A 230,686-nucleotide genomic window follows, 5' to 3' on the forward strand; every position below is an offset into this window, starting at 1 on the left:
ACCCGGATGATGTCCAGGTCCGCGAAGTCCTCCCACAACACCGGGTTGGTGAACGACCCGGACGAGGAGGTGGTCGTCGGCGCGGACGTGGGCGGCCCGGAGGTCGGCGTGCCGGAGACGGTGCCGACGGCGACGAGCTGCCACTGCTGGTTGTTGCCGCCCCAGTCGTCGTACTGCACGATGTTGGCCCCGTCGGCGGTGGAGGCGTTCTGCACCTCGAGGGCCTTGTTGCTGTGCCGGCTGATGAACCGGACGTACCCGTCGGACGAGTCGGCGAGCCGCCACTGCTGGTTGGTGCCGTTGCCGTCGGTCCACTGGACGATCGAGCCGCCGTTGGCGGTCGAGAAGTTGTAGACGTCCAGCACCTTGCCGGAGTGGCGCGACATGATGCGGTAGTAGCCGCCGCCGGAGTCGACGAAGCGCCATTGCTGGTTGTTGCCGTTGTTGCGGGCCCACTGCGTGATCCGCCCGCCGTCGTTGGTGGCGAGGTTGTACACGTCCAGTGCCTTGCCGCTGTTGCGGTTCACCAGGACGTACCAGGTGTTGGTGTCCACGGTGGCCGCTGATGCCGGCAGCGCGGTGGCCACCGCGGTGATGCCCGCGGCCACCGCCAGCACGACGGCGGGTATGACCTTCCATCGCCATCCGCGCCGACGCGGCGCGGCCGGGGAGTCGCTCGACACTGCGTCCTCCTGAGCAGAGAGGTTGTTGATGACCGGCCGTGTCCCGGCGGGCCCGGTATTGCACCGGGCCCGCCGGGGTCACGTCCCTAGCGCTGCAGGGTCAGCAGACCCGGGCGGTAGGGCAGCAGGCCGTAGTCGCCACCGGAGCTGGGCGAGCGGCCCTGGTAGAGCAGCTGCAGGTTGCAGGCGTTGACCGTCATGGTCTGGTCGGCGCTGGTACGGATCAGCTCACCGTGGCTGATGTCGTTGGTCCACGTCGCGCCGCTGTTGGCCTTGCCGGCGAACGGGTTGCTCTCGCTCGCGGCGTTCGGGGTCCACGAACCGCTCAGGCTGGTGGCCGTGAACGAGCGGAAGTAGCGGCCCTGCGAGCCGATCGCCTCGACCAGCATGAGGTACCGGTTCTCACCCTGGAGCTTGTAGACCTGAACCGCCTCGAACAGGTTGTTCGTCGAGTCACTCATGATCGTCGTGTACGACGAGCCGAAGTTGCCGGGGAAGTTGCCGATCGGCATGCTCGCGCGGTAGATCTTGCCGTTGTCACCGGCGAAGAACAGGTACATGTTCTGGCTGTCACCGATGATCGCCTGGTCGATCGGGCCGGTACCGGAGCCGGAGATGCTGCCCGTGAACAGCGTCTGCGCCGACGACCACCCGTTCGGGTTGGTGGGGTCGCTGGAGGTCCGGTAGGAGAACGCGGGGCCGCCCCACTGGTAGGTCAGCACCCAGATGTTCTTCGGCGCGAAGTAGAACAGCGACGGCGCGACGGCCGAGAAGTTCATGCTGTTCTGGCTGGCCGAACCCATCTGCGACCAGTTGGAGAACAGGCCGAAGTTCATCGAACCCCAGCTCGTACCCGTGTCGTGCGTGGTCGCGTAGACCAGGTGCTGGCCGTTGTACGGGGCGTAGGTGAAGTCCTTGAGCGACACCCAGCCCGAGCGCGGCTGCGCCAGGGCGCCCGTCGACGACCACCGGTACGACGACGGCAGGGAGCACTGGCCACCGCCACCGCTGCCCGTGGTGGTCGCGGCGGTGGTCGGCGTGGTGCCCGAACCGACCCGCACGAGCTGCCACTGCTGGTTGTTGCCGCCCCAGTCGTCGTACTGCACGATGTTGGCCCCGTCGGCGGTCGAGGCGCCCTGCACCTCCAGCGCCTTGTTGCTGTGCCGGCTGATGAACCGGACGTACCCGCCGGACGAGTCGGCCAGTCGCCACTGCTGGTTGGTGCCGTTCGTGTCCGACCACTGCACGATCGCGCCGCCGTTGGCGGTCGACCAGTTGTAGACGTCGAGCATCTTGCCCGAGTGGCGCGACTTGATGCGGTAGTAACCGCCGCCGGAGTCGACGAACTGCCACTGCTGCTGGTTCTGGTCGTTGCGCGACCACTGCGTGATCCGCGCCCCGTCGTTGGTCGCCAGGTTGTAGACGTCCAGCGCCTTGCCGCTGTTGCGGTTCACCAGGACGTACCAGGCGCTGGTGTCCACGGTGGCGGCCTCGGCCGACGTGACGCTGACCGCCACCGCAACCCCCGCGCCGGTGATGAGCGCCAGGCCCCCGGCGAGCGCTGACCGCCAGCCACGTCGCCGGCGACGAGCCGGCTGTTCCTCACTCGTGATCGACACGAGCGTCTCCTTTCAGATTGTTCTGTGCCGGCTCAGCCGACGCGGACGAGTTGCCACTGCTGGTTGTTGCCGCCCCAGTCGTCGTACTGCACGATGTTGGCCCCGTCGGCGGTCGAGGCGCCCTGCACCTCGAGGGCCTTGTTGCTGTGCCGGCTGATCAGTCGGAAGTAGCCACCGGAGGAGGTGACGGGCCGCCACTGCTGGTTGTTGCCGTTCGTGTCCGACCACTGCACGATCGCGGCGCCGTTGGCGGTCGACCAGTTGTAGACGTCGAGCACCTTGCCGGACAGCCGGGACTTGATGCGGTAGTAGCCGCCGCCGGAGTCGACGAACTGCCACTGCTGCTGGTTCTGGCTGTTGCGCGACCACTGCGTGATCCGCGCCCCGTCGTTGGTCGCCAGGTTGTAGACGTCCAGCGCCTTGCCGCTGTTGCGGTTGACCAGGACGTACCAGGCGTTGGTGTCGATCGTGGTCGACCCGCCCGTCTGCGGCGCGGATGAGGTCGGCACGGACGTACCGGCGTTCAGCGCGTTGAGGGTGGAGGTGTAGGCGGCCTTCTTGTTGCCACTCGCGTCGAACAGCAGGGCGTTGTCGCCGCCGCGCCACGAGTCGCTGTCGCGGATGCCCCACACCGTGATGCCGGTGCACCGGGAGACCGCCAGGCAGGCCCGCACGACCTGCGCGTACGCGTTGGCCTGGTTGGAGCCCTGCGTGATGTCGAGCTCGGTGATCTGGACGTCGACGCCCAGGTCGGCGAAACGCTGGATGTTGGCCTGGTAGTCACTGGGAATCGTGGTCCCGAAGTGGGACTGCAACCCGACGCAGTCGATCGGCACGCCACGGGACTTGAAGTCCCGGACCATGTTGTAGACGGCGGTCGACTTCGGGTTGATGCTGTCGGTGTTGTAGTCGTTGTAGCAGAGCTTGGCACCCGGGTCGGCGGCCCGCGCGGCGCGGAACGCCGCCTCGATCCAATCGTTGCCGGTGCGCTGCAGGTTCGAGTCACGCCGCGCACCGCTGGTGCCGTCGGCGAACGCCTCGTTCACCACATCCCAGGAGTGAATCTTGCCCCGGTAGTACGAGGCCACCCGGGTGACGTGGTTGATCGCCGCGTTCCGCAGGGCGCTGCCGGACATGTTCTGTGCCCAGGGCGGCTGCTGGGCGTGCCACAGCAGCGCGTGCCCGCGGATCTTCATGCCCCGGCTGATCGCGTGGTTGGCGATCCGGTCACCGTTGGAGAAATTGAAACTGCCCTGCGAGGGCTCGGTGGCGTCCCACTTCATCTCGTTCTCGGCCGTCACCGAGTTGAACTCCCGGTTGAGGATCGAGACATACGTGGAGTCCGACAACCTGCCGGCAGCGATCGCCGCACCGAAGTAGCGGCCCTTCTCGGCCGCCGACGCGCCGAGCGTCGTGCCGGCCTGGGCGGTGCCCGACAGCGCGAACACCGCGCCGCCGGTGGCGAGGCTCAACGCCAGGACCGGAACGGTGACGCGGAGCCAACGCCGGCGAGAGCGTCTACCCGTGGGGGACGGATGGTTCATGAGCGTCAGTCCTTTCGAAGACCTGTGGTGTTAGCGTTAACATCGCGCGTCGTCGAACCAGGCCCGAGAGGATGGTGGAGTCTTCAGGAGCCATAACGCGCCTGTAACAGCGCGCTAACATCACGGTTTCCAGAGACTGCCAGACGCTTTCCACGTGCGCAATATATCGACATAAAAAACATCGTGAGCTGCTGAAACGTCTATGAAAACTATCGCCGCAAATGCACACTGGTCGATCCGACCAACGACGACCGGGCGACGTAACAGTTTTTAGTCGGAGCGCTTACCCGGCGCATCGCGACAACTTTGCGGATTTTCGTTATGGCCGGCGGACCGACGGGGTCGCTAGCCGGCGAGGGGCCTGCGTAGCCGGAAGGAACCGCTGGCGCGGAAGCCGGCCGTGCCGTCCGATGGGTCGACCCACAGCGCTTCGTCGATGTGACGCACGAACCGGCCCGGGTAGTTGAAAGATTCCAGCGCCACCGTGCCGGAGCCTGCGCCGGCGCGCGGGCAGAACGTCGAGTCCTCGCGGAACAGCACGGTCCCGTCATCGCTGGCCGGCCGCAGGCGCCAGGAGACGTGCCGCAGGTACCGGCCGTCCGACAGGCGCAAGGAGACGCAGCGGGTGTCCGCCAGGCCCCCGACGACCTCGAAGGTGGCCCGCTGGCGGGCGGCCGGATCCGCGCCGACATTCACGAGCGTGCCGAGGTCCTCGACCAGCGTGACGTACTGCCCGGCCTGGTCGGCCGACTCCAGCGACACGGGCCCGCGGTCCACCGCCACGATGGCGGGCGCGGTCGGGCTGCGTCGCGCGGCCGACGTCGGTGCCGGCCTCGTCCGCGGCGGCCTCGATGTCGGCGGGGCCGCCGAGGTACGCATGACCGTGGCGGTGGTCGTGGGCGCGGCGGCCGCCGCCGGCGGCGGCGCGGGAGGGGTGGGCGTCTCCGCCGGCATGAGGAGGAAAGCGGCCGAGCCGGCCACGAGCACCCCGCCGGCCACCGCGGTCGTGACCGGGTGGGCGCTGAGCGCGTGGACGACCTGACCCAGGATGCCGGTTTTCGCGCCCGCCACCTCGGCGCCCGCGGTGGACGCGGCCAACGCCACCGCCGGTGCCGACGCGGTGGCCTTCGCAAAGAGGCCGGCCGTGAGCGCGAGCGGCACCGGGACCAGCGCGAGTCCCACCAGCAGGCGGGGCGTCGGCACCAGGCCGTCGGCGGCATGGCGACAGATCGGACAGTCCCGCACGTGCCGCGCCAGGCGCTTGCGCCACAGCGGGCTCGGGCTGCCGTCCCAGCCGGACGCGGCCGTGCCGAGTCCCCGGCAGCCGGGTCGCGCGGCCAGCGCCGCGACAATGGTCCGGCTGAGTTCGAGCTGTTCCAGCATCCGCTGCACGCGCACCCCGGCGTGCCCGACGGAAAGTCCCAGCGCCGCCGCCAACTGGGCGCGCGTCAGCTGGCCGGCCGTCTCCAGCCACCACAGCGACAGCAGCGCCCGGTCGTCGCGGTCCAGCCAGCGACTCGCCATCACGGCCTGCCGGCGCTGGCCGGACAGGCCGAGCCGCAGGATCGTCAGGTCCTCGAAGTCGGCGCCCGCGTCCGGTACGCCGGCGGCCTCCTCCAGCCCGGCGGTCCGGCTGGCGGCGACCTCGTCGCGGTGGGCGAACGTGCCGACCTGGTTGATCGCGATCGTGGCGACCCACGTGCGGAAGTCGCGCGGCGAGCGCAGGCTCGCCAGGTTGCGCAGGACGCGGACCATCGTGTCCTGCACGATGTCGTCCACGTCGGGGTGGCCGCTCAGGGCCCGACCGACGATGTTGTAGACCAACGGCAGCGCGACCGTGGCCAGCTCGTCGAGCGCCTGCCGGTCTCCGGCACGTGCGGCCAGGACCAGGCTTTCCTCGTCCGTACTCACGGCGCGCATCTGCCCACCTCGCTGTCCCGGCGCCCCTCCCATGTCGTGGTCGTTGACTGTGTACGACGCGGCGTCGCCAGTCAAGGCGGTCGACTTTCGGTGGCAGGACCGGGGCTCGAACCCGGGACCTCTGGATCATGACTCCAGCGCGCTGCCAACTGCGCCATCCCGCGGCGCGCATTGATCGTCAATGCGGAAGAGACCGAAGCCGGAATCGAACCGGCGTGCACCGTTTTGTAGACGGTTCCCTGGCCACTCGGGCATCCGGTCAAAGGTGTTACGTACCCGGTGAGGTTGTCGCGTGCCCTCGGCGCGAGTCGAACGCGCACGTGACCAGCTCCTCGGGCTGGCGCCTCTGCCAGTTGGGCCACGAGGGCGAGAAGGGCGGCCCGGCGGGGACCTGCACTCAACCCGCCGGGCCGCGCGGTCAGCGCCGGCCACGGTGATGAGACGCGACGGGAGGCTGACGAGCATCAGAGCGGACGACGGGACTCGAACCCGCGACCCTCACCTTGGCAAGGTGATGCGCTACCAACTGCGCTACGTCCGCGTGAATTTCCGCTATGGAATTGTCAACAAAAAACCGCCCGTCCGGTGATCCGGGGGCGGCAGTCGCGCGTCGCGAAACGCTAATCTCGCCATCCGCCCCTCAGCGGCAGGTCACCACCGCCGCACAGCGAGAGCCGCTGCGCTCCGGCGAAACACCGCCCTGCCATCTGACTCTCCAACCGTTCGATCACTCGGGTGTCTACAAAGATAGATACGACTGTCCACCTCGACAACGCAATTTACAAGGAGGCGATCAGAATAGCGATGAGCCACAGTGGCGCACGTGGATACAGCTCGCCGGTGCTGGCCGCATCCACGTCCTTGACTCCTTAGTTATCAGCCACTAACTTGAGTCGCGTGAGGATGAGCGCCGATGAGCGACGCGAGGCCGTGCTGCGCGCGGCCCGCGTGGAGTTCGGGCAGCTCGGCTACGCGGCGGCCACCACCGAGGCCATCGCGCGCCGGGTCGGCGTCTCCCAGCCGTACCTGTTCCGGCTCTTCCCCTCGAAAAAGGCGATCTTCCTCGCCTCCATCGACTACTGCTTCGACCGGCTGGAGCTGCGGTTCGAGGCCGCGGCCGAAGGGCTGACCGGCGAGGACGCCCTCACCGCCATGGGCACGTCCTACAGCGGCCTGCTGGATGACCGGCCCACCCTGCAGATGCAGCTGCAGATGTGGTCAGCCGCGTGCCACGACGACGAGGTGCGCACGCTGGCCCGGCGCCGGATGGCCGGCCTGTGGCAGCAGATCGCGCGCCTGTCCGGCGCCGACGAGAAGCGGATCATGCAGTTCATGGCGAGCGGGATGCTGCTCAACGTCTTCGCCTCCCTGGATCTGCCCCGCATCACCGAGCAGCTGGGCGAGACCCTCATGGGCCTCGTCGACCGTCCCACCACCTGACATCCGCCGTTCCGGGTGCCCGACGACGCGCGCCCACCGAAGTTAGTGGCCAATCACTAATGATCGAGGAGCAGTCATGACGCGTCTCTGGACGTTCATCGTCACCGGCGTGGCCGTCTTCATGGTCACGATGGACAACCTCGTGGTCACCAACGCGCTACCGGTCATCCGCCTCGAACTGGACACCGGGCTCGAGGGTCTGGAGTGGACGGTGAACGCGTACACCTTGGCGTTCGCGGTGTTCCTGCTGACCGCCGCCGCGCTGGGCGACCGGTTCGGTCGACGCCGGATCCTCGCGATCGGCCTGGCCGTGTTCACCCTCGCCTCGGCGGCCGCCGCCCTGGCCGGCGACATCGAGACACTCATCGCGGCCCGGGCCGTGCAGGGCCTGGGCGGCGCGATGATCGCGCCGCTGACCCTGACGATCCTCGCGGACGCCGTCCCGCCGCAGCGGCGCGGCGCCGCGCTCGGCGTCTGGGGCGCCATGTCCGGACTCGGCGTCGGCCTCGGCCCGGTCATCGGCGGGGCGGTCGTCGACCAGGGCTCCTGGCAGTGGATCTTCTGGATCAACGTGCCGGTCGGGCTCGTGCTGCTGCCGCTCGTGGCCCTGCTGCGGGAGAGCCGTGGCGGCGCCGGACGGCTCGACCCGCTCGGGGTGGTCCTGGCAACGGTCGCGCTGTTCGGCCTCGTGTTCGGCCTCGTGCGCGGCGGGGAGCACGGGTGGACCAGCGGACCGGTGCTCGGCGCGCTCCTCGGCGGCGGCCTGCTCCTCCTGGTCTTCCTGGTCTGGCAGGCCGTGGCGCCGTACCCGATGATGCCGCTACGGCTGTTCACCAGCCGGGGGTTCTCGATCGCGAACGGGGTCGCCTTCGTCATGGCGTTCGGCATGTTCGGGGCGGTGTTCATCGGGGCGCAGTTCCTGCAGACCGTGCAGGGCTACTCGCCCCTGGAGGCGGGCGTGCGCACCCTGCCCTGGACGGCCGTACCGGCGCTGGCGGCGCCCGTCTCCGGCATCCTCGCCGACCGCGTCGGGGCGCGCTGGGTGCTCTCGCTCGCCCTCGCCCTGCAGGCCGCCGGCATCGGGGCCCTCGGCCTGATCTCGCGTCCCGACGTGCCGTACGGGCACCTCGTCGCGCCGTTCGTGCTCGCCGGTCTGGGCATGGGCCTGTTCTTCGCCCCGATCGCGCGGGTCACCCTCGGCTTCGCGCCGCGCGGCTTCGAGGGCGTCGCGTCGGGTACGTCGAACACGCTGCGCCAACTCGGCACCGTGCTCGGCATCGCGGTGCTCGGCGCGGTGTTCTCCGCGACGGGCGGCTTCGCCAGCGGGCAGGAGTTCACCGACGGCATGCGGGTGGCTCAGCTCGTCGGCGCGGTCGTACTCGCGGTGGGGGCGGTGGTCGTGGCCTTCCTGCCCGCGCTGCCCGCCGCGGGCGACCCGCCGCCGACGACCGGGCAGGGCACGTCCGCGCCGGACGCGACCCGGTCCGCCGTCACGGCGAAGGCCCTGGCGCCGACGGCGTGACGGTCGCCGTCGGCCCCGCCGACCACGGGGGCGGCGGGGCCGACGGCCCCTCGTCGGTCGCCGTCGCGTCGACCGACACCAGCAGCACGATCAGGCTCGGCCGAGCGCCTTGGCGATCAGCTCGAACGAGCGGATCCGGTCGTCGATGTCGTACACCATCGTGGTCAGCATGAGCTCGTCCGCGGCCGTTCGGTCGCGCAGCTCGGTGAGCTGCCTGACGACCGTCTCCGGCGAGCCGAGGGCCTGATCCTCGAAGCGCTGCTCCGCGAACTGCCGCTCCAGCTCGGAGTACGGGTGGGCGGCGGCGTCGGCCGGGGTCGCCAGCGGCTCGGGCCGGCCCTGACGCAGCTTGAGGAACGACAGGATCGCGGGCCCGGCGAGCCAGCGGGCGCGCTCGTCGGTCTCGGCGCAGATCGCGCTCACCGCGACCATCGCGTACGGCTGGGAGAGGTAGGCCGACGGCCGGAAGTTCTCGCGGTAGAGGGCGAGCGCCGCCAGGGTGTTCTGACCCGAGAAGTGGTGCGCGAAGCTGAAGGGCAGCCCCAGCAGGCCGGCGAGCTGGGCGCTGAACCCGCTCGAACCCAGCAGCCAGATGTCGGGCATGTCGCCCCGGCCGGGCGAGGCGATGATGCGCGAGCGGGTCCGCTCGCCCGTGAAGTAGCCCATGAGATCCGTCAGCTCGCGCGGGAAGTCCTCGGCCGACAGGCCCTCCACGGTCCGTCGCAGCGCGAGGGCGGTCGCCTGGTCGGTGCCCGGCGCGCGGCCGATGCCGAGGTCGATGCGGCCGGGGTGCAGCGCCTCCAGGGTGCCGAACTGCTCGGCCACCACGAGCGGCGCGTGGTTGGGCAGCATCACCCCACCGGAGCCCACCTTGATCGTTGTCGTGGCGGCCGCGAGGTGCGCGATGAGCACGGCCGGCGACGAGCTGGCGATGGCCGGCATGTTGTGGTGTTCGGCCACCCAGAAGCGCCGGTAGCCCAGCTCCTCGGCCCGTACGGCCAGCCGCGTGGTGTGCCGCAGCGCCTCCCCCGCGGAGGCACCCGCCTGCACGGGGGCAAGATCAAGAACAGACATGGGTACGTTGATCACACGGTCCACCAACCCGCGGGCCGGCCGATTTAGTCCCCGGTGTGGGCAACGTCGCGTCGGGCGTGATCCCAGCGCTCGACGACCGCGGCGAACCGGTCGACGGCCTCACGGGCCTCGGACACCGTGACGCCGAGGTCGACCGCCGGCAGGCGCCCGGGTCGCGGATGGGACACCCGCCGCGCACTGACCGAACTGGAGCCGCGCACGGCCGCGCGGAACGCCTCCGCGGTGTGCCGCAGGGCGGCGTCGGCCAGGTCGTACCCCCGCGAGGGCGCGCCGAACAGGTCGAGCAGGTGCGTCCGGTTCAGCTCGGCCGCGACGAGGCGCTCGTCGGCGACCACCACGGCCGGGATGGTGACCTCCTGCGGCGTGTTGAGGGGCCAGGACCGGCGCGTCTTCGTCACGTCGTCCAGCGAGACGCCGGCCGCCTCCGCCTCCAGGTAGGTGAGCACCGCCCGCAGGTCCGCCACGACTTTGGCGGGGACGGCGGCCAGCGCCTCGCCGGTGCGCGGGTGGCCGGCGGTCAGCCGCGCCCACAGCACGACCGTCCGCAGGATCGGCAGGCCCGCGAAGATCAGCACGGCCGCGACGGCCAGGATGACCACCAGGCCCGCCCACGGGCCGGACAGGTCGGCCGTCAGCCGCCAGTCCAGGACCTCCGGCACGTCCGGGCCGGGCAGCGAGTCGAGCACATGCCAGGTCGCGACGGTCAGTGCCCGGGAGGCCTCCGTCCACGCGTCATCCGGGCCGCGCGTCACTCCGGCCGAACGCAGCAGGACCAGCGCCGCGCCGGCCGCGATCACGATCTGCACCGCCACCAGAGCGTACGCGCGCAGGTCCTGGCGCAGGCCGCTGGCCGTGTCGAGGTGGTCGGTGTGACCCAGGATGGGCGGGCGACGGGCCGCGAGCCACAGGTTGCGCAGCAGGTAGGCCACCGTGAACCAGGCGCACGCGCCTACGGCCACGCGGCTGAGCGGCAGGTCCCACGGCTGCCAGGTCAGGTGGGCGTCCAGCCAGCGCGCGGCGGGCGCGTCCGGGCCGAGGAAGCCCACCACCAGCGCCAGCGACACGGCCGCGTCCGTGAACTCCGGCGTCGCCCACAGCAGCGCGATCGCCAGCAGCAGCACGACCAACCACACACCGAACGTCGCCCAGACCCTGCCCCAGGCGCCCCAGCCGGCGGCCCCCGGCAGCAGCGCGCGCCGCGCCGGGCTGTCGAACCACACGAGCGCGGCAGCGAGAATCGCGGTGACGGCCCAGGCCTGCTCGGCCAGTTCGGCCAGGACCGCGCCGGCGAAGCGGGCGAGCACCGCCCCCAGCGCCACCGCGGCCAGGAACGCCAGCGTGGCCAGCGACCACACCCGCACGGCGCCGTCGAGGTACCGGCCGCCCAGCGACCACACCGCGCCCGCGGTTGCGCCCACGACCAGGACGAAGGGCGCCTCCCGGTCGGCGGCGAACAGGCGCAGCGTGCTCACCTGCCGGGAGATGGCCCGGGTGTAGCGGCGTTGTTGCGCCTGCCCCTCCACGTACCCGTACGCGGCGACGCCGACGCGTACGAGGGAAGGGATGACGATCAGGGCGAACCCGAGCACGAGCACCCGTCCCGCGAGGCCGGGCAGGATGGCCGGCTCGGTCCAGCCGAGCCGGTCGGGAATGTCGAGCAGCGGCACGGCATCCACGAGGTGCCAGAGGTAGAACCGTTCCGCCGTCCACAGTGGCGGGACGCGCTCAGCCAACGCCACGCTGGTGGCCGCGAACGCCTCGACGCCGACGAGCACCGCGGCCGTCGAGGTGAGCAGGGCGACCAGCAGCAGGCGCCGCTGGTGGGGCTCGATGAGCGAGATGACCACGTTGCGGATCACGACGACGAGCAGGACGAGCGCCAGCACACCCGCGACGAACGCGCCGATCCACCGGGACACCGGCCCGCCGGCGGTCAGGCCCGTGAGCAGCAGCCGCAGAAGTGCCACCAGGCCGATCGTGATGGCGACCGCCAGCATGATCGGGCGCAGCCAGGCGCGCAGCGGCCTGCCGGCGGTCGCGTCGAGCCGGTCGCGGGCGCGCTCGATGAGCGCGTCGTAGTGCTCCGAGAGCGGGGTCAGCCACCTCCCCGGATCCATCGACACGCCCATACGGCACACCTTGGCGGGATCGACGCCGATGCGCAGTCGGCTATCCGGCCACCGTGGCGGGCGCGCCCGCCGGTGGCACCTAGATCATCGTCTGGCTTCGATGCGGTGTTCGGCGAGCTTGGCGAGGATCGCCTGGTTGGCCTCCCAGCCGTCCGGGAACTTGACCGGCACGTCCAGGTGTACGGGCTCGGCGGACGGGTGGGCGTCGAGCAGCTCGGCGATGCCGGCCCGGCCCACCACCACGCACGCCTGGCGGTGGCGCGACGCGAGCACGCACAGCCGCCCGGACTCGAGGTGGAAGGCGGTCGCGTCGCGGCGGCCGGAGAGCGGGTGCAGGACGATCGTCACGTCGTACTCGCGGCCCTGGAGCCTGTTGGCCGTGTCCACGGTGACCTCACCCGCGGCGGGGCCGAGCATCGCACGGACCGCCGCGGCCTGGTCGCGGTGCGCGGTGCCGATCGCGATGCGCGCCGCGGTGACGGGCGCGCCGTCGCGCTCGCGTTCCGATACCGCGACCGCGCCGCGCTGCAACAGGCGCGTGGCCAGGGCCGCGCACGCGGCGGCCGCCTCGGCGTCCGTACGCAGGGTGTGCCGCGCGGGCAGTTCGTAGTGGGCCCAACCGGTCTGCGCGGCCATGGCCAGCACGTCGTCGAGCGGACCGGCGCCCAGCGCGCGGGTGCTGAACGACAGCGACCGGTCGGCCGCCGTCGAGCCGGCCTCGAAGCCCGTGAAGGGATAGAAGGCCTCCGCGACGACCGGCGCGGCCGTCACCGGCAGCCGCCACGACACGGGCAGCCGGTGTACGGGCAGGTCAGGGTTGTGACGCAACATCACGGCGACGGCGCTCTGCAACGGATCCCACGTCAGGCCGGTCCACCTGTCGATATCGACAGTCGAGAACGGGTCGAGCTGGCCGGGGTCGCCGACGAACAGGGCCCGCTCGAACCGCGGGGCAACGCGCAGCAGCATGTCGGAGCGCATCTGGTACGCCTCGTCGACAATCGCCCACGGCCACGACCCCTCGCGGATGGTGGCCCACTTCGCCGCCGTGGCGATCGTGATCGTGGCGCCGGCCAGGTCGGCGACCTTCTGACCGACCGTGACCGTGGGGTGTGCGACCCGGGCGGTCGGCTGGTAGCCGCCGGCCGACAGCCGACCGATCGTAACCGCGGGCGCGTGCCGGGCGATGCGGTCGACCAGGTCGTCGACCTGCTCGTTGGTCTGCGCCACGATCATGACGCGCTCGCGGTCGGCGGCGAGCCGGCCGGCGGCCTGGGTGACCAGTGTGGACTTGCCCGCGCCGGGCGGCGAGTCGACGACCACGCCGCGCCGGCCGGCCAGGTCGGCGAGGACGGCATCCAGGATCACGACCACTCCTCCGCGGCGTCCTCGTCGGTCGGCACGTACTCGGGCGGCGGGCCGCCGTGCGTCCACGGGGTGTCCTCGCGGGCCGGGAACTCCGGGGCCTGCTGGTAGTCGTCGGCCAGCGACGAGTAGACGACCTGCTCCCCCACCTCGGGCACGGTGCCGGGCGGGGCCTGCAACGAGCTGCCCATGCCGCCGGACAGCTCCAGCACCACCTCGGACGTGTCACCGGCGCCGACCGCGACCACGGTCGCCTTCTGCGCCGGGCGGGCCGGTGAGGTCAGCGCGGCGCCCGGGGTGAACCGCACCGGGTCGTCCGTGAGGACGGTGACGTGCGGGCGCAGCACCCGTCGCCGGCCGCTGGCGTCGACCCGGTCGGGCTGCGCGGCCGTGACCACGCCGGCGAACGCCTCGCCGCTGAGCCGGTACTCCGCGAGCACCAGCGGGTCGTCGAACGCCCGCTGCACGTCGTAGCTGGCCTGGTCGCGCTCCAGCCGGTTGAGCCGCCCGGCGGCGGCCACGGCGCCGTCGCGCCGGGGCTGCGGCGGTCGCCCGTCGACGATCGACATGACCATGGCGGAGTACGCGTCGCGGTCGGCCGCCCAGCGCTGCGCCACCCGCTCCCCGGGCGGCAGGGCGCGCAGCAGCTCGACGGCCCGCCACACGAGCCGCCACGTCGGCTCGATCTGCCCCCTGATGGCGGTCGTCAGGGTGGCCAGGGTCCGCTCGCCGGGCGCGTTCGCGTACGCCTCCATGAGCGCGGCCAGCACCTCGTTGTCGAACGTCGGGTCGGTGATCGGGCCGGCGGGCGGCCAGGTCAGCGGGTCCTCGGCGGCGGCCGCCGCCTGCGCCCCGGTCAGCCCGGCGGGTGGGTCGATCCAGCCCATGAGCGCGGCGAGGTTGGCGTCCTCCAACGCGGACTGCCCGGTCGCCCAGTGCGCGGTCAGCGCGCTCGTCACCGCCACGAGCGCGGCGGACCCCGGATGCTCGTAGCGCTCCGCGAAGAACGTCAACCACCGGCCCGCCAACGGTACGGTCGGCGCGACCGCCCACGGCCCGTCCGTACGCCGCAGGCGCGTCGAGCGGCCGAACAGCTTCACGAAGCCCGCCCCGGCCGGGTTGGGCACGATCAGCTGCGGGCCGTCCGTGTAGCGCGACCGGATGTCGCGACCCCGGTTGGTGACGACCGCCTCGACCTGTCCGGTGAACGAATCGACATAGGACACCAGGATCGCGGCCAGCTCGGCGGCGAAGCCGAACCGCTCGTCGCGGTTGCGCGGCTGGGCCACGACGAGCAGGCGCGCGTCGTCGGGCGCGGTGCCCACCATGGCCGCGAGCGGCGCGTTCGCCTCGCCGGCGAGGGTCAGCGGCACGAGGACGAGCGGACGCTCGTGCACGTGAACGTGGCGCACGGTGGTGATCGGCTGGGCCACCCCGCGCTCGACCGCCAGGGCGCGCGCCAGCGAGACCAGGGTGCTCACGCCCGTGCCCCCAGGTGCTCGGCCCGCAGGCGGGCAGCGGCGCGCAGCAGCGCGGCGGCCTCCTCCTGTTCGACCGAGGGCCGCAGCTCCTCGCGGGCCAGGCCGAGTGCCGTGTCGACCGACTCCACCCCGCCCAGCTCCTCGCGGACCGTACGGCCCAGGGCGGCCGTGTCGCCGCGCGCCTCGTGCCGGCAGAAGTACGCGATCTCGCAGGCCGACAGGCATTCCGGCGCGTACCGCGCGTCCACCCGGCCCAGCGAGGCGCCCAGCTCGTCGGCCGTCGCGGTCGGCACGCCGTCGGCATCCGGGCGCAGGTCCAGCGTCAGGTCGGCCGGCAGCGCGTCGAGCAGTTCCTCGATGCGGGTCAGCCGTGCCAGCTGCCGGCGCAGGACGAGCAACTGCTTGCGGACGTCCACGAGCGTCGCGACCGGCTGGTTGGCGAAGTCCCTGGGGCACACGAGCACGATCTCGTGGGACACGGTCTCCGGGTCGAGGCCCTGTTCGGCCAGCATGGCGCGCATGGCCAGCACGTACACGGCCGACTGGATGGCGGCGGCGGCCACCTTGGTCGGATCGGCCTGGCCGTCGATGACCGGGAACGACTTGATCTCCACGACGTGGAACCGGCCCCGCAGGCGGAACGCGATGAGGTCCGGCTCCAGGTAGACGGCGCGCCCGCCGACATCCAGCCGCAGCAGCGGGTGGTCGAACAGGGTGCCCGGGTCGTCGGCGGCCCGGGCCGCCCGTGTGATCAGGGTGCGCGCGCGGGCGTGGCGGACCTCGTTGGACTCGTTGCCGCCCACGCTCTCCAGGTCGTGGTAACCGACCTCGTCGACCGGCAGGCCCAGCTTCTCGCGCAGGAGACTGAGCAGCTCAGCGCAACCGTTCGCCTTGACCTGCGACTCGAACGCGTTGCCCCGGGTGATCGCGAAGCGGGACTGGCCGAACCGGGCGGGGAAGCCGACGTGCGCGGCGAGGCGCTCCTTGTCGACGCCGGCGGCGTCGAGGACGGCCCGCCGCGCGCAGCCGGGGTTGGTGGTCAGGGCCGCGATGGTGCGCGCGGTGTGCCGCCGGGGCGGGGCGCTGCCGCGCAGCCGGGCAAGCCGAGCATCAAGGTCGGTCATGCTGTCGCCTCCCTGCGGTCGCCACCAGCATGACTAACGCGAAGCCGTCCGATGCCCTCGCTACGCTCGGTCATAACAGTCCTTCTGCGGGTCGGGGAAGAACGCGCAGACGAGGGCCGCCGAAGAGCCGCCCGGCGTCGTCGAGCTGGTGGACCGCGCGGTCCGCGGCGGCGGCCCGGGTGGCGCGGTCGGCCTCCTCGTGGATCTCCAGCTCGGCCCGCGCCGCCGCGACGACGGCCGCGGGCGCGACGTCGTCGAGTTCGGCGGCCAGGCCGGGCAGGTTGGTGGCGAACCGCCACAGCAGCCGGGTCGCCCGCGGACCCACCTCCGGCAGCCGTTCGACGTGCTCGGCGACCCGGATGGCGCTGGTGAGGAAATCGACCCGGGGGCTCAACGGCCCGATCATCCGTTGCTGGACCGGCCAGGTGGACACCGCCAACAGGCCGCGGGCCGGTGACAGCAGGTCGGCGCTCAGCACCGCGCACAGATAGTACGGCCGGGCGAAGGGCGCGAGGCGGAACGAGCGCTCCTCGTCGCGGCGCAGGCTGGTCAGCCGCGCTCCCGGGATCTCCCCCGCGAAGAAGGCCCGGTGCACCTCGATGATCAGCCTGGGCGCGGCCGGGACGGACAGCAGCGTCAGCGCGTGGTGGACCTGCTCGCGCACGGGAAGCAGGGCCGCCTCGGCGCGCGGCGCCGGCACGGGCGCGACGGCCTCGGCCAGTCCTGCGACGACGTCGTCCCACTCCCGTTCGGCCTGGCGCAGGTCGCGGCGCAGCGCGGCGGCGCGGGTGCGGTCGCCCGCCATGAGTGCCTGGCGCACGGCGGTGCGCAGCCCGTCGATGCGCCGCTCGAGTTCCTCTGCCGACTCCGCCACGGCGGCGACCCTAGCATCCTCCAGCCTTTTCCAGTAACTACCGCTTCGGCCGATGTGGACGGCTGTCAGCGGCCCTGATGAGCGTTGGCGCCGGTAGCGGCCGTTACGGTCGGTCTCGTAGACTCCCGCCTCGTGTCGAGCACCTACGGGGGGCAGGGCGGCGACGGCGTCTACCACGTCGGGCCGTATGGCGGGCTGCGGGACTGGTTGTCGCTGCACCGCGTGGTCGCGGGCCTGGTGGCCCTCGCCGCCGTGGCGACGATCCCCTTCGGCGGGTTGAACAAGGCGGACGCCGGCCGGTACGGCGGCCTCGCGCGCGTCGAGGTGGGCCAGGCGTACGACGCGGGGCCGTGGCGGGTCACGGTGACCGGCGGGCGGCTGCTCAAGGACCAGCCGCCGCTGCGCGCCAAGAAGAAGACCAACCGGTGGGTCATCGTGCTGGCCACCGTGGAGGTCACGGCCGACGAGACCCGCAACGACACACTGGACATTCTGCGGATCTCCGGCGCCGAGAAGCTGGCCGGCGACGAGCCCGACACCATCATGCTGCGCAGCGACTACAGCCTGTTGCCGGCTCTGCATCCCGGCCTGCCGGAACAGTTGATCTTCGGATGGGAGCAGGACGCCACGGCTGCCGTCCCGGCGAGCATCGACGTCATCATCTGGGGCAAGACGCTGCGGATGAACTCGCTCACGGAGTCCGAGGAGTGGCTCGACCACGGCGAGCGAGCGGTCCTGACCGTGCCCGTCCAGGACCGGAGAAACGCGTGAATCCCGGGATCCGCGTGTTGCGCCGGGTCGGCTCCTGGGTCGCGGCGGCCGTGGCGCTGCTGCTGATCATCAACCTCGGCAATCGGATCCTCGAGTTCCAGCGGGACACCAGGTACTTCCAGCGGCCCTTCGAAGTGAGCGTGGCCATGGGCGAGACGAAGCTGACCCGCACCTTCGGCGTGGCCGTCGTCTCGGTGCGCGGGGCCGGCGCGATCACCGACCCGACCGGCGGTGTCCCGCACGGAACCAATGGAATCTGGATCATCGTCACGCTGCGGGCCACCGCGCTCGACGGACCCAGGGAGATCGGACACTACTCGCTACGCGACGCCCGGGACCGGGTCTTCTGGGCGAGCGACCGCGTCAAGCAGGGCATCCATGGCGGCCGGACGCTGCAGCCGGGCGTGTGGATCGAGGGTGAGGTGGCGTTCGAGGTGCCCCGTGACGTGGCCACCGGAAAGCTCACCGTACTGCTCGCGGAGCACAGGTTCGACACGCGCGTCGACAGCATGATCGCGGTCGAGCTGGACGGCGTCACCACGTCCGCTGTCGACACGTGGGCCTCGGACAGGACCGCCACCCTCGCCGCGACGACGGTGATCGAATGAGTGCGCCCCAGCCGCCGTACCGGCCCGCCGCATGGCAGGCGCCGCCACCCGCCTACCCGCCGCGGCTCGGCCGGCCGCCGCACCAGCTCCACGGGGCACCGACGGACCACACGCAGCCGCTTCCCACCCATGCGCCGCAGCCGCCCGGCTACGGCGCCGCACCGGCCGGATACCCACCGTCGCCCCGGCCGGCCGAACGTGCCCGGCCCGGGTGGTGGCGGCGCAACTGGTGGGGGCTGCTCCTCGTCGTGCCGCTCTTCGTGGCGACGATCGCCCCGGATCTGGGCGACGCGTACGACAGGTGGTTCCCGACCGGGCCCACCGAGCGGGTCAGCGGCGCGAACGGCCAGTGGGTGTCCTTCGGCGGCGGCCGGCTGCGGCTCGTGTCCCTCCAGCGCGCGGTGGCGCTCAGGACCCACTCCGGCCGGCCCGTCACGCTGCCCGCCACGGTGCAGGTATGGCAGGCCACGCTGGAGATCGACGCGGGCAGGGACGCGCCGCTGGAAGGCTGCACCCTGTTCCTGGAGGACGCGCGCGGCCGTACCTTCAGCGCGAACCCGAACGAGCTCAGCGACGTCGATGTCGATCGCGTCTACGGCTGCTCGCGCCCCTACGGCGGGCCGGAATCCGGTCCGTTCACCATCGTGGCGGCGTTCGTGGCGTCGTCCGCCCCCAGCGCGGTACGGGTGACCCTCGCCAGCGAACTGCCCCGCTACGCGTGGCTGACCGCCCCGGACTGAACGACCTGCGGCACCGGCGCGGACGCCACCGGCGCCGGTCCGGCGGGTTCCGCCCCGACGCCACGCCTGCCGACGAGCAGGATCCGGTCGATGCTCGCGGCGAGCACGCACGTCACCGTGACCATGCCGGCGGCCTCGTTGAGGGCGCTCAGCGGCAGGGACAAGGGCGTCCACCGGCTGGCAAGGTCCTGCGGTCCGATGATCAGGCGCTCGAGCTCCCACGCGACGTTGCCGACGGCGAGGGCGGCGGTGAACAGCAGGCAGAAGAACAGCGTCGGGACGAACCCCACGCGACTCATGATCCGTACGCCGTTGACCAGCGCGCCGAACCGGTTGCGCAGGTCCGCGTAGATGCCGGTGCCCAGCCAACGCATCGGGCCGGGCAGCTCGCCCAGCCACACCGGCGGCGGCTTGTCCTCGTCGACCTCCAGCGACAGCTGGATCTCGCGGCGGTACACGACAGCGCCGAGCAGCAGCAGGCTCAGGGGCGCCACCAGCACGACGTCCGCCCTGCCGAGCTGCTCGCCCACCCACGTCACGAGACCGCCGGCCGGCCCGGACGCGCCTGCCAACCGTTCCCAGCCCGCCTCCAGCCAGGCGAACATCTGCCGCTCGCGCAACCACTCGTTCTCCGGGCTGACATAGCGTGCGAGCTGACTCATCCAGAGCAGTTCCACATAGCCCATCACCAGGCCGAAGAGGACCCAGCTGCGCAGCCGGTCCCACCGGGGCAGGCCCCACCGGAGGAACACCACGATGAGGATGGCCACCACGATCGCCAGCCGCGTGGTGAACGGAAACCTGTCGCTCATGTCCCACGCGTCGGGCGGAGCCGAACTCTTGAGCACCTCGTCCTCGAAGAGGGCGTAGGAGTAGGCGCTGCCGTCGTCGCGGAGCATGCCCAGGCTGGCGTAGATCGCCAGAAAGGGCACCAGCAGGGCGGCCAGGTGGCGCACGAGGTCGCCGGCGCTGCCCCGGCCACCGTCGCGCAGGCGCGGCAGCGACGGGCGCACCAGCAGCAGCATGACCGCGAGGCTGGTCATGGTGGCGAGCGGCGCCAGGAAGAAGACGAGCAACCCCGCCGTACCGCTGGTGCGGCTCACGACGACGGCGAGGCGGATGAGCCACGCGGAGGCCGCGGCGCCAGCGAGGTAGACGGCGATCAGTGCCGGCCAGTGCCGCCACCACAGCCGCGCCGCGCCGCCGATCACGGCTATTCCGTCCACAAACGACATACCGACGCCGCTGCGCCCACGGCGCCGCCCGACGTACCCGGCCGTCTCCCCCGCCTCCGGCATCACCGGCCACACCTTAGTGCAGCGCACCGCGCCGGAACGCGAGGCTCACCCCGTCCCGCTACCGGCACCGTCGGGAGGTGGGTGGTTTCTCATCCTGCGCGACGCCGCCGCGTTCGCCGCGCTGGCCGACCGCGTCGACCGCGACCGGCTCGCCGCGTCCCGGGTGTTCGTGGAGAGCAACGACAACATCGTGTTCCTGGAACTGACGAGGGCGTGAGGACCTCGACCTGACCCGACGGGAGGCCACCCGGCGTGGGCGGCCTCCCGGTGGCGTCTGTCAGGCCTCGCCGTTGGCCTTGCGCACCTGCGACGGGATGGTGAACAGGTCGATGAGCAGACCGATGCCCAGCCAGCCGAGGGTGAAGATGTACGTGACGGCACGGATCGTGTTACCCAGGTAGAACTGGTGCACGCCAATGACGCCGAGGAAGAACCACAGGGCGTACGCGACGCCGACCGACTTGGTCTTGACGGGTGCCGAGGTGATGGTCTCAGCCATGGCTGATTACTCCCCTATAAGTGGTGATCAATACTGCGAATCCGCACGGTACGCAGGTGTGACCGGGAGCACATCGGCCGATCGGACACGTCGCGGCGATGGAGCGGGCCAGGATCCGTTCGCGCGCGTACGGCGCGCCGCGGGCCGCCCGCGGGCACGCGACGCCGTAGGGTCGGGCGCATGGTGCGGCGGGTGTGGGGCATCGCACGGTCACTGGTCATGTACCGCGGCATCCCTGGCCGCCACCGGCGGCTGCGCCGCTTCTACGCCCAGTTCCTCGGCCCCGGCGACGTGGGCTTCGACATCGGCGCCCACGTGGGCAGCCGGGTACGCGTCTGGCGGTCGCTGGGCGCCCGCGTGATCGCGGTCGAACCGCAGCCCGACTGCCTGCGCGTCCTGCGGCTCCTGCACGGCCGCGACGACGGCGTGCGGATCCTTCCCGTGGCCGTGGGCAGGGAGCCCGGGCGGGCGCGGCTCGCGCTCTCGTCCGCCACGCCGACGGTCTCGTCGCTGTCACCGGAGTGGATCGGCACGGTCACCACGGAGCGGAGCTTCGCCCGCGTGCGCTGGGACAGCTCCGTGGAGGTCGGGGTCGTCACCCTGGACGACCTCATCGCGGCCCACGGCGAGCCGGCCTTCTGCAAGATCGACGTGGAGGGGTTCGAAGTCGACGTCCTCCGTGGCCTGACCCGCCCGCTCAGGGCGCTGTCCTTCGAGTACCTGCCGCCCGCCCACGACGCGGCCCTCGCCGCGCTCGGGCTCGTGGACAGCCTCGGCGACTACGCGTACAACTACTCCCCCGTCGAGACGATGAGGCTGGCCAGCGACACCTGGCTCGACGCCGACGCCCTTTCCCGCCTGCTGGCCGAGCGCTTCCGCCCCCTGGGCCGCTCGGGCGACGTCTACGCCCGCCTGCGGCGCTGACCGGCGTCGGTCATGACCCACCGAACGCCGCCAGGAAGCGGTCGCGGACCGTGTCCATGCGCCATACCGGGGCCGACGGCCCCGGCCGCAGGCCGTCCGTCCAGTTCCAGCCGGTGATCCGGTCGAGCACCGCCGGGTCGCGGGCCACGATCGTGATCGGGGCCTCGCGGGGCGCGCCGTCGCCGGCCACGACCGGCGCCGGCTGGTGGTCGCCGAGAAAGACCATGACGAGGTTCTCGCCGCTGTACCGCGCCGCGTAGTCGGTCAGGGAATGCACGGAGTACGCGATGGAGCGCGCGTAGTCGGCTCGCACCCGCCCGGTGTCGCGGCTGAGCACGGACTCGGGGATGTCGCGCGACCCGGACACGGACGCGTACGCCGCGCCGTCGCCCAGTGTGGACCAGTCCAGCATGGGCGGCACGGGCGACCACGGGGCGTGGCTGGAGATCAGGTCCAGTTCGGCCATGACGGGCGGCCGGCCGATCGCGACCCGTTCGGCGCGGTGGAACGCCGACAGCGTGAACTGGTCCGGAACCGAGTCGAAGGTGAACCTGGGCCCCTCATAGCCCAGGTCGCCGGCGTTGTAGACCCGGTCGAAGCCGTAGAATCCGGCCTCCGGCCAGTCCCCGTGGTTGGCGGGCGCGACCGCCACCGTGCGCCACCCGGCGCGGCGGAACGCGCCCGACAGGGTCAGCCGGTCAGTCCGCACCAGGTCCGTGTACCGGCGCTGGCTGTCGACCCACAGGCCGGACTGCAGCGTCGCGTGGGCCAGCCAGCTCGCGCCCCCGGCGGTGGGCGAGCCGACGTACGCGCTGCGCGCGACCAGCCCGGCCGCCCGTAGCCGCGCCGCGCCCGCGTCCAGGGCCGCCGTGACCACCGGGTCGTCGAGCGCCACCCGCCCGTAGCTCTCCACGAACGCCAGCACCACGTCCTTGCCCCGCAGCGCGGTGAGCAGATCGGATCCGGCCGCGTACCGGTAGGCGTCCACCCGGGACTGCGCGGCGAACGCGTCCCGGTCGGCCAGCCCCGCCCGTACCCGTCCGGCCTGGTTGCTGACCACTCCGGCCGCCTCGGTCGCCGCGACCGGCAGGTCCGGGCCCACCCGCGCGTCCACGACAGCCGCCGCGACCCACACCACCCCCAGGACCGCGACCGTACGCGCGAGGCGCGCCCGGTGCGCCGAGCCGACGCGGGCCAGGCGCGCCGCGGCCCAGGCGAGCCCGACCGGCACGGCCGCGGCGAGCGCGACGGCGACGATCGCGGCGGCCACGGCGCCCGGCCGACCCACCGACCGGGCGACGAACTCCACGGCCGGGCCCAGGAAGTACCAGTCGGCGAGCGGATCGAACGGCCGGTCGAACGCGACGAGGAACCCGGTGTCCAGGCACCGCACGACGACGAGCAGGCCGAGCAGCGCGCCCGCGACGGTCGCGGACGCCCGCGTGGCACGCGGCGGGATGATCAGCAGGACGGCGGCGGCGAGCAGCCCTTCGACCGGCACGCGCGCCAGCGCGAGCGGCGACAGGTCGCGCAGGTCGTCGGGTGCCACGAGGGCGACCAGAACGAGCAGCCCCGCCGCCACGGTGGCGGCCCTGCGGGCGACCCGCCGGCCCGAGCGGCCCGGCGCACCCGGCGGCTCCGCGCCCCGCCCGGCGGACCCGCCGCGCGCGGTCGGCGCGGCAGCCGGGACCGGTTCGGCGGGCGCGGTCGGCAGAGCTTCGGACATGTCAGCGGGTCGCCGGGAGGTGCAGGGTGTGCGCGAAGCGCCGCACCTTCGCGGCCAGGTACGGGCCGTTGGCCGGCGACAGGTGCACCCCGGTCGGCACGCTCTCGGTGACCGTCACGCCGAGCCGCAGCAGCTGTTGGGCCTTGTCGGGATTGTTGGTCAGCAGCGCCACGCGGTCGACGCCCAGCGCCCGCAGCATCTGCGCCGCGACCGTGTAGTCGCGCTCGTCCTCCCGGTGCCCGAGCGCCACGTTGGCCTCGTAGGTGTCCAGGCCCGTGTCCTGCAGCGCGTACGCGTCGAGCTTGGCGTACAGGCCGATGCCCCGGCCCTCCTGGCGCAGGTACAGGACGAAGCCGCCCACGGCGGTGATCCGTTCGACGGCCTCGCGCAGCTGGGGGCCGCAGTCGCAGCGCTGACTGCCGAACGCGTCGCCGGTCAGGCACTCGCTGTGGGGGCGCACGAGCGGGGCCGCGCCGCCGCCGGCCGCCCGGGCGAGCGCGCCGACCCAGTCGCCGAGGCCGAGCGCCACGTGCTCCCCGGTGTCGGCCAGGCCGGCGAAGGAGAACACGTCGGCCACGGCCACGTGGCCGTCGGGCAGGCGCAGCGGCATCCGGACCCGGGTACGCACGGTGGCCTCGTCCATGGGGCTCCTCTCCTCAGTCCTCGCCGAAGCGCGCGGACAGTGCGTACCGCAGCAGCACCACGTCGCCGATCTGGCGCACGTCGGCCAGCCGGGCGCGGCGCCCCGCGTGCCAGGGGAAGGCGCCGTCGTCGACGAACCGGCGGGCCCGCGAGTCCCCCACGAAGAACGGCGCCACGACCAGGTGCAGCTCGTCGGCCAGACCCTCGAGCAGGAACTGGGTGTGCACCGTCCCGCCGCCCTCGACCATGAGCCGGCAGACGCCGCGCCTGTGGAGGTCCTCGACCATCCGGCGCAGGTCGACGGGCTCGCCGCCGTCCACGATGGTCGCCACAAGGCCGAGCCGCTCGCGCGCCAACGCCACCGCGCCGCTCGCGCAGTACACGATCTTCTCGGCCTCGCCGGTGGCGAAGAAGCTCGCGCACGGGTCCAGTTGCGCGCCGCCGGTCACGGTGACCTTGACGGGCGAGGGTGGCAGGCCCCGCTGCGCGCGGGCGCGCCGGCGGGCCGGCGACCGCACGAGCAGGCGCGGGTTGTCCTTGCGGACGGTACGGGCACCGACGAGGATCGCGTCGCACCCGGCGCGTTCGCCGTCGACGCGGTCGAAGTCGGCGTCGTTGGACAGCAGCAGCCGTTCGTCGCTCGCGTCGTCGAGGTACCCGTCGAGGGACATGCCGCAGCTGAGCAGCACGTACGGCCGTTCACCCACGCGTGCCTCCCCACCTGGCCGACCAGGCCACCAGCACGACGGCCCCGGGCAGGCACGCCACCAACGCCAGTACCCCGTAGGTGACCGCGACAGCCACGCCCTGCGCGGCCGTGAGCCCGGCCGCGCCGAACGCCCACGCGGCCACGCCCTCGCGCGGGCCCCATCCGGCGAGGTTGAGCGGCAGCGCCATGGCGAGCAACGCGAGCAGGGTCAGCGGGATCAGCCGGGTCAGCGGCGCGGTCGCGCCGACGGCCCGCGCCGCGACCAGGAACGTCGCCAGGTGCCCGAGCAGCACGACGACGGTCGCGGCCGTCACGCCGGCCCAGGCCCGCCGGTCGAGCCTCGATGAACCCGTACGCCGGCGCGTCACCAGGAACGTGACGAGCCCGACCGCCGCGACGGCGAGCACGACGGCCGGCATGTACGGCCGCAACGGCGACGGGAACGCGCACAGCACGACGACGGCGACGCCCAGGTGGACCGGCTGGGCGGCCAGGCGTTCGATGATCACGGCCCGTACGCCGAGGCGGACGTCGCCGATCTCGCGGCCGTGACGCACCGCCCGGTGCACGTCGCCGATCACCCCGCCGGGCAGGGTCGCGTTGAGGAACTGCGACCGGTAGTAGGCGGCGACGGCCCCGCCGAGCGGCAACGTCACGCCGAGGCTGGCCGCGATGGCCCGCCACCGCCAGGCGCAGCAGAGCGTCGTGAGGGCCCCGATGCCGAGCGCGGCGGCGAGCGCCGGCCCGTCGACGGCGCGGGTGGCGGCCACGAACGGGCCGGCGCCGAGCCGCCACACCACCACGGCGAGGATCGCCGCGCCGGCGGCGGCGCGTACCCCCGCCCACCCGCGCCGCGCGGGCCGGTCGGTCATCGGCCCGCGCCCGCGGTCGAGGGCAGTCCGGTCAGCGCGCGCGAGAGGACCCTCGCGGCCTCGGCCCAGCCGGTCTGTGCCGCTCGACGCGCACGGGCCGACTCGCGCAGCCCGCCCCGCAGCACCGGATCGGTGAGCCACCGCCGCAGCGCCCCGGCCAGGGCGTCCGGGTCGTCGGGGGGCACGAGCAGCCCGGGCGCGCGGCCCGGCACCCCGCCCAGCGCCTCGGGCACCCCGCCCACGTCGCTGGCCAGGACGGGAATGCCGCGCGCGAGCGCCTCGGCGACCACCATCCCGTACGTCTCGCCGCGCGAGGGCAGCACGAGCAGGTCGGCCGCCGCGTACCGCGCGGCGAGCGCGGGTCCGGTGGCCGGACCGGCGAAGGTCAACCGTTCGGCGATCCCGTTCACCCAGGCCTCGCCCCGGACGCGGGCCGCGAAGTCCGGGTCCCGGTGGGTCGCCCCGACGCACACGCACCGCCAGGCCAGCCCGCCCAGCCGGGCGAGCGCGGCCACGAGCACGTCGTGGCCCTTGTGCGGGGCGACCACGGCCACACACAGCAGGTTGGCGCCGGACGGGGACCCGGTGGCCACGGGCGCGGGGTCCACGCCCGGCGGTACGACGTGGATCCGGTCGCGCGGCAGGGCATAGTCGGCGACGAGCCGCGCCCGGCTCCACCCGCTCGTCGTCACCACGGCGTCTACCGTGGACAGCGCCGTACGCTCGGCGGCCCGCAGGTCGTCGGCGTCCGCGCCGAACAGCATGTGGACCAGGGCGACGAGTCGCAGGCGCCCGGCGTGCGCGGCGAGTTGAGCCGGCGCGGCCGAGGCGACGATCCCGTCGATCAGCGCGAGCGAGCCGGCCGGCAGCCCCGCGAGCACGTCCGCGAGGCCGGCCCGCGCCGCGTCGTCGGAGCGCGGCCACCCGCCCGCCACCCGGTGCTCGCGCACCGACCAGCCCTGCTCGGCGAGCGCGACCGCGACCCGCCGGTCGTAGACGCTGCCGCCGGTCGGGGCCGCCGGGTCGGCGACGGACCCCGGCACGACCAGGTGCAGGTTCATAGCGGCCGCTCGTAGCTGGCCCAGGCGATGTGCGACTCGTGCAGGGTGACGCTGATGCCGGCCAGCCCGCGCGCGCCCTCCCCGAGCGCCCCGGCGCGCACCCGCTCGGCGAGCCGGTCGGCGATCACCTTGGCCAGCGCCTCCGTGGTCGTGTTGATGCCGGCCAGGTCCGGGTCCTCGTCGAGGTTGCGCAGGTTGAACGCGCTCACCACGAGGCTCAGCTCCTCGGCGGCGCGGGCGATGTCGACGACGATGTTGTCCTCGTCCAGTTCCCGCCGGCGGAACGTGGCGTCGACGATGAATGTCGCGCCGTGCAGCCGCTGTGCCGGGCCGAAGACCTCGCCCCGGAAGCTGTGGGCGACCATCATGTGGTCGCGGACCGTCACGCTGAACATCGCGCTCACTCTCCGCCGTAGGTGATGACGTGGCACAGGTCGTCGAGCGTGCCGTCCGCGAGGCCGGCCAGCACGTCGGGCAGTCGCGCCAGCGGTGACTGCCCCGTGAGCAGCGCGTCAAACGCCGGATCGCGCAACAGGCGCAGGGCGAGGGCGAGCCGGTCGCCGAAGGTACGGTCGCGCCGCGCTGGCGAGACCGTGCCGACCTGGCTCGCCCGGATGCCCAGCCGCCGGGAGTGAAAGGCCGCGCCGAGCGGCACCGTCACGGCGCGGTCGCCGTACCAGCTCAGTTCCGTGACCGTGCCCTCGGCGCGCAGCAGGTCCAGCGACAGGGCGAGCCCCGCGGCGCTCGCGCTCGCGTGGAACACCAGGTCCCGCTCGCGGGCGGCCCGCTCGGGCGCGGCGAACACGGCGCCCACCGCGGCCGCCACGGCCGCCCGGGCCGGGTTGAGGTCGACCAGTTCGACCGACACGCCGGGCACGCGGGCGGCGAGCGCGGCGACGCAGCAACCCACCATGCCGGCGCCGACGACCGTGACCCGGTCGCCGAGCAGCGGTGGGCTGTCCCACAGGGCGTTCACGGCCGTCTCGACCGTGCCGGCGAGCACCGCGCGCCGCGCCGGCACGCCGTCGGGCACGACCGTCACCGCGCTCGCCGGCACGACGTAGGCACTCTGATGGGGATAGAGGCAGAACACGGTGCGTCCGAGCAGCGCGGCTGGCCCTCGCTCGACGACGCCGACGCTAAGGTAGCCGTATTTCACCGGGCCCGGGAAGTCGCCCTCCTGGTGCGGCGCGCGCATCGCCGTGTGCTGGCTCGCGGGCACCTCACCGCGGAAGACCAGCGTCTCGGTGCCCCGGCTCACCCCGGAGTACATGGCGCGCACGAGCACGTCGTCCGGGCCCGGCTCGGGCAGGGTCGCCGGCCGCAACTCGCCGGCGCCGGGCGAACGGAGCCAGAAGGCCGCTACGGTCACGTGTCCCCCCTTTCCGGCGCCACACAACGGTGCCATTCGAGTTAACGGAGGCGCGGTGCGCGCGGTTCGACGAGGACCGATGGTAGGCCTATTGGCGCAGGTGGCGGTGCTCGCCGCGCTGGCGGCGACCGTCGGCTTGGGCGGCGCGGGGTGGGCCGTGGGGCTCGCCTGCGGCCTCATCATGCGCGCCGCGCTCACGCGCGGCCTCACCACCACGGGGGTACGCGCGCTCGGCCCGGCCGACGCGGTGACGGTGACCCGCGCGACCCTGGCCGGCGGCGTGGCGGCCCTGGTCGCGGACGCGTACGTGCGCCCCGTGCCGCTGGCCACCCTCGTCGGGATCACCGTCGTGGCACTCGTGCTGGACGCGGTCGACGGGCAGGTGGCCCGGCGCTCGGGCACCGCCTCCGAGCTGGGCGCCCGCTTCGACATGGAGGTCGACGCGTTCCTCATCCTCGTGCTGAGCGTGCTCGTCGCCCGGTCGGCCGGCTGGTGGGTGCTCGCCCTGGGCGCGATGCGGTACGCCTACGTGGCGGCGGGGTGGGCGCTGCCGTGGCTACGGCTGCGGCTGCCCGTGCGGTACTGGCGAAAGGTCGTCGCCGCGACGGTCGGGATCGTGCTGGTCACCGCCGCGGCCCTCCCCGGACCGGTGACCACGGCGGCGCTGGTGGTGGCGCTCGCGCTGCTCGTCGAGTCGTTCGGCCGCGACGTGATCTGGCAGTGGCAGCACCGCAGGACCGTGCTGCGCGCCGACCGCGCCACGCCGTGACACCGACGGGCCGGGCGGTACGGCCCTGGCCGGAGGTTATGGATTCTTCGGCCGACATAGCGGCCCGTTTAATCCATAACCTCCGGCGGTCATGTCGTCGCGTTCATCGGGGCGCCGTGCCGTAAGCGGGTGGTCAGGAGGGCGGTCAGGCGGGGTACGTCGTCCGCCTGGCCCGTGGCGAAGACGAACCGGTCCGGTCGCAGCAGGGCCACCTCGGCCTTGTCGCGCGCGTACCACGCCGCGAGTCCGCCCTCGATGTCACCGACGTCCGCCGCGCCGAGCAGGGTCGTGCCGGCCGGGCGCACCCGCAGGAACGTGACCGGCAGCCCTTGCCAGCGCGGATCGGCGGCCAGCTGCGGATCGACGCCAGGCCCGATCACCGCGAAGCCCGCACCCAGCACGTCGTCGAGCGGGCGCGGCGACGGCGATCCGGCCGCGAGCACCAGGGGCTGCGGGAACATGCGACCCTCGACGCCGCGCCGGCGCCCGCTGGCCATCAGCCCGGCATCGTGGGCGGGCAGCGGCTTGAACTCGAAGTGCCGCAGGAACCGCCGCACCCGCGGCACGGTCTGGATCGCGCGCAGCGCCGTATCCCGCGCCCACGCGCCGGCGCGGCTGCGCGCCAGGAAGACCTTGCCCAGCCGCACGGACGTGCGGGCCATCGCCGCCGCGTGCGGGCGGCGCTCCTGCTCGTACGTGTCGAGAAGGTCCTCGTCCGCGGCCCGCGACAGCACGAGCGCGAGCTTCCACGCCAGGTTCGCCGCGTCGCGCAGGCCGCTGCACAGGCCCTGCCCCATGAACGGCGGCATCTGGTGTGCCGCGTCGCCGAGCAGGAACACCCGCCCGACCCGCCACCGGTCGGCGATGAGGTTGTGGAACCCGTAGACGACCGCCCGGCTCACGGCGAACCGTTCCGGGTCGACGTACGGTTCGACGAGCGCGGCGATCGTGGCGGGTCGCTCCATCTGGTGGGCGAGCTCGCCCGGCATGAGCATGAACTCCATGCGGTAGCTGCCGTGGGTGCCCGGCGAGACGAACGCGGGCCGCCGCCAGTCGCAGACGAACCGGGTGCGGTCGACCCGGACGCCGTTGGCCGGGATGTCGCCGGACACGGCCAGCCACGGCTCCTCGTAGCTGGACCCGATCAGGTTGATGCCGGCGAACGTGCGCACGGTGCTGCGCGCCCCGTCGCAGCCCAGCACGTACCGGGCCCGCACGGTCTGCGTGGTCCCGTCCGTGCCGCGCACGGTCAGCATGACCGCGTCCGGCCCGGGCGCCATCGCCACCACGTCGGCGCCCAGTCGCAGCGTGACATGGTCGAAGCGGTCCAGTCCGGCCCGCAGGGTGTGCTCCAGGCGCGGCTGGTCGAAGAAGTACAGCGGCCTGTACCCGAGCCCGAAGTCCACCTCGGACAGCGCCAGCTCGGCGAACAGTTCGCCCTTGGCGTTGACGTACTCGGCGACCGGCGACGGGTACATGTCGGCCATGAGTTGCCCGGCCAGTCCGGCCTGCTGGTAGATCCGCAGCGCCTCGTCGTCGGCGGAGAACGCGCGCGGCTGCCCGTGCGGCTCGACGCTGCGCTCCAGTACGAGCGTGCTCACGCCGTGGACGCCGAGCAGGTTGGCGGTCAGCGCGCCGACCGGTCCGCAGCCGACCACCACCACATCGACTTCGGTGTGCATGGGTGACTCCTTCATGGCGTTACCGGCCGGCGGCGATCGCCGGCCCGCCACCATGACACCGGGGCGGCGTCGAGTCCGTGTGGAGTCGCGCCTCCACACGGATTCCACGGTGCTATCCGGACAGGCGCGCGACGAACAGGCGGGCGTCCTGCTCGGCGGCGAGCCGGGCCGCCTCCCGCAGGTCGGCGGGCGTGCCGCGCAGGCGCAGCAGCTCGGCGACGAACACCCGCTCCCCCGTCTCGTCGGCGATGGCGAGCGCCTCGTCGACCAGGCGCGCGGCGCCCCCGGCGTCGCCGGCCGACAGGTGTGCCGTGGCCATGCCGGACAGGGTGATGGTGCGGGTGGCACGCAGGCCCGGCCGGTAGATCGCCTCGTAGCCCTCGCGCAGCGCGTCGAGCCGCGACGGGTCGCCGGCCTGGACGGCGGCCCACTCGAGGAGGTAGCCGCCGGTGGCCACGCAGTGCGGCAGCCGGTGTTCGCGGCCCAGGTCGCGGCACCGGCGCGCGGCCACGCTCGTGGCCGGCGCGTCGAGTTCCTGCATGCCCAGCCACGCGGCGAAGAGCTGCGCGTTGGCCCGCGCGTACGGGTCGTCGAGGCGCTCGGCCAGCGCCACGGCCGCCGCGATGTCGTCGCGCGCCGCGGCCCGCTGCCCGCGCAGCGACCGCACCAACGCGCGGAAGTGGTACGCCGCGAGCGCCGGCAGGCCGAGGGCCTGGGGTGCGACGGCGTTGAGCCGGTCCACGGCCAGGCTGAGGTGCTCCTCGGCAGCGGCGAGCCGGCCGGTGAAGAACGCGGCCACGCCCAGCTCGTACTGCCCGGCGGCCCAGGTGATGTCGTCGGGCGGGCCGGGGGCGTCGGCGATGCGGCCGGCGAGGTCGGCGCAGATGTCGAACTCGCCCCGGTTGGCGGCCAGTTCCGCCAGCGCCCATAGCGCCGGCCGGGTGTCGGTCTCCGGGCCGACGAACGCGAGCAGTTCCCGGGCCCGCGCGCACGCCGCGCCCACCGCCCCGCTGCCGATGCCGACCGTGCTCTGCAGCAGCGCGGCCCGGCGCAGTTGCACGGTCAGTTCCGCGCCGGCCCGGGCGGGTGAGGTCGCCAGCTGGGCGGCGGCCCGGTCGAGGTGGGCGGAGGCGTCCTCGTAGGCCAGGCGTCGGATCGCCTCGTCAGCCGCGCGCAGCGACCAGGTCACGTGGTCGTCGCCGTGCCCCAGGCCGACCGCCAGCCCGTAGTGGCGCGCGATCTCCGCCACCGCGAAGGTGCCCAGCCGCTCGTACGCCCCGGCCAGGCGGGCGTGCAGGGCCGCGCGCCGGGGTGCCGCGAGGTCCGCGTACGCCACTTCGGCGAACAGCGGATGCCGGAACCCGACCAGCCCCGGCCCGACGGACCCGGCCAGCTGCGCGACGGGCCCGTCGCTGAGCAGCGCGACCAGCCGCTCTGTGGGGATGTCGAGGACGGTCGCGACGGTGTGCAGGTCCAGTTCGTGGCCGGCGACGCTGAGCAGTTCCAGGCAGTCGCGGGCGGCCGGCGCGAGCGCCGCGAGCCGGGCCCGTACGGCGTCGATGACCGTGGGTGGCAGGTCCCCGGCGTCCGGATCGTGGCGCAGCAGCTCGGTGAGGAAGAACGGATTGCCATGGGTACGCGTGTGCAGCTCCGCGACGTAGGCGTCGGCCGGGTTGGCGCCCCGTTCGCGGCGCACGAGCCGGCGCACCGCGTCGGGCCGCAGCCCGCGCAGGCGCACCCGGGTGGCGTGCGCGGCCCGGTCCAGGTCGCCCATCGCGGCGACCAGGTCGGGCAGGTGGTCGTAGGGCCGGGTGGTCACCACGACCAGTGCCCGGGTGGCGGCGAGCGTGGTGGCGAGGAAACGCAGCAGCAGCAGGGAGTCCGGGTCGGCGGCGTGCAGGTCGTCGAGCACGATGAGCAGGCCGCGCTCGCGGGTGGCGGCCGCGATGAGGTCGGCGACCGCTTCGTAGAGCCGGAACCGCGCGGCGGGGTCCCACTCCGCGTGGCCCGGCTCGACCGCCGCGCCGGAGACGGCCGCAAGCGCCGGGTCGGCCGCCGCGCCGTCCGGGCCGGCCACGGTGATCAAACCTCGTACCACGCGGGACCAGACCCAGAACGGCGGCGCCTGGCCCACCTCGGGGCAACGTCCCCACACCACCGGGATGCCGCGGGCCGTGGCGCGCTGCTCGACGGCGCGCACCAGGCTGGTCTTGCCGATGCCCGGCTCGCCGGAGACGACCGCGATCCGGCCCCGCCCGGCCGTGGCCAGCTCGAGCTGGTCGTTGAGCTGGTTGACCTCGTCACCGCGGCCGATCAGGTCGTCGTCGGGCTCGTCGGGCAGCGCCACGGCCGGCCCGGCGGCGGTGGTCCGGGTGAGGATCTGACGGTGCAGCTCGCGCAGCGGCTCGCCGGGGTCCAGGCCGTACTCGTGGGCGAGGACCCGGCGGCCCTCCTCGTAGGTCTCCAACGCCTCCGGCTGGCGGCCGTCCCGGTAGAGGGCGAGCATGAGCTGCGCGCGGGCCGCCTCGCGGGTGGGGTGCTCGGCCACGAACCGGCGCAGTGTGGCCAGGACACTGGCGTGCCGGCCGCCGGCGACCGCGGCCGCGAAGCGTCCCTCCTCAGCGGCCAGGCGCAGCTCGGTCAGCCGCGCCACCTCCGGTTTCACGGCGGTCAGGTCGGCCGCGCCGGCCAGCGCGCGACCGCGCCACAGCGCCAGCGCCTCGGCGAAGCCGCGTTCGGCGGTCTCGGTGTCGCCCGCGTCGAGCGCTGCCCGCGCCGCGTCCACCGACATGGTGAACCGGGTGGCGTCGATCGTGGCGGGTGCGACACGCAGCTCGTACCCGCCGGGTCGGCCGGGCAGGACCTTGCTCGGCAGCCGGGCCGGGCGGCCGGGCTCCAACGCCCGGCGCAGCCCCGCCACGTACGTGCGCAGGGTGGTCTCGGCGCTTGCCGGCGGCCGGCCGTCCCACAGGGCGTCGACCAGCCAGCCGGTGGTGAGCAGACGGTTGGGACGCACGAGGAGCAGCACGAGCAGCGCCTGCTGCTTGGGGCCACCGACGTCGACGGGGTGCCCGTCCCGCACCACGAGCAGCGGGCCCAGCACCCCAAACTCCATGGCGACCAGTATGAACGAGTGGATCATCGCATCGGATTGGGCTGGATTGCCCGGCCGGTGGGGCATCACGCGCCGCGCGTCGATGTGTACGGTGTGGCGATGTTCGACCTCCTCGACCGGATTCTCGCGGTGCAGCCCGCGCCGCCGATGAGCACCGTGATCGCCACCGCCGTCATCGCGTTCGTGCTCGTCGCGTGGCGCCGGTCGTGGCGGTGGGTGCGCAACGCCATCACGATCGCCCACGAGGGCGGGCACGCCCTGGTCGCCGTGTTGTGCGGCCGGCGCCTGGAGGGCATCCGCCTGCACTCGGACACGTCCGGGCTGACCTTCACGCGCGGGCGCGACCGGGGACCCGGCATGGTGCTCAGCCTCGCCGCCGGTTACACGGCGCCGTCGCTGCTGGGCGCCGGCGGGGCCGCGCTGCTCGCGACGGGACGGCTCACGCTGCTGCTCTGGCTCGGCATCCTGTTGGCCGTGCTCATGCTCGTGATGATCCGCAATGTCTACGGGGTGCTGTCCGTCCTCGTCACGGGCGGCATCCTGTTCGCCGTGTCCTGGTACGCCGACGCGACGTGGCAGGCGGCCTTCGCGTACACCGGGGTGTGGTTCCTGGTTTTCGGCGGGGTCCGGCCGGTCTTCGAGGTGCAGTCGCAGCGGCGCCGCGGCCGCGCGCACTGGTCGGACCCCGATCAGCTCGCGCGGCTGACGCCGCTGTCGGGCGGGGTGTGGGTGACCATCTTCCTCCTCGTCGGGCTGGGCGCGATCGCCTTGACCGCCCTGCTTTTCGGCCTCATCGCCGCCACCCGCGACTCGTCTTTGTTCACCTGAGCCTGCCGCTACCCCGAACGCAGCGTCCGGCGGACGACACCGACGACGTCCTCGACGCCCACATAGCCGTACTGACGGGAGTCGCCGCTGGCGTCCGCGTTGTCCCCGAGCAGCACCAGACAGCCCGGGGGCACGACCGGCCCGGAGCCCTCGACCGCGAATGGCACCGGATCGCCCGCGACAGCGGCCACCCGCTTGATGACCCGCCGGGCGAGCATCGCCTCCTCGGGCGTGGCGCCATCCGGGACCGGTCGCAGCCGCGCGGGCAGGTCCACGACGACGACCTGCCCGGCGACGAGCCCGGCGCCGCCGCGCCGGCGCACCAGGACCCGCTCTCCATGCTGGTACGAGGGGGCCATGCTGGGCCCTTGCACCGACACCACCAGATGGCTGGCGCGCAGCCACACCAGTGCCGCGATCAGGATCAGGATCAGGCCGAGCCCTACCGCCAACCAGATCACGGTGATGTTGTACCGGCGTAGCCGCGCGCCTGCAACCCGAACAGCCGCGCGTAGATCCCGTTCGCCGCGATCAGGGACTCGTGGTCGCCCCGCTCGGCGATCACCCCGTCCGCGAGCACCACGATCTCGTCCGCGTCGCGCACGGTGTTGAGCCGGTGGGAGATGAGCAGGCTGGTGCGGCCGGCCCGGTGTGCCCGGAGCCTGGCGTGGATCTCGGCTTCGGCCTCGGCGTCCAGGCCGGAACTCGGCTCGTCGAGGATCAGCAGGTCGGGATCGTCACGCAGCATGGCCCGGGCCAGCGCCAGCCGCTGTCCCTGCCCGCCGGAGAGCAGCATGCCGATGTCAGGGTCCTCGGTGTCGATGCCGGGCAGAAACATCCGGGTCAGCATGGTGTCGTAGCCCTTCGGCAGTGCCACCAGCGCGTCGTGCACGCCCGCCCGCCGCGCGGCGGTCTCGATCGCGTCCCTGTCGCGCAGCCTCGCCAGGTTGCCCACGCCGATGTTCTCGGCGGCGGACAGCTCGTACTCGATGTAGTCCTGGAACACGGCGCCGACGCGCTCGCGCAGCTCCACCGGGTCCGTGTCGCGCAGATCCACACCGTTCCAGCGGACCTCTCCCCGGGTCGGGTCGTAGAGCCGGCACAGCAGCTTCACCACCGTGCTCTTGCCGGCGCCGTTCAGGCCGACCAGCGCGACCGCGCGACCGGCGGAAATGGTGAGGTTCAGCCCGCGTAGGACCCACGGCCCGTCCGGCCCGTAGCGGAACCAGACATCGCGGAACTCGATGCTGTCGGCGAGCGCCGGGACCCGCGCCGGAGCCGGCGGCACGGGCAGATCGGGCTCCACAGTGGTCACCGCGTGATAGTGGTCGAGCACCAGCAGGGCGTGGTAGGCGGCCGCGAGGTGGCCGACGCTGCCCGACAGCGCGCCCTGGACACCGGCGACCGCCGCCACGAACACGGTGACCTCGCCCACGGAGATCTGGCCGGACCGGGCGGCCAGCACCGCCCAGATCAGGCCGCCGCCCGCCACGACCGCCCCGAGCACGCTGAGTACGGCCTGCACGCGCAGGTTCCTGCGGTCCAGCGTGCGGTTCTCGGCGTTGGCCGCCCGCAGTTCGGTCAGCATCCGGTCCCGGAAGAAGGCGCCGAGTCCGAACAGGCGGATCTCCTTCGCCTCCCGGGGCGAGGTGAGCAGGTTGGCGTAGAAGTACTGCCGGCGCCCCGCGTGCCCGATCCGCCACATCGCGGCGGCCCGCAGCCGGCTCAGCACGATCTCCATGCGCAGTGCCGGAATCGCGGCGACCACGACCGCGACCACCAGCCAATGGTTGATCACCAGAAGTGCGGTGACGAAGCCAGCCGTGGTCAGTCCGCTTCGGGCCACGCCGATCGCGTTGTTCACGAGGTCGCTCGGCCCGGCGCTGCCTCCCTGCTGTGCCAGGCGGAGCCGGTCGTGGAAGCGCGGGTCCTCGACTCCGGACAGCCCGCGCATCCGCTCGTTGACCGCCAGGAACAGCCGGTCCAGGGCGATCACCTGTACGCGCCGGGCGAACTCGGCCTCCAGGTACTGGGACAGACGAGGCAGCAGGACGGTCGCGATGCCGACCACCGCCGTGGTCACCGAGAGCGCGACCAACGGCGCGACCGGGGTGTCACCGATGACGGCGTCGAGCACCAGTCCGGTGAACCACGCGGTCAGCACCGGCGCCGACCCGGCGGCGATCGCCAGCAGGACCAGGCCGCCCAGGTGCGTGGGGGCCGCTCGGAACCCGAGGCCCAACGCGGTGCGCAGGTGCCCCCACGCCACCCGGAAGCCGAGCCGGTCGCCCGTGGCGTCTCGCATCACACGGCGGCCGGCACGGGCGGGATCGCCTGGGAAGGCCAGTTCGCGACGACCACCCCGTCCCGGTCCAACCGGGCGGCCGCCGGGTAACCGGCGATGCGGAACCGGGTCGCCAGCGGCCCCTTGTCGCCCTCGACGACCACGGTCGCGACGTCACGGAGTCGCTCGACGAGGTCAGCCGCCCCGTCCGGGGTCTCCGCCACCACGACCGCGAGCGCCTGACCCCGGCCGCCGGGCAGCTCAGCGGCGGCCACGCGGAACCGGGGAATCCACTCCTCACAGGCCGAACACGTCGGGGAGAAGAACGCCACCAGGCCACCCTTGGCGAGGTTGGCCTCGGTGACCGGCTGTCCGTCCACCGTGGTCGCGGTGAAGGGGTGCGGGCGGGTACCGACGGCGATCATGGGGTCGCGCTCACCCCCGGCGGCGAGGTCGGTTATCTGGCTGGCGTGATCTCGCAGCCGCCGGACAACTCCCAGGGTCAGGATCAGATTCAGGGCGGTCAGAGCGATGCACAGGACGACGACTGCAACCAACATGGCGTCTCTCTCCTCAGGTTCTTCCGTCGTGGGAGTCCGTTACGGGAGTGCGATGGCTGACGGGAGCGGACAGCGGCCGGTCGCCGCCACCCGACTCATCCGGGTGGCGGCGACCGGCCGGCGCTACGAACTCGTCATAGCCGGTGCCGGGGGAATCTCAGTAGTGCCAGTCGGAGCAGATGATGATCGCCGCGCTCTGGGCGCAGTAGCAGTCCTTGTGCTTGTACTGCACGTCGGATCCGCCCTGGACGGTGTAGTAGCACGGGCCGGTGTACGGGTACGAACCACACGGGCAGCTGGCCGCGGCGGTCGACTTGGGCACGAACCAGCTGAGCATGCGCTCGCCGAGCTCCTCGAGCTTCTTCATCAGTTCGGGTTCCCCTTCCCCATTGGTCGCTGGTCCACACGTGACAGTGCACGCCAAAGGGGGATCCGCTCCCCCGTAGAGCGACATCCGTCGAAGTTACGTCTTGTCACGCGGCGTGTACAGATCGGTGAAGTCACCAATCTTCTCCACAGCCGCCCAAGAAAGCCCTTTCCCTCTGGTGCAGCCCGTCGCCCAAAAAACTTGGTTCGGCAGTTTCGATTCCCAACAGCTGGCCCTGCGCCCGGCGCGCCGCAACCGGACCATGGTCAACGCCCGCGATGTAACCATCCGCGTAACCCGGGATGAACTCGCGTCGCGTACCTGCTGCTCAGGCCGGCTGGACTCGATCAGGTTCCCGAACATGGCCAACCTCACGATGCCTGGTTATCGATCTATGGACATGCCTAGCGTGGATGCGTCCAGGGAGACGGGGACCCGGGCAGAACGACACTTCTATAGCTAGGCCCACGCGTGCCCCGGCTCCTGCTCGATCGCAGAAGGGAAGGGCATTGCGCCAAGGAATTCCGAGCTCACTGCGTTCCATCGCCGGACGCGTCACCGTAGCGGCCGCCCTGGCCGCCTCCGTGTCGCTCATCTCGCTCGCCGCGCCCGCGACGGCCTCGCCGGCGGCGGCGCCGGAGGCCACCGCCGCACCGCGCCCGGACGCACCCGCGAGCAACCGTCAGGTGCCCGGCCGGGTGCACAAGGTCGAGGGCAAGGCGCGCACGGGTGCGACCAGGCCGGGATCGGCCAGGAAGAGCAGCACCAGCGAGTACCCGCTGCCCATGCCGAGCTGGTCCAACGACATGCACCGCAACTTCGGGGTGGCGTTCACGGGGACGAACACGGGCGTCGTCGCCACCCACAGCGTCAACATCGACGGCGACCCGCACCCGGACGACTTCGTCTACGCGCCGACCACCTACCCGGGCAGCGGCTCCTGCATCGAGATGGTCACCGTGTACCGGTCCGGCCTGTTCATCTCGCCGTTCGACTGGTGCGGCGGCGGCTGGCAGACCGGCACGGAGGTGACCCCGAGCTTCCAAACGAACTACATCCGCAGCTCCGCGTACTCGGTCAAGATCGAGAAGACGAACGCGACCACGAACCAGTGGACCGCGTACCTGTACAACTACACCACCTCGGCGTGGGACACCTTCTACGTCAGCTCGGGCACCAACACGAGCGCCGAGGGCTGGGACATCTTCGAGGTGTACACGTGGTGGGACCCCGCGACCACGGAGGGCTACTACTGCGACAACACCGACGGGTACGAGTTCACCGCCAGCGACATCGACCTCAAGGTGGGCGGGGTGTGGGTCGACGCCAGCTCGAGCAACACCGACCAGAACCTGTTCAGCTGGGGCACCGACGGCGCCACCTACGGCTGTCCTGACCTTCAGTTCCAATGGAACAGCGCGGCCTCCTACACGGTGACCAACCCGGTCACGGCGCCGGCGACGTGTACGGTCGACTACGTCCCCAGCAGCTGGGGCAACGGGTTCACCGCGAACCTCTCGCTCACCAACTCGGTCGCCCTGAGCGGGTGGAGCCTCGCGTTCACCTTCGCGGGCAACCAGGCGATCACCAACGCCTGGAACGCCAACTACCAGCAGACCGGGCAGAACGTGACGCTGACCAACCAGACACACAACGGCACGGTCGCGGCCAACACGCCGGTCCAGTTCGGCTTCCAGGGCACGTACTCGGGCACGAACACCGACCCGACCACGGCCACCCTCACCAGCGGCGGATCGCAGTACACCTGCTCCGTCGTCTGACGATCGACGCCGGGCGCGGCGCTCACGTGAGCGCCGCGCCCGGCCGCGGTCACAGCGCGGACTCGCCGCCGGGGTACACGAACGAGGAACGCGGGGTGTAGAAGCCCCAGGTGACCTGCAGCGGGTCGGCCGGACGCAGCGCGTACACGGAATGGTTCGGGTCGAGGAACTCCAGCGAGACGACCTCGAAGTCGTCCACGGGCTCGGCGATGAACGGGTAGTTGCCGGCCACGAACGACCCGTCGACCTGCGTGACGTACCGCAGCTGGCCGCGGCTCGTCGTGGAGCTCTTCGGGCCGACCCGGGCCGTCGTGCGGATCACCGGCACGCCGTCGGACTCGGTCGTCGCGACCAGCGTCCGGCCGCGGACCTCGATGGTGGTCGAGCCGGGCGTGGCCGGCACGCCCCGCTCGCTGGCGTAGGCGCGCACGACCGGACTCGAGTTGAAGTAGTGGGTCCACCAGCGGGCCGGCGTCACCCCGTCCGGGGCGAAGAAATCAAGATCAGGACCGATGTACGTCAGGGAGTACGCCCCGAAGCCCGACGTCTGCTCGGGCTGATCCACGACGTACTGGTTCATGAAGATCTGCCGGTTCTCGATCGGCGCGAGCCCGTCCGGGATCAGCTTCGCGACCGCCTCCGGATCGGCGGGAACCCAACCGAAGTAGATCATCCTGCTGTTCACGACGAGTTGCGGGGCGACCAGGTCCGTCATGCAGGCCCTCCATCATGCGAGCGGTGAGTGAGACGGACCCTACGAAACGTGATGTTGCGGAGGCAATAACGGAACGTCGACACGTGAATGAATCAGCGACCCCCTTGCACCGGGCCGCTAGATCAGCTCATCGGCGAGCAGGTCCATGAGGAGCCCGTCGCGCCACACGCCGGCCGGGTCGCGCCAGTACTGCCGCATCACGCCGACGCCACGGAACCCCACCTTCTCGTAGCAGCGGATCGCCGCCGCGTTGGCCGCGGCCGGGTCGATCACGAGGCGGTGGAACGACTTGGTGGTCACCAGGTGCCGGGCCATTGTCCGGACCGCGTCGGCGCCCAGGCCCTGCCCGTGCACGGCCGGATCGAGGTAGATGTCGATGCCCGCGTGCCGGTACTCGGGGTCCGACTCCTCGTACCACTGGATCGCGCCGACGATCCGCCCGTCGAGCAGGACGGCGAAGACCTCCTTGCCGGGGTCCTGGAGTTCCTCGGCAGTGGGGCTGTCGTCGCCCCACTGCGCCGCCACCTGCGGCGTGGCGCGGATGCGGACCAGCTCCGGCAGGTCCGCCGCCCCGGCCGGCCGCAACGTCACCCGCTGCCCGAACAACATGCCAACGATCGTATGCGCCGCTGTCCCCCAAGCGCTGGCTTGACTACGCGACCATCCACCGAACGAACGGCGACGGTGACTACTCAGGCCCACGCCGAATGATGATCGTCGCCGACCGGCGACCGAGGTGACTCGGTGCGGCCGGAAGGACGGATGCCCGGCGCGGCGACGCACCGTAGCGTTTCGTCGACGAATAGCGACGACGTGTGCGGAGGTACGGCCAGGTGGCGGACGGGGCTAACGAGCGCATCAACGGACAGGCGTGGACCATCAGGCAGGTGTTCAGCGGCCGCCGGTACGGGCTGGACAACTACCAGCGGGAGTTCGCGTGGGAGTCCAGCCACCTCAAGGAACTGCTGACCGACCTGTCCGAACGGTTCCTCGACCGCTGGCAGCCCGATCACGACCCATCCGAGGTACCTCACTACCAGCCGTACTTCCTGGGGCCGATCGTCACGCACGTACGCCAGACGAACTCGCTCATCGTCGACGGACAGCAACGGCTCACCGTTCTCATGCTGCTACTGATCTGGCTCGAGCGGACGCAGGCCGACCGGGATGACGCCGTGTCGGGTCTCGGTCCGCTCATCGTCTTCGACCTGTTTGGTCACCGACGCTTCGCCGTCGAACCGGAGCACGACTACGACGAGCGTCGCCGGTGCCTGACGGCGCTCATGGCCGGCGAGGAGGTCGACCCCAGCCAGCTGACCTCTCGGTCGAACCGCACGCTGGTCAGGCGCTACAACGATTTCGAGGACCTCTTCCCGGAGGCCCTGCGCGGCGACGCGCTGCCCGCGTTCATCTACTGGCTGCTCGACCGCGTCTACCTCGTCGAGATCTCCACCGGCAGCGGGTCGTTGGCGCTGGAAACCTTCGAGACGATGAACGACCGGGGGCTGCGGCTCAATTCTCTCGACCTGCTCAAAAGCTTCGTCCTCAGCAAGATCGGGGTAGCCGACCAGCCGGGTGCCAACCGGACCTGGCGGGCCCGCATCGCGGCCCTGACCGACGCGGACAGCAACGCGCACGTCGGCTTCATGCGCAACTGGATGCGCGCCAAGTATTCGCGCGGCCCCATCGACGACGCCGGCATCAGCAGGTCGTTCGACAAGTGGGTGCGGCGCGAGCACGACAACCTCGGCCTGCGCTACCCCGGCGACTTCCTGACGTTCGTCAACGAGATGGACGGGCTGTCGCGCCGGTACGTCGAGCTGATCGCCGCCACGAAGGAGCCGTGCCCGGGCCTGGACGTGCTCTACGCCAACGGCCGCAACACTGTCACGCTGCAACTGCCGCTGATCCTGGCGGCGCTCTCCCTCGACGACGACCGCGCCATGTTCGAACGCAAGGCGCGCATGATCGGCGGCTACCTCGACATCGTCGTCGCCCGGCGCATGGTCAACTGGCGCGATTACGGCTACGACGCCCTGTCGAACGGGGTCTTCTCGCTGGCCCGGGAGATCCGCGGGCTGGACGTCGACACGCTCGCCAAGCGGCTGGGCGAGGAGATCGCCACCCTGCCGGAGACCTTCGACGCCGTCGGCACCTACGGGCTGCGGGCCCGCAACCGTACCCGGGTGCGCTACCTGCTCGCGCGCCTGACGGCCTGGCTGGAACTGCAGCACGAGGAGCTGACCACCACCCCGGCGTACGGGCCGCTGCTGAGGAAGCTGATGTCCTACGACATCGAGCACATCTGGGCCGACAAGCCCGAACTCCAGCCGGAGGTGCAGGCGCGCCGGTTCAACCACGTCCGCAACAGCTTCGGCGGGCTCCTGCTGCTCCCGAAGTCCTTCAACCGCGCCTACGGCGCAAAGCCGTACGCGGTGAAGGTCAAGCAGTACTGGGGCCAGGGCACCCTGCTCGCCAAGTCGCTGCATCCCGACTGCTACACCATGAACCCTGGCTTTGACCGGGTGAGGCAACGCTACGCGCTGCCCTTCACGCCCTACCCGTCGGCCTTCGATGAGCGCGCGATCATGCAGCGGCAGGCGCTGTACCAACGACTGTGCGAACTCGTCTGGGACCCGGCGCAGTACGGCCTGGCGGTTCCGGCCACGTCCGGGCGCCGGCAGGCGGACCGCAGGCGCGCGCACTTCGGCGTCACGGTCATGAATCTGGTGGAGGGCGGCTTCATGCCGCCGCAGGCGGCCCTGGTCGGCACGTTCCAGGAGCTTGACTACCACGCCCGGGTGACGGCGGATGGTCAGCTGCGCCTGGACTCCGGGGAGGTGTTCGACTCGCCGTCGTCGGCCGCCGGGGCCGCGCTCAACCGCAGCTCGTGGAACGGCTGGACGTTCTGGCGGGTGGTCCTGCCGGACGGGTCCACGCCCGAGCTCAACGCGATCCGGGCGACGGCGCTGAAGGCCGGCTTTACCGCCAGTTAGGTAGCCCGCGCGGCTTGGCGGCCCGCCCCGACCGGACGGGCCGCCAGTCGGATCACATGGCGCGGATGGCGGCGCCGCTCAGGCGCGCCCCGACGGTGAAGTCCACCAGCTGGCGCGCCAGGGCGGCCTTCGCCGTCTTGGCGACGCCGCCGATCCCCAGGGCGCCAGCGATCACGCGGAGCTCCGCCACCCCGAACGGCGCCAGGATCACGGCCGCTTCCTCCCGCGAGGCCGCCACCGCCAGCGCGTCGCGTACGGACTCCACATCGACGCTCGGGGCGGCCTTGGCGGCCCGCGCCGGCTTGCGCGCCGCCGGCACGGCCGGCTCGTTGGCGCCCCAGGGGATCAGCGCCAGCCGGGCCCGGCCCTCGGCCAGGTCGTCGACCTGCTCCTGCGGTAGGTAGTCCAGAAACTCGGTGATCCGCCGCAGGACCCCGAGAGTCTGCTTGGCCACGTCACTCATATTGCGCCCCTCCCATGCCGATGCTGTTAAGAAATTCCGTCGCCAGACTCATGAGCTCGACGTAGATCTGCTCGGTCACCTTGACCCGGAGAATGACCGGGACACCGTCGGGGTTCTGCGCCCCGAACACGTTGCGGTCCCGGATGCTCGATGTGAAGATCGGAATTCCCGGGCTTCGCGTGCGCGTCGTCTCGATGTAGTACCGGTGCGCGCTGATGGGCTCGTGCGACCGGTATTGCACCATCGTGAAGACAACGCCGAGCGGCTGCGGTGCGACGATCACCTCAGGGCGGTCGGGCTCATATTCCTGCGCCTGCTCGTTGTACTTCTCCGTCAGCCTGCGCACGTTCTGGAACAGAGCCTCGATGCCGAGCGTGGACAGATAGTCGGGCCGGGACGGCACAAGAATGCCGTCGCTGGCCACGATCGCGCTCTGCGTCACGATGTTGAAATTGGGCGGGCAGTCGATGAGCACAAGGTCGTAGCACGCGGCGAAATGCGGGTCTCGCAGCGCCTCGCTCAGCGCCCGGCGCAACCGGAACATCTCCAGGTCAGCGTTGCCGCCGCCGAGCCCGACGTTCGTCAGCATCGACAACTCGTGGCTGATCAGATGCAACGTGGACGGGACGAGGTGAACGTACCCGTCCGGCGACGGCAACGCGGCGTTCACGGCCTTCGGTTCGACGACGCACTCCGCCAGCGGTCGGTGCGGTACACCCCGGATAAAGCTGTCGTACCACGACTTGACGGTCTGATCCGGCGGGAGTCGGCCGGCGGCAAGATCCGGCGAAAAGAAGCTGAACGTGAGGCTGCTCTGCGGATCAAGGTCGACCAGCAGCACCCGCTTGCCGCGCCGTGCCAACTCGGTGCCGAGGTTCGAGGTGAGCGTCGTCTTGCCGACCCCACCTTTGAAATTGATCACCGAAACAATGCGCATGTCCCTCCCCCGCCGAGTCGCCGCGAAACCGTTGCAGAATAGGGCGGCCGCGCTGCGCACCGCAGTCGTCACAAGGGCTGACGCAGTTGCCGAATGGGTGGCGGCGAGGGGTTTATCGGCCGGCGATCCGGCCGAATCTTTGGCCGGTCCCGCCGGTCGCCCAGCCCTCGATGGCGGGTCGGCCCACGTGTTGCCGAGCGCTCACGGTGGCGCGCTGCGCGTCATGCCGCCCGATCGCGGGCACGGTGGATGATGGCGGGATGCTGTCGTTGATCTCAGGGCTGGGCGATCGCGCCGACACGGTGACGGTGGCCGGTCGGACGCTGTCCGGCGAGGCGCTGCTCGGCGCGGCCGCCGCCGTGGCGGACGCGGTGGCGGGGGCGCCTGCCGTCGCCGTCCATGCCACGCCGAGCGTGGAGACCGTCGTCGGGATCGTGGGCGCGATGACGGCCGGCGTCCCCGTCGTGCCGGTGCCGCCCGACGCGGGGGTCGACGAGCGCGCACACATCCTGCGCGACTCGGGCGCCGCGCTGCTCCTGTACGGCGACGAGGCTCCCGGCGATACGACAATCCCGACTTTCCAGGTTGATGTCACCCGACGTTCCGGCGCCGATTATCGGGACCCGATATCGGATGGCGCCGCCCTGATCATGTACACGAGCGGGACGACCGGCGCCCCCAAGGGCGTCGTGCTCTCCCACGCCGCGCTGGCCGCCGGCATCGACGCGCTCGCCGACGCGTGGGCGTGGACGCCCGACGACCTGCTCGTGCACGGGCTGCCGCTGTTCCACGTGCACGGCCTGGTCCTGGGCGTGCTCGGTCCGTTGCGCGTCGGCGGCCGGCTGCGGCACACCGGCCGGCCGCGTCCGGAGGCGTACGCGGCCGCGGGCGGGACGCTCTACTTCGGGGTACCCACGGTGTGGTCCCGGATAGCCGCGGCGCCGGCCGCCGCGCGGGCCCTGAGCCGCGCGCGGCTACTGGTCTCCGGCAGCGCCGCCCTGCCCGTGCCCGTGTTCGACCGGTTACGCGCGCTGACCGGGCACCAGCCCGTCGAGCGGTACGGCATGACGGAAACGCTGATCACCGTGAGCAGCCGGGCGGACGGCGAACGCCGCCCGGGGCACGTGGGGCTGCCCGTGGCGGGCGTCAGCACCCGGCTCGTCGGGGACGACGGCGCGCCCGTGCCGCACGACGGCGAGACGGTCGGCGAGCTGCACGTGCGCGGCCCGATGCTGGCCAGCGGCTACTGGGGCGGCTCGCGTCCGTTGACCGTGGACGGTTGGTTCGCCACCGGCGACGTGGCGACCATCGGCCCGGACGGGTGGCACCGCATCGTGGGCCGGGCGTCCACGGACCTCATCAAGAGCGGCGGGTACCGGATCGGCGCGGGCGAGGTCGAGGATGCCCTCCTGGCGCATCCCGCCGTGGCGGAGGCCGCCGTGATCGGCGTACCGGACGCCGACCTCGGCGAGCGGGTCACCGCGTTCGTCGTGGCAGACACCGTCGGCGAGCGGGAACTGATCGACTTCGTGGCCGGGCGCCTGTCGGTCCACAAGCGTCCCCGCCGCATCCACTTCGTCACGTCCCTGCCCCGCAACGCCATGGGCAAGATCCGCAAGAGGGCTCTGCTCGACGGCCAGTAGCCGGCCGAGACACCGGCAGTAGATCTTGGGCGCAACCCGCCGCATGGGAGCGTTTCGCACCAAGATCGCCGGGCCCACCCGCGCCGCGCGGGCCGGGAGGCGTCAGCAGTCGGCGGACGTTTCGCAGTGCGCGGGCCGGTGCGACTGCGCGTCGTCGGCCTTCTTGGCGACGATGAACGCCGCCAGCGCGATCACGACAAGCAAAGCGATGAAAAAGTCCTTCATAGCCGCCCCCGGGCTGACACGTGACAACTGTCCGCTTCCGACCGTATGCCGCTGGCGGTCGGCCCGGGAGGCGTTCACACGGACGTGGGCGCGGATCCTTCCTCGATCGCGACGGGCACCCGCAGCAGGGTGAACCGCAGCACCACGATCAGGTTGAGGAACCCGACCAGCCACAACGCCGACAGCACCCAGCTGATCGGCAGGTCCGCCGCGTCGGGCGCGGACGCGAGGCCGCGCACGATCTGGTCGACCGGGAACGACAGGATCAGGCACAACACCAGGGCGCCGGCGGCCGCCGCCGCGGCGGAGCGCACCCACGCCTCGGCCGCCCGGGCCGGGGTTGGCGGCCGGTACAGCACCGCGAAGATGACGGCGAGCGCGATGCCCATGACCGACTCGAACGGCTCGTACGGCCCCTCGGCCGCGGCGATCGCGATGACGCCGCCCACCGCGACCGCGGCGAGGGCCACCTCGTCTGCTCGCGCACTCACCGCGCCAGCGTATCGATGCCCGCCGACGCGGTCCTCAGCCGTTCAGGCGCTTCGGGCGATAAATGGCGCGCCAGCGCGCAACCGGGCGGCTAGGCTGCCCGGCATGGTGGCACCCACGCGACGACGACGAACCGGCACCCCCGTGTCCGTGTCGTCCGTCGCGTGCGAAGGCCTGCCTCATGCCCGATCTCGAAAGCTCCGTCGCTGACCTGTTCGCCCCCGCCTTCGCGGCGGTCGCCGGTGGCCCGGTCGACCCCGTGGTCCGGCGCTCCCAGCACGCCGATTTCCAGGTCGATGGCGCGCTCCCCCTGGCCCGGACGCTGAGCCGCCCGCCCCGCGACATCGCCAGAGACGTCATCGCCCGGCTGGGCCCGTCCGAGCTGATCGCCTCGGCGACCGTGAGCGGGCCGGGTTTCATCAACGTCACGATCGCCGACGCGGCCCTGGGCCGGCTGCTCGCCGCGGCGCGCTCCGACGAGCGGCTCGGCGTCGCGCCGGCCGGCAACCCCGAGACCGTGATCGTCGACTACTCCGGGCCCAACGTGGCCAAGGAGCTGCACGTCGGACACCTGCGCTCCACCGTGATCGGCGACGCGTGCGCGCGGCTGTTGAGCTGGTTGGGCCACGACGTGATCCGGGCCAACCACATCGGCGACTGGGGCACCCCGTTCGGGATGCTCATCGAGCACCTGCTCGACCTCGGCGAGGACGCGGCGGCACACGAGCTGTCCGTAGGCGACCTCGACAGCTTCTACCAGGGCGCCAGGGCGAAGTTCGACGCCGACCCGGCGTTCGCCGAGCGCGCCCGGCAGCGGGTCGTGGCGCTGCAGTCCGGCGACGCGACCACGCTGCGGCTGTGGCGGCTGCTGGTGGCCGAGAGCGAGGCACACTTCCGGGCCGTCTACGACACGCTCGGCACCCAGCTCGCCGACGCCGACTTCGTCGGCGAGAGCTTCTACGACCCCCTGCTCGGGCCCCTGGTGTCCGAACTGGACGAGGCCGGCCTGCTCCGCGACAGCGACGGTGCCAAGGTCGTCTTCCCGGCCGGCATCCTGGGCCGCGACGGCGAGCCGCTGCCGATCATCATCCGCAAACGCGACGGCGGCTTCGGCTACGGCGCCACGGACCTCGCCGCGATCCGGCACCGGACCCAGGAACTCAAGGCCACCCGGCTGCTCTACGTCGTCGGCTCCCCGCAACAGCGGCACTTCGAGCTGGTCTTCCAGGCCGCGCGGGAGGCCGGCTGGCTCACGGCGCCGGCCCGGGCGCAGCACATCGGCTTCGGCCAGGTGCTCGGCGCGGACGGGCGCAAGCTCGCCTCCCGCGCCGGGGGCGCGGTCAAGCTCGCGGAGCTGCTGTCCGAGGCCGTCGACCGGGCCGCGACCATCGTCGCCGAGAAGAACCCCTCACTGGGTACGGCGCAGCGCGCGGCGATCGCGCACGCGGTGGGCATCGGGGCGATCAAGTACGCCGACCTGTCCAGCGACCGGGGCAGGGACTACCTGTTCGCCTGGGACCGGATGCTCGCCACCACGGGCGACACGGCCGCGTACCTGCAGTACACGTACGCCCGGATCCGGTCGATCTTCCGCAGGGGCGGTGCGGCACCGTCCGCCGACGCGGCCATCACCGTGGTCGACCCCGCCGAACACGCCCTCGCGCTGGAGCTGCTGGCGTTCCCGGCGGTCATCGACGAGGTCGCCGAGACGCTGCGGTTCCACACGCTGACCGGCTACCTGCAAGGGCTCGCGGGCGCGTTCACCGCGTTCTACGACCGGTGCCCGGTGCTGCGCGCGGACGGCGGGACGCGGGCCAGCCGGCTCGCGCTGTGCGACCTGACCGCCCGGGTCCTCGCCCAGGGTCTTGACCTGCTGGGCATCTCGACCCCCGAACGGATGTGAGCGGCGGCCCCCGAGGCGCGTCGGGGGCCGCCGCCCGGCCTACTCGGCGCGCAGGGCCGTGGCTACCCGGGTGCGGGCCGCCCAGCCGGCGGGCAGCAGCGCCCCGACCACCGCGAGCGCGATCCCGGCGCAGCCCAGGAGCACCAGCTGCGGCAGGCCGTACACGTCGACGACGGAGGCGGGCAGCGGCGTGCCCGCACCCTCCCCCATGAGCGGCACGATCCAGTGGTGCAGCCGCACCCCGAGGGGTACGGCCACCACGCCGGCGACCAGCCCCAGGCCGACCATCGAGGTGATCACCATGGTCCGGGTCTGGCGTGGCGTCATGCCCAGCGCCTTGAGCACGCCGATCTCCTGGGTGCGCTCGCGGGTGGTGAGCACGACCGTGTTGAGCACGCCCAGCGCCGCCACCGCGCACAGCAACAGGGTCAGCGTGGCGATCAGCGTCTCCAGGATGATGAACGCCTCCGCGTCGTAGTCGCTGCTGCGATCCTCGACATGGACCCCGGACTCCTCGCCGAACTGCTTACCCAGCGCGGCCGCGTACCCGGCCGCGTCCGTGCCGGGCGCCAGCCCGATCTCGATGACGACGTGCAGCGGTTCCTTGAGCAGCGTGGCGTCACCGATGACGATGAGGTTGCCGGTGCCCGCGAGTACCTCGCCGACGATCGTGACCACCTGACCGCTGTCGAACGTCAGCCGGTCGCCGACCTGACGGCCCGTGTGGTTCAGGAAGTACGACGAGACGACGACCTCACCGGGGTTGGCGTACCAGCGCCCGGAGACGATGGGGTACCCGACCCAGCCGGCGTCCCCGACGTACCCGGACACGTCCAGCTCCTGCGCGATGCCGGCGGCGCGCGCCCGGCCCTCGTGGAGGATCACCGCGTGGGCGGTACCGGAGGCCGCCCGCACCGCGCCCAGCACGACGGCCGGGTCGACCGTCGCGGTCCGCGGCCCTGCGGCCGGCGCTGAGATGGCCGGCGCTTCGGCGGCGGGGGCCCCGGGCGGTGCGCCGGGAGGCGGCGGTTCGGGCGCCGTGTGCCCGGGCGGGGCTTCCATGAACAGGCCGGCGGTGACCTGGACGGCGTCGCGGCGGCTGAACGCGGCGTCCACCCGCAGGACGGAGGCGGCCAGGCCGACCGCGAAGACCAGCGTCACTGCGCCCAGCAGGATCGCGACCACCGTGCCGGCCGCCCGCGACGGGCGCGCCAACGGCAGGCCGAGGCCGAGCGCGACCGGGCGCGGCAACGCGCTCGCCGTGAGCGCGCGCCTGGCCCGGAAGCCGCGGCCGACGCGCGGCGCGCGGCCCACACTGATCGCCTGGTTGGCGGCCAGCCGGCCCGCCCGCAGCGCGGGTGGGATGGCCGACGCCGCGACCAGCAGCGGCGCGGCGACCAGCACGGTGACGACGACCCACCCGGGTACGCCCGCCCCGCTGACCGGCAGGTCGTACACGCGCTCGGTCTGTCCCAGCAGCGGAATCGCCACGGCCATGCCGAGCGGCACGCCGATCAGGCAGCCGACCACCGCGGGCCCGACGACCTGGGCCACATAGACGGCCACCACCTGCGCGGGCGTGAACCCGAGCGTCTTGAGTACGCCGATGTTCCGGTAGCCGGCCACGACCGCGCCCGACACCACGTTGGCCGTGATGAGGACCGACAACACGATGCCGAGCACGGCGAACGCGACCACGAACGGCACGAACGCCGCGATCGACCGGTTCACCGACGTGCGGACCGTGAGGTAGCTGGTGCTCGACTCCACCGCGTCGGCCGGCAGGCCGGCGGTCGCCGCCGCGAGGGAGGCGCGCACCCGTTCCTCGGTGTCGTGGCCGGCGAAGCGGTAGAGCATCTGCCAGCCCGCCCCCTCGGCCGACAGGACGTCGGTCTGGGTGGGCCAGACCCAGCCGTCGGCGGTGCCGGTCACCGACGCGGCCACCCCGACCACCCGCAGCGACCCGCCCCCGATCGTCACCGTGTCGCCGACGGAGATGAGTGGGCCGGCGTAGCGGCGCGACAGCACGATCTGGCCCACGCCGGTCAGCCACTCGCCCTCGTCCAGGATCAGCTTGTCGACCGACCCGCCGGCCTGCTCGCGGCCCACGATGAGGCCGTCGGGGAGGCGCAGGCCGCGCGGGCCCTCGACGGCACCGCGCACCGCGGCGAACGGGCCGGCCGCCGCCGTCACGCCGGCCGCGCTGGCGGTCGCGGTGAGCTGCGCGGCCGCCACGCCGCCACGCACGTTGGCGTTCACGTGCGCGCCGTCGGCGGCGTCGAAGGCGTCGTCGAACGGGCCGTGCGACGCGGCCGCCAGGGCGATGGCGAGTACGGCGGTCGCCGAGGTGAGCAGCACGACCAGGCCGACGACGAGCGTCTGCACCCGCCGCCTGGCGACGGCGGCCCGCGTCGCCGCGAGGACCGCGCTCATGCGGGGATACTTTCGAGGGCACGCCCGTCGCGCATGGTGATCAGGCGGCGGCCGGACGCGGCCGCCAGCGCCGGGTCGTGGGTGACCAGCAGCAGGGTGAGGCCGTCCGCGCTGAGCTCGCTGAGCAGTTGGCGCACGCCCTCGGCCGCCGCCTGGTCGACCGCGCCCGTGGGCTCGTCGGCGAGGAGCAGCTCCGGCTCATTGATCAACGCACGGGCGATGGCGACGCGCTGGCGCTGCCCGCCGGACAGGCGGGCCGGGTACGCGTCGGCCTTGTCCGCGATGCCGAGCCGGTCGAGCAGTTCGTCCGCGCGCCGGCGCGCGGTGCCCGGCCGGGCCCCCGCGAGCCGGCCGGGCAGCACCACGTTGTCGCGGACGGTCATCTCGTCCAGCAGGTGGAAGAACTGGAAGATGATGCCGATGTGGGCACGGCGGAACCTGGCCAGGGCCGTCTCGGACAGCTGGTCGACGCGCACGCCGGCCACCTCGACAGTGCCGCCGGTGGGCCGGTCCAGCCCCGCGATCACGTTGAGCAGGGTCGACTTGCCGCTGCCGGACGGGCCCATGACGGCGACCGCCTCGCCCCTGTGCACGGACAGGTCGACCCCGGCCAACGCGGGCGGCCCGGCCGCCTCGTACGCCTTCTCCACTCCGGACAGTCTGATCAACTCGGTCATGTGTGGTTTCCTCCCGGTCGTAGGGTCGGCACCGACCGTAGGAGCGCGCCGACCTCGGGCGCGTCCGGCGCGGGGCTGAACCGTCACGGCGGCGCCCGCCGTAGGGATGACGAAAGTCCACAACGCGGCGGACGCCCGCCGACGCTGACCTGGGCACAATGGACTCGTGCCCGTACGCCTGCGCCGCCTGGTCGATCGGGTCGGCCTGTCGTGGACCGATGTACTGCTCGCCGCGGTGTTCGTGGCGGCCGCGGTCATCGCGGCGGCGGTGGCAGACCCCGCCGACGCGCAGGGCCCCCTGCGGATGCGGGTCGAGGGCGAGGTGCCCGACGCCGCGGCCGTCCCGGTCGCGCCCCCGGCGCCCGATACCTTCGGCGGCGCCGACGGGCCCGCGGCGCCGGATGTCCCGGAGATGCCGGAAAAGGTCAACCCGCTCGCCGGCGTGATCGCCGGCGCTGCCCTGGCGGTACGCCGCCGGTTGCCGTACACGGCCTTCCTCGTGGCCGTCGGGGGCATCATCGTGATCCGCCAGGGACTGCTGTGGCCAGGATTCGTGGCCATCATCATCTGCGCGTACTCCGTGGTGACCTACGGCCGGTCCGTCGCGGTGGGGCTGGGCCTGCTGGCCGTCACCGCGGGCGGCGCCGCCGCCAGGTTCGACGAGTCGATCCCGTCCCTGCCCGGTTGGTTGGGGCCGTTCGTGGTGCTTCTGCTGACCGGGCTCGCCGCCGCCGCGCTGCGCAACGCGCGCGCCCGCGCGGACGCCGCCGCCCGACGGGCCGACGCGCTGGAGAAGGAACAGGCCGCCGCCGCCCGGGCCGCCATCGCCGAGGAACGCGCGCGCATCGCCCGCGAACTGCACGACGTCGTCAGCCACCACGTCAGCGTCATGGTGGTCCAGGCCGGCGCGGCCGGAAAGGTGATCGGGACACGACCGGACCTGGCCCGGGGCGCGCTCGGCGCGATCGAGTCGAGCGGCCGCGAGGCCATGGCCGAGCTGCGGCAACTGCTCGGCCTCATGGCGCCCGCCGACGACCAGTTGCGCCCGCAGCCCGGCCTCGCCGACCTCGACACGCTCGTCGACGCCGTGCGCGCCGCCGGGCAGCCCGTCACGCTGCGGCGCGACGACGTCGAGGTGCCCCCGACGGTCGATCTCACGGCGTACCGCGTGGTGCAGGAAGGCCTGACCAACGCGTTGCGTTACGCGCCCGGGGCGGCGACCGACGTGGACATCCGCCTCGACGACGAGGTTCTCGTCGTCGAGGTCCGCAACACGGCGGCCGCGCCGGCCGATCCGGCCGTCCCGGGGGCCGGCCGGGGACTGCTCGGTCTCGGCGAGCGCATCCGCCTGCACGACGGCACCCTGGAGACCCACCGCACGCTCAGCGGCGGCTTCCACCTCACGGCGAGGATCCCCACGTGACAGACACCCTGCGCGTCGTCGTGGCCGACGATCAGGCGCTGGTCCGCAGCGGCTTCGCGATGATCCTCGGCGCCGCCGGCATCGAGGTCGTCGGCGAGGCGCCTGACGGGGAGACCGCGCTGGCCACGGCGCGGCGGCTGCGCCCCGACGTGGTGCTCATGGACATCCGGATGCCCGTCATGGACGGCCTCGAGGCGACCCGCCGCCTGCTCGCCTCCGGCCTGACCACCACCGCCGGCGAGGCGACCCGGGTCATCATCCTCACCACGTTCGACCTGGACGAGTACGTCTACGCGGCGCTGCGCGCCGGGGCGAGCGGCTTCCTACTCAAGGACGTCACACCCGACCACCTCGTGCACGCGGTGCGCCTGGCCCGCGACGGGGACGCGCTGCTGGCGCCCACGATCACCCGCCGCCTCATCGACCGTTTCGCCACCCCCACGCGGGTACGCGAGGACTTCGGCGGCCTGTCCGCCCTGACCGCGCGCGAGCGCGAGGTCCTCGTGCTGCTGGCGCGCGGCCTGTCCAACGCGGAACTGGCCGCCGAGCTGCACCTCGGGGAGGCGACCGTGAAGACGCATGTGGCGCGCATCCTGGCGAAGCTGGAGCTGCGCGACCGCGTGCAGGCGGTCATCTTCGCGTACGAGAGCGGGCTGGTGACCCCGGCGGCGTGACGCCGCGCGGGTCAGCCCGGCTTGCGCGCGACGCCCGCCCAGTAGTACGCCGCGTACTCGTCGTCCGGCCGATCCTCGGGACGCCACGCGAGCACGGGCACGACGCCGGGCTCGACGAACTCCCAGCCCGCGAAGTACTCCTCGACCTGCTCGCGCGAGCGCGCCACGAACGTCATGCCGCCGTGCGTGGCGGTCTCGACGACCGTCTTCATCGCGGGCGGATCGAAGTCGCCGGTCGGATGGGTGATCACCACGTAGCTGCCCGGGGCCAGCTTGTCCAGGAAGGACCGCACGGCCGCCAGCGGGTTGTCCTCCTCGCGCACGAGCATGAGCACCGCGACGAGCAGCAAAGCGACCGGCTCGTCGAGGTTCACCGTGGTGCGCAGCTGCGGCGTGTCGAGGATGCTCGCCGGATCGCGCAGGTCGCCGTCGATGTACGCGGTGGAGCCCAGGGAGTTGCTCACCAGCAGGGCCCGGGCGTGAGCGAGCACGATCGGGTCGTTGTCGACGTAGACGACCCGCGATCCCGGCGCGATGGCCTGCGCGGTCTCGTGCACGTTGGGGCTCGCGGGAATGCCCGTGCCGATGTCGATGAACTGGCGGATGCCCGCCTCGCGGGACAGGTACTCGACCGCGCGGAGCACGAAGTCCCGGTTGGCCATGGCCATGGCGCGGATGCTCGGGATGGCGCCCTCGATGGCCTGCGCCATCGCCCGGTCGGCGGCGAAGTTGTCCTTGCCGCCGGTCCAGAAGTTGTAGATGCGCGCCGAATGCGGCACGGACACGTCGATGCCGACGGGTGCCCTCTCCTCGACCCCGGCCACGCGACTCTCCCTGAGTTCTCGATCAGTCCGACGATTGTCGCGCCAGTGTAGGCAGCCCACTGTTACGTACCGATACCGCGGCATGCGCACCCACCGGTACGCGTCGCTTACGCTGCGGGCGAAACCCTGGCCATGTGGGTACGGCCGGCGGCGCGCGTGTCGGTATGGTGGCGGCATGTCGGAAGTGGCAGACCGTGACCGGCGGCCCCGACCGCTGCTGCGCACCGTGCTCGGCGCCGTGCTGCGCCGGCACCGCCTCGCGCAGGGTCGCACGCTGGCGGACGTCGCGAGCGACGCCCGCGTGTCCATGCCCTACCTGTCCGAACTGGAGCGTGGCCGCAAGGAGGCCAGCTCCGAGGTCCTCGGCGCGGTGTGCGACGCCCTCGGCGTGGAGCTGGCGGACCTGCTCGCCGAGGTGGGGCGCGACCTGGTCCGCGACCGCGCCCCGGTCCTCCGGCTGGCGTCCACCACCCCGCAGCACCGCATCTCCGCGCCGGTCACCGGGCGGCTGCCCGGGCCGGGCGGCGCCCTCCTGCTCGCGGCCTGATCAGGTTCGGCGGACCGGTCAGGCGGCTCGCGCCAGCGCGAACGCGGCCGACCGCCGCGTGATCACGTGGTCGGCCAGGCCGTAGTCGACGGCCTCCGCGGCCGTGAACGTCCGGCTGCGGTCGATGTCCTCCTTGATCTTCGCAGCGGGGTGGCCGGTGTGCTCGGCCAGGATCTCCTCCATCTCGGCGCGCACCTTCGCCACCTCCTTGGCCTGCACGGCCAGGTCGGGCAGGGTGCCGCGCGCCTGGCTGGACGGCTGGTGCAGGGTCACCCGCGCGTGACGCAGCACCGCCCGCTTGCCCGGCGTACCGGCCGCGAGCAGCACGGCCGCCGCCGTGGCCGCCTGGCCCAGGCAGATCGTGGCCACGTCGCAGCGGATGAAGCGCATCGTGTCGTAGATGGCGGTCAGCGCGCTGAAGGAACCGCCCGGCGAGTTGATGTAGAGGCCGATCTCCTGCTCACTCGCGGACTCCAGGTAGAGCAGCTGGGCCATGACCACGTTCGCCACGCCGTCGTCGATCTCCGTACCGAGGAACACGATCCGCTCGGACAGCAGGCGGGAATACACGTCGTAGGCGCGCTCCCCATTCGGCGTCCGCTCGACCACGGTCGGAATCAGGTACTGGCTCATGCCGCGATCCCCATCTGCCGGACGATGTTCGGGCGCACGTCCGTGACGCTGTCGAGAACGTGGTCGATCAGCCCGTACTCGAGGGCCTCCGTGGCGCTGAACCACCGGTCACGGCGACTGTCGCGCTCCACCGTCTGCACCGACTGGCCGGTCTGCTCGGCGGTGAGCCGCAGCAGCAGGTCGCCCACCCGTTCCAGCTGCTGGGCGTAGATCTCCACGTCGGCGGCCGTGCCGCCGAAGCCGGCCGAGCCCTGATGCATGAGGATCTGCGCGTTCGGCAGGCTGAACCGCTTGCCGGGAGTGCCGGCGCTGAGCAGGAACTGGCCCATGCTCGCGGCGAAGCCCATGGCGAGGGTGCTCACGTCGTTGGGGATGAGCCGCATGGTGTCGTAGATGGCCAGCCCGGCGCTGACCGAGCCGCCGGGCGAGTTGATGTAGAGGCTGATGTCGCTGCGCGGGTCCTCCGCGGACAGCAACAGCAGCTGCGCGCAGAGCCGGTTGGCGACCGGGTCGTCGACCTCCGCGCCGAGGACGATGATGCGCTCGTGCAGCAGCCGGGCGGCCAGCTGGTCGTCCAGCGTGCCGATGGGTGACGTGTTCATGGGTCCCACCATCGGCCCCGTACGAGCGACGCGACAGGGTGTTCTGCCCTCGGCAAAGGGAATCTGCCCTGAGCAGACGCCAGCTCGCGCGGCTACGACTCCGCCACGTCGATGCGCCGGCTGGGTGCCAGGCGCCGGGTACGGTCGTCCGCGTCCTCGGCCGAGGCCGGCCAGCCGATGCGCAGCGCCAGGTACGGGTGCCCCGGCCCGGGCAGCACGTCGCGTAGCGCGGAGCGCAGGGCGGCGACCTCGACCACGTTGCTGATCGGCGACGTGGCCAGGCCCAGGACGGTGGCCTCCAGCAGCGCGGCCGACAGCGCCTCGCCGGCGCGCAGCCACGACGTCGGCTCGTCGTCCTCGCCCCACAAGAGCGCGTAGGAGGCGCAGCGGTCCAGGATCACGTGGCCCGCCCCGGGCTCCGGGTCGGCGTCCGGGACGAACTCGCGCACCGGGACCACCCGGTCGGCCGCGGCGGGCGCGTTCTGCGCGGGCAGGCCGTCGTGGGAGTGGCGCGGCCGGTGCGTCCAGCCCTCCAGCTCGGCCACGTAACGGTGGTCGCCGGCCTCCACCAGGGCCGCGCCCTCGGTCAGCCGGGCCAGCAGCTCGACGCCCGCGGCGTCGAGGTAGGTCAGCTGGGTGCCCTCGGCGGTCACGGCGGAGCGCAGCCGGTCCAGCATGACGGAGTCCACCGGCACCTCGGCGAAGGGCCGCCGGTCGGTGCGGCGGCGCGCGATGGCGGCGAACCGGGCGTACTCCGCGTCGTCCTCCGCGGGCACGCTCGGCCAGCGCAGCCGCACCCGGGCGAGCAGGTCGGGTTCCGCCGGGTCGGGCAACCGCTCCACGGTCACCTCGTCGCCGCTGGCGGCCAGCGCGGTGCGCAGGTGGTGCAGCGCCGCGCCGCAGCTCACGGTGAGCAGCAACCCGTCGCGGTCGATCGAGACAACCTGGCGCTCCCGGTCGGCCCACAGCTCGACCGCGTCGTCCAGGACCCGCCACCGCCAGGGCTGGGTGTTCCAGACCGACGGGGCTCGCAGCGCCATGTGCGCCGCCCATTGCAGGTGACTCGCGCGGCTCAACAGGTCTCGGCTCATGTTCGAAGGGTGGCTCGCGCCGGCCGGACCGGCCAGGGTCGTTGGCCCCACGAGCGCGAGGCGGACGGCCCTACGGGCGTGCCGGGCCGGGACGTACCACAGGTACAAGGGCGCGACCGCGCCCACTGTACGGGAGGTCGACGATGACCAAACGCGTCTACGACTTTGCCGAAGGCAACCGGAACCTGGCCGACCTGCTGGGCGGCAAGGGCGCCAATCTAGCCGAAATGACCCGGCTGGGGCTACCGGTTCCCCCCGGTTTCACCATCACCACCGAGGCGTGCCGGGAGTACCTGGCCAACCCGAGGCTGTCCGCGCCACTCGTCGCGGAGATCACCGGGCATCTGCGGCGCATGGAGGCCGCGATGGGGCGCCGCCTTGGCGACCCGGACGACCCGCTGCTGCTGTCCGTACGCTCGGGCGCCCGGTTCTCCATGCCCGGCATGATGGAGACGGTGCTGGACCTCGGCCTCACCGACGTCACCGTGGCGGGGCTGGCGCGACACACCGGCGATGAGCGGTTCGCCTGGGACTCCTACCGCCGCCTCATCCAGATGTTCGGTCGCACGGTGTGCGGCATGCCCGCCAGCGCGTTCGACGAGGCGCTCGACGCCGAACTCCACCTCGCCGGGGTGGCGAGCGAGACCCAGCTGTCCCCGGCCGAGCTGCGCACGCTCGTCGAGGCGTACAAGAAGATCTTTTCTGAGTACACCGGGGAGGAGTTCCCGCAGGACCCCATGGCGCAGCTGCTGCGGGCCATCCAGGCGGTCTTCAGCTCGTGGAACACGGAGCGGGCCGTCATCTACCGCCGCCAGGAGCGCATCCCGGCCGACCTCGGCACGGCCGTCAACGTGCAGGCCATGGTGTTCGGCAACCTCGGCCCCGACTCGGGCACCGGGGTGGCGTTCACCCGCGACCCGGCGACCGGCGCGCGGGGCGTCTACGGCGACTACCTGGCCAACGCCCAGGGCGAGGACGTCGTCGCGGGTGTGCGCAACACGGTCCCGTTGCAGCGGCTCGCCGAGCTGCAGCCGGACTGCTTCGCGCAGCTGACCGACATCATGTCGCGGCTGGAGCACCACTACCGCGACCTGTGCGACATCGAGTTCACCATCGAACGCGGCACGCTGTGGATGCTGCAGACGCGGGTGGGCAAGCGCACCGCCGAGGCGGCCTTCGTCATCGCGACGCAACTGGTCGACGAGTGGACCATCGACCTGGACGAGGCCCTGCGCCGGGTCAGCGGGGCGCAGCTCGACCAGCTGATGTTTCCGCGGTTCGACGTCTCAGGGGCCCCGGCTCCGCTCGCCGTCGGGGTCGCGGCCTCGCCCGGCGCGGCCACCGGCAAGGTGGTCTTCACGGCCGAGGCCGCGGCCGCCGCGACCGAACCGGTGATCCTGGTGCGGCGCGAAACCAATCCGGACGACCTGCCCGGCATGATCGCCGCGGCCGGCATCCTGACCAGCCGGGGCGGCAAGACGTCGCATGCGGCGGTCGTGGCGCGCGGCATGGGCAAGACGTGCGTGTGCGGGGTCGAGGCCATCGACGTCGACCCGGCGGGTGGCCGGTTCACCGTGGGCGGGAGGGTGGTCCGCCAGGGCGACACGATCTCCATCGACGGTACGACCGGTCGGGTGTACTCCGGCGCGCTGCCCGTCCTCGCCTCGCCGGTGGTGCGCTACTTCGAGGGCGAACTCGCCCCGGACGCCGAGCCGCTGGTCGCGGCCGTGCATCGGATCATGGCGCACGCGGACGCGGTGCGCCGGCTCGGCGTGCACGCCAACGCCGACGCGCCGGCCGACGCGGCGCGGGCCCGCCGGTTCGGCGCGGGCGGCATCGGCCTGTGCCGCACCGAGCACATGTTCCTCGGCGAGCGCCGGGCCCTCGTGGAGCGGCTGATCCTGGCCGGGGACGACGACGCCCGTACGGCGGCGCTGGCGGAGCTGCTGCCGTTGCAGCGGCAGGACTTCCTCGAGATCCTGACCGCGATGGACGGGCTGCCGGTGACGGTGCGCCTGCTCGACCCGCCGCTGCACGAGTTCCTGCCGGCGCTGGACGAGGTCGCCGCGCGGGTGGCCCGGGCCCGGGCGCTCGGCGAGGACCCCGGCCACGACGCGGTGCTGCTCGCGGCCGTGCGCCGCATGCACGAGCAGAACCCGATGCTGGGCCTGCGCGGGGTGCGCCTCGGCCTGGTCGTGCCCGGCCTGTACGCGATGCAGGTGCGGGCGTTGGCCGAGGCCGCGGCCGAGCGGGTGCACGCGGGCGGCCACCCGCGTCCCGAGATCATGGTGCCGCTCGTCGACACGGTGCAGGAACTGGAGATCGCCCGCCAGGAGATCGCCGACGTGCTGGCGACGGTGGCGGACGTGCCCGACATCCCGATCGGCACGATGATCGAGACCCCGCGCGCGGCGGTGACGGCCGGCGAGATCGCCGGCGCCGCGCGGTTCTTCTCGTTCGGCACGAACGACCTGACGCAGATGACGTGGGGGTTCTCCCGCGACGACGTGGAGGGCTCGTTCTTCCCGCGCTACCTGGACCTGGGGGTCTTCGAGGTGTCGCCGTTCGAGTCGCTGGACGCCTCCGGGGTCGGTCGGCTCGTGCGGATCGCGACGGCGGAGGGCCGGGCGGCCCGACCCGACCTCACGGTGGGCGTCTGCGGGGAGCACGGTGGCGACCCCCGCTCGGTCGGCTTCTTCCACGAGGCCGGGCTGGACTACGTGTCCTGCTCGCCGTACCGGCTGCCGGTCGCGCGGCTGGAGGCCGGTCGCGCGGCCGTGCTGACGACCGGAGGTGGGAGCGACACCCGGTGAGGCACGCGCGCCGGTGGCCGAGGGCCGTCGGCCACCGGCGCGTGATTACGTCCGAACGACCGTGCCGGGCGGTCGCGGTGCGATAGCGTCAGGGCGGCGATATGCCGGATTTCGGCCGCTGCGATCCAGTGTGGTGAGGCGTTGGTGGGTACCGTCCGTCCCTTCCTCGACGGCCCGGCGCGCGGGCGCCGCTGGCTGGCCGGCACGGCGCTGCTCCTGGCGACGGCGGCGGTGATCACGGCCTCCTCCCCCGGACCACCCCGGCCCGGACCCCGGCCACCGTTGTCGGCCGCGGTCCCGGCGGCGCCGGGCGTCGTCGTCCCGCCCGCACGACCCGCGCCGAGGAACCTGCCGGTCATCAGCTACGAACCGGCGCCGCGCGGCTTCCCGCCCGATCCCGCACCGCTGTCCACGCGACCGCTCACAGAGGGCCTGCACCCGTTGCGGCGGATCGCCGTGTACGACGCCCCGGGCGGGCGACCCCGGGCCTTCCTCAAGCCGGACATCCTCGGGGTGCCGCTCACCGTTCCCGTCGTCGAACGGCGCGCCGGCTGGACCGCCGTACTCCTGCCCTCGGTGAACCGGCGGATCGGCTGGCTGCCACCGCGCCACGCGGCCTGGGCCACCGTGGCCCTGCGCGACCAGATCATCATCGTCCGGCGCGGGCACCGCATGACGTGGCTGCGCGACGGCGTACCCGTGCACACCTGGCGGGTGACGCTCGGCATGGACCACACGCCCACGCCGCTGGGCCGCACGTTCATCCTGGGCCGGTCCCGGCTGCCCGGCATGGTCTACGGCGACACGGACGTGTTCGCCCTCGGCGCCGTGCCGGACAAGCCGCACCTGGTGCCGGCGGGGCTGCGCGGCGCGCACATCGGCATCCACACCTGGTTCCACGACGGGGAGCTGGGCCGCAACACCACCGACGGCTGCATCCGGCTGACCCGCTGGGGCCAGCGGAAGATGCTGGCGACCGTGCCACCGGGCACGCCGGTCGTGGTCCTCGACCACGCACCGGCCGGCCCGCCCCGCCGGGACGCGCGCGCGCAGGAGCGACCGGGTACGCCTGGTCAAGGACGCCTGACACCGTCCCGCTCGCCCTCGACGGCGTCCGCCGGCAACGCCGGACCGGACGCCGTCGGGGCGGGCGCTAACTGATCGGCACGGCCTGCCGGGCCGGTGGGGGCGGCGCGGGCGCGGGGCGGGCCAGGCGGCCCGGCCACCAGATCCGCCGGCCGATGTGCAGCGCCAGGGCCGGGACCAGCAAGGTCCGCACCAGGAAGGTGTCGAGCAGGACCCCGACGACGACGATGACGGCGGTCTGCACCGACGGCACCAGCGGCAGGACGGTCAGCGCCGCGAACGTCGCGGCCAGGACCACACCGGCGCTCGTGATGACCCCGCCGGTGACCGTGAGGGCGGCCAGGATGCCCGTGCGGTGGTCCGTGCGGGCGACCTCCTCCCGGGCGCGGGTCATCAGGAAGATCGTGTAGTCCACCCCGAGCGCGACGAGGAACAGGAACGTCTGCAGCGGGATGGCCTCCCACAGGTCCGGGTAGCCCATCGCGGACAGGATCAGCCCGGCCGCGCCCAGCGCCGCGAAGTACGACAGGACCACACTGGCCAGCAGCACCAGCGGGGCGACGAGCGCGCGCAGCAGCAGGACGAGCACGACGAACACCACCGTCAGGATCAGCGGCATGATCAGTCGGTCGTCGCGGGCGGCCGTGTCGCGGGTGTCCACGGCGTAGGCGGTCGGGCCGCCGACGAGCGCCCCGGTCGGGTGGACCGCGTCGCGCAGCCGGCGCACCGACGCCACGGCCGCGTCGGACTCGGGCGGGTCGGTGAGCACCGCCCGTAGCCGCGTCCACTGCCCGTCCGAGGACGTCTCGGCGGGCAGCACCTCGGCGACCCCGGCCGTGCGCCGCGCGGCGTCGCCGGCCGCGCCCGCCGACCCGGTCGGGACGATGATGAGCGCGGGCGAGACCGTACCGGCGGGGTAATGCGCCTCGATCAGGTGCTGGCCGGTGACCGAACCGACCTCCTCGGTGAACGACTTGTCACCCGGCAGGCCCAGCCCCAGGTTGGCGATGCCGGCCGTGAGCGCCACCAGGACGGCGGCCGTGACCAACCAGGTCGCGCGCGGCGCCGCGCCGACCCGGCCCGCCACCCGACGCCAGACCCGGTGCTCGGCGCCCGGCGCGCCCAGGCGCGGCACGAACGGCCAGAACACCCAGCGGCCGAACAGCACCACGAACGCCGGCAGCAGCGTCGTCATGACCAGGAAGGCGGCCGCGACGCCGATCGCGCAGACCGGCCCCAACCCGCGGGTGGCCGGCAGGTCGGCGGCGACCAGGCACAGCAGGCCGAGGCTCACCGTGGCCGCGGACGCGGCGATGGCCGGCAACGACCGGCGCACCGCCCGGGCCATCGCCTCATGCCGGTCGGCGTGCTCGCGCAACTCCTCGCGGTAGCGGGCGAGCAGCAACAGGGCGTAGTCCACGCCGACGCCGAACACCAGGATCGTCAGGATGCTCTGGCTCTGCAGGTCCACGGTCAGGCCCGCGTGCCTGGCCAGCAGGTACACCACGGCGCTGGCCACCTGGCTCGCGACGCCCACCGCGATCAGCGGCAGCAGCCACAGCACCGGACTGCGGTAGCTGAGGATGAGGATCAGCGCCACGGCGATCGCCGTGGTGAGCAGCAGCGCGGCGTCCATGCCGGCGAACGCGTCGAAGAGGTCGTCCTCCGCGCCGGCCGAGCCGGTCAGCGCCACCCGCAGCCCGTCGGGCGGGCCGTTCGTCAGCTGGTGCTTGATGGGTTCGACGGCCGCGGCCTGCGTGTCGTCGTCGCCGGCCAACGTGAACGCCACCAGCAGCGCCCTGCCGTCCGCGCTCGGCTCGGCGGCCGCGACCTGACCGCCCTGGGCGTACGGGGCGAAGGCCGCCCGGTCGGCCTCGACCTTGGCCCGGTCGGCGGCCGTCAGCCCGGCGTCGCGCGCGTACACGGCGACGGCGACGAGCGCGGACGGTTCGGGAAACGCCCGGGCGAGCCGGTCGGCGGCCCGCGCCGCCTCGGCGCTGGCCGGCAGCGCCCCGAGCTGTTCGTTGTCCTGCACCTCGGACAGCTTGATCGCGATCGGCCCCGCGACGGACGCGATGATCAACCAGGCGGCGAGGACGGCCAGCTTGCTCCGCCTGCCGCTGAGCAGTCTTGCCCACACGAGCGTGGTCCCTTCCCTGGACGAAACCTGACCCCTCCATCCCAGGTCCCGGGCCGCCGAAAGACAGGAGTGGCAACGCCCCACCCCGGTGGTGCCAACACCACCCTTCGCGTACGGGTGCCAGCACCCCTGACCTGTGTCGCGGCGACGGGCCAGAATGCTCGGATGAACCGTGCGCTCCCCGACCGGCTGCGCCAGCGCCTCGACGCGTTGGCGCCCCTGTGGCGTGACGGGCTGCCCGCGATGGCGCGCGGCCTGGCGGTCGGGCTGCTCGCGGTCACCCTCAATCCGGTCCTGTTCGCGCTGTCGGTCGTGTCGCTGGCCCTCATCCCCGCGGCCGGCCTGGGCTTCGCCGCGTTCCCGATCGTGACGAGCGTGGTGCGGTGGCGGGCCAACCTCAGCCGCCGGCTCGCGGCCCGCTCGGGCGTACCCATCCCGGTGCCGTACCGGCCGGTGCCGGCCCGCGCCGTCTACGGCACGTGGGAACGGTTCCGGCAGGTCGTGAGCGACCCGGCGACCTGGCTCGACTTCGCGTGGTTGGTCCCCGGCGCCATCGCGGGCACGGTGTGCGGACTGCTCGCCGCATGCCTGCCGCTCTACGGCGTCGAGGGCATGCTGGGCATCGCGATCCTGCTCTCCGCGTCCATCGACTGGTACGGGTACGGAATCTTCTGGCCCATCGACAACCCGGTCGAGGCGCTGCTCACCATCCCGATGGGCGTGCTGTTCCTCGTGGTCGGGCTGGCCGGCGCCCGGTGGCTCACCTGGATCGAGGCCACCTTCACCAGTTACTTCCTGCGTCCGACCCCGTCGTCCGTCCTCGCCCAGCAGGTGCGCCACCTCACCGTCACCCGGGCCGACGCGGTCGACACGCAGGCCGCCGAGCTGCGCCGCATCGAGCGCGACCTGCACGACGGCGCGCAGGCCCGGCTCGTGTCGCTCAGCATGAACATCGGCATGGCCGAGGAGCTGCTGCGCCGCGACCCCGAGGCGGCCGCCGCGCTGCTCGCCGAGGCCCGCCAGTCGAGCGGGCTGGCGCTGGCCGACCTGCGCGGCCTGGTCCGCGGCATCCATCCGCCGGTGCTCGCCGAGCGGGGCCTCGACGGCGCGGTACGGGCGCTCGCGCTGACCGTGCCGCTGCACATCGCGGTCGACGTGGATTTGCCTGCCCGCCCGCCGGCACCGATCGAGTCGGCGGCGTACTTCGCGGTGGCCGAGGCGCTGACGAACGTGGCCAAGCACAGCGGGGCGAGCACCGCCTGGGTACGCCTGACGCACCACGACGGCCGCCTGGCCATCCAGATCGGCGACAACGGCCGGGGCGGCGCGAACGCCGAGGCCGGCGGCGGCCTGCGGGGCATCGAGCGACGGCTCGCGGCGTTCGATGGAATCATGTCGGTGTCCAGCCCGCCGGGCGGGCCCACCGTCGTGACCATGGAGCTGCCGTGCGCGTTGTCATCGCCGAGGACCTCGCCCTCCTCCGGGACGGCCTGACGCGGCTGCTCACGGCGTTCGACTGCGAGGTCGTCGCGACGGTGGACAACGGTCCGGCACTACTGCCCGCCCTGCTGTCGCACCGGCCGGACGTGGCCGTCGTGGACGTGCGGCTGCCGCCGACGTTCACCGACGAGGGCCTGCAGGCCGCGATCGCCGCCCGTACGCGCGTGCCCGGCCTGCCCGTACTCGTGTTGTCCCAACATGTCGAGCAGCTGTACGCGCGTGAACTGCTGGCCGACCGCGCGGGCGGCGTCGGGTACCTGCTCAAGGACCGCGTCTCCGACGTACGCCAGTTCGTCGACGCCGTCCGGCAGGTGGCCGCCGGCGGCATGGTCATGGACCCGGAGGTCGTGTCCCAACTGCTCGCCCGCCGCACGCCCGCCGACCCGCTCGCGGCGCTGACGGCGCGCGAACGGGAGGTGTTGGGCCTCATGGCCGAGGGGCGCTCGAACGCGGCGATCGCCGCGCGCCTGTTCATCACGGACAAGGCGGTCAGCAAGCACATCAACAGCATCCTCAGCAAGCTCGGCATGCCCCCGTCCGACGACGACAACCGCCGCGTCATGGCGGTGCTGACCTATCTCAACGCGTAGACCGGCGGCGGCCCGCACCAGACCCGGCTTCCACCGCATTCCCCCGACGGTGCCCGAATTGAGATAAATTGTCGCCATGGCTGATGCAGACGGCATGGGACCGATCGACTTCCTGGTGATCGAGTTCCCCGGCAGCCGGATGACCGGCGAGGGACTCCCCCTGCTCGTCGACCTGGTCGACCGGGGCATCATCCGCGTGCTGGACCTGCTGTTCGTGAAGAAGAACCTCGACGGCTCCGTCGAGGGCGCACAGATCGCCGACTTCGACGGGGACGGCACACTGGACCTCGCCGTTTTCGAAGGCGCCTCCTCCGGCCTGCTCCAGCAGGACGACATCGACGAGGCCGGCACCGCGCTCGAGGCCGGCAGCTCCGCCGCGATCCTCGTCTACGAGAACACGTGGGCGGCGCCGCTGGCCTCCGCCCTGCGCCGCGGCGGCGCGCAGCTCGTCGCCGGCGGCCGGATCCCGGTGCAGGCGGTCCTCGCGGCGCTCGAAGCCACTGAGGTCTGATCAGGGAGGTTCGCCATGCCAGGACTCATCCGAGGGGTCGCGCGCACAGCGGTCGTCGCCGGCACCGCCACGGCCGTGTCCAACCGGGTCTCGCGCCGCCAGGCCGGCCGGTGGGCCCAACAGGAACAGTCCGCACCGGACCCGTCCGCGTACCAGCAGCAGGCCACGTACCAGTCGCAGGCGGCGGCGCCCGACATGGACGCCACGATCGCCCAGCTGCGGCAGTTGGCCGACCTCAAGGCGCAGGGCGTCCTCAGCGAGGCCGAGTTCGAGGCCCAGAAGGCGCGCATCCTCGGCGCATAGGCGGTAATGACGAAACCGGCAGACAATGTCCCGTTTAGGGCTAGATTGAAGGCACACTACCGCGCGGCGAGGAGGCCATCGTGGACTGGGACTTCGGCGACGTACTGCTGACGATGCTCGCCTTCTTCTTCTGGTTCCTCTTCATCTGGATGTTCATCGCGGCGTTCGCCGACATCTTCCGCCGCGAGGACCTTTCCGGCTGGGCCAAGGCGGGCTGGATCGTCCTCCTCGTGGTTCTGCCGCTCCTCGGCATCCTGATCTACATGATCGTCCGGCCGAAGATGACCGAGCAGGACAAGCGCATGCTGACGGAGTTGCAGGAACAGCAGCGGCGCGCGGCTGGCTACTCAGCCGCCGACGAGATCGACAAACTGGCCCGGCTGCACGCCGAGGGCAAGCTCACGGCCGAGGAGTTCGCGCAGCTCAAGCAGCGCGCGATGGCGTAGGCCGAGGGGCCGCCCGCGCCGGGGTTCCGGCGGGAACTCCAGGACGAGGGCGGCCACCGCACCGGCCGGCTACGTCGCCACGAGCTGCGGCGCGACCGGCGCTCGCTCGGCGCGCGCCTTGATGCCCAGCAGCATCTTGCGCTCCATCACCAGGCTGCCCGGTTCCATCACCCACCGCCAGGCCAGCCGGCCGGCGCGGCCCATCGGCGGCAGCGTGATGACGTTGCGGCTCACCAGCCGCGTCCCGGCCCCCACGGGGTACAGGGCGAACAGCCACAGCCAGTTGCCGTCGGTCGACCGCAGGCCCAGCACCTCGTTGGGCCGCAGGACGGCCACGCGCATCGCCGGCGCCCGCTCCCCCAGCGGCAGCTCGTCGCCCAGCGACAGCTGCTGGAACCGCGGCAGGATCTCGTCGGCGCTGTGCATGTCCAGGCCGAACAGGTTCTCGATCCAGTCGTAGCTGTACGCGCCGCCGCGCCCGCTACCCATCTGCACCAGCCACGGCCAGATGCGCTCCGGCGCCGCGTTGATGGTGATCGCGCGCGTGGACACCAGATCGGCGCCGTCCATCATCTCCTCGCCGGGAATCGCGCGGGCGACCTCCTCGGCCGAGGCGCCCCAGTGCAGGCACCTGCGACGCAAGCCGCGCGGGCAGGTCGCGGCGGCGAGCGCGCCGGCCGCGACCGCCGCGCCAGCGACGCCCAGCATGCCCAGGGTCCTTCGCTTCATCGGGACCTCCTTGTCCTTTCCCTCAGCATGCGCCGCCCAGGGGCGGCGAGGGCTCAGCCGTCGCCGCGCGCGATGAGCACCGGGGCGTCCGCGTGGTGCAGCAGGCTCAGCCCGACCGACCCGAGCAGCAGGCCGGTCACCCCGCCGTGACCACGCGTGCCGACCACCACGAGCTGCGCCGTGCGGGCCGCGTCGGTGAGCACCTGTGCCGGGTGCCCCGCAACCGCCATGATCTCGGCCGCGACATCCGGGTACTTCTCGCGCCACGGATCCACCTGCTCGGCCGCCGCCCGGTACTCGTCGTCGTGGCGGTAGTCGTACGTGGCGATGACCGGCCCGGCACCCGGACCGCCCGGCGTGTACGCGCGCACCGCGACCAGTGGCACGCCGCGGGCGGCGGCCACGTCGAACGCGACACCGAGCGCGGACTCCGACCCGGGCGAGTTGTCGACCCCGACCACGACCGGACCGCCCGCGATGTCGGTACGGCCGCGCACGACGACGACGTGCCCGGACGCGTGCGTGGCGACCTGCTGACTCACCGAGCCGAGCAGCAGGCTGGCGAAGCCGCCGCGGCCCCGGTTGCCCAGTACCGTCAGCGTGTCAGGCAGGGCGGTGGCCGACAGGATCGACGCGGCCGAGCCCAGTACGGCCGAGCCGCGCACCCGGACCCCGGGCGCCGCCGCGCTCGCCTCCGCCACCGCCACGTGGGTCAGGTCCTCGGCGGCCTTCCGCAGCGCGTCGGCGAAGGAGCCGCCGACCTGCGTCAGCCCACCCGGCACCCGCCAGTCGTACGTGTGCACCACATGCAGTTCGATGCCGCGCAGGGCGGCCTCCCTGGCCGCCCACCGCAACGCGGCGCGACCGTGCTCGGAACCGTCGACGCCGACCACGACGTTGGCGTAGCTCATGGCGTACCTCCTCGTTCCTCTCGTCGGTTCCAGGGTGCGCCGCGCGACGGTGGCTGATCAGGGTCAAGCCGACGGTCCATGCGGGACATTCGGCCCGCTTGTCAGCGGCCTTCGGCCCGGGCACGTGGCTCCCGCGCGGCGCGGCGTTGGGGTGAGCGCCTGACGACGGACCGGTCGCTGTAGCGCCGTTGGACGGGGCGGTCACGGCCGGCCAATTGACGGCTTCGTCGCGGTCGGGGCGGTTGCGTCACGGCAGCGGCATGGACATTCTGTGGAACCGCTGTGGAACGAATGATGCAACACGGCCCCCCGGCGACCAGGTGCCTCGGCGTGCGCTCGTTGACAATGGCTGACGGCGGACCGCACCGCTCACCGGAGCAGCACCTCGGCCAGCGGGCGGCGGGGCGACGGTGCGCACGGCGGGCCGTACCCGATCCGGATGATGGCCTGCGGGTGGCGGGTTGTGCCCGGCCCGCAGACCAGCGCGCGCAGCGCCGGGATCTCCAGCGGCTGCGTGAGCGGCGTGGTCGCCAACCCGCGCACGGTGGCCGTCAGGAGCACCCGCTCCAGGGCCTGACCGCCGCGCAACCACGCCTCCGGACCATCCGTGCGGGTGCTGAGGACCGCGATCGTGGACGTGTCCTCGAACCGTTCCACCGCACGTTTGCGCAGGGGGTGCACCAGGCCGAAGTCGCGCAGCGGCATGCGTTCCGCCGCACTCCACGGCCCGTACGCCTCCGGCGGCACACCGTCCAACCGGCCGATGTCGCAGCGGGTCCACCACTCCAGCGCCGCGAGGTAGTTCGGCTGGGCCCGCCACCGCCGCTCCGCGAACCGGACGACCTCGAGCACGGCGCCCCGGGCGTCGAGGTCGGCCACGGTCAGCTCGGCGCCCTCGGCCTCGGCCGCCCGCACCAGCTCGTCGATCATCCAGCGTTCCACCGGCACGTCGGCGAAGGGCCGCCGGTTGGTGCGCCGGCGCGGGATGGCGCGGGCGAGAGCCGCCACGGTGTCCGACCCGGCGACCCGGGCGCCCGCGCGTACGCACGCGACACGCTCCGCGTGGGGGCCGTCCGGCAACAGGCTCAGTACGGCCTGGCGACCGCGCGCGAGCATGGCCACGCGCAGGTTGAACACCGCCGCGCCCACGCTGATGAGCAGCTCCCGCCCGTACTCGTCGATGACGCCGACGCGGCGGCCGCGGTCGGCGAGCACATCGACCCCCGCGGACGTCGGCCGGAAGCGCCAGGGCTGGGTGTTGAAAATGGACGGCGCCAGGACCGCGGCCTCCAGGCACTCCCGCAGTAGCGGGCCCGGCTCGCCGTCGTGCGCGACGGCCCAGCCGTGCACCGGCTGCCGCGTTCCTGTGGTCATGACTCGACCTTGCCGCACCGGCCGGGTGCCGGACAGGGTCGATGCGACCGGACGGGCCGGGCCGTTGGACCCGCGGTCTTTCCCACTGTCGGGGCGCGGCGGTAGCGTCCCAGGGGAACGGAACGGGGAGGCGGCATGGCAGGCACCACAACGGGAACCGGCGCCCTGTTGCGCTTCATGCTCCGCCGCGAGCGGCGCGGCCTGCCCTGGTGGCTGGCCGGTATCGCGTTCCTCGTGGGCTACCAGTCGGTGGGCAGCCAGAGCCTCTACGACACCCCGGAGAAGCTCGCCCGGCTGCGCCAGACCCTGGGCGCGAACCCTGCGATGCTCGCGATGAGCGGCCCCGAGGAGCTGCTCGCGACCATCGGCGGCGAGGTGGTCTTCGAGATCTTCTCGTACGCGGCCGTGGTCGTCGCCCTGATGAGCATGTTCATGATCGGCCGCCACACCCGTACCGATGAGGAGACCGGCCGTGCCGAGCTGATCCGCTCCTCGTGCGTGGGCCGGCACGCGACACTGGTCGCCGCGCTGACCCTCGCCGGGCTGGCCAACGCGGCCGTGGCCGTGGTGGTCTTCGCCGCCACGTCGCTGACCGGCCTGCCGGTCGCCGGCAGCGCGCTGCTCGCGCTGGCCCTGGCCGGGGTGGGCGTCACGTTCGCCGGGCTCGCCGCCGTCGCCGCCCAGATCTTCGAGAATCCCCGCGCGGTGTACGCGGCCGTCGGCGGCGCCCTCGGCCTGGCCTACCTGCTGCGGGCGGCCGGCGACGCGGGCACGGAGGCGCTGTCGTGGCTGTCGCCGATCGGCTGGGGTCAGCAGACCCTGCCGTACGTCGAGAACCGGTGGTGGCCGCTGCTGCTGCCGGCGCTCGCGACGGCCGGGCTCGTGACGCTCGCGATGACGCTCATGGAACGGCGCGACTTCGGCGCCGGGTTCATCCGCACCCGGCCGGGGCCGGCGGCCGCGGCGAGGTCGCTGGGTTCGCCGCTCGGCCTGGCCTGGCGGCTGCAGCGGGGCTCGCTGATCGGCTGGACGATCGGCCTGTTCGTGCTCGGCGCCGCGTACGGCACGTTCGCCAACTCGATCGAGCAGTTCATCGTCGACAACCCGGAGGTCGGCGACTTCTTCCCCGGCGGTGTGGAGACGATCGTCGACTCGTACCTGGCGTTCAGCGTCCTGTTCGCCGCCCTGCTCGCCACCGCGTACGGCGTGACCAGCACCCTGCGGGCGCGCGGCGAGGAGACGGCCGGCCGCGCCGAACCCCTCCTCGCCACCCCCACGAGCCGCTGGTCGTGGCTGGCCAGCCACGTCGGCATCGCCATGGTGGGCACCGTGGTCAGCCTCGCCGCCGCGGGCCTGGGCGAGGGCCTCACGTACGCGGCGAGCATCGACGACCCCGGCCAGATCCCGCGCGTCATGGGCATCGCGCTGATCTACGTGCCCGCCGTGTGGGCGACCGTCGCCGTGGCGGTCGCCGGGTTCGGCTGGCTGCCCCGGGCGGCGGCCGCCGTGGCCTGGGTCGTGGTCGGCTTCTGCGCCTTCGTCATGATCTTCGGCGACGTCGTGGACCTGCCCGGGTGGCTCACGAACGCGTCCCCGTTCACCCACACCCCGCAGTACCCCCGGGAGGCCTTCGCGGCCCCGCCCCTGCTCGCGCTGATCGGCGCGGCGGTCGTCATCGGCGCGGCCGGCTTCTACGGCTTCCGCCGCCGCGACATCGGCTGACCGACCCTCCCCACCACCACCGACGGCCAGGAGTGCCGGTCGCGGCGACCGTAGGGCGGAGCGCGGCTGGCGCGCGCGGGTTCACTCCGCGAGGGGTAGGCGGGCGAGTCGGCGACGGGCGTCGTCGCCCGCCGGGTCGCCCAGGTCGTCGAAGATCTCCGCCGCCTGCCGCCAGGCGCGCGCCGCGGCCGGCAGGTCGGCCAGCGCCTCGCGTGCCTCGCCGAGCCGCACGAGGGTTTCCGCCTCGTGGTAGCGGTCGGCGGACTCGCGGAACATGCGGACGGCCTCCTCGAAGCACGAGGCCGCCCGGCCGTGCTCACCCAGCTTGTCGTACGCGTACCCGAGGCTGTCCAGCGTCGCTGCCTGGCCGTTTCTGTCGCCGAGCTCCCGTTGGCGGGCGAGCGCGTCCGTGCAGCTCTCGATGGCCTGCCGGTAGTCGCCGGTCGCCGCGCACAGCCAGCCGACCGCGTTGAGCGTGCGCGCCTCGCCCGCCCGGTTGCCGGCGAGCCGGTACAGGTCCAGGGCGGCGCGGCCGTGTTCGAGGCCCTCCTCGGGGCGGCCGAGGATGTAGCACAGCTCGGCGTAGTTGTGCAGCGTCTGGGCCTGGCCGGTGTGGTCGCCGAGCCGTTCGTGCAGCTCCAGGGCGCGGCGCAGCCGCTGTTCGGCGAGGCTGTGCTGCCCGAGCCGGGTGGCGGCGCGACTGAGCAGCCGGTTCGCGATGGCCTGGCCGATCACGGAGCCCGCGCGCTCGGCCGCCGCGAGGGCGACCTCCTGGGCGGCGAGCTGGGCCTGCCACAGCCCGCGGGGCGCGTAGAAGGTGGTCAGGGTCCAGGCCAGTTGCCACGCGTACGCGTCGAAGCCCGTGTCGGCAGCCAGCCGTACCACGCGCAGCAGCATCGCGTGCTCGGCCGCGAAGAACGCCAGGGCCGCGTCGTGGCCGGTAGCCGGCCGGCTGGCGTTGCCCTGCAAAGGCGCGACCGGGTCGAACGCGGTCCACTGTGGCTGGAGGGTCACGGCCGCCGGGAACGCGGTGTGCAGGTAGTGGTCGAACAGCCGGTGCCGGGCCGCCCGCCGGTCGGCGGCGCTCTCCACGGAGTCGGCCAGCTCCGTGGCGTACGTGCGCAGCAGGTCGTGGCAGTCGTAGCGGCCGGGTGCCTGCTGGGCCAGCAGGTGCAGCCGGGTGAGTTCCCGCAGCAGCGGAGCGACCTCGGTCACGGACACCCCGGCCAGCGCGGCGGCGGCGTCCGCCGTGACGTCCGGGCCCGGGTGCAGCCCCAGCAGCCGGAACAGCCGCGCGGCGGCCGGGCTCGACGCCAGGTACGACCAGGAGAAGGCCCGCCGCACGTTGCCGTCGGCGAGCGCGTCGAGGCGCGCCTGCGCGGAGCCCAGCTCGGCGGCCACGGCGTCGAGCGCGAAGCCGGGGTGCACGGCCACCCGGGCCGCGACGATCGACAGCGCGAGCGGCAGCTGGCCGGTGGCGGCCACGATGGCGCCGACCGCGTCGGGTTCGGCGGCCAGCCGCTGCGCGCCCAACCGGGCCGCGAGCAGGCTCCGCGACTCCGCCACGGTGAGCACGTCGAGGGTCAGCGGCCGGGCGCACTCGACGGCGACGAGGTCGCTCAGCTTGTCGCGGCTGGTGACCACGACCACGCACGCTCCCGTGCCGGGCATGAGGGGGCGCACGTGCTCGGAGTCGCGCGCGTTGTCCAGCACGACGAGCATCCGCCGCGGCGCCAACAGGCTGCGGTAGAGCCCGACCCGGGCCTGCGCGCTGACCGGGATCCGCGCGGGCGGCACGCCGAGCGCCTCAAGAAAGCCACGCAGGACGTCCGCCGGCTCCAGGATCGCGGCCGCCTCGTCGAAGCCGCGCAGGTTCACGTAGAGGTGGCCGTCGGGGAACCGGCCGGCCACCCGGTGCGCCCAGTGCAGCGCCAGGGCGGTCTTGCCCACGCCGGCCATCCCGGACACGGCGACGACGGCCACGCCGGCCGGGTCGTCGAGGGCCGCGTCGAGCGCGGCGAGCTGGTCGTCGCGGCCCACGAACCGCGGTACGCCGAGCGGCAGCTGGCGCGGCTGGGCGCCGGGCGGCGGGCCGGGCTGGGCGGCCCGGACGAAGGCGGCCCGCTCGGCGTCGGCCAGCCCGTACGCGTCGGCGAGCAGCCGTACGGTGGACGGGCGGGGCTGCACGACCCGGCCGGCCTCCAGGTCGCGGATGCTGCGCACGCTCAGCCCGGTCGCGGCGGCCAGGTCCTCCTGGGTGAGGCCGAGCCGGCGCCGGTGCGCCGCCGCCATCTCGCCGAACACCGCGCACCCCTCGCCACGTCGTACCCGCAAAACGCACTTACGAGTACCACAGTGTGTCGAGGATCAGGCGGCTTCGCTCAGTGTGTGGAAGTCGTGGATGTACTCGCCGAACTCGGCGCGGTAACGCTCCTGCGTGCGCAGCCACGCGTCGGCGAGGTTCTGCCGGTCGGCCGCGCCGCCCGTACCGACGTACGGGAAGTGGTGCAGGTAGTAGCCGAAGATCCGGTCGCAGTGCTCGAAGTACGCGTACGTGTCGAGGATGTGGCCATGCCAGAAGTCGTCGATGTCCGCGTGCGGCGGCAACAGTTCGCCCTCGTAACGGCGCCGCAGGTACAACCAGTTTTTGTACAGTCGCTCGCAGTAGTCGGCACGGGCGCGGCTCCACCCGTCCGTCCCGGTGAGGCGCTCCTTGAGCGGGCCGAAGTTGATCGCGCCGATGTAGCGGCGGACCTCGGCGAGGTCGGCGATCCGGATCGGAGAGATCCGCTCGTGGTCGTCGCCGCGCAGCTCGCTCATGGTGACGATCCTGGGGCCTGGCGCGGGCGGCGGCCAGGCAGTTGACCGGCAGTTCACCGGCAGGATCACCGCCGTGGTATCAACGACCACGATGAACCGCTACGTGCTCTTCCCCGGCCGCCACCACCTGCTCACCCGGTTCCAGGCCGAGTACCTCGGCGGCCTCGCGGCCGGCGGCACGGTCGTGTGGGCGGTCACCTCCGCCAACCACGAGAACACCCGGCGCAACCCCGTCCCGTACCACCGGCGCGAGGCGGCCATCGAGCGGTTCAGCCTCCTGGCGGGCCTGCGCTCGGTCGTCGTACCGATCTTCGACACCGCGCCGACCGACCGGTTCGCCGAGGTCACGCTGAAGAGCATCGCCGTGGCCACCGGGCTCGACCTGACGCCGGACGACACCGTCGTGGCGTGCTCGACGCCCGAGGTGGCGGCCCTGTACGAGAAGCTGGGCTTCCGGATCGCCGAGGTGGAGGCCGATCCGGCCAACGATAGTGAGCCGCAGCGCCCGTGGGACGTGCTGCTGCGGCTGGCGGCCGGTGACGGGACGTGGCGGGAGCTGGCGCACCCGGCCACGGTCGACGTCTTCGAGCGGTACCAGCTGGTCGACGCCGTGCGTACGGTCGTGAACGACCCCGTGGTGGGCGACGAGGGCGGGCTGACCGCGACGCGCGACTACCGCACGTACATGGAGGCGTTCGCCGCCGGGGCGGCGCGCAAGTGGGACCTGGTGCGGCCGTACGTGCGGCCGGGCCGCATCGTCGACATCGGCTGCGGCGCCGGCGCCGTGCTGGAGTTGGCCGACCGCGACCCCGGACTGCGCGAGAGCGACCTGATCGGTGTCGAGATCGCCCGCCACCTGTACGAGGAGTGCGTGCACAAGAAGGCCCAGGGCGCGTTCGGCAACCCCAACGTGTACTTCTACCGGCGCAACGTGCTCGGCGGTGCCGTGTTCGAACCCCGGTCGGTCGACACCACCCTGACGTTCGCGCTGACGCATGAGATCTGGTCCTACGGCGGCCAGCTGGACTCGCTGCGCCGCTTCGTCCAGGCCATCTACGACCACACCGTCCCCGGCGGGGTGTGGATCAACAGCGACGTCTGCGGCCCGGACGGGCGCGACGGCGCCGTACGCCTGACGTTGACGAACGCGGACGGCGACAATCCGGCGGCGCCGCGCCGCGACCTGGCCCAACTGTCCCCGGCCGAGGCGGCGGCCCACGCGGCCGGCCTGTCCACCCGCGCCCGGCTCGACCAGTTCGCCGTGGACTTCGCCTTCCCACTCACCTACGAGCCGGCCGACGACGCCGTCGAGATCAGCCTCGGCGACGCCATGGAGTTCCTGACCCACAAGGACTACACGGACAACTGGCTCTCGGAACGGCAGGAACAGTTCTGCGGCCTGGAGTTCGCCGACTGGAAGGCGCTGCTCACCGACGTCGGGTTCGACATCGACCCCGCCTCGCACGCGTGGCGCAACGACTGGATCATCGACAACCGCGTCGCGCCGGTCGCCTCGATCACACGGCTGGACGGCAGCCGGATCGACTGGCCGGCCACCCACGTCCTGACGGTCGCCCGCCGCCCGCTCAACACCTGATCGACCCCGTACGATGGCCCAACCGGCCACGAAGGGGAAGCGCGTGACGAATGGGCACGGGTCCAGCCGCCGCGACGCGCGGGTACGGGCGGCCAGGGCGGTCGCGGTGGGGCTGGCGCTGCTGCTGCCGGCGGTCGCCGGGGTGGCGTTCCTCGTCCTCAAAGGACCGCCGTCGAAGCAGGCCCTGCTGGAGGAGGCGGGCCTGACCGGCAAGCGCGAACTCGTCGTCGGGGTCAAGGACGACGCACCCGGCGTGAGCCTGCGCGACCCGGTCACGGGCGAGTTCTCCGGCTTCGACATCGACATCGCCCGGATGATCGCGGCCGATCTGGGTTTCCAGCGCGACCAGGTGCGGTTCCTGCCGATCGAGACCGAGGACCGGCCGAAGATGCAGGCCCGCGACGGCGACACGTTCGTCGACGTCGACCTCGTGGTGGCCAGCTACAGCATCACCGAGGAGCGGGAGAAGCTGCCGTCAGTGAGCTTCTCCGCGCCGTACCTGCGCACCGAGCAGTCGGTCGTGACCCGGGCCGGCCATCCCACGGTCACCTCCCTGGACGACCTGCGCGGCAGGTCCGTCTGCACGCTGGCCACGTCGACCTCCGAGACGGCGGCGTCGCGGGCCGGGGCGGTCGTCACCGGACGCAACCGCATCAGCGAGTGCGTCGATGCCCTGCGCAAGGGCACGTTCGACGCGGTCACGACCGATGCCGCCATCCTCGCCGGGTTCGTGGCCGCCGAGCCGAAGAAGCTCACGGCCCACGACATCGGCCTCGACGCCGAGGAGCGGTGGGGCGTGAACACGGGCGGCAACGAGGCGCTGCGGACGCTGGTGAACCTGTCGCTTTACGACTCCCTGCACAACCCGCGAGACCAGCGCTGGGAGGAGGCGTTCGACCGGTACCTGCGCCCCGAGCAGGCCGCCAACCTGCCGCAGCAGGTCGCTATCGACCACCAGCCCGAGGACGTGCCGCAGGTGCGCATCCGGCGGTGGCCGTGGGAGCGCACGGGCGCGCGATGACGGTGGAGACGCCGGCCCCACCGGCCCGCGACCGGCAGTGGCTGTTCACGTTCGTGCCCGCGTTCCCGCTGCTGCTGCTCGTCCTGCGGCTGTGGTACCTGAGCCGGCAGGACACGACGACGATGCTGCTGCTCGTGCAGTACGTCAACCCGTTGGGGCTGGTCAGCGCGCTGCTCATCACGCTGGTGTGGATGCTGCCGGTGGTGGTGCTCGTGGTGCGGGCGCTCGGCCTGCTCCTGCGCGCCAGCGACGGGCGGGCCGACGCCGCCCGTTCGTGGCTGTGGCGGGTGAGCCGGCGCATGCCCGACTGGGTCGTGCTCGTCGTGGCGGGGCTGGCGGCGCTCACCTGGCAGATGCGCTTCCTGCCCGTACTGCTGATGTTGGCCGTGTCGATCCTGGCGCTGACCATGCGGCTGCGCCACGGCGACCGGCCGCGCACGGTGCGCGCGTACGGCGTGGTGCTGCCCGTCGTCGTGGCCGTGGTGGCCTACGCGTGGCTGGCCGGGGCGATCGGGGAGTCGGTGCGGGCCGGCGAATGGGCCACGGCGTTCCTGCTCGTCGCCCCGCCCGCGTTGACCCCGCTGCTGACCGGGCCGGTGCCGCAGCGGCTCGCCCGCCTGGTCACCCACTGGCCGGCCACGGTCGCCGCGCTGGTGTCGCCGTTCCTCATCGGCGCGATCTTCCTGCGCGCCCCGGTCCTGCCGACGGTCGCGCTGGAGCAGACGGACTCCCCCGTCGTGCTGCTGGGCGCCATCGTCACGGTCGACGACCAGATGACCACCCTGCTGGAGGCCGGCGGGTCGGTGCGGTTCGTGCCCAACGCCGAGGTCCGCTCGCGCACGCTGTGCCCGGATCCCGAACTGGCCCCGGCCAGCGTGGTCACCGTGCACGGCTGGCCGGTCGAGCAGACCGCGCTGGAGTGGATCGCGCCGTCGCGCCCGCCGACCACGCCCGACCCCCGCTGCCTCGGCCGGCCCGCCGAACCCGGTCCGACCGGCTAGCGGCGCCGTCGCACCCCGACCGCCGCCGGGGCGCTGACCTGCTCGATCACGGACGCGTACGCGGCCGCCATGCGGGTGTGGCTGAACCGGGGCCGCGCGCGCAGCAGCGTGGGCGTCCACTGGGGTCGGCGGGCTATCGCCTCGTCCCACGCCGCGCTGACCGCCGCCGGGGTCGGCTCGACGACGAGGCCGTGACCGGCCACGATGGACGCCGAGTCGCCCACGTCCGTGGTGACCGGAACGGCCCCGCACATCATGCCCTCGATGAGGCACAGGGGCGCGGCCTCGCCGGTCGACGAGGTGAGCGCGACGACGTCGGCGGCCGCGTACACGGCTGGCATGTCCTCGCGTACGCCGAGCGTGTGCAGCCGGCGCAGCAGGTCCGGGCGGTCCTCGAAGGCGATCTCCAGGTCGACGCACAGCGCGGTGTTGGCCAGGCTCATGCCCGCCCCGCACATGAGCACGTGCGCGCCGTCGTTGCGGCCCAGGAAGTCGCGCGCCGCCGCCAGGAACAGCGGCACGTTCTTCATGCCGTCGTAGCGGGCCGCGAAGACCACGAGCGGGGCGGCGGCCGGCAGGCCCAGGGCGCCGCGCAGGCGGCGTCGCTGGCGGGCCGGCACCGGCCGGTACCGCGCGAGGTCCACCCCGTTGGGAATCACGGTCAGCAGCCGGCCGGGGATGCCGGCGGCCTGGTAGGCGGCCCGGGTCGACTCGGCGCAGCAGACCACGGCGGCGACGCGCCCCGCGTCGACGGCCGACCGCAGGTCGGCCAATGCCCCGCCCTGATGCTCGGGATCGGACCGGTGCAGGCACACCACGAGCGGCCGGTCCGGGAACCCGAACTGGTTGACCAGGCGCAGCGGCTGCTCCTTGAGGGACAGGACCACATCGGCCCGCGCCGCGTGCCGTGCCGCCACCGCCATCTCCGCCTCCGTGAACGGGCTGGCGTCCACGGCGGAGCGGCGCAGCGCGCCCACCCGGACGCCCGCCTCCCGCAGCGCCTGGTACCGCGAATCCGCGCTCATCCGCTGGCGCATGCTCTCCCGGTGCACCTCGCGGTAGAGCCCCAGCACGGAATGGCGGTGCGAACCGCTGGTGTGCAGTTCGCGGATGACGGAGGTGTGCAACGCCCGGGCGCCGCCGGCGAAAAAGGCCTCGTACAAAGAAAGAACCCGTGCGCGCGGCGCAGCGGGAGCGATGGATCGGACCAGGTCGGCGTTCACAGGCGCCCCCGCATCAGTCGTCGCGAACCACTCCTGTACCCGGGACGGCGTCCCGTTCAAACTCGCTCGATTGTGCTGGCATTGACCGACAGCACCGAAGATCCTCCGTTAAATGCTGCTTTCAGCATATGTACGTTCTGTAAACAACGGAACCCGCGTTGGTTTCGTCAGTACGCGCTGATAATGTCTCGCGCGCGGTGGGGTCGTAGCGCAGAGGTCGTCGCGCCCGTACCCAAGCTGGAGGACGTCGGTTCGAATCCGACCGGCCCCACCGCGTTGCAACGGAAGGATGTGCGTGGAGCCGCTGTCGGCACTCGACATCGCGGCCTGCCTGAAGGTGTTGGCGAGGGTCGCGCAGGAACCGGCCGACCCCGCACTCGCCGAGGTCCGTCGGGCGGTCGAGCACGCGCACCGGGCGGGCAAAAAGCAGGCCAAGGCCAGCCGCCGCGACGAGCGGCGCGAGCACGACCGCGCGGTCGTCGCGACCGCCCGCCGCTTCACCGACGAGATCCCCGACCCGGACGACGCCGACGCCGACCGGTCCAGCAGCGAGCTGCGCGGGGCGCGGCGCTGCTATGTGTGCAAGGCCAGCTACCGGCAGCTCGACTCGGAGTACCACATGCTGTGCCCGCCGTGCGCGGCGGAGAACGCGCGGCGCCGCCACGCCCGCTGTGACCTGACCGGCCGGCGCGCGGTCGTCACCGGCGGGCGCATCAAGATCGGCTTTCACACGGCTCTGAAGCTGCTCCGCGACGGCGCGGACGTGCTGGTCACCACCCGCTTCCCGCACGACGCGGCGCGGCGCTTCGCCGCCGTGTCGGACGCGCCGCAGTGGCTGGACCGGCTGTGGATCCACGGGGTCGACTTCCTCGACCTGCCCGGCGTGCTCGGCCTGGTCGACACGGTACGCGACCGGTGGGGGCAGCTGGACATCCTGGTCAACAACGCGGCCCAGACGATCGCGCGGCCGGCGGAATACCACCGGGAGGTCCGGGCGGCCGAACGCGCGCCGCGCCTGGGGCTGCCCGCGACCGTGACGGTCACCGGCGACGGTCCGCCCGCAACCGGGCACGCCGTGGCGACCCGGGCGGCGCTCGACCTGTTCCCGGCGACGCTGCGCGACGAGACCGGCCAGCCGCTCGACCTGCGCGACGTCAACAGCTGGACCCTGCGCGTCGGCGACGTGTCACCGCGCGAGTGGCTCGAGGTGCACGTCATCAACGCGTTCGTGCCGTTCCTGCTCACCGGTCAGCTGCGGCCGCTGCTGGCGGCGGCCGGGCACCCGGACCGGTACGTGGTGCAGGTGTCGGCCATGGAGGGCAGCTTCAGCCGCCCGTCCAAGACGGACCGCCACCCGCACACGAACATGGCGAAGGCCGGTCTCAACATGCTGACCCGCACGGTCGCCGCCGAGTACGCGGCCGAGGGCATCCACATGTGCAGCGTGGACACCGGCTGGGTCACCGACGAGCGGCCCCACCCGAGCAAGCAGGCGCAACGGGCGGCCGGCTTCCGGCCGCCGCTGGACGTCATCGACGGCGCGGCGCGGGTGTACGACCCGATCGTGCGTGGCGTGCACGGCGACCCGGTGCACGGCGTGTTCCTCAAGGACTATCGGCAGGTGCCCTGGTGAGCGACCCCCAGCCCGTCCCCGTGCGGTGCCCCGCCCCGCAGACCCACACCGGCCCGGATCACGATCGCGAACTGGACCCGCTCGTGGCGCGGCTGGCCGACCCGGCGCCCGTACCCGGCGCGCTCACGTTCCCGCGCGGCACGCTGCAGCCCGACGGCCGCCTCGACCTGTGCAAGCAGGCGCTGAGCCCGCTCGACGCGCGCCGGATCATCCCCGTCGCGGCACGCTCGCCGCACACCGCGCACCTGCTGCTGGGCACCAACAGCCTGGGCGGTGCGGGCGTCGCCGCGCTCGCTGACGCCTTGGGCGACGACCATGGGGTACGCACGCTGTACCTGGGGTGCAACCACATCGACGCGCCCGGCCTCGCGCCGCTGCTGGACCGGCTCGCCACGGACCGGACGGTGCGGGCGCTGTGGCTCAAGCGCAACCCGATCGGTGACGCGGGCGTGGTCGCCGTCGCGGAGGCGCTCGCGACCAACACGACCGTGCGGACGCTCGACCTGACCAACACCGGCCTGACGGTCGCGGGCCTGCGGGCGCTCGCGGACGCGCTGCGCGGCCGCGCGACGCCCGTGCAGCGGCTCTACCTGGGCGGCAACGGCCTCGGCCCGGACGCCGGCGACCTGCTCACCGCCCTGCTACGCGACGCGGGGGTCACCGAGTTGTACCTCAACGCGGGCCGGCTCGGCGATGCCGGCGCCGCCTCGATCGCCGACGCGCTGGCCGACGTTGACGACCGCCGGGTGACCCTCGGCCTGGGTGGCAACGGCCTGACCCCGGTCGGCGTGCGCCACCTGGCCGCCCGACTTCCCCACTTGTCCACACTGGACCTGGCCCGGCCGCCGTCGGCGCTGGCGCTGGCCGCCGAGCCGAACGTGGTCGGCGACGACGGCGCGGCTGCCCTCGCCACGGCCCTGCCGGGCAGCGGCCTGCGCCGGCTGGACCTGCGCCACACCGGCGTTACCGGGCGCGGCGCCCGGCTGCTGATCGACGCCCTCGACGCCGGCACCGACCTGGAGCTGCTCGGTCTCGGCAGCGGCGTGCCGCGCCGGCTCAAGCGCACCGCCGCCGCCGTGCTGCGCCCCGTCACCCCCGCCCCGGAGGACATCATGGCCATCGCGAGCGTGTACCGATGAGCGAGCGCCGCAGCGAACCGGAGGTGACGGCATGAGCGACGCCCGCCGCGTCTTCGTCGACCTCAATGTCGCCGGCTGGTTGGCCGCCCGCCGGAATGCCGTGCCGGCGCGCATGGTCACCGAGGCCGCCGCGCGCCGGGCCGTGGGCGACTGGCGGGGCGCCCTGGCCGCCGCCCGCTTCACCACGCGGGTCGACCTCGCCGAGGTACGCGACCGGTACGGCGCCGAGATGGCCGCCCAGGTCGAGGACGACCTGTGCCATCTGGCGCCCGACCTGGTGCGTTGGCACCTGTCGCGCGCCGACCGCGACGGTCTCGGCCTGCTGACCCCCGCCCAGCGTGTCCCTCTCGCCTTCTATGCCGACGGCGTCGCGCTGCATGTCGTCACGCCCCCGCACGCGGAGCGACCGCAGCGGCTGGAACTGCACGTCGGGCCGCTGCACGCCGGGCCCTTGCCCCCGATGGTCGGCCACCGGGACGACTGGTCGCGGGCCCGGTACCTGTGGGACGCCCGGGTGACCGCCGAGCTGCTGCGCCGGGTCGGCGGCGACCGCGCCGCGTTCTTCCACCGCGACGGGCGGGCCCGCACGGCAGCCGAGCTGGCCGCCCCGGCAGCGGCCGACGACCTGGCCGCGCTGATCGAGCGGGTGACGACCCTGCAGGACTCGGGCGAGGTCGAAAAGGCGTGGACGGCGGCCGGCGTGCGCGCGGACTTCCCGCCCGCCACCGCCCGTTGGGGCCGGCCCCGGATGGACCACGCGTTCCCGGAGCCGTTCGGCGCCATGGTCCCGATCCTCGTCCCGGCCGCGCGCCACATGCTGGCGCGCACCGGCGCCCCGGCGATCGCGCTGCGCCCGTCGTTCGGCTGGGCCTCCCGCGTGGTGCTGCGCGACCAGGACGGGCAGCTCACCGCCGAACGTGCCTCCACCTACACCGACGGACTACCCAACCTGCCGTACGCCCACTGGCGGCGCCTGCCGGACCTCGAACTGCTGCGTACGGGTCACATCGGTACGCACGAGGTGCATCCGTTGGTGCGGGCAGCCCTCTTTCCCGAGGAGTCCGACCCGGACTACCGCCCGCGCACACCGGACGTGCCGGCGTCGGTGCCGGTGCGCTGCCGCGGGCAGTGGCACCGGGTCGGCTGGCGCGACGGGCGCGTGCACGCCCACGACCACACCGACGACGAGGCGCAACGGGAGCGCGTCATGCGGGCGCTCGGCGGCGAGGTGCCGGGCTGCTTCACGGTGGCCGAGACGTGGCAGGGTTCGGCGACCGGCCGCCTGCCCCGGCAGTTGCGGGACCTGCGCGCCCACGCCCTGGCCGCGCTCGCGCACGGCGATGTCGACGAGTTCGCCCGGCTGCTCGACCTGGGTGTCGATCCCGCCGGCGTCCGCGACCGGTGGCAGCGCGGGCCGCTGCACCACCTGGGCAGGATCGACGACGAGAGCCTGCTGGTCCGGCTGCTCGCCGCCGGCATGGACATCAACGTCCGCGACAACAAGGGCCGCACCCCGCTCCTGGCCGCCCTCTTCGACGGCGCCCCGGCCACTCTCGTACGCGCCATGCTCGACGCCGGCGCCGACCCGACCGTGACCGACGACATGGGCGACAGCACGCTGCATTTGCTGCGCTCCCCCGACGCCGCCGTGATCGTGCCGTGGCTCGTCGCCGCGGGCGTGGCGTTGGACGCCATCGACGAGTACGGCCGCCCGCCGTTGCTGGCGCAGGTACTGACCATGGCCCCGCTCGCCGTCATCCGGGCGACCCTCGATGCCGGCGCGGACCCGGCCCAACCCGACGAGTACACCGAAATGAGCGTCCTCGACGTGATCGTCCAGGCCCGTCGCGACGACCTCGCCTTCCTGGTGGCCGCCGCGAAGGCGGCCGGCGTCGAGGAGGAATGACGACCCCGTGACCCACGAAGACCAGTTGGCGCTGGCCGACGTGCTCGTGCGGCGCACCCGCGAGGCGCGCAGCGAGCCGGCCACGAGCAGCCAGGCCGACGCGCTCGCACTCGCCGTCGCGGCCAACCTGCCCGTCCTGCTCTGGGGCGAGCCCGGCATCGGCAAGTCGGCCACCCTCGAACAACTCGCCGCCGCGCTCACGCTGCCGCTCGAGACCGTGATCGCGAGCATCCACGAGCCGAGCGACTTCTCCGGCCTGCCGATCGTCAGCGAGGACCCGGCCAACCAGGGTGTGCCCATGGCGCCTCCCGACTGGGCGGTGCGGGTCGCCCGTACCGGAAAAGGGTTGTTGTTCTTTGACGAGCTGTCCTCGGCGCCGCCCGCGGTGCAGGCCGCGTTGCTGCGGGTCGTGCTGGAGCGGCGCGTCGGCAGCCTGCGCCTGCCCGACCAGGTGCGGATCGTGGCGGCCGCGAATCCGCCGGCCAGCGCCGCCGACGGGTGGCACCTCAGCCCGCCGCTGGCCAACCGGTTCGTGCATCTGCACTGGACGCACGACCCGCGGGTCGTGGCGCGCGGCCTGGCCGGCACGTGGCCGGCCGTGACCGTACCCGCGATCCGGCCCGAACGGATGGACGCCGCACTGGCCCGCGCGCGCGGGATCGTCGCCGGGTTCCTCACCGCCCGGCCCGGCCTGGCTCACCACATGCCGGCCGACGCGCAGGCCCGCGGCCGCTCGTGGCCGTCGCCGCGCACCTGGGAGATGGCCCTGCGGCTGCTCACGTTCGCCGACGCGTGCGCCGCCGACCGGGAGGCGCTCGGCGCGGCCCTGGTCGGCGCGATCGGCGACGGGCCCGGCCTGGAACTGCTCACCTTCGCCGAGGAGCTCGACCTGCCCGACCCCGACCGGGTGCTGGCCCGCCCGGAGGCGTTCGCGCTGCCCGAGCGCGGCGACCGGCAGTTGGCGTTCCTGACCGCGGTGGTCGCGGCCGTGCAGGCCCGCACGAGCGAGGAACGCTGGAACGCCGGCTGGGTCGTGCTCGCGAAGGCGGTCGACGCGGGGGTGCCCGACGTGGCGGCGCGCGCCGCGATGGATCTCGCCGCCCTGCGCGACCCGCGCTGGCCGGCCCCGCCGCAGCTCGACGCGTTCATCGACATCCTCGCGCTGTCCGGGGCGCTGGCCCGCTGAGCGCGTTGGACCGCACCAAGCTGCTCGCCGCCCGCTACCGCGCGGCCGGCGACCGGCCGTACCTGGCCTCGGCGCTGTACGCGCTGGCGGTCGTGCCGTCGGCGGCCGTACCCACCATGGCCGTGGACCGGCACTGGCGCTGCTACGCCAACGCCGGGTTCGTCGAACGCACCCCGGTCGCCGAACTCGCCGGGGTGTGGCTGCACGAGGTGGCGCACCTGCTGCGCGACCACCACGGCCGCGCCGAGCGGCTGCCCGCGCGGTACCAGGGCGACCACGCCCGGGTGAACCTCGCCCAGGACTGCGAGATCAACGACGACCTGACCGACGACGGGGTGCCGCTGCCGGCCGACCACATCCGGCCGGCGACGTTCGGCCTGCCCAAGGGCCTGCTGTTCGAGCACTACCTGCCGGACATCCCGCCGCAGCCGGCGTGCCCGCGGTGCGGCTCCGGCGCGTACGGCGGCGTCGAGCCGTGGGACCTCCCGCCCGCCGACCGCGCCGCGTCGACGGTCTCCCCGACCGAGGCCGACGCGATCCGGCGGGTCACCGCCGACGCGATCCGCGCACACCAGAAGAGCCGCGGCGACGTGCCGGCGGGCTGGCGGCGGTGGGCCGACGACATCCTGGAGCCGACGGTCGACTGGCGGCAGGTGCTCGCCGGCAGCGTCCGCCAGGCGGTCGCGTGGGCGGGCGGCGCGGTCGACTACACGTACCGGCGGCCGTCGCGGCGCGCGGCCAGCCAGGCCGCCGTGGTGCTGCCCAGCCTGCGCCGGCCCGTGCCGGCCGTGGCGATCGTCGTGGACACCTCCGGCTCCATGTCGGACGACGACCTGGCCGAGGCGATCGCCGAGGTCGCCGGCGTGCTGCGCGGCGTCGGCATCCGCGGCAACCGGGTCACCGTCCTGGCCTGCGACGCGGCCGTGCACACCGCGCAGCGAATCTCCCGGGCCGAGGAGCTGGAGTTCTCCGGCGGCGGCGGTACGGACATGCGCGAAGGCATCGCGGCCGCGCTGGCCCAGCCCCAACGACCCGACGTCGTCGTGGTGCTCACCGACGGTGAGACGCCCTGGCCCAACGAACCCGTCGCGACGAGGGTCATCGCCGGCCTGATCGGCGATGAGCCGCCCCTGCCGCCGGAATGGATCGAGTCGGTGCGCATCGGCGCCTGACTCACCGGTGCCGCGACGAGTTGCCGCTCTTCAGCCGCGAGCGACTCCGCAAAGATCGACATCGTCCACGATCACGCCCCAGCGTCACACGTGGCGGGTCACCGCGATTTGCCCGTCGCATCGGCGAAGATCAGAATGGCTCCGTGAACGAGGCAAAGCTCTACCTGGTGTGCGGACTGCCCGGAGCTGGAAAGACGACCCGCGCGCGGCAGATCGTCGAGGGCGCGAAGGCGGTGCACCTGAGCCCGGATGAATGGATCGTCGGGCTCGGCATCAGCCTCGTGGACTACGAGTTCCGATTCAAGCTCCAAGACTGCATGCTGGAGCACGCGGGCAAGATCCTGCGCTGCGGCGCGAGCACCGTCATCGAGTTCGGCTCCTGGTCCCGCGAAGAACGCGAGAGCATCCGGCAGGTCGCGGTGCGCGAGGGGGCCGTGACGGAGCTCCACTTCCTGGACGCTCCTCTCGACGAGCTCGTGCGGCGAGTGCGAGCGAGGGGTGGCCCGGATGCCGAAGCGCTCGCCTCCGACGTGCTGCTCGGGTCCTCCGACCAGTTCGAACGCCCGACGCGGGAGGAGATCGCGCTGTTCGATCGATACGTCGGGCCCGACGATCATTGGCCGCCGCTCTAGTGGCCCGTCTTTGACGTCCGGTTGGGAAGGCCGCGTCCTCGTGGGCACGTGCATCACACGGCGATGTCTGGCACAGCGCATAAATTTGTTACCATCAATGGACCTACTCGGGGAGGTCAATGTGCTGTTCGGACGTCTGCGTTCCGTCCTACCGATCGTCGCCCTGTCAATGGTCGTGGTGTTCGGCACGGGCACCGCAGCCTCAGCCGGTCCCAGCATCGGTACGTGCCCTTCCGGCTCCCTCTGTCTCTACGAGGGCGCCGGCTTCACCGGCGCGAAGTTCAGTGTCACCTCGCTCAACCCGAACGGAACCTGCGTCAGCCTCGTCTCTCACGGCTGGGGTGACCGCGCGCACTCGGCAATCAACACGCATAACAGCGGCGCCGCCATGTTTATGAACGACAACTGCGTCGGCGGCCCGTACCAGGTTCCTGCCAACTCGAGCCTGTCGAGCTTCGGCGGCTTCACCCCCGAGAGTGTCTGGGTTCCGTACTGGAACTCCTGATCCAACCGGAAGTCTCGTGACGCCCTGGCGGCCCGAACACCGCGGGCGGGCCGCCAGGGCGCCTTTACCAGCGACCAGCCGCCGAATCTGTCCGAACGGCACGCCGTGATCAGCTACCTGGCGACACGGAACCTGAGGATGGTGACGGCGTCCGCCTGCGTGCTGCTGATCGGCTCCAGGTCGATCCTGCCGGGGCGCGGGGGCGAGAACCGGACACCGCTGCCGAGCAAAACCGGAAGCACGTAGACCGAGATCTCGTCGACAAGGCCCCGCTCCAGGCACTGGCCGGCCACGTCCGCGCCGAGGATCTCCAGGTCCTTGCCGCCCGCCGCGTCCAGCGCCGTGGCGACCGCCTCCCCGAGGTCACCGGTGAGGAACGTGACGCCGGGGTCTGGTGGGTCCGGAGGCTCGTGGGTCAGGACGAACACGGGCCCGGAAAAGGGATAGCCCTCCTCCTTCTCCGCGGACCCGGCTTCCTCGCCGGCCCGCATCCTCTTGCCGACCTCGTGGGTGCGCCGCCCGACGAGCATGGCTCCCGTAGCCGCGGCGATCTCCGCGAGCCAGGGCGCGTCCGGAGCGGCGAAGTCGAAGACCCAGTCCATGGTGTCGTCGGGACCGGCGATGAAGCCGTCGAGCGACATGCACCTGTTCACAACCACCTTGCCGGTTCCACCGCTCATGTGGCCCCTTTCAACGTTTCACACCGATGGGCGAGCTTACCGAGTTGCCGGCGCGCCCGAGGCGATCAACCGTGGTGGTACGCGCAGGTACCCGCGGCTCACAGCTCCCGGCGGGCCGCGATGCGCTGACGGGCCGCCTCGTAGAGCACCGCGGTCGCCGCGCTGGCGGCGTTGAGGGAGCTGGCGCTGCCGACCATGGGGATGCGCACCATGCGGTCGGCCAGCTCGCGCCACGCGGAACTCAGTCCCTTGGTCTCGTTGCCCACGAGCAGCAGTGTCGGCACGGTCAGATCGGCGTCGAAGATGTCCACGTCGCCGTGCTCGTCCGTGCCGACCACCTGCACCGGCGTCGCGCCACGCCGGTGTGCGTCGAGCCAGGCCATGACCTCCTGCGCCGTGGGCACCCGGACGGTAGGCAGGGCGAAGAGGGATCCGGTGCTCGCGCGCACGGACTTGCTGTCGTAGATGTCGGCGGCGTGGCCGGTCACGATGACACCGTCGGCGCCGAAAGCGTCCGCGGAGCGGATGATCGTGCCGATGTTGCCCGGGCTCGTCGGACGGTCGAACAGCACGCCGAGGAAGTCACCGCCGACCTTGATGCGGCCGAGGTCGTCGTCGGGAATCCCCATCACCGCGACGACCTCGGGCACCTCCTCGTTCTTCTCGCTCAGCTCGGCGAGCAGCTCCGGGGCCATGCCGACCTGCTCCGCGCGGGTCGTCCGCAGCAGATCCCGCGCCCACGTCGAGAGCGGGCGCCCCATATCGAAGATGAGCGTCCGGATCGGCCAGCCGTGCTCCACTGCCACGTTGATGGGCCGGACCCCCTGCACGAGGAACTCACGGGACCGTTGCCGCTTGTTCCGGTTCGTCAGCAGCGCCTGCCACTGCTGGAACCGCGCATTTCTCGTGGTGATCCGCACGCAACGCACCGTACCCTGACCCGACACCGCCGCGTCACCTTAGGGACTTTCGGCCCTTTTCGCCCGGGACCTCGGCCCCTCGACATGCGCCTGAAGATCAAGATAAGTTGGTCCGTCGTCGCGTCAGGAAGGGACTCAGGGATCGTGCACGTCGACAACCTCTGGCTGCGAAAGCTCGCGGAGGACCCGGGTCACTCACAGTGGTACGTCCAGCGGTTCCGGGACATGGCCGCCCGCGGCGCCGACCTCGCGGGCGAGGCGCGCCTGATCGACGCGATGGTGCCGCGCGGCGCCCGGATCCTCGACGCGGGCTGCGGCACCGGCCGCGTGGGGGGCCACCTGGCCACGGCCGGTCATGACGTCGTCGGCGTCGATCTGGACCCCGAGCTGGTGGCCGCGGCCCGGGAGGATCATCCCGGGTCACGCTGGCTGGTGGGCGACCTCAGCGAGCTGGACCTGCCCCGCCTCGGCATCCCCGCCGGCTTCCACGCGATCGTCTGCGCCGGCAACGTGATGACGTTCGTGGCGCCGGCCACCCGGGTGGAGATCCTGCGCCGCTTCGGGACGCACGTGGGCGCCGACGGCCGCATCGTCGTCGGCTTCGGGGCGGACCGCGGCTACGAGTTCGACGCGTTCCTCGCCGACGCCGCGACCGCAGAGCTGCGCACCGACCTGCTGCTGGGCACCTGGGATCTGCGTCCCTTCACGCCCGCCTCGGACTTCCTGGTCGCGGTGTTCACGGCCGGTCCCGCCGGACGGTAGCCCCGGCGCGGATCGCCCGCGGGATCTCGGCGACCTCGTCGACCCGGTCGAGGAGCCGTGCGAGGTCCTCAGCGGACAGGGGCGAGTCGACCTCGACCTGGTACGTGATGCCGGACGACACCCACGTCTCCATATCGAACCCGCCGCCCGCCGACACCCGTACGCCGTCGATGCGCAGGTCGAGCGCGAGCGCCTCGCGGTAGATGTCGTTGAGCACGCACCCGGCGGCGGACAGGTGCAACAGGTGTGCCCCCGTGAAGGGGGCCTCGACGCTCACCCCGCCGGGCGTCCACCGGTGCGGGAAATGGACGGCACCCGTGGCCGTCGACCGCAGCGTGCCGGCCCCAACGATCACCTCGAACTGCTCCACGCGCCCGCGCCTCACCTTCGTCGATCCGGACCCATATCATCGCCGGATGCCGGGGTCCTTCCGCAAGCCACCGCCGTCGGATACGGACGCCGCCCGGGCGGAACCGCGGCCAGGCGGCCCGGTGGGCGGCGTCGCGATCCGCCTCGCCGTGCCCGGCGACGGGCCGGCCATCGCCGAGGTCCAGCGGGCCACCTGGCTGGCCACGTACCACGAGTGGATCCCGGAGGCGGTCGCCGGCCTCGACCCGGTGCGCACGGCCGGGAACTGGGCGCGGGCCAGTCGTCAGCCCGGCGACCGCGTCGCCCTCGCGCTCGTCGGCGGGACGATCATCGGGTACGCGTGGAGCGGTCCGGCGGACGAGCGCGCCGACGGCGAACTGCTCGCCCTCTACGTGCACCCGGACGCCCAGCGGCAGGGCGCCGGCCGCCTGCTGCTGGCGGACGCGCTCGCGTGGATGTCCGCGACCGGCCGCGTCCGGTGCCTGGTGTGGGCGCTGGAGCGGCACGCCCCGGCGCGCCGCTTCTACGAGCGGGCGGGGTTCGCCCTCGACGAGGGCCACAACCGGTCGTGGCGCGGGCTCACGGAGATCAGGTACTCGCGGGCCGTTCAGGCGTAGATCCGCCGGCCCCGGGCATCCGGGATGCCCGACTTGCGGTAGAAGTACGTGTTGATGTGGTCGCGCCACTCGGTCGCCGAGCGCACCTGTTCGTCGAGCAGCTCGGCGACCCGGGCGTGACGCGCCTGGCCGACGAAGTCCGCGACCTCGGCCCACCGCCGCCGCATCTGCACGACCCGGGCCACCCCGTCGAAGTGGGTGTCGTAGATGTGCTGGATGACCGACAGCCCGGAGCGCAGCACGTGCGTGTACGGCACGTGGTGGAAGAACAGCAGCAGCTCGTCCGGGCAGGAGTCCGGCGACTCGTACACATCGCGCCACGGCGGCGGGAACTGCCCGGTGAAGCCCGTCCCGGACGCGCGGGTACGGTCCACGCCGACCCCGTCGCGGTCGGCGAAGTGGTAGGTGCCCCACCGGCTGTACTCGTACCCGTCGACGCTCGGCCCGTAGTGGCTGCCGGGGTCCACCATGAACCCGACCCCGAGCGGTGCCGTGTACGACTCGTACACCGACCACGACGAGTCCATGATCTCGTGCAGCGCGGCTCGCAGCGGTGACGGGCACGGCGCGAACGTCAGCGAGATCCACTCGTCGAGCACGGCGACCGGGTCGAGGGAGGGGTCCCAGGCCAGCCGCCCGAAGGCGTACAGGTTGGCCTGGGCCAGGGGGTGCCCGGTCCAGAACGGGTCGTCGCCGACGTTCGACACGGCGACCAGCTCGGCGGCCACCTCAGCGACCGTCCGCCGGGAGAACGGGAAACCGAGGACCCAGCTCCACAACGGGCCCAGGTAGCACACGTGGCGTTGCTGGCCCGTGTACTCCTGCGTCACCTGCAACTCGACCGCCACGGCGGTCGACGCCATGGCGCCGATCACCGGGGACACGGCCTCGCGGGCCTGGAAGTCGACCGGCCCGTACTTGACCTGCAGGATCACGTTGTCGGCGAACTGCCCGTCGAGCGGCGCGAAGTGGTCGTGCGCGGCCCGGGCGCGGTCGGTGGACCGGTCGCGCCAGTCCTGGTGGTGGTTGTAGACGAACGCCCGCCAGTGCACGACCCCGCCGAAGGGGGCCAGGGCGGCGGCGAGCGCGTTCGCCCCGTCGGCGTGGGTGCGCCCGTACCCGAACGGCCCCGGCTGTCCCTCGGAATCGGCCTTCACCACGAAGCCGCCGAAGTCCGGGATCGCCGCGTAGACGGCCGACACCGCGTCGGCCCACCACTGGCGCACGGACGCGTCGAGCGGGTCGGCGGTCGGCAGCCCGCCCAGCACCATCGGGGAGGCGAAGCTGACGGACAGGTGCACGCGGATGCCGTACGGGCGCAGGACCGCCGCGATCGCCGCCACCTGGTGCAGCCGGTCGGTCAGCAGCCGGGCCTCGGTCGCGTGGACGTTGACGTTGTTTACCGAGATCGCGTTCACCCCGGCGGCGGCCAGCAACCGGCCGTACTCGCGTACCCGGGCAAGATCGCGCGGCTGGCCGGCGCGCCAGAAGATGGACCCGCCCGCGTAGCCGCGTTCGACCTGGCCCATCACCGGATGCACGTCGACGTTGTCCCAATGGTCGAGCATCCGCCGGGGTTTCGCGGGCCGGCGCGCCTCCAGCGGGTGCCACCCGTCGAACGCCGCCGTGCCCAGCCGGGCGACGTGGAACAGCCCGTAGAGCAACCCCACCGGCCCGTCGGCGAGCACCACGGTCGTCCCTCCGGGCCGGGCCAGGGCGTAGCCCTCCTCGCCCAGCGGCTCGCCGGAGGAGACCTCGGCCGCGACGTCACCCGCCGCCGACGGCAAAGATCCAGATCCGGTGAGTACGAGCATGAGCTGCGCCCCGTCGAACGACGGATCGCGGTGAACCTGCCCGCCGTAGCGCGCGCACGCGCGCGCCACCTCGGCGAGCACGGTGTCGACGACCGGCCCGTCCTCGGCGCACACGAGCACGCGGCGGGCGCCGATCGCCCGGAACGCCTCGGCCGGCAGCCACGCGGGGTCGAGGGTCATCAGCTGCTCGGGGTTGTCGTCGCCCCCGTAACGGATCTTCACGCGGTGTACTCCTGGCGAACCACCTCGAACAGCGGCCGCGCGCCGAGGACGAGCATCGCGACGAACAGCGATCCGAACAGGGCCAGCACCGCCTCCGACGACGCGAACACGACGCCACCGGCCACGATGAGCAGGCAGGCGTTGGACACGGTCACGCCCAGCTTCCGGAACAGGAAGTAGGCGGCCAGCCGCGCCACGTCGCGCCCACGGAACGCGAACAGCGACGTGATGACGAGCGCGTTGACCAGCCATAACGCGGTCGCCGCGCCGGTCAGGGCGACCAGCACCGCCCACCACAGCGGCAGGCCGGTCGCGCGGAAGTTGGCCAGCGTCACCGCCACGATCGTCAACCATGCCAGGCCGGGCACCCACACCTTGAGCGCACCGACCGCGTTGAGCCGGTAGCCGCGCCAGAACGCCGCCGCCGGTTGCAAGTCGGTGATGTCGGCGCTGCGGTGGTGCAGGGCGTAGACCGCCGCCGACAGGGCCGGCCCGACGGGCAGCGCGCAGAGCGCCACCAGCGGCAGGTTGCTGGCGTCGCGGTCGAGGAACAGGAGCACCGCCAGACCCGGTGCCGCCGTGAGCACCAGCAACCCCTCGACGATCACCAGTGTGTAGATCAGCGCGGTCGCCCGCGACAGCGGGCCCTCCCCAAATTGACGCACGCCGGCTAGGTTACTCATCGCCGCGCCCCAGCAGGTGACTGTCGGACCACCACGGCGGCGTCTCGTCCACCACGGCGCTGACCTCGACGAGGGTGACCTCGTGGCGGCCCAGCGCCAGGTCCAGCGTCACCCGGCCGTCGGCCACGGGCAGGCGCTCATAGCGCCGGACCGGTTCCGCCGCCTCCCGCAACACCTCAATCTCACGGGTACGCGGAGACAGCGGGCGACCCATGGCGCACCACACCGCGTAGGCGTTGCCGGCGTCCTCCCCCACGTGGGCACGCGCGACGAACGCGTCCGCCGCGCCCGCCAGCGGGACCGACAGCCGCACCCGGTGCCCGTCGCCCGGCCCGACGGCCGTGCCCTCGACGTCGACCGGGGCCCAGGCCAGCACGGCCAGGCGCCCGTCCGGGTGGCGGGTCACCAGGTGGTCGTCCCCGCGCGCGAGCGCCTCGCCGCCGAGGCGCGCCATGAACGCGTACAGGTGGTAGGTGGGTTTCTTGAGCTGGCGGTGGGTGAGCAGGCCGAAACCGCCGTGGAACAGCGCCGTCGGGATGCCCACCTCCTCGAACATGTCCGAGAACGTCCAGTACGAGAAGGAGTCCACATGGTCGCCGCCGCCCGCGAGGACGGGCGCCAGGTACGCGGCGTGGAACGCGGTGTCGTGGATCGGGTTGTCCGGCCGGTACGAGGAGTTGAACTCCGTGATGTGCACCGGCAGGCCGGCCAGCGCCGTGCCGGCGAGCGTCGCGCGCGGCTCCGCGAACTGGTCGAGCAGCTTGGTCGCGGGGGCGAGCGTCTGGTGCGTGCCGAACGGCACGTGCTGGGCGGGCCCGGAGGAGTAGGCGTGACAGCTGACGAAGTTGATCGGCACCTGCCTATCCTCGACGAAGTCCGCGAACCGCGCCATCCAGTCGCCTGCGCCCGGTGACAGGGCCGGCCCGCCGACCAGCAGCTCGGCGTCGACCTCCTTGACCGCGTGCGCGGTCACCTCGTAGAGGCGGTGGTAGGCGTCGCGGTCGGCGTCCTGCCAGAACGGGGCGAGGTTGGGCTCGTTCCACACCTCGATGGGCCACTGGCGCACCTCGTCGAGCCCGTACCGGTCGACGAGGTGGGCGACCGTGGCCTTCACCAGCTCCGCCCACCCGGTCCACGAGCGGGGCGGGGTGACGTTGCCCTGCCACCAGAACACGGTCTGGTCGCCCGACGCCAGGTCGTAGGGCATGAACCCCAGCTCAACGAACGGCCGGATGCCCAGCCCCAGGTACGCGTCGACGACCTGGTCCACGTAGGTGAAGGCGTAGCGTACCCCGTACTCGTGGGGTCGGTAGACGCCGACGCCGTCGCTGAGCAACCCGTGCCCGCGGATGTAGCGGAACCCGATGTCTTTCTGGACGAGCGCCAGCGAGTCCTGGTAATCGCGGCGCAGCGCCAGCTCGAACCGGCCGGTGCCGACGCAGAACCGCCACGCGTCGGGCAACCGGCCGATCGGATCGTCTGGAACGTTGATCAATTTAACCGTGGTTCTTCTTGTAGCGGTCGTAGGCGCCGTTGACCAGGGCGATGTACTGGTCCATGTTCTTGCCCTTGAGTTCGGCGACGTAGGCGTCCCAGTCCGACAGCGGACGCTGGCCGAGGATGAACTTGAGCGTCTGCTGGTTGACGTGGTCCTTGAGCGCGGCCTCCCAGAGGGTGGCCTGCTCGCGCTCCTCCGCGTTGAGCGGGCGTGGGGGTGCCACGGGCAGCGTCCTGCGGGCCCGCATCACCTTCTGGAACTCCTTCTCCTCGTCGGAGAACTGCGACTCCAGGTGCTGGGTGCTGCCGCCGTAGGCGAACACGCCGTTGAGGAAGCCGTACTCGACCTGCAGGTTCTTGGTACCGGTGGGGTTGATGCCGGCCCAGGTCACGTCGGGGGCGAGCTTGAAGTCGCCGGACGCGTAGCTGCCCGTGTAGGTGGTGCCCTGCACGCCCCACTTGGCGAACATCTGGCCCTCGTCGGAGTAGAACAGCCAGTCGATGAACTGCATCATGGCGACGAAGTTCTTGCTCTCGCGGGCCTTCGAGGAGATCATGACGCCGCCCTCCAGCCGGGTGCCCTCCTTGACCTCGCCCAGCGGGCCGATCGGCTGCGGGATCTTGAGGACCGTCGCGCCCGGGATCTTCTCCAGGTCCTTGCGGAGCTCGTTGACGATCGTCTGCGCGTTGGCGCTGATGACGAACGATTCCTCCTTGGCGAACTTCTGCCGGGCGAGGTCGTCGGTCTGGGTGAAGCTCTCGGGGTCGAGCAGCTTCTCCTTCACCAGCCCGTTGAGGTAGGTCACCAGCTGCTTGTACTGCTCGGTGGCGCCGGTGAAGACGAACTTGCCGGTCGCCGTGTCGAACTGGGCGTTGCGGTAACCCCAGCCGGCGTACGTGCCGTAGTTCTGCGCCATCACGTTGAGCAGGCTGTTCGCGCCGGGCTGCGGCGGGGTGCTCCACCGGTCGGAGAACGGGTAGTGGTTCGGGTGCGCCTCACGCATCTTGCGCAGCACGGTGGTCAGCTCGTCCCACGTCTTCGGCGCGGTGAGCTTGAGGTCGTTCAACACGTCCGTACGCACGGCGAGCGAGTAGTCGATCCAGACGTCCTCGTGCAGGCCGGGCAGCAGGTAGAACTTGCCGTCGTCCTGGCGGATGCCGTCCAGGTCGCCCTTGAGGTTCCACTTGGCGACCTTGTCCTGGAAGTGCGGCATCAGGTCGAGGTAGTCGCTGACCGCCAGGATGGCGCCGCCGGCGATGTACTGCTCCTGGTCCGGGTGGTACGTCTTCGGGATGATGAACGGGGCCTCGCCGCCGCTGATCATCACGCTGCGCTTCTGGTTGTAGTCGGCGCCCGGCACGACGACCGGGTCGATCGTGACGTTGGTCCGCTTTGTCAGCTCGGACCAGAACAGCCACTCCTTCTTGTACGGGTAGTTCGCGTTGCTCAGCAGCATCAGCGAGAAGGTGAGCGGCTCGGTGGCCTTGAACTGGTCGCCGACGCCGTACTTCTCCATGGCCCCGACGCGGTTGCCGGACAGGTCGCCCTTCTCCTGCGACGGCTCGCTGTCGCAGCCGGCGAGCACGCCGCCGGCGACGGTGGCGACGCCTGCCGCGCCTGCGGCGGCGAGGACCTGCCGCCTCGATAGCTTCTGCATGTCCTGCTTCCTTTCGGGGTGGACGGAAGGTGTGGGCTATCCCTTGACGGCGCCGAGCATCACGCCGCGAACGAAGTACCGCTGGATGAAGGGATAGACGAGCATGATGGGCAGGCAGGTGAGCACGATCGTCACCGCCTTGATGTTGGCCGCGACCTGCAGCGAGGTGTCGCTGGACGCGGACTGGTCGGTGCCGCTGGTGGCACCGGCGATGAGGTTGCGCAGGTAGACCGTCACCGGGAACAGCTCGCTGCGGTCCATATAGAGGAACGCCGAGAACCAGGAGTTCCAGTAGGTCACCGCGTAGAACAGGATCATGGTGGCGAGCACGGCCTTGGACAGCGGCAGCACGATCCGGGCCAACGTGCCGTACGTGTTGAGCCCGTCGACGGCGGCGGCTTCCTCAAGTTCCTCGGGCAGGCTCTCGAAGAACGCCTTCATCACCAGCAGGTTGAACACGCTGATGGCGTTGGGCAGCACGATGGCCCAGATGGTGTTGCGCAGGCCCAGGCCGCTGACGAGCACGTAGTTGGGGATCAGGCCGCCGTTGAAGAACATCGTGAACACGGCGATCCCGACGAGCAGGCCGCGGCCCTTGATGTGCTTCTTCGACAGCACGTAGGCGTAGCAGGTGGTCAGCACCATCGCGATCGCGGTGGCCACCACCGTGTAGACGACCGTGTTGCGGTAGTTCGTCCAGAACATCGGATCGGACATGACCGTCTCGTACGTGGTCAGGTTGAACCCCTTGGGCAGCAGGTTCACCTCGCCCGAGCGCACGTAGCGCTCGCCGCTGAACGACCGCGCCACGATGTTGACGAACGGGAACAGCGTGACCACGACGACGCCCATGAGGATCACGGCGTTGGCGACCTGGAAGGCCCGGTAGCTCCGGCTGGCCTTGATCTTCACCACAGGCTGGCCCCGACCGTGCGACGCGAGATGGTGTTGGCCATGAGCACCAGGAACAGCCCGATGAGTGCCTCGAACAGGCCGATGGCCGCGGCGTAGCTGAAGCTGCCGGAGACCACGCCGACCCGGTACAGGTAGGTGGAGATGACGTCCGCCGTCGGGTACGTCAGCGGGTTGTACAGCAGCAGGATCTTCTCGAAGCCGACCGCCAGGAACGTGCCGATGTTGAGGATCAGCAGCGTCACCATCGTGGGCCGGATGCCCGGAAGCGTGACGTGCCACGTCTGACGCCACCGATTGGCGCCGTCCATGCGCGCCGCCTCGTACAGGTTGTCGTCGACCGTGGTCAGGGCGGCGAGGTAGAGGATCGTGCCCCAGCCGACGGTCTGCCACATCTCCGACGAGATGTAGATGGTCCGGAACCACTCCGGCTTCTGCAGGAACGAGATCGGATCCTGGCCGATCGCCTTGAGCCCCTGGTTGACCACGCCGTCCATGGACAGCAGCTCGAAGATCAGGCCGGCGACGACCACGATCGACAGGAAGTGCGGCAGGTACGACACCGTCTGCACGAACCGCTTGAAGAACCGGTTGCGTACCTCGTTGAGCAGCAGCGCCAGGATGATCGGCATCGGGAAGATGAACAGCAGCGTGAGCAGTCCGATGACCATCGTGTTGGTGAACACGTGCCAGAACGCCGGGTCGTTGATGAACATCTTCACGTACCGCAGGCCGACCCAGTACTCGCCGAAGATGCTGCCGCCGGGCGAGTACCGCCGGAACGCGATGACGTTGCCGAGCATCGGCGCGTACCGGAAGATCAGGAAGAACAGCAGGGGCAGCACGGCGAGCGAGTAGAGCTGCCAGTCCCGGCGTAGCGCCCGCCGCCACGTCAGCCGCGCCGGCACCGTGGGTACGGGTGGCGGCCCGGGTGGCTGCCCACCGCGTCGGTCGCCAATGTCCCCGGGCCCGTCCAGGACGTCGGCTGGCAACTGCTCGGTCATGCCACCCTCTCTTGGCCAGCACGCAGTAACGGCGAGCCCACAACAGGTGACATCGCCGCCGAAAACTTTCGAAACATTCGGATGCCTGGGCGAAACTTAATGGATCGATAGGAGGTCGTCAATGGCATCTCAATAGTGCCTGGTTCGCCTCGATCACGTAGGGCCCGTCCAGCGTGCTCCACTCGAACCGTTTCGCACTGTGTAACGCGCGCGACCTCCGCAATTGGCGTCGCCATGACCGTCCGTCAGCCCTGCGCGAAACATAAGTATTCGATAGGTCGGAAAGTCTCGGTGCGCCCGGGCGTTTGGGCCATCGGCCCACCGGACGGGACCAATGCCCCTGCACCTCATCCACCGCCCGCAATACCGTGGAAGGGACATCTGAGCCGTCCATCGTGGGGAGACACCATGACCGGACCACGACCGACCGGGCCGATGGGGCATCTGCAGCGGTGGATGTACCGGCGCGGCCGGCCCAACGCCCTCGCCCGCGCGCTCAACCGCGTCTCGGCCGTGCACTTCGCGAGCGGCATCCTCGTGCCACGGCGCGGCGTCACGCTCGAAGTGCCTGGTCGTCGCAGCCGGCAACCCATCTCGTTCCCGCTCGTCCTCGTCGCGCTCGACGGCGAGCGGTACCTCGTCGCCATGCTGGGCGAGCGCACCAACTGGGTCGCCAACGTGCGGGCCAACGACGGCCGCGCCGTGCTGCGCCACGGCATCGCCGAGCCGGTGCGCCTCGTGGAGGTTGACGTCGAGGCGCGCGCGCCGATCCTGCGCCGCTTCCTCGAACTCGCGCCCGGCGCCCGCCCCCACATTCCGATCGACCGCCACGCGCCGGTCGCTGATTTCGCGGCGGTGGCTGCTCAATTCCCGGTCTTCCGGGTAACGGTCCCATAGGGCTCAATGAATTGTCGTCACATTGAATTCTCCCAATGCAAGAAAGTGCAGAGTATTTCGAGCGTAAACAGGAAACCGCGTTCCCAAGGTTCGCATCATCCGCCCAGCAGTTCCGTGTGACAGAACGCCGCTCCATAGCGCGAAGCAACGTTGCGGGCGGTCGCGGCGTGCCGTCAACGGGCGCGTGAGCCGGCCGTGACCTCGCCAAACGTCTCCGCAAGCCACACGAACCCTCCACATAGAACCCCGTTCCATGTTTCGAAATGCGATCATGCAAGGGTCGCCGTCGCGACGGCCGCACCCGGGAGATAAAGACCCACCGGATGCGCGTACGACGGTTGTCTTTCGCGCCTCGAACTCGCGGGCGCGACGAACTGCCGGTTCCGGCAGCGCTATTCCAGGCAGCTCGCGCGGGCGCCGACGTCACCCGCCGCCCGCGCGCAGGCTCGCCAGGGCGGACTCCCAGTGCCCCCGGAACTCGTCGCGCGCCGTCTCACCGGCCGCGTCGAAGAGGCCGACGGCCTCCCTCGCGGCCGCCACCCCCTCGCCGGTCCGGCCCTGAGCCACCAGGTGCGCGGCGTAGTCGGTGAGGGCCCGGCCGAGCCACTTCACCCGCTGGTACGGGTCGTCGCGCCACGTCGTGCGGAGGATGTCGACGGCCTCGCGGTACAGCGCGGTCGCGTCGTCGTCGCGGCCCGCCTCGCGCAGCCGGTGGCCGAGCGTGAGCGTGGCCCAGGCGTAGTCGACGTCGTAGCGGGCGCCGAACCGCTCCCGCATCATCTCGGCGTGGTCGACCGCGTCGTCCGCGGCGCGTACCGCCTCGTCCGGGCGGCCCTGCCGCGCGAGCCGGTTCGACAACTCCAGCAGCCCGACCACCCGTCGGGGCCGACGCGCGGGCGCGGCCACCGACGCGGCTGGTTGCTCGCCTCGGGACAGGTGGGCGATCGTGAGCCAGTCTCCGGAGCGCGCGACGTACCCGTACCGCTCGCTCAGGGCGTGCACGATGGCGGGCACATGGCCGGCTCCGTAGACGACAGCGACCTCGATCGGCTCCACCGCCCGCTCCTCGTGCACCTGGCACAGCGCGGCGACCAACCGGGCGTCCCGCTCGCCGAGCATCGCCTCGTCGAGTTCCGGCGCCAGGTAGGCCAGCTCCTCATCCGCCGGGGTGGGCAGGTCGTAGACCTCCATCGCCCGATCCCAGATCGCGCGGGTGCCGCCGAAGAGGCGGGCCAGGACGACGACCGGGATGAGGACCCACACCATCGCCCGGTCGCGCCATGGGGCCCGACGCCAGGCGGTCCGGAACTCGTCACTGTCAATGTCCGGATTCAGCACCGGCACCCCGAACGCGCGGACGTCGACATCCTGCACGACGAGGCCGGCGCGGCCGTTGAACTGTGATACGCGGTAGGTCGCCGCCAACGCCATCTGCAGGAGCACCCCACGGTTGGCCGACCCACGGCGGATGCCTTCCACCACGATCACGTCGGCGGTCCTCAGCCGCGCCGTCACCTGGGCGTAGAAGGCCGGTTCGGCGATGTGCAGCATGGGGTAGATGACGAACCGCAGCGGGGTGGCACGCCGCCGCAGGACGATCACATTGGACCGCACGGCCAGCCCGGTCACCTCGACGATCTGCACACCGCCAGGGTGACCGGTGCGCGCACGTCCCCTCGTGCGCCGGATCGCTACCGTGAGGCGGTGCCCGGCTCTCCCGCGCGGCGCCGACCCGCCGCCCTCGCCCTGTGGGGCGCGTTCGGCGCGATCGCCGTCGTGTCGACGGTGCTCGTGCTGCGTCGCCCCGCCGCCGAGCGCCTGTCGGACCTGCACATCTACTACGGCGCCGCGCAGGCCGTCCGGTCCGGTGACCCGCTCTACGACTACGTGGCCGGCAACGGCGGTCCCTTCACCTACCCGCCGTTCGCGGCGCTGCTGCTCCAACCGATGACGTTCGTTCCCGAGGCCGCCCTGCGGATCCTGTGGCTGCTGGCCACGTGCGCGGCGGCCGCGGCCATCGCGGTCGCGCTGGGCCGGACGGGCATCGTCGCGCCGGACCGGCGCCCCGTGGCGGTCGCCGCGATCGCGTGCGGGGTGCTGCTGTCCGCGCCCGCGCAGAGCAACCTGCGCTTCGGCCAGGTCAGCATCCTCATCGTGCTGCTCGCGCTCGCCGACGGCGCCGGGCTCACGCCGGCGCGGCTGCGCGGAGTCCTCGTCGGGGTCGCCGCCGCGATCAAACTCACGCCGCTGCTGTTCATCGTGTACTTCCTGCTCGCCCGCCGCTACCGCGACGCCGCCCGGGCCGTGGGGGCGTTCGTCGCGTGCGCGGCGGTGGCGTTCGCCGTGCTGCCGGCCGACAGCTGGCGGTACTGGACGGGCACGATGCTGCAGACCTCGCGCATCGGCGACCTCGCCTCGCTGGGCAACCAGTCCGTGCACGGCATGCTGCTGCGCGCGGGCGTGCCGGTGGACGCGCTGCCGCTCGTCTGGGCCGCCCTCGTCGCCGTCGTGTGCGGCGCGGCGCTGGCCCGCGCGCGCCACCTGACCCGGCACGGGCACCCCGCCCGGGCGACCGTGCTCGTGGGCTGCGCGACCATCGCCGCCTCACCCGTGTCGTGGACCCACCATCAACTGTGGACGGTCCTCGCCGCGATGGTGCTCATCGCGGCGGAGGGACACCTGCGCAAGGTCGCCGGGGCGGTGCTGCTGCTCGTCATGACGGCGTCGGCCGGCGTGCTGCTGCGCGCGGTCTCCACGTACCCGGGGTGGCAGTTCGCGCTGGAGAACGCCCGCGCGGTCGGCGCGGTCGCGGTGTGCCTGGCCGGCCTGGGCGGTGTCGTGGGCGTCACGGCCGTCGCGGTCGCGTCGGCGCGGCGCGGCGGCGGCGCGCGGACGTGGCTGCGCGCGGGCACCGCCACCGCCACCGTGCTCGCCTGTGTCGCCCTGCTGCCGCTGCCCGCCGCGGCCGACCCGACCTTCAAGGCCTACACGGCCGCCGACCTGACCAACCCGCGGTACTTCTACTTCGCCGGGGCGCTGCCGCCCGGCGTCCCGGTCGCCTTCGGCGTGCGCCGCGAGAAGACGAAGGTACGGGTGAACGGTGTCGTGGACCCGGCCGTGACCTGGCTGGAGTTCCGCTCGGCCCCCGGCGGCGCGGCCCGCGACATTCCCGTGCTGGTGGCCGCCGACGGCACGCGGACGTTCTCGTTCCGCAGCGCGAACCTCGCCCACGGCCGGCTGGTGGCCCTGGCCGGCGACGGCCGGGTGCTCGCCACGTTCAGCGACGAGTTGGACCCCTAATTAGGCCGTGGTCAGCAGCGGCAGCCGGATCGTCTGACTGACCGGCGGCCACCGGCGCCCGTCCGTGACCGTGCGGACAGCCGGAAACGCGTTTCTTCGATTGCAGGTGCTCCTTAGGATCTCCGGTATTCGAGGAGGATGACACGGTGGACAGTTTCGAGCAGTTCGTGGCGGATGTGACTTTGCGTCTGTCCGCGATGTCCAAGGGAGAGTTGTACGTCGTCGGCGACGGTCTCGACCGGGACTCACTCTGGCTCACCTTTCTCGAGTCGTTCCCCGCCGGCACCAATCCCCGGTTCCGTGAGCGGTCCGAGTACGACTGCTCGACCTGCCGCGGGTTCATCAAGAACTTCGGTAACGTCGTTGAGATCCACAACGGACAGGTCCGCTCGATCTGGTCGGGGGTGTCCGCGTCCGACCCGGTCTTCTCCGTCGTCGCCGCCGCACTGGACGAGTTCGTCGGCACGCTGCCGTTGTCCACCATCTTCCGGTCCGCCGAGGGGCAGTACGGGACGAGGACGACCCGGGCGCTGCGCGACGGCCAGGTCGAGGTGTGGCACCACCTGCACGGCCGGGTGGAGAAGCGGCATCGGACCAAGGACGTCCGCGCGGCACGGGGCACCTTCGACGCCGCCGTGCAGGTGTTCCAGCGTGGCCTGGCCGAGCTGACCCAGCACGCTCTGGACACCGTCGTCGACCTCATCGACGACAACGCCCTCTACCGCGGCACGGAGCATCGTCGGGCGGTGGCCGAGTTCCGGTCACTGCAGAACCGGTGGACGACGGCGACCGACAAACAGGCTTTCGTTTTCGCCAACGCCCTGAACCCGGCGGCCCGGTTGCGCAACACGGTGATCGGCACCCTTGTCCAGGATCTCTCCGTGGGCGTCGACCTGGAGGACGCGGTCCGGTCGTTCGAGACGAAGGTGGCACCGCAGAACTACCGGCGCCCCAGGGCGTTGATCACCCCGGCCATGGTCAAGGCTGCCATGAAGACCATCGACGAGTTGGGCATCGAGGAGTCGTTGCAGCGGCGGTTCGCCCGGCTGTCCGACGTGTCGGTCACCAACGTGCTCTGGGTCGACAACGACACGCAGTCGCGGATGAAGGACGGCATCGAGGGGCTGCTCATGCGGGCGGCCACCATGACGCCGCCAGGTGGGCGTCCTCGTGACGCGAAGCCGGAGGAGATTCCGGTGGTCGCCTTCATGAAGGACATCCTGCCCGGCGCCGCGACGATCGACCTGTGGGTCGCCAACAGCCACGAACCGCACTTCGTCAGTCTCACGACCGGTCGGCACCCGGCCGCCCCGCGGCTGTTCACCTGGGACAACCATTTCGGCTGGTCCTACAACGGCAACGTCACCGACTCGATCAAGGAGAAGGTCAAGCGGGCCGGTGGCAACGTCACCGGCAAGCTGCGGGTGAGCCTGTCCTGGTTCAACCATGACGACCTCGACCTGCACGTGTTCGAACCCAACGGCGACCACATCTGGTACAAGGACAAACGCAACAAGCTGGACGTCGACATGAACGCAGGCGGGCCGTTCTCGCGCGAGCCGGTGGAGAACGTCACCTGGACCAGCAACGTCCCCGACGGCGAGTACCGGATCGAGGTGAACCAGTTCCACAAGCGGGAAAGCACCGGGGTCGGCTTCGTGATCGAGACCGAGAGCAACGGGAAGATCGAGCAGTACCGCCACGAGCGGGCGGTCGGCCACAAGGAGACCGTCGAGGTGGGCCGGATGACGGTCGCCGACGAGGTGATCACCGCCTTCCGGCCGGGTAAGGACATGCAGCGCGGCAGCGCGAGCAAGGAGCTGTGGGGAATCACCACCGAACAGTTCGTACCGGTGTCCACCGTCATGTACTCGCCGAACTACTTCGACGACAGCGAAGTCGGCAACCGCCACTACTTCTTCATCCTGAAGGGGTGCGTGAACGACCAGCCGACCCGGGGAATCTACAACGAGTTCCTCCGTGGCGACCTGCAACCGCACCGCAAGGTGTTCGAGGTCCTCGGCGATCGCACCAAGTGCGAGCCGTCCCCGGATCAGCTGTCCGGCCTCGGCTTCAGCTCCACGGTCCGCAGCTCTGTCGTCGCCAAGGTGACCATGACCAGCGGCCGGCGCCACCTCCTCAGTATCCAGTTCTGACTTCCCACCCAACACCGGAGGAAGGTCCATCGTGACCATTTTTGAAAAGGCCACGCGGGAAAAGTTCCGCTACCCGTCGACCAGGGGACTGCTGACCACGGAACAGCTGTGGGAGCTTCCGCTGACCGCCAAGTCCGGCTTCAGCCTCGATGACGTGGCCAAGGCGGTCAACGCCGAACTCAAGGCCGTCGACACCGAGTCGTTCGTGGCCACCGAGGCCAATCCGGCCAAGGCAACCTTGGAGACCAAGTTGGAGGTCGTCAAGCACGTCATCGCCGTCCGCCTCGCCGAGGACCAGGCGGCGAAGGCGGCGGCAGCCAAGAAGCTGGAGAAGGAAAAGCTGCTGGCAGCCCTGGGCCGCAAGCAGGACGCGGTCCTGGAAAACCTCACCGAGGAAGAGCTGCTGGCCCGAATCAACAGCCTGTAGCCCGCCGACAATCAGCGTCTGCCTTCAGGTCCGCGCATCGCCGAGAAGTACGGTCGCCATACAAGACTTGTGCGACCAGGCCGGCGTCCCCGGCCACTTCTCGGCGAACTCACCCCGGTACGACAGCGAGCGCAACGCCTCTCACCGGCAAAGCCGTACGCCGTCGTCTGCGACGTAGGAGAGGATGCCGCGGCACCGATCGAGTCAGCGCTGCCGACTGCTCAGTCGTTCATGAGATCCCAGAGCTTCATGGTCGTGCTCCAGCTACGGATGGTCATGGACGTGTAGAGCGGAGACGACATTATCGCGCTCAGGCGGCTCTTGGTGCGTTCGGCGCTCAACCGCCGCGAGTAGATCACGCCGTCGCCGGGCCAGATGGTGTCGACGCCCTCGCGTGGGTTGAAGACGGCCATGGCATCCGACGTCGAGACGCCCATGAGGAAGATCGCATCGCTGTGGTACTTCTTCGGCTCGTCGCCGAAGCCCGTTGGCCGATTCTCAATGACCTTCTTCAGCTGGCCGCGCGTGAGCACGAGCACTTTGACCTTCTCGTCGTGGATGGCGAAGTTCTCCGCCAGGTCGGCGTCGATCCTCTTCTTGACGGTCGCGGCCGAGTCCGTTGAGTCGAGCAGCACATTGCCACTGTTGATGTAGGTCGCGACGCCGGTGAAGCCGAGCGCCTCGAGGCTGGTCCGCCACTTCGCCATCGCGACGGTGTTCCTGCCGCCCACGTTTAGTCCGCGTGCGAGCACGAGAAGGCGCGTCATGCGGCGAGCCTGCGGCGGATTTCCCGCGTGGTGCCAGCGGGGTCGATGCTGTGGTCGTGTGATTCGGGCACGACGATCAGCTCGGCGTTCGGCATGGCTTCGTGCAGCAACTCGACGGCACGCACGAGCATCGGGAAGGTCGGCTCCCCGCGCAGGATCGTGACCGGCACGTCGATCGACGTCATCGAGGTCGTCGGCGTCGACACCTCGCGGCTGAGGGTCGCGTCGTAGACGACCGACTGCGCCACCGCGACCAGCGACGGGAACATAGGGCTGTGTCTGATCTGATCGATGGTCTCGGCGGGCAAGCGGACCGCCTCGCGCTGGAACGTGGTCACGGCCTCGTCGGGCCTGCCCTCGCTGACGAGGGCCTGCAGCCGCTCGGGGAAGTCGTCGCCAGGATCCCCCTCGCCGAACAGGAACGGCGGCTCGGACAGGAACAGGTGCTTTACGGGCACGCCGTGAGCGGCCGCGAACAGCGCGAGCATCGCTCCTGAGGAGTGCCCGAGAACGGATGCCTCGCGTCCGACCGCTTCGATGACCGCGGCGAGGTCTTCGGCCTCGCGCTCGGGCGCATAGGGCTCGGTGTTGCCACTCGAGCCGCGCGCGCGGCGGTCGAGCGTGACGCCCTGGAAGCCCGACGCGGCGAGCGCCTCGGCCAGCGGCGTGGCGGCTTCGGCGGTCGAGAAGGCGCCGCCGACAATGACGATGGGCTCGCCTTCGCCGACCGTGTAGTACGCGATCAGGGTCCCATCAGCCGAGGTTGCGTGTGCCATTCCGCTATCCAACCACCGACCTACGACACACGGGCGGCGAGGAAAGGACCACGTGTCGACGGCCGCCCGGACCTTTTCTCAAGGTAACGCGCCATCGGCAACAGGTCAGGGCATCCGGCCGGCGGCGAGCCGCCGGCCGCTATTGCGTTGAATAACGACGAGCAGAGGATGCTCTGGCAGAGACAAGGCGAGGACATCAACGATGAACACAACCGGATGGCTGTACCGACGCGGGTACGCGCGAGGGTAGCCGGCCGCGACTGCCGACTCGCAGAGGCCGACCAGCGCGAAGGCGCCGGTTACGGCGGGTTCGTAGGTTTGGCTTTCTGCGGGTAGATCGTCTCGTGGCGGGCCAGCATGGCGACGAACTCGCCGATCTTTCGCTCGCGGGTCTGCGCCCGTTTGACGGCGTTGACCCGGTAGACGAGAGCGAACCGGTTAGTCTTGGTGAGTACGTCGAACATGGCTTGGGCGGCCGGAACGGCGGCGATGGCGGCGAGGAGGTCGGCCGGTGCCTCGGCCTCCGACGGCGGGGCGTAGGGCGTCGCCCACCGCCCGTCCGCTTTCGCGGCGTCGACCGCGGCCCGGCCCGCGGGCAGCATTCGGCCCTGTGCTTCCAGCCGGGCCACGTTGGAGACGTTGCGTTGTGACCAAGGGCTGCGAGGTCTCCGAGGGGTGAACCGGATCCAGGAGGTCTCCTCATCCCGTTTCCGGGCCTGCCCGTCGATCCAACCGAAGCACAGGGCCTCATCGACCGCCTGCTGCCAGGTCAGCGTTGTGACCGTGCCGCCCTTCTTGGTCAGGGCCAGCCAAACGCCGGGCGACGTGGTGTGGTTGGCCAACAACCACACGCGCAGCGCCCCGGCGTCCGCGACAATCAACTCATCCAGCTCGGCGCTCGCCATGACGGCAGGCTAACCGACGCGACGTTGCCGCAGCCTCTGCCTATTAGCCAGCATTGTCATGGTTGCAGGGAGATGTGGCGTGGCCGGACGACTCTTCGCGTGGTCCTCCAGCCGTTGTCGAAGCGCCTGACCGTGTCCTCGTAAGCCCCGCTCGCGACCGACCAGTTCCTGGCCATCGTCGACGAAGCCACTGGCCTGTTGGACGCTGAGGTCGTTCGACTGTAGTCCGACGCCGAACCGGCAGGTGGTTTCGCCCGAGAGGTCGATGAGTGCCGGTGCCACGTCTCGACTGTGTTGATCACCAGTCGCGCCACTCGCCTGCCGCTTCCTCGACGCCACGGCGCTCCAACAACGCCTCGACGTCGATGCCTGCCTCGGCGAGGACATCCTCGATGTACTCGCTCAGCTCTTCCCTCGTCATGGTCTCGATGTGCTGGCCGAAGTCCTGATCGATGCTGTTGAGAGTGACCACGACCCGTTCGACCGCGCCCCACACAGCCTCATCCGTCGGCGGATCCATACTTGCGATCTCCTGCTCGTACGCGGCCAAGGAGGCGTCAACCGCGGCGACGAACCCCGGCGGGAAGAACGTCAATGCGTAAGCGTCGTCCGACGACAAGGTTCCCGCGACGACCGCCGCCTCCTGCTCCGCTGTCTCTCGCTGCCATCTACGGGTCAACCGTTCGATCATGACGACAGAGTAGGGGTTTGTGGGTTCCCGATGCCCAGGTCGTGCCGTTACGACGAACAGGGTCGAGAATGCTGTAGTGAGTGAGCAGCGTCGGGACATCATCATCTACGGGCATGGAGTGGACGCCGTGGCGGAGGCGCTGCGCACGAGACTGATGCGCGCTTGAACCTGCTGTTCATACGCCGCACTGTCTGCACTTCGGATCGTCGGCGGGACCATCGACTCATCGCCCGATCCGAAAGCCACCTCGACAGCCCCTGCGCTTCCATGACATCTGCGCAGGCCAACGGAGACGGCGAAACGGGGGCACGCGTGGTTCAGGGCCGGGCAGAGGTCGACGAGACGTTCACCAGCTTAGGTGCGGCTACCGGCTTCATGTTCGGGCGCAGCGTCGCGACGACGTCCAGGCGATGGCTCGCCGGGGTCACGTTGCTGGTGGGCCTGCTGGGAGCCGTGGCCGTCGTCGCTGGAGAACAGCCCACCTACTGGGCTTGGTTTGCTGCTACGGCCGGCCTTCCTGGCCTGCCTCGCCACCGTCGTACTGCCGCTGGGCCTGTGGTTCGTGTTGGGCAGCGTAGACATTCTGCGTCCGGCGCAAGGGTGGCTGGCTCCCTACGCCACCGTGCGGAATTTGCTCTCCGGCCAGATGGATGCGCTCGCGTGGGCGCAGTGGTCCGTCGTCGTTCTGCTGTGGGGTGTAACGCTGAACACCGTAGGTGCGTTCCAGCTGAGGCGGCGTTTGGCTCGTCCCTGAGGCACCGGGTCCAGGCGCAGGGTCAGCGACGCCCTCTGAGGTGGGCCTGCCGGGCAGCGGGATGCCGAAGCCGACCATGCCGTGGGCGGGGCGCCGCAGGCGCCCCGCCCACGAGCGTCATGGGGTACGGGCGCAGGCCACCGTGGCAGCACCGTTGCTACCGGTCCAGGTGCCGATGAAGCCGAACGTGACGGACGCGTTCGGCACCAGTACGCCGTTGTAGGTCTCGTTCGTCACCGTGTACGGGCTCGCCGTACTCGTGGTACGGCCGCCCCAGACCTGGGTGATCTGCTGGCCGTTCGGGAAGGTCAGCGTCACGGTCCACCCGGTCGTCGCGGTGGTGCCCCGGTTGGTCACGGTGACCTGCCCCTGGAACCCGCCGGGCCAACTGTTGCCGACGCTGTAGGTGGCCGTGCAACTCTGGGTGTTCGCCGACGGCGACACCGGCGCGCTGGACGGCGGCGGGCACGGCGGGATGTACCCGGTGACCGGCGAGGTGAAGGCCGACACGTTGCCGGCCGCGTCCCGCGCGCGCACCTGGTACTGCACCAGGCCGCCCGTGGGCATGCGTTCGGCGTACGTCGTGCCGGCCATGGTCGCGATCAGGGCGAAGCTGCTGTTGCCGCTGGCCCGGTACACGTCATAACCGGTGACGCCGACGTTGTCGGTGGCGGCGGTCCACCCGACGCTCACGTCCAGGGTGCACGAGATCGACACCCACAGTCCGGTCGGCACGCTGGGCGGCGTGGTGTCCACCGCGGCCGTGGTGGGCCCGGCGCTCGTGGGCACCGGGCACCCCGGAATGTAGGCGGTCACGGCGGCCGAGTAGTCCGACACGTTGCCTGCCGCGTCGCGCGCGCGCACCTGGTACTGCACCATGACGCCGCTGATGCGGTCGGCGTACGTCGTCGAGGTCGTCGTGGCCACGATGCCGGAGTTGCTGCGGTAGACGTCGTAGTTGACGACGCCGACGTCGTCGGTCGAGGCTGTCCACCGCACCGAGACGTCCCGGTTGCAGTTCACCGACACCGACAGCCCGGTCGGCACGCTGGGCGGCGTGGTGTCCACCGAGGCCATGACGGGCACGGCGTTCCCCGCCTGCGCGGCCTGCGCAAACATGATCGTGAAGAAGGCTAGGACCGTGGCCAGTGCTGCGCCAACGGCCGGGACGGCTGGCCTTTTGAGCATGGAGTCTCCTCGTACTCGCGTCAGTGAAGGCCAGCTCACCCGACGGGCTTCAGTTGAATTGAAGCAGCGCGTACGCGCGAACTTCAACCAGCCGTCACACCGTGCGTGGCACAGCGGTCGCGGGTGGCCTGCAGGCGCCGCAACAGAACGACCATGAACCGGCGGCTCAGCTCGTACCCGAGGGCCGGCTCGCGGTCACACAGGCGGCGCACGCCCTCCGCGTCGAACTCGATGGCCTGCGTCGTCGCGACCGCGATGGCCCCGAAGTGCCAGGCGTACGGCGGGAACAGCCACGACCAGCCGACCACCTCACCGGCACCGAGCGTGTCGACGACCACGTCCGCGCCGTCCGGCGCGGTGGCGTCGATGTCGACCCGGCCGTCGATGATGAGCCAGAAGTGGCGGGCCGGGCGGCCCGCGTGGAACAGCCGGCTGCCGGCGTGCCGGGCCGAGCGACGCGCCTGGAGCGACAGCGGCTCCAACCAGGTGTCCGGGAGCCCGGCCAGGAAGGGGTGCCCGGCAAGCAGATCCTGCATGGTCACAATGCCTCCTCAGCCCACGAAGGTGCGTACCGCCGCGGTCAGGGCGGCCAGGCCCTGCTTCGCGTCGGCGAAGTACATGGTGGTCTTGGGGTCGGTGTAGAGCTCGTTGTCCAGGCCCGCGTACCCGTGGCCCAGCGAACGCTTGATCACCACCACGCTACGGGCGTGGTCGACGTCGAGGATGGGCATGCCGGAGATGGGGTTGCCGGACCGCCGGGCCGCCGGGTTGGTCACGTCGTTCGCGCCGACGACGAGGGCCACGTCCGCGCGGGCGAACTCCCCGTTGGCCTCCTCCATCTCGATGAGCTGCGGGTACGGCACGTTCGCCTCGGCCAGCAGGACGTTCATGTGTCCGGGCATGCGGCCGGCGACCGGGTGCACGGCGTAGGTCACCTCGACGCCGTGGCCCGTCAGGAGTTGGGCGAGGCCGGCCATCTCGTGCTGGGCCTGGGCGGCGGCCAGCCCGTACCCGGGTACCACGATCACCTTGTTGGCGTAGGCCAACTGGATGGCCACGTCGTCGGCGGATCCCGACCGCACCGTGCCCTGCGCGCCACCCTCGGCGGACGCGGCGTCGTCGGCGGTGCCGAAGCCACCGATGATGATGTTGGCGATGGAGCGGTTCATCGCGTCGGCCATCAGCTTGGTCAGGATGGCGCCCGAGGCGCCGACCAGCGCGCCTGCGATGATCAGGATGGTCTGGCCGAGGACGAACCCGGCCATCGCCACCGCCGTACCGGTGAAGGCGTTGAGTAGCGAGATGACCACCGGCATGTCGGCCCCGCCGATGGGCAGCACCATCGTGACGCCGAAGGCCAGCGCGCCGACCACGAGCAGCACGAGGGCGACGGTGTTGTCGGGCCGCGCGGCCAGCCACACGCCCGAGCCCAGCGTGAGGGCCGCGATGACGACGTTGACCAGGCGGGCGCCGGGGAACACGATCGGCGCGCCCGACACCAGGCCCTGCAGCTTGCCGGCGGCCAGCAGCGAACCGGTGAAGGTCACGGCCCCGATGGCGATGTCGATGCTGGCCGGCACGCCGACCCGGACCGGGACGGCGTGCGCGCCGATCAGGTCGCTGACCGCCAGCAGCGCCGCCGCGCCGCCGCCGACCGCGTTGAACAGGCTGACCAGCTGCGGCATGGCCGTCATGCGGACCGACCGCGCCGCGTAGAGGCCGGCGACCGACCCCGTGGCGAGCCCTGCGAACAGCACGGCCCAGCCGGTGACCGTGATCGTGGCGTGGCGGGCGATGACCACGCCGGTCGCCACGACCGCGACGCCCATGGCCCCGGCGGAGAGCAGGTTGCCGCGCCGGGCCGTGGCCGGGTGATTCATCAGCCGCAGGCCGAGCACGAAGCACGCGGCGGCGGCGAGCAGCACGTACTGGATGGCGGTGTCCATCGCTCAGCCCTGCTTACGGGAGCCGCGGAACATGTGCAGCATCCGGTCGGTGACGACGTAGCCGCCCACGACGTTCATGGCGCCGAAGGCGACCGCGAAGAACGCCAGGACGTACCCGAGGGTGTCGTGCGCGGTGGCCGCGATGGCCATGGCGCCGACCAGAACCACGCCGTGGATCGAGTTGGCGCCGGACATCAGCGGGGTGTGCAGGGTCGCCGGCACCTTGCTGATCACCTCGACGCCGACCAGCAGGCTCAGCACGAAGATGGTCACGGCCGTCAGCAGGTCCAGGCTCATCGGGCTCCTCCGTCGTGGGTGACTCCGTCGTGGGTGACGACGAGCGCCGAGGTGATCTCGTCGGTGAGGTCGAGGCTGAGCGCGCCGTCGCGCACCAGGTGTGCCAGTACGGCGGTGATGTTGCGGGAGTACGCCGTGGACGCGGCCGGGGCCATGGTGGCGGGCAGGTTGCCCGCGCCGATGACGGTGACCCCGTTGTCGGTGACCACGGTGGTGTCCGGCACGGAACCGGCCACGTTGCCGCCCAGCGGCCCGGCGGCCAGGTCGACGACGACCGCGCCGGCCCGCATGAGCTTCACGGTGTCCTCGGTGACGAGCACGGGTGGCCGCCCGCCGGGCACCTGGGCGGTGGTGATGACGACGTCGGCGCGCGCGATGTGCTCGGCGAGCGCGGCCTGCTGGGCGCGGCCCTCCTCCTCGGTCAGGGCGCGGGCGTACCCGCCGTCGCCGGATCCGCTCGCCGCCCCGGGCAGGTCGACGAACCGGGCGCCGAGCGACTCGACCTCCCCGCGGGCCTGCGGCCGCACGTCGTACGCGCTGACGACCGCGCCGAGGCGCCGGGCCGTACCGATGGCCTGCAGCCCGGCCACCCCGGTGCCGAGCACGAGGACCCCGGCCGGGCGGATGGTGCCGGCGGCCGTGGTGAGCAGCGGAAAGAACCCGCCGTACGCCGTCGCGGCGACGAGCGCCGCCTTGTACCCGGCGACGCTGGCCTGCGAGGTCAGGGCATCCATGGCCTGGGCGCGGCTGAGGGTGCGCGGCAGCCGGTCGAGGCTGATCGCGGTGACCCCGGCTGCGGCCCACGCCGCCACCGCGTCAGGTCGCCGTTGCGGTTGGAGCAGGCCGACCAGCGCCTGCCCGGCGCGCAGCGCGTCCTCCGGCGGGTGTACGCACACGATGACGTCGGCGGTCGCGAGGACCTCCGCCCGGCTCGCGAGGCGGGCGCCCGCCTGCGCGTACGCGTCATCGTCGAACCACGCGCCAGCACCGGCGCCGGATTGCACGACCACACCGGTGGGCAGCCGCGATACGGCGCCCGGCACGAGAGCGACCCGGCGTTCGCCCGGCGTCTCCTCCCGTACCACCCCGACGGTCAGGTCTGACATGCCGTCCCCTCTCCTCGCCCGCCCAGGCTCCGCCAGTGCCGGCGCGCCGGCACAGGGCCGAAGGTCAGGGCCGGCGGGACGAAGGCCCCTGCCTCCTCGTGCGGTCCCACACCTACGGTAAGGGCATGTTCCAGGTGCGCGTACATGGCCGACGCGGCCAGGCGACGCTGGGCGCCGCGCGGATCCTCGCGGCGGCGGCCACTATGGACGGTTGGCACGCGTGGGTGGCGTCGGGCGTCGAGCCGGTCCACGCCGGCTCCCCCACGGTCGCCTACGTGGGGCTGCACCACGAAGACGGGCAGCTCACGGCCGCCGCACAGTACGACGCGGTGATCGTGCAGGACCCGACGCTGCTGTACGAGACGGATGTCCTCGCCCGGCTGCGGCCCTCCGGCCTCGCGCTGCTCAACGGCGAATCGACGTGGCAGCAGTTCGGGCTCGCCGACCGGGTCGCGCACCTGGCGCCGGCCCGGGTGCTGGCGGTGCCGGCCGCGCGGCTGGCGCCCGGGCACGTGTGGCCGGGCGGCGCCAACGCCGCCCTGCTGGGCGCGTTCGCGGCGGCCAGCGGCCTGCTCTCCCCCGCCGCCGTGGCCGCGGCGATCTCGGCGAGCGTGGTCGCCCGGGTGGCGGCCGACCACGTCGTCGCCGCGCGCCGCGCCCACGAGCACGTACTCGCCCAGCTGAGCCGGCTTGCGGTCGCGGTGCCCGCCTGACAGCGTTGAGCTGGTGCGGCCACCACCGATCCTCGTCGTGATCAGCGGGCCGGCCGGCGCCGGCAAGACGACGCTCGCGCACCGGCTCGCCCGCCGCATCGGCTGCCCGGCGATCTGCCGTGACGAGATCAAGGAGGGCATGGTCCACACCGCCGGCGACTTCGTCCCCGCCCCCGGCGACGAGTTGACGATGCGGACGCTGCCCACGTTCTTCCAGGTGCTCCGCGTCCTGGTGAGCGCCGGCGTGACGACGGTCGCCGACGCGGCCTTCCAGGACAGGGTCTGGCGGCCGCACCTGGAGCCGCTGACGCGCCTCGCCGACCTCCGTGTGATCCACTGCCACGTGCCCGCCCGCACGGCGTACGCCAGGATCCAGCGCCGTCAGGCGGAGAACCCGACGCGCCGGGCCCACGTGGACACGCCGCTCGCCGACCGGGAGGTGCAGGCGAGCGCCCACGACGGCTTCGACCGCGTCCGGCTCGACGTACCCGAACTCGACGTGGACACCAGCGACGGCTACCGCCCGGGCCTCGACGAGATCGTCGCGTTCGTGTCCAGCCGGCCACCGGCGTGAACCGCCCAAGGCGACCGTTAAGCGATCTTGGGGCCAAAACCCACTTATAGGTGGGTATCGGCCCCAAGATCAACCGGGCGTCAGTCCAGAACGACGTAGAGTCGGCTACCGCCCGGGCGGTAGCCGACGCGTTCGTAGACCCGCCACGAGTCCTCGCCGGAGGCCTCCAACCAGGCGATCTCCGCACCACCGGCGAACAGCCGCCCGGTCACCTCGGCGGTGATCGCACCCGCCAACCCGCGGCGGCGGTACGGCAGCCGCACGGCGATGCCGGCCACCTCGCTGACCCCACCGCTGGGCGGTACGGCCTGCCCGCCACCGGCGCAGGCGCCGTCGCCGGCCACGGCCATGACCGCGATGCCGCCCTGCGCCTGCAGGCGCGCCATCCGGGTGATGTCCGATTCGGTGGCGACCGGGTCGCCGCCGAAGCACTCGTGCTGCGCGCCGCTCAGCGCGGCGCGCTGCTCGTCGGTGCCCGGCTCCCGCAACGTGAAGCCGTCGGGCAGGCTCGGCACAGCGAGCGACGAAGGTACGCACGTCAGATAGGCGTGCCGCTCCTCCACGGCGAACCCGGCGTTGAGCAGCAGCGCTTCGAGGTCCGGTGCGCAGCTCACGACGTACTCCAGCCGGGGCTTGCGGTCGATCTCACGGAACGCCGCCACGAGGGCCGTGACGTCGGCCGGGGTGATCGGGGCGTTCGGTCGTGGCGTCGCGTAGTTGATGTGCGGGCTGTCGGTGTCGGGGTCCAACCCGATGACGAACGGCCCCGACTCGACGGGCGCCGGACGGCCGGACAGGTTGGCGACGACGGACTGCTGGACGCGAACATCCGTGCTCAAGGTAGACCTCTGTTCAGGGAAACGGTCGTAGCCTCGCAGGTCCTGCTCACGGCCGTCAACCGGGTCGCCGGCGTCCCGGCTCACGCGCGCAACATCGCTGCTCGGGCGTGACGGGCGATGAGTTTGGCGTTCCCGGTTCGTCTACGTGACGTAGGACCGCACTATCGGGGGCGGCCGTCGCCTGTTGGCGACGCCCGACTTTTGCGCCCATCCGGCGTTCCGAAACAAGGCCTATTACCGGCGGTAATTGAGAATCTCTCGGACTTGGGCTGGCAAATATATACGTCATGTGCCCGTAATTGCCGAGTCGTCGGGCGTGACGACTCGGCGACTTTCGCAGGTGCGGGCGCTCGTACGCCGCTTGACACCCCACGGCGGGCCGACCTACGCTCCGAGGAGCGAGATCATTCTACGTAAATGTGCCGATCACCCAATGTCCTAAAGAGCGTCGAATGCGTGCGCGACGAATGAAAGTTTCACCCCACGGGGAATTCGAAGAATGCGATTCCCGTGTGGGCCACGGGGAATAGAACAGAGCGGATCTGACAACGCCATGGCCACCATTCTCATGACCAGCCAGGGCAGCGCGGGGGATGTCCTGCCGTTCGTACGGATCGGCGGGGCGCTGCGCCGCGCCGGCCACCGTGTGGTCCTGATCAGCCACGCGCCGTTCGCCGCCCCCGCCCGGGCAGCCGGCCTCGAGTTCCACCCGGTCGACACCGACACGGAGTACGCCCGCCAGCTCGCCCTCACGCCGCACCTCATGGGCGCCACCGGGCCGGCGGCGGTCGCCGAGTTCTACCGCCGCGGCGGCTTCGTCGCCCAGTCCGCCCGCGAGCTGGACCTCCTCGACGAACTGCACGACAAGGGCGACACGATCCTGGTCGGCCGGCACACCTCGTCGCTGGCCGTGCTCATCGCCGCCGAACGCCTGGGCGCACCGTCGGCCTGGCTCGCGCTGGCGCCCGTGCAACTGCTCACCGCGCCCGTGGCGCTGCGGCACTACCGCAACGGCCTCGCCACGGAGATCGACGAGCTGCGCGACCGGGCCGGGCTGCCCCCGATGACCGACTGGCGCGGCTGGTTCGGCACGGTCGACGCGGTCATCGGCCTGTGGCCCGGCTGGTTCGACCGGGCCGGGCTGCGCTCCCCCGCCCGCGTCACGCTCGCCGGCTTCCCGCTGCCGGACGAACCCGTCGACCGCGCGACGCCCACCATTGACGGCGCCTTCGCCGGGCGACCGCTGCTGGTCACGGGCGGCACGGGACGCATGCTGCACCCCGCCTTCTACCCGGCCGCCCTGGCCGCCGCGCAGGCCGCCGGCCTGCCGACCGTCGTGGTCACCCGCCACCGCGACCTGCTGCCCGACCCGCTGCCGCCCCGCGTCCGGTGGGTCGCGCACGCGCCGTTCGCGGACGTGCTGCCGCACGTCACCGCGATCATCCACCACGGCGGCATCGGGACGCTGAGCCGCGCGCTCATCGCCCGTACCCCGCAGTTGATGTTGGCCGACGGCGCGGACCGGCCGGACAACGCCGCGCGGGTCGCGGCGGCCGGGCTGGGCTCCTGGCTGCCGGCCACCGACTGGCGCCCGGACGTCGTGGCCGCGAAGCTGCGCGAACTGCTCACCGCGCCCGCGCCCACGCCGGCCGAGCCGGTCGACGGCGACCGGGCGGCGGCAACCGCCATCGCGGACCTGCTGGCCGGCGAGGCGGGCTGGTGACCGCGCTCCGCATGCTGGTCCTCGGGCCGGTCGAGGTGCGGCTGGACGCCCGCGACCTGCTCAGCGGGTGCCGGCCGGCGCAGCGCGCGGTGCTCGGCCTGCTCGCCGTCCGCGCCAACCGGGTCGTCTCCCGCGCGCAGCTGATCGACCGGCTGTGGGGCGATCACCCACCGGCCACCGCCGACCAGCTCATCCAGGGGTACGTGTCGCGGCTGCGCGCCGCCCTGCGGCGGGGCGGCGAGACCGTGGCCGCGCGGCTGACCACGACCGGCGGGGGATACCTGCTGACCCTCGGCGACGGCGAGCTTGACCTGCTCGACTTCGAGCGGCACGCCGCGGCGGGGGCGCGCGTGGCGGCCGGTGGAGATTATGCGGGCGCCGCCCGGGAGCTGCGGCGGGCACTGGCGCTGTGGCGGGGGCCGGCGCTGGGCGGGCTGCCGCTTTCGACGACCGGCGAGGCCGAGGTGACCCGCCTGGAGGAGGCCCGGCTGGCGTGTCTCGACCAGCGCATCGAGGCCGACCTGCGTGACGGGCGGCACGCGACCGTGACCGGCGAGCTGCGCGCGCTGGTGGCGGAACATCCGCTGCGCGAACCGCTGTGGGCGCACCTGATGACCGCGCTGTGGCAGGGCGGGCGCAAGGCGGACGCGCTCGCCGCCTACGCCGAGGCCCGCGACCGGCTGCGCACCGAACTCGGCCTCGAACCGGGAGCCGACCTGCGCGAGCTGTCCGCCCGCATCCGCACGGAGCCCGGCCCGGCCCTCAGCCTCGTCCCGGCCGAGCTGCCGCCCGACCCGCCGACCTTCACCGGCCGCCGCGAGGAGGTGGCGTACCTGCGCGACCGGTTGCTCGCCGGGGCGGCCGGCGCGCCGATCGTCGCCATCAGCGGCGCGGCCGGGGCCGGCAAGTCGGCGCTCGCGGCGCACCTCGCCCACGTCGTGGCCGACGCGTACCCGGACGGGCAGCTCTACACCGACCTGCGGGGGTCCACGGCGGACGCCGAGCCACGCTCCCCCGTGACCGTGCTCCACCGCTTCCTGCGCGGACTCGGCATCGCCGGCTCGTGGTCCGACGTGGACGAGGCGGCCGCGCGGTTCCGGTCGGCGACCGCGCAGCGGCGCGTACTCGTCGTGCTGGACAACGCCACGACCTCGGCGCAGGTGCGGCCCATGCTGCCGGCGAGCCCGGGCTGCGCCGCCGTGATCACCAGCCGGGCAGCGCTGACGGGCCTGCACGGCGCCGTGCACGTACGCCTGGACGCGCTGTCCGAGGCGGAGGCGGTCGAGCTGCTCGGCCGGCTCGCCGGCCCGGCGCGCGTGGCGGCCGAGCCGGCCGCGGCCGCGCGGGTGGCCGGCCTGTGCGACCGCCTGCCGCTGGCGCTGCTCATCGCCGGTACGCGACTGGCGGCGCGGCCGGCGTGGACGGTCGCCGAGCTGGCCGCCCGGCTGCGCGACGACCGCCGGCGCCTCGACGAACTCAGCACGGCCGACCTGGCGATGCGCTGCGCGTTCGCGGTCAGCTACCGGTCGCTGTCGGGGTTGCCGGGGCTGCAGCGCGCGTTCCGCCTGTGTGGCCTGCTGCCCGGCACCGGCTTCGACGCCCCGGCGCTCGCGGCGCTGCTGGCCGCCCCGGTTGACGACGCCGCGGCGGCGCTGGAGCGCCTGGTCGACGCCAACCTCGTGACCTCGGCGGGACGGTCGTGGTACCGGCTGGCGCCGCTCGTGCGCCTCTACGCCCGCGAGCTGGCCGCTGCCGACCGCCCGGCCGCGCGGTTGCCGCAGCCCTGCGGCTCCGCCGTACCCGTCGCGGTCGTGCCCAGACCGGCGAGCCGCTCCGGGTCCTCCAGCAACGCCTTGACGGCGGCGAGGAACGCCACCGCGCCCCGCCCGTTGACCACGCGGTGGTCGTAGGCGAGTCCGATCTGGACGGTCGAGCGCCGCACCGGGCTGCCGTCCGCGTCGAGGTCGATCACCTGCTGGACGGCGCCGAGCGACACGGCGCACGCCTGGCCGGGGAACACCATCGGCACGGCCACGGTCACGGCGGCGTCGTTGTGCAGGGCCACCAGGATGTGCGCGCCAGCGAGGTCGCGCGCGGCGAAGCCGCCCTTCATCGCGGTCAGGCGCAGGCCCATGAGCGCGCCGGCCAGCTCCCGCCAGTCCAGGGCGGCCGGGTCGCGCACCACGGGTACGTGCAGCCCGGTGCCGACGTCGATGGTGACGCCCACGTCGGCGGCGTCCGGCACGCGTACGGCCGCGGGGCTCTGGAATGACCCGAAGCACAGCGGATGCTCGTCGAGCTGGACGGCGACCGCCTTGACCAGCAGCTCGGCCAGGCCGACGAGGCGCTTGTGGGCGCGGGTCAGCGTGCGGGCCAGGGCGAGCGCGCCGTCGACGTCGACGGCCACGGCGACGAAGGCCGCCGGGATGGTGCGGTGCGACTCGGTGACCGCGGCCGCGACGGCCTCCTGGTGGCGGCCCAGCGCCACGACCCGCCCGCCCGCGAGCAGCTCCTCGATGTCCGCGGTGCGGATCAGCCGACGACCCAGCGCGAGCACCGCGGCACGGTCGACGCCGTGGCGCGCCATCAGCTCCGCGGCCGGCCCGGTGATGATCACATCTTCGTACGCCGGAACCGGCGCCGATGGGGGCGTCGCCGCCGGGGGTGCGGCCACCTCGGACAGGGTGCCGATCACCGCACCCACCGGGCACTCGGCGCCGACGGCCGCCGCCTGGCGCAGGTAGCCGTCGGCGGGGCTCTCCAGCTCCTCGGTCGCCTTGGCGGTCTCGACGACCACGACGGGGTCGCCCGCCGCGACCCGCGAGCCGTCCGCGACAAGCCACTCCACCAGCGTGTACGCCGCGTCGTTGGCGTTGAGCTTCGGTATCCGGATCTCCGTCACGACAGCGCCTCCCGTACCCCGCGCCGGATCGTCTCCGGCGAAACCAGCACCGACCGCTCCAGGTGCGGGGCGGTCGGGATGACGCTGTCCGCCGAGTGGACCAGGGTCACCGGTCCGCGGGCCACGTCGCGTACGGCGTGCGCGACCTCGGCCCCCCAGGTGCCGCCGGCCGTGCTCTCCTCGACCACGACGACCCGGCGCGCCCGCGACAGGGCGGGCGCCATCGGCGCGACATCGAGCGGGTAGAGCCGCGACGGCACGAGCAGGTGGCAGACGATCTCGTCCGCGAGCAGCAGCTCGCGCATCGCGGTCACGGCACGCGGCACCAGGCCGCCCGGCGCGATGAGCACGCAGTCGACCTCGTCGTCGGGGTCGACGGCGAAGACCCGGGCGAGGTCGCCCACGAGGTCGAACCGGAACACGTCGTCGACGACCCCGTCGCGGCACAGCCAGCCGCCGTAGAGCGACTTGTCCTCGAAGTGCAGTGCCGGCGTGCCCGCGCCCAGCATGGTCGCGAGGACGGTCGCGCTGTCGTGCAGCGGCGACAGCTCGTACACGGCCAGGCCGGGCACGCCGAGGAAGTGTTTCTGCAGGCTCTGGCTGTGCGTCGGGCCGTACCCCCGGTTGCCGCCCGTCGGGCAGCGCACCACCAGGTGGATGGGGACGCGGCGGCCGTACATCGTGGTGGACTTGGCGGCGAAGTTGACGATCGGGTCGAACGCCAGCGTCACGAAGTCGCTGAACATGATCTCGACGATGGCCTTGTCGCCGGCCAGGGCCAGCCCGCCGGCCAGGCCGACGATGCCGTTCTCCGAGATCGGGGTGGTGAGCACCCGTTCGGGGAAACGCGTCGACAGCCCCCGCGTCACCTTGAACGCGCCGCCGTACGGGTCGGCGATGTCCTCGCCGAGCAGGTACAACCGCTCGTCGTCGGCGAGCGCGGCGCTCAGCGCGGCGTTGAGGTGCTCGACGATCCGCTGGCGGCCGGTCACGGCGCCCACCCCGCCAGCGGGCGGGCGCTGACCTCCGCGACGACGGCCGCGACCCGCGCGCGCTGGGCCTCGTCGACGCGGTCCAGCTCCGCGCCTACAAGATCGTGATAGTACGGGCGCCAGTCGCCCGCCCGCAGCGCGGCGACCTCGTCGGCCGGCCGGGGATCGTCGCCCTTGCTGTGCGGGCCGAGCCGGCGCACCCGGGCCTCGACGACCAGCGGCCCGCCGCCGTCGCGCACGGCCGCGACCGGCTTGGCCAGTACGGCGCGCAGCTCGTCCACGTCGACGGAGTCCACATAGGTGTGCGGGATGCCGAACGCGGCGGCCCGCCCGGCGATCGTGCCGGCCATGGCCCGCGACGTGGGCGTGGACTGCGCGATGCCGTTGTGCTCCACGACGACCAGCAGCGGCAGCCGCCACAGCGCGGCCAGGTTGAGCGCCTCGTAGACCGCGCCCTGCCCCCAGGTGCCGTCCCCGACGAACGCGCAGGCCAGCTGCCCGGGCTCGGACCGGCTCAGGTGCAGGGCGGCGCCCGCGGCCACGGGCAGGCTCTCGCCCTGCACGCCGGTGGACAGGTACCGCTCGCGCAGGATGTGCTGGCTGCCGCCGACGCCGGCGCAGACGGCGCCCTCCCGGCCCATGATCTCGGCGAGCAACCCGGCCGGGTCGTCGAACAGGCTCAGGTAGTGGCCGTGGCCCCGGTGGTTGCTGAACACGTAGTCGCGCGGGTCGAGCAGCCCGCGCAGCGCCACGGGCACGTGCTCCTGCCCGAGGCAGGTGTGCGTCGTGCCGTTCAGCTCGCCCCGGTCGAACAGGTCGAGCAGGGCGCTCTCGAAATGCCGGATGAGCAGCAGCGACGCCAGGTCCTCGGTCAGCATGCGGGCTCCAGGGCCGACAGGTAGCGCTCCAGGGCGTACCCGTCGAGGTTGGCGACGAACGCCGCCGCGGCCGCGCGCCCCCGGTCGGCGAGGTCCTCGTAATGCGCGCGATCGTCGCGCAGCCGGCGCAGGGCGGCCAGCCACGGGCCGAGGTCCTGCGGCGGCACGACCGGCTCCGGGAAGGGGTCCCCGGGCTCGCGCTGGGTGTAGGCGGTGATGGGCGCGACCGGCAGCAGGTGCGGCACGCCGAGCTTCGCCTCACCCAGCCCGCCCACGTCACTGGCCAGCACGGGTACGCCGTGCAGCATGGCCTCCACGGCCGTGTACCCGAAGGTCTCGTCCCACAGCGACGGCATGAGCAGCACGCTGAGCCGGGCCAGGATCTCGGTGATGTCGTCGACCGGGTCGGTGACGGTGATGTTGGGCCGGGCGGCCAGCGCGGCGAGGTCGTCGGGGGTGGTGCCCCAACCGGCGACGGCGAGGAACCGGGTGTCCGGCAGGGCGTCGGCGAGCGCGAGGAGGACCGGCAGTCCCTTGTACGCGCACGGGTTCACCAGCCCGACGAGCCCGTCGGGGCGGCCGAGGGCCGGGTGCGGGCCGGGGCCGTAGACGTCCGGGTGGATCAGGGCGGAGTCGAGGTCACCATGGGCGCGCAGGTAGTCGGCGGCGGCCCGGCTCACGGACACCACCCCGGCGCAGCGGCCGATGAGGCGGCGCCCCGACACGCTCGGGTAGAAGGTGCGCGGCCCGAACGGCAGCTGCTGCAGGGTGTGCGCGAGGTACACCACGCGGCCGGGGTTCGCCCGTTGCGCGAGCCCCAGCATGAGCATCCCCGGGTCGTCCGACGGCACGAGCGTCCAGTCGGGCTTGACCCCCTCGGCCAGCTTCAGGGCGTACCGGGGCAGTCCGCTCGTGACGACGTGCACCCGCACGCCCGCCCGGGTGAACACGATCGCCCCGTCGCCGCGCTCGGCGGTGACGCCCTGGCCGGCCAGGTACGCCAGGAAGTCCGGTTCGGACAGCGGGCGGCGCGTCGCGGCGAGCGGGGCCACGGCCACGCACTCGTGACCCCGCGCGGCGAGCGCCTCCAGCATGACCCGGTTGGACTTGTTGGCCCCGCCGTGGCTGGGGAGGTAGCGCATGTTCTGCGCCAGCAGCACGCGCATCGGGTCAGGGCCGCTGTCCGGCGAGGACGGCCTCGCGCAGGTGCCCGGCCGCCGACGCGACCGTGAGGTCGGCCTCGAACAGCAGGTCCACGGGCAGTTCGACGCCGTAGCGGTCGTGCACCCGCGCGAGGAACTGCACCAGGTTGAGCGACTGGCCGCCGAGGTCGAAGAAGTCGTCGTCGGGCCCGGTGGGGCGCAGCCCGATCTCGGTCCAGATCCGGGTCACGGCCGCCTCGGCCTCCTGCTCGTTCAGGCTCATCGGGTGGCCTGCCGGGCGCTGCGCGGACGCATGTCGGTCCAGACGGTCTCGATGTGCGCCAGGCATTCCTGCTTCGTGCCGGCCGTGCCCTCCGCCCGCCACCCCGCCGGGACCGGCTGGTCGTCGGCCCAGATCGAGTACTGCTCCTCGTCGTTGAGGACGACCAGGTATCTCGGTTCGCTCATGTCAGGTCCTCTTCCACAGCGGTTCCACATAACGTCCACACAAGTGCGCTCCGGTCGCAGGCATACCTGCCGCCACTCATGGTCTGCCCTTCGCCAGGGTCGCGGCGCCGACCAGGTCGTCCGGCAGCGCGTCGGGGACGCGGGCGTCGAAGTCGCCGACCGCGCGCAGCCGCAGGCTGATCAGCGCCTGCGCGATCATCGCGAGGCCGAAGGCGATGCACAGCAGGGCGGTGCCGCGCCCGTCACCGACGCCGATGACCCGGCCGACCGTGCCGGCCAGCGAACCGTCGGGGGCCAGCAACGGTTCCAGCAGCTTGCTGCCGAAGGGCGCGATCACCCCGTACGCGAGGGGGATCGTGGAGAACGCGACCACCGTGTTGACGGCGAAGACCCGGCCGTGGAAGCGCTGCGGCACCTTGACCTGCACGATCGTGGCGTAGATGCCGTTGGTGAGGGTGAGCCCGAACGACATGCCGAACGCGGCGGCGGCCACCAGCCACTCGACGGGCCGCAGGCCCAGCACGACGCACGACGTCGCGAGGACGATGACGCCGCCGAGCATGCCCCGCGAGCGGGCCTTGCGCGGGCCGCCCCACACCGTCATGACCAGGCCGCCCGCGATCGCGCCGAGGCCGGCGACCGTGCTCACCCGGGCCACCGAGCCGAGATCGCCGAACGACAGCACCAGCGGCGAGACGAGCAGGAACGGCGGCGCCAGGAACACGTTGAGGACGGCGAAGAAGCCCAGCAACGGCAGGAAGCCGCGCCGGTCCGTCGCGTAGCGCAGGCCGCTGACGATCTCCTGCCAGAGCGGCTCCCTACGCCGCCACGGCAGCGTGTCGGGGAACCGCGTGGCCAGCACCACGGCGGTCGCGATGACGTAGCTGACCGCGTCGAGCAGCAGGATGCCCTTGAGCCCCACGACGGCCAGCAGCGCGGCCGCGGCCAGCGGTACCAGGAACTGACCGACGCCGGTGGCCATCTGCACGACGCCGTTGGCGTGGCCCAGGTAGCGCTTGGGGACCAGCTGCGGCACCGCCGAGGCGTACGCGAGGCGTTGGAAGGTCAACGCCGTGGACAGCACGACGATGAGCACGTAGATATGGCCGAGCCGCAGCCCGCCGGTCATCGCCAGGGCGAACATGACGGCCTGGCTGCCGCCCGCGACGACGTCGCCGACCAGCATCACCCGCCGCCGGTCGTACCGGTCGACGATCGCGCCCGCGACCGGCGCGACCAGCATGCCGGGCAGGATGCCGAGCACGGCCAGCAGGCCGAACTGCACGATCGACCCGGTCTGCGTGTAGATCCACAGGGGCAGCGCGAACTCGGTGAGCGCCGAGCCGATGATGGACACCATCTGGCTCGCCGCGACGGTGAGGAACCGGCCCATGCTCGGCGCCGGCCCGTCGGCGGCGGCGGGCGCCCCGGCCGCGGACCGGGCCTGCACGGACCACCCGTCGTCCGAGACGGGCTCGCGCGTGCCGTGCACGGTCGTGACAATCTTGGCCAGTTCGGCGGCCCGGTAGTTGAGGAAGTAGTGCCCGCCCTCCCTCATCACCACCAGCACGGTCTCCGGGGCCAGGAACTCCCACTCCCGGTAGCGCTCGCGGAAGAACTCCGTCTCCGAGTCGCGGTCGCCGACCACCGAGATGATGGGCGCGCGCAGCGGCGGCACCTGCCGCTCGAACAGGTCCGTGAAGTAGTCCTCGGCGGCCCGGGCCTGGTTGCGCATGTTGCGCACGATCGCGTCGGCCTCGCGCGGGTCCATCTCGCCCAGGTCGACGCCCATGGAACGCAGCCAGTTCTCGTACACCCGGTTGCCGGTGAGCCGGTCGCCCCGGGCGAGCTTCGCCAGCCGGGACAGGATCGGGCCGGCGGGCCGGGCGAACGGGAACGTCGCCCCGACGTACACGGCCTCGATGTCGCGCCCGGCGGCCTCCAACCGACGGGCCAACTCGATGAGAATGGCCGAGCCCACGCAGTGCCCGTACAGGACGAGCGGCCCCTCGACCTTCGTCAGCACCTCTTCGGTCGTACGGGTGAGCAGTTCGTCGAAGGGCAGCGGCGCCTCGTCGAGACCGATGTCGTTGCCGGGCACGGCCAGCGAGTACAGGGCCGTGCCGGCCGGCAGTGCGTCCGCGAGCGGCTGGTAGATCACCGCGCTGCCGCCGCCGTACGGGACGCAGACCAGCGAGCGGGTCGGCGCGGACACGGGCCTGGTCAGCTGGTGCAGCAGCGGCCGCGGGCCGCGCTCCCCGGCGGGGGTGTCGACCAGGGCGGCCAGGGTGCGGATCGTCGGGTGCGCGAACACCTCCAGCACGGACACGCCCGCGCCGTAGCGCTGCCGCAGCCGGGCCACCACCTGGGTGGCCAGCATCGAGTGCCCGCCCAGGTCGAAGAAGTCGTCCTCGACGCTGAGTCGCACGTCCGGCGCCGCGCCGAGCAGCTCCCGCCACAACGCCTCGAGGTACTCCTCCGTGGGCGTGGCCGGCGCCACGAGCGACGCGCCGGACGAGCGGCGCACGGTGGGTACCGGCAGGGCTCGGCGGTCGAGCTTGCCGCTGGGCGACAACGGCAGCGCGGGCAGGTCCACGAACGCGGCCGGCACCATGTAGTCGGGCAGCCGCCGCTTGAGCGCCGCCCGCAGCGCCGCCTGGTCGGCCTTCCCGACCACGTAGGCGGCCAGCCGCTTGTCGCCGGGCACGTCCTCGCGCACCACCACGGCCGCGTCCACGACGCCGGGCTGCTCCCGCAGCGCCGCCTCGATCTCGCCCAGCTCGATGCGCAGGCCGCGCAGCTTCACCTGGCCGTCGATGCGGCCCAGGAAGTCGATGGTGCCGTCGTCGCGCCAGCGGGCCAGGTCGCCGGTGGCGTACATGCGTGCCCCGGGCGCGCCGAACGGGTCGGGCACGAACCGTTCGGCGGTCAGCCCGGGCCGGCGGTGGTAGCCGCGCGCCAGACCGACCCCGGCGAGGTAGAGCTGGCCGGGCACGCCGACCGGGGCGGGGCGCAGGCGCTCGTCCAGCACGTACACCCGCATGTTCTGGATCGGCGAGCCGATCGGCACGCGCGCCAGGCCGGCCAGCGCGGACGCCGTGACCGGCCAGGCGGTGACGTCGACCGCGGCCTCGGTCGGTCCGTAGAGGTTGTGCAGCGCCGCGCCGGGCAGCGCGGCGAGGCACCGGCGCGCCACGTCGACGGGCAGCTCCTCGCCGCTGCAGATGACCCGGCGCAACGACGTCGGCGGGTCACCCTCCGCGGCCAGGAACACCGCCAGCATCGAGGGTACGAAGTGGACCGTCGTCACGTTCTCGGCGGCGATGAGCGCGCGCAGGTAGTCGGCGTCCTTGTGCCCGCCCGGCTTGGCGAGCACCAGGCGGGCGCCGGTGAGCAGCGGCCAGAAGAACTCCCACACGGACACGTCGAAGCTGGCCGGGGTCTTCTGCAGCACCGCGTCCGTGCCGTCGAGGCCGTAGGCGCGCTGCATCCAGTCGAGCCGGTTGACGATGCCCCGGTGGGTGTTGGGCACGCCCTTGGGCCGCCCGGTCGACCCGGAGGTGTAGATCATGTACGCGACGTCGCCGGGCCGCGCGGGGCCGGCGCCCGTGGGCGCGGCGGCGGGCCAGAGCGTCGGGTCGTCGAGCGCGAGCGCGCCCGGCGGCAGCTTGGCGGCCAGCCTCGCCTGCGTCAGCACAACCGGTGCGGCGGCGTCGTCGAGCATGAAGGTGAGCCGCTCGGCCGGGTACTCCGGATCGAGCGGGACGTACGCGGCGCCGGACTTGAGTACGCCCAGCAGGCCCACGACCAGCTCCAGGCTGCGCTCGGCGCAGACGGCGACCAGATCGCCCGGCCGTACGCCGCGCCGGATGAGCCCGGCCGCGACCCGCCCGGCGCGCTCGTCGAGCTGCGCATAGGTGAGGCGCTCGCCTTCGTGGACGACCGCGGTCGCGTCGGGCACGCGGCGCGCGGTGGCCGCGAGCAGCTGCGGCAGCGTGGCGTCGGCCAGCGCGACGCTGGTCGGGTCGAGGATCGGCGCGCCGCCCAGGTCCACGGCCGAGATCGGCTGGTCGGGGTCGGCCGCGACCTCGCGCAGGAACGTCACCAGGTGATCGGCGAGGCGGGCCACGGTCGCCGGGTCGTACACGTCCGTGTTGTGGATCAGGCTGAGCGCGAGCTCCTCGCCGGCCTCGTACGCGTAGATCTCGAGGTCGAACCGGGTGGACCCGGCCGGCAGCCGGAACGGCTCGACCCGCAGCCCGGCGGGCGCCGCGCCCGTGCGCTCCTCGTAGTTCTGCAGCGCGAACAGCGCCTGGAACAGCGGCGGGCGGCGCACGTCGCGGGGCACCTTCAGCTCGTTGACCAGCTGCTCGAACGGCACCTCCTGGTGGGAGTACGCGTCGAGCGCCCGTTCGCGGGTGCGGTCGAGCAGCTGCGCGAACGTGGGGTCGCCCTCCAGCGCGGCCCGCATCGTGATCATGTTGACGAACATGCCGATGAGCGGTTCGAGTTCGGCGTGGGCCCGGCCGGCGACCGGGGAGCCGACCGCGAAGTCCGCCTGCCCGCTGTGCCGGCCCAGCACGGCGTGCACGGCGGCGAGCAGTGTCATGTACAGCGTCGCGTTGTGCTCGCGGGACAGCGTGCGCAGCTTACGGTGCAGGTCGGCGTCGATGGCGGCGGCGTGGTCCGCGCCCGCGAACGTCTGGCGGGCCGGGCGGACCCGGTCGGTGGGCAGCTCCAGCGGCTCCAGTCCGGCCAGCGCGTCGCGCCAGTAGTCGACGTCGGCCCGCTTGGTGGTGTCGAGCCGCTCGCGCTGCCAGATCGCGTAGTCGCCGTACTGCACGGGCAGGTCGGGCAGCGGGGCGCCGTCGTAGTGCGCGAACAGCTCGCCGACCAGCAGGTCGCTGGACCAGCCGTCGCTGGCGATGTGGTGGGTGGCCAGCACGAGCACGTGGTTGTCGTCGGCGAGGCGGGCCAGGGCGGCGCGCAGCAGCGGGCCGGTGGCGAGGTCGAACGGGCGGCCCAGTTCGCCGGCGACGAGGCGCCGGGCGTCGTCCTCGTCGGCGGCGTCATGGACGGGGATCGCGACCGGTGCGGGTGGCGTGATGACCAGCCGCGGCCGGCCCTGCTCGTCCTGGGGGAACGCGCAGCGCAGCGCCTCGTGCCGGGCGACGACCGCGGTGAGGGCCTCGGCGAGCGCGCCGGCCCGCAGGGCGCCGCGCAGCCGCAGCACGACCGGGATCGTGTACGCGGTCGAGCCGGGCGCGAACTGGTCCATGAACCACAGCCGCTCCTGCGCGTACGACAGGGGCGGCGTCTCCCCGGCCGGCCGGGCCTTGATGGCGTGCCCGGCCCGCCCGCGTAGCCGCTGTTCGAGCAGCTGGCGCTTGACGGCCGACAGCTCCGCGGTCGTCACCGGGCACCGTCCAGCAGCAGCGCGGCCTCCTCGTCGGAGAGGCGGTCGAGGTCGGCCAGGAGCAGCTCCTCGACCGCCGCCGCCAGCTCGGCGACCGTGGTGTGCTGGAACAGCAGGCGCACGGGGATCTCCATTTCGGTGGCCGCGCGCAGCCGCGCGGTCGTCTTCATGGCGAGCAACGAGTGCCCGCCGAGGGCGAAGAAGTCGTCGCCGGCGCCGACCCGCTCGACGCCGAGCACCTGCGCCCAGATCTCGGCGACGAGTTCCTCCGCGGCGTTGCGGGGCGCCACGTACTCGCCCGCGCCGGCCCGGGCGTCCGGCAGCGGCAGGCCGCGCACGTCGACCTTGCCGTTGACCGTCAGCGGGATCGCGTCGACGGCGACCACGGCCGACGGGACGAGGTGGGCGGGCAGCAGCTCGCCGACCTGTTTGCGCACGGTGGCCGCGTCCGCGTCACCGGTGATCCAGGCGACCAGCCGGTGCGTCCCGGTCGCGTCCGGCAGCGCGGCGGCGAACGCCTCCCCCACCCCCGGCACCGAGCGCAGCGCGGCCGCGATCTCGCCCGGCTCGACGCGGTACCCGCGCACCTTGACCTGCTCGTCGACGCGGCCGGCGAACTCCAGGGTCCCGTCGCCGCGCCAGCGCGCCCGGTCGCCGGTGCGGTAGAGGCGCCCCGGCGCGAAGGGGTCCGGGACGAACCGCTCGGCGGTCAGCCCCGGCTGCCCCAGGTAGCCCCGGGCCACGCCCGCGCCGCCCACGCACAGCTCGCCGACCACGCCCGGCGGCACGAGCCGCAGCGCGTCGTCGACCACATAGGCGGTGGTGTGGGACAGCGGCCGGCCCATCGACACGCGCCCGCCGATATCGGATTCCGATAGGTCGCCGGCGGTCGCGATGACGGCCGCCTCCGTGGGCCCGTACGTGTTCACGACCCGTACCCGGTCACCGAAGCGCGCCCGCCAGCGCGCGTAGACGTCCGGCCGGACCTCCGAGCCGCCCAGGATGAGCAGCCGCAGGGCGGCCGGCCAGGCCATAGCGTCGCCCTCGGCGACCAGCGCGTCCCAGTACGAGGTGGGCAGGTCCAGCACGGTGACCTCGGCGCCCCACACGTCCGGCAGCTGCTCGCCCGGCGGCAGGAGCACCAGCCGGGCGCCGACCGACAGGGCCGGCCAGATCTCCTCCACATGCGCGTCGAAGCTCACGGACGCCACCTGGGCGACCACGTCGCTCGCCGTCAACGCGTACGCGTCGCGCATCCACCCGACGCGCGACGCGAGCGCGCCCCACGGGACCCCGACGGCCTTGGGTGTCCCGGTCGACCCGGAGGTGAACACCACGTAGGCGAGGTCGCCGGCGCGGTCCCCCGCCACGGGCGCGGGCGGCAGCGCGTCGACGCACACCGCGTCCAGGCCCAGGTACGCGCACCGGTCGGCCACCTCCGACCGGGTCAGCAGCACCGACGCCCCGCTGTGGGCCGCCATGAGGGCCAGCCGCGCCGAGGGGTAGTCCAGGTCGAGGGGCACGTACGCCGCACCGGCCCGCAGCACGCCGAGCAGCGCCACGATCAGGTCGGTGGACCGCTCCAACGCCACCGCGACCCGGCCGGCGCCGCGGGCGGCGAGCGCGGCGGCCACGGCCCCGGACCGCGCGTCCAGCTCCCCGTAGGTCAGCCGCTGCGGTCCGCACGTCGCCGCGACCGCGTCCGGCGCCCGGCGCGCCTGGTCGAGGATCAGCGCCACGACGTCGACCGGCGCCGGGCCGGCCGGACCGGTGCCCAGCGCCAGCAGCCGCTCCCGTTCGCCGGCCGACATCAGCTCCAGCGCCGAGACGGGCGCGTCCGGGGCGTCGACGAGCGCCGCGAGCAGCGCCACGAACCGGCCGGCCAGCGCGGCGATCGTGGCCCGGTCGAACAGGTCCGTGCGGTAGTTGAACGCCGCGATGAGCGTGTCGCCGTCCGGCCACACGTCGAGGCTCACGTCGAACTTGGCCTGCCGGAACTGCCCGTCCACGTACTCGGCGCGGGTGCCGGCCAGCACCTGGGTGCCGGCGTGCTGCTCCGTGTGCAGCACGAACATCGTCTGGAACAGCGGGGTGCGGCCCAGGTCGCGGGGCAGGTCCAGGCGCCCCAGCAGGCGCTCGAACGGCACGTCCTGCTGCGCGTAGGCGGCCAGCGCAGACTCGCGGGTGCGGGCCAGCAGTTCCCGGAAGCTCGGGTCGCCGCCCACGTCGCCGCGCAGCACGAGCGTGTTGACGAAGAACCCCACGACCGGGTCCAGTTCGGGCAGGGGCCGGTGCTCCATCGTGGAGCCGACCATCACCTCCGCCTGGCCGGCGTGGCGGCACAGGAGCAGTTGGTAGGCGGCCAGCAGCACCATGAACGGGGTGCCGTGCTGGGCGAGCGCGAGCTCGTGCAGCCGGGCGACGAGCGGCGCCGGTACGACGACCCGCAGGTGGTCGCCGTCGTGGCCGCGTTCGGTGGGCCGGGGCCGGTCGGTGGGCAGGTCGAGCACGGGCAGGTCGGTGAGCAGCCGCCGCCAGTACTCCTCCTGTGGCGGGTCCGCGTCGGCTCGCCCGCGCTGCCACACGGCCACGTCGCCGTACCCGATGCGCAGCGCCGGCAGGTCGGGGGCCCGCCCCTCGCGCAGGGCCGCGTAGGCGGCGCCCAGCTCGGCGACGATCAACGCCATCGACCGGCCGTCGCCGACGATGTGATGGACGACCAGGCAGAACAGGTGGTCGTCGGCCGCGACCCGCACGAGTACCGCGCGCACGGGAGCACCGTTGTCCAGCTCGAACCCCCGGTTCGTCCGCGCGGCGACCAGCCCGTGCGCCGCCCCGAGCGGATCGGCCGCGCCGGACGCGTCGAGCCGCTCCAGGCGCACCCCGCCGGGCGGCGCGACCACCTGGACGGGCTCGCCGTCGCGTTCGGCGAACCGCATCCGCAACGCCTCGTGCCGGCCCTCCACCACGCCGAGCGCGCGCTCCAGCGCGTCCGCGTCGACCGGCCCGCGCAGCCGGTACGCCAGGGGGATGTTGTAGGACGGGTCGCCGGGTTCGAGGCGGTCGAGGAACCACAGCCGCTCCTGCCCGAACGTCAGCGGCAGCTCGACCAGGTCGGCGGGCCGGCGCGGGATGAGAGGCCCGTCGCCGGGGGCGTCCGCCAGGCCGCCGAGCGCCGCCGCGAAGTCGGCCAGCCGGGGGTGCCGGAACACGAGGCCGACCGGGACGTCACGGTGCGCCAGGGCCCGCAGCCGCGCGGCGGCTTTCGCGGCGAGCAGCGAGTGCCCGCCCAGGGCGAAGAAGTCGTCGCCCGCGCCGACCCGGTCGACCCCCAGCACGTGCGCCCACACGGACGCGACCAGCTCCTCGGCACCGCCGCGCGGCACGACGTACTCGCCCGCCCCGGCCCGGGCGTCCGGGCGCGGCAGCGCGTGGACGTCGACCTTGCCGTTGACCGTCAACGGGATCGCGTCCACGGCCACCACGGCCGAGGGCACCAGGTACGCGGGGAGCACCTCGGCCACCCGCTCGCGGACGACCGACGGGTCCACCGGGCCGGTCACCCAACCGACCAGCGTGTGCCCGCCGCCCCCGTCGGGCAACGCCGCCGCGAACGCCTCTCCCACCCCGGGTACGGCCTGCAGCGCGGCGGCCACCTCGCCCGGCTCGACCCGGTACCCCCGCACCTTCACCTGCTCGTCGACGCGGCCGACGAACTCCAGCACCCCGTCGGCCCGCCACCGCACCCGGTCGCCCGTGCGGTAGAGGCGCCCCGGCGCGAAGGGGTTCGGGACGAACCGCTCGGCGGTCGCCCCGGGTTGCCCCAGGTAGCCGCGCGCGAGGCCGGCGCCGCCCACGCACAGCTCGCCGACCACGCCCGGCGACACAAGCCGCAACGCGCCGTCGAGGACGTACACACTGGTGTCCGACAGCGGGCCGCCCATGGAGACGCGTCCGTCCACATCGGATGCCGACAGGTCGCCGGCGGTCGCGATGACGGCCGCCTCCGTGGGCCCGTACGTGTTCACGACCCGTACCCGGTCACCGAAGCGCGCCCGCCAGCGCGCGTACACGTCCGGGCGCACCGCCGAGCCGCCCAGGATGAGCAGCCGCAGGGCGGCCGGCCAGCCCACCCCGTCGCCCTCGGCGACGAGCGCGTGCCAGTACGAGGTGGGCAGGTCCAGCACGGTCACGCCGGCGTGCCACACGTCCGGCGGCTGCTCGCCGGGGGGCACGAGCAGCAGCCGGGCGCCGACCGACAGGGCCGGCCAGATCTCCTCCACATGCGCGTCGAAGCTCACGGACGCCACCTGGGCGACCACGTCGCTCGCCGTCAACGCGTACGCGTCGCGCATCCACCCGACGCGCGACGCGAGCGCGCCCCACGGGACCCCGACGGCCTTGGGCGTCCCCGTCGACCCGGAGGTGAACACCACGTAGGCGAGGTCCGCGTCGGCGGGCTCGATGCCGGGACCCGCGGGGGCGGCCGGCGAGTCGGGGCCGAGGGTCACGACCTCGGGCAGCCCGGCGAACCGCTCCGGCGCGCTGGTGAGGGCGAGCCGGGCACCGGCGGTGTGCAGCATCAGCGCGATCCGGGCGTCCGGGTAGGTCAGGTCCACCGGCAGGTACGCCGCGCCCGAGGCGAGGACCGCCAGGAGGGCGACGATCAGCTCGGGCGAGCGGTCCAGGCCGACGGCCACCGGCCGGTCCGGCCCGGCGCCGCGCGCGACCAGCTCGCCGGCCAGATGGTTGGCCCGCTCGGTGAGCTGCCGGTAGGTGAGCGTCCGCGGGCCGCAGGCCACCGCCACGGCGTCCGGCGCGGCGGCGGCCCGCTCCCGCACGGCCGCGAGCAGCGCGAAGGGCCGCCCGGGCGCGCCGCGTCCCAGCGCGAGCAGCACGTCGCGCCGCTGCGCCGGCAGCAGGTCGAGCGCCGCCACCGGCCGGTCGGGGGCGTCCACGACGGCGCGCACCAGGGCCACGAACAGGTCGGTCCACTGGCGCACGGTCGCCTCGTCGAACAGGTCGGCGCGGTAGCTGACCGACAGGTCCAGCCCGTCGGCGACCCGCCACGCGTCGACCATGAGGTCGAACTTGGCCTGCCGGAACCCGTCGTCGGCGAGCGTCGCCGCCACGCCGGGCAGTACGGGCACCTCGACGGTGTTCTCGGTGTGCAGCAGGAACATGGTCTGGAACACCGGGGTGCGGCTGGCGTCGCGGGTCACCGGCAGGCCGCGCAGCAGCTGCTCGAACGGCACATCCTGGTGGCGCATCGCGTCCAGCGCGGCCGCCCGGGTGCGATCGAGCAGTTCGGCGAACGTCGGGTCGTCGCTCAGGTCGCCGCGCAGCACGAGGGTGTGCACGAACAGGCCGACGACGTCGGTCAGCTCGGCGCGGGTGCGCCCGGAGCCGGACGAGCCCACGACCACGTCCGGCTGCCCGGTGAGCCGGGCGAGCAGCAGCTGGTAGGCGGCTATCAGCGCCATGAACGGCGTGCACCGCCGCCCCGCGCCCAGCCGTTCGAGCCGCGTGATCAGTTCGGTGGGCACCCGGGCGCGCACCACGCCACCGACGGCCGGCGCTGCCGATCGGGGCCGGTCGGTGGGCAGGTCCAGCATGGGCAGGTCGGCGAGCCGGTCGAGCCAGTAGGCGCGCGCCTCGTCCACTGTGGTCAGCTCGGCGAGCGAGCGCTGCTGCCAGACCGCGTAGTCCGCGTAGCCCCAGCGCAGCTCGGGCAGCCGCGCCGCCGCCCCGTCGCGGTGCGCCCGGTAGCTCTCGTGCAGGTCCCGCAGGATGATCGCCAGGGACGTACCGTCGGCGACGATGTGGTGCACGACCAGGCAGAGCAGGTGGTCGTCCGCACCGACCCGCACGAGCGTCGCGCGGAGCAGCCCGCCGGCCGTCAGATCAAAAGCCGCGTTCGTACGTCCCGAGATCAGCGCGCCCGCCGAACCCACCGGGTCGGGCTCCCCCGCGGTGTCGAGCACCTCCAGCGCCACGCTCCCCGACGGGGTGACCGACTGGGTCGGCTCCCCGTAGTGCTCGGTGAAACGCAGCCGCAGCGCGTCGTGCCGGGCCACGACGTCGCCGAGCGCCGCCTCCAGGAGGCGCGCGTCGACGGGCCCGCGCAGCCGGTAGACGAGCGGGATGTTGTACGAGGCGTCGCCGGGGTCGAGCTGGTTGAGGAACCACAGCCGCTCCTGCCCGAACGTCAGCGGCAACGCGTCGCCCGGTGCCGGGCCCGCGTGACCGGGCGGGGCGACGGGCCCCGCCTCCGCGCGCAGCCGGTCGACGGCGGCGGCCAGGTCGCGCAGCGTGGAGTGGGCGAAGACGAGCAGCCCGGGCACGTCGACCCCGACGGCCTCGGACACCCCGACGGCGGCCCGCATGGCCAGCAGGGAGTGCCCGCCGAGCACGAAGAAGTCGTCAGCGGCGCCCACCCGCTCGACGCCGAGCACCTGCGACCACACCTCGGCCAGCAGCGCCTGCGTGGGCGTACCCGGGGGTTCGTAGGCGGTCCGCGCCGCGGCCGCGCGGCCCGGCGCGGGCAGCGCCGCGCGGTCGAGCTTGCCGTTCGGGGTCATGGGCAACGCGTCGAGCGCCACGAAGTAGGTGGGCACCTGGTAGGCGGGCAGTACGCGGGCGAGCGCGGCGCGCAGGGCCACGGGGTCGACGGCGTCACCGACGAGGTACGCGACGAGCTGCGTCGTCCCGTCGACCGGGACCGCGATGACGGCCGCCTGGGCGACGCCGTCGCAGTCGGCGAGGCGGGCCTCGATCTCGCCCGGCTCGATGCGGTGCCCGGCGAGCTTGATCTGGTTGTCCAGCCGGCCGAGGAACTCGATGACCCCGTCGCCGCGCCAGCGCGCCCGGTCGCCGGTGCGGTACATGCGCCCGCCGTCGACCGGGTTCGGCACGAACCGTTCGGCGGTCAGCGCCGGGCGGCCCAGGTAGCCGCGCGCCACCCCGGCGCCGCCGACGCACAGTTCGCCGGGCACGCCGACCGGCGCGGGCCGCCCGTCCGGGTCGAGGACGTGGACCTGGGTGTTCGCGATCGGGCGGCCGATGACGACCTCACGCGGGTCGGCCGGCACCTCCCACGCGGTCGACCAGATGGTCGTCTCCGTGGGGCCGTACACGTTGACCAGCCGCGTGACCCGACCGCGCAGGTCGCGGGCCACGTCGAGCGGCAGCGCCTCGCCCCCGACGAGGGCCGTGACCCGGCTGGCGAAGTCGGCCGCGAGCAGCAGCCGCCACCGCGACGGGGTGGTCTGCACGTGGGTCACGCGGTGCCGCTCGACGAGCGCGGCGAGGGCGCGGCCGTCGCGGCCGGTCGCGTCGTCGGCGATCACGAGGCTCGCGCCCGTGACGAGCGGCAGGAACAGTTCCAGGCCGGCGATGTCGAAGGCCAGCGACGTGACCGCCAGCCACCGGTCGCCCGCGCCGGCGTGGAGCAGGTCGCGCATGCCGAGGATGAAGTTCGTCAGGGCCGCGTGCCCGATCTCGACACCCTTGGGCCGGCCGGTGGAACCGGAGGTGTAGAGCACGTACGCCAGGTCGGTGCGGGCCTCGACCGGCGCGGGCGCGCCCGCCGGGTCGTCGACGAGCACCACGGTCGCCTCGTGTCCGGGCAGGTCGCCGGCGCGGTTCGCGGCCGTCACGACGCAGGTGGCCCGCGAGTCGGCCAGCACGAACGCCTGCCGGGCCGGCGGGTAGTCGGGGTCGACCGGCAGGTACGCGGCCCCGGCCCGCCACACCGCGAGGGGCGCCGCGAGCAGGTCGATCCCACGGTCGAGGCAGATGGCGACGAGGTCACCGGGGCGCACGCCGGCGCCCTGCAGCCGCCCGGCCAGCGTGTCGACCCGTGCCATCAGCTCCCGGTAGGTGAGTTCGTGGGCGGCGACGGCGTCCGGCGCGGCGGCGGCCCGCTCCCGGATGAGGTCGAGGACGGTGCGGTCGGGCACCGGCACGGCCGTGTCGTTCCACCGCCGCAGCTCGGCCGTCTCGCTGGCGGGCGCCATGGGGGTCGCCCGCAGGGGGCGCCCCGGATCGGCGGCCAGCGCCGTGGCGAACGCGCACAGGTGGGCGGCCAGCCGCGCCACCGACCCCGGCTCGAACGCGCCCACCGGGTGCCGCAACGTCAGATCCGCGCCGCCGTCGGGCCGCACGGTCGCGTCGATGGCCAGGTCGAGCGCCTGCGCGCCCACCTCGTGATGCCACACGTCCACGTCGAGGCCGGGCCAGGTCCCGTAGCCGTCCCGGTGCCCGTGCACCGCGAGGGTCACCTGGAACAACGGGTGCACACCGGGCACGCGGTCGGGCCGCACGGCCACCACGACGTGGTCGAACGGCGCCTCCCGCAGCATCGCCTCGACGACCGTACGGCGCACCTTTGTCGCCGCCTGCGCGAACGTGTCCGCGTCGGCGAGGTCGGTGCGCAGGGCCAGCAGGTTGTAGAAGCACCCGACCAGCGGTTCCCACGCCAGCCGCTGCCGCCCGGACGACACCGTGCCCACGGTGATGTCCGGCTCCCCGCTGTAGCGCCGCAGCACCAGTTTCAGTACGGTCAGCAGCGCCACGAACGGGGTCACCCCGCGGCCGGCGGCGTCGCGCAGCCGGTCCACCGTGCCGGCCGGCAGGCTGACCCGCACACTCTCGGTCGTCGAACCGTTGGCGCCGCGCCGGATCGGCAGGTCGAGCGGTCGCACGCCGGCCAGCCGCTCCCGCCAGTACGCCAGGCGCCGGTCGGCGTCCGGGCCGGCCAGGCGTTCGTTGGCCCACCCGGCGTACCCGGCGTAGCTGGCCGGCAAGGGCTCCTGCTCCGCGTGCCCGTAGGCGGCGGCGAGGTCGGCGACCACCACGTCGATGGAGCGCTCGTCGAAGTTGATGTGGTGCGCGACGAACAGCAGGATGTGCTCGTCGTCGGCGACCCGCAGCAGCCACGCGTGGAACTGCGGCGCCCGGCCGAGGTCGAAGCGCCGGGCGGCCGCGCGGGCGGCGAGTTCCTGGGCGCGCGCCTCCCGGTCGGCCGCCGGCACGTCGCGCAGGTCCACCCCGGTCAGCCAGTCCGGCGCGACGTCCCCGGGTTCGACGACCCGCTGGCGCACGCCCGTACCCCCGGCCCGCGGGGCGAGGTAGACGGTCCGCAGGGCCTCGTGGCGGGCGACCACCGCGGCGAACGCGGCTTTGAGCGCGCCGACGTCCAACGGGCCGCGCAGGCGCAGCCCGAATGTCGCGTTGGGCACCGCGACCTGATCGCCGGCCAACTGGCTGGCCAGCCACACCCGCACCTGCTCGGGCGAACACGGGGCGACGGTCATGATCGCACGCTAGCCAGGCCAGCATGTACGCCCCTTGTACGTCCGCTGTACGCGCGCCGGTACGGCGGGGGTCGTGGATTCAATGGGTCGCTATACCGGCCAAAGAATCCACAACCCCCGCGGTTGCTAGCCCGCGAACAGCGGGGTGCTCAGGTAGCGCTCGCCGGTGTCGGGCAGGACGACCACGACCACCGCGCCCGCGGACGCCGCGACCCGTGTCGCCGCGTGCAGCGCCGCGCCGCTGGACACGCCGGCCAGGATCCCCTCGGACGCCGCCAGGCGCCGGGCGGCCGCCCGTGCCTCGTCGACGCTGACCCGCGCGATCTCGTCGTAAACGCCGGTGTCGAGCACTCCGGGCACGAACCCGGCGCCGATGCCCTGGATGCCGTGCGGTCCCGCGACGCCCCCGGACAGCACCGGCGACTCCGCCGGCTCCACGGCCACGACCCGCACCTCGGGCTTCTTCTCCTTGAGCACCTGGCCGACCCCGGTCACCGTGCCGCCCGTGCCCACACCCGCGACGACGACATCGACCGCGCCAGCGGTGTCGTCCCAGATCTCCAGGGCGGTGGTGCGCCGGTGGACCTCCGGGTTGGCCGGGTTGTCGAACTGCGCCGGCAGGTACCACCCCTCGCGCTCGGCGAGCCGGCGCGCCTCCGCGATGGCCCCGGGCATGCCCAGGGCGGCCGGCGTGAGCACCAGCTCAGCGCCGTACGCGGCCAGCAGGGCGCGCCGTTCGACGCTCATGCTCTCCGGCATCGTGAACGTGATCCGGTAGCCCTTCACGGCCGCGACCATGGCCAGGCCGATTCCGGTGTTGCCGCTGGTCGGCTCGACGATCTGGGCGCCCGGCGCGAGTTGCCCGCGCGCCTCGGCCGCCTCGATCATGGCGAGCGCGATGCGGTCCTTCACGCTGCCGGCCGGGTTGGCCGCCTCCAGCTTGGCGAACAGCCGTACCGGAAGATCCGCGCCGAAGCGGGTCAGCTCGACCAGCGGGGTGCGGCCGATCAGGTCAAGGACACTGGAATACGTGGCCACAGTGGTGCCTCCTCCATGGTGGATGGTGGCGCGTTGACGCGCGCGCCGGGGGGAACGTCGCTCAGCACGAGCGCGTGGGCGCCGACGCGCGCATCGTCGCCGATGCGGACGGGGCCGAGGACGGTGGCGCCGACGCCGAGCACCACCCGGTCGCCGACGCTCGGGTGGCGCCGGCTGCCCTTGCCGTCCCGCCACCAGCCGCGCCCGCCGAGGGTGACCTGGTGGTACATGGTGACGTCGTCCCCGACGACCGCCGTCTCGCCGATGACGACGCCGGCGCCGTGGTCGATGAACAGCCGCCGGCCGATCGTGGCGCCCGGGTGGATCTCGATGCCGGTCGCCGACCTCAGCGCCTGCGACAGCGCCCGGGGCACGAACGGCACCCGCCATCGCCACAGCCGGTGCGCCACCCGGTGGCCCCAGACCGCCCACAGCCCAGGATAGAGAAGAACCTCAGGAAGATGTACGCCGTAGAGCGCCGGATCGCGGCGCACCACGGCACGAAGATCGTCGAGCATGCGGCCCTCGGCACGATGACGGCACCCGCGCGTGCGGGTGTGGGGATCGGGCCGACGCCGGCCCGCTGGCAGAAACTCAGCTCAGCGGGCCGGACACCGCTCATCGAAGTCCCGGCGCACGTGCCGTCCGCTCATCGGCACGGCGAACCGCCGGCCGGCCAGCGGCCCGGGCACACGAACGCGGGACATGCCGGCAAGGCTACGAGCGCGCTGGCCGCCCGTACCAGAGGCGAAGGTCCCACGCTGGGCCGCAATCTCCGCTCCAGCCACCCGCGTCCGCAGACCACGTTTCGAGCGGCGTGCGAGGTTGTGGATTCGTTGACCGGTATGGCGACCCGTTCACTCCACAACCCGCACGGGTGTCGGCTGCTGCGGCGGGGAATCCGCCAGCGCGGGCTCGGCCTCGGGCGTCTCCTCCTCGGGGGGCAGCTGGCGGCTGGGCCAGGCGCTGGCCGGGCCCAGCACCGTGAGGAGCGCGGGGGCGAGCAGCGATCGGACGATGAAGGCGTCGATGAGGATGCCGACCGACAGCGCGAACGCCAACTCCTGGAACGGTCGCAGCGGCACGAGGACCAGCAGGCCGAAGCTGACCGCGAGGGTGAACGCCGCGATGCGGATCGCGCGGGCCGAGTGGGGCAGCGTGATGGCGAGCGCCTCGGGCAGGGGTCTGCCGCGCGCCTCCTTCCACGCGGGGCCCACGCCGAAGATGTTGTAGTCGGAGCCGAGCGCGAGCAGGAGCACGGCAACAGCGAACGGGACGTAGAACGTCAGCCCGTCGCCGCCGAGCACGTCCTGGAACAGCCACGTGGTCAGCCCCAGCGTCGCGCCGATGGCCAATACGCTGCAGATCACGAGCGCGACCGGCGCGACGAGCGCCCGCAGGTACAGCACCAGGAACAGCAGGTTCGCCAGCAGCGCCGCGATCGCGATGCGGCCCAGGTCGCTCACCGTCTGGTCGACGATCACGTCGGCGATGGCCGTGTCGCCGCCGAGGCTGGCCCGGGTATCGGCCAGGCCGGCGTCGCGCAGCAACCCGGGCAGTCGGTCCTGCAGGCCCGTGATGGTGTGCACCGCCCGCGCGCCGAGGGCTTCATCAGTGAGTACGAGCAGGTAGCGCGCCGCGGTGCCGTCCGGCGCCTGGAACAGCGCCAGCTCCTGCGGGATGGCGTCATCGCCCGGTCCGACCACGGCGGCCACACCCGGCTGCTGGCCGAGCGCCCGCTGCAACGCGAGCAGCTGCTGCTTCTTGGCCGCCACGCCGGGACCCTCGACCATCAGCTCGGTGGGCGACAGGATGCCCTCGACAAAGCCCTTCTCGGCCTGGTCGGCGGCCTGCCGGGCCGGGTGGCTCGTGGGCAGCGCCTCGACGAACGACACCCCGAGCGCGATGTGCCGCAGCGGGTACGCGGCGGCCAGCAGCCCGCCCACACAGGCGAGCACGACGACGGGTGCGAACCAGCGCCGGGTGAGCAGCCACGCGCCCCGCCCGCTTCCGGTCCGCTCCGCCTCCGCCTCGGCGATGTCGGGTGCCGAGCGGCGGCGCCGCGACCACAGCGCCACCGGGCCGAGGATCGCCAGCAGGGCGGGCACGAGCGTCACCGCGACGACCATGCCGACGAGCACGGCGAGGGCCATGCCGGGGCCGAACGCCCGGAACGCCGGCGAGTCCGCGACGATCAGCGCGCCCGTGCCGGCCGCGGCCGTCAGCCCGGCCGTCACGATGATCGCGGTGAACCGGGCGGTCGCGTGCTCCGCCGCCGGGAGGCGGCCGGCCCCTTGCGCGAACTGTGCCCGTACGCCGGAAAGGTAGAAGACCACGTAGTCGGTGACCACGCCGAGCAACAGGGCGACCAGCAGCGGCTGCGTCTCCTGGGGAACGGGCACACCCAGGCGCAGCGCGACCGCCCCGCCGATGTGCAACGTCAGCAGGATGGCGGTGCCCGCGACGACCAGGGCCAGCAGCGGCGCGACGAACGACCGGAACGCGATCGCGATGATGAGGAACGCCGCGACGACCGTGGCCGTCTCCAGCCACGGCAGCGACGACAGCACCAGGTCGCCCTGCTCGACGCGGGCCGGCACCGAGCCGGTCACCCCGACGACGGCGTCATCCGGACCGTAGAGGGCGGCGACGAACTTCTCGGCGGCCTCCACCTGGTCGGCGAGGCTGACGTCCGGCGCGGTGAACAGCAGCGTGATGACGGTGGTGCTGTCCTCCTTCGAGCCCGGGAACAGGCCCATGGTGTTCATGACGGGCGCGGCGGCCAGGATGGGCTTGAGGTCGGGGTGCTTGCCCTCGGTCACCGCGCGGGCCCGCGCGACCGCCTCGGTCTGCGTCGACACCGGCAGCCCTTCCGGGTTGCGCTGTACGACGGCGACGCGGCTGAGCAGCGGGAAGCCGAACTTCTCGAACGAGCGCAGCTCGCTCTGGATGGCGGGGTTGTCCGTGGAGACGAGGTCGTTGAGGTCGGAGCCGCCGGCGCCGACGGCCGGCAGGTACAGCACGGAGGCCGCGGTCGCCGCGGCCCAGAACAGCACGACGAGCCAGCGCAGCCGCACGATAACCTTGGCGTACGCGGCGAGTAGCCAGCTCGGACGCCATCTGCTGCGCGGCCCGGCCTCGTCCATGGTTGCCCCTCCCCCTGAATACGGTGACTTGGGGTACCCGGCGCTCGCGGCCCGGAAACGGGGAACCGTCGGTACTGTCGGACCCGGTGGGTAGCCTCCGTCCCGGCAGCACCTCGACGAAGGGATCACGGCATGGGGGAGTTCGCGATCGAGGCCGCCGGCCTGGAGAAATCGTTCGGCGACACGCGCGCGCTCGCGGGCCTCGACCTGCGGGTGCCGGCCGGCTCGGTGTACGGGTTGCTCGGCCCGAACGGCGCCGGCAAGACCACGGCCGTGCGGGTGCTCGCCACGTTGCTGCGCCCGGACGCCGGCGAGGCGCGCGTCTTCGGCCACGACGTGGTCAGCGAAGCCGACGCGGTCCGTTCCCGGGTCAGCCTCACCGGCCAGTACGCGTCCGTGGACGAGGACCTGACCGGACAGGAGAACCTCATCCTGCTGTGCCGGCTGCTCGGCTACGCCAAGCCGGCCGCGCGCGAGCGCGCCGCGCGGCTGTTGGAGGCCTTCGGGCTCACCGACGCGGCCGAACGCCAGGTGAAGAAATACTCCGGCGGCATGCGGCGACGCCTGGACATCGCGGCGAGCATCCTCAACACGCCCGACCTGCTCTTCCTGGACGAGCCGACGACCGGGCTGGACCCGCGCAGCCGCAGCCAGGTGTGGGACATCATCCGGGTCGTGGTGGCTCGCGGGACGACCGTGCTCCTGACGACGCAGTACCTGGACGAGGCCGACCGGCTGGCCGGGCGCATCGCCGTGGTCGACCACGGGCGGGTGATCGCCGAGGGCACCCCGGGCGAGCTGAAGTCGTCCATCGGCGCCGGCACGGTCCACCTGCGACTGCGCGACGCCGCCCAGCGCGAGGAGGCCGCCGCGATCCTGGCGAAGACGCTGGACGCGGTCGTTCAGCCGGAGGCTGACCTCACGTCCCTGACCGCCCGGGTGACCGCCGACGGTGACGACCTCGGCGCGAGCGCGCAGGCGTCCCGGACGCTGCTCGCGCTGGCCGAGGCGGGCATTGTCGTCGACGACTTCTCACTCGGCCAGCCCAGCCTGGACGAGGTGTTCCTGGCGCTGACCGATCGGCCGGCGCCGCACCACGACGAACTGGAGGCCACCCGATGACCACCGCCACGCAGTCGGACGCCGCTGTCTACACGCCCTCGGCCGCCGCGCTCAGCGCCGTGCTGGCACCGGGCGAGCGCCCGCGGCGGCCGAACGCGCTCGCGACGTCGCTGACCTTCGGCTGGCGCGCCCTGCTCAAGATCAAACACGTACCCGAGCAGCTGTTCGATGTGACCGCTTTCCCGATCATCATGACGTTGATGTTCACGTACCTGTTCGGCGGCGCGCTGGCCGGCTCCCCCAGGGAGTACCTGCAGTTCTTCCTGCCGGGCATCATGGTCACCAGCGTCGTGATGATCACGATGTACACGGGCCTGGGCCTGAACATCGACATCGAGAAGGGCGTCTTCGACCGGTTCCGCTCCATGCCGGTCTGGCGGCCCGCCCCGCTCGTCGGCATGATCTTCGGCGACCTGCTCCGCTACGTGCTCGCCGCCGTGGTGATCCTCGGCGTCGGGCTGGTCCTCGGCTACCGGCCGGCCGGCGGTGCCGTCGGCGTGCTGGCCGGCATCGGCCTGCTGGTCGTCTTCTCGTTCGCCCTGTCGTGGGTGTGGACCTGGTTCGGGCTGGTCCTGCGCACGGAGAAGTCCGTCATGGGCGTGAGCATGATGATCCTGTTCCCGCTCACGTTCCTCAGCAACGTCTTCGTGCAGCCGGCCACCATGCCCGGCTGGTTGCAGGCGTTCGTGAAGGTCAACCCGATCACCCACCTGGTGGACGGCGTGCGCTCGACCATGAGCGGCAGCCCCGACGGGCAGGCCATCACCATCCTGTTCGCCGAAAGCGTCGTCATGGTCGCCGCGTTCGGCTACCTGACGATGCGCCGCTACAACCGCCGCTAGCCGCCGCACGGGCGGGGCGTGGCGAACGTGGCCGACGGCACCGCTGCGGCGCCCGGCGGAAGACGCCGGCCCAGGAACACGCGCGACCATTGGCCTTCTTATCGTATGAGAGCAATTAGCATGATTTTGCTCAATTTCTATGCGAGTAAAGGGTTTCATTCAATGGATCGTCGCGTTTTTCTGCTGGGTGCCGCCATCGCGCCTGTCGCCGCGCACCTGCCCGCCTTCGCCGACCCCGCCTCAGCGGCGGTCGCGGCGCGGGCCGACACACCCACGTTCACGGTGAACGTGCCGGCCGGCCCGCTGGCCGACAACGCCGCGGCACAACGGATCGGGCCCGCGATCGCGGCCGCGCACCGCGGCCGCTACACCGGGCAGTGGACGACAGTTGTCCCGGGTTCGATGAGCGTGGTCGAGATCGAGTTGCCGGCCGCCCGCACGGGCGCGACCGAGCACACGATGGACGTACTGGCGGGGCCGATCTGGAACAACGCTGACGCTCAGGCCAAATGCCCGGCGATCTGCGCCAGCTACGGCGGCACCTGGAACGGCCAGTGGACCACGGTCGCGCCGGGCCGGATGAGCGTGGCGGGCTGCACCTTCCGGTTCTGAGCCCGGATGGGACTCGATCTATATTTAACCGATGGGAGCGATCTGTTTATCGGCGCCTGAGTGAGCGCGGACGGCGTCTCGTGGCGACGCCTCGTCGTAGTCTTCGCCGTGACCCAGACCGTGGGGTACGGGGCGCTGATCCAGGCGTTCACGGTGCTGCTCATCCCGATGGCCGCCGACCTGGGCGCCTCCCGGCCCGCCGTCGCCGGCGCGGCCACGATCTCGACCCTGGTCGGCGCGATCGCCGCTGTGCCGGTCGGCCACCTGCTCGACCGGTTCGGTGGGCGGATGCTGATGTCGGTGGGCTCCGCGGTCGCGGTGGTCGCGGTCGTCGTGTGGGCGCAGGCCACGTCGATCGCGCACCTCTACGTGGCATTCGGGATGGTCGGACTGGCCCTGGCCATGTCGACGTACGAGGCGGCCTTCGCGGTACTCGTCGTCGCCACGGAGGCCGACAGTCGCGACCGGGCGATCCTCGCCGTCACCTCCATCACCGGGCTGGCCACCGGCCTGTACTACCCGCTGGCCGGCTGGCTGGAGTCCACGCTCGGGTGGCGGGCGGCCGTGCTCGTCATGGGCGGGCTGATCGCCGCCGTCGCGCTGCCCGCGCACCTGTGGGCGGTACCCGCCCGCGCGGTGCACGTACGCCGTGTCGCGCGGCGAACCGGCGTGCCCGTCGGCACCGCGCTGCGCGACCCGCGCCTCTATCTGATCGGGGTCGCCTTCCTGGCCCAGGCCGGCGCGGTCGCCGGCTTCCTGCTGATGCTCGTCACCTACCTGCGCGACATCGGCCATTCCGTCGCCGTCGCCACCACCATGCCCGCCATCGTCGGGGTCCTCATGGTCGTTTCGCGGCTCGCGCTCTCGCCGCTCGCGCGCCGGTACGGGATGACGCGCGTGACCACGGTCTCGTTCGTCGTACAGGGCCTGGGCATGTTGGCGCTGCCGCTCGTGGGCGCCTCGCTCGGGCTGGCGGTCGCCTGCGTGGCCACGGTCGGGCTCGGGCAGGGCATCGGGGTGATCGCGCGGCCGTCCATCGTGGCCGACGCGTTCGGCGCGGCCCGCTTCGGGAGCATCATCGCCGTGCTGACCGTACCGATCGCCCTGTCGCGCTCCGGCACGCCGCTGCTCGCCGCCTGGCTGGCCGACTGGCGGTTCCTGGTCATGACAGGTGTCGCCTCGCTCGCGGCGGCGGCCGCCCTGGCGCCACTGACCCGCGCTCGCGCCCGGCTGGTCGAGGCGCCCCACATCCCGCGCCAGCGCGGCGCGTCCATGAGTGACCACACGGCTGAACCACCCCGGACATCCGGTGCCATACGGTGACGGCACCACTTCAGGAGGTGACCGGGCCACCCCGGCGAAAGCGGCTTTGTCCGCGGACGTGCGCACCGTGTACCCGCAACTCAACCCGAGCGGCTGACGCCCGTACGGGCACTACCGCGCCATAGCGGCGGTTCGCTACGCTCCCGCGATGATCTTTGTGGACGGCCAGTCCAACGAGCGGTTGGTGCTCGACGGCGAGTGGTTCGAGAAACTGCGCGGCGGGCAGTCGAAGACCCGGGTCCCGGCGGCGTCGTTCCGGGGCGCGGCCTGGCAGGACATCGCGCGGCGCACGCGCCTGTTCGGCGGCGAACGCGAACATCTGGTCCAGGTGACGCTGACGTTCGAGGGCGGACCCTTCGTCGGGTTCGTCACCGACGCCGCGAAGCGACCGCAGTTGGAACAGCTCGTCAACCAGTTGGAGGCGGCGCGGACGCCCTGACGACCGTGCGGGTTTGCCCGTTTGCGCGGCGGATGGAGAAGGGTCACCTTCGATATAGGCCGACGTCCATGAATGAGTCGACACTGAGGGCCTCTGGTGACTCACCAGTAACCGTCCCCTCGGAGGTCACCCATGACCCGTCGGCTCACCATCCCGCTGGCCGTCATCCTCGTCGTCGTCCTCGGCTTCGGCCACTCCGCCGTCGCCGCCACCACGGACAGGATGGCGGTCCTGTCCAGCTGGACGCAGACCAGCGCGTCCAGCTACAGCGCCTGGAACTCGGCCCGGCAGAACCAGGCGGCCTGGGCCTCGTACGCGTTCGACTGGAGCACCGACTACTGCTCCAGTAGCCCGGACAACCCGCTGGGCTTCGACTTCAGGCTGTCGTGCTACCGGCACGACTTCGGCTACCGCAACTACAAGGCAGCCGGCCAGTTCGACGCGAACAAGAGCCGCCTCGACAGCGCGTTCTACGAGGACCTCAAGCGCAAGTGCGCCACGTACAACTCGTTGGTCCGGCCGGCCTGCACGTCCCTCGCCTGGACGTACTACCAGGCGGTCCGCAACTTCGGATCCGTCGTGGTGCGCGACAGCGACATCGATCGCGCGGCTGCCCTGCTGCCGTAGGCCCCGGCGGACGACGCCCGCGTCCCGGTTGACCGATCAGGCAGCGGTCACCCGGACGCGGGCCGGCCGCTGGGACAGCAGTTCCAGCGTCACCGGGCGCACGGCGGTAAGAACCTGGAAGCGGTACCCGGAAACGACCCGGTCGCAGTGCTCCTCGGTCGGCGCCACGGTGCTGCTCAGCTCGATCGCGGACGCGTCACCGATCAGCTCGGGCGCGGTGTCGCGCGGCAGCGGATCGCCGTAGCCGCCCACGCTGACCTTCTCCCCCGCCCGTAGGGTGACCGTGCCCTCCAGGAGCGGTGCCGGTGACGGAATCCGGTCGTAGCTGGTCATGCTGGTCGCGCACAGCAGTGTGCCCAGCGGCCCTTTTCCCTGCATGCCGACCACCACGGTGGCGGCGGCGAGAGCGACCAGGACAGCCGCCACTACCAGCATCAATGCGACCGGACGCCGCACGCCCATCACCAACGGGACCTCCCCCGACCACACCAGCGGCCCGGCACCATGATGCCAGCGGACACTACGAGGCCGGGCGCCGCTCCTGGAGCACGACGCCCGGGCATCGCCGCCTGTTCCTCTCGCCCCGGCCGGTCGGAAGCGGGAACCGTGTGGGCGACCTGGGGATCGGTGTGGCTAACTTCCCCCACCGTCTCAACGGAGTCCATCATGCTCTCGTCCCGTCGTTCCCGCGTACCCGTGGCTGTCGCCGCGCTGGCCCTCCTGCTGGTGGCCGGTTGCTCGGAGACCGGACAGCCCGCCGCCGCGAAGCCGAGCCCGGTGCTCGACCACTGCGCCGTTGACGTGTCCGCCGCCAGGCAGGTCACCTTCGCCAACGGCGCGGGCGGCCAGCTCCGGGGGACCGTGTTCGGTGCGGGCGGCACCGGAATCGTGCTCGCGAACCAGGCCAACAGCTCCCGCTGTGCGTGGGAGGACAAGCACGGCATCTTCACCGGCAAGCAGTACCGGGTGCTGGCGTTCGACTTCGCCGGGCACGGCGAGTCGTCCGATGCCGAACAGCTCAGCGGTGCGGACGACGTCGCGGCGGCGGCCGCGTTGCTGCGCGCGGAGGGCGTCACGACGATCGTCCTGATCGGCGCGTCCAAGGGCGCCGGCGCCGTCCTGGCGGCGGCGGCCACGATCACCCCGCCGGTCGGGGCGGTCGTCGCGCTGTCCAGCGGCGGCGAGTCGGACGGCAGGGATCTCACGAAGGTGGTCAACAAGCTGACCATGCCGGTCCTCTATCTCGCCTCCGACTACGACAGCGGGGCGGCCGAGAACGTGAAGGTCTTGGGTCCGCTGACGACGTCGCCCGGTACGGAGCACCATGTGCTGACGTCCGTCACGGGACACGGCATCCCGATGCTCGTCGAGGACGAGGTGAAGACCCTGGTGACGGACTTCCTCGCCAAGCACGCCCCGGCCGCCTGAACGGTCGGGCGGGACGTAGGGCCGTTGGTCCGTCACGGCGGTGACGTTCGGCAGTGCCGGGCCCGGGGTCGACGCCGGCAGGGTGGGCTGCGACATGTTCGAGCGCGGAACGGATGCCGGGTGACGTGGACAGGCCCTACGGTGAGTGAGATCGAGGTCGGCCCCCAGGTGTTGACCGGTGCCGTGTGGCGGGTGGGCGGCGCGGCGTTGCCGGTCATCATTCAGGGCGGCATGGGCGTCGGCGTGTCCGGCTGGCGGCTGGCCCGCGCGGTCGCCGGCGCGGGCCAGCTGGGCGTGGTGTCCGGGGTGGCGCTGGACGCGCTGTTGGCCCGGCGGCTGCAGCGCGGCGATCCGGGTGGCGAGCTGCGCCGGGCGCTGGCCCACTTCCCGGTGCCGGAACTCGCCCAACGGGTCCTGGACCGGTTCTTCGTCCCCGGCGGCCTGCCGCAGGGCGAGCCCTTCCGGCCCGTCCACCACATCGGGCTGGCGCCGCGCAGGCAGGCGCTGGAACTGGCCGTGGTGGGCAACTTCGTCGAGGTGTTCCTGGCCAAGGCTGGCCACGGCGGGCCGGTCGGCATCAACTACCTGGAGAAGATCCAACTTGCCACGCCGGCCGCCCTGTACGGCGCGCTGCTGGCCGGGGTGGACGTGGTCCTGATGGGCGCCGGGCTGCCCACCGAGATCCCGCGGCTGCTGGACGCGCTGACCCGGCACGCCCCGGCCGAGTTGTCGGTCGCCGTGGACGGCGCGCCCACCGGCGAACGGCACACCGTCCGCCTCGACCCGCCGGGCCTGCTCGGCGCGGCGCTGCCGCCGCTGCGCAGGCCGCGACTGCTGGCGATCGTGTCCTCGGCGACGCTGGCCGCCTACCTGGCCCGGGATCCGGCCACCTGCCCGGACGGGTTCGTGCTGGAGACCCCGGTGGCGGGCGGGCACAGCGCCCGTCCCCGTGGGCGGTTCGCGGTCACCGACGACGGCGAGCCGGTCTACGGCCCCCGGGACCGGGTCGACGTGGCCAGGGTGCGGGAGCTGGGTCTGCCGTTCTGGCTGGCCGGCGGGTACGGCACGCCGGACCGGCTGGTCGAGGCCCGCCAGGCCGGCGCGGCGGGGGTACAGGTGGGGACGGCGTTCGCGTTGTGCCGCGAGTCGGGCCTGGACCCGGCGCTGCGCCGCCGGCTGCTGGCCGGGGCGGCCGACGGCACGCTGCTCGTACGTAACCACGGCGCCGTCTCACCGACCGGGTTCCCGTTCAAGGTCGTCCACCTGGCGGGCACGATGTCCGACGAGGAGGCGTACGCCACCCGGCCGCGCCTGTGCGACCTCGGCTATCTGCGTACCCCGTACCGCAAGGATGACGGCCGGGTCGGTTACCGCTGCCCGGCCGAGCCGGTCGACGCCTACGTGCGCAAGGGTGGGCGCGCGGCCGACACGGCGAGCGCGCGGTGCCTGTGCAACGGGCTGACGGCCACGATCGGGCTGGGCCAGCACCGCGCTGACGGGTACGCCGAGCCGGCGCTGGTCACGCTCGGCCAGGACCTGGCCTTCCTGCCGGAACTGGGCCGCGACGGCGACTACGGCGCCGCCGACGTCATCGCCTACCTTCGCGGCTGACGACCCAGCCACTCGTCGAGACGCGTCGCGGCGAGGCGGGCGCGGCCCTCATCGGGGATGAGACTGCGTTCCTGCAGTTCCAGCCCGAAGTAGGTCGCGTGGGGATCGGTGACCACCGTGCGCGGGTCGCCGCGGGTACCCAGCAGGTGCCTGACGAGGTCGTCGAGCGGGAACCGCTGGGGCCCGGCGACCTCGACCGTGCCGTTCACCGGGGGGCCGACCGCGACCTCGACCAGGGCCTTGACGACGTCCTCGGCCGCCATGGGCTGGATGAGCGCGGCCGAGAGCCGCACGGTGTCCCCGTCGGTGGCGTCGTCGGCGATCCGCTCGAGGAACTCGAAGAACTGCGTCGCCCGCACGATCGTGTACGGGATCGGGGACGCCATGATCAGGTTCTCCTGGGCGAACTTCGCCCGGAAGTAGCCGCTGTCGGCCGTACGGTCCACTCCCACGATCGACAGGGCCACGTGGTGCGTGACACCCGCGTCGACCTCCGCGGCGACCAGGTTGCGGGTGGAGGTGGTGAAGAAGTCCATCACGGCCGCGTCCTCGAAGGACGGCGAGTTCGTCACGTCGACGACGACCTGGGCGCCCGCCAGCGCCTGCGCCAGGCCCTCCCCGGTGAGGGAGTTGACACCGGTACCCGGCGAGGCCGCCACGACCTCGTGCCCGAGCCCGCGAAGCTCGTTCACGAGCTTGCCGCCGATCAGCCCGGTGCCGCCGATCACCACGATCTTCGCCGTGAGCGCCTGCCGCAGCACCGCGATCGCCTGGGCGGTGGCCGCCCTGGCGGCGTTGGTGTCCCTGAGCGGGTTCAACATCATGAAGTCGTGGCAGATGCCGTCGTAGCGCACGGTCGTGACCGCCACCCCGGCCGCGCGCAGCTTCGCGGCGTACGCCTCCCCCTCGTCGCGCAGCACGTCCGCCTCGTCCACGAGCACGAACGCCGGCGGCAGGCCCCGAAGGTCGTCGAGGGTCGCCCGCAGCGGTGAGGCCGTGATCTCCGCCCGCACGGCGTGGTCCGGGGCGTAGTTCTCCCAGAACCAGGCCATCGCCTTGGCGGTCAGGTACGGCCCGTCGGCGAACGCGCGGTAGCTGTCCGTGTCCATCCCGGCGTCCGTGACCGGGTAGTACATCGACTGGTGGACGAACCTGACGTCACCGCGACGCTTCGCGAGCAGGGTCACCGCGGCGGTCATGTTGCCGCCGACAGAATCGCCCGCGATGGCCAGCCGCGCGGCGTCCAGGCCGTACGCCGCGCCGTCGGTCATGATCCACCGTGCCGCCGCGTAGACCTGCTCGATCGCCACCGGGTAGCGCGCCTCGGGCGACGGCGTGTACGCCACGAACACCACGGCCGCGCCGACCCCCGCGGAGATCTCCCGCACGAGCCGGTCGTGGGTGCCGGAGTTGCCCAGCACCCAGCCGCCGCCGTGCACGTACAGCACCACCGGCAGCGGGCCGGTGGCCCCCTGGGGTCGCACGATCCTGACCCGGACGTCGCCGACGGTCACCCACCGCTCGTCCACCGGTGGCGCGTCGACCGGACCGGCCTGCGCGTCGTCGAGGACCTCGCGGGCCGCCTGCGGGGCGAGCTCGTAGAGGAACGGTGGCTTTGACGTGGCCTCCGCGAACTCCCGCGCGGCCGGCTCCAGCACAACTTCGGGCACGACGTGCCTCCTCCATCGGCGTTTCTCCTGTTCAAGACGCTAGGAGCCGCAGCGGCGACGCAGTGCCGAATGCCCGAAAGCGCTCCCGGGAAGCGGGCCGGACGGCGATCTTGATCACGGGTCACCCTGGTCACAGCCTTGTTCTCGTGGGTGCCGCTGCGCTACCATGGAGGGGTAATTCGTTGCGATGTGATTTTCCAGATGTCATGTAAGCGCCTGAGGGGATCGTCCCAGGCGCTTTTTTGCATTGCCGTCCATCGCTTCGTAACTGCCTGAAGAGGAGATGGCATGGCAACCGGAATCGTGAAGTGGTTCAACGCCGACAAGGGCTTCGGCTTCATCACCCCCGACGGCGGCGGCCCCGACGTCTTTGCCCACTACTCGGGCATCGCGTCCAGCGGCTTCCGCAGCCTCGACGAGAACCAGCGCGTGGAGTTCCAGATCACGCAGGGTGCCAAGGGCCCGCAGGCCCAGGACATCCGGGTCATCTGACAGGCCTTCTCACACACCCGGCGCGCGCTCCGCGCGCCGGGTGTGTCGCACCTAGCCCCGGTCAACCCACCGGTCGCCTCCGACACCGCGCGGCTTCAGGCCCGCGACCCCCGTATCAGGGATGCTCACGTTCCAACCCCTCAGCCGCAGGAGAGACCCCAGCTTGACGACGTCCGTGATCCCCACCCCACGCTCCGCCACCGACGCCACACCCGGGCGAGGGAACCGGGGCACCCCGTACGCCGACCTGTCCCGCCGCATCAAGGCCCAAGGGCTGCTCGAGCGCCGGCACGCCTACTACATCACGCGAATCGCCGTCACGGCCCTCATGTTCCTGGGCGGCTGGACGGCCGTCGTGCTGCTGGGCGAGTCCTGGTACCAGCTGATCGTCGCGGTATTCCTCGCTGTCGTGTTCACCCAGATGGGATTCCTCGGCCACGACGCCGGGCACGGGCAGATCCTCGGTTCGGCACGCGCCAGCCGGGTGCTCGGACTCCTGCACGGCAACCTGGCCATCGGCCTGAGCTACGGCTGGTGGATCAGCAAGCACACCCGCCACCACGCGCACCCGAACGACCCCGACAAGGATCCCGACGTCGGGGTGGGCGCGCTCATCTTCACCCCCGGCCAGGCGGCCCGCCGCCGCGGCATCGGCGCGCTGTGGACACGCTCACAGGCGTACCTCTTCTTTCCCCTGCTCTTTCTTGAGGGTCTGAACCTGCACGTGGCCAGCGTGCGCGACCTGATCCGGCCGGGCCGCAAGTCGCGGTGGCTCGAGTTGGGGCTGCTCACCATCCACCTGGTCGGCTACGCGACCGTGGTGTTCATGGTGATGTCGCCCTGGCAGGCGATCGCGTTCATCGCCGTGCAGCAGGGCCTGTTCGGCTTCTACATGGGCTGCAGCTTCGCGCCCAACCACAAGGGCATGCCGGTCCTCGGCCCCGAGGACAGCGCGGACTTCCTGCGCCGGCAGGTGCTGACTTCGCGCAACATCCGGGGCGGGTGGTTCGTCGATGTCGTCTTCGGCGGGCTCAACTACCAGATCGAGCACCACCTGTTCCCGAGCATGCCGCGACCGAGTCTGCGTCGGGCCCAGAAGATCGTGCGGGAGTTCTGCGCCGACCACGGGGTCTCCTACCTGGAGACGGGTACGTTCCGCTCGTTCGCCGAGGCGCTGCGACACCTCCACGAGGTCGGCGAGCCACTGCGCCAGCGTCGATCCGCGGCCTGGGGCTAGAGCAGGCGCATCTGGCGCTCGTACTCGGCGAAGGGCGGTAGGCCGACCGACCGCCGCCTTTCGTCGAGGTTGGCGGGGTCGGCGATCGGTTGGGGCGTCAGCTGCCCTCCCCCACCGGGTTCGCGCCAGAACTGCGTTCCGTACAGCTGAGGCTTGCCGTCGGCGCGGAGCACCCGGTCAGTGAGGTAGGCCAGGTAGGCCGGGTCCGCCTCGCGGTCGCGCACCGCCTCCTCCAGCAGGCCCAGACAGCGCCGCTGCACCTCCGGATGATCGTCGGCGTGCTGGGCCAGCAGCGAGGCCGCGTGCGCGGCGTGCTCGCCGACCTGGCTGCGGCGCGGCCAGCCATGTCGATCGAGTACGGCCGTCAGCCAGCGGGTGTTCTCGTCGTCCACGGCGCGCATGCGCTCGGCCACCTCGTCGGTGATCGGCCCGGCCCCGATCCGCGCCCGTACCTCCTGGTCGCGTTCCATCCGGGCGATAAGCTCCGCCGCCAACTCCTCGTGGCTCATCACACCAGGGTGCACCGCAACGGCCCATGGCACATAGTCCAGGAATCGAACAGTATGCATTCGCACGCCTGAGGCCCGCGGGAGCCCGGTATCTGGACCGGACCCCCACGGGTACCCCTTGTGTCAGCTGGCGGTGCAGGTGAGCGTGGGTGCGGAGTTGGTGCCGCTCCACGTTCCGTTGAATCCGAAGCTGGTGCTCTGGCCAGCGCCGAGCCTGCCGTTGTAACTGACGTTGGTCGCGGTGACGGCCGATCCGCTCGAGGTCACGGTCGCGCTCCACGCCTGTGTGATCGTCTGGCCGTTCGGCCAGGTCCACCTCACGGTCCAGCCGTTGATGGCCGCGTTTCCGGCGGTGACGTTCACGGTCGCGGAAAAGCCCGAGTTCCACTCGGAGCCCTTCGTGTACGTGGCGGAGCAGCCACCCGTCACGGGGCCGCCCGAGGTGACCGGCGCCCGGGTGGTGACCGGCGCGGAGGTGACCGGCGTCCGGGTGGTCACGGGCGCGGAGGTGACCGGCGCCCGCGTGGTGATCGGGGTGTTGCCGCCGCCGAACATCACGTCGCTGCACCACATGTAGGCCTGGTCCGCGTGCGAGGCCTGCCAGATGGTGAACACGATGTGACGACCGGTGTATCCGGAGGTCGAGACGTTGAACGTGATGTCGGTCGCCGGCGCGTACCTGCCGGTCTGGGTGATGAAGTCGAGGTCTCCCCAGCCGAGTGCCTTGGTCGTCGGGTCGTACCCGTTCTTGCTGACGTAGACCCTGAAGAAGTCAGCACCGTGGCTGGCCTGGTCGTACAGGTGCATGGTGAAGTTGTTGCCGATGCTGGTGGTCTTCCATGCGCCCGGCTTGTTCAGGCTGTCGTTAGACGAGATGTTGTTGCTGCACAGCTTCCCGTCCGGGGTAGAGCCCTGGAAGTTGCCGCCGAGACCATCGCGCAGCGCACTCATCCAGTTCCACATGGTGTTGGTATTGGCCTGCCATGCCTGCCAGCACATGGGGTCCTGCTGCTGCATGGACGGGTCCATGTGGTTGCCGCCCCAGGTGGACCAGCACTGGTAGGCGCGGCTTGCCGGGTCGACGATGTTGCCGTGTGCCTGGGCCGGGTTGCCCAGGGTCAGCGTGCCGGCCATCGCGGTGATCAGCGCGGCGAGCGCGATGAGGACCAGCCGGCCGGCTGACCGGTGTCGCCCAACGGATTGGCTGGGCAGTTGTGAGGGCATGGCGCATTCTCCATTTCGTGTCGTGACAAGCTCTGGATTTCCAGCAGAGTGGTGACACGCGAAATCGCCTGGCGCCTCGACCCGTTCCGGCACGTCGAGGCCACGCAACATCGACAGCGACAATTGCGCGACGACGCAGTTCGCGCTCGCTCCAGCGCACGGCTCCCACGGAGATTGTAACTATTCCAGAGATAAATGTGAATGCGTCTCGCCGCCGGTTCGACACACATGTGCCGCGCGGGCGGACCTCGACGCCCGACCGCGCCGGAGGGCGGCGCTACTGAGGAGCGTCGGCCGGCCGGGCCGCCGTGCACCGCGCTGCCAGCGCGCCGGCCCGGCCGGCATCCGTCGCCGCGGCCAGCAGCTCCACGGTGTGCGCCGTGGCCACCGGGCTCCCCGTGGCCGCGGTGGCGCCGGCCAGCTGCATGAGGCAGCCGGGGTTGCCGGCGACCAGCAGGTCCGGGCGGGCCGCGCTGACGTGGCGCGCCTTGCGGGCCCCCAGCTCGGCTGAGGCGGTGGGCTGGAGGATGTTGTACACCCCGGCGGAGCCGCAGCACAGGTCCGGCTCGGCGATCTCCACCAGCTCCACCCCGGGGATCGCGCCGATCAGGTCGCGCGGCTCCCGGCGGACGCCCTGGGCGTGCGCGAGGTGGCAGGCGTCGTGGTAGGCGACGCGCAGCGGGACCGGATGAAGCGGGGCCACGGCGTCGCGCTGCCCGAGGTACTCGGTGATGTCCTTGACCTTCGCGGCGAAGCCGCGGGCGCGGGCGGCGCGGCGCGGGTCGTCGGCGAGCAGTTCGCCGTACGACTTCAGCGTCGAGCCGCAGCCGGCCGCGTTGGTGATGATCGCGTCGACGTCGTCGGGGATCTGGTCGACGAGACGCCGGGCCATGCCCACCGCCTCCCGGTCGCGCCCGTTGTGCAGGCTCAGCGAGCCGCAGCAGCCCTGCCCCGCCGGGACGACCACCTCGATGCCGTTGGCGGCCAGCAGCGTCACCGTGTCGCGGTTGACGCTCGCGAAGAACGCGTCCTGCACGCAGCCCGTCAGGAGCGCCACCTTCCCCTGGCGCGGCGAGACATCCGTCGTCGCGCTGCCCGCGCGTCGCCGCCCGGCCGCGGGCGGCACCTGCGGCGCGAGGGCCGCCATGGCGGTCAGCCGCGGAAAGGCCCGACGCAGCATCGCACTGCGCGTCAGCCATCCATGCGCGCCGGTCCGCTGAGCCAGGCGCAGCAACGGCAGCACGAGCCGGATCCGCCTCGGGTACGGAAACAACGAAAAGATCAACCCACGGAGTACCCGGTCGGTCGGCCCGCGCCGGGTCGTCTCCTCGACCCGCGCCCTGGTCTGCTCGATCAGCTTGTCGTACTGAACGCCCGACGGGCACGCCGTCATGCAGCCCATGCAACCGAGGCAGGTGTCGAAGTGCTCGATCCGGGCCGGGTCGAGCGCGTCGCCCTCGGTGAGGCCGGCCATCAGGCGGATGCGACCGCGTGGCGAGTCCATCTCCTCCCCCCACAGCTGGTAGGTGGGACACGCCTGCAGGCAGAAGCCGCAGTGGACGCAGTCACCCAACAGGTCGGGGAACGTTCGGCCCTCGCTCATCAGATGCCTCCCACGAACCGGCCGGGCGACAGCACGCCGCCCGGATCGAACTGCTCCTTGACCCGACGCATCAGGTCCAGGCCACGTACCGGTCCCCAGACGTCGAGGTCGGCGGACGTCGCGCGGGGGGCGCGGGTGACGACCGCACTGCCGTCGAGCTCCCCGGCGACCGCGCGGACGGCGGTCACCAGCGCGGGGACCGACCCGGGCGGCGGTGCGGCCACCGTGAGCCGCAGGACGCCGACGCCGGCCCGGCCGCTGACGTGCGCGCCGCCCTCGGCCACCGGGGGGATCGCATGGAACCGTTCGAGCGTGTCCGCCACGGCCGCGGGCGCGACGACCACCTTCAGGACGAGGTCGTCAGCTGTCCCCTCGGTCGCGGCGACCGGATGGGGCACCGCGACGCCATCGAGCACGTCGCCTACGCGCGCGCAGCGGGCCGCGACGCCGGGCGGCGAGCCCTCCATCAGCGTCTCGACGACGCCCGTGCCCGTACGCAGGTCGTAGTCCAGCTCGATGGCGGACGGTTCGACCCGCGCCCGCGCGTACGCGGACACGACGGCCCGCACACCGGCCGGCCCGTCGATCTCGTGGCGGGTCCACTGGCTCGCCCTGGCGCGCGCGTGCAGCCGGAACGTGGCCGCGACGATGACCGCCAGCGTCCCGTACGACCCGGTCATCAGCTTGCAGAGGTCGTAGCCGGCGACGTTCTTGACGACCTTGCCGCCGGCGCGGGCGGGCGTGCCGTCCGCGCGCACGAGCTGGACCCCGATCAGGAGGTCACGCACGGACCCGTACCGGTGCCGCAAGGGCCCCGACGCGTTGGCGGCGATGATCCCGCCGACGGTCCGCTCGCCCGCGACATCGAGCGCGAGCCGCTGCCCGTGCCCGGCCAGGTGACGCTGCAGCTCCGCCAGGCTCAGCCCGGCCTCCGCCGTGACCTGAAGGTCACCGGGGCTGTGCTCCACGACGCGGTTCAGGCGCCGGGTGGACAGCAGCACGTCGAGACGGCGGGGCGGGGGGCCCATCGCGAGCGCCGTCCTGTTGCCGGTCACGGTCAGGCAACGGCCGGCGGCGGCCACGGCGCGCACGACCTCGCTGACCTCGCGCGGGGACCCCGGGGATGCGACCACCGGCGGCACCAGGCCGCCGACCGCGTCACCGTCGGCACCGTCGCGGATGTTGTCCAGCCCGCAGATGTCGGCGACGCGTCCACGCAGCAGCGTGTCCCGGTCAGAAGACATCGCCGGCCCCCGCCTCGGTGAGCGGGTGGACACCGCGACGCGGCCCGGGACGCTCGCCGCACAGGCGCGGCGTGGGGAAGAGCTTGCCGGGGTTGGCGACCCCCGAGGGGTCGAACGCGCATCTGACCCGGTGCATGGTGTCCAGATCGTCCTCAGTGAACATCAGGGGCATGTACTTCTTCTTGTCGAGGCCGACGCCGTGCTCGCCGGTGATGGACCCGCCGGCCGCGACGCACAGGGCAAGGATCTCCCCGGCGAGTTCCTCGGCCCGCTCGGCCTGACCGTCGACCGCGTCGTCGAAGAGCACCAGCGGGTGCAGGTTGCCGTCGCCTGCGTGGAACACGTTGGCGACCCGCAGGCCGTACCGGTGACCGAGTTCCTCGATGCGGCTGAGCACCTCGGGCAGGCTGGTCCGCGGGATGACGCCGTCCTGGACGTAGTAGTCGGGGCTGACCCGGCCGACCGCCGCGAACGCCGCCTTGCGGCCCTTCCAGATGAGCTGGCGTTCCTGGTCGGTCTGGGCCACGTGGAGCGATGTCGAGCCCGCCTCGCGGCAGAGCCGCTCCACGGCGGCGGTGTCCTGGTCCACCTCGACCGCCGGCCCGTCGAGCTCGACGATGAGCACGGCCGCGGCGCCCTCCGGGTACCGGGTGGCGACGGCCTGTTCCACGGCCGCGATCGCGGTCGCGTCCATCATCTCGATCGCGGCCGGCAACAGGCCCTCGGCGATGATCGACGACACGGCCGCGCCGGCGTCGTCGATCGAGGAGAACGCGGCGAGCAGCGTGCGGACGGCCTCGGGGCGGGTCAGCAGCCGCAGCGTGGCCCGGGTGGCCACGCCGAGGGTGCCTTCGCTGCCCACGAACGTGCCGACGAGGTCGTAGCCGGGGTACTCCACCGCCGTTCCGCCGAGCTGCTGGGTCGACCCGTCCGCCACGACCACGTCCAGGCCGGTGACGTGGTTGGTGGTGAACCCGTACTTGAGGCAGTGGGCGCCGCCGGCGTTCTCGGCGACGTTGCCGCCGATGCTGCACACCGACTGGCTGGACGGGTCCGGCGCGAAGTACAGGCCGTGCGGCGTGGCCGCGACCGTGACGTCGAGGTTGATGACGCCCGGCTCGACGACCGCCCGTTGGTTGTCCGGGTCGATGGCCAGGATGCGGCGCAGCTTGGTGGTGACGATGAGGACCCCGTCGGCCCGGGGTGTCGCGCCGCCGGACAGTCCCGTGCCGGAGCCGCGCGCGACGAACGGCACCTGGTGGCGGGCGCAGGCGCGCACCGCGCTCGCCACCGCGTCGGCGTCGTCGGCCAGGACCACGGCCGCCGGGGTGCTGCGGTGGGTGGTGAGGCCATCGCAGTCGTACGCCCGCAGCGCGGACGGGTCGGTCAGCACCGCCCGCCCGCCGAGTGCGGGTACGAGTTCGGCGAGGACCGCGTCCAGCCGTGCCCCACTCCCGTTCACTACGGGGCTCCTTCCACGAGGGGTCTGTGGTGTAGGCGCAAACCTAGCCCAGTTCACCAGGCGAGATCAACCATCCGCACAGTGGAAAGGAGGCTCTCCGTGCACGCCGTGGACTCAGCTACGACGCGCGGCCCGTGGCGGCGGCGGGGCCGCCACCTCGTGACGTTCCGCCTCCCGGGTCAGGTACTCCCGGGAGCCCGCCGCCCGCCGCGTCGCCGACCGGCCAGGATGAGCACGGCGCCGAACAACACGCACAGCCCACCGATCGCGGCCAGTTGGGGCAGGCCGCTGGTGCCGGTGACCGGCAGGGGCGGGACGGCCACGTTGACGAAGACGCAGGTCACGTCCTGCCCGACGGCCAGCCTGACGGTGCGGTTGGTGACCGCGACGGTCCGCCCGGTCACGGTGTGGACGCAGGTCGGTTCGAGGGCGCGGTAGCCCCTGGGCCCGGCCTCCTCGGCGAGTCGGTACGGGACGGCCGCGCGCACGCCGGCTCCGGTGACGGCGGCGGTTCCGGTGGCACCGGAGATGCTCTGCCGGCGACTGGTCGCCGCGAGGGTCCAGGCGCTCGGCGCGGCCGAGCCGCCGCGGACCTCCTTGACGAGGGTCAGTCGAGGTTGGATGTCGCGGTTGGCGAAGGTGCAGGTGATGTCCTGACCGAGGCCGGGGGTGAGTTTGTTGTCCGGGGTGGGGACCACCGTGGTGGTGCCGGTGAGCACACAGGTGAGCCCGTCGCTGGCGTAGCCGGCGGGTCCGCCCGTTTCGGAGAGGGTGTACGTGGTCTCCGGGGCGACCGATACGCCGGTGACGGTCGACCCGCCGTTCCGCCCGACGATCGATCCGGTCTCTGAATCGGCGTGCAGGAGCCAGTCGGTGGCTGCCGCCGTACCGCCGAACTGGTTGGTCACGGACTTGCGCAGCGTCAACCGGGCCGGCTTCGCGAGGTTCTTGGCGATGCAGACAACCCTTGTGCCGACGCTGGCGATGATCTGGCCGTTGGTGCCGTCGAACACGTTGGCGTTTCTGAGGCCGCTGCGCGCCCGCACGGAGCAGGCCCAACTACCGGTCGCCGGTGGCACGATGGTCGCGCCCTCCGCCACGGTCTGGGAGTACCCGGGCGCGGCGCTCTCGCCGAGGGAGTACACGGTTCCGGCCGTGACGGTCCGGGTGACCCCGGTCTGTCCGCTGAAGACCGGGCTCTCGCCCTCGTAGACGGTGAGGGTCCAGTCCGTCGTGGGCGCGGGCTCGCCGTACGGGTTCTGGTCCTGCTTGATCAATTGCAGGGTCGTGGGGCAGTCGAGGGTGTTGGTCACCTCGAAGGTGTTCAGCCCGGCCGTAAGGGTGTGCTCGCCCAGGTCGCCGGAAGGCGTGTTGGTGCAGTTGGGCGGAAGGATGTCCTCGGCGAGGGTCTCGCTGATGGTGACGGGGTCCCCGGCGGTATATCCGGTGTACTCGACGCCCCAGCTGGGTTCGTCCTGGCCGGTGAGGTCGAGGTTGGCCTCGAACTGGCTGGGCTGCTCGGGATCCTCGTATCTTTCCCCGTTGATGACCCAGGTCTTGTTCACGACGACCGAGGCGAGCGGGGTAGGCGACCGGTTGAGGACGGTGCACGTGACGATGGCGGAGGCGGCGGCGGCGACGGTGAAGCCGAGGGCGCCGGCGTCGGTGACCGTGGTCGGCTCGCCGTTGGCGGTACAGGCGGCGTTGAATCCGGCCTGTTGCACCAGGCTGTAGCCCTCCTGCAGGGTCTCGGTCAGCGTGACCGGACGGGTCGGGCTACCGGCGAGGTCCACCGCGAAGTTGACCGCCCCCGTCTGGCCGGTGACCCCGGAAGCTGGGGTGACCCCGGACGTCGAGGTGGTGAAGGTCCACTCCGGCAGGGGGCTGGGCGTCAGCCGCGCTGCCGCCCGGCGGAATGCCCAGCTTGACCACGCTGATCGTGCCGCTGCAGGTGGCGAGAGCGACCTGGCGGAACACCCGCGCCAGCGCGTCGTAGTCGGTCTGCACGTAGTCCGAGCCGCGCACGGGACCGGACACGGCCTGCAGGTTCTGGGCGGCCCCGCTCACCCCGCTGCCGACACCGACGGCGACCACCCGGGTCCCTTCGGCCTTGAGCGCGTTGGCCGAGAAGATCCCTTCCTCCACCTCACGGAACCTGGTGTAGTTGCCCGGCCCACCGGGCGGTTCGGACCCGTAGAACGTCGGGCTGCCGTCGGTCAGCATGACGACGACATCGAAGGGCGGGATGGCGGCTGTCATCTCGAACAGGCCGGCCGCCCAGTTCGTTCCGCCCCCGGCGGTGATCCCGTTGATGGCGGTTTTCACGGTCGTCGCGCCGGCAGCGGAGGCGACCGGGGTCGGTGGCAGAATCGTCTGGGCGCCAGTGGCGAACGTGGCGAGCCCGATCGTCGATGGAGTGCCGGTCAGCGCGTCGACGAACCCGTTGGCCGCATTCTTGACCTGCGACAGCGACGACGCGATCGAGCCGGACACGTCAATGAGCAGACCGATGTTGAGCCCGCAGGTATCCGGCAGCGGCGGGTTGACCCGCTCGTCGGCCCACTGTGATCCCCGAGCGGTCCGATTCTGGTCGCCGCCGCTCACCGCGGGCACGTCATAGGTCTGGTTGTCGCGTACCGACCCGGTGAAGTACCTGTCGTACACGGTGGATGTTGTGGTGTTGCCACCCGTATCGAGGTCGTCGACGACCGACCAGCCCGTGGGTGCCGAGCGTTCCACCACCCAGTACCCCTGGTTTTCTTGGTGCGCTCAGGCACGGCCACCGAACACGTCCCGTTCTGCGCCGTTGTGCAGGACGCGGTGGGAGTCGCTCCCGATTCCGGAGGGGTTTCCGCGACACCGGCGAAGAAGTCGAACGTCGCACCGGCCAAGCCGGCCACGGCCTCCAGGCTGATACGGTCGCCGCCCTTGTGTTCGACCAGCGTCGCCGACGACGTGGCCGCCTGGGCGGAGTCTCCCGCGCCGAGTACGCCGAATACGCCAACCGCGCCGAACGCCACGGTTACCGCCGCCACGGCCGCCACAATGTGTCGAACACGTGTACCCACGCGCATCCCGTACTCCGTTCCGATAAGGCAACTCGGGCGGGGTGGCCGGGTGCAGCCTGGGCCACCGTCACACTACAGGAGTACATGATCATTTGAGTATTAATATGGACAAAGAGTTTTTAACGCTCAGTACGGTGGAGACAAGCCGCGTCGGCCGCATACCGCCCGCGCCCCGGCTGTACCGGCGTGGTTGTCGTGGGGCACTACGGTCGGCGCATGGCGGTCTCCTTCGCGGTCCGGGCCATGCATGCCTTCGACGGGGAACGTTTCCTCCCCGATGGGGCACAGGTCCACGTGCGGGGCGACCGGATCGTCGCCGTGCGACCACGCGACGAACCGCCGCCGGAGGGCTGGCCGGTGCTGGACCGCCCCGACGCCACCCTCCTGCCCGGCCTCATCGACACCCACGTCCACCTGGTCGCCGGTGGCGAGCCGGACGCCCTCCCGCTGGACGCGGCCCGATCCGCCGCCGAACGCGAGCACGTCGTCCGCCGGTCCCTCCTGGCGCAGGTGCGGGCCGGCGTGACGACCGTGCGGGACCTCGGCGACAACCGGTTCGCCGCCCTGAACCGGCCGGTACGCGAGGACGAACCGCGGGTCATCGGGTCGGGCCCACCCATCACCTCCGTCAACGGCCACTGCGCCGCGCTCGGCGGCGAGGCGGCCGGCGCGAGCGCGCTGCGCGGCGCCGTGGCCGAACGCCACGAACGCGGCGCGCAGACGATCAAGATCATAGTGAGCGGCGGCGCGATGACGGCCGGCTCGGACCTGCTGCGGCTGCAGTTCGACATCGCTGACGTCCGCGTCGTGGTTGACGAGGCGCACCGGCGCGGGCTGCCCGTCACCGCGCACGCCCACCCGGTATCAGCGGTCGAGGTCTGCCTCGCCGCCGGCGTGGACGCCATCGAGCACTGCACCTGCCTGACCGCTACGGGCATCTCCACCCCGGACACCGTGGTCGACAAGCTCGCCGCGCAGCGGGTCCAGGTCTGCCCGACATTCGGCCGCCTGCCCGCACTGCCACCGTCCCCGCAGGCCCTCGAGGTCATGCGCCGCACGGGCATGACACTGGCGGCCAGGTTCGCCCAGGTGGGCCGCCTCCACGCCGCCGGCGTGCCGCTGCTCGCCGGCTCGGATGCCGGGATCCACCCGGCGAAGCCACACGGCGTGCTCGCCTACGCGGTCGCGGAGCTGGTCACCTGCGGCCTGCCGATCGACGCCGCGCTGCGGACCGCGACGTCCTCGGCCGCCGAAGCATGCGGGCTCGCCGCCACCGCGGGCAGGCTCCGCCCGGGCATGGCGGCGGACCTCATCGTCGTCGACGGCATTGCCGCGACGGACGTCCTCGCGTTGACCCGGATCCGCGACGTCATTCTGCGCGGCCTGCCGGTCATGACCGACGCCGGGCCACGATCACCGAGTTGACGACCTCGCCGAGGGGATGCAGCACAACCTCCGGCACGAGACCGGCGTCACGGACGTCACGGACGTCCACGGTGGGATAGAGCAGCGACCGTAGCCCGTCCGCACTGCGGATGACGACATACGTCCCCGGCTCGACACCTGCGCTCGTCGCCCGCAACACCGCCCGCTTCTCCGCGGAGGTCAGCCCGACCAGTGCCGCGACGACGACCACGTCACAGCCGGCGGTCGCGCGGGCCATGTCCGGCGCGGACGCCGCGTCGGACAGGACGACATCGATCTGCCGGGCCGGGGCGAGCCGGACGACGAGCCGACGGGACAGGTCGACGGCCTGCGCGTCGCGGTCGACCACGGTGATCCGTGCACCGAGCGCGCGGGCGAGCAGCATGGCACTCAGCGGCAACGGGCCACCACCGACGAAACAGACGCCTCGACCGGGTCCGCGACGGTGGCCGGCGCCCGCCAGGGCATGCAGTTCGAGGCGGGCCAGCCCGTGGTAGTTGCCGAGGTAGGGAAATCTCGCCGCTTCGGCGCGCGCGTCGGTCGCGGCGAGGATGCGCCGCGCCCAGAGGTCCTCAAGCAGTGCCTCACCTTCGGCACACAGCCTGATGAGGTCCGGCCGCACCTCGGCGATCCGCGGCTGCGACAGCACCGAGGCGACATCCACGGCATCGGTGTGGACGCAGGCGGTGACGAGTTCGGTGAACAACGCGTTGACCACCGGCGACGGGGCCGGGCTGCCCTGCGCGCGCAACTGCTCGTACAGGCCGAGAATGCGGCCGGGCAGTGAGCCGCTCTGGTCGACGTCCTCAGCACGCGAGCCAACAGCGCTCAGCATGCCGGCGCCCGCAGCAACGCCTCCACGCCGATCTCGAAGTGCACGGTGTTGAACGGATCCGGCCGCTCGTCATGGACCTCCCGGGTGGGCAGTGACCGCCAGAACGCTTCCGCGCCCGCGACGCTCGCATCGGTGTGCAGGTACACGCGGCGATAACCGCCCGGGCCCACGCCCCAGGCCACCGTCCGCTCGACGAGAACCCGTCCCACCCCGCGTCGGCGAGCGCGAGCGGCGACATACACCCGCACGAGTTGGCAGACGTCCGGCTGGTTGAACTCACGTGCCAGCCAGTGCGGGTTCGGCGGGCTGGCCAACTGGCACGGCCGCACGGCCGCCGTCCCGACAATGCCCGCACCGTCGCGGGCGACCACCAGCACGCTCCGCGGGCTACGCAGATAGGCCGCGCCGAGGTCGTCAACGTCGCGATGCCACTGTTGACGGTATCCGCCGAGGTCAGCGTGCAGGACATCGCGCATGACGGCCTCCGCCTCGGCGAGGTCTGCCGGCACGGCGACACGGACATCGAGGTCCGCAGACCCGCACTGACTCGCATACCCACGGCTCGACATGCACGCACCCCCGCTTTACGAAACACCGACGGTTGGGATGCCGAATGGACTACGTGACGGCGGACAACACCCTCACCCGTACGGATGAGGCCTGCCGTTCACCCTCCATGCGCCACCCTGTTGGTAATCGTAACCGTTTTCATTAGCGATGGGTGACGGCTGCCCTCAAAGACGTAGCCGCCGCAGGCGCGCACGGCTGCCGTTGCCGGGGGCGGGTGGGTCGCAGACCGGGACAGTGATCGACCCGCCGGGCGCGGCCCGACGGGTCATCGGTGTTCGTCGTCGGCGGCGGACGGCCCCGTGGCTACCTCAGGGCAGTCAGTTCGACCGTTTGGCGAGTGCGGGCCGACTGCTCGGCGGCGGCCAGCATCGCGGTCGTCGCCAGGCCCTGGACCCCGTCAACCAGCGGCGGCCGGCCCTCGCGGGCCGCGGCGACGAGGTCACCGAGTTCCAGCGCGTACGCCTCCAGGCGCGGCGCGCTGACCGGGTCCAGCGGGTCGAAGGGCGACTGCTCGAACGCGAGCGTCCAGCCCTCGCCGCGGCCCAGTCGGACCGTTCCGTAGGCGTCCAGTTCGATCATGCCGGCCGTGCCGATGAGCTGGAGCTGGAGGCCGGAACCGAGGCCGGGCGCCGGGATGTCGTAGCTCATCCACAGCTGCGCCATGGCGCCGCCGCGGAAGTGGTAGCTCGCCATCGCGCTGCGCATGGGCGGCGGGCCCGAGCCGTACTGCTCGAACATCGCGAACGCGAGGTCGGGCTCGTCGTCGACGAACCAGCGCACGAGGTCGCACGCGTGCGCGCCCCAGGACGCGTAGGTGGTCTGCTGGTTCGGGTCGAGCTTCCACTCGTCCTGGGTCTTGGTCGTGTCCCAGAAGCCGACCTCCGGCCCGATCGCGCGGACCATGGTGACCCGCCCGATGGCACCGTCGTCGATGAGGCGCTTGGCGGCGGCGGGCGCGGCCCGGAAGCGGTGCTGGGACACGACGGCCAGGGCGACGCCGGCGTCCCGGCACGCCGCGACCATGCGGGCGCACTCGTCGACGTTCTGGGCCATGGGCTTTTCCACCAGCACATGCCGGCCGGCGCGCGCGGCGGCCACGGTCTGCTGTTCGTGGCCGGCCGGCGGGGTGGTCAGCACGACCACCTCGACGGCGGGGTCGGCCAGCAGCGCCTCATAGGAGTCGTGCAGGGTGCAGCCCTGGTCGGCCGCGAGCGCGGGGGCGCGGCGGCCACCGGCGACGGCGACCAGGCGTACGCCGGGCACGTGGTGGGCCGCGACCTCCGCCCAGGTACGTCCCATGAACCCCGAGCCGAGCACCCCGACGCCGGTCACCGCCCCGCCCCCAGCCGGCCGTTGTCGGACAGCAGCGCGAGAATGCGCTCGGCCGCGATCCGGCGGATGTCGGCGAACGCCTCGACGGAGGTCGCGCCGATGTGCTGGGTGAGCACGACGTTGCGCAAGCCGAGCAGCGGATCGCTCTCGGGCGGCGTGGGTTCCACCTCGCGGACGTCCAGTCCCGCGCCGCGCAGCCGGCCGGCGCGCAGCGCCGCCGCGAGCGCCGCCTCGTCGACGAGCCCGCCGCGCGCGACGTTGATGAGGACGGCATCGTCGCGCATGAGGTCGATGGCGGCGGCGTCGATGAGGTGCCGGGAGCCGTTGGTGAGGGCGGCGCACAGCACGACGGCGTCGCTGCGACGCAGCAGTTCCTCCAGCGGCACCAGCGGGATGGGCGCGTCCTGCCGGTACGGGTCGTGCCCGATGACCGTCATGCCGAGCCCTTGCGCCTTCTGCGCGAAGCGTGAGCCGATCCGCCCCACGCCCACGACCCCGCAGGTCTGGCCCGGCACGCGGCGGATGCGGTAGAACTCGTCCCAGTCGCGCACCTCCCACTGCCCCTGAGCGGCCGCGGCTGCGGTCGGCACGATCAGGCGCTGCACGGCCATGAGCAGCGCGATGCCCTGGTCGGAGACCTCGTCGGTGCAGTAGTCGGGCACATTGGCGACCGTGATGCCGAGTTCGGCCGCGCGGGCGGCGTCGACGCCGTCCATGCCGACGCTGTAGCAGAGGATCGCACAGGCCTTCGTCATGCGATCGAGGTCCTCGTTCGGCAGCCGCCCGGAGGTCACGACGAGGTCGGCGGTGCCCAGCGCGGCCCGCGACTCGGACAGGTCGTTCGGCACCACGAGCCGGACGCCCCGTGCGGCGAGCGCCTCGCGCTCGGTGTCGTAGTTCCACCGCAGCGTGGTGATCGGGTCGTAGATGACGACGGTCGGTTCGCTCACGTCGACTCCGCTCGGGTTTCATCTGTTGGATTTCTGATTCTACTTGATAGAATCAGCCGCTACCCGGCGATGTCAAGGAGGAGCTATGCGCGTGGCCGGCGTCGAACTGCTGCGCCTGCGCGCGCCGTTGGCCGTGCCGGCCGGCCCGGCCGGGGTGTTCAACCGTCACCGCGAGACGCTGCTCGTCCGCCTGCGGGCCGCCGACGGCACCACCGGCTGGGGCGAGACGTACGCCGTCGGGGGCACCTGGGAACAGCTCTGCTCATTGGGCCGGGAGCTGGTCGGCGCCTCGCTGCACGAGTCCCCGCCCCGCCGGGCTCGACGAGGCGGGCGCCTCGTTCGCCCTCGGCGCCCTCGACATCGCCTGGCGCGACCTGCTCGGCCGGGTGCTCGGCATACCCGTGCACACGCTGCTCGGCGGCGCTCGGCGCGCCCGCGTACGGGTGTACGCGTCCGGCTTCCTCTATCAGGAGGGCCGCCACCCGGCGGAGGTCTGGCCAGCCGAGGCCGTCGACCTGGTGGAGCGAGGATTCCGTTCTCTGAAACTGCGCATCGGCGGCTACCCGGCGGAAGAGGAGCTACCGCTGCTCGCCCGGCTGCGCGAGGACCTGCCCGCCGACGTGACGCTGATGGTCGACGCGTGGGGCTCCTACGACGCGGTCACCGCCGAACGCGTCGGCCGGCGGTTGGGCGAGCTGGGCGTCGCGTGGTTCGAGGAGCCGTGCCCCGCGCTGCCGGCCGGCCTCGCCGACCGCCTGGAGGTGCCGATCGCCGGCGGCGAGATGGGCCGCACCGCGACGGAGCTCGTCGATCTGATCGACAGCGGTGCGCTGGACGTCGTACAGCCCGACGCGGCGATCTGCGGAGGCCTCGGCGCCGCGCAGATCGTCGGCGTCGCGGCGGCCCGGCGCGGGGTACGGTGCGTGCCGCACACCTGGAACGGCGCCGTGATGGCGGCGGCCACACTGCACCTGGCGGCCGCGCTGCCGCTGGCTGCCCGTACGGGCGACGGCACGGCCGGTCCGCTGCTGGAGTACGACACGAGCGAGAACCCGTTCATGTGCGATGTCGTTGTCGACCCGCCCAGGCTGGTCGACGGCTGTTTCACCGTGCCCGACTCCCCCGGGCTCGGCGTCGAGCTCGATGAGCGGGCGCTCGACCGGTTCGTTGTCGACCGGTACACCTGTCCCTGAGCTGAGGAGTCTCCTGTGCACAAGATCCCCGTCGTACCCGCCGACAGCGCGCCGCCCGCCGGCCCGTACTCCCCCGGGGTGCGGGTGGGCAACCTGCTGTTCGTGTCGGGCCAGGGGCCGTTCGACGCGGCCGGCAACCTCGTCGGCGACGACTTCGCCAGCCAGGCGCGGGCGGCGTTCGCCAACATCGAGGCGATCGTGCGCGCCGCCGGCGGCGACCTGTCCGGCATCGTGCGCATCGGCGCCTACCTCAAGTCGCTCGACGACTTCGCCGAGTGGAACGCCGTCATGCGCGACGTGCTGCCGGCGCCGTACCCCGCCCGCACGACCATCCCGGCGGACCTGCCGGACTTCCTGATCGAGATCGACGCGGTGGCCGTACTGCCGGAGTGAACCCGATGGCGGTGGGCCGCGCGACGCGGCCCACCGCCCTGGTACCCCCGGAGAAGAGATCAGTACGACAGCCAGCCGCCGTCGACCAGGATGCTGCTGCCGGTGACGAACCCCGCCTCGGGCGAACACAGGTAGGCGACCATCGACGCCACGTCGTCGGGATGCCCCCGACGGCCCAGCGGCGTGCGCCGCTCCCACCACCGCTGCGGCATCGGCGCCGGGCCTGCGGCGCTGTCGTCGAGGGCGATGTCGCCGGGCGCGACGTGCACCGACCGGATGCCGTGCTCCGCGAGCTCGAAGGCGAGCCCCCGGGTCAGGCCGAGCAGTCCGGCCTTGGTCATGGTGTACGCGGTCGCGTGGTGCTGCGCCGCGTAGGCGGCGACCGACCCGACGTTGATGATCACCCCGCCCGTACCGGCGGCGATCATGTGGCGGGCCGCCTCCCGCGCGCAGCGGAACGCCGCGGTGAGGTTGACGTCGACGACCCGGTCCAGCCAGCCGTCGTCGCAGTCCAGCAGCGGCGACAGCGCGCCGGGCCCGGTGACGGCGGCGTTGTTGACCAGGATGTCGATGCCACCGAACGCCGCGACGCAGGACGCGACCAGCCCGGTGCAGGCGGCCGCGTCGGCCAGGTCCGCGACCTCGACGCGCAGGTCGCGGCCGGGTGCCGCCAGCCGCTCGCGGGCCGCGGCGGCGGTGGCCTCGGTCCGCTGGCCGACCAGGACGCGCACGCCGGCGTCGGCGAGCCGGGCGGAGATCGCCGCGCCGATGCCGCTGCCGCCGCCGGTCACCAGCGCGACCTTGCCGGACAGGTTCGGGGCCGGTGATGTCATGGCAGTTCCTCCGGGACGGGTCCGAGCATGACGATGCCGGTGCCCTCGACCACGGGCGCGCTGCGGCGCAGCATCATGACCACGCCGTCGTGCGGGGCCGTGACGCGCTGCGCGACCCGCCCCCTGCCGTCCACGATCTCGGCCACCGGGTCGCCGGCGCCCACCACGTCCCCGGCCCGCACGGCCGTCACGCACCAGCCCGCCACGTCCGCCGACACGGAGGAGTCCACGTCGCCGTCGCCGCCGCGCACCACGCGCCGCACCACGCCCGCCGGCGGCGGGTCGTCGACCATCCCCCGCCGGCCCAGCAGGCGCAGGACGCCGTCGACGTAGCCGTCCACTTCGGAGCGACGCAGGCCGCCGCCGCCGCTGCCCTCGACGTACAGTGCGGCAACGCCGTGTTCCGCGGCGGTGGTGAGGCTGCGGCCGGGGTTGAGGCCCTCGTGCACCCAGACCAGCGGCGCCCCGAACGCGTACGTGTCGTCCGCGGCGGCCGGATCGCCGTAGCCGGCGAAGAACGGCATGGCGTAGTGCGCCCCGGCCGAATGCAGGTCGACGAGCAGGTCGGCGCGCGCGATGACGTGGTGCGCGAGGGCGTCGGCGATCCGCTCGGTGACGGTGCCCGACGGCGAGCCCGGGAACACCCGGGCCAGGTTGGCGCCGTCGAGCGGACTCGTGCGCGACATCGCGTCGTGCGCCGGCGGGTTGGCTACCTGCACGGCGAGGACCCGCCCGGAGCCCAGCCCGCCCGCGCCCCGCGAACCCCCGATCCGGTCCAGCAGCGTGCGCACCGCGAGAATGCCCTCCAGCTCGTCGCCGTGCACCCCGCCGAGCAGCGCGACGGTCGGCCCGTCGGCCGCGCCCCGGACCTGGTCGATACGGATCGAGACGCCGTCGCCGACGTCCACGACGCGGGCGCTCACTCCTTCGGGTCCGCGGCGGCGGCCAGGACCGACCGGACGTGCTCGCGCATGCCGTCGTCCACCTGCGCGAACGGGTGCGCCGTCGTGGCGTGCTGGATGATTCCCTGCTGGACCAGCGCCTCCTTGAGCGAGCCGACCACGGCGGCGCTGAAGCTGCCGCCCGGCAGCGGGTGCTGGTAGAGCGCGAAGAGCCCGACGATGCGGCCCTGCACGGCGGCGGCGCCCTTCCAGTCGCCGGCCGCCGCCCGGTTGGCCAGCTCGACGTGCAGCGGCGCGAACGCGTTGGCCAGGCCGGGCACCGCGCCGTGGAACCCGCCGAGCAGCAGCCCGTCGATGGCGAACTCGCTGCCGGTGTAGCGGCGGAAGTCCGCCAGGTCGGCGGTCTGCTCGGCGAGCATCCGCTGGGCCTCGACGTTGCCCGAGGAGTCCTTGGTGCCCGCGATGGCGCCCTCGGCGGCCAGCTCCCGCAGCAGGGACGGTTCGAGGTTCACGTTGACCCGGGTCGGAATGTTGTACGCCAGCACGGCGGTGTCACCGGCGGCCGCCGCGACGGCGCGGAAGTGGTCGGCCAGCTCCGCGGGCGAGTGGGGGAAGACGAACGTCGGCGGCACGAGCACCGCGTCGGCCCCCATCCGCGCGTACGTCGTGGCGTCGACGACCGCTTCGCGGGTGCCCAGGGCCGGCACCCCGATCATGAGGTGCACCCGGCCGGCCACCCGGCGCACCGCCCGGTCGGCGACGGCCAGGCGCTCGTCGCGGGTGAGCGCGCCGTTCTCGCCGCACGAGCCGAGCGCGAGCAGGCCGGTGACGCCCTGGCCGATCAGGTGGTCGATGAGCGAGTCGAGCGAGTCGAGGTCCGGTTCGCCGCTGGGCAGCAGCGGGGTGACCATGGGCGGGATGACACCGGACGCGGGAGGCGGGACGAGGACGCGGGTGGTGGTCATGGTGTGTCCTTCGGGAGTGGGAGTGAGCCGGGGAAGTGGCAGGCGGTCGAGCGCCCGGCCGCGTCGGTGCTCAGCGGCGGGACGGCGGTGCGGCAGATGTCCTGGGCGACCGGGCAGCGGGGGTGGAACGGGCAGCCGGGCGGCACGTCCAGTGCCGACGGCGGGTCACCGGCGAGCACGATGCGTTCAGCCCGGCCGGCCGGGACGTCCACCCTCGGCAGGGCGGAGAGCAGCGCGACGGAGTACGGGTGCAGGGGCTGTGCGAAGAAGGCGTCCCGGTCGGCCACCTCCACCAGCCGGCCGAGGTACATCACCGCGATGCGGGTGGCCAGCTCCCGCACCGCGACGAGGTCGTGCGAGACGAACAGGTAGGTCAGCCCGCGCTCGCGCTGCAGGTCGCGCAGCAGCGAGATGACGTGCGTCTGGATCGACACGTCCAGCGAGGCCGTGGGTTCGTCGAGCACGATCAGCTCCGGGTCGGCGGCCAGCGCGCGGGCGATCGCGACCCGCTGCGCCTGCCCACCGGAGAGCTCATGCGGGTACCGGTCGGCGATGCCCGAGCCGAGCCGGACCGCGTCGAGCACCTCGGCGACCCGGGCGCGGCGCTCCTCGCGTCCCGTGCCGAGGTTGACCAGCGGCTCGGCGACGGCCGCGGCGACGCGCATGCGGGGGTCCAGCGACCCGTGCGGGTCCTGGAAGACCGCCTGCATGCGCTGTTCCCGGCGCACCCGGCCCCGCCGGTCGGCGGGGTCGTCGCCGGCCACCCGCACCTCGCCCGAGGTCGGTGCCACCAGCCCGAGGATGGTGTGCGCCAGCGTCGTCTTGCCCGACCCGGACTCCCCGACGAGCGCGAGTGTCTCGCCGGTGGACAGGTCCAGGTCGACCCCGGCCAGCGCGGCGACGCGGCGACGCGCCGAGCGGTAGGTCTTGGTGAGGGCGCGCACCGTCACCAGCACGTCGCCCGACGTCGTGGTGTCCGCCACCGGTGGCGCCGGCGCGGGACCGGCCGCCTCCCCGGCGGCCACGGCCGCCACGTTGTGGCAGGCCGTGCGGCGACCGTCGCCGATGGCGACCAGCGGCGGCTCGGTGGTGGCGCAGATGTCCAGCCGGTACGCGCACCGCGGCTCGAACGGGCAGCCGGGCGGCAGGTCGGCCAGGTCGACGGCGTGTCCGGGGATGCTGCGCACCTCGCCGCGCGGCAGGCTCAGCCGGGGCGTGGCGTCGTTGAGCGCCTTCGCGTACGGGTGGCGAGGAGCGGCGAAGAACTCCTCGACCGGACTGTCCTCGACGATGCCGCCCGCGTACATGACGATGACCCGGGTGCACAGCTGCCGGACCAGGCCGAGGTTGTGCGACACGATCACCAGGCCGAGGTCGGCCCGGGGACCCGGCGCGCCGATGCTCGCGAACAGCTCCATGATCTGGGCCTGGATGGTGACGTCCAGCGCCGTGGTGGGCTCGTCGGCGATGAGCAGCCGGGGCTCGTTGGACAGCCCGAGGGCGATCAGCCCGCGCTGGCGCATGCCGCCGGACAGCTCGTGCGGCCGGCGGCCGAGCAACTGCTCCGGCGCGGGCAGCCCGACCGACCGCAGCACCCGCAGGGCCCGGTCGCGGCGGCGCCGCGAGTCGCGCTCGCCGTGGGCGCGCAGGCCCTCGGAGAGGTGGCTGCCCAGGGTGCGCAGCGGGTCGAAGGACGTCAGCGGGTCCTGGAACACCATGCCGGCCCGGCTGCCGCGCAGGGGACGCAGCCGCTGCTCGGGCAGGTCCGACAGGTTGATCCCGTCCAGCGTGACCGTGCCGCCCTCCTGGCCCGCCCACGGCGGGAGCAGTCGCATCAGGGCCAGCGCGAGGGTCGTCTTGCCGGAGCCCGACTCCCCCACGATGCCGACCCGTTCGCCGGGGGCGACGTCGAACGACACGTTGGCGACGGCGCGCACGTCACCGTAGGTGATACTCAGGTCGCGTACGGACAGCAGGCTCATCGCGGCCGCCGCCGTGCCGTGTCGACCCGCAGGCGGGCGCCGAGCCCTTCGCCGAGGAAGTTGATGCCCAGCACGGTCAGCATCAGCATGACCGCCGGCGCGAGGGCCGCGACCGGCGCGGTGTAGATGGCGTCCACGCCCTCGGTCAGCATGACGCCCCAGTCGGCCTGCGGCGGTTGGACGCCGATGCCCAGGAAGCTCAGCGCGGACAGCACCACGATCCCGTTCCCCATTCCGATCACGAGCAGGACGATGAGGACGTCGGCGACGTTCGGCAGCACGTGCACGAACAGCAGCCGGTACAGCGGGGTGTTGCTGACCCGCGCGGCCTGGATGAACGCCGCGGACCGCAGGGGCAGCACCGACCCGCGCATCACCCGGGCGTAGGACGGCAGCGCCGCGATCGACACCGCGATGATCGCGCTGGTCACGCTCGGGCCCAGGATCGCGACCACGACGATGGCCGTCAGCAGGGTCGGGAAGGACAGGAGCACGTCCACGACGCGCATGATCGTGTTGTCGACGAAACCGCCGACGAAGCCGGACGCGACGCCGATCAGCGACCCGATCACCGCGCCGATGCCCACGGCGAGCAGGCCGGCCGGGATCGACAGCAGCCCGGCGTGCAGCAGCCGGGCGAGGGTGTCGCGGCCGAGCTGGTCGGTGCCCAGGGGGTACGCCGCCGACGGTGGGGCGTAGCCGTCCATCGCGTTGGTACGCGTGGGCGACACGTCGTACACCAGCGGCCCGACGATAGTGATCACCGCGACGATGCCGAGCAGGACGAGGCCGACGCGGGTCATCGGCGAGGCGAACAGGTTGCGGCGCGACCGCGCACGCGTGGCGGTCGCGCTCATGACAGCGCGATCCGCGGATCGACGATCCGGTACACGATGTCCATCACCAGGTTGATGGCAAGGATGAGCAGGGCCACCACGAGGATCTCCCCTTGTACGGCGGGCAGGTCGCGTCGGCCGATCGAGTCGAAGATGACCGTGCCGAGGCCGGGCCAGGAGAAAATGTTCTCCACGATGAGCGCCCCCGCGAGCAGCCGGCCGAACTCCACGGACAGCAGGCTCAGCACCGGGATGGAGGCGTTGGGCAGCACGTTGCGGGCGACCAGCCGGCGCTGCGGTATGCCGACCGCGCGCAGGGTCCGCACGAACGGCCGGTTGAGGACGTCGAGCACGCTGGTCCGCACGACCCGGGCCTGGATGCCCGCGAGCGGGATGCCGAGGGCGAGCGCGGGCAGGACCAGCGACGTCCAGCCGTCGGCACCGGCGACGGGGAAGATCTGCACGTACACGGCCAGGACGCTGACCAGGACCGTGCCGAGCAGGAAGTCCGGCGTCGCCACGAGCATGGTGGTGGCCGCCGTGAACGTCAGGCCGGTGCTGCGCCGGCGCGAGTGCCGCAGCGCGGTGATGATCCCGATGGGCAGCGAGAGCATCAGGCCCACCCCGACGCCGGCCGCGGTGAGCAGCAGCGTCAGCGGCAGCCGCTCGGCCACGATGGTCGTCACCGGCTGGTGGGTCAGGAACGACGTGCCGAGGTCGCCGCGCAGCACCTGGCCCAGGTAGTCGAAGAACTGCACCGGCAGCGGGTCGTTGAGGCCCAGCTGTTCGCGCAGTTCCTCCGCGACCTGCGGGTCGAGGTTGGTGCCCGCGATGACCTGGACCGGGTCGCCCGGTACCAGACGGATCATCGCGAAGGTGATCAGGAGCACCGCCAACGCGGCGGGTACGGTTACCAGTACCCGCCGCGCGGCGAATCGGACGAAACTCACGCGCCCGGTTCCAGATCGTTGATCTTCAGGATGCCGTCGGGCTGCATGCCGATCCCGCGGACCGACTTGGCCGAGAAGACCACGCTCTTGGGCTGGTAGAGCACCAGCGCCGTGTGGTCGGCCGCCATCAGTTGCTGGGCCTGGCTGAGCAGCGCGTCACGCTTGGGGATGTCGGTCTCGGAGACCGCGGCCTCGAGCGCCTTGTCGACCTCCGGGTTGCAGTTGAAGGTGAGGTTCGTGCCCAGCGGCACCTGGGCCGACGGGATGTTGGCGCAGGCGAACAGGATGCGCATGTTGCCGGCCGGGTCGAGGATGCCGTAGCGGCCGATGTAGATGTGCTGGTCGCCCTTGCGGCGGGTCTGCGTGACGGTGGCGAACTCCTCCGTCTTGATCTCCGCCTTGATGCCGACCTGCGCGAGCTGGTCCTGGACGAGCTGGTCCAGCGCCGGCCACGGGTCCTCGGCCGCCGACAGGATCGTCAGCGTCAGCGGCTTGCCGTCCTTGGTCATGACGCCGTCGCTGCCGGGCGTGTAGCCGGCGGCCGCGAGCAGCGACTTGGCCTGCGCCTGGTCGTAGCCGGCCACGGCCGACTTCACGTTGGCGTCGTAGCCCGGCACGATCGTCGGCACGACGCTCCAGTTGACCTCGGCGTAGCCGCCGGCCACCGCCTGGATGAGGGCCTCACGGTCGATCGCCGCCGAGATGGCCTTGCGGACGTTGAGGTCCGGCACCTTCTTGGCGTTGATCCACAGCGCGGTCTCGCTGATGCCCGGGAACGCCGCGTTGTTCAGCGTCGGCGTGGCGGCCAGCCGCTTGGCGTCCGGCCCGGTCAGCTGCCCGACCTGGACGGCGCCGGTGGTCAGCAGGTTCGCCCGCGTGCTGGCGTTCGGCACGTACTGGAAAATGATCTTCGAGTACTTCGGCGCGCCCTTGTTGGCCAGGTCGGGACGGATGGTCGTGTAGTCGGGGTTGCGCTCGACCTCGAGCTTGTCGCCCTTGGTGTAGCTGACGAACTTGTACGGGCCGGTGCCGACCGGCTTCGCGTCGAGCGTGTCGGCCTTCGCCGCCGTGGGCGAGGGGATGCTCAGGTCGGCGTTCGCCAGGTTGATCAGCGCGGCGCCCACCGGGGTCTTCCAGGTCACCTTGACGGTGTTCTCGTCGATGACCTGGCTGTTGTCGTAGGGGCCGAGCACGCTCTTGGAGTTGGTCGCCTTGGTGTTGGGGTCGACGACCCGGTCCAGCGCCGCCTTCACGGCCTCGGCGTTGAACGGGGTGCCGTCGTGGAACTTCACGCCGGTACGCAGCTTGAACGTGATCGAAGGGCCCTCCACCGTCCAGGACTCGGCGAGGCTGGGCCCGATCGAGCCGTCGGCGTTGAGCACGACGAGGGTGTCGTAGATCGCGGCCATCTCGTCGCTGAGGTACTGGATGTTCCTCGCCGGGTCGAGCGTGGGCTGCTCGACGGCCTCGGCGATGCGCAGGATCTGGTCGCCGGAGGCGCTGGAGTCGGAATCGGAATCGGAGCCGCACGCGGCGGCGGGAGCAATCATCAGGAGCGCCGTGGCGGCGGCGAAAAGCCGGCCGACCCGGCTCTTGCGGCGTGTAGACATTCGGACCTGTCCCCACTCGTGCCGTTGGTTGCCCGCTCTCGGCGGGACGCGATCTGGAGCAGATGCGTGCCCGAGTATGAGCACGGAAGATCTACCGTGTCAACAGATGAAATGGCCGTTCCGATATAGTCATCAAACCGTTGCGGCCACGGGCGTTGGCCCCGGCCTGTCGTTTTGACAGATGAAATCAGCGACTTACTCTAGATACGGGCACCGCGAGAGACAGGGACAAAACACACGATGAAGGTCAATGCCGAGTCCGGCGCGAGCTACCCGATCCGGGCCGTCGAACGGGTCTGCGACATTCTCGACGTGCTGCAACGCTCCCGTGACGGGGCGACGCTGTCCGACGTCGCCGAGGTGACATCACTGCCCAAGAGCTCCGCCTACCGGTACCTGTCCGCCCTTGAGGCGCGCCGCTACGTGGAACGCGACGACGAGAACAACCTCTACCGGCTCGGCCTCGCGCTGCGCCCCCAGCACACCCGGCAGCTCGACATGCTCATCAACCGGGCCAAACCGGTGCTCGAGAAGCTCCGCGACCGGCTCGGCGAGACCACCAACGTCGGCGTGCTGGACGGCGCGACCGTGCTGCACGTGCTCGTGGTGGAGAGCAACGAGATGATGCGCCTGGCCGCCCGGCCGGGCGAACACGGCAGCCTGCACTCCACCGCGCTGGGCAAGGCAATGGCCGCCGAGCTGCCCAACGACCGGGTCCGCGCCATGCTCGCGGCGCAGGAGATGACCCGCTACACCGATCGCACCATCTGCACCGTCGACGGCTACCTCACCGAGCTTGAGCAGGTCCGCAAGGTCGGCTACGGGGTCGACGACTGCGAGAACCAGCCCGACGGGCGCTGCGTCGCCGTCAACCTGATGGACATGCCGTTCCCGTGCGGCATCAGCGTCAGCGCTCCGGCACGGCGGCTGCCGTCCGACAAGGTCGACGCCGTGGCCCGCACCCTGCGCCGCGCCGCCATGCAGCTCGTCCGCGACTACCACGCCACGACGTGAGGGGCGCCGGCTCCCGGACACGGGCCGTGGGCACCCTCCCGCGACGGGGGACGCGGACGGGTGCCCACGGGGCTCGTGGCGGGCCGGTCAGCGGACGATGCGGTTGGTGCTGGCCACATCGAACAGGTGCACCCGGCCGGGCTTGACGGTGGCGTGCACGGTCTCACCCACGGTCACCCTGTAGTCGGGGGCGACGCGCGCCACCACGACCGCGCCGCCCACCCCCAACTCCACGAACGTGTCCGAGCCGATCGGCTCCAGCAACTGCACGGTCGCCCCGAACGACGTCGGGCCGGGCTCGCCCAGTGACACGTCCTCGGCGCGCAGCCCAGCCGCGACCTTCGGCCAGTCCCCGTCGGCCAGCCCGATGCCGGCCTCCGTGCCCAGCTCCAGCCGCATGCCCGGCGCGACGAACGCGACCCCGTCGGCGCCGCGTTCCAGCTCGCCCTCGATGAGGCTCATCCGGGGCTTGCCGAGGAAGGTGGCGACGTAGGTGTTGCACGGTTTGCCGTACACCTCGTGCTGCGTGCCGTACTGGACGAGCTTGCCGTCGCGCATCACGGCGATGACGTCGGACAGCGTCATCGCCTCCTCCTGGTCGTGGGTGACGAACACGCTCGTCGTGCCGAGGCTCTGGTGCAGGTGTTTCACCTCGGTGCGCATCCGGGCACGCAGTGCCGCGTCCAGGTTGCTGAACGGCTCGTCGAGCAGGAACACCGCGGGCCGCTTGACCATCGCCCGGCCGAGCGCCACCCGCTGCTGCTGGCCGCCGGAGAGCTGACCGGGCCGCCGGGTGAGCAGGTGCCCGATGCTGAGTGCCTCGGCGACCCGGCCGACCCGCGAGCGGATCTCCGCCTTGGGCCGGTGCTGCAGCTTGAGGGAGAACGCCATGTTGTCGAAGACGGACATGTGCGGGTACAGCGCGTAGTTCTGGAAGACGATCGCCATGCCGCGCTCGTTCGGCGGCACCTTGGTGATGTCCCGGTCGCCCAGATGGATCGTGCCGCCGTCGGCCCGCTCCAACCCGGCGATGAGGTTCAGGGTGGTCGTCTTGCCGCACCCCGACGGCCCAAGCAGGGTCACGAACTGACCCGCCGGCAGCTCGAGGTTCAGGTCGTCGACCGCCGTCACCTTGCCGTAGCGCCGGTACAGCGACTCCAGTCGCAGCGTCGCGCCCGCCATGCCCACTCCTTCCTCCGTGCCGGGTGCCCGTACTCAGGCGCCCATCTGGGCGATCATGAGCTTCTTGACCGCGTTGATGGTCTCCTCGTGCGCCTGCTCCGGCGTCCAGGTGCCCTTGGACAGGTTGGTCAGGCCGAGCAGGAACGGCGCGTTCCACTTGAACGGGGCGTTGCCCGGCCAGGCCAGCTGCGCCTTGGCCTGCTCGGCCAGCGCGGCGGCGAAGGGGAAACTCGTGGCGACCTCGGCATCCCTGCTCACCGACAGCCGGCTCGACGGCAGCACCTGGCCCGCCTTGCCGAGGACGAGCTGCTTCTGGAACTGCGCGCCGGTGGCGAACTTCACGAAGCTCAGCGCGGCTTCCTGGTTCTTGCCGAACTTGTTGATGCCCAGGCCCTCGGCGACGATGACGCTGCCGCTGGTGCCGGCGGCGATGCCGGGCAACGGGCTGATGCCGAGGTCGTCCTTGCCGATGACGGACTTGGCGGCTGGGTCGGTGCTCAGGGCGGTCGAACCGAACCCGGTCGTGTTGATCTGGCTGGCCGCCAGGTTCTGGTTGAACAGCAGCGAGGTGTCCTGGTCACCGACGGCGTTCGCGCCCGCGGTGCCGAAGAACTTCGCCTGGAACCCACGCGCGATCGCCTGCCAGGTCTGCAGGCCCTTGTCGTTGTCGAACATCAGCTGGCTCTTGTCCTCGCTGAACAGCTGCCCGCCCGTGGAGTTGAAGAACGCGATCCAGAACGGCACGCCGTTGTTGTTCCACGGGACCACACACGGCTCGCGGTTGCCGACGGCGAGCTTGGGGGCGTACGCGTAGAGCTCGTCCCACGTGCCCGGCAGCGCCTCCGGCAGGCCCGCCTCGGCCCAGTTCTTCTTATTGTGGAAGAACAGCTCCATGTCGGCGAACAGCGGGGCCGCGTGCAGCGCGCCGCTCTTGGTCAGCTGGCCGAGCGCCGCCGGCACGAAGTCGCTCGTGTCGCCGAGCAACTTCGCCAGGTCGAGGTAGATCTTGTCCCCGAAGTTGGAGATGAAGTCGACGCCCGCGTAGAGCACGTCGTAGCTGGCGTCCTTGGACACGATCCAGGAGGCGTAGCTCGTCGCGCGCTCCGCGTACGGGATGATCTCAGCGGTGACCGTGCCGCCGGTGAGAGCGGCCCACTGCTTGCCCGCCTCGGCGCACGCCTGCTGGCTGGTGGGGTTGCAGGCCACCTTGAGGGCGACGCCGGGGAACTTGTCGTCGCCGCCGCCGCTGGCCGACGGCGCGGGGGTGTCGCCATCGTCGGTGCACGCGGCGAGCACCGGCGCGGCGGCCGCGAGGGCGAGCACGTTACGCAGGAGAGTACGACGGGATGTGCCGCTGGCTGGTAGTCCATTCATGAGGAGAGCCCTTCAGCCCTTGAGGTAACCCTCGGTCAGCCCGGACCGGATCCGGCGGTGAAAGAGGATCACGAGAATGATCACGGGAAGTACGGCCACGATGCCGGCTGCGGCCTGATAGGTGTACGGAGGTTCGCCGCTGATGCCAGCCGGCGAGTTGATGTAGCCGATCCGCCGGGTGACGGTCACCGCGCCCTGGTTGCCGAGCACGACCGCGAACAGGAACTCGTTCCAGACGCTGATCAGCAGCAGGATGGCCGTGGCCGCGATGCCGGCCGACGCCGCCGGGATGGTGACCCGGAACAGGGTGCCGAGCCGGGTGGCCCCGTCCATGCGTGCCGACTTCTCGATGGCCGCGGGCACGCTGGCGAAGATGTTGCGCAGCAGCCAGATGGTCAGCGGAAGCGAGAACGCCACGTGCGCGAGGATCAGGCCGATCACCGAGTCGGTCAGATTGAGCGCGTTGAACATGAACAGCAACGGGATGAGCAGGACGATCGCCGGGACCGTGTAGGTGAACATCAGCACGCCGACCGCCCACCGCTTGCCGGGCACCTCAAGGCGGGCCAGCGGGTAGGCGGCCAGCGCGCCGATGAGCAGGGTGATGACCGTCGAGCCGACGGTCATCACGAGGCTGACCCAGATCGACGAGAGCCACTTGGGGTTGCTCAGCAGGTCGACGTACTGGCTGAAGTCCAGCCACGGAACGAGGTCCAGCGGCACCGAGGTGATCGCGGACTCCGGCTGCAGGCTCGCGACGAGGATCCACAGCGTGGGTCCGATCGACCACAGCAGCAGTAGTCCGATCGCCACGACCGCGCCGGCCCGGCGCACGGGCCGCGGCAGCGCCGGCAGCCGCAGCCGACGCCGGGCGGGCCCGGTACCGGCGTCGTCGGGGTCCCAACCGAAGCCGTCCACCTGGAGCCGTTCGGCCTCCACGAGGTCGTTCTGGTCCGCGTCCTGCCGGGCGCGACGGCGCGCGCGGCCGGCCCGCAGATACAGCGTGGCGCCGCTGGCCGCCACGATGACCAGCATCAGGAAGATGGCCAGCAGCGCGGAGTACCCGAGACTCAGGTTGTCGAACGCCGCCGTGAAGATGTAGTAGGTGATCGTGGTCGTCTCGAAGCCCGGGCCGCCGCGGGTGAGCTGGAAGAGCAGGTCGAACACCTGCAGCGAGATGATGATCTGAAGGATCGTGGCGATGAGCAGCGTCGGCCCGATGCTCGGCAGGGTGACCGACCGGAAGGCCTGCCACGGCGTGGCCCCGTCCATCCGCGCGGCCCGGTAGAGCTGGTTCGGGATCGCCTTCAGCGCCGACAGCATGATCAGCGCGAGCAGGGGCACGGACCGCCACGCGGTCGCCACCATCGCGAGCACCAACGCGGTCGTCGGGTCCTGCAGCCAGGGCACCGGGCCGTCGGTCAGGCCGAGCCCGTTGGACACCTGGGTCGCCAGCCCGAAGCTCGGCTGGAACATGAACCGCCAGAAGAAGCCCGTCACGATCGGTGCGATGGCCCACGGCAGCAGCAACGCGATGGCCAGCGGCGTGTCGAACTTCGAGCGCCGGTTCATCAGCAGGGCCGTGCCCAGCGCGAGCGGGACGGTCAACGCCGTGGCGCCGAGCGCGAACAGCAACGTGCGCGGCACCGAGTCCATGAAGAAGCTGTCCTCGAGCATCCGGCCGACGTTGTCCAGGCCGACGAACCGGCTCGGACCGTCCTTGAGCAGCTCGATGCGGAACATGCTCATCACGAGCACCGCCAGGATCGGCGGGAAGACGATGAGGCCGACGAGCACCGCCGCCGGCACGAAGAGCAGCAGCGCGAACCGGCGGTCGCTCATCCGGTCGATCCGGCGCGACAGGCGCTGGACCAATCGCCGGCGCGGCCGTGCCGCCGCTTGCGCTGGGTCGAGCGCCATGTGCCCTCCAACCGCCATCTCATGTGGAAGCAAAGTCTGTGACCGACTCGACTCGATGTCAACAGATGAAATCATCATTTCATCAGACGCCATGATCTCTAGTTGAAAGCGCCGTTGGCCGCTACGCTGCGCGAATCCTTGGTTTCATTAGCCGGCATCAAGCATCCAAAGAAGAGGAGCACGCCATGAGGGTCCTGCAGATCGGCGCCGGCTCGATGGGCACCCGGCGGCTGCGCGACCTCCACCAACGGCCCGGACTCACCCTCACCGTGCTCGACCAGCGCCCCGATCGGCGCGCCCGCGCGGCTGAACGGTTCGGCGTCGCCACGGTGGCCACGCTCGACGAGGCGTGGGGCACGACACCGGACGTGCTCATCATCTCCACCCCGCCGAACGAGCACGACCGCTACATCGCCGCGGCGCTCAAGCGCGACCTGCACTTCTTCTGCGAGGCCGACATCTGGTCCTACGACCATCGACGCGTCGAGGAGGCGACCGCGCGCAGCGGCCGGGTCGCCGCGCCGTCCTGCACGCTCTACTTCAACCCGTTCGTCCGCGAGCTGCGCCGCGTCGTGGCCGAGGAGCTGGGCACCCTGCACGCCTTCGGATACGTGCTGTCGGTGGACGCGCCGAGCTGGCACCCGGGCGAGGGCGCCGAATACTACGCCCGGCACCGCGCGACCGCACCCGCCCGCGAGATGGTGCCCTTCGAGCTGATCGCACTCGGGCACGTCTTCGGCCACGCGACCGCGGCCAGCGGGCGGGTGGTGCGTCGCGGCGGTCTCGACCTTGAGGGCGAGGACACGTGGTCGCTGCAGCTGGCGCTCGAGGGCGGCGCCACCGGCCAGCTCACGGTCGTGATGGCGGTGCCCGCCCCGGTGCGGCAGGGCTGGGCGGTCGGCGACCGGGGCGCCATCCGCTTCGACCTGCTCACGGGCGTACTGGAGCGGATGCTGCCGGGCGGCGCCGGGCCGACGGTGGAGACGGTCTGCGACTGGACGGAGGTCTACGAGTCGATGTACGACGCGGAGATGACGGCGTTCCTGGCCGCAGTGCGGGGCGAGGCGCCGTGGCCCTACCCGTACCGGACAGCGGCCAGGGTGTGCGCCACGCTCGCCGCGGCCGAGCTGAGCATGCGCAGCGGGCGCACGGAGCCGGTGGAACTGCACCGGCAGCCGGCGCCCCTGCCCGTTGACTACCCCCGCGGCTGACCGGGCCCCGATCAGCTGATCTAGGTGAGACGGGTGAAGCCGGTGTGCGCGACCGGGCCGCGCAGGGCCGCGGTGACGTCGCCGGCGTCCTGCGCGGCGCGCACGGCGACGAACGCCCCGCCCACCGCGTCGAGGTACGTGCTCACGTCCTCGTCCCGGTGGGCGAACGACGGATAGAACGAGCCGCCCGCGAGGATGCCACGGTCGAGCATGAACTGGGTGAACAGCGTGATGCTCGGCTGCGGCTGCTCGACGAAGCGCAGGTGGCTCAGCGGCGCGATGCCGTGGACGGCCACCGCGACGCCGGCCGCGTCCGCCGCCTCCCGCCAGCCGGCCTGTACCGCCGAGCCGATCGCCACGAGGTGGCGGCCGACCTCCCGGTCGCGGTGCTTGCGCAACGTGGCCAGGGCGGCCGTCGGGCCGAGCCGCTCGGTCCAGTACGTGCTGCTGACGAACGACCGCTGGGCGTACTCCATAACGGAGCCCCGGCCGACCACCGCGGCCATCGGGTAGCCGTTGCCCAGCGCCTTGGCGAACACCGCGAGGTCGGGATCCACGCCCAGTTCAAGGTGCGCCCCGCCCGTGGTGACGCGAAGTCCCGAGGTCACCTCGTCGAAAATCAACACCGCGCCGGTACGCCTGGCCAGCTCGGCGACGCCGGGCAGGAACCCTGGCTCGGGGTCGTGCTCGCGCACGGGCTCCATGACGATCGCGGCGAGGTCGCCGTGCTCGGCGATGATCGCCTCCAGCTCGTCGAGCCGGTTGTAACGGAACGGCAGCGCCGTGCCGGCGAGCGCGGCGGGCACCCCGGCCGGGTCCAGGCCGGGCAGCAGGTGCCCGTCGAGGTGGTCGTCGCCGCCGAGATTCGCGGCCAGGTACCAGTCGTGCCAGCCGTGGTAGCCGCAGAAGGCGACCGTGGTGCGGGCGGTCGCGGCGCGGGCCAGGCGGACCGCGATGACCAGCGCCTCGCCGCCGCTGCGGGCGTAGCGCACCATGTCCGCCCACGGGTGCAACTCGCAGAGCAGGTCGGCCAGCTCCCACTCCTCGACGCAGTTGAGGGTCGACATCGAGCCGTTGGCAATGGCCCGGCGCACGGCGTCGTCGACGTCGTCATCGGCGAAGCCGAGCACGCAGGTGCCGATGCCGCTCGTGCTCATGTCGAGGAACCGGCGGCCGGCCAGATCCCAGGTGTGTGCGCCCTTGGCCCGCGAGTAGTGCCTCGGCCACTGTCCCGGGGCGAACTGCTCGGGCCGCTTCGACAGCAGCTGCGCCCCGCCGGGGATGCGCGCCAGGAGCCGGCGCTCGCGTTCCGCTTCGGTTGTCATGGGCGACACCGTACGACCAGCTTTCATCAAGCGAAAGAGCCGTTTCAGTCTCGTGGATATGGCGTGTTGTCCATATGAGCCTCATACTCATCACGCGGACATGTCGGATCGCACCAACAGACGGGAATGTCGATGAAGACCAACGGCGATACCGCGGCCGCCTATCCCATCCGCGCGGTCGAGCGGGTCTGCGACATCCTCGACGTGCTGCAACGCTCGCGCGACGGCGCGTCACTGTCCGACGTCGCCGAAGTGACCGAACTGCCCAAGAGTTCGGCGTACCGCTATCTCACCGCGCTGGAGGCGCGCCGCTACGTCGAGCGCGACCCGGTCAACAACGTCTACCGGCTCGGGCTGGCCTTCCGGCCGCAGAACACGCGCCAGATCGAGGCGGTCATCGCCCAGGCCAAGCCGCATCTGGAGCGGCTTCGCGACAAGCTGGGCGAAACCACCAACATGGGGCTGCTGGATGGTACCCAGATCGTGCACACCGTGGTCGTGGAGAGCAAGGAGATGCTGCGCCTGGCGGCCCGCGTCGGCGACCGTGGCAGCGTGCACGCGACGGCGCTGGGCAAGGCCATCGCGGCCGAGCTGCCCGAGGACCGGGTGCGCGCCATTCTGGCGGCGCACGAGATGGAGCGCTTCACCAGTCGAACCATCACCTCGGCCGATCGCTTCCTTGAGGAGCTCAAGCAGGTCCGCCAGGACGGCTACGGGGTGGACGACTGCGAGAACCAGCCGGACGGCCGCTGCGTCGCGGTCGCGTTGCAGGGCATCCCGTTCCCCTGCGGGATCAGCGTGAGCGCACCGGCCGGCCGGCTGCCGTCGGAGAAGGTCGACGCGGTCGCCAAGCAGCTGCGCCGGGTCGCGATGCAACTGGTGCGCGACCACCACACCACCGCCTGACGAAGCCGGCACCTGCGCCGGACCCGAACCTCACGCGGAAGTGCCGCACGACGCCGCGCGTCGTGCGGCACTTCCGCGTGAGTGAACAGCCGTGCCCTGCCCGGGCTGTTGACCGACAAGGGACCCGACAGCTACCGTCGACAGCGTTTCGTCTGATGGTTTTAACTCTCCACTAGATAAAACCAAACACCTTCAGCGGTAAGGGGGACGTCGAGTGACATCGACAGCATCCTGGGCCAACTCGGCGGTCCTGACCGAACGGGCCCGCGTCACCATCCCCGGCGGGGTGAACTCCAACATCCGCCTGGCCGCCCCGCCGGTCTTCTTCGAGCGCGGTCGCGGGGCCAGGCTGCTCGATGTCGACGGCAACGACTATGTCGACTACCTGCTGGGCCAGGGACCCAACTTCCTGGGGCACGCCACCGAGGCGGTGACCGAGGCCGTCACCGCGGCGGTCGGGCGGGGCATGGTCTACGGCGCGCAGAGTCCCCTGGAGGTTGAGGCCGCCGAGCGCATCGTGGCCGCCCTCGGCTGGGCCGAGATGGTGCGCCTGAGCATGACGGGCACCGAGGCCGTGCAGGCCGCGCTGCGACTGGCGCGTGCGGCCACCGGCCGGCACCGGTTCGTCCGCTTCGAGGGTCACTACCACGGCTGGCTGGACAACGTCCTCGTCGCCGCCGGTGGCGGTGCGCCCGGCAGCCTCGGGCAGCTCGCCAGCCACCTCACCGACTCCGTCCTCGTGCCGTGGAACGACGCCGACGCCCTGGCCGACGCGCTGAACGCGCACGGCGACACCATCGCCGCCGTCATCATGGAACCCGTAATGATCAATACGGGGTCGATGGAGCCGGTCGACGGGTACCTCGCCCGGGTACGCCAGCTCTGCGACGAGCACGGCATCGTGCTCATCTTCGACGAGGTGATCAGCGGCTTCCGCATCGCGCCGGGCGGCGCGGCGCAGCGCTACGGCGTCGCGCCCGACCTCGCCACGTACGGCAAGGCGATGGCCGGGGGCTGGCCGGTCGCCGCGCTCGCCGGCCGCGCCGAGCTGATGTCGCGCTTCGGTACGGGCGAGGTCAACCACTCCGGCACGTTCAACGGCTCGGTGATGGCGGCCGCGGCCGTCATCGCCACCCTCGACATCCTCGCTGCCGACCCGCCGTACGAGCGGATCAGCGAGCACGGTGCCGCCCTCAAGGCGGGCCTGGTCGACCTCGGCGAGCGGCACGGGGTGCCGCTGCGCACGCAGGGCCTGCCCATGGCGTTCCACGCGTCGTTCGGCTCCCCCGAACCGGTCACCGACTACCGCAGCCTGCAGCGCCTCGACCTGGCCAGCTACAGCGAGTTCGCGGCGATGCTCGCCCGCTACGGTGTGTGGGTGGCCCGGCGCGGCATCTGGTACGTATCGGCGGCGCACGGCGAGCGGGAACTCACCGACACCCTGGAGCGCGTCGACCGCGCGCTGTCCGACCCGGCGGTGCGCTCGGCCGTACCGGCATTGAGCGCGGCGTAAGGGCGCCGCGATGACCCACCGCGTCGGCGTCCTCGGCCTGTGGCACGAGACCAACACCTACGCCAGCCACCAGGCCTCGCTCGCCGACTTCGCCGACTTCGAGCTGCTGTCGGGCGCGGCCGTGCTCGAGGCCAACCAGGGCACGGGCTCGGTGATCGGCGGCTTCGCCGACGCGACCGGCTACGACCTCGTGCCGGTCTTCTCCGCCGGCGCCTGGCCATGCGGCCCCGCGGACGCCGAGACGATGTCGACCCTCCTCGAACGCGAACACGCGGCGCTGCGCGCGGCCGGGCCGCTGGACGCGGTGCTCGTGAACCTGCACGGCGCCATGGTCGCCGACGGGCACGCCGACGCCGAGGTGGCGGTGCTCGACGTCGTGCGCGACGCGGCCGGGCCGGTGCCGGTCGCCGCCGTGCTCGACCTGCACGCCAACCCCTCCCCCGACCTCGTCGCGGGCACCGACGTGCTGATCAGCTACGACACGTACCCGCACGTGGACATGCGCGAGCGCGGCGCGGAGGCCGCCGGCCTGCTCGGCGAGATCCTGCGTGGCCGCCAGCTGCGCACCGCCGTCGGCAAGCTGCCCCTGCTCGTCTGCCCGCTCGCCCAGGCCACCGACGCCGAGCCGATGCGCGCCCTGCAGGAGCGGGCCACCCGGCGCGCTCGCGCGGCCGGGCTCGCCCGGGTCTGCATCCCGGCCGGGTTCGCCTACAGCGACGTCACCCGCGCCGGCGTCAGCGTCCTGGCCATCCACGACGCGGGGCAGGAGGCCGCGGCGCGCGACGTCATCGCGGAGACCCTCGACGACATCACGGCGAACGCCGAGGCGTTCATGGTCGCCCGCGACGACGCCGCCACCGCGGTCGCCCGCGCGCTGGCCTCCCCGGCACGCCCGATCGTGCTCGCGGACATCGCCGACAACATCGGCGGCGGCAGCCCCGGCGACGGAACCACCCTGCTCGCCGAGTTGCTTAGGCAGGGCGCCCGGGACGCGGTCGTCACGATCGCCGACCCGCAGGTGGCCCGCCTCGCCGCCGACCTCGGCCCGGGCGCCGAGATCGAGGCACACGTGGGTGGCAAGACCGACGACCGGCACGGCGCGCCCGTACGCGTACGCGGCCGGGTGCGGACCGTGACCGACGGGCGCTACCGCACGTCCGGCACCTGGATGACCGGCCGGGAGTTCAGCATGGGCACCACCGCCGTACTCGCCGTCGACGGGGTGAGCCTCGTCGTCACCGAGAAGCCAACGCCGCCGTTCCACGCCGAGCAGCTCTCCTCGGTCGGCATCGACGCCCGGCGGGCCAAGGTGATCGTCGCCAAGGGCGCGATCGCCTGGCGGGCCGCGTACGGCGACATCGCAGCCGAGATCATCGAGGTGGCCACGCCCGGCGTGTGCCCGATCGACATCGGTACGCTGCCGCGCGAGCACACGCCGATGGCCTTCTCCCCGACGGCGTTCCCGCGATGAGCGGACCACACTTCCACCTGGAGTGCCGCGGCTGCGGTAGCGTCGTCGAGCCGGGGACGGTCGACTACCGGTGCGCCGCCTGCGGCGACGAGTACGTCGTGCGCTACGTCGCCGGCCGCGCCCCGCTCGGTGCCGCGCCGGCCGCCGGCATGTGGCGGTTCGCCGAGCGGCTACCGCTGGCCGACCTCGCCCACGCCGTGAGCCTCGGCGAGGGCGACACCCCGCTGGTCGAGCTGCCCGCCGGGCCGCTCGGCGTCGCCTCCGTACGGGTCAAGTGCGAGCACCTCAACCCCACCGGGTCGTTCAAGGACCGCATCGCCTCGGTCGCCCTGTCGATCGCCCGCGAGCGCGGTTTGGCCGGCTGCGTGGGCACCTCGTCGGGCAACGGCGGCGCTGCCGCGGCCGCGTACGCCGCCGCGGCCGGGCTGACCTGCGCGCTGTTCGCGCTCGCCGACACCGCCGAGCAGAAGCTGTTGCAGATCCGCGCCCTCCGCGCGAGCGTGCACCTGGTGACGGGCCTCGGGCACGACGCCGCCGCCACGGACGCCGCCGCGCGCACGATCGCCGGGATCGCGGCCGAGACCGGCCTCATGCCGATGCTCACGGGCGGCCGGTTCTCGCCGGAGGCGATGGAGGGCGCGGCCACGATCGCGTACGAGATCCTCGACCGGGCGCCGGGCACGACCGTGGTGTACGCGCCCGTCGGCGGCGGCGGGCTCGTCTCGGCGATCGGCCGCGGCTTCGCCAACGCCGCCGGCGCGCCCGGCACCGGCGGTCGCGGGCCGCGCGTCGTCGGGGTGCAGCCGGCCGGGTGTCCGACCCTGCGCGCCGCCCTGGACGGCGACCTCGGCGGCCTGACCGGCCCGTGCGAGACCGGTGTGTCCGGGTTGCAGGTCGCCATCCTGTTCGACGGCCGCGGCGCGGTCGAGGCGGTACGCGGCAGCGGCGGGCACCTCACCGAGGTCACCGACGAGCAGATCCACGCCGCGCAGCGGGCGCTGGCCGGCGCCGGGCTGCTCGTCGAGCCGGCCGGCGCCACCGCGTACGCCGGCGCCCTCGCCGACGCCGCCGCGGGCCGGCTCGGCCCCGACGACCGCGTGGTGCTCGTCGCCACCGGCGCCGGCTACAAGGACAGTGCCGCGTTGGCCCGCCTCGCGGACGGCCCACCACCGCGGCGGATCACCGCGGATCAGATCAGGGAGGCGATCGCCCATGCGGCCAGCTGACGCACTCGACGCGGAGCGCCCGGACCGGCCCGCGAGGCCGGTCGCGGACCTCTACGACCTCACCGGTCGGGTCGCCGTCGTCACGGGTGGGGCGGGCCTGTACGGCAGCCACATGTGTGCCGCCCTGGCGGAGGCCGGCGCCCACGTCGTGGTCACCTCGCGCGACGAGGCGGCGTGCGCCAGGGCCGCCCAGGCGCTGTGCGACGCGGGCCTGTCGGCCAGCAGCCACCGGCTCGACCTGGCCGACGAGGCGTCCATCCGGGCACTGCGCGATGACACCGTCGCCGCGTACGGCCGCATCGACGTCCTGGTCAACGGCTCGGTGCACCGTCAGGGCGGCGACCCCGCCGGCACCACCGCCGCCGACTGGGCGGCGACCAGCCTGGTGAACTCGACCGGCCTGTTCCTCATCACCCGCGACATCGGCGAGCAGATGATGGCGCAGGGCAGCGGCTCCATCGTCAATATCGGGTCCATCTACGGCGTGGTCGGGCCGACGTTCGACATCTACGCCGGTACCGGCATGACGAGCCCCGCCTTCTACGCCTACGACAAGGGCGGCATGGTCAACCTCACCCGCTACCTGGCCTGCTACTACGGGCCGCACGGGGTACGGGTGAACTGCCTGAGCCCGGGTGGGCTGCGCAGCGACGGCCAGCCCGACGCGTTCCTCGCCGCGTACCGGGCGGCCACCCCGCTGGGCCGGCTCGCCGGCCCGGACGACATCAAGGGGCCGATCGTGTTCCTGGCCAGCGACGCGTCGGCCTACCTCACCGGCACGAACATCATGGTGGACGGCGGCTGGACCGCCCACTGAAGCGCCCGCGCTAGGCGGCCGCCACGGCCGCCCAGCCGGACTGTTCGCAGGCGACCACGACCGCGTCGGCCACGGCCAGGGCGCGTACCCCGTCCGCCACGTTCACCAGCGGCTCGGCCTGACCCCGGACCACGTCCAGGAAGTGGGTCAGCTGCCGGGTGAACGCTTCGTCGCGGTGCTCGGCGCAGTCGTACTCGCTCGCCAGGCTCGACGCGTGCGCGCGTACCCGGACCTGGCCCTTGGTGAGGTCGGCCCACAGCGCCCCGCGGTCACCGACCACCTCGAGCCGGCGCCCCACCCCCTCGGCGACGTAGTCGAGGTGGAAGGTGCCCGTCGCGCCGCCGGCCAGCGTGAGCACGCCGTCGATGACGTTGGGGTCCTGGCGCAGCGGCCGGTCGCCGGCGAGCCGGGCGACCGCGGCGACACCCGTGATGGGCCCGAGCAGCCACTGCAGGTAGTCCCACTCGTGGCTGTAGTCATACGGCAGGCGGAAGCGGTCCTCGTCGCGGAACCGGTTGCGCGCCAGGCGCAGCGTCTCGTAGGCGCCCAGCGTCACGTGCAGCGAGACCGGCGTGCCGACGGCTCCGTCGGCCAGCAGCTCACGCACCTGCGCGAGCACCCGGTAATGCCGCAGCACATAGCCGACGAGGACGCCCACACCGGTGCGGGCCGCGACCCGGGCGACCTCCGTCGCCGCCGCCACGCTGTCGGCCACGGGCTTCTCCACCAGGACCGCGATCCCGCGTTCGCACGCCGCGATGGACTGCTCCGCGTGCGCGGCGTCCGGCGTCGCCACCACGAGGCCGTCGAGGCCGGCGGCGAGCAGCGCGGCGAAGTCCGGAGCGAGGCGGACGCCGGGCGGCAGGTTCAGGCGCTCGGGCGCGCTGTCGAACACGGTCACCGCGACGCCCGGCAGCTCGGCGAGCAGCCGGGTGTGGCGCAGGCCGATCGACCCGACGCCGCTGACGCCGATGTGCAGCCCGCTCATGGCAGCAGCCCCGGCGGGAGGTGGCCGTTGGCGAAGGCGCGGGTGGCGACCGCGAGGTGCTCGGCGGCGCCGGTCACCGCGACGCTGCCGTGGCCGGGCAACAGGACCGTGGGCCGCAGGGCCGCGACTCGCTCCAGACTCGCGCGCAGGAGACCGAGGTCGGCGTCGGCCAGGACCGCGACCCGGCCGCGGGCGAAGACGAGGTCGCCGGTGAACAGGACGCGGTGCCCGCCGAACTCGACGAGGTAGCACAGGTGCCCGTCGGCGTGGCCGGGCGTGTCCACCGCCTGAACGGTGACCTCGCCGATCGTGATGGTCTCGGTGGCGAGGGTGCGGTCGACCGTGATCGGCCGTAGCCGCAGCGACGGCGGGTAGGTGCCCACCGAGCGGGCGACCGCGAGGCCGGTGGCGACCTCGTCGGCGGCGGCCAGCATCCGGGCCACCGGCGCGGCCGCCCAGAGCTGAGCGCCGAGGCGGCCGGCCAGCTCGCCCGCGCCGGCGGCGTGATCGGCGTGGGCGTGGGTCAGCAGGATGTGGGTCACGGGTGGCGCGCCGGCCGCCTCGACGCGTTCGACGATCGCGTCCGTGGCGAGCCCACTGCCGGCGTCGACGAGAAACGACGCGGGGCCGGCGTCGACGAGGTACACGTGGCTGTCGTGCCGGTCGGACAGCGAGTAGCCCAGCCAGCCGCTGCCGACCAGATGCACGCGCTCCATGAGGCGCACTGCGACCTCCTGTTCCGTTGACTGGCACGAAGATACCACCGCATCACACCCTTGCTATAGCCCTCTTTTGCCGCATGATTCTGTATGGTGATACGGCAAATTCATCTGATGGAATGAGGTTGAGATGAGGCTGGGGACCATCCGGCACGACGGCCGGACCGTCGCCGTGCGCGACGAGGGCGAGGCGGTCGTGCTCCTCGACGCGCCCGACGTGGGGACGCTGCTCGCCACGGACGACTGGGCCGAACGGGCCGCCACGCACGACGGGCCGCGCCTGCCGGCCGCCGGGCTGACCTTCGACGCACCCGTGCCCCAGCCGGGTGCCGTGTTCTGCGTGGGACTCAACTACCGCACGCACATCGAGGAGTCCGGCGAGCAGGTCCCCGCGTACCCGACACTGTTCGGCAAGCTCGCCCGCACCCTGATCGGCCCGCACGACGACATCCAACTGCCCGCCGGCGAGGACCGCCTCGTCGACTGGGAGGCCGAACTCGTCGTCGTCGTCGGGCGCGCCGTCCGCCACGCGGACCCGGCCACGGCCGCCGCGGCGATCGCCGGGTTCACCGTGGGCAACGACATCTCCGTACGCGACTACCAACGGCGCACGTCACAGTGGCTGCAGGGCAAGTGCTTCGAGGCCACCACCCCCGTCGGACCCTGGCTGCGTACGGTCGACGAGACCGGCCCGGCACCCGACCTCGCCATCAGCTGCGCCGTCGACGGCGACGTCAAGCAGGCCTCGCGGACATCCGACCTGCTCTTCGGGCCGGCCGAGCTGGTCGGTTACCTGAGCCGGATCGTCACCCTGCGGCCCGGCGACCTCATCTTCACCGGCACGCCCGGCGGCGTCGGGCAGAGCCGCACGCCGGCGGAGTTCCTGCACGCGGGCAGCATCGTGGAGACCACGATCGAGGGCATCGGATCACTGCGCAACACCTGCGTACCCGCGGCCTGACCGTACCGGTCGCCGGGCGGGCTCGGCATCGCGGCGAGCCCGCCCGTCGGTCCGGAGCATGACCTGTCCTGGCGACAGGACGGCGGCCGTGTCATCCTCACGCCGACCCCGACCGTGACGCATCGCGGAGGAACACGCCGGTGAACGCCGCCCCGCTGACCGACCACAACGCGCACCGGCTTATCGCGGCCATCGCGAAGTACGACTCCAATGCCGCGTACGACGGCGTCTTCGCTGAGGTCCACACGAGACTCAGGGACGCCGGGGAGGCCGGCAAGGCAGACATCGCGATCATCGCGTTCTGGAAGCGGATCCGGTTGGACGCGACCTGGGTTGGAAACCTCCTCTCCATGCCAGAGGAGGACATCCGCCGAGCGACCCGCTCGGCATTCGGGCAGGCCGGTGACCGGGAGGCCCTGTCCGAGCTCGCGGTACTCCCAGGCTTTCGCACGTGGGGTGCCATGGCGACCGCGTTGCTCTGCGCCTATGACCCGCTGCGGTGGCCCGTCATGGACAGGAACGCCTTCGAAGGACTACGGCAGCTCGGGCAGCGCGTCGACGGCAAGGCGCCTACATACTTCCGGGACGTCCGACAGCTGCGTGATCAGCTCGTCCGGTATCGCCCGGGCACTACCGTCCGGGAGATCGACAAGGCCCTGTTCATCATCGGTAGGGAGATTCTGGACAGACGCGGGCGAGCGTAGGCGGAGAAGAGCTAAGGCCCCGGACCTTCCCTCGACGAGGCGATGACCGCGTCAATGGGCTTGAGACAGCCACGCGGCGTTGTGCTCGTCTGCCTTGACGCAGAGGATATGGTCCGACTGTTCGCCACTTGAAGGGGGCCTGATGAGCGAAGCGTCCGGCGCGGGCAGGATCGCTCCCGCAGCCGATCCATCATGGACGATCGGGCTTCCCGACGACTTCCAGGACCGGGTGTTCGCGGCGATCGCCGTCCAGCGACCGGCGGTGACGGCCTACATCAAGGCGGTCCGGCGGAAGAATCCTTCCGCGACCCCGGCGGACGTGATGAAAACGATCGAATCGCATTACGTCGCGACGACCACCGCCGCGAGCGCCGCCGCCGGTGCCTCCGCCGCCATTCCCGTCGTGGGTATCCCGGCCGCGATCGGGCTCGGTGTCGCGGATCTGCTCTTCTTCTACGAGACGACCGCGCTCTTCGCGCTGTGCATGGCAGAACTGCGCGGCATTCCCATCAACGATCCGGAACGCGCGAAGGCGGTCGTCCTTGGCGCGGTGCTCGGAGAGAAGCGCAAGAGCAAGGTAACGGAGCTCATCATGGGCGCGCTCCCTGCGGGCACGACCATCGCGGGCGCACGCGCCGTCGCCGGCGCCACGCCGAAGTGGGGCGAGGTTCTCGCTCAGCAACTGCCCGACTCGGCGCTCGTCCCTGTCACGATCGTGCTGGCCCGGCAGGCGGTCGCCCAGGGCGCCGTGATCGGAACCGTCAAGATCAGCACAAAGGCCATCCCGGTGATCGGTGCGGTCGCCGGTGGGGCAACCAGCTTCTTCTTCGGCAGCGGCGTGGTGAAGTCCTGCCGCGCGGGGTTTCCCGACCCGGCGCCATCGTGGCCGAGCTGGCTCGAACTCACGGACAGCGACGCCGACGACGACGCGGTGCCCGGCCCGTCGAGGGCCCACCTCGCGATGCGTTCGGCGTCCGACCCGGCCACCAAGCCCCGGGCACTCACCGCCGCCAGGAACGCATCGACCGCCGTCGCGGGCGCGGTCGGCGGGGCCGCGAAGGCGGTCGGCGCCGTCGGCGCGAGCGCCGCGGGAGCGGCGGCCGGCATCTTCAAGCGCAACAAGCGCGACGCGGACGGCGGACCCGTCGAGAGCGGCCCGGAGAGCCCGCCGTCAGGGACACCCGGCCCGGACGGTGCCGCGCCGGCATCAGGCTGATGCCGGCGCGGTCGAGTTGCGAACGAGTAGCCGTGGGGTCAGCCGCACGGACCGGTTCATCGAACCGCGGTCGTTGAGCACCTCCACCAGCAGGGTGGCAGCCTGACGCCCGAGATCGAAGTAGGGCACGCGGACGGTCGTCAAAGGCGGGTCGACCCGGTGGGTCAGCGGCATGTCGTTGTAGCCGACCACGCTCACGTCGGCCGGGCAGCGCAGCTCGGCCCTGCGGATCGCGTCGTAACAGCCGAGCGCCATCATGTCGTTGCCGCTGAGCACCGCGGTCGGTCGGTCGGGACGGGCGAGCAGGGCCGTCAACGCGGCCTCGCCGTCGCGCTCCGCATACCCCTCGCACACGACGGCGAAGTCCGGTGGCAGGTCCAGGCCGCGGTCGCGGGTGATCTCACGGAACGCCATCAGCCGCTCGTATCCGGCCGACGTCCATGTCGGGACGCCGATGTACGCGATCCTGCGGTGGCCGAGGCTGATGAGGTAGTCGAGCGCCTGGGCGATGCCGACCGACTCGTCGATGGTGGCCGAAGGTACCGGTGTGGCGTCGAGCTTGCGTGACATGAGCACCAGCGGCACGCCGGAGTTGACCACCTCGGGGGCGAGCGGCTGGTCACGCCGGGCGGTGGCCAGGATGAGGCCGGCGGCCCGCCAGGACAGGAAGGCCGCCAGGCGCTGCGTCTCGGCCGCGTGATCGTTGTCGGTGTCGGCGAAGAGGGTCGTGTACCCGTGCTGGGCGAGCACCTGCTCGGCTCCGCTCACCAGCGGCGGCATCACGGGGTTGGACATGTCCGGGATCAGTACCCCGATCGCCCGGGTGCGGTGGGTGCGCAGGCTGCGGGCCACCTGGTCGGGTACGTAGCCGATCTTGGCGGCCGCCTGCCGGACCGCCGCGGCCGTGCGCGGGTTGACCGGCCGGGTCTTCGACCCGCTCAGCGCCCGCGACGCGGTGGCGATGTGGACGCCGGCCGCGAGGGCGACGTCTCGCAGGGTCGGCTTGGCCGCCGCGGGGTCGTCCATCCCGGTACCCATCACTCCCCCTGATCCGCCGCGCCGGCCCGGGCGACGAACCTGCCCCTGGCGGCGTCAAGGATCTCACGGCCCTGGGCCACCGGGCAGCCCCGAAGGTACGTCGCCACAAGACGGCCGCGCAGCGTACGGCCGTGCATCGGGCTCCAGCCCACCAGGGAATGCATGGTCGACTCGTCCACCTGCCAACGGCCGGCCGGGTCGAGCAGCACCAGGTCCGCCAGGCAGCCCGGCGCGAGCCGCCCCCGGTCGGGCAGGCCGAGGATCCGGGCGGGCGCGGCCGCGAGGGCGTCCGCGAAGCGGCGGGGCGACAGGTGGCCGGCGAGCATCGCGTCGTACGCCAGTGGCAGTGATGTCTCCAGCGCCGGGTATCCGGCCGGCGCCGCCCACGCGTCGTGGCGGCCGGCCTCCTTCTCGGCGCGGGTGTGCGGGGCGTGGTCGGTGGCGATCGCGTCGATCTCGCCGGCGGCGAGCGCACCGAGGAACCGCTGGCGCGCGGCGGCGGAGAAGACCGTGGGCAGCGTGTACACGCCGAGCCGGGGCAGGTCCTCCTCTTCGCTGAGCGCGGGGAAGCAGGTTTCCGCGGTAAGTCCGGGGTGCGCGGCGCGGGCCGTGAGGAACTCGTCCAGGGCCGCGGTGCCGTATGCGCTCAGGTGCGCGAGGTGGACCGGCAGGCGCAGGTCGGTGGCGGCCGTGAGAACGGACCGGAGGCCGGCGAGGTTGCCGGGGCCCCGGTTCACCTCCAGCACCGCCCGGGGGTCGGTACGACCGGCGCGGATCAGCGCCTCCCGGTGCGCGTCGCTCGCCGTCTGATCGCCGGCGTGCACCGACACCGCCCAGCCCAGCTCCGCGGAAACCCGAAGCACCCGACGGACCGCGGCGTCGTCCGCCGAGTACAGCTCGTCGAAGCCGGGGGCCGTGGCCATGTAGATCTTCACCCCGACCGCGCCGGCGTCCGCCATCGCGCGCAACTGCGTCGGGTCGGTGCCGCCCGCCCAGAGGGCGAAGTCCACCGCGGATCGACCCGCCCAGGAGTCGCGCTTCTCGACGTACCGTTCGACGGTGGTCACCTGCGGCTGGGTGCTGGGCATGTCGCAGACGAGCGTGGTGCCGCCCGCCGCGGCGGCCGCGGTGCCGGACTCCACCGTCTCCTTGTGGGTCTGGCCGGGATCGCGCAGGTGCACGTGAAGGTCGATCGCCCCTGGGGCGATGTCGAGTCCGGCGGCGTCGAGTACCGGTCCGGCCCCGGCGGTGCCGGCCGGCTCGACGGCGACCACCCGCTCGCCCCGGATGACGAGGTCGACGACGGCCGGTTCGGCGTCGGCGCTCAGCAGGCGGCCGCCCCGAATGACCCACGTCTCATCTTGATCAAGCCGGCGGCCTGCGCTGATACCTTCGCTCAATGAACTCATCGGGTGTTCCCTTCGGCCCGTTGGCCGTGCTGGTGACGGGCGCGGCGTCCGGCATCGGGCTGGCCTGCGCGCTGCGCCTGGCCGCCGCTGGTCACGGGGTGGCACTGGTGGATCGGGACGTCGACCGGTTGGCCGAGGCGGCTCGCGTCTGCTCCGCGAACGGCGGTGAGGGGGTACGGGTCAGCACGCACGCCGCCGACCTGACCGACCCCGCGGCGGCCTCGGCCGCGGTGGAGTCCGCACTGGCCGTCCACTCGGGACTGTACGGCGTGGTCAACGCCGCCGGTGCGGTGCGAGGTGGGAGCGCCGCCGACACCACCGACGCCGACTGGCGGTGGAACCTCGACACGAACGCCTCGAGCACGTTCTACGTCTGCCGCGCGGTTCTTCCCCACCTGGTGGCGTCGGCCCGCGGCGCGATCGTGAACATCGCCTCGCTCACCGCGCTGCGACCCATGGCGGACCGGGCCGGGTACGCCGCGGCCAAAGGTGCCGTCATCGCGTTCACCCGTCAGCTCGCGTACGAGTACGGTCCGCACGGGATCACGGCGAACACGGTCTGCCCCGGGGCGGTGCGTACGCCGCTGCTCGCCGCCAGGTTCGAACGCGAGCCGGACGTGGAGCGGGACCTGGCGGCCCGGATCCCGTTGCGCCGGATGGGTGAGCCGGATGAGCTGGCCGCCCTGGTGGCGTTGCTGGTCACCGGTGGTTGTGCCTACCTGACCGGCCAGACGATCACAGTGGATGGTGGCCTCAGCCTCGTCTGAGGTCACCATCTCCCGCAGCGGCGGTGTCACGGGGCCGCCCAGGCGCGGTCGAGCAGGCCGCTGATGTCCTCGGCGGTCACCGGTGCGGGCAGCCACGGGATGCCGGAGCTGCGCAGCGCGCGGGGCACCGCGCTCGTGAGGACGCTTCGATCGAGCCCGGCGTCGCGGAGGGTTTGCGGCACGTTCGCCCGGTCACGCAGTTCCCGCAGCCGGTCCGCGACCGCGCTGGCCTTGGGCGCTACGCCGAGGCCGCTGGCCGGGGCGGTCCAGTCGATGCGCTCCCCCCAGAATTCCACGACGTACGGGGCGAGCAGCACGTTGATCGTGTCATGGGTACGGCCGGTGAGCGCCCCGAGCGGGGAGGCGACCGCGTGGGCGAGGCCCAGCCCGGCGGAAGCGAACGCCTCCGTGACCAGGCCGGCGGCCGTGATGTCGCCGGCCGGGTCGTCCGCCGTCAGGGCGGTGAGGCCGGCGGCGGCGAGCGCCCTGCCCCACGCGCCGGCCCGGCGGCCGACCAGCACCTCCACGGCGTGCACCGCCGAGTCGGCCCGGTGCAGGTGCCGCACCGCTGCGGTCCGGCCGGCCAGCGCCCGCGTGTCGATCACCACTGTGACGTTGCCGAGCGCCGGGTCGCGTCGGGAGACGCGCTCGCCGTCCGGCTCGTAGAGGCTGGTGAACGGGGCGAACGCCCGCCAGGGCTCGGCGCCCAGCGGGGCCAGCACAAGGTCGGGCCGGGTCGCCTCGGCGACCAGCGTCCAGGCGTACTTGGCCACGTCGAGGGCGGCGCCGTCGCCGGCCGCGACGAGCCGCGGTGGCCGTTCGCGCGTGACCAGCTCGGCGATCGCCGCCGCGTCGCTCGCGCGGGGCGGATAGGTCGCCCGGACGGCGCCGGGCGGGACGTCGGCACCGGCCGCGGGGTCCGCGACGACCAGGTCGCCCGGCGCGTACGCCAGCGGGGCGGTGACGACGGTCCCGTGGAAGGCGACCCTGTGCGGTTCGCTCACAGCTCGCGGATTCCCGTGTCCGAGGTGGTCAGCGGCGTGCAGCCGGATTCGGTGACGACAACCGCGTCCTCGATGCGCGTGCCGCCGACCCCGGGCACGTACACGCCCGGCTCGATCATCACGACCATGCCCGCCCGCAGGATCGTGTCGTCGTACGGCGACAGGAGCGGCGGCTCGTGCTGGTCGAGCCCGATGCCGTGGCCGAGCGAGTGGTTGAAGAAGCCGTCCAGCTCGTAGCGGGCGAGCACCTTACGGGCGACCGCGTCGACCGCACTGGCCCGCACGCCGGCCCGGACGGCGGCCATCGCCTCGCCGTGCGCCTCGGTCACCGCCTGGTGCAGGCGGCGGTACTCCGGCGAGGCGGGCCCGAGGTGGAAGGTCCGCGTGATGTCGGCGCGGTACCCGCGTACCACGGGCGAGAGGTCGACGAGCACCGGTTCGCCCATGCGCAAGGGCTTGTCCGAGGCGGCACCGTGCGGCATCGTGGAGCGCTCGCCGGAGGAGACCAGGATCGTGGCGGCGCTGCGCTCGGCGCCGAGGTGCCGTTGGGCGAACTCGATCTCGCCGGCGATCTCGTTCTCCGGTCGCCCCGGACGCAGCCACTCGGGCAGCCGGCGGACCAGCTCCTCGGCCAGGGCGGCCGCGTCGGTGAGCGCGGCGATCTCGTCGGCGTCCTTCACGGCACGCAGCCCTTCGACCAGCCCGGCGCAGTCAATGAGCCGCTCCGCGCCGACCGCGGACACGAGGGCGAGGTACTGCTCGGCGGTCAGGTTGCGCGTGTCCACACCCACCCGTGCGGCGCGTCGCGCGGTGAGCCGGTCGACGGCGGTGGCCCAGAGTCGGGGCGGGGCGCAGTCGCCGTCCACCTCTACGCCCTCGACCTGCTGGCGGGCCTGTGCGCCGTACCGGAAGTCGACCACCAGCACCGGTTCGGGCGCGAGCAGCAGCACGCCGGCCGTACCGGTGAAGCCGGTCAGGTACCGGATGTGGGTGATCTTGGTGACCAGGAGGACGTCCACGCCTGCCTCGGCGGCCAGCTCCAGCGCGGCAGCGCGCCGCTTCACGTGTTCCATGATGGACCTCCTGCGGTGTACCCGCCGTCGACGATGATCGTGGCGCCGGTGATGGTGGCCGCCCTGGACGAGCAGAGGAAGGCGATCGTCTCGGCGATCTCCTCCGGCTCGGAAAGCCGCCCGATGGGCTGCAGCGCGGCGTGCGCGCGCTCGGCGGCGGCCGGGTCGGCGGCCCGCTGGTAACCCTGCTGGACGAGGTCGGTGCGGGTGGCGCCCGGGCAGATGGGCACGACCCGGATGCCGTCCGCGGCGCACTCCACCGCGAGCGTGCGGGCGAGTCCGAGCACGCCGGCCTTGCTCGCCGCGTACGCGGCGCGGCCGGGCAGCCCGACCAGCGCGGTCGTGGAGGAGACCGGCACGATCGTGCCGCCGCCGCGCGCCCGCATCCGCGGCACCGCCTCCCGGCACCACCAGAACGTCCCCGTCAGGTTGACCGCGACGGTCTGCGTCCACACCTCGTCGCCGGTCTGCTCGATCGGGTCGATGCGTCCGACTCCCGCGCAGGTGACGAGCTTGTCGAAGCCGCCGAACTCCTCGTCTATCTCCGCCGCCGCCCGGGCAACGGCGGCCGGGTCCGACACGTCGGAGCCGACCGCGAGCACGGCGTGGCCGGCGTCCCGGAACTCGGCGGCGAGGCGGTCGAGCGCCGGGCCGGGGCGGTCGACCAGCGCCAGCCGGTGGCCGTCGCGCAGCAGGCAGCGGCTGACCGCCGCGCCGATACCGCCCGCCGCGCCCGTCACCACCGCGACCGGTGGAGCAGGGTTGCTCATTTAATACGTCCTTTCCCGCCCTGTAGCCCCGCCGTCGCCGACGCGCCGGCCGTCGTCAGGACGACCGCGACGATCGCGAGCGTCGCTCCGATGAGGACGGTCGACAGGGCCGCGAGCGTGGGGTCCTGGTACTTCTGGAGGTACTGGTACATGGAGACCGGCAGCGTCATCTGGTCCGGCGCGACGACGAAGACGGTGGCGTCCACCTCGTCAAAGCTGATCATGAAGCAGAGCAGGTACGCGGCGAGCAGCGAGCGGCGCAGTTGGGGCAGCGTGGCGCTCACGAAGGCCCGTACCGGCCCCGCGCCGAGGTCGCGGGCGGCCTGCTCGTAGACCGGCGGGATGCGCACGAGGGCGCCACCGATGATGTTCACCGCGAACGGAAGAAGCAGCACCAGGTGGAGCGCGACGAGTGCGCCGTCCCGGCCGTAGAAGCCGGTCTGGAGGAAGAGGATGAACGCGCCGAGTCCGATCGCCACCTTCGGCACGATCAGCGGGGCGAGCAGGAGCGACTCGATGAGCCGCCGCCCCGGGTACCGGAAGCGGGTGATCGACACGGCGGCCGCGGTGCCGGCGAGCACGGCACCGAGCGCGGCGACCGCGGCCACGACCAGGCTCACCAGCGCCGCGGAGAGGAAGCCCTCCTGGTCGGCGAGGCGCTCATACCAGCGCAGCGAGAAGCCGGGCGGGGGCCATGCGCCGTAGCCGGAGTCGTTGAAGGAGTTGACCACGACGAAGACGAGCGGCGCTACCAGGTACGCCAGCCCGATCACGAGCACGGCGATGGTCAGGGGGCGGTTGCGGTCGCTCATCTGCCGCTCCTTCCGGCCAGTCGGAAGGCGACGTTGACCCCGCCGATCACCAGGAGGGTGAGCACCAGCAGGGCGTACGACTGGACTGCCGCCATCGGCCAGTCAACGGCGCCGACGTTGGTATAGACGAGCCCGCTGAGGACCTGTACCCGCCCGCCGCCGAGCAGCGCCGGCGTCGCGAACGCGCTGATCGTCAGGGCGAAGCAGAGCTGCCAGGTGAGCACCACGCTGTGCCGGGTCAACGGAAACGTCACGCGCCAGAAGACCTGCCGCCGGCTGGCCCCGAGGTCGTTCGCCGCCTCCAGCGCCGAGCGGGGCACCTGCGCGACAACGCCGAGCAGCGGGAAGATCGCGAACGGCAGCAGCACGTGCACCATCGCGATGACGACCGCGGGGAACTCGTACATGATGCGCAGCGGCGAGTCGATCAGGCCGATCGCGCGGAGCGTCTGGTTGATCACGCCGCCGTCGCCGAGCAGGACGTTCCAGCCGTACGCACGCACCACCACGCTGGTCAGCAGCGGCGAGAAGATGAGGAAGAGGGCGAGCGCGCGCAGGGCACCGCTGCGCAGCCGGTGCAGCGCCAGGGCCATGGGGTACGCGACGATCACCGTGACGATCGCGCAGACAACGCCGAGGAGCACGGTGTCGCCGAGGACCCGCCAGGTGTACGGGTCCTCGACGAACCGGCGCAGGTTGTCAGTGGTGACGCCGGTCCCGATCTGCCCGTCCCGGAACGGCCGCAGCCCCAGATCGGCGAGCCTGAGCAGGCTGCCGATGAAGATGATGGCGAGCGGCACCAGCGCGGGCAGAACGAGCAGGTACCGGGGTGTGCCGGCACGCAGCCGGGCGGTGGCGTCAGTCATGACGGGTCAGATGTTCGCCTTGACGTCGGCGTCCCAACGGGCCCGCCAAGCGGTGTTCTGTTTGGCAACGAGCGCCCAGTCGACCGAGATGAGCTTGGCCACGTTCTCGGCACGGAAGCCGGGCAGCGCAGCCAGCTCCGCGGGCAGGCTGACGCCCGAGTTCGCCGGGGCCTGCACCGCGGTCTCCGCCCACATCTGGCACCACTTGGGGCTGAGCATCTCGTTGACGATGTCGACGCAGATCTCCTGCTGGGTGGGGGTGTTGCCCTGCACGGTCTGCAGGTAGACCGGAACCGCGATGGCGCCCTCGGCCGGGACCACGTAGTCGACCGGCGCGCCGTCCGCCTTGAACTGCAGGCCGGTGCCGTTCCAGCAGCTGGTGATGTCGGCAGTGCCGTTGCTGAGCACCTGCTGCCACTCCGGGTTGGCCGTGACCAGCGTACGGATGTTCTGCGCCTTCGACTTCCACAGGCGCCAGCCGGGCTCCATGTTCTCGAGGGAGCCACCGTTGAGCCTGGCGGCCATGAAGACCACGTGCCACCAGTAGTCGAAGAGTGTGAGCCGCCCCTTGTACGTGTCGTTCCAGAGGTCGGCCCAGGTGGTCGGCGGGGTCTTGATGTTGTTGGTGTTGTAGAGGATGCCGATCTGGTCGGCGCCGATGCCGATGCCGTTGGAGTTGGCCCGGCGGAACGTGTCGCTGACGTTGGCCGCGTTGGTCAGCGCCGCATAGTCGAGCTTGTTCCAGGTGCCGTCGAGGTCGCCCTGCGCGGAGATCTGCGAGTTGAAGAAGCCCATGTTGACCAGGGGCTTGTCGGGCGTGGTCTGCTTCGCGGCGAGGATCTTCGGGTAGCCGACCGCGTTGCTGTCCTCGTAGATGTCGATCTGGACATTGGGGTGGCGGGACATGTAGTCGGCGGCGAACGCCTTCGGCATGTCCGCGAGCCGGTTGCCGAGGAAGGCGAAGATGGTGATCTTCTCCTTACCGCCCGACCCGCCGGCGGACGCGCCCGTCTGCGGCTGGGGGTCGATGTCGCCTCCGCAGGCGCTGAGCGCAGGGAGTGCGGCCGCGGCAGCCGCCGCGCCGAGCAACCGGCGGCGGCTTATCTTGTCTGTTCCCATCAGTGTCTCCTCTCACGGGCCGGGGGTTGCCCGTTGGTGGCCGGCCACGGGGTCGCGGCCGGGCAAGTTCGGGGAGCGATCAGGCCGGAAGCACCACCGCGTCGTCGGGCCGCCAGTGCGCTTCGACCTGGGCGCCGACCGGCAGCCGCGCCGCGCTGGCAGGCTGCACCGAGCGCAGCGTCACGCCCGCGCCGGACAGTTCGTACCGGACGGTGGCGCCGAGGTAGGTGGCGCCGGTGACCTGGAGTGCGACGCCCTTGCCGGCCGCGTCCGTGGCGGGGTCGAGCTGGACGTCCTCCGGACGGATGGAGACCGCGGTGCCGTCGCCGCCGGTCGCGACGCGGACCGCGGTGTCGCCGAGCCGGGCATGCCCGTCGCGCACGTCGACATCAAGCACGTTGGCGTCGCCGATGAAACGGGCGACGAACCGCGACGCGGGGCGCCGGTAGAGCGTCTCCGCGCTGCCGACCTGGCACAGTTCGCCGTCGCGCATGACGCCGATCCGATCGGAGAGCGTCATCGCCTCGGTCTGGTCGTGGGTGACGAACAGGAACGTGGTGCCCGAGGTGCGCTGCACTTCGCGGAGCACGTCCTGCATCTGCTGGCGCAGGTTGAGGTCGAGCGCGGCGAGCGGCTCGTCCAACAGGAGCACGGCGGGGCGGTTGACCAGAGCGCGGGCGATGGCCACCCGCTGCTGCTGACCGCCGGAGAGCTGGTCGGGGTACCGACGCTGAAATCCCTGGAGGTGGACAAGGTCGAGGACCCGGTCGACCTCGGCCGCGCGGCGGTCCTTCGCGACCCGGCGCAGCCGCAGTCCAAAGTCGATGTTGCGGGCGACGTCGAGGTGCGGGAAGAGGCCGAGGTGCTGGAAGACCATGTTGGTCGGGCGGCGGTTGGCCGGCCGGCGCCCCATGTTCTCGCCCTTGATCCGGACGGTCCCGGCGGTCTGCCACTCAAGCCCGGCGACGATGCGCAACGTTGTGCTCTTGCCACACCCGCTCGGCCCGAGCAGGGAGAAGAACTCACCCTCACGAAGTTCCAGGTGAACGTTACGGACGGCAGAGCGGTCCGTACCGGGGTAGCTCTTGGAGATGTCGACGAGTTCGGCGACCGGTACTGGCGGGGTTTCCAATCGGTCCTCCACGGCGCAACGTTTTGCCTTGGCCAACACCCTGGGCCAAAGATCACTGCACCGTCAAGAGGTGGAACCGCCATTTCTTGCTCGTAGTAGCCGAGATAACAGGTCCGATCGACCTGGCCAAACGTATTGCTCGACGACCCGTCGAACGAACGAGGGCGGCCGGCGTGGTCAGTCGGCGCGGGTGCTGGGCGCGAGGATCGCGTCGGTGAGGGCGGCGATCAGGTCGCGCGGAGCGCCCTCGCGGTGCAGCAGGATGAACTCCACCTCGCCGAGCGGAGGCAGCCGGTGCCCGGCCGGCACGGGCACCAGGCCGGGCGGGACGAGAGCCGCCGAGTGGACGAGCACGCCGAGCCCGGCCTGGGCCGCCGCCACCAGGCCGCCGAGGCTGGTGCTGGTGCAGGTGATCTGCCAGGCGCGCCCGGCGGCGGCGAGAGCGTCCAGGGCGTGACGTCGGGAGATGCTCGGCGGCGGGTACGCGACAAACGGCACCGGCTCGTCCGGGGCGAGCCGGTGCCCGGGCGCGGCGAGCCAGACGAGCCGGTCGCGCCAGAGCGCCTCCCCCCGGGACTCGCCCGGCGGCCGCTTGGCCAGGACCATGTCGAGTTCGCGCGCGTCGAACCTGTCGTGCAGCGTGCCGCTGAGGTCCACCGTCACGGCCAACTCGACGAGCGGATGCCGATGCCGCAGATCGCGCAGGACCCGGGGCAGGTGCGTGGCGACCAGATCGTCGGAGACGCCGAGGCGCACCCGGCCGCGCACCCGGGCGGCGGCGAAGTGCCGGCGGGCCCGGTCACCGGCGGCCACGATGTCACGGGCGAAGGTGACCATCGCCTCCCCGTCCACCGTCAGCGCGACGCTGTGCGTGTCCCGCAGGAACAGCGGCCGCCCGACGGCCGCCTCCAGCCGCCGCACGTGCTGGCTGACCGTCGACTGGCGCAGGCCGAGCCGGTCGGCGGCGCGGGTGAAGCTGAGCGCCTGGGCCACCGCTAGAAAGCTGCGCAGCTGAACCGGGTCGAACATCATGCGACGTTATCACTAGATGTGATCACAGTTAGTACGCCGATCGCCTTTCCCACTGATCGTCTTGGCGCCGACAATGGGCTGCCGTGCCGGCGGCGCCTCCCTGGAAGCGGCGGGGCGCCGCCGGTCGGCCACGACGAGAGGAGTAGGTGTGCGCTGGCCGAGCCGGCTGCCGATAGATCCCTTCATCGCGGCCCTGCTCGCGACCGTCGTGCTGGCCACCCTTGTGCCGGCCCGGGGCGAGGCGGCGGGCATGGGGCGGGTCGCCACCACGCTCGCGATCGCCCTGGTGTTCTTCCTGCACGGCGCCCGGATCACGCCCCGGGCGGCCCTGGCGGGCGCGCGGCACTGGCGGCTGCATGTGGTCGTGCTGCTCACCACGTACGCGGTGTTCCCGCTGATCGGGCTCGCCGCCGCGCCGCTGCGGCCGGACGTGCTCACCCCCGAGCTGTACCAGGGCCTGCTCTTCCTCTGCGCGGTGCCGTCGACAGTGCAGACCTCGATCGCGTTCACCGCGATCGCCGGCGGCAACGTACCGGCGGCGGTCTTCAGCGCGTCGTTCTCCAACCTCGCCGGGGTCGTGCTCACCCCCCTGCTGGCCACGGCGTTGCTGCACGACACGGGTGCGGTCCAGATGAGCGCTGGCGCAGTCGGCACGGTGCTCCTCCAGATCCTCGTGCCGTTCGCCCTCGGGCAGCTCGCCCGCCCGTTGATCGGCACCTGGATCGACCGGCACCGCACGCTGACCGGCTGGATGGACCGCGGCTCGGTCCTGCTCGTCGTCTACATGGCGTTCAGCGCGGGAGTGGTCGCCGGGGTCTGGGACGAGGTGTCGCCGATCCGGCTCGCGACGCTGATCGCGGTGGTCTGCGCCCTGCTGGCGCTCGCGCTCGGGCTGACGTACACCGCGGGCCGGCTGTTCCGCTTCGACCGGGCCGACCGGGCGACCATCCTGTTCTGCGGGTCGCAGAAGAGCCTCGCCACCGGCCTGCCGATAGCCGCCGTGCTGGTCAGCCCGCAGCTGCTCGGCCTCCTCGTACTGCCGCTGATGGTGTACCACCAGATCCAGCTCGCGGTGTGCGCATCGCTGGCACGCCGCTGGGGCGCCCGGGAGGAATGAGCCGGGAGCCACCGCACGCCGCCCGCGCCGCCCCGTGGTGCGGCTCCACTGGGGACGCGCGCCTGGACGGCGTGGCAGCGCCGGCGGCCGGTCAGGACCGGCGTCAGCCCTGCGGGTCCAGATCGCCGGGGAACCAGCCAGCGCGGCCGAGGGCGGCCGGGAGGCGGCTCTTGCCGAGTTCGACGCCGACCCAGGTCGCCGTCTCGACCAGCTTGCGGGGTTCCAGCCCGGTGGCGTACCCCGAGCGGTGCAGCGCGTAGGTCAGGTCCTCGGTCGCGACGTTGCCGGTGGCGGAGGGCGCGAAGGGGCAGCCTCCGATCCCGCCGACGCTCGCGTCGAGCACGGTGACGCCGGCCTCGACCGCCGCCAGCGCGTTGGCGATCGCGGTGTTGCGGGTGTCGTGGAAGTGGGCGCGCAGCGGCACGCCGGGCGCCGCCGCGGTCACCGCGGCCACCAGGTTTCTGACCTGGACGGGCACGCCCACGCCGATGGTGTCCGCCAGCGCGATCTCGTCGGGCTCGCCGTCGGCAAGCCGACGGGTGAGGTCGCCGACGACCTTCGGGGAAACCTCCCCTTCGAAGGGGCAGCCGAACGCGGCCGCTACGGTCACACTGGTTCGCAGGCCGGCGGCGCGGGCGGCCTTCGCGATGTCCAGCCAGGCTTGGACCATCTCGTTGACGGAGGCCCCTTGGTTTCGCTGGCTGAAGGTTTCAGTGGCGACGACGACGCAGTTCACCTCGTCCACTCCGGCCGCGATCGCCCGGTCCAGCCCGCGCCGGTTGAGCACCAGGCCGATGTAGGAGACGTCGTCGCGCCTGGGCACGGCGGCCATCACGGCCTCCGCGTCCGCCATCTGGGGCACCCGGTCGGCGCGGACGAACGAGACCGCCTCCACCCGGCGGGCTCCCGCGTCGACGCAGCGCTGGATCAGCTCGACCTTGCGGTCCGTCGACAGGATCTCGGGTTCGTTCTGTAATCCGTCCCGAGGAGAAACTTCCACCACCTGAATCAACACATGTATACAATCCCAGAACGTTGGGTGGACGGCAAGTCCGCCGACCCAACGCCACACACAATGGAGGCACGGGTGACGAATGCGGCCGAGGACGCCTACAGGGCGCTACGGGGCGCGATCCTGAGCGGCGCGATTCGTCCAGGCGAACGACTGGGTGAGATGGAACTGTCCCGGCAGTTCGGCGTGAGCAGGACCCCCGTCCGGGAAGCCCTGCGCCGGCTCACCGCGGAAGGCCTCGTGGTCGCCGAACGTAACCGCGGGGCCCGGGCGGCCGAGTGGACACTCACCGACCTGCAGGAGATCTACGAGATCCGCGCGCGGTTGGAGAGCTACGGCGCCGCCCTCGCCGCCGAACGCATCGAGGCCGTCTGCCTGCCGAAACTGGACCAGCTCTGCGAGGAGATGGAAGACCGGGCCCGGCGGATGAAACCCGATGACCTGGAACAGATCGCGACCCTCAACGCCGAACTGCACGGCCTCGTCATCAGCGCCGCGGGCAGCCCCCGCCTCGCTTCCCTGCTGTCAGCCGTCGTCGAGGTACCGCTCGTCGTACGAGCCTTCCGCCTCTACACGCCGGACGCCCTCGCCCGCAGCATGGCCCACCACCGCGACCTCGTGGCAGCACTACGGACCGGGGACCCCCAATGGGCGTCGAGCACCATGCGGGCACACGTGCTGGCCGCCCGGACGGTGCTGCTGACCAGCATGAAGAACTCCCCCGACCTCTAGCCGCCCACCCGGGCGGCGACCGCCGTCCCCGGGGTGCGGGCGGCACGCCGATATGGGCCGTCGGGCATTACCGACGGCCCATTGTCAGCTAACGGAGAGTCAGCCCCCGGAGGCGCCCGGCTTGACGCAGGCGACCTCGTGATCGACGGCGACGGGCACGAGTCGAACCTCAGTTTGTATACACCGGTCCTCGCCGACCGGACACCGTCCGTAGAGGACGCAACCGTGCGCACGTTGGGTCGGGCTCAACGGGTCACCGACGAGCCGAGCAGGCGGCAGCTGCTGGTCGGGGTCGACCGGCAGGGCCGCGGCCAGCAGCGCCTGGGTGTACGGGTGCTGCGGATCGGCGAACACCTGCTCGGAGGGACCGGTCTCGACGACACGCCCTCGGTACATCACCGCGATCCGGTCGCTGACGTACCGGACCGTGTGGATGTCGTGCGAGATGAACAGATAGCCCATGCCGAGTTCCGCCTGGAGATCGGCCAGCAGTTGCAGGATCTGGGCGCGTACCGACAGGTCCAGCGACGACGTGGGCTCGTCCAGGACGATCAGGGACGGCTCGGTCACGATGGCCCGCGCGATACCCACCCGCTGCTGCTGTCCACCGCTGAGTTCGCCGGGGTAGCGCTTCGCCATGTCGGGCGTGAGCCCCACCTGCTCGATCACGCGGGCGACACGGGCGCGCCGGTCCTGGACGGACATCTTCGACCGGTGGATGGCGAGCGGCTCACCGATGATGTCGGCGACGCGCATCCGCGGGTTCAGCGACTCGAACGGCTCCTGAAAGATGATCTGCAGCTTGGCGCGCAGTTTCCGCAGCTCGGCGGCGGAGAGCGCGAGCACGTCCGTGCCCTCGAAGCGCACAGACCCGCGGGTCGGCTCGATCAGGCGCAGTGCCAGGCGACCCAACGTCGACTTCCCGGACCCGCTCTCCCCGATGATGGCCAACGTCTCACCGGCGTTCACCGAGAGCGACACGTCATCGAGCGCGTAGACCCGGGTACTGCCGCCGAGGTCGAACTCCTTGCTGACGTTGGCCAGCTCCAGCAGGCTCACCCGACCTCCTCCTTCTCCTGGCGCAGGTGGCACCAGTACGTCTGGCCGGACGCCATGGTCACCGCGTCGGGGACGATGTGACCGCACGGCTCGAACGCGTGCGGGCAGCGCGCCCGGAACGGGCACCCGGCCGGGTAGTTGACCAGATCCGGCAGCCGCCCGGTGAGGTGCACCAGCGGCTGGCCCGGCCGGGGAATGGCCCGGATGAGCGCTTGCGTGTACGGGTGGCGCGGGTCGTTGAGCACCTGCCGGACCGTGCCGTGCTCGATGACCTTGCCGGCGTACATGACGACGACCCGGTCGCAGTACTGGGCCACGACGCCGAGGTCGTGGGTGACCAGCAGCATCGACTGGCCGTGCTCGCGTACCAGGCGTCGGATGAGATCCAGGATCTGGCGCTGCACGGTCAGGTCGAGTCCGGTCGTCGGCTCGTCGGCGACGACGAATGCGGGGTTGAGCAGCATGGCCATGGCGATGACGACCCGCTGAGCCATGCCGCCGCTGAGCTGGTGCGCATAGCCGTCGAGCACCCGGTCCGGGCCGGCGATGCCGACGTCGGCAAGCGCGGCGCGCGCCCGGTCACGGGCCTCGCCGTCGGACTTCACGCCGTGCGCCGCCATGATGTTGGCGAACTGCCGGTGGATGCGCATCACGGGGTTGAGCGCGCTGAACGGGTTCTGCGCGATGAAGCCGATCTCCTTGCCCCGCAGGCGGCGCAGGTCCGCGCCGCGCAGGCCCAGCAGGTCGACTCCGTCGAAGTAGGCGGTGCCGTCCACGACCCGTCCGGGTGGGCGCACCAGGCCGAGGATCGACCGGATGGTCACGGACTTGCCGCAGCCGCTCTCGCCGACGACGCCGACGATCTCTCCCCGGTCAACGTAAAAGTCGACCCCGTTGACCGCGTGCACCAGCCCGTCGGGCGTATCGAACCGCGTGGTCAGACCGCGCACCTCGAGCAGACGGCGGCCCGCGCCGCCACCGTCCGGCGCGGCGGGCTGCTGCCGTGGCCGACGCAGTGCGTCCAAAGTGCTCATCGTTGCCTCGCTCGGCCGAAGGAGTCCTGCAACTGGTCACTGATGGCGTTGAAGCACAGCACCGTCAGGAAGATCGCGAGCCCCGGGAAGACGGCGACCCACCACTGGCCGGTCGTGATGTTCTGCGCCCCTGTCTGGATCATGGCGCCCCAGCTGGGGTCCGCGGCGTTGATGCCGATGCCCAGGAAGGACAGCGACGCGATCACGACGATCGAGTGCGCCACCGCCAGGGACGCCTGGGCCAGGATGATGCCGGTCATGTTCGGCAGGACGTGCCGGAACATGACGCGCCGTCCGGTCGCGCCGATCGCGTGCGCCGCCTCGACGTACCGGCTTTCCCGGATGGTCAGGCCCTCGCTGCGGACCAGCCGGACGAAGCGTGGCACGTTGATGATGGCGATGGCGATGACGACGTTCTCGATCTTGTTGCCCATCAGCGCCACCAGGGCGACGGCGAGGATGAGCAGCGGGAACGCCTGGAACACGTCCAGGGCGCGGACGAGGCGTTCCCCCCAGGGCCCCCGGTGCAGGGCGGCCAACCCGAGCAGTACACCGATCACCAACGAGATCGACATGCCGCTGACGGCCAGCGGGATGTCCACCCCTGCCGAGGCCACCAGGCGGCTGAACACGTCGATGCCGAACTTGTCCGTGCCCATCCAGTAGTCGCCATCGGGTGCCGCCAGCGTGTCGGCGAGCGGCTCCGTGGGGTCGTGGGGCAACGGCGCGAAGTAGGCCGCCGCCAGCATGGCCGTCAGCACGCCGACCGGCACCCACAGTCGCAGCCGCCGCCGGCCACGCCGCTTCTTTGCCGTCGGGGCGGTGACCGTGGTGGGGTCGGCCGCCAGGGTCTCAGTCATATCGCACCCTCGGATCGAGCACCGCGACCAGAATGTCGAGTGCGGTGAAGGCCAACAGGGTCCCTAGGCCGGCGGCCACGATGAAGCCCTGCACGGCCGGCATGTCGAGTTGGAGAATGGAGTCGATCGCCCATTCGCCGAAGCCGCCCCAGGAGAAGATGGTTTCGATGATCGCCGCGCCGCCGAGCAGCGCGGCGAGCAGGATGCCCCCGTAGGTCAGGATCGGGGTCCGCGCCTGACGGAAGGCGTACGCCAGCACGCTGCGCTCCGGCAGGCCGCAGGCCCGCGCGAACTCGACCTGCTTGGACTCCAGGGCCGGCACGAGCGCCGCGTACGTGCTGCGGGCGAAGTACGCCGAGTAGTAGATGCCGAGCGTGAGTACCGGCAGCACGGAATGCGCGACGGCCGACCGGAAGATCTTCATGTCGCCGGAGAGCAGCGAGTCGACCAGGAGCGCGTGGGTCACGGTCGGTGGCGCCTCGTCCATGAGGCCGAGCCGGCCCACCGGGGCCGGCGCCCAGCCGGCGATGTAGAAGCACAGGTAGATAAGGAGCAGCGCCAGGAAGAAGTCGGGGATCGACTGGAACGTGGTGATGACGAACCGGGACGTCCGGTCGGCCATCGTTCCCTTGTAGTACGCGCCGAGGGTACCCAGACCGATCCCGAGGACCGCGGCGACGATGAGGGACAGGATGACCAGTTCGAGCGTGGCCGGAGCGAACCGGACGATCTCGGAGAGGATCGAGCGGTCGGTGTAGTACGACGATCCGAGGTCACCCTGTGCCAGGTTGCCGATGTAGGTGACGAACCGTTCCCACAGCGGTTGGTCCAGGCCCAGCCGGCTTTCGATCTGCGCCAGTTCCTCCGGGGTTGCCGCCGGCCCGGCAATGACCCCGACCGGATTGCCCGGCAGGGCGTTGACCAGCAGGAACGCCAGGACGATGACGGACAGCAACCCAACCGGCAGGAAGAACATCCGCCGTCGGGCGTAACGGAGGACCCGCATCACGTGCCTCCTCGGCCAATGAGTGCCATCGCCTCATCCAGGGTCAGGACCTCGGCATACTTGGCACCGAGATCGAACAGTGCGGCGTCGTGCGGACGCGGGTCGCGGTCGAGGCAGGCGTCGGCCACGACGAGTGGGACGAATCCGTGTTGCAGCGCGTCGACCGCGCTCGCCCGGACGCACCCACTGGTCGAGGCGCCCGCGATAAGAAGGGCGTCCACCCCGAGTACCCGCAGGGTGCTCGCCAGGCTGGTGCCGAAGAACGCGCTGGCGTACTGCTTGGTCACCACCGGCTCGCCGCGCACCGGGGTCAGTTCCGGCGGCGCGGTGGTGAACTCGCCGCCACGCTCGAAGACCCGCAACGCCGGTACCTTGCGGGCGAACAGGCCACCGTCGATGCCGTCCGGACCCAGCTCGACTCTGGTGTGGATCACCGGCATGTCATGCAGCCGCGCCGCGTCCAGCAGCGCGACACAGGCCCGCAGGGCCGGCGGGTCCTCGTCGCCGGCATACAGCGGCGACGCCGGGTCGAGGTAGGCCCGCACGAAGTCGACCAGCAGGAGCGCTTGGCGTGAGCCGCGCCCCAGGTCGCCGCCGAAGCCCGCCCTGCGGTAGTCCGCGCGGAGGTCATCCACCGTATCCGCCTTCTCGCACCGTCCCCGCCTCCTAGATGACGCCGCTGGCACGCAGTTGGTCGATGTCGCTGGTGGCCAGGCCGAGGACGTCGGTCAGCACCTCGTCGGTGTGCTCACCCAGTTGCGGACCGGTCCACTTCACCCTGCCCGGGGTCATGGACAGCCTCGGCACGACGTTCTGCATCGGGAACTCGCCGAACTCGGGGTGGCCGAGCCGGACGATCGCCTCGCGGGCGGCGAAGTGCTCGTCGGCCAGCATGTCCGGGGCGCGGTACACCCGGCCGACAGGCACGTCGTGCTCCACCAGCACCGCCATCAGGCCCTCGGTGTCGTACTGCGCCGACCACTTAGAGATCATTTCGTCGAGTTCCACCTGGTTGCGGCCACGAGCGGTGTGCGTGGCGAAGCGCGGGTCGCTGCCCAGCTCGGCCATGCCCATGGCCGTCGCCAGACGGCGGAAGACGGTGTCCTGGTTGGCCGCGATGAGCAGCAGGCCACCGTCGCTGGTCTGGTAGACGTTGGACGGGGCGATGTTGGGCAGGATCGAGCCGGTCCGCTCCCGCACGTGACCGCCCAGCTCGTACTCGGGAAGCAGCGACTCCATCATCGCGAGGACCGCCTCGTAGATCGCCGAGTCGACGACCTGGCCGCGACCGTGACGATCCCGCGCGCGCAGCGCCATGACCGCCCCCAGAGCGGCGAAGGTGCCGGCCAGCGAATCGCCGAGACTGATGCCCACGCGACTCGGCGGCGTCTGCGGGTCACCGACGACGTAGCGCAGGCCCCCCATCGCCTCTCCGATGGACCCGTAGCCGGGCCGCTTCGAGTACGGCCCGGTCTGGCCGAAGCCGGACACCCGGACCATGACCAGCCCCGGGTTCTCCTCCGCCAGCTGCTCGTACCCGAGACCCCATCGTTCCATCGTCCCGGGCCGGAAGTTCTCGACGACCACGTCGGACTGCGCGATCAACCGCCGGGCGACCTCCTGGCCCTCGGCGGTCCGCAGGTCAACCGTGATGGACTTCTTGTTGCGGGCCACGATCGGCCACCACAACGACTTGCCGTGGGGCTTCTCCTGCCCCCACTCACGCATCGGGTCGCCCTGGCGCGGCGGCTCACACTTGATGACCTCCGCGCCGAAGTCGGCCAGCAGCTGACCGCAGAACGGCCCCGCCAGCAGCGAGCCGAACTCGACTACCCGCACGCCCTGGAGCGGACCTTCCTGCTGCAGATGGCTAGACATGGTCACCTCTCATAGCAACCCCCGATGGCTGTTTGTATACAACATCCGCCTGCCACCCACTGTCAACAGCAAGTTTGGCGAATAATTTGGACAAATAGGTCTACATTAGATCCCGAGTGCATACATGTCCTCGGTAAAGTTTCGGCTGATCTACACCTTCGCGCCCAGCCGCCGGCCCAACCGCCGGCCAAAGGCCAGCGCCGGAGTCACCGCCATCCCGCCACAGAACGCGGCGCCGCTGGTGGCCCCCATCCCGATGGCCTCCCCCACGGCGTACAGCCCGGGAATCACCCCGCCATCGTCGCGCCGGACCCGGAAGTCGACGTCGACGTCCAGCCCGCCGAAACTGCACAGCAGCGCGGCCACCGACCGGACCGCGTAGTAGGGCGGCCGGGCGACAGGATGGTCGAGGACCCGGCGGCCCAGCGGGTCCACCCCGCGCTCGACCGCCTGGTTGTACGCCTCCGTCGTGCGCAGCAGGCCACCCGGAGCGATCCCGGCGCGGCGGGCGAGAGAGGGAATGTCGTCGGCGACCCAGACCACGTCGCCCCGCTCCGCTTCCTCGCGGAGCCGGTCCGCGCCCCACCGGGGCACCAGGGGCGCGCCGGCGTCGATGCTGGCCTCGTCGAACACGATCCAGAACTCGGCGCCGGGCTGAGCCTGCACGGCCCGTTCGTGGCGCGTGACGTCGTCGAGGTCCTCCGCGATGAACCGGTCGCCGGTCACGTTCACCCAGATCTCGCGGGGCGGGCGTTCCGCGGGCGCCAGATGCACTATCTCGGACCAGAAGTCCACGCGTCCCGGCCGCGAGCGACGCTCCAGGAGGCCCAGACGTGGGGTGTGCAGGTCGGCGAAACGCACGCCCGCCCTCAGCGGCGCGGCCAGCTCGATGGCGGCACCGGTCGAGGTCTCCACCGCGTTGGTCACCAGCCGCGGCCCACCCGGGGTCAACGCGGAGAAGAGCGCGCGGTTGGCGCCGTACCCGCCGGACGCGAGGACCGTGACGCCGGCGCGTACCTCGCGCGGACCGTCACCGGCCTGCACGACCGCGCCGGTGACGCGGCCGCCCTCGGTCGTGAGCTCGACGGCGCGGGTCCGCAGCCGCAGGCTCACCCGGCCCGCGGCCACCTGCTCGTCGAGCAGGGGTCGCAGCACCTCCCGGATCGACCGGCCGTGCTCGACCCCCCAGTAGGTCCGGGGCCGGGAGTACGGGGAGTGTCCGTGGTAGACGACCGGCGTGCCCGCAGCGAACGGGAAGCCGTTCTCGTCCAGCCAGTCGACAACACCCGCCGCCTCGTCGACCGCCAGGCGGATCAGCGCGGGATCGCCCTGGTCGTGCCCGATGCGCAGGACGTCGGCGTAGTGCAGGTCCGGGTCGTCGTCGATGCCCGCCTCGCGCTGCCGGCGGGTACCCGCGGCGCTCATGTGCCCGGCGGAGACCCGCAGCGTCCCGCCGATGTCGGCGTCCGCGTCCACGAGCTCGACCCGCAGGCCGGCCTTCGCGGCCTCGATCGCGCAGGGCAGGCCCGCGGTGCCGGCCCCGATGATGAGCAGGTCAGCCTCGCCGGTCACGACGGCCCTCCGGGTACCTCGGTGATGAACGACGACAGGATTTCGGCGAACTGCTCCGGCACACGCCACGGCAACTGACCGGTCGTGTCGGTCAGCCGGACGGCCCTCGCGTCGGGACGGATCTCCAGCGCCAGCTCATCGCAGTGGGCCAGCATGTCCCGCGCGGCGGTCAGCAGCAGGATCGGGCAGGGCGCGGTCCGCAGGGCGTCGGTCGGGTCGTACCGGAAGGCCGCCCGGTAGGCCCAGTTGTAGCGCTCGAAAACGGAGGCGATGTTCGCCACGGCGAGGTTGACCAGCTGCGGCGGCTGTTCCCAGATGGTCAGGTACCGCTCCCACAGGTCGCGCAGGTGCCCACCGGTCGGGTCGATCGGCTTGTCCGGCGCCCAGGTGGCGCCCAGGTGCTCCCGCTCGGCCCGGTCGAGCACGAGACCCGACAGGATCGCGTGCGTGACCCGGCCGGGCCCCGCGAGCCGGGCGACCTCGAGCGCCAGCGAGGCGCCCGTGTGCTGCCCGGCGACGGCGAACTCCTCGATGCCCAGGGCGTCGACAGCGTCGAGCAGCAGCCGGGCGTAGCCGGAGATCTCCAACGGGCCGGCCGGCGGGTCGGACAGTCCGTACCCGGGCGTGTCGAAGGCGAACGCGCGAAGCGACCGTCCGAGGGCCGGCATCGCCGGCTCGAAGACGTTGGAAGCCTGCGGTGACTCGTGGAGCAGTACGACGACGGGCCCGCCGGTGCCGCTCGACCGGTAGTGGATCTGCGCGCCCTCGGGGCCGACGTATCCGCGCATGTCATTCCCCCTGTGTCGGGTCGCTGGGCGGGTCGGCCGGCGGGTCCGCCAGTGGCGGCTGCGGGCCGGACGCCGGTGGGCGTCGCTTGGGTGCGGTCGACCGCCCGGTCCGCCGCCCCGGCTTCGCGCCGGTCGCGGGCGGTTCGGCGCCGGCCGCCGCGGGCTCGTCCTCAGCGGACGGTCCCCCGGCTTCCGCCACGGGCTCGCCCTCGGCGGACGGTTCGGGGCCGCGGAAGAAGGTCGCCGGCACGGCCGGCCGGCCGATGACGGTCGAGGAGACCGTCCCACCGATCGCCGCGACGGCCCGGCGCGCGCTCTCGACCGCCGCCCGCACCGACGCCATGTCGCCGATGAACGACACCGCGACGAGACCGCCGCCACTGCGGCGTACGCCGATCACCTTCACCTCGGCCGCCTTGGCCATCACGTCGATCGCGACGACCGAGGCGGTCAGTCCCCGCGTCTCGACCATGCCGAGCGCGCCCGCATGCCACAGGTCCACGTCAGTCCTTTACGTAGTTGACCCAACCATCGGTCTCCAACCGGTCGACGATCGCGACGATCGTGGCGTCCACCGGCGCATGGGCGGTGTGCCGCTCCACCATCCGCGCGGCACCGCCGGTCGCGACCAGGACGACCTCACCCCGGCCGGCGCCGACGGTGTCGACCGCGACGTACGGCTCGACGGCATGCGTCTCGTCCAGGGGCGCGACCACGAGCAGCTTGGCTCCGGTCAACGCGTCGGCCTTGACGGTGCTGACAATCGATCCGATCACCCGGGCGATACGCACACCGAACCACCTCGTTCCTCTACCGCCGTTTTGACCAGGGCGTCGTCTCGAACGACTGGCGCACGGTGTCGCGGGCCGACTCGACCTCCGAGTGCGACCCGGAGACCCACAACCGCCCGAACTGTCCGACGCCCCGCACGTCCACGATCTTGACGTCCGCGGCCTTCTCCACCTCGTTGCCCACCGCGGAGATGTACGCGGCCGGCTGACACTCGACGACGAGCATGGACTCGCCGGCCACCAGCAGCGAACCCTTGCGGGACCGGTTGACCAACTGCGCCTGGTACGCGTCGACATTAGAGATGATCTTCGCTGAGACCAGCTCCGCGGGTTGCGCGTCCGCCTCGGTCATCCCCAGCTGGTCCAGGATCGTCCGGCCCGCCTGGTGGACGGCGTCCTGCGACATCGAGTGCAGTTCCGTCATGCCGTACTGCCGCTCGACGACCTGGGAACCCGGCCGCACGCCGGCCCCCTTGACGGCCGCGTCGACCAGCCCGTACACGTCGCTGCCCGGCGAGATCTCCAGGTACAGCTGGGCCATGCCCTCCACGACCGGATCCCCGGACATCACGCTGCCGAGCAGGGCGGCCATCTGCGGCTGGAGCCGGTCGACGAACGCGTAGGTCCGCAGCTCCACGGGACCGCGCGCCACGTCAGCGCCTGCCTACGAGCAGGGAGAGGCTGCCGCTGCGGCGCCGCTCGCCGCTCTGCAGGACCCGGCCGGTCGGCGTGGTGACCTCCTCGACGCAGTCCCGCTTGCAGGACAGCTCCGTGCAGTCGCCGGTGAACCCGGCGTCCCGGGCGGCCTGGAGCAGATCCATGTCCCGCATCGGGCCCCAGAACGGCTCGTTGTTGTTCCAGGTGTCCCAGTCGATGAGGAACTGCACCAGCGGGTCCAGGCCCACGTAGCCCGGGAAGTCCGCGTGGATCATCATGCCGCCGGGGGCGAGCAGCCGGTGGCACTCGCGCAGGATGGCCCGCACGCCGTCCGGCGGCACCTCGTGCAGCAGGATGTGCGAGACGACCAGGTCGAAGTGCCCCGAGGGGAACGACGTGGACTCCGCGTTCTGTTGCGAGAAGTGCACCTTGCGGCCCATCGACTCGGCGCGGGCGTGGCCGTACCGCAGCAGGGCCGCGCCGACGTCGACCCCGTACACCTCGGCGTCGGGGTAGGCGTCCGCGTACGGGATCGTGGAGTTGCCCACCCCGCAGCCCAGTTCCAGGATCCGCTTGGGGCGGAAGTCCGGGTGGTCCTTGCGGAGGAAGTTGTTGACCACGGACTGCCCGTAGTCGTCGTTGAGCGCGCCCATCTGGCCCATCGCGTACACGTAGACGCCACGGTCGTAGAGCGCGCCGGCGGTCAGGTCGTCCGGCGCGTACTCGCCCCGGTAGCCGCCCGGCATCGCGTGGATGTCGATGCCGTAGAAGTACCAGGGCAGCTCGAAGTCGGGGTCCAGCGTGAGCGAACCGAGCCCCCGCTCGGCCCGCTGCGCGCGGGCCTTCAGGTCGTCGAGCTGGCGGGCGATGCTGTCCGCCACGACGTTCCAGAGCAGGTCCTGACTCGCCCGCCGCACCGAGCTCCACAGCTGGTAGTACGGCTCGGGCTCCATCGCCTTGCGCACGGCCTCCCGCTCGCGCGGCGGGACACCCATCTCGCGCTGGTACTTCGGCGCGACGCGGTGCGAGTACAGCTCCCGGACCCCCGGGGTCACCTCGTTGGCGATGTGCGACTTGAGCGCCCGAACGAAGTTCTCCCGCGCGAGTTCGTCGTGGTTCTCCGTCGGCAACAGGCCGTGCTGCTGCTGTTGCTTCACTTTTCCTCCCCAACCTGCGCGAAGGCCCGCCGGATGACCTCCCGGTACGAGTCCGGGGTCTCCTCCCGCACGATCTCCTCGCGCCATTCGTAGAAGACCCGCAGCACCCGGGCGACGAACGCCGCCGCCTCCTCGTCGCGGGCCTCCGCGTCCTGACCGGAGGCCGTGAACGCGTCGACCGCCCCGCGTTCCAGCACACGCCGGTCCGCGAGCAGCTGCTCCAGGGTCATCACGCGTTCGCGCAGCACCCACACCTCGGACGAGAGGGTCACCAGGGTCGAGACGACCGCCTCCATGCCCGGATCGGCGAAGAACTGCGGGCGGGCGCCCTTCGCCTTCTTGGGCAGCAGCTGCCCCGGCAGCGGCTGCGCCTGCTCGGGGCTGCCCACGCCCGGCCCGCCGTAGGCACCGAGCGCCTTCAGGGTCTCGTTAGCGACCGTCGAGGCGTCCGCGCCGGGGTGCGCCGACGAGACCGCGGCGGCGATGGCCCGGATGGTCCGTTCCGCCTCCTCCGCGGCGGCGCAGCCGCACGAGCAGCTGTCGGCCTCGCCGCACCCGGCCGGCTCGCCGCCGGAACCGACCGCGGCCTGCGGCCGGGCCGGTTCCGGCGGTACGTCCTGTCCTGCCCTGCGGATATCGATGCCCAGCCCGCGGGCGATGTCCTCCGCGTGCGGCGAGATCAGGTCGCCCGGGCCCAGCAGGACCTCACGCGGCTCCGGCGACCGGGCGACGTCCTCGATATCGACAGCGGTCCACACCCGACTCATGTATTACTCCCCTCGATGAGTACGGACGCCGCGACTAGCTCTTGGACCCGCCCCGGTTGGTGCCGGTCGGCAGGATGACCTCGACCTCGTTGTGCGGGCGGGGGATGACGTGCACGGAGACGACCTCACCGATGCGCGAGGCGCTGGCGGCGCCGGCGTCCGTGGCGGCCTTGACCGCACCGACGTCACCACGGACGACGACGGTGACGAGCCCGCCGCCGACGTACTCCGTGCCCACCAGCACGACGGTGGCGGCCTTGACCATCGCGTCGGCGGCCTCGACCGCCGCGACCAGGCCACGGGTCTCGATCATTCCGAGTGCGGACATCTGAAGGTCAGCCATGACAGTTCTCCTTTGAGGGTTCGACGACGGACGGGTGCCCGCCGTTGTTGGTTTGGACCTGGCTGGTCTGGCAGTGGGTGGGTGTCATCGCGCGGCCACCTGCCGGGCGATGCGGTGCACGAGCGTCTCCAGCGCGGAGTGCGCGCCGGTGCCCGGGCGCGGCTGCGGCCCACCGGCCTGGTAGCCGCTCGGTTGCGCCGCCCCGGTCGACGGCCGGGTCGCCGTCGAGCAGGCGGCGGTTCCCGCCGGTTCCGCTCGTACGCCGCTGTGTGACGGGTCCCGGGGCGGCTCCAGTCCGGTCTCGGACAGGCAGCGCTGCCTCAGTTGCTCCAGCGTGCCGCCCCGGTTGAACCGGGGCAGCTCCGCCCGGGTGGCGGCCAGCTCCGCGCGCAACGCCCGGGTGCGGTTGAGGTCGACGACGCCCGCGGCGTCCAGGACCACGCCGTACTGGCGGGCGCCCTCGACCGTGACGAGACCCCGCTCGACGTCGTGGCGCACCTGCTCCGGGTCGCGCTCGAGCGGGTCGCCCCAGCCCCCGCCACCCCAGGTGATGAAGTGCAGGACGTCCCCGGCCCGCACCACCAGATGGTCGCACTTGGCCGGTACCACCTGCCGCGATCCGTCGACCCGCTCCAGGATCTTCGTCCCGCGCTGGCCCGGCTCGCCGCCGAGGACGCCCCAGGGCTTGGTGAACCACCGGTCGTCGTGGATGGACACCTCGCCCGGTTCCAGGAACCGGTACGCCACCCGGATGCCGTTGCCGCCCCGGTGCAGGCCCGCGCCACCCGAGTCGGGAACCGACTCGTACGCCTCGATGCGCAGCGGGTAGTAGGCCTCCAGGTACTCGTTCGGCACGTTGGTGAACGACGGCCACATGGAGTGACCGTCGAAGCCGTCGCCGACGGGCCGGGCGGGGACGCCACCGAAGCCGATCTGGTAGAGCTGGAACCACGAACCCGAGCGGTCCAGGCCGGAGTACATCAGGTGCGGGCTGGAGGAGAACCCGGCCGCGCACAGGAAGTCCGGCTGGCACTGTCCGAGCAGCCCGGCGAGGACATCGAAGAGCCGGCCCAGCGCATGCGTACGGCACGACACGGCCGCCGGTCGCCGGGGCTTGAGCAGGCTGCCCTCGGGGATGCGGATGTCGACGAGCGGGTAGAACCCGTCGTTGAACAGGATCAGCGGGTCGACCGCCATGATGGTGTACACGCCGAAGAACATCCGCAGGACGTTCTCGTTGAGCAGGAAGTTGATCGACCCCTCGGCCTGGTCGCTGGTGCCGCTGAAGTCGAGGACGACCCGGTCGCCCTCGCGCCAGAGGGTGCACTTGATCCGGAACGGTCCCCCGCCGCGGCCGTCGTCGTCGACGAAGTCCTCGAAGGTGACCGGCTGCTCGGGGACGACGCGACGGAAGAGCTTCGCCATCGCCTGGCGGTTGCGCTCCAGCAGCAGGTCCAGTGTGGACAGGTACGTTTCCACGCCGAACCGTTCGCACAGTTCCCGCACCCGGGTCTCCGCCGTGCGGCAGGACGCCAGGACCGCGTTCAGGTCGGCCCGGTTCCAGCTCGGCAGCCGCACCTGGTTCAGGACGGTGTCGAGCAGCTGCTGGTCGAGCGTGCCGCCCCGGATCAGCTTCACCGGCGGGACGATGACGCCCTCTTCGTGGATGGACACCGCGTCGGTGGGCAGGCTCCCCGGCACCTTGCCGCCGACGTCGCTCATGTGCCCGAACATCGCCGCCCAGCCGACCAGCGCCTTGTTGTAGTAGATCGGCAGCAGGACCAGCCAGTCGTTGGCGTGGCTGATCGCGCCTTCACAGGCGTAGGGGTCGGAGGTGAAGAAGACGTCGCCCTCCTCGACCGTACCGTCGTAACCGGTGAGGAATCCGTCGATGAACGAGCCGAACTGGCCGGCCACCATGCGGCCGCGCCGGTCGGCGATCAGCGGGAACGCGTCGTGCTGCTCCCGGATGCCGGGTGACATCGCGGTCCGCATGACGACGGCGTCCATCTCGAAGCGGGCGTTACGCAACGCGTTCTCGACGATGTCGAGGACCGCGGTCTCGACCTCCACCGCACGCGCCGGCCGCGGCGTCTCAACAATGACCGCGCTCATGACAGCACCCCGTTCTCGGCTGGCAGGATGACCAGGTTGCCCAGCTTGTCGACGCGCGCGACGCAGCCGGGCAGGATGAGGCTGGTCGAGTCCATCTCGACGACGATCGCCGGGCCGGGCAGCTCGTTGCCGGCCCGCAGGGCGGTCCGGTCGTAGAGCAGCGCCTCCTGCCAGGCACCGTTGACGTACACCTGTTGCCGGCCCATCACCGCGCGCTGCGCGTCGGGGCCGCCGTGCTCGATCTCGACCGGCTTGATCTTCACGTCGCCGGAGGTGCCCACCGCGCGGATGTTGACGATCTCGTGCGGCTCGTCGATCGCGAAGCCGAACAACCGCTCGTGTGCCTCGTCGAACCCGCTGCGCAGCTTCGGGATGAGGGCGCCGTCGCGGGCCGTTCCCACGTCGACCGGGACCTCGAAGCCCTGGCCGTGGTAGCGCACGTCGGCCTCGAACCGCACGATCCGGGCGTCGGCCGGCACGCCGGCCCGGTCGAACTCCGTCTCGATCTGCCCGGCCAGGTCGGCGAACTCGGCCTGCAGCTGCTGCTCGTCGAACTCGTCGAGGCGGCGCACGATGGACCGGTTGGCCTCGGCCCGCACGCCCGTCGAGGCGTCACCGTAGGCGCACAGCACGCCCGGCGACTGGGGGATCACGACCGGCCAGGAGCCGAGGAGCTTGGCCAGGGCGTTGGCGTGCAGCGGGCCGGCGCCGCCGAACCCGAACAGCGCGAACCGCCGGGGGTCGTAACCGCGCTGCACCGAGACCAACCGCAGCGCGCCGAGCATGTTTTCGTTGACGATGTCGATGATCGCGGCGGCGGCCGCCTCCACCGAGATGCCGAGCTTCGTGGCCACCGTACCGACCGCCGTACGGGCCTTCTCGACATCCAGGGGCATGGCACCGCCGAGTAGCGCCTGCGGGAGGTAACCCAGCACGACGTTCGCGTCGGTGACTGTCGGCAGCACGCCACCGCGACCGTAGGTGGCCGGTCCGGGCAGGGCGCCGGCGCTGGCCGGACCGACCCGCAGCGCACCGGTCAGTTCGGGCACGTGCGCGATGGACCCGCCGCCGGCGCCCACCGTCTGCACGTCGATCGACGGTGCGCGCACGGCGAGGTCGGCCACGGTCGTCTCGCGCCGGATGACGGGAGTTCCGTTCTCGATCAGGGCGACGTCGGTCGACGTGCCGCCCATGTCCAGGGTGAGCAGGTCGCGGAAGCCGGCCGCCGGGCCGAGCGCCACCGCGGCGGCGACCCCTCCGGCGGGTCCACTCATCAGCAGGCTGACCGGGATGTCCTCGGCCCGCTCAAAGGTCATGAGACCGCCGTCGGAGCGGAGCACCCGGCGCTCACTCACGAGGCCCTCGGCGACGAGCTTCGCGCTCAGGTTTCTCAGGTAGGCCCCGACGCCGGGCCGGACGTAGGCGTTGGCGACCGTGGTCAGGGTCCGCTCGTACTCCCCCAGTTCCGGCAGGACACCAGCGGACGTGGACACCGGCACGCCGGGTGCCTCCTGCGCGGCGATCTCGGCGGCCCGCAGTTCGTGGGCGGGGTTGGCGTAGGAGTTGACGAAGCCGATGGCCAGGGCGTCCACGCCGCGGTCGACGAGCTGGCGCACGGCCGCCCGCACGGCCGACTCGTCGAGGGGTTCGATCTGGTTGCCCTGGAAGTCCATCCGGCCGGGTACCTCGCGGACGTCGTCGAGCGCGACCAGCTCGGCCGGCCGGTCCCAGACGATCCAGCCACCCAGCCCGCCGGGCACGAACGACCTCGCGATGTGCAGGACCTGCCGGTACCCGACGGTCACGACCAGACCCACCCGGGCGCCACGGCGTTCCAGGACGGCGTTCGTGGCCACCGTCGTTCCGTGCAGGAACTGGCTGACATCCGCCGCTCGTGCCGCGGCGTCGGCGAGGATGCGGGTCACGCCCTCGATGACGCCGACGGACTGGTCCTGAGGGGTCGAGGGCACTTTGGTCCGGCGGGTCTTCCCGGTCGCGTCCTCGATGAGAAGGACATCCGTGAAGGTGCCACCGACGTCAACTCCCAAGCGGTACATGTGTGCACGTCCTGCTTTCTCCGGTACGGCAACGACGGTCCATCGACCGGCGCGGTCTGCCACGGGCGATCCCGTCCGGGTGCTCCCGTCGACCCATCAGCAACGGGAGCACCCGGCGGGGCTCAGGAAATCGAAATGTCGTAGTAGTTCACGTGGCCCTGGGCGTGGCTGACGAACCCGGTCACGTTCTTCTTGAACACGTAGTACTTCTGGGAGTCGACCAGCGGAACGGCCGGCATGTCGCTCAGCATGAAGTCGTTCACCTGCTTCACGAGGGCCTCCCGCTCGGCACCCGGCTGCGTTTCCAGGATCTTGCGGGACAGGTCGTCGACGGTCGTGGAGCTGTAGTTCTGCAGGTTCGTCAGCCCACCGGTGGAGTAGAAGACCTGCAGGTAGTAGGCGGGGTCGGGGATCAGCGGGGTGCTCGTGGCCAGCCAGGACTGCAGCTTGCCCTCACGCTTGGCGGCGTCGAAGTCCGCGCCGGACGCGACGTTGTTGAGCTTCACCTGGATGCCCACCTTGGCCAGTTGCGACCGGACCTGGACCGCCACCTGCTCGCTGTGGGCTCCCACGTTGGCCGCGTTGTAGGCCAGTTCCATCTCGAACCCGTTCGCCAGCCCGGCCTCGGTGAGCAACTGCTTGGCCCGGTCGAGGTTGTGGGTCATGGGCGGGTCACCGGCCGGCGCGCCGAAGTCGTCGTGGATGAAGTCGGCGGACGCCGCCGCGAATCCCTGGTACGCGGAGTCGACGATCGCCGTCCGGTCCAGGGCGTAGGCGATGGCCTGCCGCACGCGCTTATCGTCGAACGGCTTGGACTTCAGGTTCGGCACGAGCACGTCGATGTTCGGGTAGAGCACCCGCTCCAGTCGGACATCCGTGTTCTTCTGCAGCGCGGTCAGCTGGTCGAAGCTCATGGAGGTGGCCACGTCGACCTGCCCGCTCTGGGCGAGCTGAAGCCGGTTGGACGCGTCGGCGACGCCGCGCACCACGACCTCGGTCACCTTCGGCGCCTCGCGGAAGTAGTTCGCGTTGGCGGTGAGGCGGACCTCCTTGCCGGGGTCGAACGACTTGACCTGGTACGGCCCGAAGCTGGCGCTGTTGCTCTCCAGCCACTTGTAGGCGAAGGGGTCGTCCGCCGTGGCGTGCTTCTTGGCCTCCACCGAGTCGTAGATGGTCATGAAGAACGTGCTGAGGATGGAGACGCTCACCGCGTTCGGCCGGGCGACGTTGATGACGAAGTTCTTGTCGTCGGTCACGGTGATTGGGTTCTCGATGTCCCAACCGCCGATCCCCATAAGGATTTTGGCGATCGGCACACCCTTGCTGTTGACCATCCGCTCGATGGACCACTTGACGTCCTCGGAGCTGATCACGTTGCCGAACTGGCTCTTGGCCTCGCGCAGCTTGAAGGAGATCTTCTTCCGGTCCTCGCTGAGCGACCAGGACTCCGCGAGCTCCGCCTCAAGCTGGTCGGGGGTCTGCAGCTTCGTGGCGCCGGCCTCGGGCTTCTTGAAGCGCACGAGGGTACCAGCGATGTTGGGTAGCAGGTCGATTGAGATGAAGCCCTGGTAGCGCTCAGAGTCGAGACTCGACAGGACCCCTGGGGCGGCGATCGTGAGTGTCTGGCCGCCAGCGGCGTCAGACGTGGGCTCATCGCTCTCACCACATGCGGCGAGGCCCAGGCTCGCTGCGACAAGCACAGCCACCGCCCGCCCACGCCAGGAACGCTTTGTCATGCCGGCACGCACCTCCACATTGTATGCAAGGTTCTCTATTTTGAGCAGAAAGCCCAGAGAAGCAGCCCCGTGGGAGGAGATAGTTGTATGCAATCCATCGCCTGTCAAGGGGTTGCGCCAGGTAGATGCTGAGTCTTCACGCAGGACGGCGGGCCAGGAACCGCCCGCCGTCCTGGCGGCCGACGAATCGGCCCCGTCGGGCGACCAGTTTTCCCCGCAGGTAGACCTCGTCCACGCGCCCGGGCACATGCCACCGCTCGAAGGGTGTGTAGTCGCAGTTCTGCGTCATGGTCTGGGCCAGAACGACCGAGGCGGCATCGGGGTCGAGCACGACGAGATCCGCGTCCGAGCCCCGACGGATCACGCCCTTTCTGGGGTACAGCCCGAACCGGCGGGCCGGCTCGGTAGCCACCACCTCGACGAACCGTTCGAGGCTCAGCCGCCCCGGCCGGACGCCGTGCCCGTACAACATCGGTACCCGGTGTTCGATGCCCGGCGCGCCGTTGGGGATGCGCCGGAAGTCGTCGGCGCCCAGTGTCTTCTGACCGGACATACAGAACGGACAGTGGTCCGAGCTGACAACCCCCAGCGCGTCCTCGCGCAGGCCCCGCCACAGCGCCTCACGGTGCTCCCGGCCGCGAAGAGGCGGGCTGACGACATACTTCGCCGCCTCGAACCCGGGCGTGTGGTAGAGCTCCTCGTCGAGCAGGAGATAGTGCGTGCACGTCTCGCCGGAGATCGGGCGTCCGGCCGCCCTTGCCTCGGCCACGGCTGCGGTGGCGCCCGCCGTCGACAGGTGCACGAAGTACAACGGAGCGTCGGCCAGGTTGGCCAACACGATCCCCCGGTTGACGGCCTCGACCTCGGTCTCGGGCGGGCGGGACAGCAGGTGCCCCAGTGGACCCGTCCTGCCCGCCCGCACCATCCGGTCGGCGAGGACGTCGATGATGTGGCCGTTCTCGGCGTGCACGCACAGCGTGGCGCCCAGTCTGCTCGACTCGGTCAGAATCGAGAACAACTGGGCGTCGTCGAGCATGGCCAGGCCCTTGTACGCCATGAACACCTTGAAACTGGTGATGCCGTCGGCCACCACCAGCGCCATGTCCGCGACAAGGTCCGGGTAGGGCGACGTCACCGCCAGGTGGAAGCTGAAGTCGATGGCGGACCGCCCCTCGGCCCGCCGGGCCCACTGGGCCAGGACGTCCGGCAGCCGCTCCCCGGGCCGCTGGAAGGCGTAGTCGATGTAGGTCGTGGTGCCGCCCACGGCGGCCGCCCGGCTTCCCGACGCGTGGTCATCCGACGTCGTGGCACCCATGAACGGCGTGTCCATGTGTGTATGCACATCGACGCCACCAGGGATCACGATCTTCCCGCGCACATCGACGATCCGGACATCGCCCGCGGCGTGAATGCGCCCGACCTTTTCGATGCGACCCGAATCGATGAGCACGTCAGCAGACTGGACGCCATCCTCTGCGACTACCGTTCCACCGGCGAGCACGAATCTCTGCGGCATACCTCTCCGTCCCAGCGCGGCGGCTAGCAAGCGTTAGATTGTATGCAAGTTATCGAGCGGAGACAAGAAACTTTCGCGTTACCCCTCGGACGGGCGTTCCGCGGGCCCGGTCGACAGCCGCCCGGACCGGGCCGGGCGGCGCGCAGCCCCGATTCCCGCGTGGAACGCGCCGCGCATCGGTGGCGGCCCGGTCCTTGCCAGCCGACCCCGGGCCGGGAAGCGATAGAGCGGGCCTCATGGCACATATTGCATACACATCTGTCGCGGGACCATCCATAAAGGAGATTCTTGATGCACCTTGAGCTGCGAAAACTCTGCTGGTCAGGATGTGACTCTAGACGGCCCTAGAAGGATTACATACAATCCTGTCCTCTACGTGAAGGGGCGGGCATGACGCATACCGGGCAGCGACGGATCACGATCGACCAGGTACCCCGACGGGTGTGGCGGGCCGAAGGCCTGCCGTTCGGACTGCTCACCCGGCACATCAACGAGG

General features: G+C 72.2%; 200 protein-coding genes, 5 tRNA genes and 1 pseudogene (1 of these 206 cut by a window edge). 72 read left to right on the forward strand and 134 right to left on the reverse strand.

Features of this window, described 5'->3' with window-relative positions:
• From ABD191_RS02175 to ABD191_RS02210, 8 genes are all read right to left on the reverse strand, one after another.
• Positions 1-683 (reverse strand): RICIN domain-containing protein (locus tag ABD191_RS02175; protein WP_425560636.1); only part of this gene is annotated, 683 nt, incomplete at its 3' end.
• Between the two features lie 86 nt (positions 684-769).
• Positions 770-2,302, reverse strand: a complete 1,533-nt coding sequence (locus tag ABD191_RS02180; RefSeq protein ID WP_425560637.1) for a non-reducing end alpha-L-arabinofuranosidase family hydrolase — start codon at positions 2,300-2,302, stop codon at positions 770-772.
• 32 nt (positions 2,303-2,334) lie between these two features.
• On the reverse strand, positions 2,335-3,846 hold the full coding sequence (locus ABD191_RS02185) for a glycoside hydrolase family 10 protein (protein WP_344076166.1): 1,512 nt from the start codon (positions 3,844-3,846) through the stop codon (positions 2,335-2,337).
• A 345-nt stretch (positions 3,847-4,191) separates the two neighbouring features.
• On the reverse strand, positions 4,192-5,766 hold the full coding sequence (locus ABD191_RS02190) for a sigma-70 family RNA polymerase sigma factor (RefSeq protein WP_344076168.1): 1,575 nt from the start codon (positions 5,764-5,766) through the stop codon (positions 4,192-4,194).
• A gap of 91 nt (positions 5,767-5,857) precedes the next feature.
• A tRNA-Met gene (locus ABD191_RS02195) sits at positions 5,858-5,930 on the reverse strand.
• A 26-nt stretch (positions 5,931-5,956) separates the two neighbouring features.
• A tRNA-Cys gene (locus tag ABD191_RS02200) sits at positions 5,957-6,027 on the reverse strand.
• Between the two features lie 32 nt (positions 6,028-6,059).
• Positions 6,060-6,134: transfer RNA gene (locus ABD191_RS02205), tRNA-Leu, on the reverse strand.
• 100 nt (positions 6,135-6,234) lie between these two features.
• A tRNA-Gly gene (locus ABD191_RS02210) sits at positions 6,235-6,307 on the reverse strand.
• Positions 6,308-6,669: 362 nt separating this feature from the next.
• Here ABD191_RS02210 and ABD191_RS02215 point away from each other — a divergent pair.
• Positions 6,670-7,206, forward strand: coding sequence for a TetR/AcrR family transcriptional regulator (locus ABD191_RS02215; RefSeq protein ID WP_344076170.1), 537 nt, complete (start codon positions 6,670-6,672; stop codon positions 7,204-7,206).
• Positions 7,207-7,282: 76 nt separating this feature from the next.
• Positions 7,283-8,728 carry an MFS transporter gene (locus ABD191_RS02220; protein ID WP_344076172.1) on the forward strand — a complete coding sequence of 482 codons (1,446 nt, stop codon included), beginning with the start codon at positions 7,283-7,285 and terminating at the stop codon, positions 8,726-8,728.
• Between the two features lie 90 nt (positions 8,729-8,818).
• On the opposite strand, the gene ABD191_RS02225 is transcribed toward ABD191_RS02220, so the two are convergent.
• From ABD191_RS02225 to ABD191_RS02250, 6 genes are all read right to left on the reverse strand, one after another.
• The gene (locus ABD191_RS02225) at positions 8,819-9,817 is read right to left on the reverse strand and encodes an LLM class flavin-dependent oxidoreductase (protein WP_344076175.1); all 999 of its coding nucleotides are present in this window, start codon (positions 9,815-9,817) and stop codon (positions 8,819-8,821) included.
• Positions 9,818-9,846: 29 nt separating this feature from the next.
• On the reverse strand, positions 9,847-11,952 hold the full coding sequence (locus ABD191_RS02230) for a hypothetical protein (protein WP_344076177.1): 2,106 nt from the start codon (positions 11,950-11,952) through the stop codon (positions 9,847-9,849).
• An 84-nt stretch (positions 11,953-12,036) separates the two neighbouring features.
• Positions 12,037-13,320 (reverse strand): AAA domain-containing protein, encoded by a 1,284-nt coding sequence (locus tag ABD191_RS02235; protein ID WP_344076179.1) that lies wholly within the window; start codon positions 13,318-13,320, stop codon positions 12,037-12,039.
• A complete protein-coding gene (locus ABD191_RS02240; RefSeq protein WP_344076182.1) occupies positions 13,317-14,798 on the reverse strand; it encodes a hypothetical protein in 1,482 nt (493 codons plus the stop codon). The genes ABD191_RS02235 and ABD191_RS02240 overlap by 4 nt, the downstream gene beginning before the upstream one ends.
• On the reverse strand, positions 14,795-15,922 hold the full coding sequence (locus ABD191_RS02245; RefSeq protein WP_344076185.1) for a hypothetical protein: 1,128 nt from the start codon (positions 15,920-15,922) through the stop codon (positions 14,795-14,797). The genes ABD191_RS02240 and ABD191_RS02245 overlap by 4 nt, the downstream gene beginning before the upstream one ends.
• A gap of 70 nt (positions 15,923-15,992) precedes the next feature.
• Positions 15,993-16,796, reverse strand: a complete 804-nt coding sequence (locus tag ABD191_RS02250) for a hypothetical protein (protein WP_344076187.1) — start codon at positions 16,794-16,796, stop codon at positions 15,993-15,995.
• 132 nt (positions 16,797-16,928) lie between these two features.
• Between ABD191_RS02250 and ABD191_RS02255 the strand changes: the two genes are divergently transcribed.
• From ABD191_RS02255 to ABD191_RS02265, 3 genes are read left to right on the forward strand one after another with little or no spacing between them, the layout of a single operon-like run.
• Complete coding sequence (locus ABD191_RS02255; RefSeq protein WP_344076189.1) at positions 16,929-17,567, forward strand: hypothetical protein; 639 nt, start codon at positions 16,929-16,931, stop codon at positions 17,565-17,567.
• Entirely contained in the window at positions 17,564-18,175 is a 612-nt protein-coding gene (locus tag ABD191_RS02260; protein WP_344076191.1) for a hypothetical protein, read from the forward strand. Before ABD191_RS02255 ends, ABD191_RS02260 begins: the two co-directional genes overlap by 4 nt.
• Positions 18,172-18,915: a hypothetical protein gene (locus tag ABD191_RS02265; RefSeq protein ID WP_344076193.1), complete on the forward strand. Its 744-nt coding sequence runs from the start codon at positions 18,172-18,174 to the stop codon at positions 18,913-18,915. The genes ABD191_RS02260 and ABD191_RS02265 overlap by 4 nt, the downstream gene beginning before the upstream one ends.
• Here the strand turns inward: ABD191_RS02265 and ABD191_RS02270 are convergent.
• Positions 18,888-20,216 (reverse strand): hypothetical protein, encoded by a 1,329-nt coding sequence (locus ABD191_RS02270; protein ID WP_344076195.1) that lies wholly within the window; start codon positions 20,214-20,216, stop codon positions 18,888-18,890. The genes ABD191_RS02265 and ABD191_RS02270 overlap by 28 nt on opposite strands.
• Positions 20,217-20,229: 13 nt before the next feature.
• Between ABD191_RS02270 and ABD191_RS02275 the strand changes: the two genes are divergently transcribed.
• A complete protein-coding gene (locus ABD191_RS02275) occupies positions 20,230-20,430 on the forward strand; it encodes a hypothetical protein (protein WP_344076197.1) in 201 nt (66 codons plus the stop codon).
• Between the two features lie 60 nt (positions 20,431-20,490).
• Here ABD191_RS02275 and ABD191_RS02280 read toward each other — a convergent pair whose 3' ends face one another.
• Positions 20,491-20,712: a TM2 domain-containing protein gene (locus tag ABD191_RS02280; protein WP_344076199.1), complete on the reverse strand. Its 222-nt coding sequence runs from the start codon at positions 20,710-20,712 to the stop codon at positions 20,491-20,493.
• A gap of 180 nt (positions 20,713-20,892) precedes the next feature.
• On the opposite strand from ABD191_RS02280, the gene ABD191_RS02285 reads away from it, so the two are divergent.
• Entirely contained in the window at positions 20,893-21,636 is a 744-nt protein-coding gene (locus ABD191_RS02285; protein WP_344076201.1) for an FkbM family methyltransferase, read from the forward strand.
• Positions 21,637-21,646: 10 nt separating this feature from the next.
• Here the strand turns inward: ABD191_RS02285 and ABD191_RS02290 are convergent, their stop codons facing one another.
• Genes ABD191_RS02290 through ABD191_RS02320 form a run of 7 tightly spaced genes read right to left on the reverse strand, consistent with a single transcriptional unit; the run spans position 21,647 to position 28,018 of the window.
• Positions 21,647-23,362: an alkaline phosphatase family protein gene (locus tag ABD191_RS02290; protein WP_344076203.1), complete on the reverse strand. Its 1,716-nt coding sequence runs from the start codon at positions 23,360-23,362 to the stop codon at positions 21,647-21,649.
• 1 nt (position 23,363) lies between these two features.
• Positions 23,364-24,005, reverse strand: coding sequence for a GTP cyclohydrolase II (locus tag ABD191_RS02295; RefSeq protein WP_344076205.1), 642 nt, complete (start codon positions 24,003-24,005; stop codon positions 23,364-23,366).
• Between the two features lie 13 nt (positions 24,006-24,018).
• Complete coding sequence (locus ABD191_RS02300; protein WP_344076207.1) at positions 24,019-24,711, reverse strand: RibD family protein; 693 nt, start codon at positions 24,709-24,711, stop codon at positions 24,019-24,021.
• Positions 24,704-25,585, reverse strand: a complete 882-nt coding sequence (locus tag ABD191_RS02305; RefSeq protein WP_344076209.1) for a lysylphosphatidylglycerol synthase domain-containing protein — start codon at positions 25,583-25,585, stop codon at positions 24,704-24,706. The genes ABD191_RS02300 and ABD191_RS02305 overlap by 8 nt, the downstream gene beginning before the upstream one ends.
• Complete coding sequence (locus tag ABD191_RS02310; RefSeq protein WP_344076211.1) at positions 25,582-26,646, reverse strand: glycosyltransferase family 4 protein; 1,065 nt, start codon at positions 26,644-26,646, stop codon at positions 25,582-25,584. The genes ABD191_RS02305 and ABD191_RS02310 overlap by 4 nt, the downstream gene beginning before the upstream one ends.
• Entirely contained in the window at positions 26,643-27,041 is a 399-nt protein-coding gene (locus tag ABD191_RS02315; protein ID WP_344076214.1) for a 6-pyruvoyl trahydropterin synthase family protein, read from the reverse strand. Before ABD191_RS02315 ends, ABD191_RS02310 begins: the two co-directional genes overlap by 4 nt.
• A 5-nt stretch (positions 27,042-27,046) precedes the next feature.
• Positions 27,047-28,018, reverse strand: a complete 972-nt coding sequence (locus tag ABD191_RS02320; protein WP_344076217.1) for a zinc-dependent alcohol dehydrogenase — start codon at positions 28,016-28,018, stop codon at positions 27,047-27,049.
• A 79-nt stretch (positions 28,019-28,097) separates the two neighbouring features.
• Here ABD191_RS02320 and ABD191_RS02325 point away from each other — a divergent pair, with 79 nt between their 5' ends.
• Positions 28,098-28,787: a CDP-alcohol phosphatidyltransferase family protein gene (locus tag ABD191_RS02325; protein ID WP_344076219.1), complete on the forward strand. Its 690-nt coding sequence runs from the start codon at positions 28,098-28,100 to the stop codon at positions 28,785-28,787.
• An 89-nt stretch (positions 28,788-28,876) separates the two neighbouring features.
• Here ABD191_RS02325 and mhpA read toward each other — a convergent pair whose 3' ends face one another.
• Positions 28,877-30,469 carry a bifunctional 3-(3-hydroxy-phenyl)propionate/3-hydroxycinnamic acid hydroxylase MhpA gene (gene mhpA, locus ABD191_RS02330; RefSeq protein WP_344076221.1) on the reverse strand — a complete coding sequence of 531 codons (1,593 nt, stop codon included), beginning with the start codon at positions 30,467-30,469 and terminating at the stop codon, positions 28,877-28,879.
• 112 nt (positions 30,470-30,581) lie between these two features.
• Positions 30,582-33,584, reverse strand: coding sequence for an ATP-binding protein (locus tag ABD191_RS02335; protein WP_344076223.1), 3,003 nt, complete (start codon positions 33,582-33,584; stop codon positions 30,582-30,584).
• Between the two features lie 99 nt (positions 33,585-33,683).
• On the opposite strand from ABD191_RS02335, the gene ABD191_RS02340 reads away from it, so the two are divergent.
• Positions 33,684-34,412, forward strand: a complete 729-nt coding sequence (locus tag ABD191_RS02340; RefSeq protein WP_344076225.1) for a M50 family metallopeptidase — start codon at positions 33,684-33,686, stop codon at positions 34,410-34,412.
• Positions 34,413-34,420: 8 nt separating this feature from the next.
• On the opposite strand, the gene ABD191_RS02345 is transcribed toward ABD191_RS02340, so the two are convergent.
• The 4 genes from ABD191_RS02345 to ABD191_RS02360 form a co-directional block, all read right to left on the reverse strand.
• Complete coding sequence (locus ABD191_RS02345; RefSeq protein ID WP_344076227.1) at positions 34,421-34,873, reverse strand: S26 family signal peptidase; 453 nt, start codon at positions 34,871-34,873, stop codon at positions 34,421-34,423.
• On the reverse strand, positions 34,870-36,717 hold the full coding sequence (locus ABD191_RS02350) for an ABC transporter ATP-binding protein (RefSeq protein ID WP_344076229.1): 1,848 nt from the start codon (positions 36,715-36,717) through the stop codon (positions 34,870-34,872). The genes ABD191_RS02345 and ABD191_RS02350 overlap by 4 nt, the downstream gene beginning before the upstream one ends.
• Positions 36,717-37,256 (reverse strand): TlpA family protein disulfide reductase, encoded by a 540-nt coding sequence (locus tag ABD191_RS02355; RefSeq protein ID WP_344076231.1) that lies wholly within the window; start codon positions 37,254-37,256, stop codon positions 36,717-36,719. Before ABD191_RS02355 ends, ABD191_RS02350 begins: the two co-directional genes overlap by 1 nt.
• Positions 37,257-37,413: 157 nt before the next feature.
• Positions 37,414-37,623 carry a hypothetical protein gene (locus ABD191_RS02360; RefSeq protein ID WP_344076233.1) on the reverse strand — a complete coding sequence of 70 codons (210 nt, stop codon included), beginning with the start codon at positions 37,621-37,623 and terminating at the stop codon, positions 37,414-37,416.
• A gap of 509 nt (positions 37,624-38,132) precedes the next feature.
• Between ABD191_RS02360 and ABD191_RS02365 the strand changes: the two genes are divergently transcribed.
• Positions 38,133-39,404 (forward strand): cellulose binding domain-containing protein, encoded by a 1,272-nt coding sequence (locus ABD191_RS02365; RefSeq protein ID WP_344076235.1) that lies wholly within the window; start codon positions 38,133-38,135, stop codon positions 39,402-39,404.
• Positions 39,405-39,453: 49 nt separating this feature from the next.
• On the opposite strand, the gene ABD191_RS02370 is transcribed toward ABD191_RS02365, so the two are convergent.
• Together ABD191_RS02370 and ABD191_RS02375 are read right to left on the reverse strand one after the other, a co-directional pair.
• Complete coding sequence (locus ABD191_RS02370; protein ID WP_344076237.1) at positions 39,454-40,119, reverse strand: acetoacetate decarboxylase family protein; 666 nt, start codon at positions 40,117-40,119, stop codon at positions 39,454-39,456.
• A 117-nt stretch (positions 40,120-40,236) separates the two neighbouring features.
• Positions 40,237-40,728: a GNAT family N-acetyltransferase gene (locus tag ABD191_RS02375; RefSeq protein WP_344076239.1), complete on the reverse strand. Its 492-nt coding sequence runs from the start codon at positions 40,726-40,728 to the stop codon at positions 40,237-40,239.
• Between the two features lie 224 nt (positions 40,729-40,952).
• On the opposite strand from ABD191_RS02375, the gene ABD191_RS02380 reads away from it, so the two are divergent.
• Positions 40,953-43,115 (forward strand): GmrSD restriction endonuclease domain-containing protein, encoded by a 2,163-nt coding sequence (locus tag ABD191_RS02380; RefSeq protein ID WP_344076241.1) that lies wholly within the window; start codon positions 40,953-40,955, stop codon positions 43,113-43,115.
• 52 nt (positions 43,116-43,167) lie between these two features.
• Here ABD191_RS02380 and ABD191_RS02385 read toward each other — a convergent pair whose 3' ends face one another.
• Positions 43,168-43,578 carry a hypothetical protein gene (locus ABD191_RS02385; protein WP_344076243.1) on the reverse strand — a complete coding sequence of 137 codons (411 nt, stop codon included), beginning with the start codon at positions 43,576-43,578 and terminating at the stop codon, positions 43,168-43,170.
• The gene (locus tag ABD191_RS02390) at positions 43,571-44,515 is read right to left on the reverse strand and encodes a ParA family protein (RefSeq protein ID WP_344076246.1); all 945 of its coding nucleotides are present in this window, start codon (positions 44,513-44,515) and stop codon (positions 43,571-43,573) included. The genes ABD191_RS02385 and ABD191_RS02390 overlap by 8 nt, the downstream gene beginning before the upstream one ends.
• Before the next feature lie 263 nt (positions 44,516-44,778).
• On the opposite strand from ABD191_RS02390, the gene ABD191_RS02395 reads away from it, so the two are divergent.
• The gene (locus ABD191_RS02395; RefSeq protein ID WP_425560646.1) at positions 44,779-46,158 is read left to right on the forward strand and encodes an AMP-binding protein; all 1,380 of its coding nucleotides are present in this window, start codon (positions 44,779-44,781) and stop codon (positions 46,156-46,158) included.
• Between the two features lie 102 nt (positions 46,159-46,260).
• On the opposite strand, the gene ABD191_RS02400 is transcribed toward ABD191_RS02395, so the two are convergent.
• Positions 46,261-46,383, reverse strand: coding sequence for a hypothetical protein (locus tag ABD191_RS02400; protein WP_344076250.1), 123 nt, complete (start codon positions 46,381-46,383; stop codon positions 46,261-46,263).
• Between the two features lie 74 nt (positions 46,384-46,457).
• Entirely contained in the window at positions 46,458-46,874 is a 417-nt protein-coding gene (locus ABD191_RS02405) for a hypothetical protein (RefSeq protein WP_344076252.1), read from the reverse strand.
• A 179-nt stretch (positions 46,875-47,053) separates the two neighbouring features.
• On the opposite strand from ABD191_RS02405, the gene argS reads away from it, so the two are divergent.
• Entirely contained in the window at positions 47,054-48,775 is a 1,722-nt protein-coding gene (argS, locus tag ABD191_RS02410; RefSeq protein WP_344076254.1) for an arginine--tRNA ligase, read from the forward strand.
• A gap of 39 nt (positions 48,776-48,814) precedes the next feature.
• Here the strand turns inward: argS and ABD191_RS02415 are convergent, their stop codons facing one another.
• Positions 48,815-51,208: an ABC transporter permease gene (locus tag ABD191_RS02415; RefSeq protein WP_344076256.1), complete on the reverse strand. Its 2,394-nt coding sequence runs from the start codon at positions 51,206-51,208 to the stop codon at positions 48,815-48,817.
• The gene (locus tag ABD191_RS02420) at positions 51,205-51,885 is read right to left on the reverse strand and encodes an ABC transporter ATP-binding protein (protein ID WP_344076258.1); all 681 of its coding nucleotides are present in this window, start codon (positions 51,883-51,885) and stop codon (positions 51,205-51,207) included. Before ABD191_RS02420 ends, ABD191_RS02415 begins: the two co-directional genes overlap by 4 nt.
• 166 nt (positions 51,886-52,051) lie before the next feature.
• Here ABD191_RS02420 and ABD191_RS02425 point away from each other — a divergent pair, with 166 nt between their 5' ends.
• Positions 52,052-53,308 carry a sensor histidine kinase gene (locus ABD191_RS02425; RefSeq protein WP_344076260.1) on the forward strand — a complete coding sequence of 419 codons (1,257 nt, stop codon included), beginning with the start codon at positions 52,052-52,054 and terminating at the stop codon, positions 53,306-53,308.
• Complete coding sequence (locus ABD191_RS02430; RefSeq protein WP_344076262.1) at positions 53,305-53,982, forward strand: response regulator; 678 nt, start codon at positions 53,305-53,307, stop codon at positions 53,980-53,982. The genes ABD191_RS02425 and ABD191_RS02430 overlap by 4 nt, the downstream gene beginning before the upstream one ends.
• Before the next feature lie 11 nt (positions 53,983-53,993).
• Here ABD191_RS02430 and ABD191_RS02435 read toward each other — a convergent pair whose 3' ends face one another.
• Entirely contained in the window at positions 53,994-54,806 is an 813-nt protein-coding gene (locus ABD191_RS02435; protein WP_344076264.1) for an SAM-dependent methyltransferase, read from the reverse strand.
• A 175-nt stretch (positions 54,807-54,981) separates the two neighbouring features.
• On the opposite strand from ABD191_RS02435, the gene ABD191_RS29195 reads away from it, so the two are divergent.
• Positions 54,982-55,353 carry a helix-turn-helix domain-containing protein gene (locus ABD191_RS29195; RefSeq protein ID WP_425560638.1) on the forward strand — a complete coding sequence of 124 codons (372 nt, stop codon included), beginning with the start codon at positions 54,982-54,984 and terminating at the stop codon, positions 55,351-55,353.
• Positions 55,354-55,371: 18 nt separating this feature from the next.
• Here ABD191_RS29195 and ABD191_RS02445 read toward each other — a convergent pair whose 3' ends face one another.
• The 3 genes from ABD191_RS02445 to ABD191_RS02455 all read right to left on the reverse strand — a co-directional run bounded on the left by ABD191_RS02445 (position 55,372) and on the right by ABD191_RS02455 (position 57,679).
• Complete coding sequence (locus ABD191_RS02445) at positions 55,372-55,986, reverse strand: ClpP family protease (protein ID WP_344076266.1); 615 nt, start codon at positions 55,984-55,986, stop codon at positions 55,372-55,374.
• Positions 55,983-56,588, reverse strand: coding sequence for a ClpP family protease (locus ABD191_RS02450; RefSeq protein ID WP_344076268.1), 606 nt, complete (start codon positions 56,586-56,588; stop codon positions 55,983-55,985). The genes ABD191_RS02445 and ABD191_RS02450 overlap by 4 nt, the downstream gene beginning before the upstream one ends.
• A 92-nt stretch (positions 56,589-56,680) precedes the next feature.
• Positions 56,681-57,679: an Acg family FMN-binding oxidoreductase gene (locus tag ABD191_RS02455; RefSeq protein ID WP_344076270.1), complete on the reverse strand. Its 999-nt coding sequence runs from the start codon at positions 57,677-57,679 to the stop codon at positions 56,681-56,683.
• A 143-nt stretch (positions 57,680-57,822) separates the two neighbouring features.
• On the opposite strand from ABD191_RS02455, the gene ppdK reads away from it, so the two are divergent.
• The gene (gene ppdK, locus ABD191_RS02460) at positions 57,823-60,492 is read left to right on the forward strand and encodes a pyruvate, phosphate dikinase (RefSeq protein ID WP_425560639.1); all 2,670 of its coding nucleotides are present in this window, start codon (positions 57,823-57,825) and stop codon (positions 60,490-60,492) included.
• 144 nt (positions 60,493-60,636) lie between these two features.
• A complete protein-coding gene (locus ABD191_RS02465; RefSeq protein WP_344076272.1) occupies positions 60,637-61,653 on the forward strand; it encodes a L,D-transpeptidase in 1,017 nt (338 codons plus the stop codon).
• Here ABD191_RS02465 and ABD191_RS02470 read toward each other — a convergent pair.
• Positions 61,646-63,718 carry an MMPL family transporter gene (locus ABD191_RS02470; RefSeq protein WP_344076274.1) on the reverse strand — a complete coding sequence of 691 codons (2,073 nt, stop codon included), beginning with the start codon at positions 63,716-63,718 and terminating at the stop codon, positions 61,646-61,648. The two genes, ABD191_RS02465 and ABD191_RS02470, sit on opposite strands and share 8 nt — an antisense overlap.
• A 165-nt stretch (positions 63,719-63,883) precedes the next feature.
• Here ABD191_RS02470 and ABD191_RS02475 point away from each other — a divergent pair, with 165 nt between their 5' ends.
• The 5 genes from ABD191_RS02475 (at position 63,884) to ABD191_RS02495 (ending at position 67,068) form a co-directional block, all read left to right on the forward strand.
• Entirely contained in the window at positions 63,884-65,212 is a 1,329-nt protein-coding gene (locus ABD191_RS02475; RefSeq protein ID WP_344076276.1) for a sensor histidine kinase, read from the forward strand.
• Positions 65,164-65,808 carry a LuxR C-terminal-related transcriptional regulator gene (locus ABD191_RS02480; protein WP_344076278.1) on the forward strand — a complete coding sequence of 215 codons (645 nt, stop codon included), beginning with the start codon at positions 65,164-65,166 and terminating at the stop codon, positions 65,806-65,808. The genes ABD191_RS02475 and ABD191_RS02480 overlap by 49 nt, the downstream gene beginning before the upstream one ends.
• Positions 65,809-65,884: 76 nt before the next feature.
• Positions 65,885-66,319: a DUF6325 family protein gene (locus ABD191_RS02485; RefSeq protein WP_344076280.1), complete on the forward strand. Its 435-nt coding sequence runs from the start codon at positions 65,885-65,887 to the stop codon at positions 66,317-66,319.
• Positions 66,320-66,334: 15 nt separating this feature from the next.
• On the forward strand, positions 66,335-66,622 hold the full coding sequence (locus ABD191_RS02490) for an SHOCT domain-containing protein (RefSeq protein WP_344076282.1): 288 nt from the start codon (positions 66,335-66,337) through the stop codon (positions 66,620-66,622).
• A gap of 80 nt (positions 66,623-66,702) precedes the next feature.
• On the forward strand, positions 66,703-67,068 hold the full coding sequence (locus tag ABD191_RS02495) for a PLDc N-terminal domain-containing protein (protein WP_344076284.1): 366 nt from the start codon (positions 66,703-66,705) through the stop codon (positions 67,066-67,068).
• A 69-nt stretch (positions 67,069-67,137) separates the two neighbouring features.
• Here ABD191_RS02495 and ABD191_RS02500 read toward each other — a convergent pair whose 3' ends face one another.
• From ABD191_RS02500 to ABD191_RS02510, 3 genes are all read right to left on the reverse strand, one after another.
• Complete coding sequence (locus ABD191_RS02500; RefSeq protein ID WP_344076286.1) at positions 67,138-67,797, reverse strand: SRPBCC family protein; 660 nt, start codon at positions 67,795-67,797, stop codon at positions 67,138-67,140.
• Between the two features lie 53 nt (positions 67,798-67,850).
• The gene (locus tag ABD191_RS02505; RefSeq protein WP_344076288.1) at positions 67,851-68,708 is read right to left on the reverse strand and encodes a universal stress protein; all 858 of its coding nucleotides are present in this window, start codon (positions 68,706-68,708) and stop codon (positions 67,851-67,853) included.
• 369 nt (positions 68,709-69,077) lie between these two features.
• On the reverse strand, positions 69,078-70,082 hold the full coding sequence (locus tag ABD191_RS02510) for an Acg family FMN-binding oxidoreductase (protein ID WP_344076290.1): 1,005 nt from the start codon (positions 70,080-70,082) through the stop codon (positions 69,078-69,080).
• A gap of 135 nt (positions 70,083-70,217) precedes the next feature.
• Here ABD191_RS02510 and ABD191_RS02515 point away from each other — a divergent pair, with 135 nt between their 5' ends.
• A complete protein-coding gene (locus ABD191_RS02515; RefSeq protein ID WP_344076292.1) occupies positions 70,218-71,804 on the forward strand; it encodes an ABC transporter permease in 1,587 nt (528 codons plus the stop codon).
• Between the two features lie 81 nt (positions 71,805-71,885).
• Here the strand turns inward: ABD191_RS02515 and ABD191_RS02520 are convergent, their stop codons facing one another.
• A complete protein-coding gene (locus ABD191_RS02520; RefSeq protein ID WP_344076294.1) occupies positions 71,886-74,108 on the reverse strand; it encodes an ATP-binding protein in 2,223 nt (740 codons plus the stop codon).
• 63 nt (positions 74,109-74,171) lie between these two features.
• Entirely contained in the window at positions 74,172-74,624 is a 453-nt protein-coding gene (locus ABD191_RS02525; RefSeq protein WP_344076296.1) for a glycine-rich domain-containing protein, read from the reverse strand.
• Here ABD191_RS02525 and ABD191_RS02530 point away from each other — a divergent pair.
• From ABD191_RS02530 to ABD191_RS02540, 3 genes are read left to right on the forward strand one after another with little or no spacing between them, the layout of a single operon-like run.
• Positions 74,623-76,221 carry a class I SAM-dependent methyltransferase gene (locus ABD191_RS02530; protein ID WP_344076298.1) on the forward strand — a complete coding sequence of 533 codons (1,599 nt, stop codon included), beginning with the start codon at positions 74,623-74,625 and terminating at the stop codon, positions 76,219-76,221. The two genes, ABD191_RS02525 and ABD191_RS02530, sit on opposite strands and share 2 nt — an antisense overlap.
• A gap of 43 nt (positions 76,222-76,264) precedes the next feature.
• Complete coding sequence (locus ABD191_RS02535; RefSeq protein WP_344076300.1) at positions 76,265-77,242, forward strand: transporter substrate-binding domain-containing protein; 978 nt, start codon at positions 76,265-76,267, stop codon at positions 77,240-77,242.
• Positions 77,239-78,243, forward strand: a complete 1,005-nt coding sequence (locus ABD191_RS02540; RefSeq protein WP_344076302.1) for a hypothetical protein — start codon at positions 77,239-77,241, stop codon at positions 78,241-78,243. Before ABD191_RS02535 ends, ABD191_RS02540 begins: the two co-directional genes overlap by 4 nt.
• Here the strand turns inward: ABD191_RS02540 and ABD191_RS02545 are convergent.
• Positions 78,240-79,406, reverse strand: a complete 1,167-nt coding sequence (locus tag ABD191_RS02545) for a glycosyltransferase (RefSeq protein WP_344076304.1) — start codon at positions 79,404-79,406, stop codon at positions 78,240-78,242. The two genes, ABD191_RS02540 and ABD191_RS02545, sit on opposite strands and share 4 nt — an antisense overlap.
• A 259-nt stretch (positions 79,407-79,665) precedes the next feature.
• Between ABD191_RS02545 and ABD191_RS02550 the strand changes: the two genes are divergently transcribed.
• The 8 genes from ABD191_RS02550 to ABD191_RS02585 all read left to right on the forward strand — a co-directional run bounded on the left by ABD191_RS02550 (position 79,666) and on the right by ABD191_RS02585 (position 87,639).
• A tRNA-OTHER gene (locus ABD191_RS02550) sits at positions 79,666-79,737 on the forward strand.
• A gap of 24 nt (positions 79,738-79,761) precedes the next feature.
• Positions 79,762-81,099 carry an SDR family NAD(P)-dependent oxidoreductase gene (locus ABD191_RS02555; RefSeq protein ID WP_344076306.1) on the forward strand — a complete coding sequence of 446 codons (1,338 nt, stop codon included), beginning with the start codon at positions 79,762-79,764 and terminating at the stop codon, positions 81,097-81,099.
• Positions 81,096-82,238: a leucine-rich repeat domain-containing protein gene (locus ABD191_RS02560; RefSeq protein WP_344076308.1), complete on the forward strand. Its 1,143-nt coding sequence runs from the start codon at positions 81,096-81,098 to the stop codon at positions 82,236-82,238. Before ABD191_RS02555 ends, ABD191_RS02560 begins: the two co-directional genes overlap by 4 nt.
• Positions 82,239-82,269: 31 nt before the next feature.
• Positions 82,270-84,144 (forward strand): ankyrin repeat domain-containing protein, encoded by a 1,875-nt coding sequence (locus tag ABD191_RS02565; RefSeq protein ID WP_344076310.1) that lies wholly within the window; start codon positions 82,270-82,272, stop codon positions 84,142-84,144.
• 7 nt (positions 84,145-84,151) lie between these two features.
• Positions 84,152-85,330, forward strand: a complete 1,179-nt coding sequence (locus tag ABD191_RS02570; protein WP_425560640.1) for an AAA family ATPase — start codon at positions 84,152-84,154, stop codon at positions 85,328-85,330.
• Between the two features lie 5 nt (positions 85,331-85,335).
• Positions 85,336-86,502 carry a vWA domain-containing protein gene (locus tag ABD191_RS02575; protein WP_344076313.1) on the forward strand — a complete coding sequence of 389 codons (1,167 nt, stop codon included), beginning with the start codon at positions 85,336-85,338 and terminating at the stop codon, positions 86,500-86,502.
• A 143-nt stretch (positions 86,503-86,645) separates the two neighbouring features.
• Positions 86,646-87,134 (forward strand): P-loop nucleotide/nucleoside kinase family protein, encoded by a 489-nt coding sequence (locus tag ABD191_RS02580; protein ID WP_344076315.1) that lies wholly within the window; start codon positions 86,646-86,648, stop codon positions 87,132-87,134.
• Positions 87,135-87,255: 121 nt separating this feature from the next.
• Positions 87,256-87,639 carry a peptidase inhibitor family I36 protein gene (locus tag ABD191_RS02585; RefSeq protein ID WP_344076319.1) on the forward strand — a complete coding sequence of 128 codons (384 nt, stop codon included), beginning with the start codon at positions 87,256-87,258 and terminating at the stop codon, positions 87,637-87,639.
• A gap of 113 nt (positions 87,640-87,752) precedes the next feature.
• Here ABD191_RS02585 and ABD191_RS02590 read toward each other — a convergent pair whose 3' ends face one another.
• Positions 87,753-88,319 carry a dihydrofolate reductase family protein gene (locus tag ABD191_RS02590; protein ID WP_344076321.1) on the reverse strand — a complete coding sequence of 189 codons (567 nt, stop codon included), beginning with the start codon at positions 88,317-88,319 and terminating at the stop codon, positions 87,753-87,755.
• A gap of 98 nt (positions 88,320-88,417) precedes the next feature.
• Positions 88,418-89,248, reverse strand: a complete 831-nt coding sequence (locus ABD191_RS02595) for a TrmH family RNA methyltransferase (protein WP_344076771.1) — start codon at positions 89,246-89,248, stop codon at positions 88,418-88,420.
• A gap of 216 nt (positions 89,249-89,464) precedes the next feature.
• On the opposite strand from ABD191_RS02595, the gene ABD191_RS02600 reads away from it, so the two are divergent.
• Positions 89,465-90,001, forward strand: coding sequence for a class I SAM-dependent methyltransferase (locus ABD191_RS02600; protein ID WP_344076773.1), 537 nt, complete (start codon positions 89,465-89,467; stop codon positions 89,999-90,001).
• On the opposite strand, the gene ABD191_RS02605 is transcribed toward ABD191_RS02600, so the two are convergent.
• Complete coding sequence (locus tag ABD191_RS02605) at positions 89,976-90,371, reverse strand: OsmC family protein (protein WP_344076323.1); 396 nt, start codon at positions 90,369-90,371, stop codon at positions 89,976-89,978. The two genes, ABD191_RS02600 and ABD191_RS02605, sit on opposite strands and share 26 nt — an antisense overlap.
• A gap of 46 nt (positions 90,372-90,417) precedes the next feature.
• On the opposite strand from ABD191_RS02605, the gene ABD191_RS02610 reads away from it, so the two are divergent.
• On the forward strand, positions 90,418-90,987 hold the full coding sequence (locus tag ABD191_RS02610) for a GNAT family N-acetyltransferase (protein WP_344076325.1): 570 nt from the start codon (positions 90,418-90,420) through the stop codon (positions 90,985-90,987).
• On the opposite strand, the gene ABD191_RS02615 is transcribed toward ABD191_RS02610, so the two are convergent.
• The 6 genes from ABD191_RS02615 to ABD191_RS02640 are packed head-to-tail and all read right to left on the reverse strand — an operon-like array spanning position 90,978 to position 98,777.
• Complete coding sequence (locus ABD191_RS02615; protein WP_344076327.1) at positions 90,978-93,023, reverse strand: alpha-glucuronidase; 2,046 nt, start codon at positions 93,021-93,023, stop codon at positions 90,978-90,980. The two genes, ABD191_RS02610 and ABD191_RS02615, sit on opposite strands and share 10 nt — an antisense overlap.
• Complete coding sequence (locus ABD191_RS02620) at positions 93,020-93,688, reverse strand: YesL family protein (RefSeq protein WP_344076329.1); 669 nt, start codon at positions 93,686-93,688, stop codon at positions 93,020-93,022. The genes ABD191_RS02615 and ABD191_RS02620 overlap by 4 nt, the downstream gene beginning before the upstream one ends.
• Positions 93,689-93,698: 10 nt before the next feature.
• Positions 93,699-95,201 (reverse strand): GH39 family glycosyl hydrolase, encoded by a 1,503-nt coding sequence (locus ABD191_RS02625; protein WP_344076331.1) that lies wholly within the window; start codon positions 95,199-95,201, stop codon positions 93,699-93,701.
• Position 95,202: 1 nt separating this feature from the next.
• A complete protein-coding gene (locus ABD191_RS02630) occupies positions 95,203-96,861 on the reverse strand; it encodes an ABC transporter substrate-binding protein (RefSeq protein ID WP_344076333.1) in 1,659 nt (552 codons plus the stop codon).
• A gap of 36 nt (positions 96,862-96,897) precedes the next feature.
• Positions 96,898-97,773, reverse strand: coding sequence for a carbohydrate ABC transporter permease (locus ABD191_RS02635; protein WP_344076335.1), 876 nt, complete (start codon positions 97,771-97,773; stop codon positions 96,898-96,900).
• Entirely contained in the window at positions 97,770-98,777 is a 1,008-nt protein-coding gene (locus ABD191_RS02640; RefSeq protein ID WP_344076337.1) for an ABC transporter permease, read from the reverse strand. The genes ABD191_RS02635 and ABD191_RS02640 overlap by 4 nt, the downstream gene beginning before the upstream one ends.
• Before the next feature lie 408 nt (positions 98,778-99,185).
• Between ABD191_RS02640 and ABD191_RS02645 the strand changes: the two genes are divergently transcribed.
• The gene (locus ABD191_RS02645) at positions 99,186-99,674 is read left to right on the forward strand and encodes a nitroreductase/quinone reductase family protein (RefSeq protein WP_344076339.1); all 489 of its coding nucleotides are present in this window, start codon (positions 99,186-99,188) and stop codon (positions 99,672-99,674) included.
• 423 nt (positions 99,675-100,097) lie between these two features.
• Here ABD191_RS02645 and ABD191_RS02650 read toward each other — a convergent pair whose 3' ends face one another.
• The gene (locus tag ABD191_RS02650; RefSeq protein WP_344076341.1) at positions 100,098-101,318 is read right to left on the reverse strand and encodes a tetratricopeptide repeat protein; all 1,221 of its coding nucleotides are present in this window, start codon (positions 101,316-101,318) and stop codon (positions 100,098-100,100) included.
• A 60-nt stretch (positions 101,319-101,378) separates the two neighbouring features.
• Here ABD191_RS02650 and ABD191_RS02655 point away from each other — a divergent pair, with 60 nt between their 5' ends.
• From ABD191_RS02655 to ABD191_RS02665, 3 genes are all read left to right on the forward strand, one after another.
• The gene (locus tag ABD191_RS02655) at positions 101,379-102,974 is read left to right on the forward strand and encodes a glycosyltransferase 87 family protein (RefSeq protein ID WP_344076343.1); all 1,596 of its coding nucleotides are present in this window, start codon (positions 101,379-101,381) and stop codon (positions 102,972-102,974) included.
• Between the two features lie 146 nt (positions 102,975-103,120).
• Positions 103,121-105,130, forward strand: a complete 2,010-nt coding sequence (locus tag ABD191_RS02660) for a YfaP family protein (RefSeq protein ID WP_344076345.1) — start codon at positions 103,121-103,123, stop codon at positions 105,128-105,130.
• Between the two features lie 31 nt (positions 105,131-105,161).
• Positions 105,162-105,557, forward strand: coding sequence for a hypothetical protein (locus tag ABD191_RS02665; protein ID WP_344076347.1), 396 nt, complete (start codon positions 105,162-105,164; stop codon positions 105,555-105,557).
• Positions 105,558-105,778: 221 nt separating this feature from the next.
• On the opposite strand, the gene ABD191_RS02670 is transcribed toward ABD191_RS02665, so the two are convergent.
• The 9 genes from ABD191_RS02670 to ABD191_RS02710 form a co-directional block, all read right to left on the reverse strand.
• Positions 105,779-106,324 (reverse strand): DUF1697 domain-containing protein, encoded by a 546-nt coding sequence (locus ABD191_RS02670; protein WP_344076349.1) that lies wholly within the window; start codon positions 106,322-106,324, stop codon positions 105,779-105,781.
• Positions 106,321-107,100, reverse strand: a complete 780-nt coding sequence (locus tag ABD191_RS02675) for an alpha/beta fold hydrolase (RefSeq protein WP_344076351.1) — start codon at positions 107,098-107,100, stop codon at positions 106,321-106,323. Before ABD191_RS02675 ends, ABD191_RS02670 begins: the two co-directional genes overlap by 4 nt.
• A gap of 299 nt (positions 107,101-107,399) precedes the next feature.
• Positions 107,400-108,005, reverse strand: coding sequence for a YdeI/OmpD-associated family protein (locus tag ABD191_RS02680; protein WP_344076353.1), 606 nt, complete (start codon positions 108,003-108,005; stop codon positions 107,400-107,402).
• Positions 108,006-108,303: 298 nt separating this feature from the next.
• Positions 108,304-108,696: a DUF5713 family protein gene (locus ABD191_RS02685; protein ID WP_344076355.1), complete on the reverse strand. Its 393-nt coding sequence runs from the start codon at positions 108,694-108,696 to the stop codon at positions 108,304-108,306.
• 871 nt (positions 108,697-109,567) lie between these two features.
• Positions 109,568-110,638, reverse strand: coding sequence for a cellulose binding domain-containing protein (locus tag ABD191_RS02690; protein ID WP_344076357.1), 1,071 nt, complete (start codon positions 110,636-110,638; stop codon positions 109,568-109,570).
• Between the two features lie 83 nt (positions 110,639-110,721).
• Entirely contained in the window at positions 110,722-111,174 is a 453-nt protein-coding gene (locus tag ABD191_RS02695; RefSeq protein ID WP_344076776.1) for a Crp/Fnr family transcriptional regulator, read from the reverse strand.
• Between the two features lie 15 nt (positions 111,175-111,189).
• Entirely contained in the window at positions 111,190-112,584 is a 1,395-nt protein-coding gene (locus tag ABD191_RS02700) for an NAD(P)(+) transhydrogenase (Re/Si-specific) subunit beta (protein ID WP_344076359.1), read from the reverse strand.
• 3 nt (positions 112,585-112,587) lie between these two features.
• Positions 112,588-112,881 (reverse strand): NAD(P) transhydrogenase subunit alpha part 2, encoded by a 294-nt coding sequence (locus ABD191_RS02705; RefSeq protein WP_344076361.1) that lies wholly within the window; start codon positions 112,879-112,881, stop codon positions 112,588-112,590.
• Positions 112,878-113,987 (reverse strand): NAD(P) transhydrogenase subunit alpha, encoded by a 1,110-nt coding sequence (locus ABD191_RS02710; RefSeq protein WP_344076363.1) that lies wholly within the window; start codon positions 113,985-113,987, stop codon positions 112,878-112,880. Before ABD191_RS02710 ends, ABD191_RS02705 begins: the two co-directional genes overlap by 4 nt.
• Positions 113,988-114,112: 125 nt before the next feature.
• Here ABD191_RS02710 and ABD191_RS02715 point away from each other — a divergent pair, with 125 nt between their 5' ends.
• Positions 114,113-114,700 carry a 2-oxoacid:acceptor oxidoreductase family protein gene (locus ABD191_RS02715; protein ID WP_344076365.1) on the forward strand — a complete coding sequence of 196 codons (588 nt, stop codon included), beginning with the start codon at positions 114,113-114,115 and terminating at the stop codon, positions 114,698-114,700.
• Between the two features lie 13 nt (positions 114,701-114,713).
• Positions 114,714-115,274: a P-loop nucleotide/nucleoside kinase family protein gene (locus ABD191_RS02720; RefSeq protein WP_344076367.1), complete on the forward strand. Its 561-nt coding sequence runs from the start codon at positions 114,714-114,716 to the stop codon at positions 115,272-115,274.
• Positions 115,275-115,354: 80 nt separating this feature from the next.
• Here the strand turns inward: ABD191_RS02720 and ABD191_RS02725 are convergent, their stop codons facing one another.
• Positions 115,355-116,113: a GNAT family N-acetyltransferase gene (locus ABD191_RS02725; RefSeq protein WP_344076369.1), complete on the reverse strand. Its 759-nt coding sequence runs from the start codon at positions 116,111-116,113 to the stop codon at positions 115,355-115,357.
• Between the two features lie 553 nt (positions 116,114-116,666).
• On the opposite strand from ABD191_RS02725, the gene ABD191_RS02730 reads away from it, so the two are divergent.
• On the forward strand, positions 116,667-117,836 hold the full coding sequence (locus ABD191_RS02730; protein ID WP_344076371.1) for a glycosyltransferase: 1,170 nt from the start codon (positions 116,667-116,669) through the stop codon (positions 117,834-117,836).
• Positions 117,837-117,847: 11 nt separating this feature from the next.
• Positions 117,848-118,567 (forward strand): annotated as a pseudogene (locus tag ABD191_RS29390) (AfsR/SARP family transcriptional regulator); the annotation flags it as partial.
• 998 nt (positions 118,568-119,565) lie between these two features.
• On the opposite strand, the gene ABD191_RS02740 reads toward ABD191_RS29390, so the two are convergent.
• The 11 genes from ABD191_RS02740 to ABD191_RS02790 all read right to left on the reverse strand — a co-directional run bounded on the left by ABD191_RS02740 (position 119,566) and on the right by ABD191_RS02790 (position 143,135).
• Positions 119,566-120,738: a 2-oxo acid dehydrogenase subunit E2 gene (locus ABD191_RS02740; RefSeq protein ID WP_344076373.1), complete on the reverse strand. Its 1,173-nt coding sequence runs from the start codon at positions 120,736-120,738 to the stop codon at positions 119,566-119,568.
• A complete protein-coding gene (locus tag ABD191_RS02745) occupies positions 120,735-121,730 on the reverse strand; it encodes an alpha-ketoacid dehydrogenase subunit beta (protein ID WP_344076375.1) in 996 nt (331 codons plus the stop codon). Before ABD191_RS02745 ends, ABD191_RS02740 begins: the two co-directional genes overlap by 4 nt.
• Positions 121,727-122,608, reverse strand: coding sequence for a thiamine pyrophosphate-dependent dehydrogenase E1 component subunit alpha (locus ABD191_RS02750; protein WP_344076377.1), 882 nt, complete (start codon positions 122,606-122,608; stop codon positions 121,727-121,729). Before ABD191_RS02750 ends, ABD191_RS02745 begins: the two co-directional genes overlap by 4 nt.
• Positions 122,602-123,774: a glycosyltransferase family 4 protein gene (locus tag ABD191_RS02755; protein ID WP_344076379.1), complete on the reverse strand. Its 1,173-nt coding sequence runs from the start codon at positions 123,772-123,774 to the stop codon at positions 122,602-122,604. Before ABD191_RS02755 ends, ABD191_RS02750 begins: the two co-directional genes overlap by 7 nt.
• Before the next feature lie 4 nt (positions 123,775-123,778).
• Positions 123,779-124,033: an acyl carrier protein gene (locus tag ABD191_RS02760; RefSeq protein ID WP_344076381.1), complete on the reverse strand. Its 255-nt coding sequence runs from the start codon at positions 124,031-124,033 to the stop codon at positions 123,779-123,781.
• Entirely contained in the window at positions 124,030-124,218 is a 189-nt protein-coding gene (locus ABD191_RS02765) for an MbtH family protein (protein WP_344076383.1), read from the reverse strand. The genes ABD191_RS02760 and ABD191_RS02765 overlap by 4 nt, the downstream gene beginning before the upstream one ends.
• Positions 124,219-124,294: 76 nt before the next feature.
• Positions 124,295-129,634: a non-ribosomal peptide synthetase/MFS transporter gene (locus ABD191_RS02770; RefSeq protein ID WP_344076385.1), complete on the reverse strand. Its 5,340-nt coding sequence runs from the start codon at positions 129,632-129,634 to the stop codon at positions 124,295-124,297.
• Positions 129,631-138,951 (reverse strand): non-ribosomal peptide synthetase, encoded by a 9,321-nt coding sequence (locus ABD191_RS02775; protein ID WP_344076387.1) that lies wholly within the window; start codon positions 138,949-138,951, stop codon positions 129,631-129,633. The genes ABD191_RS02770 and ABD191_RS02775 overlap by 4 nt, the downstream gene beginning before the upstream one ends.
• Before the next feature lie 126 nt (positions 138,952-139,077).
• Positions 139,078-139,989: a cysteine synthase A gene (gene cysK / locus ABD191_RS02780; RefSeq protein WP_344076390.1), complete on the reverse strand. Its 912-nt coding sequence runs from the start codon at positions 139,987-139,989 to the stop codon at positions 139,078-139,080.
• Positions 139,959-140,507 (reverse strand): serine O-acetyltransferase EpsC, encoded by a 549-nt coding sequence (gene epsC, locus ABD191_RS02785; RefSeq protein ID WP_344076392.1) that lies wholly within the window; start codon positions 140,505-140,507, stop codon positions 139,959-139,961. The genes cysK and epsC overlap by 31 nt, the downstream gene beginning before the upstream one ends.
• A gap of 339 nt (positions 140,508-140,846) precedes the next feature.
• Positions 140,847-143,135, reverse strand: a complete 2,289-nt coding sequence (locus ABD191_RS02790) for an MMPL family transporter (RefSeq protein WP_344076394.1) — start codon at positions 143,133-143,135, stop codon at positions 140,847-140,849.
• A 132-nt stretch (positions 143,136-143,267) separates the two neighbouring features.
• Here ABD191_RS02790 and ABD191_RS02795 point away from each other — a divergent pair, with 132 nt between their 5' ends.
• The 6 genes from ABD191_RS02795 (at position 143,268) to ABD191_RS02820 (ending at position 148,100) form a co-directional block, all read left to right on the forward strand.
• Positions 143,268-144,257, forward strand: coding sequence for an ATP-binding cassette domain-containing protein (locus tag ABD191_RS02795; RefSeq protein ID WP_344076396.1), 990 nt, complete (start codon positions 143,268-143,270; stop codon positions 144,255-144,257).
• Positions 144,254-145,099, forward strand: coding sequence for an ABC transporter permease (locus ABD191_RS02800; protein WP_344076398.1), 846 nt, complete (start codon positions 144,254-144,256; stop codon positions 145,097-145,099). The genes ABD191_RS02795 and ABD191_RS02800 overlap by 4 nt, the downstream gene beginning before the upstream one ends.
• A 162-nt stretch (positions 145,100-145,261) precedes the next feature.
• Positions 145,262-145,711, forward strand: a complete 450-nt coding sequence (locus tag ABD191_RS02805) for a mannan-binding lectin (RefSeq protein WP_344076400.1) — start codon at positions 145,262-145,264, stop codon at positions 145,709-145,711.
• Between the two features lie 60 nt (positions 145,712-145,771).
• Positions 145,772-147,034, forward strand: a complete 1,263-nt coding sequence (locus tag ABD191_RS02810; RefSeq protein WP_344076402.1) for an MFS transporter — start codon at positions 145,772-145,774, stop codon at positions 147,032-147,034.
• A gap of 148 nt (positions 147,035-147,182) precedes the next feature.
• Positions 147,183-147,473 carry a hypothetical protein gene (locus tag ABD191_RS02815; RefSeq protein WP_344076405.1) on the forward strand — a complete coding sequence of 97 codons (291 nt, stop codon included), beginning with the start codon at positions 147,183-147,185 and terminating at the stop codon, positions 147,471-147,473.
• Between the two features lie 132 nt (positions 147,474-147,605).
• Positions 147,606-148,100: a phospholipase gene (locus ABD191_RS02820; RefSeq protein ID WP_344076407.1), complete on the forward strand. Its 495-nt coding sequence runs from the start codon at positions 147,606-147,608 to the stop codon at positions 148,098-148,100.
• A gap of 36 nt (positions 148,101-148,136) precedes the next feature.
• On the opposite strand, the gene ABD191_RS02825 is transcribed toward ABD191_RS02820, so the two are convergent.
• Entirely contained in the window at positions 148,137-148,535 is a 399-nt protein-coding gene (locus ABD191_RS02825; protein ID WP_344076409.1) for a hypothetical protein, read from the reverse strand.
• Between the two features lie 231 nt (positions 148,536-148,766).
• Here ABD191_RS02825 and ABD191_RS02830 point away from each other — a divergent pair, with 231 nt between their 5' ends.
• Entirely contained in the window at positions 148,767-149,528 is a 762-nt protein-coding gene (locus tag ABD191_RS02830; RefSeq protein ID WP_344076411.1) for an alpha/beta fold hydrolase, read from the forward strand.
• A gap of 231 nt (positions 149,529-149,759) precedes the next feature.
• A complete protein-coding gene (locus ABD191_RS02835; RefSeq protein ID WP_344076778.1) occupies positions 149,760-151,139 on the forward strand; it encodes a nitronate monooxygenase in 1,380 nt (459 codons plus the stop codon).
• On the opposite strand, the gene ABD191_RS02840 is transcribed toward ABD191_RS02835, so the two are convergent.
• Positions 151,124-152,809, reverse strand: a complete 1,686-nt coding sequence (locus ABD191_RS02840) for an alpha/beta hydrolase fold domain-containing protein (RefSeq protein WP_344076413.1) — start codon at positions 152,807-152,809, stop codon at positions 151,124-151,126. The two genes, ABD191_RS02835 and ABD191_RS02840, sit on opposite strands and share 16 nt — an antisense overlap.
• A gap of 288 nt (positions 152,810-153,097) precedes the next feature.
• On the opposite strand from ABD191_RS02840, the gene ABD191_RS02845 reads away from it, so the two are divergent.
• Both ABD191_RS02845 and ABD191_RS02850 read left to right on the forward strand, forming a co-directional pair.
• A complete protein-coding gene (locus tag ABD191_RS02845; RefSeq protein ID WP_344076415.1) occupies positions 153,098-153,301 on the forward strand; it encodes a cold-shock protein in 204 nt (67 codons plus the stop codon).
• A 163-nt stretch (positions 153,302-153,464) separates the two neighbouring features.
• The gene (locus tag ABD191_RS02850) at positions 153,465-154,538 is read left to right on the forward strand and encodes a fatty acid desaturase family protein (RefSeq protein ID WP_425560641.1); all 1,074 of its coding nucleotides are present in this window, start codon (positions 153,465-153,467) and stop codon (positions 154,536-154,538) included.
• Here ABD191_RS02850 and ABD191_RS02855 read toward each other — a convergent pair.
• The 7 genes from ABD191_RS02855 to ABD191_RS02885 all read right to left on the reverse strand — a co-directional run bounded on the left by ABD191_RS02855 (position 154,535) and on the right by ABD191_RS02885 (position 163,319).
• Positions 154,535-155,047, reverse strand: coding sequence for a DUF6624 domain-containing protein (locus ABD191_RS02855; RefSeq protein WP_344076418.1), 513 nt, complete (start codon positions 155,045-155,047; stop codon positions 154,535-154,537). The genes ABD191_RS02850 and ABD191_RS02855 overlap by 4 nt on opposite strands.
• 123 nt (positions 155,048-155,170) lie before the next feature.
• The gene (locus ABD191_RS02860) at positions 155,171-156,271 is read right to left on the reverse strand and encodes a lytic polysaccharide monooxygenase auxiliary activity family 9 protein (RefSeq protein ID WP_344076420.1); all 1,101 of its coding nucleotides are present in this window, start codon (positions 156,269-156,271) and stop codon (positions 155,171-155,173) included.
• A 277-nt stretch (positions 156,272-156,548) separates the two neighbouring features.
• Complete coding sequence (locus ABD191_RS02865) at positions 156,549-157,874, reverse strand: (Fe-S)-binding protein (RefSeq protein WP_344076421.1); 1,326 nt, start codon at positions 157,872-157,874, stop codon at positions 156,549-156,551.
• Positions 157,874-159,118: an FAD-binding oxidoreductase gene (locus ABD191_RS02870; protein WP_344076423.1), complete on the reverse strand. Its 1,245-nt coding sequence runs from the start codon at positions 159,116-159,118 to the stop codon at positions 157,874-157,876. The genes ABD191_RS02865 and ABD191_RS02870 overlap by 1 nt, the downstream gene beginning before the upstream one ends.
• Positions 159,108-160,580 (reverse strand): FAD-linked oxidase C-terminal domain-containing protein, encoded by a 1,473-nt coding sequence (locus tag ABD191_RS02875; RefSeq protein ID WP_344076425.1) that lies wholly within the window; start codon positions 160,578-160,580, stop codon positions 159,108-159,110. Before ABD191_RS02875 ends, ABD191_RS02870 begins: the two co-directional genes overlap by 11 nt.
• A 179-nt stretch (positions 160,581-160,759) precedes the next feature.
• Complete coding sequence (locus ABD191_RS02880) at positions 160,760-162,373, reverse strand: hypothetical protein (RefSeq protein WP_344076427.1); 1,614 nt, start codon at positions 162,371-162,373, stop codon at positions 160,760-160,762.
• Entirely contained in the window at positions 162,357-163,319 is a 963-nt protein-coding gene (locus ABD191_RS02885) for a VWA domain-containing protein (RefSeq protein WP_344076429.1), read from the reverse strand. The genes ABD191_RS02880 and ABD191_RS02885 overlap by 17 nt, the downstream gene beginning before the upstream one ends.
• A gap of 545 nt (positions 163,320-163,864) precedes the next feature.
• Between ABD191_RS02885 and ABD191_RS02890 the strand changes: the two genes are divergently transcribed.
• A complete protein-coding gene (locus ABD191_RS02890; protein ID WP_344076431.1) occupies positions 163,865-165,073 on the forward strand; it encodes an amidohydrolase family protein in 1,209 nt (402 codons plus the stop codon).
• Here ABD191_RS02890 and ABD191_RS02895 read toward each other — a convergent pair.
• From ABD191_RS02895 to ABD191_RS02910, 4 genes are all read right to left on the reverse strand, one after another.
• On the reverse strand, positions 165,039-165,908 hold the full coding sequence (locus ABD191_RS02895) for a nicotianamine synthase family protein (protein ID WP_344076433.1): 870 nt from the start codon (positions 165,906-165,908) through the stop codon (positions 165,039-165,041). The two genes, ABD191_RS02890 and ABD191_RS02895, sit on opposite strands and share 35 nt — an antisense overlap.
• A complete protein-coding gene (locus tag ABD191_RS02900) occupies positions 165,902-166,384 on the reverse strand; it encodes a GNAT family N-acetyltransferase (protein WP_344076435.1) in 483 nt (160 codons plus the stop codon). Before ABD191_RS02900 ends, ABD191_RS02895 begins: the two co-directional genes overlap by 7 nt.
• Positions 166,385-166,781: 397 nt before the next feature.
• Complete coding sequence (locus ABD191_RS02905) at positions 166,782-167,810, reverse strand: Gfo/Idh/MocA family protein (RefSeq protein WP_344076437.1); 1,029 nt, start codon at positions 167,808-167,810, stop codon at positions 166,782-166,784.
• Positions 167,807-168,760 carry an NAD(P)-dependent oxidoreductase gene (locus tag ABD191_RS02910; RefSeq protein ID WP_344076439.1) on the reverse strand — a complete coding sequence of 318 codons (954 nt, stop codon included), beginning with the start codon at positions 168,758-168,760 and terminating at the stop codon, positions 167,807-167,809. Before ABD191_RS02910 ends, ABD191_RS02905 begins: the two co-directional genes overlap by 4 nt.
• Before the next feature lie 386 nt (positions 168,761-169,146).
• Here ABD191_RS02910 and ABD191_RS02915 point away from each other — a divergent pair, with 386 nt between their 5' ends.
• Together ABD191_RS02915 and ABD191_RS02920 are read left to right on the forward strand one after the other, a co-directional pair.
• Entirely contained in the window at positions 169,147-169,953 is an 807-nt protein-coding gene (locus ABD191_RS02915) for an enolase C-terminal domain-like protein (RefSeq protein ID WP_344076441.1), read from the forward strand.
• 15 nt (positions 169,954-169,968) lie between these two features.
• Positions 169,969-170,346, forward strand: a complete 378-nt coding sequence (locus ABD191_RS02920) for a RidA family protein (protein ID WP_344076444.1) — start codon at positions 169,969-169,971, stop codon at positions 170,344-170,346.
• Between the two features lie 59 nt (positions 170,347-170,405).
• Here the strand turns inward: ABD191_RS02920 and ABD191_RS02925 are convergent, their stop codons facing one another.
• The 7 genes from ABD191_RS02925 to ABD191_RS02955 are packed head-to-tail and all read right to left on the reverse strand — an operon-like array spanning position 170,406 to position 178,424.
• On the reverse strand, positions 170,406-171,179 hold the full coding sequence (locus ABD191_RS02925; RefSeq protein WP_344076446.1) for an SDR family NAD(P)-dependent oxidoreductase: 774 nt from the start codon (positions 171,177-171,179) through the stop codon (positions 170,406-170,408).
• On the reverse strand, positions 171,176-172,102 hold the full coding sequence (locus tag ABD191_RS02930; RefSeq protein ID WP_344076448.1) for a succinylglutamate desuccinylase/aspartoacylase family protein: 927 nt from the start codon (positions 172,100-172,102) through the stop codon (positions 171,176-171,178). The genes ABD191_RS02925 and ABD191_RS02930 overlap by 4 nt, the downstream gene beginning before the upstream one ends.
• On the reverse strand, positions 172,099-173,046 hold the full coding sequence (locus ABD191_RS02935) for a dihydrodipicolinate synthase family protein (protein WP_344076450.1): 948 nt from the start codon (positions 173,044-173,046) through the stop codon (positions 172,099-172,101). Before ABD191_RS02935 ends, ABD191_RS02930 begins: the two co-directional genes overlap by 4 nt.
• A complete protein-coding gene (locus ABD191_RS02940) occupies positions 173,043-175,028 on the reverse strand; it encodes a dipeptide ABC transporter ATP-binding protein (protein ID WP_344076452.1) in 1,986 nt (661 codons plus the stop codon). The genes ABD191_RS02935 and ABD191_RS02940 overlap by 4 nt, the downstream gene beginning before the upstream one ends.
• Complete coding sequence (locus ABD191_RS02945) at positions 175,025-175,885, reverse strand: ABC transporter permease (protein ID WP_344076455.1); 861 nt, start codon at positions 175,883-175,885, stop codon at positions 175,025-175,027. The genes ABD191_RS02940 and ABD191_RS02945 overlap by 4 nt, the downstream gene beginning before the upstream one ends.
• Positions 175,882-176,814, reverse strand: a complete 933-nt coding sequence (locus tag ABD191_RS02950) for an ABC transporter permease (protein WP_344076457.1) — start codon at positions 176,812-176,814, stop codon at positions 175,882-175,884. The genes ABD191_RS02945 and ABD191_RS02950 overlap by 4 nt, the downstream gene beginning before the upstream one ends.
• Positions 176,811-178,424, reverse strand: a complete 1,614-nt coding sequence (locus tag ABD191_RS02955; protein ID WP_344076459.1) for an ABC transporter substrate-binding protein — start codon at positions 178,422-178,424, stop codon at positions 176,811-176,813. The genes ABD191_RS02950 and ABD191_RS02955 overlap by 4 nt, the downstream gene beginning before the upstream one ends.
• Positions 178,425-178,664: 240 nt before the next feature.
• Here ABD191_RS02955 and ABD191_RS02960 point away from each other — a divergent pair, with 240 nt between their 5' ends.
• Positions 178,665-179,438: an IclR family transcriptional regulator gene (locus tag ABD191_RS02960; protein WP_344076461.1), complete on the forward strand. Its 774-nt coding sequence runs from the start codon at positions 178,665-178,667 to the stop codon at positions 179,436-179,438.
• 87 nt (positions 179,439-179,525) lie between these two features.
• Here the strand turns inward: ABD191_RS02960 and ABD191_RS02965 are convergent, their stop codons facing one another.
• The 3 genes from ABD191_RS02965 to ABD191_RS02975 form a co-directional block, all read right to left on the reverse strand.
• The gene (locus ABD191_RS02965) at positions 179,526-180,620 is read right to left on the reverse strand and encodes an ABC transporter ATP-binding protein (protein WP_344076463.1); all 1,095 of its coding nucleotides are present in this window, start codon (positions 180,618-180,620) and stop codon (positions 179,526-179,528) included.
• Positions 180,621-180,653: 33 nt separating this feature from the next.
• Positions 180,654-181,943, reverse strand: coding sequence for an ABC transporter substrate-binding protein (locus tag ABD191_RS02970; protein ID WP_344076465.1), 1,290 nt, complete (start codon positions 181,941-181,943; stop codon positions 180,654-180,656).
• 63 nt (positions 181,944-182,006) lie between these two features.
• Positions 182,007-183,836, reverse strand: a complete 1,830-nt coding sequence (locus ABD191_RS02975) for an ABC transporter permease (RefSeq protein WP_344076467.1) — start codon at positions 183,834-183,836, stop codon at positions 182,007-182,009.
• A 263-nt stretch (positions 183,837-184,099) separates the two neighbouring features.
• On the opposite strand from ABD191_RS02975, the gene ABD191_RS02980 reads away from it, so the two are divergent.
• Entirely contained in the window at positions 184,100-185,125 is a 1,026-nt protein-coding gene (locus ABD191_RS02980; protein WP_344076470.1) for a Gfo/Idh/MocA family protein, read from the forward strand.
• Positions 185,126-185,145: 20 nt separating this feature from the next.
• Here the strand turns inward: ABD191_RS02980 and ABD191_RS02985 are convergent, their stop codons facing one another.
• Positions 185,146-186,450, reverse strand: coding sequence for an aminotransferase class III-fold pyridoxal phosphate-dependent enzyme (locus ABD191_RS02985; protein WP_344076472.1), 1,305 nt, complete (start codon positions 186,448-186,450; stop codon positions 185,146-185,148).
• 132 nt (positions 186,451-186,582) lie between these two features.
• Here ABD191_RS02985 and ABD191_RS02990 point away from each other — a divergent pair, with 132 nt between their 5' ends.
• The 5 genes from ABD191_RS02990 (at position 186,583) to ABD191_RS03010 (ending at position 192,383) form a co-directional block, all read left to right on the forward strand.
• Positions 186,583-187,356 carry an IclR family transcriptional regulator gene (locus tag ABD191_RS02990; protein ID WP_344076474.1) on the forward strand — a complete coding sequence of 258 codons (774 nt, stop codon included), beginning with the start codon at positions 186,583-186,585 and terminating at the stop codon, positions 187,354-187,356.
• A 214-nt stretch (positions 187,357-187,570) separates the two neighbouring features.
• Positions 187,571-188,869: an aspartate aminotransferase family protein gene (locus ABD191_RS02995; RefSeq protein ID WP_344076477.1), complete on the forward strand. Its 1,299-nt coding sequence runs from the start codon at positions 187,571-187,573 to the stop codon at positions 188,867-188,869.
• Positions 188,870-188,879: 10 nt separating this feature from the next.
• Positions 188,880-190,340 (forward strand): M81 family metallopeptidase, encoded by a 1,461-nt coding sequence (locus ABD191_RS03000; protein ID WP_344076479.1) that lies wholly within the window; start codon positions 188,880-188,882, stop codon positions 190,338-190,340.
• Positions 190,337-191,566 carry a pyridoxal-phosphate dependent enzyme gene (locus ABD191_RS03005; protein WP_344076482.1) on the forward strand — a complete coding sequence of 410 codons (1,230 nt, stop codon included), beginning with the start codon at positions 190,337-190,339 and terminating at the stop codon, positions 191,564-191,566. The genes ABD191_RS03000 and ABD191_RS03005 overlap by 4 nt, the downstream gene beginning before the upstream one ends.
• Positions 191,553-192,383 carry an SDR family oxidoreductase gene (locus ABD191_RS03010; RefSeq protein WP_344076484.1) on the forward strand — a complete coding sequence of 277 codons (831 nt, stop codon included), beginning with the start codon at positions 191,553-191,555 and terminating at the stop codon, positions 192,381-192,383. The genes ABD191_RS03005 and ABD191_RS03010 overlap by 14 nt, the downstream gene beginning before the upstream one ends.
• A gap of 10 nt (positions 192,384-192,393) precedes the next feature.
• Here the strand turns inward: ABD191_RS03010 and ABD191_RS03015 are convergent, their stop codons facing one another.
• Positions 192,394-193,371 (reverse strand): Gfo/Idh/MocA family protein, encoded by a 978-nt coding sequence (locus tag ABD191_RS03015; protein ID WP_344076487.1) that lies wholly within the window; start codon positions 193,369-193,371, stop codon positions 192,394-192,396.
• Positions 193,368-194,087, reverse strand: coding sequence for an MBL fold metallo-hydrolase (locus ABD191_RS03020; protein ID WP_344076489.1), 720 nt, complete (start codon positions 194,085-194,087; stop codon positions 193,368-193,370). Before ABD191_RS03020 ends, ABD191_RS03015 begins: the two co-directional genes overlap by 4 nt.
• Before the next feature lie 133 nt (positions 194,088-194,220).
• Here ABD191_RS03020 and ABD191_RS03025 point away from each other — a divergent pair, with 133 nt between their 5' ends.
• The 3 genes from ABD191_RS03025 (at position 194,221) to ABD191_RS03035 (ending at position 196,971) form a co-directional block, all read left to right on the forward strand.
• Positions 194,221-195,051 carry a fumarylacetoacetate hydrolase family protein gene (locus ABD191_RS03025; protein ID WP_344076491.1) on the forward strand — a complete coding sequence of 277 codons (831 nt, stop codon included), beginning with the start codon at positions 194,221-194,223 and terminating at the stop codon, positions 195,049-195,051.
• Between the two features lie 140 nt (positions 195,052-195,191).
• Entirely contained in the window at positions 195,192-195,755 is a 564-nt protein-coding gene (locus ABD191_RS03030) for a hypothetical protein (protein ID WP_344076493.1), read from the forward strand.
• Positions 195,756-195,984: 229 nt separating this feature from the next.
• A complete protein-coding gene (locus ABD191_RS03035) occupies positions 195,985-196,971 on the forward strand; it encodes a hypothetical protein (protein WP_344076495.1) in 987 nt (328 codons plus the stop codon).
• On the opposite strand, the gene ABD191_RS03040 is transcribed toward ABD191_RS03035, so the two are convergent.
• The gene (locus ABD191_RS03040; protein WP_344076497.1) at positions 196,963-198,009 is read right to left on the reverse strand and encodes a LacI family DNA-binding transcriptional regulator; all 1,047 of its coding nucleotides are present in this window, start codon (positions 198,007-198,009) and stop codon (positions 196,963-196,965) included. The genes ABD191_RS03035 and ABD191_RS03040 overlap by 9 nt on opposite strands.
• Entirely contained in the window at positions 198,009-199,418 is a 1,410-nt protein-coding gene (locus tag ABD191_RS03045) for a dihydroorotase (RefSeq protein ID WP_344076499.1), read from the reverse strand. The genes ABD191_RS03040 and ABD191_RS03045 overlap by 1 nt, the downstream gene beginning before the upstream one ends.
• Here ABD191_RS03045 and ABD191_RS03050 point away from each other — a divergent pair.
• Positions 199,409-200,185: an SDR family NAD(P)-dependent oxidoreductase gene (locus tag ABD191_RS03050; protein WP_344076501.1), complete on the forward strand. Its 777-nt coding sequence runs from the start codon at positions 199,409-199,411 to the stop codon at positions 200,183-200,185. The genes ABD191_RS03045 and ABD191_RS03050 overlap by 10 nt on opposite strands.
• A gap of 26 nt (positions 200,186-200,211) precedes the next feature.
• Here the strand turns inward: ABD191_RS03050 and ABD191_RS03055 are convergent, their stop codons facing one another.
• The 8 genes from ABD191_RS03055 to ABD191_RS03090 all read right to left on the reverse strand — a co-directional run bounded on the left by ABD191_RS03055 (position 200,212) and on the right by ABD191_RS03090 (position 207,990).
• Positions 200,212-201,189 (reverse strand): iron-containing alcohol dehydrogenase, encoded by a 978-nt coding sequence (locus tag ABD191_RS03055; protein WP_344076504.1) that lies wholly within the window; start codon positions 201,187-201,189, stop codon positions 200,212-200,214.
• A complete protein-coding gene (locus ABD191_RS03060; RefSeq protein WP_344076507.1) occupies positions 201,186-202,253 on the reverse strand; it encodes a M24 family metallopeptidase in 1,068 nt (355 codons plus the stop codon). The genes ABD191_RS03055 and ABD191_RS03060 overlap by 4 nt, the downstream gene beginning before the upstream one ends.
• Positions 202,250-203,032 carry an SDR family NAD(P)-dependent oxidoreductase gene (locus ABD191_RS03065; RefSeq protein WP_344076509.1) on the reverse strand — a complete coding sequence of 261 codons (783 nt, stop codon included), beginning with the start codon at positions 203,030-203,032 and terminating at the stop codon, positions 202,250-202,252. The genes ABD191_RS03060 and ABD191_RS03065 overlap by 4 nt, the downstream gene beginning before the upstream one ends.
• Entirely contained in the window at positions 203,029-203,844 is an 816-nt protein-coding gene (locus tag ABD191_RS03070) for an ABC transporter permease (protein ID WP_344076511.1), read from the reverse strand. The genes ABD191_RS03065 and ABD191_RS03070 overlap by 4 nt, the downstream gene beginning before the upstream one ends.
• Complete coding sequence (locus ABD191_RS03075) at positions 203,841-204,710, reverse strand: ABC transporter permease (RefSeq protein ID WP_344076513.1); 870 nt, start codon at positions 204,708-204,710, stop codon at positions 203,841-203,843. Before ABD191_RS03075 ends, ABD191_RS03070 begins: the two co-directional genes overlap by 4 nt.
• A 6-nt stretch (positions 204,711-204,716) precedes the next feature.
• The gene (locus ABD191_RS03080; RefSeq protein WP_344076515.1) at positions 204,717-205,829 is read right to left on the reverse strand and encodes an ABC transporter substrate-binding protein; all 1,113 of its coding nucleotides are present in this window, start codon (positions 205,827-205,829) and stop codon (positions 204,717-204,719) included.
• A 79-nt stretch (positions 205,830-205,908) separates the two neighbouring features.
• Positions 205,909-206,973 (reverse strand): ABC transporter ATP-binding protein, encoded by a 1,065-nt coding sequence (locus ABD191_RS03085; RefSeq protein ID WP_344076517.1) that lies wholly within the window; start codon positions 206,971-206,973, stop codon positions 205,909-205,911.
• 165 nt (positions 206,974-207,138) lie between these two features.
• Complete coding sequence (locus ABD191_RS03090) at positions 207,139-207,990, reverse strand: LysR family transcriptional regulator (RefSeq protein ID WP_344076520.1); 852 nt, start codon at positions 207,988-207,990, stop codon at positions 207,139-207,141.
• Positions 207,991-208,141: 151 nt separating this feature from the next.
• Here ABD191_RS03090 and ABD191_RS03095 point away from each other — a divergent pair, with 151 nt between their 5' ends.
• On the forward strand, positions 208,142-209,110 hold the full coding sequence (locus ABD191_RS03095; protein ID WP_344076523.1) for a bile acid:sodium symporter family protein: 969 nt from the start codon (positions 208,142-208,144) through the stop codon (positions 209,108-209,110).
• A 103-nt stretch (positions 209,111-209,213) separates the two neighbouring features.
• Here ABD191_RS03095 and ABD191_RS03100 read toward each other — a convergent pair whose 3' ends face one another.
• Complete coding sequence (locus ABD191_RS03100) at positions 209,214-210,125, reverse strand: hydroxymethylglutaryl-CoA lyase (protein WP_344076525.1); 912 nt, start codon at positions 210,123-210,125, stop codon at positions 209,214-209,216.
• 72 nt (positions 210,126-210,197) lie between these two features.
• Here ABD191_RS03100 and ABD191_RS03105 point away from each other — a divergent pair, with 72 nt between their 5' ends.
• On the forward strand, positions 210,198-210,854 hold the full coding sequence (locus ABD191_RS03105; protein ID WP_344076527.1) for a GntR family transcriptional regulator: 657 nt from the start codon (positions 210,198-210,200) through the stop codon (positions 210,852-210,854).
• Positions 210,855-210,953: 99 nt separating this feature from the next.
• Here the strand turns inward: ABD191_RS03105 and ABD191_RS03110 are convergent, their stop codons facing one another.
• The 18 genes from ABD191_RS03110 to hydA form a co-directional block, all read right to left on the reverse strand.
• The gene (locus tag ABD191_RS03110; RefSeq protein WP_344076529.1) at positions 210,954-211,913 is read right to left on the reverse strand and encodes an ABC transporter ATP-binding protein; all 960 of its coding nucleotides are present in this window, start codon (positions 211,911-211,913) and stop codon (positions 210,954-210,956) included.
• Positions 211,910-212,947 carry an ABC transporter ATP-binding protein gene (locus tag ABD191_RS03115; RefSeq protein ID WP_344076531.1) on the reverse strand — a complete coding sequence of 346 codons (1,038 nt, stop codon included), beginning with the start codon at positions 212,945-212,947 and terminating at the stop codon, positions 211,910-211,912. Before ABD191_RS03115 ends, ABD191_RS03110 begins: the two co-directional genes overlap by 4 nt.
• Positions 212,944-213,807, reverse strand: a complete 864-nt coding sequence (locus ABD191_RS03120) for an ABC transporter permease (protein ID WP_344076533.1) — start codon at positions 213,805-213,807, stop codon at positions 212,944-212,946. The genes ABD191_RS03115 and ABD191_RS03120 overlap by 4 nt, the downstream gene beginning before the upstream one ends.
• Positions 213,800-214,813, reverse strand: a complete 1,014-nt coding sequence (locus ABD191_RS03125; protein WP_344076535.1) for an ABC transporter permease — start codon at positions 214,811-214,813, stop codon at positions 213,800-213,802. The genes ABD191_RS03120 and ABD191_RS03125 overlap by 8 nt, the downstream gene beginning before the upstream one ends.
• Positions 214,813-215,448, reverse strand: a complete 636-nt coding sequence (locus ABD191_RS03130) for an isochorismatase family protein (protein ID WP_344076537.1) — start codon at positions 215,446-215,448, stop codon at positions 214,813-214,815. The genes ABD191_RS03125 and ABD191_RS03130 overlap by 1 nt, the downstream gene beginning before the upstream one ends.
• A 31-nt stretch (positions 215,449-215,479) precedes the next feature.
• Entirely contained in the window at positions 215,480-216,652 is a 1,173-nt protein-coding gene (locus tag ABD191_RS03135) for a CaiB/BaiF CoA transferase family protein (RefSeq protein WP_344076540.1), read from the reverse strand.
• A 189-nt stretch (positions 216,653-216,841) separates the two neighbouring features.
• Positions 216,842-218,263, reverse strand: a complete 1,422-nt coding sequence (locus ABD191_RS03140) for an FAD-dependent oxidoreductase (RefSeq protein ID WP_344076542.1) — start codon at positions 218,261-218,263, stop codon at positions 216,842-216,844.
• On the reverse strand, positions 218,260-219,051 hold the full coding sequence (locus ABD191_RS03145; protein WP_344076544.1) for an alpha/beta fold hydrolase: 792 nt from the start codon (positions 219,049-219,051) through the stop codon (positions 218,260-218,262). The genes ABD191_RS03140 and ABD191_RS03145 overlap by 4 nt, the downstream gene beginning before the upstream one ends.
• Position 219,052: 1 nt before the next feature.
• Entirely contained in the window at positions 219,053-219,553 is a 501-nt protein-coding gene (locus ABD191_RS03150; protein ID WP_344076546.1) for a BMC domain-containing protein, read from the reverse strand.
• A 1-nt stretch (position 219,554) separates the two neighbouring features.
• Positions 219,555-219,842, reverse strand: coding sequence for a EutN/CcmL family microcompartment protein (locus tag ABD191_RS03155; RefSeq protein ID WP_344076548.1), 288 nt, complete (start codon positions 219,840-219,842; stop codon positions 219,555-219,557).
• A 19-nt stretch (positions 219,843-219,861) separates the two neighbouring features.
• Positions 219,862-220,494, reverse strand: a complete 633-nt coding sequence (locus ABD191_RS03160; protein ID WP_344076550.1) for a hypothetical protein — start codon at positions 220,492-220,494, stop codon at positions 219,862-219,864.
• Position 220,495: 1 nt separating this feature from the next.
• Positions 220,496-221,656 (reverse strand): methyltransferase domain-containing protein, encoded by a 1,161-nt coding sequence (locus tag ABD191_RS03165; RefSeq protein ID WP_344076552.1) that lies wholly within the window; start codon positions 221,654-221,656, stop codon positions 220,496-220,498.
• Complete coding sequence (locus ABD191_RS03170) at positions 221,653-222,423, reverse strand: hypothetical protein (protein WP_344076554.1); 771 nt, start codon at positions 222,421-222,423, stop codon at positions 221,653-221,655. Before ABD191_RS03170 ends, ABD191_RS03165 begins: the two co-directional genes overlap by 4 nt.
• Before the next feature lie 34 nt (positions 222,424-222,457).
• Positions 222,458-222,766, reverse strand: a complete 309-nt coding sequence (gene eutM, locus ABD191_RS03175) for an ethanolamine utilization microcompartment protein EutM (protein WP_344076556.1) — start codon at positions 222,764-222,766, stop codon at positions 222,458-222,460.
• 84 nt (positions 222,767-222,850) lie between these two features.
• Positions 222,851-224,881, reverse strand: a complete 2,031-nt coding sequence (locus ABD191_RS03180; RefSeq protein WP_344076558.1) for a hydantoinase B/oxoprolinase family protein — start codon at positions 224,879-224,881, stop codon at positions 222,851-222,853.
• Complete coding sequence (locus ABD191_RS03185) at positions 224,878-226,938, reverse strand: hydantoinase/oxoprolinase family protein (protein ID WP_344076560.1); 2,061 nt, start codon at positions 226,936-226,938, stop codon at positions 224,878-224,880. Before ABD191_RS03185 ends, ABD191_RS03180 begins: the two co-directional genes overlap by 4 nt.
• A 122-nt stretch (positions 226,939-227,060) precedes the next feature.
• Complete coding sequence (locus ABD191_RS03190) at positions 227,061-228,674, reverse strand: ABC transporter substrate-binding protein (RefSeq protein WP_344076562.1); 1,614 nt, start codon at positions 228,672-228,674, stop codon at positions 227,061-227,063.
• Positions 228,675-228,810: 136 nt separating this feature from the next.
• Positions 228,811-230,190 carry a dihydropyrimidinase gene (gene hydA / locus ABD191_RS03195; protein WP_344076564.1) on the reverse strand — a complete coding sequence of 460 codons (1,380 nt, stop codon included), beginning with the start codon at positions 230,188-230,190 and terminating at the stop codon, positions 228,811-228,813.
• 390 nt (positions 230,191-230,580) lie between these two features.
• Here hydA and ABD191_RS03200 point away from each other — a divergent pair, with 390 nt between their 5' ends.
• On the forward strand, positions 230,581-230,686 hold the 5' portion of the coding sequence (locus tag ABD191_RS03200) for a cupin domain-containing protein (RefSeq protein WP_344076566.1). The gene runs 683 nt beyond the window's last position; 106 of the gene's 789 nt are visible here — the first part of the coding sequence; its start codon is at positions 230,581-230,583; the stop codon falls past the right edge of the window.

It is taken from the genome of Luedemannella helvata, from assembly GCF_039528415.1.
GTDB classification, from domain to species: Bacteria; Actinomycetota; Actinomycetes; order Mycobacteriales; family Micromonosporaceae; genus Luedemannella; species Luedemannella helvata.

Bases quoted from the DNA above. Each gene is read 5' to 3' on its own strand.
- ABD191_RS02355 (WP_344076231.1), bottom strand. From the start codon at position 37,256: ATGTTGGTTGCAGTCGTCGTCCTGTGCATCGCTCTGACCGCCCTGAAT.
- ABD191_RS03015 (WP_344076487.1), bottom strand. From the start codon at position 193,371: ATGAGCGGGCTGCACATCGGCGTCAGCGGCGTCGGGTCGATCGGCCTG.
- ABD191_RS02755 (WP_344076379.1), bottom strand. From the start codon at position 123,774: ATGCGCGTGCTGCTGGCGCAGAACATGCGCTACCTCCCCAGCCACGGC.
- ABD191_RS02800 (WP_344076398.1), top strand. From the start codon at position 144,254: ATGACCACCGCCACGCAGTCGGACGCCGCTGTCTACACGCCCTCGGCC.
- ABD191_RS02765 (WP_344076383.1), bottom strand. From the start codon at position 124,218: ATGAGCGAACCGAGATACCTGGTCGTCCTCAACGACGAGGAGCAGTAC.
- ABD191_RS02375 (WP_344076239.1), bottom strand. From the start codon at position 40,728: ATGTTGTTCGGGCAGCGGGTGACGTTGCGGCCGGCCGGGGCGGCGGAC.
- ABD191_RS02640 (WP_344076337.1), bottom strand. From the start codon at position 98,777: ATGACCGAGCAGTTGCCAGCCGACGTCCTGGACGGGCCCGGGGACATT.
- ABD191_RS02295 (WP_344076205.1), bottom strand. From the start codon at position 24,005: ATGGACGAGGCCACCGTGCGTACCCGGGTCCGGATGCCGCTGCGCCTG.
- ABD191_RS02230 (WP_344076177.1), bottom strand. From the start codon at position 11,952: ATGGGCGTGTCGATGGATCCGGGGAGGTGGCTGACCCCGCTCTCGGAG.
- ABD191_RS02280 (WP_344076199.1), bottom strand. From the start codon at position 20,712: ATGGCTGAGACCATCACCTCGGCACCCGTCAAGACCAAGTCGGTCGGC.
- ABD191_RS02990 (WP_344076474.1), top strand. From the start codon at position 186,583: ATGAAGACCAACGGCGATACCGCGGCCGCCTATCCCATCCGCGCGGTC.
- mhpA (WP_344076221.1), bottom strand. From the start codon at position 30,469: ATGCACACCGAAGTCGATGTGGTGGTGGTCGGCTGCGGACCGGTCGGC.
- ABD191_RS02845 (WP_344076415.1), top strand. From the start codon at position 153,098: ATGGCAACCGGAATCGTGAAGTGGTTCAACGCCGACAAGGGCTTCGGC.
- eutM (WP_344076556.1), bottom strand. From the start codon at position 222,766: ATGGCTGACCTTCAGATGTCCGCACTCGGAATGATCGAGACCCGTGGC.
- ABD191_RS02710 (WP_344076363.1), bottom strand. From the start codon at position 113,987: ATGTCAGACCTGACCGTCGGGGTGGTACGGGAGGAGACGCCGGGCGAA.
- ABD191_RS02895 (WP_344076433.1), bottom strand. From the start codon at position 165,908: ATGCTGAGCGCTGTTGGCTCGCGTGCTGAGGACGTCGACCAGAGCGGC.
- ABD191_RS02865 (WP_344076421.1), bottom strand. From the start codon at position 157,874: ATGAGCGAGGGCCGAACGTTCCCCGACCTGTTGGGTGACTGCGTCCAC.
- ABD191_RS03125 (WP_344076535.1), bottom strand. From the start codon at position 214,813: ATGCGGGTCCTCCGTTACGCCCGACGGCGGATGTTCTTCCTGCCGGTT.
- ABD191_RS02540 (WP_344076302.1), top strand. From the start codon at position 77,239: ATGACGGTGGAGACGCCGGCCCCACCGGCCCGCGACCGGCAGTGGCTG.
- ABD191_RS03065 (WP_344076509.1), bottom strand. From the start codon at position 203,032: ATGAGCAACCCTGCTCCACCGGTCGCGGTGGTGACGGGCGCGGCGGGC.
- ABD191_RS02750 (WP_344076377.1), bottom strand. From the start codon at position 122,608: ATGCTGACCGAGGACCTGGCGTCGCTGCTGCTCATCCGGCATTTCGAG.
- ABD191_RS02565 (WP_344076310.1), top strand. From the start codon at position 82,270: ATGAGCGACGCCCGCCGCGTCTTCGTCGACCTCAATGTCGCCGGCTGG.
- ABD191_RS02315 (WP_344076214.1), bottom strand. From the start codon at position 27,041: ATGTTCAGCGTGACGGTCCGCGACCACATGATGGTCGCCCACAGCTTC.
- ABD191_RS02310 (WP_344076211.1), bottom strand. From the start codon at position 26,646: ATGAACCTGCACCTGGTCGTGCCGGGGTCCGTCGCCGACCCGGCGGCC.
- ABD191_RS03070 (WP_344076511.1), bottom strand. From the start codon at position 203,844: ATGAGCGACCGCAACCGCCCCCTGACCATCGCCGTGCTCGTGATCGGG.
- ABD191_RS02980 (WP_344076470.1), top strand. From the start codon at position 184,100: ATGAGGGTCCTGCAGATCGGCGCCGGCTCGATGGGCACCCGGCGGCTG.
- ABD191_RS02795 (WP_344076396.1), top strand. From the start codon at position 143,268: ATGGGGGAGTTCGCGATCGAGGCCGCCGGCCTGGAGAAATCGTTCGGC.
- ABD191_RS02700 (WP_344076359.1), bottom strand. From the start codon at position 112,584: ATGGACACCGCCATCCAGTACGTGCTGCTCGCCGCCGCCGCGTGCTTC.
- ABD191_RS02860 (WP_344076420.1), bottom strand. From the start codon at position 156,271: ATGCCCTCACAACTGCCCAGCCAATCCGTTGGGCGACACCGGTCAGCC.
- argS (WP_344076254.1), top strand. From the start codon at position 47,054: ATGCCCGATCTCGAAAGCTCCGTCGCTGACCTGTTCGCCCCCGCCTTC.
- ABD191_RS02975 (WP_344076467.1), bottom strand. From the start codon at position 183,836: ATGAGCGACCGCCGGTTCGCGCTGCTGCTCTTCGTGCCGGCGGCGGTG.
- ABD191_RS02670 (WP_344076349.1), bottom strand. From the start codon at position 106,324: ATGACGCGCCTTCTCGTGCTCGCACGCGGACTAAACGTGGGCGGCAGG.
- ABD191_RS02510 (WP_344076290.1), bottom strand. From the start codon at position 70,082: ATGACCACAGGAACGCGGCAGCCGGTGCACGGCTGGGCCGTCGCGCAC.
- ABD191_RS03000 (WP_344076479.1), top strand. From the start codon at position 188,880: ATGACCCACCGCGTCGGCGTCCTCGGCCTGTGGCACGAGACCAACACC.
- ABD191_RS03050 (WP_344076501.1), top strand. From the start codon at position 199,409: ATGAACTCATCGGGTGTTCCCTTCGGCCCGTTGGCCGTGCTGGTGACG.
- ABD191_RS02775 (WP_344076387.1), bottom strand. From the start codon at position 138,951: ATGACCGTCGCCCCGTGTTCGCCCGAGCAGGTGCGGGTGTGGCTGGCC.
- ABD191_RS02925 (WP_344076446.1), bottom strand. From the start codon at position 171,179: ATGACATCACCGGCCCCGAACCTGTCCGGCAAGGTCGCGCTGGTGACC.
- ABD191_RS02590 (WP_344076321.1), bottom strand. From the start codon at position 88,319: ATGAGCGGTGGAACCGGCAAGGTGGTTGTGAACAGGTGCATGTCGCTC.
- ABD191_RS02715 (WP_344076365.1), top strand. From the start codon at position 114,113: ATGTTCCAGGTGCGCGTACATGGCCGACGCGGCCAGGCGACGCTGGGC.
- ABD191_RS02805 (WP_344076400.1), top strand. From the start codon at position 145,262: ATGGATCGTCGCGTTTTTCTGCTGGGTGCCGCCATCGCGCCTGTCGCC.
- ABD191_RS03185 (WP_344076560.1), bottom strand. From the start codon at position 226,938: ATGTACCGCTTGGGAGTTGACGTCGGTGGCACCTTCACGGATGTCCTT.
- ABD191_RS02830 (WP_344076411.1), top strand. From the start codon at position 148,767: ATGCTCTCGTCCCGTCGTTCCCGCGTACCCGTGGCTGTCGCCGCGCTG.
- ABD191_RS02940 (WP_344076452.1), bottom strand. From the start codon at position 175,028: ATGAGCCTGCTGTCCGTACGCGACCTGAGTATCACCTACGGTGACGTG.
- ABD191_RS02400 (WP_344076250.1), bottom strand. From the start codon at position 46,383: ATGAAGGACTTTTTCATCGCTTTGCTTGTCGTGATCGCGCTGGCGGCG.
- ABD191_RS02790 (WP_344076394.1), bottom strand. From the start codon at position 143,135: ATGGACGAGGCCGGGCCGCGCAGCAGATGGCGTCCGAGCTGGCTACTC.
- ABD191_RS02870 (WP_344076423.1), bottom strand. From the start codon at position 159,118: ATGTCTTCTGACCGGGACACGCTGCTGCGTGGACGCGTCGCCGACATC.
- ABD191_RS02610 (WP_344076325.1), top strand. From the start codon at position 90,418: ATGCCGGGGTCCTTCCGCAAGCCACCGCCGTCGGATACGGACGCCGCC.
- ABD191_RS02985 (WP_344076472.1), bottom strand. From the start codon at position 186,450: ATGACAACCGAAGCGGAACGCGAGCGCCGGCTCCTGGCGCGCATCCCC.
- ABD191_RS03025 (WP_344076491.1), top strand. From the start codon at position 194,221: ATGAGGCTGGGGACCATCCGGCACGACGGCCGGACCGTCGCCGTGCGC.
- ABD191_RS02485 (WP_344076280.1), top strand. From the start codon at position 65,885: ATGGCTGATGCAGACGGCATGGGACCGATCGACTTCCTGGTGATCGAG.
- ABD191_RS02245 (WP_344076185.1), bottom strand. From the start codon at position 15,922: ATGACCGACCTTGATGCTCGGCTTGCCCGGCTGCGCGGCAGCGCCCCG.
- ABD191_RS02900 (WP_344076435.1), bottom strand. From the start codon at position 166,384: ATGCGCGATGTCCTGCACGCTGACCTCGGCGGATACCGTCAACAGTGG.
- ABD191_RS02730 (WP_344076371.1), top strand. From the start codon at position 116,667: ATGGCCACCATTCTCATGACCAGCCAGGGCAGCGCGGGGGATGTCCTG.
- ABD191_RS02265 (WP_344076193.1), top strand. From the start codon at position 18,172: ATGAGTGCGCCCCAGCCGCCGTACCGGCCCGCCGCATGGCAGGCGCCG.
- ABD191_RS02675 (WP_344076351.1), bottom strand. From the start codon at position 107,100: ATGGCACACGCAACCTCGGCTGATGGGACCCTGATCGCGTACTACACG.
- ABD191_RS03040 (WP_344076497.1), bottom strand. From the start codon at position 198,009: ATGGGTACCGGGATGGACGACCCCGCGGCGGCCAAGCCGACCCTGCGA.
- ABD191_RS02475 (WP_344076276.1), top strand. From the start codon at position 63,884: ATGAACCGTGCGCTCCCCGACCGGCTGCGCCAGCGCCTCGACGCGTTG.
- ABD191_RS03115 (WP_344076531.1), bottom strand. From the start codon at position 212,947: ATGAGCACTTTGGACGCACTGCGTCGGCCACGGCAGCAGCCCGCCGCG.
- ABD191_RS29195 (WP_425560638.1), top strand. From the start codon at position 54,982: ATGTCGGAAGTGGCAGACCGTGACCGGCGGCCCCGACCGCTGCTGCGC.
- ABD191_RS02335 (WP_344076223.1), bottom strand. From the start codon at position 33,584: ATGGAGTTTGGGGTGCTGGGCCCGCTGCTCGTGGTGCGGGACGGGCAC.
- ABD191_RS02965 (WP_344076463.1), bottom strand. From the start codon at position 180,620: ATGGCGGGCGCGACGCTGCGACTGGAGTCGCTGTACCGGCGCTACGGC.
- ABD191_RS02340 (WP_344076225.1), top strand. From the start codon at position 33,684: ATGTTCGACCTCCTCGACCGGATTCTCGCGGTGCAGCCCGCGCCGCCG.
- ABD191_RS02690 (WP_344076357.1), bottom strand. From the start codon at position 110,638: ATGCTCAAAAGGCCAGCCGTCCCGGCCGTTGGCGCAGCACTGGCCACG.
- ABD191_RS03005 (WP_344076482.1), top strand. From the start codon at position 190,337: ATGAGCGGACCACACTTCCACCTGGAGTGCCGCGGCTGCGGTAGCGTC.
- ABD191_RS02705 (WP_344076361.1), bottom strand. From the start codon at position 112,881: ATGAGCCTGGACCTGCTGACGGCCGTGACCATCTTCGTGCTGAGCCTG.
- ABD191_RS02825 (WP_344076409.1), bottom strand. From the start codon at position 148,535: ATGCTGGTAGTGGCGGCTGTCCTGGTCGCTCTCGCCGCCGCCACCGTG.
- ABD191_RS02945 (WP_344076455.1), bottom strand. From the start codon at position 175,885: ATGAGCGCGACCGCCACGCGTGCGCGGTCGCGCCGCAACCTGTTCGCC.
- ABD191_RS02815 (WP_344076405.1), top strand. From the start codon at position 147,183: ATGATCTTTGTGGACGGCCAGTCCAACGAGCGGTTGGTGCTCGACGGC.
- ABD191_RS02680 (WP_344076353.1), bottom strand. From the start codon at position 108,005: ATGGCGAGCGCCGAGCTGGATGAGTTGATTGTCGCGGACGCCGGGGCG.
- ABD191_RS02630 (WP_344076333.1), bottom strand. From the start codon at position 96,861: ATGCAGAAGCTATCGAGGCGGCAGGTCCTCGCCGCCGCAGGCGCGGCA.
- ABD191_RS02215 (WP_344076170.1), top strand. From the start codon at position 6,670: ATGAGCGCCGATGAGCGACGCGAGGCCGTGCTGCGCGCGGCCCGCGTG.
- ABD191_RS03170 (WP_344076554.1), bottom strand. From the start codon at position 222,423: ATGAGTCGGGTGTGGACCGCTGTCGATATCGAGGACGTCGCCCGGTCG.
- ABD191_RS03045 (WP_344076499.1), bottom strand. From the start codon at position 199,418: ATGAGTTCATTGAGCGAAGGTATCAGCGCAGGCCGCCGGCTTGATCAA.
- ABD191_RS02325 (WP_344076219.1), top strand. From the start codon at position 28,098: ATGGTAGGCCTATTGGCGCAGGTGGCGGTGCTCGCCGCGCTGGCGGCG.
- ABD191_RS02645 (WP_344076339.1), top strand. From the start codon at position 99,186: ATGACCGGACCACGACCGACCGGGCCGATGGGGCATCTGCAGCGGTGG.
- ABD191_RS02420 (WP_344076258.1), bottom strand. From the start codon at position 51,885: ATGACCGAGTTGATCAGACTGTCCGGAGTGGAGAAGGCGTACGAGGCG.
- ABD191_RS03010 (WP_344076484.1), top strand. From the start codon at position 191,553: ATGCGGCCAGCTGACGCACTCGACGCGGAGCGCCCGGACCGGCCCGCG.
- ABD191_RS03090 (WP_344076520.1), bottom strand. From the start codon at position 207,990: ATGTTCGACCCGGTTCAGCTGCGCAGCTTTCTAGCGGTGGCCCAGGCG.
- ABD191_RS02530 (WP_344076298.1), top strand. From the start codon at position 74,623: ATGGTGACGATCCTGGGGCCTGGCGCGGGCGGCGGCCAGGCAGTTGAC.
- ABD191_RS02515 (WP_344076292.1), top strand. From the start codon at position 70,218: ATGGCAGGCACCACAACGGGAACCGGCGCCCTGTTGCGCTTCATGCTC.
- ABD191_RS02415 (WP_344076256.1), bottom strand. From the start codon at position 51,208: ATGAGCGCGGTCCTCGCGGCGACGCGGGCCGCCGTCGCCAGGCGGCGG.
- ABD191_RS02935 (WP_344076450.1), bottom strand. From the start codon at position 173,046: ATGACCACCACCCGCGTCCTCGTCCCGCCTCCCGCGTCCGGTGTCATC.
- ABD191_RS03180 (WP_344076558.1), bottom strand. From the start codon at position 224,881: ATGAGCGCGGTCATTGTTGAGACGCCGCGGCCGGCGCGTGCGGTGGAG.
- ABD191_RS02525 (WP_344076296.1), bottom strand. From the start codon at position 74,624: ATGAGCGAGCTGCGCGGCGACGACCACGAGCGGATCTCTCCGATCCGG.
- ABD191_RS03145 (WP_344076544.1), bottom strand. From the start codon at position 219,051: ATGCGCGGATACGTCGGCCCCGAGGGCGCGCAGATCCACTACCGGTCG.
- ABD191_RS02360 (WP_344076233.1), bottom strand. From the start codon at position 37,623: ATGAAGAAGCTCGAGGAGCTCGGCGAGCGCATGCTCAGCTGGTTCGTG.
- ABD191_RS02695 (WP_344076776.1), bottom strand. From the start codon at position 111,174: ATGCAGGATCTGCTTGCCGGGCACCCCTTCCTGGCCGGGCTCCCGGAC.
- ABD191_RS02600 (WP_344076773.1), top strand. From the start codon at position 89,465: ATGGCCGCCCGCGGCGCCGACCTCGCGGGCGAGGCGCGCCTGATCGAC.
- ABD191_RS02505 (WP_344076288.1), bottom strand. From the start codon at position 68,708: ATGAGCTACGCCAACGTCGTGGTCGGCGTCGACGGTTCCGAGCACGGT.
- ABD191_RS02960 (WP_344076461.1), top strand. From the start codon at position 178,665: ATGAAGGTCAATGCCGAGTCCGGCGCGAGCTACCCGATCCGGGCCGTC.
- ABD191_RS02385 (WP_344076243.1), bottom strand. From the start codon at position 43,578: ATGAGTGACGTGGCCAAGCAGACTCTCGGGGTCCTGCGGCGGATCACC.
- ABD191_RS02835 (WP_344076778.1), top strand. From the start codon at position 149,760: ATGGGCGTCGGCGTGTCCGGCTGGCGGCTGGCCCGCGCGGTCGCCGGC.
- ABD191_RS02305 (WP_344076209.1), bottom strand. From the start codon at position 25,585: ATGACCGACCGGCCCGCGCGGCGCGGGTGGGCGGGGGTACGCGCCGCC.
- ABD191_RS03020 (WP_344076489.1), bottom strand. From the start codon at position 194,087: ATGGAGCGCGTGCATCTGGTCGGCAGCGGCTGGCTGGGCTACTCGCTG.
- ABD191_RS02390 (WP_344076246.1), bottom strand. From the start codon at position 44,515: ATGCGCATTGTTTCGGTGATCAATTTCAAAGGTGGGGTCGGCAAGACG.
- ABD191_RS02190 (WP_344076168.1), bottom strand. From the start codon at position 5,766: ATGCGCGCCGTGAGTACGGACGAGGAAAGCCTGGTCCTGGCCGCACGT.
- ppdK (WP_425560639.1), top strand. From the start codon at position 57,823: ATGACCAAACGCGTCTACGACTTTGCCGAAGGCAACCGGAACCTGGCC.
- ABD191_RS02760 (WP_344076381.1), bottom strand. From the start codon at position 124,033: ATGAGCCTGAACGAGCAGGAGGCCGAGGCGGCCGTGACCCGGATCTGG.
- ABD191_RS02285 (WP_344076201.1), top strand. From the start codon at position 20,893: ATGGTGCGGCGGGTGTGGGGCATCGCACGGTCACTGGTCATGTACCGC.
- ABD191_RS02455 (WP_344076270.1), bottom strand. From the start codon at position 57,679: ATGAGCCGAGACCTGTTGAGCCGCGCGAGTCACCTGCAATGGGCGGCG.
- ABD191_RS02490 (WP_344076282.1), top strand. From the start codon at position 66,335: ATGCCAGGACTCATCCGAGGGGTCGCGCGCACAGCGGTCGTCGCCGGC.
- ABD191_RS03190 (WP_344076562.1), bottom strand. From the start codon at position 228,674: ATGACAAAGCGTTCCTGGCGTGGGCGGGCGGTGGCTGTGCTTGTCGCA.
- ABD191_RS02185 (WP_344076166.1), bottom strand. From the start codon at position 3,846: ATGAACCATCCGTCCCCCACGGGTAGACGCTCTCGCCGGCGTTGGCTC.
- ABD191_RS02855 (WP_344076418.1), bottom strand. From the start codon at position 155,047: ATGAGCCACGAGGAGTTGGCGGCGGAGCTTATCGCCCGGATGGAACGC.
- hydA (WP_344076564.1), bottom strand. From the start codon at position 230,190: ATGCCGCAGAGATTCGTGCTCGCCGGTGGAACGGTAGTCGCAGAGGAT.
- ABD191_RS03080 (WP_344076515.1), bottom strand. From the start codon at position 205,829: ATGGGAACAGACAAGATAAGCCGCCGCCGGTTGCTCGGCGCGGCGGCT.
- ABD191_RS02955 (WP_344076459.1), bottom strand. From the start codon at position 178,424: ATGTCTACACGCCGCAAGAGCCGGGTCGGCCGGCTTTTCGCCGCCGCC.
- ABD191_RS03120 (WP_344076533.1), bottom strand. From the start codon at position 213,807: ATGACTGAGACCCTGGCGGCCGACCCCACCACGGTCACCGCCCCGACG.
- ABD191_RS02290 (WP_344076203.1), bottom strand. From the start codon at position 23,362: ATGTCCGAAGCTCTGCCGACCGCGCCCGCCGAACCGGTCCCGGCTGCC.
- ABD191_RS02350 (WP_344076229.1), bottom strand. From the start codon at position 36,717: ATGCGAGACGCCACGGGCGACCGGCTCGGCTTCCGGGTGGCGTGGGGG.
- ABD191_RS02890 (WP_344076431.1), top strand. From the start codon at position 163,865: ATGGCGGTCTCCTTCGCGGTCCGGGCCATGCATGCCTTCGACGGGGAA.
- ABD191_RS02450 (WP_344076268.1), bottom strand. From the start codon at position 56,588: ATGAACACGTCACCCATCGGCACGCTGGACGACCAGCTGGCCGCCCGG.
- ABD191_RS02220 (WP_344076172.1), top strand. From the start codon at position 7,283: ATGACGCGTCTCTGGACGTTCATCGTCACCGGCGTGGCCGTCTTCATG.
- ABD191_RS02445 (WP_344076266.1), bottom strand. From the start codon at position 55,986: ATGAGCCAGTACCTGATTCCGACCGTGGTCGAGCGGACGCCGAATGGG.
- ABD191_RS02685 (WP_344076355.1), bottom strand. From the start codon at position 108,696: ATGATCGAACGGTTGACCCGTAGATGGCAGCGAGAGACAGCGGAGCAG.
- ABD191_RS02370 (WP_344076237.1), bottom strand. From the start codon at position 40,119: ATGACGGACCTGGTCGCCCCGCAACTCGTCGTGAACAGCAGGATGATC.
- ABD191_RS02500 (WP_344076286.1), bottom strand. From the start codon at position 67,797: ATGAAGCGAAGGACCCTGGGCATGCTGGGCGTCGCTGGCGCGGCGGTC.
- ABD191_RS03075 (WP_344076513.1), bottom strand. From the start codon at position 204,710: ATGACTGACGCCACCGCCCGGCTGCGTGCCGGCACACCCCGGTACCTG.
- epsC (WP_344076392.1), bottom strand. From the start codon at position 140,507: ATGCTCGACGATCTTCGTGCCGTGGTGCGCCGCGATCCGGCGCTCTAC.
- ABD191_RS02820 (WP_344076407.1), top strand. From the start codon at position 147,606: ATGACCCGTCGGCTCACCATCCCGCTGGCCGTCATCCTCGTCGTCGTC.